This window comes from Hydrogenophaga sp. GW823-FHT04C09 (genome assembly GCF_058796355.1).
In genome coordinates, this window is record NZ_JBXAIO010000001.1 from 52273 (window position 1) to 282958 (window position 230686).

Annotated in this window: 164 protein-coding genes and 1 pseudogene (2 of these 165 running past the window's edge); 43 read left to right on the top strand and 122 right to left on the bottom strand. The window is 70.2% G+C overall.

Features of this window, described 5'->3' with window-relative positions; all coding sequences use genetic code 11:
• Nucleotides 1-233, bottom strand: partial view of a Bug family tripartite tricarboxylate transporter substrate binding protein gene (locus AC1Q9M_RS00315; protein ID WP_492431849.1) — the 5' portion only. It extends 745 nt beyond the left edge of the window; only the first 233 of its 978 coding nucleotides appear in the window; it begins with the start codon at nt 231-233; the stop codon falls past the left edge of the window.
• A gap of 113 nt (nt 234-346) precedes the next feature.
• Here AC1Q9M_RS00315 and AC1Q9M_RS00320 point away from each other — a divergent pair, with 113 nt between their 5' ends.
• A complete protein-coding gene (locus AC1Q9M_RS00320; RefSeq protein WP_382157981.1) occupies nt 347-1237 on the top strand; it encodes a LysR family transcriptional regulator in 891 nt (296 codons plus the stop codon).
• A gap of 11 nt (nt 1238-1248) precedes the next feature.
• On the opposite strand, the gene AC1Q9M_RS00325 is transcribed toward AC1Q9M_RS00320, so the two are convergent.
• The 5 genes from AC1Q9M_RS00325 to AC1Q9M_RS00345 all read right to left on the bottom strand — a co-directional run bounded on the left by AC1Q9M_RS00325 (nt 1249) and on the right by AC1Q9M_RS00345 (nt 6997).
• Complete coding sequence (locus tag AC1Q9M_RS00325; RefSeq protein ID WP_492431851.1) at nt 1249-3207, bottom strand: methyltransferase domain-containing protein; 1959 nt, start codon at nt 3205-3207, stop codon at nt 1249-1251.
• Between the two features lie 75 nt (nt 3208-3282).
• A complete protein-coding gene (locus tag AC1Q9M_RS00330; protein WP_492431853.1) occupies nt 3283-4086 on the bottom strand; it encodes an enoyl-CoA hydratase-related protein in 804 nt (267 codons plus the stop codon).
• Nucleotides 4083-4652, bottom strand: coding sequence for a DUF2889 domain-containing protein (locus AC1Q9M_RS00335; RefSeq protein ID WP_382157987.1), 570 nt, complete (start codon nt 4650-4652; stop codon nt 4083-4085). The genes AC1Q9M_RS00330 and AC1Q9M_RS00335 overlap by 4 nt, the downstream gene beginning before the upstream one ends.
• 1 nt (nt 4653) lies before the next feature.
• Nucleotides 4654-5820 (bottom strand): CaiB/BaiF CoA transferase family protein, encoded by a 1167-nt coding sequence (locus tag AC1Q9M_RS00340; RefSeq protein ID WP_492431855.1) that lies wholly within the window; start codon nt 5818-5820, stop codon nt 4654-4656.
• A 16-nt stretch (nt 5821-5836) separates the two neighbouring features.
• Nucleotides 5837-6997 carry an acyl-CoA dehydrogenase family protein gene (locus tag AC1Q9M_RS00345; RefSeq protein ID WP_382324809.1) on the bottom strand — a complete coding sequence of 387 codons (1161 nt, stop codon included), beginning with the start codon at nt 6995-6997 and terminating at the stop codon, nt 5837-5839.
• 127 nt (nt 6998-7124) lie between these two features.
• Here AC1Q9M_RS00345 and AC1Q9M_RS00350 point away from each other — a divergent pair, with 127 nt between their 5' ends.
• Nucleotides 7125-7715: a TetR/AcrR family transcriptional regulator gene (locus AC1Q9M_RS00350; protein WP_382157993.1), complete on the top strand. Its 591-nt coding sequence runs from the start codon at nt 7125-7127 to the stop codon at nt 7713-7715.
• A gap of 16 nt (nt 7716-7731) precedes the next feature.
• Here the strand turns inward: AC1Q9M_RS00350 and AC1Q9M_RS00355 are convergent, their stop codons facing one another.
• The 22 genes from AC1Q9M_RS00355 to AC1Q9M_RS00460 form a co-directional block, all read right to left on the bottom strand.
• On the bottom strand, nt 7732-8910 hold the full coding sequence (locus tag AC1Q9M_RS00355; protein WP_492431858.1) for an ABC transporter substrate-binding protein: 1179 nt from the start codon (nt 8908-8910) through the stop codon (nt 7732-7734).
• A gap of 23 nt (nt 8911-8933) precedes the next feature.
• The gene (locus AC1Q9M_RS00360) at nt 8934-11060 is read right to left on the bottom strand and encodes a 3-hydroxyacyl-CoA dehydrogenase NAD-binding domain-containing protein (protein ID WP_444686564.1); all 2127 of its coding nucleotides are present in this window, start codon (nt 11058-11060) and stop codon (nt 8934-8936) included.
• Between the two features lie 32 nt (nt 11061-11092).
• Nucleotides 11093-12301 carry an acetyl-CoA C-acetyltransferase gene (locus AC1Q9M_RS00365; RefSeq protein ID WP_492431860.1) on the bottom strand — a complete coding sequence of 403 codons (1209 nt, stop codon included), beginning with the start codon at nt 12299-12301 and terminating at the stop codon, nt 11093-11095.
• 31 nt (nt 12302-12332) lie between these two features.
• A complete protein-coding gene (locus AC1Q9M_RS00370) occupies nt 12333-13124 on the bottom strand; it encodes an enoyl-CoA hydratase/isomerase family protein (RefSeq protein WP_444686562.1) in 792 nt (263 codons plus the stop codon).
• Nucleotides 13125-13180: 56 nt separating this feature from the next.
• Nucleotides 13181-13909, bottom strand: coding sequence for an alpha/beta hydrolase (locus AC1Q9M_RS00375; RefSeq protein WP_382158006.1), 729 nt, complete (start codon nt 13907-13909; stop codon nt 13181-13183).
• A gap of 100 nt (nt 13910-14009) precedes the next feature.
• Nucleotides 14010-14945 (bottom strand): AraC-like ligand-binding domain-containing protein, encoded by a 936-nt coding sequence (locus AC1Q9M_RS00380; RefSeq protein WP_492431862.1) that lies wholly within the window; start codon nt 14943-14945, stop codon nt 14010-14012.
• Between the two features lie 63 nt (nt 14946-15008).
• The gene (locus tag AC1Q9M_RS00385; protein WP_444686560.1) at nt 15009-16145 is read right to left on the bottom strand and encodes an acyl-CoA dehydrogenase family protein; all 1137 of its coding nucleotides are present in this window, start codon (nt 16143-16145) and stop codon (nt 15009-15011) included.
• Between the two features lie 16 nt (nt 16146-16161).
• Nucleotides 16162-18921: a winged helix-turn-helix domain-containing protein gene (locus AC1Q9M_RS00390; RefSeq protein ID WP_492431864.1), complete on the bottom strand. Its 2760-nt coding sequence runs from the start codon at nt 18919-18921 to the stop codon at nt 16162-16164.
• 1 nt (nt 18922) lies between these two features.
• Nucleotides 18923-20110: a lipid-transfer protein gene (locus AC1Q9M_RS00395; RefSeq protein WP_492431866.1), complete on the bottom strand. Its 1188-nt coding sequence runs from the start codon at nt 20108-20110 to the stop codon at nt 18923-18925.
• Nucleotides 20111-20115: 5 nt separating this feature from the next.
• Nucleotides 20116-21282: an ABC transporter substrate-binding protein gene (locus tag AC1Q9M_RS00400; RefSeq protein WP_492431868.1), complete on the bottom strand. Its 1167-nt coding sequence runs from the start codon at nt 21280-21282 to the stop codon at nt 20116-20118.
• A 27-nt stretch (nt 21283-21309) separates the two neighbouring features.
• The gene (locus AC1Q9M_RS00405) at nt 21310-23154 is read right to left on the bottom strand and encodes an AMP-dependent synthetase/ligase (RefSeq protein WP_382324791.1); all 1845 of its coding nucleotides are present in this window, start codon (nt 23152-23154) and stop codon (nt 21310-21312) included.
• A gap of 4 nt (nt 23155-23158) precedes the next feature.
• Complete coding sequence (locus tag AC1Q9M_RS00410; protein WP_492431870.1) at nt 23159-23932, bottom strand: ABC transporter ATP-binding protein; 774 nt, start codon at nt 23930-23932, stop codon at nt 23159-23161.
• Nucleotides 23929-24744, bottom strand: coding sequence for an ABC transporter ATP-binding protein (locus AC1Q9M_RS00415; RefSeq protein WP_492431872.1), 816 nt, complete (start codon nt 24742-24744; stop codon nt 23929-23931). The genes AC1Q9M_RS00410 and AC1Q9M_RS00415 overlap by 4 nt, the downstream gene beginning before the upstream one ends.
• Nucleotides 24741-25817 carry a branched-chain amino acid ABC transporter permease gene (locus AC1Q9M_RS00420; protein WP_492431874.1) on the bottom strand — a complete coding sequence of 359 codons (1077 nt, stop codon included), beginning with the start codon at nt 25815-25817 and terminating at the stop codon, nt 24741-24743. The genes AC1Q9M_RS00415 and AC1Q9M_RS00420 overlap by 4 nt, the downstream gene beginning before the upstream one ends.
• A 10-nt stretch (nt 25818-25827) precedes the next feature.
• Nucleotides 25828-26703: a branched-chain amino acid ABC transporter permease gene (locus AC1Q9M_RS00425; protein ID WP_382158026.1), complete on the bottom strand. Its 876-nt coding sequence runs from the start codon at nt 26701-26703 to the stop codon at nt 25828-25830.
• A 595-nt stretch (nt 26704-27298) separates the two neighbouring features.
• Complete coding sequence (locus AC1Q9M_RS00430) at nt 27299-28465, bottom strand: ABC transporter substrate-binding protein (RefSeq protein ID WP_382324785.1); 1167 nt, start codon at nt 28463-28465, stop codon at nt 27299-27301.
• Nucleotides 28466-28501: 36 nt separating this feature from the next.
• Nucleotides 28502-29548 carry a branched-chain amino acid ABC transporter permease gene (locus AC1Q9M_RS00435; protein ID WP_444686552.1) on the bottom strand — a complete coding sequence of 349 codons (1047 nt, stop codon included), beginning with the start codon at nt 29546-29548 and terminating at the stop codon, nt 28502-28504.
• Entirely contained in the window at nt 29548-30420 is an 873-nt protein-coding gene (locus tag AC1Q9M_RS00440; RefSeq protein ID WP_382324781.1) for a branched-chain amino acid ABC transporter permease, read from the bottom strand. The genes AC1Q9M_RS00435 and AC1Q9M_RS00440 overlap by 1 nt, the downstream gene beginning before the upstream one ends.
• The gene (locus tag AC1Q9M_RS00445; protein ID WP_382326691.1) at nt 30417-32279 is read right to left on the bottom strand and encodes an AMP-dependent synthetase/ligase; all 1863 of its coding nucleotides are present in this window, start codon (nt 32277-32279) and stop codon (nt 30417-30419) included. The genes AC1Q9M_RS00440 and AC1Q9M_RS00445 overlap by 4 nt, the downstream gene beginning before the upstream one ends.
• Nucleotides 32272-33051 carry an ABC transporter ATP-binding protein gene (locus AC1Q9M_RS00450; RefSeq protein ID WP_492431877.1) on the bottom strand — a complete coding sequence of 260 codons (780 nt, stop codon included), beginning with the start codon at nt 33049-33051 and terminating at the stop codon, nt 32272-32274. The genes AC1Q9M_RS00445 and AC1Q9M_RS00450 overlap by 8 nt, the downstream gene beginning before the upstream one ends.
• Complete coding sequence (locus tag AC1Q9M_RS00455; RefSeq protein WP_382326693.1) at nt 33048-33899, bottom strand: ABC transporter ATP-binding protein; 852 nt, start codon at nt 33897-33899, stop codon at nt 33048-33050. The genes AC1Q9M_RS00450 and AC1Q9M_RS00455 overlap by 4 nt, the downstream gene beginning before the upstream one ends.
• Nucleotides 33900-34030: 131 nt before the next feature.
• The gene (locus AC1Q9M_RS00460; RefSeq protein WP_492431879.1) at nt 34031-35287 is read right to left on the bottom strand and encodes an NAD(P)/FAD-dependent oxidoreductase; all 1257 of its coding nucleotides are present in this window, start codon (nt 35285-35287) and stop codon (nt 34031-34033) included.
• 116 nt (nt 35288-35403) lie between these two features.
• Between AC1Q9M_RS00460 and AC1Q9M_RS00465 the strand changes: the two genes are divergently transcribed.
• Nucleotides 35404-36003: a TetR/AcrR family transcriptional regulator gene (locus AC1Q9M_RS00465; protein WP_492431881.1), complete on the top strand. Its 600-nt coding sequence runs from the start codon at nt 35404-35406 to the stop codon at nt 36001-36003.
• A 14-nt stretch (nt 36004-36017) separates the two neighbouring features.
• On the opposite strand, the gene AC1Q9M_RS00470 is transcribed toward AC1Q9M_RS00465, so the two are convergent.
• The 7 genes from AC1Q9M_RS00470 to AC1Q9M_RS00500 are packed head-to-tail and all read right to left on the bottom strand — an operon-like array spanning nt 36018 to nt 43135.
• A complete protein-coding gene (locus AC1Q9M_RS00470) occupies nt 36018-37571 on the bottom strand; it encodes an acyl-CoA synthetase (protein WP_492431883.1) in 1554 nt (517 codons plus the stop codon).
• 34 nt (nt 37572-37605) lie between these two features.
• Entirely contained in the window at nt 37606-38736 is a 1131-nt protein-coding gene (locus tag AC1Q9M_RS00475; protein WP_492431885.1) for an Rv3169 family protein, read from the bottom strand.
• On the bottom strand, nt 38733-39248 hold the full coding sequence (locus tag AC1Q9M_RS00480; RefSeq protein WP_492431886.1) for a hypothetical protein: 516 nt from the start codon (nt 39246-39248) through the stop codon (nt 38733-38735). The genes AC1Q9M_RS00475 and AC1Q9M_RS00480 overlap by 4 nt, the downstream gene beginning before the upstream one ends.
• Nucleotides 39245-40282 carry a phosphotransferase family protein gene (locus AC1Q9M_RS00485; protein ID WP_492431888.1) on the bottom strand — a complete coding sequence of 346 codons (1038 nt, stop codon included), beginning with the start codon at nt 40280-40282 and terminating at the stop codon, nt 39245-39247. Before AC1Q9M_RS00485 ends, AC1Q9M_RS00480 begins: the two co-directional genes overlap by 4 nt.
• A gap of 4 nt (nt 40283-40286) precedes the next feature.
• A complete protein-coding gene (locus AC1Q9M_RS00490) occupies nt 40287-41591 on the bottom strand; it encodes a TRAP transporter large permease (protein ID WP_492431890.1) in 1305 nt (434 codons plus the stop codon).
• Nucleotides 41591-42097 (bottom strand): TRAP transporter small permease, encoded by a 507-nt coding sequence (locus AC1Q9M_RS00495; protein WP_492431892.1) that lies wholly within the window; start codon nt 42095-42097, stop codon nt 41591-41593. The genes AC1Q9M_RS00490 and AC1Q9M_RS00495 overlap by 1 nt, the downstream gene beginning before the upstream one ends.
• A gap of 6 nt (nt 42098-42103) precedes the next feature.
• Complete coding sequence (locus AC1Q9M_RS00500) at nt 42104-43135, bottom strand: TRAP transporter substrate-binding protein (RefSeq protein ID WP_382324759.1); 1032 nt, start codon at nt 43133-43135, stop codon at nt 42104-42106.
• Nucleotides 43136-43322: 187 nt separating this feature from the next.
• Here AC1Q9M_RS00500 and AC1Q9M_RS00505 point away from each other — a divergent pair, with 187 nt between their 5' ends.
• Nucleotides 43323-44270, top strand: a complete 948-nt coding sequence (locus AC1Q9M_RS00505) for a DMT family transporter (RefSeq protein ID WP_382324757.1) — start codon at nt 43323-43325, stop codon at nt 44268-44270.
• Here AC1Q9M_RS00505 and AC1Q9M_RS00510 read toward each other — a convergent pair.
• From AC1Q9M_RS00510 to AC1Q9M_RS00585, 16 genes are read right to left on the bottom strand one after another with little or no spacing between them, the layout of a single operon-like run.
• Nucleotides 44227-44841: a TetR/AcrR family transcriptional regulator gene (locus AC1Q9M_RS00510; RefSeq protein ID WP_382158059.1), complete on the bottom strand. Its 615-nt coding sequence runs from the start codon at nt 44839-44841 to the stop codon at nt 44227-44229. The genes AC1Q9M_RS00505 and AC1Q9M_RS00510 overlap by 44 nt on opposite strands.
• A 40-nt stretch (nt 44842-44881) precedes the next feature.
• Complete coding sequence (locus AC1Q9M_RS00515; RefSeq protein WP_492431895.1) at nt 44882-46093, bottom strand: CoA transferase; 1212 nt, start codon at nt 46091-46093, stop codon at nt 44882-44884.
• Nucleotides 46090-47760 carry an acyl-CoA dehydrogenase family protein gene (locus AC1Q9M_RS00520; protein ID WP_492431897.1) on the bottom strand — a complete coding sequence of 557 codons (1671 nt, stop codon included), beginning with the start codon at nt 47758-47760 and terminating at the stop codon, nt 46090-46092. The genes AC1Q9M_RS00515 and AC1Q9M_RS00520 overlap by 4 nt, the downstream gene beginning before the upstream one ends.
• On the bottom strand, nt 47760-49082 hold the full coding sequence (locus AC1Q9M_RS00525; RefSeq protein ID WP_492431899.1) for a phytoene desaturase family protein: 1323 nt from the start codon (nt 49080-49082) through the stop codon (nt 47760-47762). Before AC1Q9M_RS00525 ends, AC1Q9M_RS00520 begins: the two co-directional genes overlap by 1 nt.
• The gene (locus tag AC1Q9M_RS00530; RefSeq protein WP_444686538.1) at nt 49079-49981 is read right to left on the bottom strand and encodes an HpcH/HpaI aldolase/citrate lyase family protein; all 903 of its coding nucleotides are present in this window, start codon (nt 49979-49981) and stop codon (nt 49079-49081) included. The genes AC1Q9M_RS00525 and AC1Q9M_RS00530 overlap by 4 nt, the downstream gene beginning before the upstream one ends.
• 8 nt (nt 49982-49989) lie before the next feature.
• Nucleotides 49990-50835 carry an HTD2 family dehydratase gene (locus AC1Q9M_RS00535; RefSeq protein ID WP_444686537.1) on the bottom strand — a complete coding sequence of 282 codons (846 nt, stop codon included), beginning with the start codon at nt 50833-50835 and terminating at the stop codon, nt 49990-49992.
• Nucleotides 50832-52358: a 3-hydroxyacyl-CoA dehydrogenase gene (locus tag AC1Q9M_RS00540; protein ID WP_492431902.1), complete on the bottom strand. Its 1527-nt coding sequence runs from the start codon at nt 52356-52358 to the stop codon at nt 50832-50834. Before AC1Q9M_RS00540 ends, AC1Q9M_RS00535 begins: the two co-directional genes overlap by 4 nt.
• 4 nt (nt 52359-52362) lie before the next feature.
• Nucleotides 52363-53139: an enoyl-CoA hydratase-related protein gene (locus AC1Q9M_RS00545; protein WP_492431904.1), complete on the bottom strand. Its 777-nt coding sequence runs from the start codon at nt 53137-53139 to the stop codon at nt 52363-52365.
• On the bottom strand, nt 53136-53933 hold the full coding sequence (locus AC1Q9M_RS00550) for an enoyl-CoA hydratase/isomerase family protein (protein WP_492431906.1): 798 nt from the start codon (nt 53931-53933) through the stop codon (nt 53136-53138). The genes AC1Q9M_RS00545 and AC1Q9M_RS00550 overlap by 4 nt, the downstream gene beginning before the upstream one ends.
• Entirely contained in the window at nt 53933-55135 is a 1203-nt protein-coding gene (locus AC1Q9M_RS00555; RefSeq protein ID WP_492431908.1) for an acetyl-CoA acetyltransferase, read from the bottom strand. Before AC1Q9M_RS00555 ends, AC1Q9M_RS00550 begins: the two co-directional genes overlap by 1 nt.
• A 3-nt stretch (nt 55136-55138) precedes the next feature.
• Entirely contained in the window at nt 55139-56620 is a 1482-nt protein-coding gene (locus AC1Q9M_RS00560; protein ID WP_492431910.1) for a hydroxymethylglutaryl-CoA synthase family protein, read from the bottom strand.
• Nucleotides 56617-57627, bottom strand: coding sequence for an alpha/beta hydrolase (locus AC1Q9M_RS00565; RefSeq protein WP_382324736.1), 1011 nt, complete (start codon nt 57625-57627; stop codon nt 56617-56619). Before AC1Q9M_RS00565 ends, AC1Q9M_RS00560 begins: the two co-directional genes overlap by 4 nt.
• On the bottom strand, nt 57624-58367 hold the full coding sequence (locus AC1Q9M_RS00570) for an SDR family NAD(P)-dependent oxidoreductase (RefSeq protein WP_382158083.1): 744 nt from the start codon (nt 58365-58367) through the stop codon (nt 57624-57626). Before AC1Q9M_RS00570 ends, AC1Q9M_RS00565 begins: the two co-directional genes overlap by 4 nt.
• Nucleotides 58368-58369: 2 nt before the next feature.
• Entirely contained in the window at nt 58370-59206 is an 837-nt protein-coding gene (locus AC1Q9M_RS00575; protein ID WP_492431913.1) for an enoyl-CoA hydratase/isomerase family protein, read from the bottom strand.
• 21 nt (nt 59207-59227) lie between these two features.
• Nucleotides 59228-59725 (bottom strand): aromatic-ring-hydroxylating dioxygenase subunit beta, encoded by a 498-nt coding sequence (locus tag AC1Q9M_RS00580; RefSeq protein ID WP_382324732.1) that lies wholly within the window; start codon nt 59723-59725, stop codon nt 59228-59230.
• A complete protein-coding gene (locus AC1Q9M_RS00585) occupies nt 59722-61017 on the bottom strand; it encodes an aromatic ring-hydroxylating oxygenase subunit alpha (protein ID WP_382158089.1) in 1296 nt (431 codons plus the stop codon). Before AC1Q9M_RS00585 ends, AC1Q9M_RS00580 begins: the two co-directional genes overlap by 4 nt.
• Before the next feature lie 128 nt (nt 61018-61145).
• On the opposite strand from AC1Q9M_RS00585, the gene AC1Q9M_RS00590 reads away from it, so the two are divergent.
• From AC1Q9M_RS00590 to AC1Q9M_RS00600, 3 genes are all read left to right on the top strand, one after another.
• Nucleotides 61146-61466: a 2Fe-2S iron-sulfur cluster-binding protein gene (locus tag AC1Q9M_RS00590; RefSeq protein ID WP_382324730.1), complete on the top strand. Its 321-nt coding sequence runs from the start codon at nt 61146-61148 to the stop codon at nt 61464-61466.
• A gap of 97 nt (nt 61467-61563) precedes the next feature.
• Nucleotides 61564-61899: a BrnT family toxin gene (locus AC1Q9M_RS00595; RefSeq protein WP_492431916.1), complete on the top strand. Its 336-nt coding sequence runs from the start codon at nt 61564-61566 to the stop codon at nt 61897-61899.
• Nucleotides 61889-62149, top strand: coding sequence for a BrnA antitoxin family protein (locus AC1Q9M_RS00600; RefSeq protein WP_382324726.1), 261 nt, complete (start codon nt 61889-61891; stop codon nt 62147-62149). Before AC1Q9M_RS00595 ends, AC1Q9M_RS00600 begins: the two co-directional genes overlap by 11 nt.
• On the opposite strand, the gene AC1Q9M_RS00605 is transcribed toward AC1Q9M_RS00600, so the two are convergent.
• The 6 genes from AC1Q9M_RS00605 to AC1Q9M_RS00630 form a co-directional block, all read right to left on the bottom strand.
• A complete protein-coding gene (locus AC1Q9M_RS00605) occupies nt 62115-63053 on the bottom strand; it encodes an acyl-CoA thioesterase (RefSeq protein ID WP_382324724.1) in 939 nt (312 codons plus the stop codon). The two genes, AC1Q9M_RS00600 and AC1Q9M_RS00605, sit on opposite strands and share 35 nt — an antisense overlap.
• Nucleotides 63054-63056: 3 nt before the next feature.
• The gene (locus tag AC1Q9M_RS00610) at nt 63057-63809 is read right to left on the bottom strand and encodes an NAD(P)H-dependent oxidoreductase (protein ID WP_444686527.1); all 753 of its coding nucleotides are present in this window, start codon (nt 63807-63809) and stop codon (nt 63057-63059) included.
• 73 nt (nt 63810-63882) lie between these two features.
• Nucleotides 63883-64344 carry a hypothetical protein gene (locus tag AC1Q9M_RS00615; protein ID WP_492431918.1) on the bottom strand — a complete coding sequence of 154 codons (462 nt, stop codon included), beginning with the start codon at nt 64342-64344 and terminating at the stop codon, nt 63883-63885.
• Nucleotides 64341-64688 (bottom strand): hypothetical protein, encoded by a 348-nt coding sequence (locus tag AC1Q9M_RS00620; RefSeq protein WP_382158100.1) that lies wholly within the window; start codon nt 64686-64688, stop codon nt 64341-64343. Before AC1Q9M_RS00620 ends, AC1Q9M_RS00615 begins: the two co-directional genes overlap by 4 nt.
• Nucleotides 64689-64851: 163 nt before the next feature.
• Nucleotides 64852-65106, bottom strand: coding sequence for a hypothetical protein (locus AC1Q9M_RS00625; RefSeq protein ID WP_492431920.1), 255 nt, complete (start codon nt 65104-65106; stop codon nt 64852-64854).
• 138 nt (nt 65107-65244) lie between these two features.
• Complete coding sequence (locus AC1Q9M_RS00630) at nt 65245-66627, bottom strand: phospholipase D-like domain-containing protein (protein ID WP_444686525.1); 1383 nt, start codon at nt 66625-66627, stop codon at nt 65245-65247.
• 106 nt (nt 66628-66733) lie between these two features.
• Here AC1Q9M_RS00630 and petA point away from each other — a divergent pair, with 106 nt between their 5' ends.
• The gene (gene petA / locus AC1Q9M_RS00635; protein ID WP_382324715.1) at nt 66734-67318 is read left to right on the top strand and encodes a ubiquinol-cytochrome c reductase iron-sulfur subunit; all 585 of its coding nucleotides are present in this window, start codon (nt 66734-66736) and stop codon (nt 67316-67318) included.
• Nucleotide 67319: 1 nt separating this feature from the next.
• Here petA and AC1Q9M_RS00640 read toward each other — a convergent pair whose 3' ends face one another.
• A complete protein-coding gene (locus tag AC1Q9M_RS00640; protein WP_382324713.1) occupies nt 67320-68051 on the bottom strand; it encodes a response regulator in 732 nt (243 codons plus the stop codon).
• A gap of 64 nt (nt 68052-68115) precedes the next feature.
• Here AC1Q9M_RS00640 and AC1Q9M_RS00645 point away from each other — a divergent pair, with 64 nt between their 5' ends.
• Together AC1Q9M_RS00645 and AC1Q9M_RS00650 are read left to right on the top strand one after the other, a co-directional pair.
• Nucleotides 68116-70206: an ATP-binding protein gene (locus tag AC1Q9M_RS00645; RefSeq protein WP_492431923.1), complete on the top strand. Its 2091-nt coding sequence runs from the start codon at nt 68116-68118 to the stop codon at nt 70204-70206.
• Between the two features lie 90 nt (nt 70207-70296).
• Nucleotides 70297-70656 carry a hypothetical protein gene (locus tag AC1Q9M_RS00650; protein WP_382324709.1) on the top strand — a complete coding sequence of 120 codons (360 nt, stop codon included), beginning with the start codon at nt 70297-70299 and terminating at the stop codon, nt 70654-70656.
• Between the two features lie 3 nt (nt 70657-70659).
• On the opposite strand, the gene AC1Q9M_RS00655 is transcribed toward AC1Q9M_RS00650, so the two are convergent.
• Complete coding sequence (locus AC1Q9M_RS00655; protein WP_492431925.1) at nt 70660-72366, bottom strand: AMP-binding protein; 1707 nt, start codon at nt 72364-72366, stop codon at nt 70660-70662.
• Between the two features lie 142 nt (nt 72367-72508).
• Nucleotides 72509-72745, bottom strand: coding sequence for a hemin uptake protein HemP (gene hemP / locus AC1Q9M_RS00660; RefSeq protein ID WP_382324706.1), 237 nt, complete (start codon nt 72743-72745; stop codon nt 72509-72511).
• Between the two features lie 243 nt (nt 72746-72988).
• On the opposite strand from hemP, the gene AC1Q9M_RS00665 reads away from it, so the two are divergent.
• From AC1Q9M_RS00665 to AC1Q9M_RS00685, 5 genes are read left to right on the top strand one after another with little or no spacing between them, the layout of a single operon-like run.
• On the top strand, nt 72989-73834 hold the full coding sequence (locus tag AC1Q9M_RS00665; RefSeq protein WP_444686521.1) for an ABC transporter substrate-binding protein: 846 nt from the start codon (nt 72989-72991) through the stop codon (nt 73832-73834).
• A 12-nt stretch (nt 73835-73846) separates the two neighbouring features.
• Nucleotides 73847-74533 carry an ABC transporter permease gene (locus tag AC1Q9M_RS00670; protein ID WP_291118723.1) on the top strand — a complete coding sequence of 229 codons (687 nt, stop codon included), beginning with the start codon at nt 73847-73849 and terminating at the stop codon, nt 74531-74533.
• Nucleotides 74534-74546: 13 nt separating this feature from the next.
• Nucleotides 74547-75260 (top strand): ABC transporter permease, encoded by a 714-nt coding sequence (locus AC1Q9M_RS00675; protein ID WP_291118681.1) that lies wholly within the window; start codon nt 74547-74549, stop codon nt 75258-75260.
• Nucleotides 75261-75282: 22 nt separating this feature from the next.
• A complete protein-coding gene (locus AC1Q9M_RS00680) occupies nt 75283-76422 on the top strand; it encodes a succinylglutamate desuccinylase/aspartoacylase family protein (RefSeq protein ID WP_382158117.1) in 1140 nt (379 codons plus the stop codon).
• 26 nt (nt 76423-76448) lie between these two features.
• Nucleotides 76449-77249 carry an ABC transporter ATP-binding protein gene (locus AC1Q9M_RS00685; protein ID WP_382324704.1) on the top strand — a complete coding sequence of 267 codons (801 nt, stop codon included), beginning with the start codon at nt 76449-76451 and terminating at the stop codon, nt 77247-77249.
• A 5-nt stretch (nt 77250-77254) separates the two neighbouring features.
• Here AC1Q9M_RS00685 and AC1Q9M_RS00690 read toward each other — a convergent pair whose 3' ends face one another.
• Together AC1Q9M_RS00690 and AC1Q9M_RS00695 are read right to left on the bottom strand one after the other, a co-directional pair.
• Complete coding sequence (locus tag AC1Q9M_RS00690; protein WP_382324702.1) at nt 77255-79768, bottom strand: penicillin acylase family protein; 2514 nt, start codon at nt 79766-79768, stop codon at nt 77255-77257.
• Between the two features lie 83 nt (nt 79769-79851).
• Nucleotides 79852-80796, bottom strand: a complete 945-nt coding sequence (locus AC1Q9M_RS00695) for an FHA domain-containing protein (protein WP_444686517.1) — start codon at nt 80794-80796, stop codon at nt 79852-79854.
• A gap of 330 nt (nt 80797-81126) precedes the next feature.
• Between AC1Q9M_RS00695 and AC1Q9M_RS00700 the strand changes: the two genes are divergently transcribed.
• Nucleotides 81127-81462: a hypothetical protein gene (locus tag AC1Q9M_RS00700; protein WP_382158123.1), complete on the top strand. Its 336-nt coding sequence runs from the start codon at nt 81127-81129 to the stop codon at nt 81460-81462.
• Between the two features lie 16 nt (nt 81463-81478).
• Here the strand turns inward: AC1Q9M_RS00700 and AC1Q9M_RS00705 are convergent, their stop codons facing one another.
• Together AC1Q9M_RS00705 and tadA are read right to left on the bottom strand one after the other, a co-directional pair.
• Entirely contained in the window at nt 81479-82477 is a 999-nt protein-coding gene (locus AC1Q9M_RS00705; RefSeq protein ID WP_382324698.1) for an LD-carboxypeptidase, read from the bottom strand.
• 24 nt (nt 82478-82501) lie between these two features.
• Nucleotides 82502-83893: a tRNA adenosine(34) deaminase TadA gene (gene tadA, locus AC1Q9M_RS00710; RefSeq protein ID WP_444686516.1), complete on the bottom strand. Its 1392-nt coding sequence runs from the start codon at nt 83891-83893 to the stop codon at nt 82502-82504.
• Between the two features lie 124 nt (nt 83894-84017).
• On the opposite strand from tadA, the gene nhaA reads away from it, so the two are divergent.
• From nhaA to opgC (AC1Q9M_RS00725), 3 genes are all read left to right on the top strand, one after another.
• On the top strand, nt 84018-85259 hold the full coding sequence (gene nhaA, locus AC1Q9M_RS00715) for a Na+/H+ antiporter NhaA (protein ID WP_492431931.1): 1242 nt from the start codon (nt 84018-84020) through the stop codon (nt 85257-85259).
• Between the two features lie 25 nt (nt 85260-85284).
• Complete coding sequence (gene opgC / locus AC1Q9M_RS00720) at nt 85285-86427, top strand: OpgC domain-containing protein (RefSeq protein ID WP_444686514.1); 1143 nt, start codon at nt 85285-85287, stop codon at nt 86425-86427.
• A gap of 97 nt (nt 86428-86524) precedes the next feature.
• Nucleotides 86525-87679, top strand: a complete 1155-nt coding sequence (gene opgC / locus AC1Q9M_RS00725) for an OpgC domain-containing protein (RefSeq protein WP_492431933.1) — start codon at nt 86525-86527, stop codon at nt 87677-87679.
• Here the strand turns inward: opgC (AC1Q9M_RS00725) and AC1Q9M_RS00730 are convergent.
• The 6 genes from AC1Q9M_RS00730 to AC1Q9M_RS00755 form a co-directional block, all read right to left on the bottom strand.
• Nucleotides 87654-88454 carry an SGNH/GDSL hydrolase family protein gene (locus AC1Q9M_RS00730; RefSeq protein WP_444686512.1) on the bottom strand — a complete coding sequence of 267 codons (801 nt, stop codon included), beginning with the start codon at nt 88452-88454 and terminating at the stop codon, nt 87654-87656. The genes opgC (AC1Q9M_RS00725) and AC1Q9M_RS00730 overlap by 26 nt on opposite strands.
• Before the next feature lie 157 nt (nt 88455-88611).
• Nucleotides 88612-89505: a universal stress protein gene (locus AC1Q9M_RS00735; protein WP_444686511.1), complete on the bottom strand. Its 894-nt coding sequence runs from the start codon at nt 89503-89505 to the stop codon at nt 88612-88614.
• Between the two features lie 48 nt (nt 89506-89553).
• Nucleotides 89554-90723 (bottom strand): ABC transporter permease, encoded by a 1170-nt coding sequence (locus AC1Q9M_RS00740; RefSeq protein ID WP_492431936.1) that lies wholly within the window; start codon nt 90721-90723, stop codon nt 89554-89556.
• Nucleotides 90720-91907 (bottom strand): ABC transporter permease, encoded by a 1188-nt coding sequence (locus AC1Q9M_RS00745; RefSeq protein WP_444686509.1) that lies wholly within the window; start codon nt 91905-91907, stop codon nt 90720-90722. The genes AC1Q9M_RS00740 and AC1Q9M_RS00745 overlap by 4 nt, the downstream gene beginning before the upstream one ends.
• Nucleotides 91908-91915: 8 nt before the next feature.
• Complete coding sequence (locus AC1Q9M_RS00750) at nt 91916-92899, bottom strand: HlyD family secretion protein (protein WP_382158144.1); 984 nt, start codon at nt 92897-92899, stop codon at nt 91916-91918.
• 4 nt (nt 92900-92903) lie between these two features.
• Complete coding sequence (locus AC1Q9M_RS00755) at nt 92904-94277, bottom strand: TolC family protein (RefSeq protein ID WP_444686507.1); 1374 nt, start codon at nt 94275-94277, stop codon at nt 92904-92906.
• Nucleotides 94278-94594: 317 nt separating this feature from the next.
• Here AC1Q9M_RS00755 and AC1Q9M_RS00760 point away from each other — a divergent pair.
• Both AC1Q9M_RS00760 and AC1Q9M_RS00765 read left to right on the top strand, forming a co-directional pair.
• A pseudogene (locus tag AC1Q9M_RS00760) lies at nt 94595-95509 on the top strand (bifunctional enoyl-CoA hydratase/phosphate acetyltransferase); the annotation flags it as partial.
• Nucleotides 95506-96729, top strand: a complete 1224-nt coding sequence (locus tag AC1Q9M_RS00765) for an acetate/propionate family kinase (RefSeq protein ID WP_492431939.1) — start codon at nt 95506-95508, stop codon at nt 96727-96729. The pseudogene AC1Q9M_RS00760 and the gene AC1Q9M_RS00765, both read left to right, overlap by 4 nt.
• Here the strand turns inward: AC1Q9M_RS00765 and AC1Q9M_RS00770 are convergent.
• Entirely contained in the window at nt 96692-97855 is a 1164-nt protein-coding gene (locus tag AC1Q9M_RS00770; protein WP_492431941.1) for an HPP family protein, read from the bottom strand. The two genes, AC1Q9M_RS00765 and AC1Q9M_RS00770, sit on opposite strands and share 38 nt — an antisense overlap.
• Nucleotides 97856-98002: 147 nt before the next feature.
• Between AC1Q9M_RS00770 and AC1Q9M_RS00775 the strand changes: the two genes are divergently transcribed.
• Together AC1Q9M_RS00775 and AC1Q9M_RS00780 are read left to right on the top strand one after the other, a co-directional pair.
• Nucleotides 98003-98425: a group III truncated hemoglobin gene (locus AC1Q9M_RS00775; protein WP_492431943.1), complete on the top strand. Its 423-nt coding sequence runs from the start codon at nt 98003-98005 to the stop codon at nt 98423-98425.
• Nucleotides 98416-98862, top strand: coding sequence for an RrF2 family transcriptional regulator (locus AC1Q9M_RS00780; RefSeq protein ID WP_492431945.1), 447 nt, complete (start codon nt 98416-98418; stop codon nt 98860-98862). The genes AC1Q9M_RS00775 and AC1Q9M_RS00780 overlap by 10 nt, the downstream gene beginning before the upstream one ends.
• 4 nt (nt 98863-98866) lie before the next feature.
• Here the strand turns inward: AC1Q9M_RS00780 and AC1Q9M_RS00785 are convergent, their stop codons facing one another.
• The 4 genes from AC1Q9M_RS00785 to AC1Q9M_RS00800 are packed head-to-tail and all read right to left on the bottom strand — an operon-like array spanning nt 98867 to nt 102279.
• The gene (locus AC1Q9M_RS00785; protein ID WP_382158155.1) at nt 98867-99493 is read right to left on the bottom strand and encodes a flavin reductase family protein; all 627 of its coding nucleotides are present in this window, start codon (nt 99491-99493) and stop codon (nt 98867-98869) included.
• Between the two features lie 24 nt (nt 99494-99517).
• On the bottom strand, nt 99518-100510 hold the full coding sequence (locus tag AC1Q9M_RS00790; RefSeq protein ID WP_492431948.1) for an NAD(P)-dependent oxidoreductase: 993 nt from the start codon (nt 100508-100510) through the stop codon (nt 99518-99520).
• A gap of 27 nt (nt 100511-100537) precedes the next feature.
• The gene (locus tag AC1Q9M_RS00795) at nt 100538-101410 is read right to left on the bottom strand and encodes an amidohydrolase family protein (protein ID WP_382158159.1); all 873 of its coding nucleotides are present in this window, start codon (nt 101408-101410) and stop codon (nt 100538-100540) included.
• Nucleotides 101407-102279, bottom strand: a complete 873-nt coding sequence (locus tag AC1Q9M_RS00800; protein WP_492431950.1) for a cupin domain-containing protein — start codon at nt 102277-102279, stop codon at nt 101407-101409. Before AC1Q9M_RS00800 ends, AC1Q9M_RS00795 begins: the two co-directional genes overlap by 4 nt.
• A gap of 181 nt (nt 102280-102460) precedes the next feature.
• Between AC1Q9M_RS00800 and AC1Q9M_RS00805 the strand changes: the two genes are divergently transcribed.
• The 4 genes from AC1Q9M_RS00805 (at nt 102461) to AC1Q9M_RS00820 (ending at nt 106192) form a co-directional block, all read left to right on the top strand.
• A complete protein-coding gene (locus AC1Q9M_RS00805; protein ID WP_382324660.1) occupies nt 102461-103447 on the top strand; it encodes a Bug family tripartite tricarboxylate transporter substrate binding protein in 987 nt (328 codons plus the stop codon).
• A 6-nt stretch (nt 103448-103453) separates the two neighbouring features.
• A complete protein-coding gene (locus AC1Q9M_RS00810; RefSeq protein ID WP_492431952.1) occupies nt 103454-104422 on the top strand; it encodes a D-2-hydroxyacid dehydrogenase in 969 nt (322 codons plus the stop codon).
• Nucleotides 104423-104502: 80 nt separating this feature from the next.
• Nucleotides 104503-105321 (top strand): IclR family transcriptional regulator domain-containing protein, encoded by an 819-nt coding sequence (locus tag AC1Q9M_RS00815; RefSeq protein WP_382324656.1) that lies wholly within the window; start codon nt 104503-104505, stop codon nt 105319-105321.
• Nucleotides 105322-105421: 100 nt separating this feature from the next.
• Nucleotides 105422-106192, top strand: a complete 771-nt coding sequence (locus AC1Q9M_RS00820) for an HpcH/HpaI aldolase family protein (RefSeq protein WP_382324654.1) — start codon at nt 105422-105424, stop codon at nt 106190-106192.
• Nucleotides 106193-106196: 4 nt separating this feature from the next.
• Here AC1Q9M_RS00820 and AC1Q9M_RS00825 read toward each other — a convergent pair whose 3' ends face one another.
• Nucleotides 106197-106814 carry an FMN-binding negative transcriptional regulator gene (locus tag AC1Q9M_RS00825; protein ID WP_492431955.1) on the bottom strand — a complete coding sequence of 206 codons (618 nt, stop codon included), beginning with the start codon at nt 106812-106814 and terminating at the stop codon, nt 106197-106199.
• Between the two features lie 74 nt (nt 106815-106888).
• On the opposite strand from AC1Q9M_RS00825, the gene AC1Q9M_RS00830 reads away from it, so the two are divergent.
• The 3 genes from AC1Q9M_RS00830 to AC1Q9M_RS00840 are packed head-to-tail and all read left to right on the top strand — an operon-like array spanning nt 106889 to nt 110643.
• Nucleotides 106889-109114, top strand: a complete 2226-nt coding sequence (locus AC1Q9M_RS00830; protein ID WP_492431957.1) for a patatin-like phospholipase family protein — start codon at nt 106889-106891, stop codon at nt 109112-109114.
• A 16-nt stretch (nt 109115-109130) separates the two neighbouring features.
• On the top strand, nt 109131-109709 hold the full coding sequence (locus tag AC1Q9M_RS00835; protein WP_444686498.1) for a hypothetical protein: 579 nt from the start codon (nt 109131-109133) through the stop codon (nt 109707-109709).
• A gap of 43 nt (nt 109710-109752) precedes the next feature.
• Nucleotides 109753-110643, top strand: coding sequence for a RibD family protein (locus tag AC1Q9M_RS00840; protein ID WP_444686497.1), 891 nt, complete (start codon nt 109753-109755; stop codon nt 110641-110643).
• A gap of 33 nt (nt 110644-110676) precedes the next feature.
• Here the strand turns inward: AC1Q9M_RS00840 and AC1Q9M_RS00845 are convergent, their stop codons facing one another.
• Nucleotides 110677-111459: an IclR family transcriptional regulator domain-containing protein gene (locus AC1Q9M_RS00845; RefSeq protein ID WP_492431960.1), complete on the bottom strand. Its 783-nt coding sequence runs from the start codon at nt 111457-111459 to the stop codon at nt 110677-110679.
• Between the two features lie 151 nt (nt 111460-111610).
• Between AC1Q9M_RS00845 and pobA the strand changes: the two genes are divergently transcribed.
• Nucleotides 111611-112801 carry a 4-hydroxybenzoate 3-monooxygenase gene (gene pobA, locus AC1Q9M_RS00850; RefSeq protein WP_382158181.1) on the top strand — a complete coding sequence of 397 codons (1191 nt, stop codon included), beginning with the start codon at nt 111611-111613 and terminating at the stop codon, nt 112799-112801.
• A 104-nt stretch (nt 112802-112905) separates the two neighbouring features.
• Entirely contained in the window at nt 112906-113817 is a 912-nt protein-coding gene (locus tag AC1Q9M_RS00855) for a CoA transferase (protein ID WP_492431962.1), read from the top strand.
• Nucleotides 113818-113847: 30 nt separating this feature from the next.
• On the opposite strand, the gene AC1Q9M_RS00860 is transcribed toward AC1Q9M_RS00855, so the two are convergent.
• Genes AC1Q9M_RS00860 through AC1Q9M_RS00870 form a run of 3 tightly spaced genes read right to left on the bottom strand, consistent with a single transcriptional unit; the run spans nt 113848 to nt 118634 of the window.
• Complete coding sequence (locus AC1Q9M_RS00860; protein ID WP_382158185.1) at nt 113848-115242, bottom strand: TIGR03013 family XrtA/PEP-CTERM system glycosyltransferase; 1395 nt, start codon at nt 115240-115242, stop codon at nt 113848-113850.
• The gene (locus tag AC1Q9M_RS00865) at nt 115239-117308 is read right to left on the bottom strand and encodes an O-antigen ligase family protein (protein ID WP_492431964.1); all 2070 of its coding nucleotides are present in this window, start codon (nt 117306-117308) and stop codon (nt 115239-115241) included. Before AC1Q9M_RS00865 ends, AC1Q9M_RS00860 begins: the two co-directional genes overlap by 4 nt.
• 3 nt (nt 117309-117311) lie before the next feature.
• Nucleotides 117312-118634 carry a UDP-glucose dehydrogenase family protein gene (locus tag AC1Q9M_RS00870; protein WP_291118608.1) on the bottom strand — a complete coding sequence of 441 codons (1323 nt, stop codon included), beginning with the start codon at nt 118632-118634 and terminating at the stop codon, nt 117312-117314.
• 201 nt (nt 118635-118835) lie between these two features.
• On the opposite strand from AC1Q9M_RS00870, the gene AC1Q9M_RS00875 reads away from it, so the two are divergent.
• Both AC1Q9M_RS00875 and AC1Q9M_RS00880 read left to right on the top strand, forming a co-directional pair.
• On the top strand, nt 118836-120221 hold the full coding sequence (locus AC1Q9M_RS00875; RefSeq protein WP_382324636.1) for a right-handed parallel beta-helix repeat-containing protein: 1386 nt from the start codon (nt 118836-118838) through the stop codon (nt 120219-120221).
• 375 nt (nt 120222-120596) lie between these two features.
• Nucleotides 120597-122825 (top strand): RIFT barrel domain-containing protein, encoded by a 2229-nt coding sequence (locus AC1Q9M_RS00880; RefSeq protein WP_492431966.1) that lies wholly within the window; start codon nt 120597-120599, stop codon nt 122823-122825.
• A 678-nt stretch (nt 122826-123503) separates the two neighbouring features.
• Here AC1Q9M_RS00880 and AC1Q9M_RS00885 read toward each other — a convergent pair.
• A complete protein-coding gene (locus AC1Q9M_RS00885; protein ID WP_382324630.1) occupies nt 123504-123707 on the bottom strand; it encodes a hypothetical protein in 204 nt (67 codons plus the stop codon).
• 496 nt (nt 123708-124203) lie between these two features.
• Here AC1Q9M_RS00885 and AC1Q9M_RS00890 point away from each other — a divergent pair, with 496 nt between their 5' ends.
• Nucleotides 124204-126120 carry an RIFT barrel domain-containing protein gene (locus tag AC1Q9M_RS00890; protein WP_492431968.1) on the top strand — a complete coding sequence of 639 codons (1917 nt, stop codon included), beginning with the start codon at nt 124204-124206 and terminating at the stop codon, nt 126118-126120.
• Nucleotides 126121-126201: 81 nt separating this feature from the next.
• Here the strand turns inward: AC1Q9M_RS00890 and AC1Q9M_RS00895 are convergent, their stop codons facing one another.
• The 3 genes from AC1Q9M_RS00895 to AC1Q9M_RS00905 all read right to left on the bottom strand — a co-directional run bounded on the left by AC1Q9M_RS00895 (nt 126202) and on the right by AC1Q9M_RS00905 (nt 129146).
• Complete coding sequence (locus AC1Q9M_RS00895) at nt 126202-127224, bottom strand: polysaccharide deacetylase family protein (RefSeq protein WP_382324627.1); 1023 nt, start codon at nt 127222-127224, stop codon at nt 126202-126204.
• 153 nt (nt 127225-127377) lie between these two features.
• Complete coding sequence (locus AC1Q9M_RS00900) at nt 127378-128454, bottom strand: acyltransferase family protein (RefSeq protein WP_382324625.1); 1077 nt, start codon at nt 128452-128454, stop codon at nt 127378-127380.
• On the bottom strand, nt 128451-129146 hold the full coding sequence (locus AC1Q9M_RS00905) for an SGNH/GDSL hydrolase family protein (RefSeq protein WP_444686490.1): 696 nt from the start codon (nt 129144-129146) through the stop codon (nt 128451-128453). Before AC1Q9M_RS00905 ends, AC1Q9M_RS00900 begins: the two co-directional genes overlap by 4 nt.
• A 263-nt stretch (nt 129147-129409) precedes the next feature.
• On the opposite strand from AC1Q9M_RS00905, the gene AC1Q9M_RS00910 reads away from it, so the two are divergent.
• The 3 genes from AC1Q9M_RS00910 to AC1Q9M_RS00920 are packed head-to-tail and all read left to right on the top strand — an operon-like array spanning nt 129410 to nt 143792.
• The gene (locus AC1Q9M_RS00910; RefSeq protein ID WP_492431971.1) at nt 129410-142096 is read left to right on the top strand and encodes an amino acid adenylation domain-containing protein; all 12687 of its coding nucleotides are present in this window, start codon (nt 129410-129412) and stop codon (nt 142094-142096) included.
• Between the two features lie 25 nt (nt 142097-142121).
• Nucleotides 142122-142928 carry an alpha/beta fold hydrolase gene (locus AC1Q9M_RS00915; protein WP_382324617.1) on the top strand — a complete coding sequence of 269 codons (807 nt, stop codon included), beginning with the start codon at nt 142122-142124 and terminating at the stop codon, nt 142926-142928.
• 3 nt (nt 142929-142931) lie between these two features.
• Nucleotides 142932-143792, top strand: coding sequence for a serine aminopeptidase domain-containing protein (locus AC1Q9M_RS00920; protein ID WP_382324615.1), 861 nt, complete (start codon nt 142932-142934; stop codon nt 143790-143792).
• Between the two features lie 9 nt (nt 143793-143801).
• Here the strand turns inward: AC1Q9M_RS00920 and AC1Q9M_RS00925 are convergent, their stop codons facing one another.
• From AC1Q9M_RS00925 to AC1Q9M_RS00990, 14 genes are read right to left on the bottom strand one after another with little or no spacing between them, the layout of a single operon-like run.
• Entirely contained in the window at nt 143802-144692 is an 891-nt protein-coding gene (locus AC1Q9M_RS00925) for an alpha/beta fold hydrolase (RefSeq protein WP_382324613.1), read from the bottom strand.
• A complete protein-coding gene (locus AC1Q9M_RS00930) occupies nt 144692-145462 on the bottom strand; it encodes an alpha/beta fold hydrolase (protein WP_382158208.1) in 771 nt (256 codons plus the stop codon). The genes AC1Q9M_RS00925 and AC1Q9M_RS00930 overlap by 1 nt, the downstream gene beginning before the upstream one ends.
• Entirely contained in the window at nt 145459-148770 is a 3312-nt protein-coding gene (locus AC1Q9M_RS00935) for a non-ribosomal peptide synthetase (protein ID WP_492431975.1), read from the bottom strand. Before AC1Q9M_RS00935 ends, AC1Q9M_RS00930 begins: the two co-directional genes overlap by 4 nt.
• Entirely contained in the window at nt 148767-153371 is a 4605-nt protein-coding gene (locus AC1Q9M_RS00940) for a type I polyketide synthase (RefSeq protein WP_492431977.1), read from the bottom strand. Before AC1Q9M_RS00940 ends, AC1Q9M_RS00935 begins: the two co-directional genes overlap by 4 nt.
• A gap of 37 nt (nt 153372-153408) precedes the next feature.
• On the bottom strand, nt 153409-156813 hold the full coding sequence (locus AC1Q9M_RS00945; protein WP_382324609.1) for a non-ribosomal peptide synthetase: 3405 nt from the start codon (nt 156811-156813) through the stop codon (nt 153409-153411).
• Nucleotides 156810-163325: a type I polyketide synthase gene (locus AC1Q9M_RS00950; protein ID WP_492431980.1), complete on the bottom strand. Its 6516-nt coding sequence runs from the start codon at nt 163323-163325 to the stop codon at nt 156810-156812. The genes AC1Q9M_RS00945 and AC1Q9M_RS00950 overlap by 4 nt, the downstream gene beginning before the upstream one ends.
• A gap of 24 nt (nt 163326-163349) precedes the next feature.
• Nucleotides 163350-164243 (bottom strand): DMT family transporter, encoded by an 894-nt coding sequence (locus AC1Q9M_RS00955; protein ID WP_382158218.1) that lies wholly within the window; start codon nt 164241-164243, stop codon nt 163350-163352.
• A 13-nt stretch (nt 164244-164256) separates the two neighbouring features.
• A complete protein-coding gene (locus tag AC1Q9M_RS00960) occupies nt 164257-165159 on the bottom strand; it encodes a DMT family transporter (protein ID WP_382324599.1) in 903 nt (300 codons plus the stop codon).
• Nucleotides 165156-171773, bottom strand: a complete 6618-nt coding sequence (locus AC1Q9M_RS00965) for an SDR family NAD(P)-dependent oxidoreductase (protein WP_492431983.1) — start codon at nt 171771-171773, stop codon at nt 165156-165158. The genes AC1Q9M_RS00960 and AC1Q9M_RS00965 overlap by 4 nt, the downstream gene beginning before the upstream one ends.
• A 7-nt stretch (nt 171774-171780) precedes the next feature.
• Entirely contained in the window at nt 171781-179508 is a 7728-nt protein-coding gene (locus AC1Q9M_RS00970; protein WP_492431985.1) for an SDR family NAD(P)-dependent oxidoreductase, read from the bottom strand.
• The gene (locus AC1Q9M_RS00975) at nt 179505-183887 is read right to left on the bottom strand and encodes a type I polyketide synthase (RefSeq protein ID WP_492431986.1); all 4383 of its coding nucleotides are present in this window, start codon (nt 183885-183887) and stop codon (nt 179505-179507) included. Before AC1Q9M_RS00975 ends, AC1Q9M_RS00970 begins: the two co-directional genes overlap by 4 nt.
• A complete protein-coding gene (locus AC1Q9M_RS00980) occupies nt 183884-190315 on the bottom strand; it encodes an SDR family NAD(P)-dependent oxidoreductase (protein WP_492431988.1) in 6432 nt (2143 codons plus the stop codon). The genes AC1Q9M_RS00975 and AC1Q9M_RS00980 overlap by 4 nt, the downstream gene beginning before the upstream one ends.
• On the bottom strand, nt 190315-194832 hold the full coding sequence (locus tag AC1Q9M_RS00985) for a type I polyketide synthase (protein WP_492431990.1): 4518 nt from the start codon (nt 194830-194832) through the stop codon (nt 190315-190317). Before AC1Q9M_RS00985 ends, AC1Q9M_RS00980 begins: the two co-directional genes overlap by 1 nt.
• On the bottom strand, nt 194829-195608 hold the full coding sequence (locus AC1Q9M_RS00990) for a thioesterase II family protein (protein WP_382158230.1): 780 nt from the start codon (nt 195606-195608) through the stop codon (nt 194829-194831). The genes AC1Q9M_RS00985 and AC1Q9M_RS00990 overlap by 4 nt, the downstream gene beginning before the upstream one ends.
• A gap of 353 nt (nt 195609-195961) precedes the next feature.
• On the opposite strand from AC1Q9M_RS00990, the gene AC1Q9M_RS00995 reads away from it, so the two are divergent.
• Nucleotides 195962-196663 carry a 4'-phosphopantetheinyl transferase family protein gene (locus AC1Q9M_RS00995; RefSeq protein WP_382324581.1) on the top strand — a complete coding sequence of 234 codons (702 nt, stop codon included), beginning with the start codon at nt 195962-195964 and terminating at the stop codon, nt 196661-196663.
• Between the two features lie 10 nt (nt 196664-196673).
• On the opposite strand, the gene AC1Q9M_RS01000 is transcribed toward AC1Q9M_RS00995, so the two are convergent.
• On the bottom strand, nt 196674-197831 hold the full coding sequence (locus AC1Q9M_RS01000) for an acyltransferase family protein (protein WP_492431993.1): 1158 nt from the start codon (nt 197829-197831) through the stop codon (nt 196674-196676).
• A 341-nt stretch (nt 197832-198172) separates the two neighbouring features.
• On the opposite strand from AC1Q9M_RS01000, the gene AC1Q9M_RS01005 reads away from it, so the two are divergent.
• A complete protein-coding gene (locus AC1Q9M_RS01005) occupies nt 198173-199594 on the top strand; it encodes an oligosaccharide flippase family protein (protein WP_492431995.1) in 1422 nt (473 codons plus the stop codon).
• A 22-nt stretch (nt 199595-199616) separates the two neighbouring features.
• On the opposite strand, the gene AC1Q9M_RS01010 is transcribed toward AC1Q9M_RS01005, so the two are convergent.
• From AC1Q9M_RS01010 to AC1Q9M_RS01085, 16 genes are all read right to left on the bottom strand, one after another.
• Entirely contained in the window at nt 199617-200930 is a 1314-nt protein-coding gene (locus tag AC1Q9M_RS01010; RefSeq protein WP_492431997.1) for a putative O-glycosylation ligase, exosortase A system-associated, read from the bottom strand.
• 8 nt (nt 200931-200938) lie between these two features.
• Nucleotides 200939-201100: a hypothetical protein gene (locus AC1Q9M_RS01015; protein ID WP_382158240.1), complete on the bottom strand. Its 162-nt coding sequence runs from the start codon at nt 201098-201100 to the stop codon at nt 200939-200941.
• Nucleotides 201097-202287: a glycosyltransferase family 4 protein gene (locus AC1Q9M_RS01020; protein ID WP_492431999.1), complete on the bottom strand. Its 1191-nt coding sequence runs from the start codon at nt 202285-202287 to the stop codon at nt 201097-201099. Before AC1Q9M_RS01020 ends, AC1Q9M_RS01015 begins: the two co-directional genes overlap by 4 nt.
• On the bottom strand, nt 202272-203813 hold the full coding sequence (locus AC1Q9M_RS01025) for a hypothetical protein (RefSeq protein WP_492432001.1): 1542 nt from the start codon (nt 203811-203813) through the stop codon (nt 202272-202274). The genes AC1Q9M_RS01020 and AC1Q9M_RS01025 overlap by 16 nt, the downstream gene beginning before the upstream one ends.
• A 3-nt stretch (nt 203814-203816) precedes the next feature.
• Nucleotides 203817-205016 carry a glycosyltransferase family 4 protein gene (locus AC1Q9M_RS01030; protein ID WP_444686472.1) on the bottom strand — a complete coding sequence of 400 codons (1200 nt, stop codon included), beginning with the start codon at nt 205014-205016 and terminating at the stop codon, nt 203817-203819.
• Between the two features lie 13 nt (nt 205017-205029).
• Nucleotides 205030-206151: a glycosyltransferase gene (locus tag AC1Q9M_RS01035; RefSeq protein WP_492432003.1), complete on the bottom strand. Its 1122-nt coding sequence runs from the start codon at nt 206149-206151 to the stop codon at nt 205030-205032.
• A complete protein-coding gene (locus AC1Q9M_RS01040; protein WP_492432005.1) occupies nt 206148-208259 on the bottom strand; it encodes an NAD-dependent epimerase/dehydratase family protein in 2112 nt (703 codons plus the stop codon). The genes AC1Q9M_RS01035 and AC1Q9M_RS01040 overlap by 4 nt, the downstream gene beginning before the upstream one ends.
• Nucleotides 208260-208291: 32 nt before the next feature.
• Complete coding sequence (locus tag AC1Q9M_RS01045) at nt 208292-210199, bottom strand: XrtA/PEP-CTERM system amidotransferase (RefSeq protein WP_492432007.1); 1908 nt, start codon at nt 210197-210199, stop codon at nt 208292-208294.
• Between the two features lies 1 nt (nt 210200).
• Nucleotides 210201-211436, bottom strand: a complete 1236-nt coding sequence (locus AC1Q9M_RS01050) for a TIGR03087 family PEP-CTERM/XrtA system glycosyltransferase (RefSeq protein WP_382326761.1) — start codon at nt 211434-211436, stop codon at nt 210201-210203.
• 21 nt (nt 211437-211457) lie between these two features.
• A complete protein-coding gene (locus AC1Q9M_RS01055) occupies nt 211458-212510 on the bottom strand; it encodes a FemAB family XrtA/PEP-CTERM system-associated protein (RefSeq protein ID WP_382326763.1) in 1053 nt (350 codons plus the stop codon).
• A complete protein-coding gene (locus tag AC1Q9M_RS01060) occupies nt 212503-213372 on the bottom strand; it encodes an XrtA system polysaccharide deacetylase (RefSeq protein ID WP_382158258.1) in 870 nt (289 codons plus the stop codon). The genes AC1Q9M_RS01055 and AC1Q9M_RS01060 overlap by 8 nt, the downstream gene beginning before the upstream one ends.
• Nucleotides 213373-213388: 16 nt before the next feature.
• Nucleotides 213389-214507, bottom strand: a complete 1119-nt coding sequence (locus AC1Q9M_RS01065; protein ID WP_492432010.1) for an XrtA/PEP-CTERM system-associated ATPase — start codon at nt 214505-214507, stop codon at nt 213389-213391.
• Between the two features lie 3 nt (nt 214508-214510).
• Nucleotides 214511-216091 carry a TIGR03016 family PEP-CTERM system-associated outer membrane protein gene (locus tag AC1Q9M_RS01070; RefSeq protein WP_444686466.1) on the bottom strand — a complete coding sequence of 527 codons (1581 nt, stop codon included), beginning with the start codon at nt 216089-216091 and terminating at the stop codon, nt 214511-214513.
• Nucleotides 216092-216113: 22 nt separating this feature from the next.
• Nucleotides 216114-217061, bottom strand: coding sequence for an XrtA-associated tyrosine autokinase (locus tag AC1Q9M_RS01075; RefSeq protein WP_444686465.1), 948 nt, complete (start codon nt 217059-217061; stop codon nt 216114-216116).
• Between the two features lie 15 nt (nt 217062-217076).
• Nucleotides 217077-218633 carry an XrtA system polysaccharide chain length determinant gene (locus AC1Q9M_RS01080; protein WP_492432012.1) on the bottom strand — a complete coding sequence of 519 codons (1557 nt, stop codon included), beginning with the start codon at nt 218631-218633 and terminating at the stop codon, nt 217077-217079.
• 81 nt (nt 218634-218714) lie between these two features.
• The gene (locus tag AC1Q9M_RS01085; protein ID WP_291116680.1) at nt 218715-219350 is read right to left on the bottom strand and encodes an XrtA/PEP-CTERM system exopolysaccharide export protein; all 636 of its coding nucleotides are present in this window, start codon (nt 219348-219350) and stop codon (nt 218715-218717) included.
• 255 nt (nt 219351-219605) lie between these two features.
• Here AC1Q9M_RS01085 and AC1Q9M_RS01090 point away from each other — a divergent pair, with 255 nt between their 5' ends.
• Nucleotides 219606-220802, top strand: a complete 1197-nt coding sequence (locus tag AC1Q9M_RS01090) for an amino acid aminotransferase (protein WP_382158268.1) — start codon at nt 219606-219608, stop codon at nt 220800-220802.
• A gap of 60 nt (nt 220803-220862) precedes the next feature.
• On the opposite strand, the gene ygiD is transcribed toward AC1Q9M_RS01090, so the two are convergent.
• Nucleotides 220863-221744: a 4,5-DOPA-extradiol-dioxygenase gene (gene ygiD / locus AC1Q9M_RS01095; RefSeq protein WP_492432015.1), complete on the bottom strand. Its 882-nt coding sequence runs from the start codon at nt 221742-221744 to the stop codon at nt 220863-220865.
• A 232-nt stretch (nt 221745-221976) separates the two neighbouring features.
• Between ygiD and AC1Q9M_RS01100 the strand changes: the two genes are divergently transcribed.
• Together AC1Q9M_RS01100 and rsxB are read left to right on the top strand one after the other, a co-directional pair.
• Entirely contained in the window at nt 221977-223371 is a 1395-nt protein-coding gene (locus AC1Q9M_RS01100) for a polyhydroxyalkanoate depolymerase (RefSeq protein ID WP_492432017.1), read from the top strand.
• A 46-nt stretch (nt 223372-223417) separates the two neighbouring features.
• The gene (gene rsxB / locus AC1Q9M_RS01105) at nt 223418-224080 is read left to right on the top strand and encodes an electron transport complex subunit RsxB (protein ID WP_492432019.1); all 663 of its coding nucleotides are present in this window, start codon (nt 223418-223420) and stop codon (nt 224078-224080) included.
• 9 nt (nt 224081-224089) lie between these two features.
• Here rsxB and AC1Q9M_RS01110 read toward each other — a convergent pair whose 3' ends face one another.
• From AC1Q9M_RS01110 to AC1Q9M_RS01135, 6 genes are all read right to left on the bottom strand, one after another.
• Nucleotides 224090-225610, bottom strand: a complete 1521-nt coding sequence (locus AC1Q9M_RS01110) for a methyl-accepting chemotaxis protein (RefSeq protein ID WP_492432021.1) — start codon at nt 225608-225610, stop codon at nt 224090-224092.
• Between the two features lie 78 nt (nt 225611-225688).
• Nucleotides 225689-225976, bottom strand: coding sequence for a hypothetical protein (locus AC1Q9M_RS01115; RefSeq protein WP_492432023.1), 288 nt, complete (start codon nt 225974-225976; stop codon nt 225689-225691).
• 149 nt (nt 225977-226125) lie between these two features.
• Nucleotides 226126-226617: a VOC family protein gene (locus AC1Q9M_RS01120; protein ID WP_382324543.1), complete on the bottom strand. Its 492-nt coding sequence runs from the start codon at nt 226615-226617 to the stop codon at nt 226126-226128.
• Between the two features lie 3 nt (nt 226618-226620).
• Nucleotides 226621-227208, bottom strand: coding sequence for a class I SAM-dependent methyltransferase (locus AC1Q9M_RS01125; protein WP_444686457.1), 588 nt, complete (start codon nt 227206-227208; stop codon nt 226621-226623).
• 83 nt (nt 227209-227291) lie between these two features.
• The gene (locus tag AC1Q9M_RS01130; protein WP_382324539.1) at nt 227292-229340 is read right to left on the bottom strand and encodes an acetyl-CoA carboxylase biotin carboxylase subunit; all 2049 of its coding nucleotides are present in this window, start codon (nt 229338-229340) and stop codon (nt 227292-227294) included.
• 137 nt (nt 229341-229477) lie between these two features.
• Nucleotides 229478-230686, bottom strand: partial view of an acyl-CoA carboxylase subunit beta gene (locus AC1Q9M_RS01135; RefSeq protein ID WP_291116648.1) — the 3' portion only. Its footprint extends 324 nt past the window's final position; 1209 of the gene's 1533 nt are visible here — the last part of the coding sequence; its start codon lies beyond the right edge, outside the window — the gene reads right to left on this strand; its stop codon occupies nt 229478-229480.

Below are 230686 nucleotides of genomic sequence, written 5' to 3' on the forward strand. Positions count from 1 at the left end.
CCATTGCCGCCTGGCTTGTTTTCGATCACCACCGGCTGCCCCGTGACCTTGGTGATGTGGGCGCCCACGAAACGGGCCACGGTGTCGGTGGCGCTGCCGGCGGCGAAGGCCACCACGAAGCGGATCGGCTTGTTCGGGTACTTCTCGGCGTCGGCGAGCTGGGCGTGCGCATGGCCGGCCGCCAGCGCCAACAGCAGCGCGCCGGCGGTCGCGCGGAACGTGGAACGGATCATGTTTGTCTCCTGGGATGTATCGAACGCCAGGCCATTGTTGGGCGGCGCGCGCGCTGGGTAAATTGAATTCTTGGTGTACGCTGATAACCTTTGGTTAATCTCTCGTCGATGCCATGAATCTGCGCCAAATGGAAGTTTTTCGCCACGTCATGCAGACCGGATCGATCAAGGGCGCGGCCGAACTGCTGCACATCAGCCAGCCGGCCGTGAGCAAGCTGCTGGCCGGGGCCGAGCGCCGCAACGCGCTGCAGCTCTTCGCGCGCGTCAAGAACCGCCTGGTGCCCACGCCCGAAGCGCACCGGCTGTATGCCGAGGTCGAGCGGCTCTGGGAGCGCGTCGAACGCGTGCGCGATCTGTCCCACGAGCTCTCGAATCCCAGTGGGGGCACGCTGGTGGTCGGGGTGTCGGCGAGCCTGGGCGCCACGGTGGTGCCCACCGTCGTTCAGGAGCTGATCCGCATGACACCGCTGGCGGTGGTGCGCATCGAGCAACTGGTGCCGCATCTGCTGGTGCAATCGCTGCTCGACGGCACCACCGACATCGGCGTCACGATGGGCGTCCAGCCCCATCCGAGCCTCGAGCTTCTGTCCCGGTACCCTTGCGGCCTCGTCTGCGTCATGCCCAAGGGCCACCCACTGTCGTCGCGGCGCTCCATCCGCGCCGCCGACCTGCGGGGTCAGCAGATCATCTCGTTCCCACAGTCCTTGAGCTACGGCATCTCGCCGCGCGACCTGTACGGCGAGTACGCGGAGGAAATCCGCGCCTCCGTGGAAGTGCGCTCAGGCCAGGCCGCCTGCTGGTACTGCCTGGCGGGCGCGGGCATCGCCGTGGTCGATGCGACCGCCGTCGCCGGCAAGGCGTTCCCGGGCCTGGTGTCGCTGCCCTACCGCTGCGAGGCGCAACTGGAAGCGCGCCTGATGCACCACGGCGAGCGCCCTCTCTCGCGCCTGGCCGAGCGGTTCTGCGACATCTTCAAGAGCACCTGGCCTCGCCTCATGGGCTGATCAACGCCGGCTCACGCGCGCTTCTGCACCCAGAACTGGTACATGCCGACGAAGGTCTCGGGGTGCTCGGTTTCGTACCGGTGCCACAGGCCCAGGTCGTGCGCCGCGCCTTCGTCGGGGAAGCGCGCGCGGAACCGCTGGCGCACCGTGGGCTCCACGTGCAGGCCCACGAAGTCCAGGCCCAGCCGGCGCAGCAGCGCCTGGATGTCGGGCAGCGTGGTGCGGTGCTCCTGCTCGTGGAACAGCAGGTCCCGGCAGGCACTGAGGCCGAAGAAGTCGCCAAAGGTGGTCAGCCGTCGGAGGGCTTCGGGGCCATCGCAGGCCATCAGCGCGGCGCGGGCATCGCGGATGCCGTCGGCCGTGGCCGGGAAACCGCGCTCGGCGATGAAGCGGCGCGCCGCCACCACCGGCGCGCGCGCCAGTTCGCTGTAGAGCCCGATCAGCATCAGGCCGCCCGGCCGCAGCAGCGGCAACAGGGCGCGCCAGCCCGCTTCGGGCTCGGCCAGGTGGTGCAGCACGCCGACCGATTCGATCAGGTCGAACCGCCGATCGATCGCACCGAGCTGCAGGAGGTCGGCCTGCGCGTATTCGATGCGCGCCAGGCCCAGCGCCCGCGCCTGGCGCATCGCATACGCCAGGCTGCGGGCGCTCAGGTCGATCGCGAGCACCTGCGCGCCCCGGTAGTGGTTCGCGGTCTCGGTCGAGTGGCGCCCGGTGCCGCAGCCCGCGACCAGGATGTCGATGCTGCGGCGCTCGCCCAGGGGCTGGAAGCGCGCGTGAGGGACCTGCCCGCGCAAGCGGTCGTCGAGCGACAAGGGCGCGGGGAACAGCGAAGGGCGCGTCCAGCGCGGGTAAGGGTTCTCCTCGTACTGCCGCCGCACGCGGCACGAGGTGTTTTCGCCGATGGCGGTCAGGCGCGGCAGGCGCTCGCGCAGGCGTTCTTCCTCCCGCACGCCGTCGATCTGCTGCCGCATCACGGCCTGCAGCGCCTCGGGCCACGGCCGGGCCGACAGCGCGTCGGCGTGGGCCAGGGTGTGCAGCGGCCGGTAGCTGGCCAGCGCCAGCAGCTCGTGCGCCTGCGGCAGGCCACCCGTGTCCAGCGTGGCGTTGATCCGGGCCTGGAGCTGCGCCAGCTGCCCGGTTTCGGGCGCGCTGCGGACCCACGCGTATTCGTTGATGAAGCACTGCCGCGCGAGCGCGCCCCGCAAGGCCCACAGACCTTCCTCAGGGGCAACGGGCGCCAGCGCTTCGGCCAGCAGCGCCGCGCGCGCCTGGGTCAGGCAACGCTCCAGCACCACGTCACACACCGTGGCGCTCTCCAGCAGGGCCAGCAGCAGGCGGTCCTCGCGCCAGGGCGCCAGGGCCTGCACCGTCATCGGGCCTTCCTGCCCGATGGCGCCTTGCAGGTGCGGCTCGCACAGGATCAGCGCGCTGGCCGCGCGCGCCAGCTCCTCGGGGCGCCGCCAGGCTTCGGCGATCGCGCGCGCGAGCACCGGCCGCAGGTGGCGCTGCAAGGCCTGGAGAGGCAGGCGCTGCAGGCATTCGGCCACGCCGATCTTCACTTCCACGGCCTCGTGGATCGACAGCGCCTGAAGGAAACAATCGAGCGCCTGCAGCGGCTGCCCCTGGCGGTTGAACACGACGCCGAGGTTGGCATGCGCCTGCAGAAAACCGGGCGCGATCGCGATCGCCTGGCGGTAGTGCACCGCGGCCTGGTCGAGCAGGCCCTGTTGCATGTGAAGCAGGCCGAGGTGGTAGTGGGCTTCGGGAAACCGGGGCCGGGCCAGCGTGGCGCGCGTGAGGTGGTCCAGCGCGGCCGCGGCGTCACCCGCCTCCAGAGCCCACAGGCCCATCCGGTGCAGCGCATCCGCCTGCGGCGCAGGCACACCGCCGCCACCCGCCAGGCAGCAATGCTTGTGCTTCTTTCCGCTCAGGCACGGGCAAGGGTCGTTGCGCCCCGCTGTCTTCATGCTGTCTGTCTCCTCAGGGTGGCCGTCACACGGCGGCGGTTCCCTCCCCTTTTTCTTCTTCTGGTCTTCTCGCGCTCAGAACCGGGGGGCGCGCTTCTCCAGAAAGGCGCGCACGCCTTCGGCAAAGGCAGGCCGATCCGCCAGTTCCATCTGGCGCTCGCGCTCCAGGGCCACCTGCTGTTCGAAGCTGTGGCTGCCGCCCTGTTCGTAGAGCCCGCGCACCTCGTGCACGGCATGGGCGGGCAGGCGGGCGAGCCGCTGCGCGAGCCGCAGGCTCTGGGCGGGCAGCTCCGCGTCGTCCACGCAGGCCCAGATCAGTCCCCATTGCGCCGCGTCCTGGGCCGAGAGCCGATCGCCCAGCAGCGTCAGCCCGAGCGCGCGGGCGCGGCCCACCGCGCGGGGCAGCGTCCAGCTCGCGCCCAGGTCCGGCACCAGGCCCAGCGCCGGGGCGAACGGCAGGTAGAAAAACGCGGAGCGCGCCGCGATCACGATGTCGGCCGCCAGCGCCAGGCCCACACCGCCGCCGGCCGCCGCGCCGTTGACCGCGCACACCACCGGCACGCGCAGCGCGCGCAGGCCCGTCACGATCGGATTGCCCGCGTCGGCCATCATGTCGCCGATCGCACCACCCGCGCTGGTGCCGCCATGGGTCGGGCGGTCGGGATCGAAGTCGGACAGCTTGGCGCCCGAGCAAAAGGCCTTGCCGCTGCCGGTGAGGATCAGCGCGCGCACGGAAGCCTCCTCGCGCACCCGCTCCAGCGCCTGCAGGCAGCCCTGCCGCATGCCCACGCTGATGGGGTTCATCTGCGCGGCTTCGTTGAGGGTCAGGGTGGCGATGCCATCGGCCACCTCGAACAGCACGGCGGGTGCGCCACTCATGTCGGGTCTCCTCCGGCCTTGCCGGTGTATTGCTCGGGGAAATGCAGGCGCACGATCTCGCCGTCGGTCTTCAGCGCGTGGCAGCCGCCCAGGGGCGAGTTGCGGTGCTCGGGCTGCTCGCGGTCGGTCACGTCGTCCGCGCCGCTCCACAGCATCTGGAAGGCGGTGGTGGCCATGGGCGGCAGCAGCTCGGTCATGTGGGTGCAGCCCAGCTCGGCCCGGAACAGGCGCTTGGCCACCAGGATGAAACCGGGCTGGATGCGCTGCCCGATCAGGCGGCGGTAGCTCTCGGTGATGGCGCCGCACACGGCGTGCGGCCCCTCCACCGTGTGCGCCTCCACGCCGTGGATCAGCCGGTCGCGGTCGATGGTCAGGCACAGGCTCATGTGGTGGATGGGCTGGTTCTCCCCCACGCTCTTTTCTTCCAGCTCGATCGGGAACGGTTTGGTGTCGATCAGCGTGCCCACGATGTCGAAGAGCCCGTCGTCGCGCTCGAAGCCTTCGCAGTGGATGCGCCGCAGGTGCACCTGGCGGCGCGTCACCGGGGGCGGCGGCGTGCCGGCCATCTCAGTCCGGCGCCCCGTGCACCACACCGGCGGCCACCAGCGCGTCGATCTCGGCGTCGCTGCGCCCGAGCGAGCGCAGGATGTCCCGGCTGTCGCGGCCGATCGCGGGCGCGGCCGGCGGCAGCTCGCTGGGCGTGCGGTCGAAGCGCGGCGCGGGCGCGGGTTGCACCGCCCCACCCTGCTCCACGAAGGTGCCGCGCGCGCGGTTGTGCGGGTGCGCCGGCGCCTCGGCCATGCTGAGCACGGGCGCCACGCAGGCGTCGCTGCCTTCGAGCAGTTCGCACCAGGCGTCGCGGCTCTTCTGCAGGAACAGCGCCGCCAGCTTCTCGCGCAGCGCGGGCCACTCGGCGCGCTCCCACTGCCGCGCGAAGTGAGCATCCGTGATGCCGCACTTCTCCAGCAGCAGCCGGTAGAACTGCGGCTCGATCGCGCCGACCGACAGGTAGCGCCCGTCCGCACAAAGGTAGTTGCCGTAGAAATGCGCCGAGCCGTCGAGGAAGTTGCTCGCGCGCTCCTCGTGCCAGAAGCCCTTGGCCTGCAGGCCATACTGCGCGGCCATCAACACGGCGGCGCCGTCGGTGATGGCCGCGTCCACCACCTGGCCCTGGCCCGAGCGCTGCGCTTCATGGAGCGCGGCGACCACGCCGAGCGCGAGCAGCATGCCGCCACCGCCGTAGTCGCCCACCAGGTTCAGCGGCACGGCGGGTGGCCGGTCGGCCGGGCCCATGGCGTGCACCGCGCCCGAGAGCGCAATGTAGTTCAGGTCGTGGCCGGCGGCCTGGGCCAGCGGCCCGGTCTGGCCCCAGCCCGTCATGCGGCCATAGACCAGCTTCGGGTTGCGCGCCAGGCAGTCCTTCGGGCCGACGCCGAGTTTTTCGGTCACGCCCGGGCGAAAGCCCTCGATCAGGATGTCGGCCTTGTCCACGAGCCGCAGCACGGTCTCCACCGCGCGCGGGTCTTTCATGTTGAGCGCGATGGAGCGGCGCCCCCGGTCCACCACGCTGTCGTTGCGCATCAGCGCCTCGAGCGCGCTGCCGCCGCCGGGCGGGGGCATGCGGTCGATCCGGATCACCTCGGCCCCCATGTCGGCCAGCATCATGCCGGCGAAGGGGCCGGGGCCGATGCCCGCGAGTTCGATGACGGTGACGCCGTGCAGAGGTCCGCTCATGGTGCGTGGCCCCCGCTCACATGCGCTTGGCGACTTCTTCGAGCATCACCTCGGTGGCGCCGCCCCCGATGGTGAGGATGCGCGCGTCGCGCGCCATGCGCTCCACCGGCGTGCCGATCATGTAGCCGGTGCCGCCGTGCAGCTGCAGGCAGGTGTGCACCACCTCCTGCAGGGTCTCGGCGGCGAAGCACTTGAGCATGGAGACCTCGCGCACGATGTCCTTCCCCTCGTCGATCATCTGCGCGCACTGGTAGGTGAGCGAGCGCACGGCCGCCGTCTTCGAGGCCATCCAGGCCAGCTTGTTGCGCACCACCTGCTGGTCCCACAGCGACTTGCCGAAGGCCTGGCGCTGCTTCACGTACTCCACCGTCAGCTCGATGGCGCGCGAGGCCGTGCCCGAACTGAGCGCGCCGATCACCAGGCGCTCGTTCTGGAAGGTGCTCATGATGTAGTAGAAGCCCTTGCCCTCCTCGCCCAGCAGCGCGTCGTGCGGCACGTGCAGGTCTTCCAGGTAGAGCTCGGCCGTGTCGGACGAGCGCCAGCCGTGCTTGTCCAGCTTGCGCGCGATCTTCAGGCCCGGGTTGCCTTTCTCCACGATGAACAGCGACAGGCCCTTGCTGCCCTTGGCGTGCGGGTCGGTGCGCGCGGCCACGATGTAGATGTCGCCGAACACCGCGTTGGTGATGAACATCTTGGAGCCGTTGATCACCCAGCCGCCGTCGGTGCGTTCGGCGCGCGTCTTCAGGCCCGCCACGTCGGAGCCGGCGTGCGCCTCGGTCACGCAGATCACGCCCACCTTCTCGCCCGCGCAGGCCGCCGGCAGGTAGCGCTGCTTCTGCTCGTGCGTGCCGCGGTGCGCGATGTGCGAGAGCGACATGTCGCTGTGCACCGTGAGCGCGGAAGCCACGCCGCCGTAGGTCGAGCGCGAGAGTTCCTCACCCAGCACCAGCGAGGACAGCGCGCCCAGCCCGCCGCCGCCATATTCGACCGGGTGGCGCATGCCCAGGAACCCCATCGCGCCCAGGTCGGTGAAGACGTGGCGCGGGATCTCGCCGCTGGCTTCCCAGGCGTCGCCATGGGGAACGATCACCTCGTCCACATAGCGGCGCAACTGCTCGCGCACCATGCGCAGGTCCTCGTCGACGATGTCGGGTTCGCTGAAGTAAGGCAGGGTCATGGAAACGGTCTCCAAAAGGTTCTGTCACTATTATAGACCGACACGTCGGGTTATTTAAAGCCCTGGGCGCAAGGCGGGCGGGGAAATTCAACGGGGTACACTCTCAGGCCTCTGAGAGGAAACAGACATGCCACGCGTGCGATCCGACGACTACGACGCCAAGAGCCAATCCATCATGGACAGCGCCGCCGCGCTTTTTGCGAAGGTGGGCTACCCCAACGCCAAGATGCAGGACATCGCGCAGGCCTGCGGCGCGACCAAGTCCATGCTCTACCACTACTTCCCGACCAAGGACGACCTGCTCAGCGCCATGCTGACGGAGCACCTGGAACGGGTGATCGCCAGCGTGGACGAGGCCGTGGCCGGCGACCGGCCGGTGAAGGAGCGTTTCGCCGCCTTCGTGCAGACCTACGCGCAGAAGTCGGCGCAATCGCGCCGCCGCCACGTCATCGCGATGAACGACGTGAAGTTCCTGCCCAAGGCCATGCAGACGCCGCTGCGCCAGCTGGAGAAGAAGGTGACCGACCAGGTGGCCGACCTGCTGCGCGAACTCCACCCCGGGCTGGAAGACGGCGTCTACAAGCCCTACGCGATGATGCTGCTGGGCATGCTGAACTGGACCGACTACTGGTACCGGCCCGGCGGCCCGATGAAGTCCGACGAACTCTGCGAGCGCATCACGCGCCTGTTCCTGCTCGGCTTCATGGCCGAGAAGTAGGCCCCGGCCCCTCGGCTCACTTCATCATCTGGTCGTAGTCGAGCACGACCTTCCAGCGCCCGTTCTGGAGCTGCGAGAGCCGCGCCTCACTGGTGGCCAGGTGGCTGGTGGGCGACCAGCTCATCGCCGGCATGCCGAACATGTCGCTCGGCACCTTGAGCGACTCCAGCGTCTTCGCCAGCGCATCGGTGCTCACGTTGGGCCCGTTCTTCTGCAGCGCGGTCGCCAGCCGGTCGATGATCACGTAGCCGTAGGTCGAGAACACGGTGGGGTTCTCGTTGTAGGCGGTCTTGTACTTGTTGGCCCAGAAGCGCAGCGGCTGCGAAGCGTCGTCCTCGTAGGGCACCTGCGCCATCATGGTCGAGTACAGGCCGTCCATGCCCTTGCCGCCCAGGCGCGGGATCAGGTCGGTGTAGGCGCCCACCGAGGTCAGGAAGGTCGGGTTGTAGCCCAGCTTGCGCGACTCGGCGATGGCGCCCACGGTCTCGCGGATCACCGTGCCCAGCACCACGAAGTCGCAATTCGCCGCGCGCAGGCGCGCCACCTGCGATGAAAAGTCCGTCGCGCCGCGCTTGTAGGTGGTGCGCTCGGCGAATTCCACGTGGATGCTCTTGAGGCCGATCTCCGCGCCCTTCATCACCTCCTGGCCATAGTCATCGTCCTGGTACAGGGTGCAGGCCTTGGTGGCGTTCTTTTCCTTGTACAGGCGCGGCGTGGCGCGCGTCATCTGCTCGATGTAGGACGAGACGAAAGCGAACTTGAGCTTGTCCACCGGCTCGTACATGTCCTTGGCCAGCGCCATGGGGAAGAAGTTCATCACGTTCTTCTGCGCCAGCGTGGGCATGGCCGCGTTGGCACTCGCCGCGCCCAGCATGCCGACCATCACGAACACCTTGTCCTGATTCACCAGCTTCTGCGCGGCGAGCACGGCGCGCTTGGGGTCGTAGCCGTTGTCTTCCACGCGCAGCACCAGCTTGCGGCCGTGCACCCCGCCCTGCTCGTTCACCTCGGCGATGCGCAGGTTCATGCCGTTGCGCAAGTCCTTGCCGTAGCCCGCGAGCGGGCCCGAAAGATCGAGGATGGAGCCGATGAGCAACTGGTCCTTGCTCACGCCCTGCTGCTGGGCCAGCGCGGGCCAGGCCAGCGCCGCCAGGGACAGGGCGGCCCATGGGATCAGGGTGCTGCGGTGCTTCATGTCGGTCTCCTTGGGTGGGTGGATCAGACGGGGTGGTAACGGCCGCCCGACGCGGCCATGTCGCGCAGCGCCTGCGGCGCCTCGAAGCGCGGGCCGTGGCGTTGGGCCAGGCGGTCGCAGGCCTCGACGAAGCGGGCCGCGCCCACCATGTCGATGTGGCTGATGGCGCCGCCGAGCACGGACGGGAAACCCCAACCCAGCAGCGAGCCCACATCCGCATCGCGCGTGCTCACGATGCCCTCGGCCACGCAGCGCGCCGCCTCGAGCGATTGCGAGTACATGAGGCGCTGGCGCACCTCGTCCAGGCTCGGTTGTTCTTCCGCCAGCGGGAAGCGCTGCGCCAGGCCCGGCCAGAGCTTCTTGCCACCCTCGGCGGGGTGGTCGTAGAAGCCCTTGCCGGCCTTGCGGCCCGGGCGGCCCAGCTCGTCCACCATGGCGACCAGCACCTCGTCCTGCGGCTGCTCGCGGTAGGCCGCGCCCTGGTCCAGGCGGCCCTGCTTCATGGCCTTGTGCAGCAGCTCGACGGAGAACTCGTCGATCAGCGCCAGCGGCGGCATGGGCATGCCGGCCAGGCGCCCGGCGTTCTCGATCAGGTTCGGGTTCACGCCCTCGGCCAGCATGGTCATGGCCTCGAAGGGGTACATGCCGAAGGCGCGGTTGGCGTAGAAGGCCGGGCAGTCGTTGACCACGATGGGCGTCTTGCGGATGCGCTTGACGAAGTCCATGGCGTGCGCCACGGCGGCCTCGCCGGTCTTCCCGCCACGGATGACTTCCACCAGCGGCATCTTCTCCACCGGCGAGAAGAAGTGCAGGCCCACGAAGGACGCGGGGCGCGAAGACACCTCGGCCAGGCCGGTGATGGCCAGCGTGGAGGTGTTGGTGGCGAAGATGGCGTCGGCGTCCATCGCGGCCTCGGCGCGCCGCGTCACGTCGGCCTTCACCGCGCGGTCCTCGAACACCGCCTCGATCACGATGCCGCAGCCCGCGAGCTCGGCCATGTCGGTGGTGGTCTTCACGCGCGCCAGGGTCTGGTCTCGTTGCGCGGCGTCCAGGCGGCCCTTGGCCACCTGGCCGTCGAGGATCTTCGCGCCGTAGGCCTTGCCTTTCTCGGCGGCCTCCAGGCTCACGTCCAGCAGCACCGTCTCCAGCCCGGCCACCGAGCACACATGGGCCAGGCCCGCGCCCATCATGCCGGCGCCCAGCACCGCCACCTTGCCGAACTTGCGCGGCGGCACGTCCTTCGACCGGCCCGCGAGCCGGTTCGCGTCGCCCATGGCGTAGAACAGCGTGCGGATCATGTTCTTGGTTTCGGGCGAGGTCGCCAGGCGCGCGAACTGGCGCTGCTCGATGCGCAGGCCGGTGTCGATGTCGACCTGGCAGCCGTCGTACACGGCCGCCAGAATGGCCTCGGGCGCCGGGTACAGCGCCTGCGTCTTGCCCAGCAGGTGGCCGGACACGCCGAAGAACACCTGCGTGGGCCCGGGCGACTGCGGCGTGCCGCCGGGGAATTTGTAGCCCTTGGCGTCCCAGGGTTTGACGGTGGCGCTCGCGCCCTCGTTCAGCAGCCAGTGTTTCGCGCGCGCCAGCAGCTCGGCCGCCGGCACCACCTCGTCCACGATGCCCGCCTCCAGCGCCTTCTGCGGCCCGACCTTGCGGCCTTCGAGCAGGTAGGGCAGCGCGGCCTTGATACCGATCATGCGCGGCAGGCGCTGCGTGCCGCCAGCGGCGGGCAGCAGGCCCAGCGTCACCTCGGGCACGCCGAGCTGCAGCCTGGCGTCGTCCACCGCGATGCGGCGGTGGCAGGCCAGGCAGACCTCCAGCCCGCCGCCCAGCGCCGTGCCGTTGATGGCGGCCACGAAGGGCTTGCCCGAGGTCTCGATGCGGCGCAGCGTGGCGCTCAGCGGCCCGGTGATGTCCATGGACTGCTGCGCGCTCGAGATGGTGCGGATGAATTCCAGATCACCGCCGGCCAGGAACTCGGGCCGCGCCGAAGTCACGATCACGCCGCGCACGGCCGCGTCCGCCACCGCGCGGTTCACCGCCGCGCCGAAGGCCGCGATCGAGTCCGTGTTCAACACGTTCATCGGCCGGTCGGCCACGTTCCACGTCAGGGTCGCGATGCCGTCCGCGTCCACCGTGTAATCCACCATTGTTTCGCTCCAGTTGCTTGTTGTTGTGGCGCTCAGACGCGCTCGATGACCATGACGGACCCCATGCCGCCGCCCACGCACATCGTGACCACGCCGGTGCTCAGGTCGCGCCGCTCCAGCTCGTCGAGCAGGGTGCCGAGCAGCATGCCGCCGGTGGCGCCCAGCGGGTGGCCCATGGCGATCGCGCCGCCGTTGACGTTCACGCGGTCGTGCGGCACGTCCAGCACCTCCATGAAGCGCAGCACGACGGAGGCAAAGGCCTCGTTGCACTCGAACAGGTCCACGTCGCGCGCGTTCATGCCGGCGCGCTTGAGCGCGGCCTGCGCGGCCGGCGCCGGGCCGGTGAGCATGATGGTGGGCTCGGTGGACACGGTGCCGAAGGCGCGCACGCGGGCGCGGGCTTTCAGGCCCTGCGCGGCCGCCGCTTCCTTCGTGCCGATGAGCACGGCCGAGGCGCCGTCCACGATGCCCGAGGAGTTGCCCGCGTGGTGGATGTGTTCGATGCCGCCGAGCTGCGGGTAGCGGTGCAGCGCCAGCGCGTCGAAGCCCATCTTCTCGCCCTGCGCGGTGAACGAAGGTTCCAGCTTGGCCAGCGTCTCCATCGTGGTGTCGCCGCGCACGTGCTCGTCGCGCGCCAGGATCACCAGGCCGTTGAGGTCGCGCACCGGCACCACCGACTTGTCGAAGTAACCCTCGCGCCAGGCCTGGGCCGCGCGGCGCTGGCTCTCGACCGCGTAGGCGTCCGCGTCCTGGCGGCTGTAGCCATAGAGCGTGGAGATCAGGTCGGCCGAGATGCCCTGGGGCACGATGCGGTTGGGGATGGTGAGCTGCGGGTCGGTGATCCAGGGGCCGCCCGAGGTGAACATGGGCACGCGCGACATGCTCTCCACGCCGCCGCCGATGACCAGTTCGGCCTGCCCGGACTTCACCAGCGCGGAGGCGAAGTTGCAGGCCTCCAGGCCCGAGCCGCAGAAGCGGTTGATCTGGATGCCGGGCACCGCCTGGTCGTAGCCGGCGGCGAACACCGCGCTCTTGGCGATGTCGGCCGCCTGCTCCTGCACCGGCTCGACGCAGCCCAGGATCACGTCGTTCACTTGCGAGGTGTCCAGGCCGTGCCGGTCGCGCAGCGCGGCGAGCAGCCCCCCGGCCAGGCGCGCCGAAGGCACCTCGTGCAGACCGCCGCTGGCGCGGCCCCGGCCGCGCGGGGTGCGCACGGCGTCAAGAATGTAGGCTTCCGTCATATTGAAAGGGATGGTTGGGGAATGGCGCGCTTCAGCGCCCCTGGAACACGGGCGGGCGGCGCTGCTGGAAGGCGGCGATGCCCTCCTTCAGGTCGGCGGTGGCGAACACCTGGGCGAGCTGGCGGCCCTCGTGGGCGAACATGGCGTCGAAGTCACCGCCCTGCAGCAGGATCTCTTTCGACAGGCGCAGCGCCTGCGTCGGCCCGGTGGCGATGGCCTGCGCCGTCTTCGCCACCTCGTCGGCGAGCTGCTCGCGCGGCAGCGCGCGGTTGATCAGGCCCAGTCGCGCCGCATCGGTGCCGCTCAACAGGCGGCCGGTGTAGATGAGCTCGGCCGCCAGCGGGTGGCCCAGGCGGCTCAGCAAGAAGTGGTGGGTGCCGCTGTCGGGCACCATGCCGATGTGGCGGAACGGGCTGCCGAACAGCGCCCCGTCCTCGGCGAAACACAGGTCGCAGCACAGCGCCAGCCCGAAGCCGAAGCCCAGCGCCGGGCCGGTCACGGCAGAGATGGTGGGCACGGGCAGCTCGCGCAGGCGGCGGCAGAACGGGCCGACCACGTCCGCGATCAGGGCCATGGGGTCGTCGGCCGCCGGGTCGATGGAGCCGATGTCCCAGCCGGCGGAAAACACCGGGCCGGCGCCCTGGATCACCAGGCAGCGCGCGCCGCTGGCGAGCGCCTCGTCCAGCAGCGCGCCCAGGCGTTGCACGTCGGCGGTGCGGAAGGTGTTCTTGGGTTGCGCGAGGTCCAGCACCAGGGTGGCGACGGCGCCTTCGGTGCGCAGGGTGATGCCCGTGGCGGGCCGGATGGCGGTGGCGGTTGACATGCCCGCCACTCTGCCAGCGGGGCCGGCCCGGAATATCGTCGCCTCGGACGATTCGACTAGTCGCGACCGGCCGCGATGATCGCCTGCGCCAGTTCCGCCGGGCGCGTGAACCAGGCCTCATGGCTGCCGGGCGCCTCGAGATAGCGGAACAGGCCCAGCCGCTCCGACAGCCGGGGGTGCCACGGCAGGCTGGCCGGCAGCGCCACGTCCAGCACGCAGTTCAGGTACGACTTGCCGACCGGCAGCGCGGCCAAAGGCTGGCTGAGGGCCGAGGGCTCGGTGAAGGTGCGGTAGGGGTGGGGATTGAGCTTGGCGTAGGCGGCCTGGGCCAGCGCGAGGTCGGCATCGTTGATGAAGGCCTCGCGCCAGATCTCGAACGGCAGCATCACGGCCTGCCCGTTCGCGCCGGCGATCTGGTCGAACAGCGCCTTGTAGTGCGGCGGCACCAGGTCGTTGAGGCACTCGCCCGGCTGCGGCACGAAAGCGTTCACGTAGACCAGGCGCGCCAGGCGCGGCAGCAGCCGCTCGGCCGCGCCGGATATGACCATGCCGCCGTAGCTGTGGCCGACCAGGCGCACCTCTTTCAGGTCGCGGCTTTCGATGTCGCTCACCAGCGAGGCCACCGCCTCGGCCAGGCCCACGGCGGCGCGGTCGTCGCCCGGGCGGTTGCCGGCCAGCGTGGGGCAATGCACGGTGTGGCCGGCCGCGCGCAGGTGCCCGGCGGTGGCTTCGAGTTCGGCGCCGGTGTGCCAGGCGCCATGGACAAGGACGTAGGTATCGGACATGGGGGTCTCCTGTGAAAGTGCAGCGCACTGTAGGCCGCGCCCGCGGCGGTGGATGGCCGCTGCCCGCCAGGCCCATGGCCGCTGACGGCCCGCGAAGGTCTCAGCGCTGGCGGCGCAGGGCGCCCGGCGTGTGCCCCGTGGCGTGGCGGAACGCGCGCACGAAATGCGAGGGGTCGAGCAGGCCCACGCGGCGGCCGATTTCGGCGACCGTGAGGCGGTCGAAGCGCGGATCGGCCAGCAGGCGGCGCGCGCTGTCCATGCGGCAGGCCATGAGTTGCTGGGCGAACGTGTGCCGGTGCGCGGCCAGCGCGCGGTGCAGGCTGCGCTCGCCGATGCCCAGGCCGGCGGCCACGGCGGCGGCGGTGAGCCCGGGCTCGGCGTGGCGCTGGCGCACCGCGTCGGCGATGCGCGCGGCCAGGCCGGGGCGGGCCGGCGGCGCCTCGGTGCCGGCGGCCAGCGCCAGCAACGCACCGAGCTGATCGGCCAGCAGCGCCGGTGGCAGCGGTGGCGCCAGCGCCAGCTCGGGCTGCAGCTGGCGCGCGAAGGCCGAGAGCGCGGCGCCGAAGCCGCTTCGGCCATCCAGCGCGCGCCCGCAGGCGGCCGCCGGGTCGGGCAGCCAGCGCTCGACCCAGTCCGAGGGCAGTTGCAGCGAGATGGTGTCGCAACGGGTGTCGAAGTGGAATTCGTACCGGCGGCGCGAATCGACCAGCAGGCAGTCGCCCGGCGCCAGCCGCGTGCCGCGCGCCTCCTGGGCGCCGGCCCAGGGCTCATCGGTCTTGCAGAGCAGGTAGAAGTAGTTCGGCCCGCCGCGCGACAGGTGCCGGGGCGTGCGGTAGACGTCCTGCGCGCTGCCCTCGACGCGGTTGAGCTGCAGCTCGCCCAGCGCGGCCGAGGTCAGCGCGGCCTCGAAGCGCCGCGGCGCGCGGCTGCGCACGTCCATCGCCAGAAAGCCTTCGCAGACCGCGTCCACCCAGTAGTCCAGGGACCGCCCGTTGGAAGCGGCCTCGGTGCTCCAGCGGCGCAGCGGGGTGTTCATGGCGCCAAGCATGGCACGCCCGCGCCCCGGCAGGCAAGCCCGGAAAACCCGCCTTCGAGGGCCTTACAGGTCGCGGGCGATCAGCTCTTTCATGATCTCGTTGGTGCCGCCGTAGATGCGCTGCGCCCGCGCGTCCACGTAGGCGCGCGCGATCGGGTACTCGGCCATGAAGCCGTAGCCGCCGTGCAGCTGCACGCAGGCGTCCACCACCTTGCCCTGCAGGTCGGTCGTCCAGTACTTGGCCATGGAGGCCGCCTGCGCGTCCAGCGTGCCGCGCAGCAGCAGCGCCAGGCAGTGGTCCACGAAGGTGCGGCCGATCTGAATCTCGGTCTTGAGCTCGGCCAGCACGAAGCGCGTGTGCTGGAAATCGGCCACCGCCTGCCCGAAGGCCTTGCGCTCGCGCACGTAGTCCAGCGTCCAGCGGTAGGCCGCTTCGGCGGCGGCGATGGCCGAGATCGCGATCTGCAGCCGCTCCCAGGGCAGCTCGCGCATGAGGTAGACGAAGCCCTGGTTCTCCTCGCCCAGCAGGGCGTCGGCCGGCACGCGCACGTTCTCGAAGAACAGCTCGCCCGTGTCCTGCGACTTCAGGCCCATCTTCTTGAGCGGCTGGCCCTTGCGCACGCCGGGCAAGCTGGTGTCCACCGCCAGCAGGCTCACGCCCTTGGCGCCGGCGGCCGGGTCGGTCTTGGCGACCACGATCACCAGGTCGCACACGGTGGCGTTGGAGATGAAGGTCTTGGAGCCGTTGAGCACGAACCCATCGCCCTCGCGCACCGCCGCCGTGCGCACGGCCTTCACGTCCGAGCCCGCGCCGGGTTCGGTCATGGCGAGCGCACCGATCACCTCGCCCGTCACCATGCGCGGCAGCCAGCGCTGCTGAAGGTGTTCGCCCGCGAAGTGCAGCAGGTAGTTGGTGACGATCTCCGAGTGCATGGTGAGCGAGAGGCCGAAGTTGCTGTACGGCGCCGCCTCTTCCAGCAGCACGGCGGAGTACAGCAGGTCCGCGCCCGGCCCACCGAGCGACTCGGGCACGGTGGGACACAGCAGGCCGGCCGCGCCGGCCGCCTCGAAGAAGCCGTGTTCGAAGCCGCCGCGCGCTTCCCAGTGTTCGATCTTCGGCGCCACCTCGGCCTGCAGGAAGCGGCGCACCGTCTCGCGGAAGAGTTCGTGTTCGGGTTGGAAGATCTCGCGTTGCATCATGGGAGTAAGAACTTTCTCAGGCCAGCCAGCCCGCGCGCCGGGCGACCTGCACGGCCTCCATGCGGTTGCGGGTGTCGAGTTTCACGTTGATGTTGCGCAGGTGGGTGCGGATGGTGGTTTCGGCCACGAACATGCGCTCGCCGATCTGGTCGTTGGACAAGCCTTCGGCCACCAGGCGCAGCACCTGCAGTTCTTTTTTGGTCAGCGCGTCGATGGCACTGGCCGAGGGCGTCGCCGCGCCGGCCACGGCGGGCGGCGGCAGCGGCGCCACGGGCGCGCGCAGCAGGCGGTCCAGGAAGGCGATGGGCGCGCCGCCATCCGCGTCGAGCAGGTCGGTCGGTCCGCTGCGAAGTTCCTGCAGCATCACCAGCAGCAGCGGCCCTTCCACCAGGAAGGCGCGCACATAGCCCTCGGCGGCACCGAAGCACACGGCCTTGGCCAGCACGCGCATGGCGCGGTTGCGCTCGCCCAGCTTGTACTGGGCCTGCGCCAGCACCAGGCGCAGCGTCATGGCGCGGCGCTCGCGCTGGGCGCGTTCGGCCGCGTCCACCTCGGCGCGCAGTTCGGCCACCACCTCGGCCGCGTGCCCGGCCTGCACGGCCCAGCGCGCGTGCGCCAGCGCCAGCGTCTCGACCTCGTTGGCGCGCAAGGACGAGCGGCTCACGCGCGCCCACAGCGCCTTGTCGCCACAGTGGTCGATCTCGGCGCGCGCGCGGCCCAGCCGGCCTTCGGTCACCAGCATGCGCACGCGCTCCAGCCGCGCGCCGGCCACCACGCGCGGCAGGCCGTCGCGGTGGCCCAGGTGCTCCAGCTCGGCCAGCAGTTGCAGCGCGTGGTCGGCATCGCCCTGGTCCTGCGCGATGCGCGCCATCACCACGTGGGCCAGGATCAGCTGGTCCGGAATGCCCACATGGCGGATCAGCGGGATGTAGACCGCCAGCAGGCGCTCGGCCTGGTCGAGCTGGTCGGCCTCGAACAGGGCCTCGGCCAGCAGCACGCCGGCCATGGCGTTGCCGTTGGTGGTGCGGCCCGCGTCGTGCGTGCCGGCGTTGACGGCCAGCCGCAGGCGCGCGAGCGCCTTGCGCAGCCGGCCCTGCGTGAGGTCCACCGCCGCCTCGGCGGCTTCGGAGAGCGTGAAGTTGAAGCTGCTGCGGTGCTCGGGCTGGCGGCTGCGCGCGGCGTCGGCGTAGCGCAGCGCCTCGTGGTAGCGGCCCGCGATCATCGCCAGGTTGGCCAGGATGATCTCCAGGAAACCGCGCACGAAGCTCACGTGGCTGGGCAGCGCGCCCAGCAGGGCCGAGGCCAGTTCGGTCGCCTCGTCGGTGCGGTCGGTCAGCACCATGAAGAGCGGCTTCATCGCGAGGCGGTGCGCCCTCACCTCCTCGTCCGGGTCGGCGCGGCGCTCCAGGCGCTCCAGCAGGGGCGCGGCCGCCAGCGGGCCGCGCGCGAAACACACGGCCCAGGCGTGCACCACCTGCAGCATGGGGTGTTCGTCGAGCAGGCCGCGCTCCAGCAGCGGGTCCAGCCAGCGCGAGAGCAGGCGCATGCGGCCCTGGTCCAGCAGGGCCTGCGCGTGCTGGTTCAGCAGCGGCAGCGCGGTGCGCACGTCGCCGGCGGCCAGCGCGTGTTCGATGGCGGGCACCGGCCGGCCCTGGCCGAGGAACCAGCGCGCCGCCGCGCGGTGCAGGCCGGGCACCTCGTCCGGGTACTGGCGCAGCAGCTGCGCGCGCAGGAACTCGGCGAACATGCCGTGGTAGCGGTAGCCGCTGCCCTCGGGCTGCAGCGGAATCAGGAACAGGTGCGACTGCTCCAGCGAGCGCAGCATGGCGGCGCTGTCCTCGCGCCCGCAGATCAGGTTGCACAGCGAGGCGTTGAGCACGGCGAGCACGCTGGAGCGCAGCAGGAAACCGCGCACGTCCTCGGTCTGGCGCGCCAGCACGTCTTCCACCAGGTAGTCCACCACGGCGGCGTTGGAGCCGGTGAAGCCGGCGATGAATTGGCCCGGGTGGTCCCGGTGCTCGAGCGAGACCGAGGCCAGCCACAGCGCCGCCGCCCAGCCCTCGGTGCTGCGGTGCAGGCGCACGATGTCTTCGCTCTCCAGCACCAGGCCGCGCCGCTCGCGCAAAAAGCCCTCGGTCTCGCTGACCGAGAAGCGCAGCTGCGCCGGGTCGATCTCCAGCAGGCGGCCGCGCGCGCGCAGCCGGCCCAGGCTCAGCTCGGGCGCGCCGCGCGAACCCACGATGAGCTGGGCGCCGCGCGGCAGCTGGTCGATGAGTTCGTTCACCAGGCCCAGCGCCACCGGGTTCTGCAAGGCCTCGAAGTCGTCGAGGAAGAGCGCGAACGGCGCGGGGTGCGCCGCCACGTGGTCGATCACCGAGAAGGCCAGCTCCTCCAGGTTGCCCACGGGCGCGCCGCGCGCGCGCGCCAGGCCGGGCACCAGCGGTTCGAGCGCGGCGGCCAGCACGGTGAGGAAGCGGCCCACGTCGTTGTCCGCCCGGTCCAGCGTGAGCCAGGCGGTGGGCAGGCCGGCTTCCTCGAAGCGGTGGCGCACCTGCAGCATCACCGTGGTCTTGCCGAAACCCGCCGGGGCTCGCAGCAGCACCAGCCGCGCCGAGCCGGCGTTGAAGATCTTCTCGCCGACCTCGGCGCGCACGATCTCGAAAGCCGTGGGCAGCGGCGGGTTGAGCTTGGCCGCCAGCGGCGAGCCGCGCGCGGCCTCGTCCACGGCCTCGGTCGCCGTGCTCACCAGTCTCAGTCGCGCGCCTTCGGTTGCCATGTCATCCCGCCTTCGTGTACATCGTAACGACGCAGGCGCCGCCGAGCCCGAGGTTGTGTTGAAGCGCGACCTTGGCGCCGTCCACCTGGCGCGCACCGGCCTGCCCACGCAGCTGCCACACCAGCTCGGCGCACTGCGCCAGCCCGGTCGCGCCCAGCGGATGCCCCTTGGACAGCAGGCCGCCCGAGGGGTTGGTGACCACACGGCCACCGTAGGTGTTGTCGCCGTCCAGGATGAAGCGCTCGGCCCCGCCCTCTTCCACCAGGCCCAGGGCCTCGTAGGTGATGAGCTCGTTGCTGGTGAAGCAGTCGTGCAGCTCGACCACCGGCACATCGCCCGGGCCGATGCCGGATTGTTCGTACACGCGCTGGGCCGCGCGGCGCGTCATGTCGAAGCCGACCAGCTTGCGCATGTCGTTCTCGTCGAAGCTGCTGTTGCCGTCCGTCACCAGCGCCTGCCCCGCGATGCGCACCTGGCGGCTGAGCCCGTGCTTTTTCGCGAAGGCCTCGGAGCACAGCACCGCCGCCGCGCCGCCGCAGCTCGGCGGGCAGCATTGCAGCCGGGTCAGGGGGTCGAACACCGAGGGCGAGGCCAGCACCTCGTCCAGCGTGAGCGGGTCGCGGAAGATGGCGTTCGGGTTGTTCGCCGCGTGCCGGCGCGCCTTCACCGCGATGCGCGCGAAGGTGTCGGCCCGCGTGCCGTAGAGCTGCATGTGCATGCGGCCCGCGCCGCCGAAGAGCTGCGCGGCGATGGGCGCGGCCTCGTCGCGGCCCTGGGTGTCGGCCATCACGTCGAGCAGGCGCTGCGAGGGATCGGGCCGGTCGGTGAAGTGCGCCGCGATGGCGCCGCGCTGCATCTGCTCGAAGCCCACCACCAGCACGCACTCGGCCTCGCCGCTGGCGATCGCCTGGCGGCCGAGCCAGAGCGCGGTGGAGCCGGTGGCGCAGTTGTTGTTGACGTTGACGACGGGGATGCCGGTCAGGCCCACGTGGTAGGCCGCCGCCTGGCCGCAGCAGGAGTCGCCGTAGACGAAGCCGGCGCAGAGCTGGTCGACCGACTGGTAGTCCACCCCCGCGTCGGCCAGCGCGGCCTTGATGGCCGCCGCGCCCAGCAAGGGGTAGGGGTCGCCGGCACCGGGCTTGGTGAAGGGCACCATGCCCACGCCCGTCACAAACACATGGCGGCTCATGGGGCTCACTTCATCTGCGCGTAGTCGTACACCACCTTCCAGCGCCCGTCCTGGATCTGCGAGAGGCGCGAGGCGTCCGACGCCAGGTGCTTGGTGGGCGAGAACGACATCGGCGGGTTGCCGAACAGGTCGCCCGGGATGTTGCCCATGCCTTCCATCGCCTTGACGAAGGCATCGGTCGTGAGCGCCGGGCCGGCCTTCTGCGCCGCGCGGGCGAACAGGTCGATCATGGTGTAGCCATAGGTCGAGAAAGTCGTGGGCGCTTCGTTGAAACGCGTCTGGTACTTGTTGGCCCAGAAGCGCAGCGGCTGCGAGGCGTCGTCCAGGTAGGGGTGCTGCGCGGTGGTGGCGGCGTAGAAGCCGTCCATGCCCTTGCCGCCCAGGCGCGGGATCAGGTCGGTGTAGGCGGAGGACGTGGCGACGAACACCGGGTTGAACTGCAGTTTGCGGGCCTCGGCGATGGTGCCCACCGATTCGCGGATCAGCGTGCCCATGACGATGAAGTCACAACCCGCGGCCTTCAGCCGCGCCACCTGCGAGGAAAAGTCGGTCGCGCCGCGCTTGAAGCTGGCTTTTTCCTCCAGCCTGGCGTTGACCTTCTGCAGGCCGGCCTCGGCCCCCTTGAGCACCTCGGTGCCGAAGTCGTCGTCCTGGTAGATGGCGCAGGCCTTCTTCGCGCCCTTCTCCCGGTACAGCTTGGGCACCACGACGGCCATCTGGTCGAAGTAGGAGGCGATCAGCGCGTACTTGTACTTGTGCAAGGGCTCGTACATGTCGCGCGAGAGCGAGAGCGGAAACAGGCTGAGCACGTGCTTGGAGAACATGATGGGCATGGCCGCGTTGGCGTGCGCGGTGCCGAAGGTGCTCACGATCGCGAACACCTTGTCCTGGTTGACCAGCTTCTGCGCGGCCAGCACGGTGCGCTTGGGGTCGTAGCCGGCGTCTTCCACCAGCAGCGTGATCTTGCGGCCGTGCACCCCACCCTGCTCGTTGATTTCGGCCACGCGCAATTGCATGCCGTTGCGGATGTCCTTGCCGTAGCCGGCGAGCGGGCCCGAGAGATCGGGAATGGTGGCGATGCGGATCTCGTCCTTGCTCACGCCCAGCGACTGGGCCGAGGCCGTGCCGCAGAGCACCAGCAGCGCGGCGGCCAGGAGGGAAAACGTTTTCATGAAGCGGTCCTTTCAGGTGGGGTGGGGTCAGCGGTACATGGCCTCGATCTGCTCGGCGTACTTGGTCTGCACCAGCTTGCGCTTGAGCTTCATCGTGGGGGTGAGCTCTTCGTCCTCCGCGCCCAGGCGGGTTTCGAGCAGGAAGAACTTCTTGATCTGTTCGACGCGGGCGAACTTGGCGTTCACCTTGTCGATCTCGCCGCGGATCAGCGCCTGCACCTCGGGCGAGCGCGCCAGGCTGGCGTAGTTGCTGAAGGGCACGTCGTGGTCCTGCGCGAACTTCTCGACGTTCTCCTGTTCGATCATCACGATGGCCGTGAGGTAGGCGCGCCGGTCGCCGATGACGACGGCGTCGGTCACGTAGGGGGAGAACTTGAGCTCGTTCTCCCATTCGCTGGGCGTGATGTTCTTGCCGCCGGCGGTGATGATGATGTCCTTCATGCGGTCGGTGATGCGGAAGTAGCCGCCCTCGTCGGCCACGCCCACGTCGCCGGTGCGCAGCCAGCCGTCGGCGTCGATCGCCTCGGCGGTCTTCTCGGGCTGGTTCAGGTAGCCCATGAACACGTTGGCGCCGCGCACCAGCAGCTCGCCGGTCTGCGGGTCCACGCGCACCTCGTTGCAGGGCGCGGCGCGGCCGATGCTGCCCGGGCGCATGGCCTGCGCCGGCATGATGGTGGAAATGCCACCCGACTCGGTCTGGCCCCAGGCCTCCAGCATGGGCACGCCCAGCGCGAGGTACCAGCGGATCAGGTCGGGCGAGATCGGCGCCGCGCCGGTGATGAGGAAGCGGCAACGGTGAATGCCGATGAAGCGCCGCACGTGGTCCAGCGAGGCCAGGCCCGCGAGCCGGTACTTCAGCCGCAGCCAGGGCCCCACGGGCCGACCCGCCAGCACGGCGGCAGAGACCTCGTGGCCGACGCCGATGCCCCAGGCGTACAGGGCCTGCTGCACCCGGCCGGCCTCCTGCACCGAGATGGTCACGGCCGAATAGAACTTCTCCCACAGCCGGGGCACGCCGCCGAACACGGTGGGCGCGATCTCGCGCACGTTCTCGGGCACGGTGTCGGGGTTCTCCACGAAGTTCATGCGCGTGCCGCTGTAGAACGAGGCGTACAGCCCGATCACGCGCTCGGCCACATGGCACAGCGGCAGGAAGCACATGCGCTCGTCGTTCTCGTCCTGCGGCTGGATGCCGTCCAGCCCGCGCACGGTGGCCAGCAGGCTGGCGTGCGAATGCATCGCGCCCTTGGGCCGCCCGGTGGTGCCCGAGGTGTAGATCAGGATCGCGAGGTCGCCGGCCTGGCGCGCGCCGGCCCGCTGCGCCAGGGTGTCGGGCTGGGCCGCGCCGCGCCGCCGAAGTTCGTCCAGCGTGATCACACCCGGGTCGCTGAAATGCTCCAGCCCCTTGGGGTCGATGACCACGATCCAGGCCAGGCGCGGCAGGTGGGCGCGCGCCTCCAGCGCCTTGTCCAGCTGTTCCTCGTCCTCCACGAACAGCACGCTGGTGGCCGAGTCCTCGCACAGGTAGCGCACTTGGCCGGCCGCGTCGGTCGGGTAGATGCCGTTGGACACGCCGCCCGCGCTGAGCACGGCGAGGTCGCACCAGACCCATTCCACCCGCGTGTTGGAGAGGATGGACGCGGTGTCGCCCGGGCGCAGGCCCAGGTCCACCAGGCCCAGGGCGATCTCGCGCACGGTGTCGCCCACCTCGCGCCAGGTCCACTCGCGCCAGATGCCCAGCGTCTTCTGCCGCATGAGCACGCGATCGGCGCGGCGCGCCACGCCGGCCCAGAACATGGCGGGGATGGTCTCGCCGGGCAGCGGCTCGCGCTGGCGCGGCCGCAGGGATTCGAGGTTCCAGAGTTGTGCCATGGGGTTACCGCCAGTTCTTCTTTTTCTTCCAGCGCCGCTCGCCGCGCGCACCGGTTTCCTTCATGCCGAGGTAGAACTCCTTGATGTCGTCCTTCTCGCGCAGGTTCTCGCAGCTGTCGTCCATCACGATGCGGCCGTTCTCCAGCACGAAGCCGTGGTCGGCCACGTTGAGGGCCATGTTGGCGTTCTGCTCCACCAGCAGGATGGTGGTGCCGCGCTCGCGGTTGATGCGCACCACGATCTCGAAGATGTCCTTGGTGAGCTTCGGGCTCAGGCCCAGGCTGGGCTCGTCGAGCAGGATGAGCTTGGGGCCGGCGAGGATGGCGCGCGCGATCGCCAGCATCTGCTGCTGGCCGCCGGAAAGCAGGCCGGCGTCCTGCGCGGCGCGGTCCTTGAGGATCGGGAAGTAGCCGAACACGGTCTCCATGTCGCGCGCGATGCCGTCGCGGTCGCTGCGGGTGTAGGCGCCCATCAGCAGGTTGTCGCGCACCGAGAGCAGCGGGAACACCTCGCGCCCTTCGGGCACGTGCACCAGGCCGCGGCGCACCACGTGCGTGGGGTCGGCGGCGGTGATGTCCTCGCCCTCGAAGCGGATGCTGCCCTTGCGCGGATCGAGGATGCCGCTGATGGTCTTGAGAATGGTGGTCTTGCCCGCGCCGTTGGAGCCCAGCACGGTGACGATGCGCCCGGCGTGCACGCTCAGGCTCACGCCGCGCACCGCCTTCACCGGGCCGTAGGCGCTTTCCACGTTGTTCAGGGTGAGAACGGGTTCGCTCATGCTGACACCTCCGCCGGCCGGCGCAGCGAGGCCACGTCGTCCACGCTGCCCAGGTAGGCCTCCACCACCGCCGGGTGCGACTGCACCTCGGCCGGCGCGCCCAGCGCGATCACCTCGCCCTGGTTCATCGCGAGCACCCGGTCGGACACGCGCGAGACCAGGCCCATGTCGTGCTCGACCATCAGCACCGTGATGCCCAGGTCGCGCACGATGTCCTGGATCCAGAACGCCATGTCGCCGGTTTCCTCGCTGTTCAGGCCCGACGAGGGTTCGTCCAGCAGCAGCAGCTTCGGCGACATGCACAGCGCGCGCGCCAGCTCGACCACCTTGCGCACGCCGTAGGGCAGGCCCGCCACCAGCGAGTCCCGGTGGTGCTGCAGGTCCAGCATCTCGATCACCTCCTCCACCTTGGCACGGGTCTCCCGCTCGGCCGCGCGCACGCCGGGGCCGAACAGCGCTTCGCGCCAGACCGAGGTGCGGCGCCGGATGTGGCGGCCGATCAGCAGGTTCTGCAGCACGGTCGCGTGCTCGAACAGCTCGATGTTCTGGAAGGTGCGCGCGATGCCCAGCAAGGCCACCTCGTGCGGCGGCACCGCATTCAGCGCCTGGCCGTCGAAGGCCAGCGTGCCCGAGGTGGGGGTGTAGATGCGGCTGATCAGGTTGAACACCGTGGTCTTGCCGGCGCCGTTGGGGCCGATCAGCGTGAAGACCTCGCCGCGCTTCACATCGAAGCTCACGTTGTTCACCGCCAGCACGCCGCCGAAGCGCACGCTCAGATTGCGGGCCGACAGCAGGAACTCGTTGTCGCTCATTTCAGCCGCTCCGATTTCTGGAAGCTCTTCTGGCGCTTGAACATGCCGCGCCGGTAGAACGGATACAGCTCCAGCCAGGTGCGGATCTTCAGCCAGCGGCCGTGGATGCCCATGGGCTCGAACATCACGAAGGCGATCAGCACCAGGCCGTAGACCACGGCCTGCAGGCCGGTGGCCTGGCCGATGGCGGGCGGCAGCAGGTCCTTGAACAGCGCGATCACCTGCGGCGCGCCGATCAGGAAGATGGCGCCGAAGAAGGCCCCGTGCATCGAGCCCAGGCCGCCGATGACCACCATGAGCAGCAGGTCGATGGACTGCACGAGGTTGAATTGGTCGGGCGAGATGAAGGTCATCTTGTGCGCGTACAGCGCGCCGCCCAGGCCGGCGAGCGCGGCCGAGATGGCGAAGGAGAGCGACTTGTAGCGCGCCAGGTGGATGCCCATGCTCTGCGCCGAGACCTCGGAGTCGCGAATGGCGACGAAGGCGCGGCCGGTGGGCGCGCGCAGCAGGTTGAGCACGGCCAGCGTGCTGAGCACCATGCAGACCAGGCAGACGAAGTAGAAGGCGCGGTCCGAGTCGAAGGTCCAGCCGAACAGGGCCATGGGCTTGACGCTCTGGCCCGCGCTGCCGCCGGTGACCGACTCCCAGCGCGCCAGCACCTCTTCGACGATGAAGCCGAAGGACAGCGTGGCGATGCCGAGGTACATGCCTTTGACGCGCAGCGCCGGCAGGCCGACGATCACGCCCACCGCCGCCGACAGGCCCATGGCGCAGGCCAGCGAGACCGGGAAGGGCCAGCCGCGCGCGGCCAGCCAGGCTTCGGTGTAGGCCCCCACGCCCATGAAGGCGGCGTGGCCGATGGAGAACTGCCCGGTGAAGCCGGCCAGCAGCATGAGGCCGACGGCGACGATGGCGTAGATGAAGACGAAGGTGAGCTGCGCGAGCCAGTAATCGGGCAGCAGCCAGGGCGCGGCCAGCAGGGCCACGAACAGCAGGCCGTACCAGAAGCGCTGGCCTTCGTGGCGAACCAGGTCGATGTCCTGGTCGTAGGAGGTCTTGAAGATGAAACGCATGGGGCCGGCCTCAGACTTTTTTTCTGGCGCGTTCGCCGAACAGGCCAGTGGGGCGCACGGCGAGCATGATCAGCACGACCACGTAGGGCATCACGTCCTTGAAGCCTTCGGGCAGGAAGAAGCCCGAGAGCGCTTCCACCACGCCGATGACGAGGCCGCCGACGATGGCGCCGGGCAGGCTGCTGAAGCCGCCGATGATGGCGGCGGGAAAGGCTTTGAGGCCGATGAAGCCCATGTTGACGTGCACGAAGGTGATGGGCGCGAGCAGGATGCCGGCGACGGTGGCGACGGCGGCGGCGAGGGCCCAGACGAGGCCGTTGAGTTTCTGGACCGGGATGCCCATGTAGTAGGCGGCGAGCTGGTTCTGCGAGGAGGCCTGCATGGCGATGCCGACGCGGGTGAAGCGGAACAGCAGCCAGAGGCCGGCGCAGAGGGCGGCGGTGGCGGCGATGATGAGGACTTGTTCGCCGGCGAGCACGAGGCCGCCGAGTTCGAGGGCTTCGCCTTTGTAGGGGGCGTCGAGGGTGTGGGTGTCGGTGCCGATGCCGGGGATCATGGTGACGCCGCCGCGCGCGACGTAGCCGACGCCGATGGTGAGCATGACGATGGAGAAGGCGGGTTGGCCGAGCACGGGGCGGATGACGGCGCGTTCGAGGCCCAGGCCGACGAGGGCCATCGCGCTCACTGCTGTTATGGCGGCGAGCCAGAAGGGCATGCCGAGGGGGCCCATGCACGCGAGGCAGATGAAGGCGCCGAGCATCATGAGTTCGCCTTGGGCGAAGTTGACGGTTTCGGTGGCTTTGTAGATGAGGACGAAGCCGAGGGCGATGAGGCCGTAGACGCAGCCTAGCGCGATGCCTGCGACGAGGATTTGAAGGATGAGCAACTGGGTCTCCGTCGGCGGCCCTGCTGTGCTTTTTTTGTCTTTGCACGCGGGCATCGTTGTGGGCCCGCTCTTGTGCTGTGCGGGAGTTGCAGGGATCGTAGGAAACGCAGGGCTTCGGAATATCGTCCTATCCGACGAATCCGTTTTTTGGTGCTCGGTGGTTGTTTGCCTGGACCTCGCGCTGACGGCTGGCGTGGTCCGCGTTCTCCGGCGCTGCTCGCGGGCGTCTGCACGGGTCCGCCTTCACCTCTTCGTCAACACCACCCCTTCACTCACCCTCCGTGGCAACCGCGAATGGGCGCCTGCGCCCGCGAACCCCACCATCCGTCGAGAGGGATGGAATGGCATGCCATTCAAATGAAACTTGAATTCAACCACTTGAATTGCCCTGCGCCACCACCATGCCACTGGGTCGATGGTGCGGGTGGCCGGGCGCAGGCGCCCATTCGCGGTTGCCACAGAGTGGGCGCGCCCACCCGGTGTTGATGAAGCACCGGGTGAGCGCCCGGGCAGCTGCCCGCGAGCAGCGCCGGAGAACGGTCACCCGCACCAGCGGCCCCGAGCAAACCCAGGCGAGCAACCCAGGCGAGAAAAATTACTCGACAGCCTTGTAGGTAGAAGCCGCCGGATCAGCCTTCAGCAGAAAGAGCTTGGGCGCCGCCAGGTGGTTGGTGGCAGTGAAACCGATGGGCGTCATCGCCCCGGTATCCAGGTTGTTCACCTTGGCCAACTCGGCATTCGTGCAATCCCAGGTCAGCGCCTTGCCACAACGCCCCATCGCATCGAACAAAGCCCGCGTGGCCGAATAACCGGTGTAGGTGTAGCGGTTCACGCGCCCCATCTCCTCCGGACTCAGGTGCTTGCTGATCTTGTCGGTGAACGCCTTGCCCTGCGGCGAACTCTCCAGGTACACATAGTCCACCGTGTACACATTCTCCGCCGCGGCCCCCATCAACTTCGCACTCGCCGGCACACGCGACACATACGTCACACCCACCGGAATCTTGTGGTTGATGCGCTCCAGCTCCTTCACCATGGTCACGTTCTCGCCCAGCACACCACCGGCCAGCAGGATCTCGGCACCGGACTGCTTCACCTTCAGGATCTCCGACGAAAAATCGGTCTGGCCCTTCTTGTAGATCTGGGTCGACACCACCTGCAGCTTCTTCGCCTTGGTCGCGCGCTCGAAACCGTCGCGCACGTTCTCGCCGTAGTCGTCGTCCTGCGAGATCAGGGCCCACTTCTTGCCCGGGTACCGGTCGGCCATGCGCGCGGCCAGCTCCTCCACCGCGTTGGACATGTCGTAGCCCACCGCGAACACGTTCTTGATGGTCGGCTTGTACAGGCCTTCGTAGGTGGTGATGGGCGCCATCGCCGGCAGGCCGGCCTGCTGGATCAGCGGCATCGCGGCCTGGGCCTGGGCCGTGCCGGAAACCGAGGTCAGCGCGAACACCTTGTCGCTGTTGATCAGCTTGCGCACACCCTGGATGGTGCGCGAGGGCACGTAACCGTCGTCTTCGGAGATCAGGCGCAGCTTGCGGCCGTGGATGCCGCCGGCGGCGTTGGCTTCGGCGATGGCCGCCTTCACGCCCAGGTTGTGCGCCACGCCCAGCAGCGCGGGCGGGCCGGTCAGGGGCAGGATGTCGCCGAGCACGATCTCGGTGTCGGTCACGCCCTGCTGCTGGGCCTGGGCGGTGGCGCAGGCGCCAGCGGTGAGCAGCGCGAGCGCCGCGAGTTGGGTGAGGCTGTGCTTTTTCATCATGGTGTTGTCTCCGGTGGTTGGGGTGAGAGGGTCAGGTCAGTAACGCAAGGGCCAGAACACCCAGGTGTGGCGGATGTCGTGCCAGATGCCGCGCAGGCCGCGTGGGTCGAAGCGCAGAAAACCGATGATGGCCAGGCCGTAGAGCACGCTCTTGACCTCGTGCGCGCTGGTGGTCATCACGTCCTGCAGGCGCCCGCCCAGCAGTTGCACCAGCGAGCTGAAGACCTCGGGCAGCGTCACGATGAAGACCGTGCCCAGCACCGCGCCGAGCACCGAGCCCAGGCCGCCGACGATGATGATGGCCAGCGCCTCGATGGACAGCAGGAAGGGGAACGCTTCGACGCTGACGATGCTCAGGTACATGCCCATGATGGCGCCGGCCACGCCGGTGAGCGCGGCGCTGATAAGAAAAGCCAGCAGCTTGTAGCGCACCAGGTTGATGCCCATGGTGCGCGCGGCGATGTCGTTGTCGCGCAGCGCCACCAGCGCCCGGCCCAGCACCGAGCGGCGCAGGTTGAGCGTGACCAGCACGGCCAGCGTGCACATGAAGAGGCAGAACCAGTAGAAGGCGCGGTCGCTGGAGAGGTCGAAGCCGAACATCGTCGGCCGCATCACCATGATGCCCCGCCCTGCCCCGGTGAACTTGCCGCCGGCCAGGATGGCGGTGGCCACGATGTGGCTGAAGGCCAGCGTGGTGATCGCCAGGTACAGGCCGTGCAGGCGCAGCGAAGGCAGGCCCACCAGCAGGCCGAAGAAGGCCGGCACCACGGCCGCCGCCAGCAGCGCCAGTTCGGGTGGCAGGCCCAGGCGCGTGACGCCGATGGCGTACGAGTACGCCCCCAGCATCAGAAAGCCCACGTGGCCCAGTGAGATCAGGCCCGCGAACCCGGTGAGCACCGTCAGGCCCAGCACCCCGATCAGGGTGAACAGGATGATGGTCACGTGCGAGAGCGCGAAGTTGCCCAGCAGGAAGGGCGCCGCGATCAGCGCCACCATCAGGACCGCGACCCAGGCTTTCACCGCGGGCGAGTCCGTCAGGACGACCAGCCCGCTGTAGTGCTCCTTGAAATATCCGCTGCGCATCAGACTCTCTCGATTCGTTTTTCGCCAAACAGCCCGAAGGGCCGCACCATGAGCACCACGAGGATCAGCATGAAGCCCGCGATTTCCTTGAGGGAACTCGACAGGTAGCCACCCGTCATGTTCTCGAGCACGCCGATGATCAGACCGCTCACGCCCGAGCCCAGCACCGAGTCGAAGCCGCCCAGCACCGTGGCCGGGAAGGCCTTGAGGCCGAGTTCGTAGATCGTGGGCGTGAGGCCGTAGATCACCGCGAACAGCGCGCCGGCCAGGCCCGCCAGCGCCGATGCCGAAGCCCAGGCCACGGCCTGCACGCGCGCGGTGGACACGCCCATGAGGCGCGCCGTCTTCTCGTCGGCGGCCACGGCGCGCATCGCCACGCCGAAGCGGCTGTGGCCCAGGAAGTACCAGAAGCCCGCCACCGCCAGCACCAGGGCACCGAGCACGCCGAGCTGGCTCACGCGCAGGCCGATGCCGCCCAGGCTCACGAGGTCGTCCGCGCCCGCCACCTCGAACTTGTGCGGCGAGGCGCCCCAGACGATGGTGACGATGGAGCGCAGCACCACCGCCAGGCCGACCGTGACCAGCACCACCGAGAGCACCGGCTCGCCCAGCATGGGCCGCATGATCAGGCGCTCGCACAGCAGGCCCAGCACCGCGCCGACCACGATGGCCAGCGCCACCGTGGCCAGGCTGCCGGTGCCCAGCATGGTCGCCAGCGACCAGGTGGTGTAGGCGCTGAGCATGCCCATCTCGCCCTGGGCGAAGTTGACGATGCCGGTGGCCTTGTAGATCACGGCGAAGCCCATGGCCACCAGGCCGTAGATCGCGCCGACCGCGAGGCCGGAGACCAGCAGTTCAATGAAGTAGTTCATGGCGCGCTCCCATAGATGATCTCGAGCTCGCGAGCGAACTTCTTGTTGATGAGGCCCCGGCGCACCTTCTGCGTCGCGGTGAGCTCGCCGTCGTCGTGGTCGAGCTCCTTTTCGAGCAGCACGAACCTGCGCACGTTCTCCACGCGGGCGAAGCGCGAGTTGACCTCGTCGATCACGCCCTGCACCAGCTCGATGACTTCGGGCAGCAGGGTGAGCGACTTGTAGGTCGTGTACTGCAGGTCGCGCTCGGCGGCCCAGCGGCCCACGGTGTCGAAGTCGATCTGCAGCAGGCCGCCGAGGAACTTCTTGCCCTCCCCCACCACGATGGCTTCGCGCACGTAAGGGCTGTCCTTGATCGCGTTCTCGATCTCCGAAGGCGCGATGTTCTTGCCGCCACTGGTGATGATGATGGCCTTCTTGCGGTCCACCACCGCGATCTCGCCCTCGCCGTGTTGCTCCACGATGTCGCCGGTGGCGATCCAGCCGTCGGCCGAGAGGATGTCGGCCGTGCCCTTGTCGTCGAACAGGTAGCCCTTGAACACGCCGGGCGAGCGCACGAAGACTTCCTTGTCGTCACCCAGCCGCCACTCCACGCCTTCCATGGCGGGGCCGCAGCTGCCGCGGATGAAGGGCCGCCCCGGCACTTGCACGAAGGCCAGGCCGCCGGCCTCGGTGAGGCCGTAGCCCTGCCCCACCGGCAGGCCGATGATGTCGAAGAACTTCAGCGTCTCGGGCGAGACCGAGGCACCGCCGCACATGCGGGTGTGCGTGCGGTTCAGGCCCATGTGGCGCTGCATGTTGCGGAACAGCAGCAGGTACCAGAAGCCGAACTCGAGCCGGTCGCCCAGGCCCTGGAGGTGGCCGTGTTCGGCGCGCCGGTCCGACAGCGCGCGCCCGCGCTTCATGCCCACCCGGTAGAGCCAGCGCTGCGCGCGCCCGCTGTCCTTCATGCGGAATTCGAAGCCCTGCTGCAGCTTTTCCCAGATGCGCGGCACGCCCAGGAAGAAGGTCGGGCCGATCTCGCGGATGTTGGTGGCCACGGTGTCGACCGACTCCGCGAAGTTGATGCAGCCGCCCGAGATCAGGTGCTGCACCGTGGAGTAGGTGCGCTCGGCCACGTGGCACAGCGGCAGGTAGCAGACCGACTCGAAGGGCTTGTCCGCCATCTGGCGCGCCACCATGTAGGCGTAGGCGCCGTAGACGAAGTTGCGGTGCGTGAGCATCGCGCCCTTGGGCGGGCCGGTGGTGCCGGAGGTGTAGACCAGGATGTTGACGTCGTCGGGCACCAGGGCGTCGATCTGCCCGTCCAGCCGCTGCTCGGCCAGCGGGTCTTCGGCCACCAGCTGGTCGCCGAGTTCGAGCAGGTGCGTGAACGCGTGCGGACGGCCGGGCTCGTAGCGGCGCAGGCCCTTCATGTCCACACAGAAGATGTGCCGCAGGTGCGGCAGGCCGGGGCCTTCGCGCATCGCGTCGAGCACCTTGTCGGTCTGCTCCTGGTCGCCCGTCACCGCCAGCTTGGCCTGGCAGTGGCCGGCGATGTACTGCACCTCGGCCCAGGGGTTGGTGGGGTAGATGCCGACCACCTGCACGCCGATCATCTGCGCGCCCAGGTCGGCGTAGAACCACTCGGGCACGTCCTCGGCCGCGATGATGATGCGGTCGCCGCGTTGCAAGCCGAGCTTGGTGAGGCCGTGCGCGACGCGGCGCGCGGCCTGGTAGTACTCGAGCCAGGTGCGGCCCTGCCAGATGCCGTGGATCTTCTCGCGCAGCGCCACCTGGGCGCCGCGCTCCTGCGCGCGCTGGCGCAGCAGGCCGGGCAGCGTGGTCTCGCCGCGAATGAGCTGGTTGTGGTCAAGCATGTGCCGCCTCCCCGCCCAGGTAGGCCTGCAGCACCGCCGGGTTGGCGGCCACCTCGGCCGGTGTGCCTTCGGCGATCAGCATGCCGAAGTCCAGCACGTAGACGCGGTCCGACAGGTCCATCACCACCTGCATGTCGTGTTCGATCATCAGCACCGCCACCCCGAATTCGTCCCGGATGTCGAGCGTGAAACGCGCGATGTCCTCTTTCTCCTCGCGGTTCATGCCCGCGACGATCTCGTCGAGCAGCAGCAGGCTGGGCTCGCAGGCCAGCGCCCGCCCGAGCTCCACGCGCTTCTGCTGGCCGTAGGCCAGTTGCGAGACCGGCTTGTCGCGCAGTTCCTCGATCTCCAGGAACTCGATGATTTCCTCGACCTTGCGCCGCGCCGCGATTTCCTCGCGGCGGGGCCGGCCCCAGAACATCAGCGACTCCAGCACCGTGTAGTTGAAGTGCACATGGCGGCCGGTGAGCAGGTTCTCCACCACCGTGCCGTGCTTGAACAGCGCCAGGTTCTGGAAGGTGCGGCCGATGCCGGCGCGCGCGTAGTCGGACGAGCGCAGGCGCGCCGTGTCCTGGCCCTGGAAGAACACCTGACCGGCGCTGAGGTCGAGCACGCCGCTGATCAGGTTGAAGGTGGTGGTCTTGCCCGCGCCGTTGGGGCCGATCAGGCTGACGATCTCGCCCGGCATCACGCGCAGGCTCACGTTGTTGACCGCGGTGACGCCGCCGAATTTTTTCGTCGCGCCGCGCACGTCGAGAATAGGTTCGCTCATGACAGCCACCTCTTGCGGCGCTTGTAGTGTTTGACATCGCGCATGCTGGTGCGGCCCTGGGCCGCGCTCAGGCCGAGGTAGAACTCGCGCACGTCGGCGTTGCGGCGCAGGGCCTCGCTGGTGCCGTCGAGCACCACGCGGCCGTTTTCCATGATGTAGGCGTAGTCGGCGATCGCCAGCGCGCGCGTGGCGTTCTGCTCCACCAGCAGGATGGTCAGGCCGTTCTGGTCGCGCAGGGTTTCGATGGCCGAGAAGATCTCGGAGACGATCAGCGGCGCCAGGCCCAGCGAGGGCTCGTCGAGCGCGAGCACCTTGGGCCGGCTCATGAGCGCGCGGCCGATCGCCACCATCTGCTGCTCGCCACCCGAGAGGTAGCCCGCGATCACACCGCGTTTTTCCAGCAGGCGCGGGAACAGGCGGAACACGTTCTCGCGCTCCTCGTCCAGCACCTGGCGGCTCTGCAGGTGCGCGCCGACCAGCAGGTTTTCTTCCACCGTGAGCGTGGCGAACAGGCGCCGGCCTTCGGGCACCTGCACCAGGCCCCGGCGCACGATCTCGGGCGCGGCGGCTTTTTCGATGTGCTGGCCGAAGAGCTGGATCGAGCCCTTCTCGATCTCGCCGTCCTCGGCATCGAGCACGGCCGAGATGGCCTTGAGCACGGTCGACTTGCCCGCGCCGTTGGAACCGAGCAGCGCCACGATCTGGCCGGCCTGCACTTCCAGCGAGACGTCGCGCACCGCCTCGATGGCGCCGCCATAGACGATCTGGATGTTGTGAACCGCCAGCACGGAGGCCTGGGCGGGCGCCGTCCCCGGGGGCGGGGCGGCGGCGGTGGATGGAAGCGACATGGGGCTGTGTGTGTCTCGAGGTCGTTGCGGTATCGGCGAAGGCGGTCGGGATTTGATAATTAGTCCGTCGCGTCGGTCTTTGATTGGGGCGATTATGGGGTGGTGACCTGTCGCGCGCCCTAGGACAAACCCTAGGCCGGCGCGGCGGTCGCCAGCAGCTCTTTCAGGGGGATGCCGGTGTCGGCCAGGGCCAGGGGATCGGCCTGCACGCCGGCCGCCACGGCCTTCTTGGCGAGCATGAAATCGGCCGGCCGGTTGACGGCGTCGACCGCGATCAGGCGGCCCTCGCGCAGGTAGAAAGCGCAGAAGCTGTGGTCCACGAAGGAGCCGCGCACCACGCACTGGTCGTGCCCGTCGGCCAGGCCGGTCATCTGCAGCTTCAGGTCGTACTGGTCGGACCAGAACCACGGCACCGCGTGGTTGGGCCGGGGCTTGCCGCACAGCCAACCGGCAGCCGAGCGCGCCTGCTCCAGCGCGTTGGGCACCGACTCCAGGCGCACGCGCCGGCCGTAGAGCGCGCTGTCGTGCACCGTGCAGTCGCCGGCCGCGACGATGTGAGGATCGGAGGTGACCGAGTGCGCGTCCACCACGATGCCTCCCTCCACGCGCAGGCCCGCCGCTTCGGCCAATGCCGTGTCGGCCAACATGCCAATGCCCACGATCACCACGTCGGCCGGCAGGCGTTCGCCGTCGCCGCAGAGCACGGCGCTCACCGCGCCGGTGGCATCGCGCTCGATCGCGCGCACCGAGGCATTGGTGCGCAGGTCCACGCCGGCCTCGCGGTGCACCGATTCGTAGAAGCTGGAGAGCGTGGCGCCGGTCACCCGCGCGAGCACGCGCGGCTGCGATTCGAGCACCGTCACGCCCGCGCCGAGCTTGCGCGCCGAGGCCGCGACCTCCAGGCCCACATAACCCGCGCCGATGATGACCACGCGCGCGCCTTCGCGCACCGCCCCGGCGATCGCCAGCGCATCGGCCTGCGTGCGCAGGCTGAACAGGTTGGGCGGCGGCGCGCCCTCCAGGCCCGGCACCTCGAGCGCGCGCGCCCGGCCGCCGGTGCACAGCGCGAGCCTGCTGTAGGCCAGCGCGCTGCCGTCGGCCAGCAGCACCTGGTGCGCGGCGCGGTGAATGGCGCGCACCTTCGTGCCCAGCCGCAGCGTGATAGCCGCGGTGTCGAAGGCCGTGGCCTGGCGCAGCGCGAGCGAGGCCGCGTCGGCCGTGCCGCAGAGAAAGGCCTTGGAGAGCGGCGGCCGGTGGTACGGCAGGTGCGGCTCTTCGCCCAGCAGCACGATGGGGCCGGCCCAGCCCTGCTGGCGCGCGGCGAAGGCCAGTTCCACACCGGCGTGGCCCGCGCCGATGACGATCAATGTCTCTTCTGTGTGATCCATGCTTTCCCTATGGTGTGCCTGGGGCATTGGGCTTATAGTCCGTCTCGTCGGTCTAAATATAAAAGGGAACAGAGGAACATGCAACAGGTCACCACCCGGCCCAGGGGGCATTCCAGATGACGCGCGTGCGGGCCAACGACTACGAGCTCAAGAAGCAGGTCATCCTCGACAGCGCGGTCGCGCTGATCGCGCAGAAAGGCTTCGACCACGCGACCATGAGCGACGTGGCCGCCGCGTGCGGCGCCTCGAAATCGCACCTGTACCACTACTTCGCGAGCAAGGAAGACCTGCTCTACGCGATCGTGAAGGAGCACATCACCGGGCAGGTGGCCGAGCTCTCGGCCATCGCGCGCGAGCCGCGCCCGGCGGCGGAGCGCTTCCAGCGCTTCGTGGCCTCGTTCGTGCAGGAAGGGGCGAAGTCGCGCCACCACCACCTGGTGCTGATGAACGACATCAAGTTCCTGCCGCCGGTGCAGCGCGAGGACGTGCGCCAGCTGGAGCAGGAACTGATGCAGCTCATGGTGGGCCTGCTGCGCGAGATCAACCCCGCCCGCATGGCGCGCGCCGAGGTGAACTCGCCCTACGCCCTGCTGCTGTTCGGCATGGTGATCTGGACCTTCACCTGGTACGAGCGCGACGGCCCGATCACGCCCGCCGAGCTGGCCGAGCGCATCTCGGCCCTGTTCCTCGACGGCTTTCGCGGCGGCGGCGGCTGAGGCCGCCCGCTCACTCAGTTCACCGACTTGCTCTTGCCGCGCCAGAACGGCTCGCGCAGCACGTTCTTCATGATCTTGCCCGCGCCCGAGAGCGGCAGCGCGTCGCTGAAGTCCACCGAGCGCGGCACCTTGTAGCCCGCGATCAGCGTGCGGCAGTGGTCGATGATCTCCTTCGCGCTGGCGCTCTGCCCGTCCTTGAGCACCACCACCGCGTGCACCGACTCGCCCCACTCCGCGTTGGGGATGCCGATCACGGCGCAGTCGCGCACCGCCGGGTGCGCGTGCACCGCGTTCTCGACCTCGCGCGAGTAGATGTTCTCGCCGCCGCTGATGATCATGTCCTTCACACGGTCGACGATGTAGACGAAACCATCCTCGTCCATGTAGGCCGCGTCACCGGTGTGCAGCCAGCCTTGGCGCAGCGCGGCGGCGGTGGCCTCGGGCTTGCGCCAGTAGCCGATCATCACCTGCGCGCCGCGCACCGCGATTTCGCCGTGGGTGCCGCGCGGGACTTCCTGGCCGTCCTCGTCCACGATGCGCACGTCCACCCCGTAGGCGGCGCGGCCGGCGGCCAGGCGCTTGCTGGGCATGCCGGGCTGGTCGAAGTGGTAGCGCCAGGGCAGGCTCACGGTGAGCGCGGCCGACTCGGTCATGCCATAGCCCTGGATGAACTCCCACGTGGGCAGCTTCTCCATGGCGGCGGCCAGCACCGGCACCGGCATGGGCGAGGCGCCGTACTCGCAGTAGCGCACGCTGGTGAGGTCGTAGCGGGCGAAGTCCGGGTGGTTGATCATCATGTTCACCATGGTCGGCACGAACAGGCAGTAGTTCACCTGGTGCGTCTGGATGGCCTCGAAGGCCAGCACGGCGTCGAACTTGGGCAGGCACACGTGGGTGCCGCCGGCCAGCGTGAGCGCGATGGCCGGCGAGCAGCCGGCCAGGTGGAACAGGCCGGCCGAGTGCATGTAGACCGTGTCCTCGCTGAAGTGCAGCGTGGCGATCCAGTTCACCGAGGCCGAGATGAAGTTCTTGTGCGAGAGCATCACGCCCTTGGGGTGGCCGGTGGTGCCGCCGGTGTAGTAGATGCCGCAGAGCTCGTCGTCCTTGCCGCATTCGTCGGCCATGGGCGGCGTGGTGGCGATCAGGGCTTCGTAGCCCTGCATGCCCTCGGGCGTGGCGCCCTCCCCCGCGTGGATCACGTGCGCCATCGCGTGGCCCGCGAGCAGCTGCGGCACCTGGGCCACGAAGGCGTCGTCCACGATCAAGGCCTGGCACTGCGCGTCGCCCAGGGTGTAGATGTTCTCGGGCACGGCCCAGCGCGTGTTCAGCGGCACCAGCACCACGTTGGCCCAGGCGGCGGCGAAGAAGATCTCGATGTAGTTGTCGCTGTTGAGCGCGAGGATGCCGAGCCGGTCGCCGGGCCGCAGGCCCAGGGCGCGGAACGCGGCGGCGGCGCGCGGCACGCGCTCGCCCACCTCGGCCCAGTTGCGTTGGCGGCCCGCGAAAATCGTGGCGGTGTGGTGGCGCCGGGTCTGCACGGCGCGTGCCAGGGCCTGGGTCATCTGCATGGTGGATCGGTCTCCTGCGTGTTCTTGGGCGGCTTCAGAGCGCGGGGTGCTGCTGCGGCCCGGGGTAGCGAGCATAGCCTTGCGCCACGCCGTATTCGCTGATGCCGATGCCGGTGCGGCCCTCGCAGGTGGCGCGCACCACGTGGTCGCCCAGGGTGCGGGCGGCCGCGCGCGTGGCCGGGTCGTCGAGGTCCCACACGTCGTGCTCGGCGTGGTAGTCGCCCTTGGGGTCGCCGTGGTTCCAGCCCTGGAAGCCGCCGTACAGGCCGCCCTTCAGGTAGAAGCGGGCTTCCAGCCCTTCCATGCGCACGGTGCGCGGCGGGCCTTCGGCGAACTGCAAGGTGAAGGTGCCGGCTGAGATGGTCTGTCCCAGCGGGTCGTCGGCCCATTCGAGTTCGTGCATGACGCTGATGGCCTCGCGGTGCGCCATGCGGCCGTCGGCCCCGCGCACGAATTCGGTGGCCGAGAGGTAGTGCGGCTTGCCCGGCTCGCGCTCCTTCAGGAAGATGGAAAAACCCAGGTCCTCGAACTGGAACATGGACCAGGTCCAGAAGAAGCCGCTGTGCTGCTGCACCGGGGGCGCGGCCTCGTCGGTGCGCATCTCGGAGCGGATGCCCCAGGAATGGTCGCGCTGGCCCCACCAAGTCTGCGGCGTCACCTCGTGGCGTTGCCCACCGAGGTCGAACCAGCCGCGCCAGCGGCCGAACTGCGAGATGCGCACCATGTCCTCTTCCACCACGCCTTTGCGCTCGCGGAAGTTCTGTTTCTCCTGCGCGGCGGGAAAGCTGGCCTCGAAGTCCAGCGCGAAGCTCAAGCCCGAGGCGTTGTCGGTGAGCGTGAGGCGGTGCCGCTTCATGCCCTCCACCACCTCGAAACGCAGCGGCCCCGCGCCGGCCTCGAGCGGCGTGGCGCCCAGCGCGCGCGAGGCGCGGAAGTTGTGCTGCCGGCGGCCCACGGTGATGCCGGCGAACACGTCCATCACGCCCTTGTTGGGGTAGTAGCCCATGCCGATGTCAAGGATCATGGGCACGCCGTCCACCGTGCCGGTGACGGGGTGCAGCGTGTACCAGTAGCGCTCGGTGAAGCGGGGGTCGCCTTGGCCGGCGCGTTGCGCGAAGGGCGCGGGGGCCTGGTGGCCGATCAGGTCGTCCTGGGCAGACATCATTTGAAAACTCCTTGGGCGTCGGCCGCTGGGCTCGGCGCGGTCATCGATGAAAAGTCGGCGCTCGGCACCAGGCGGCGCTGGGCCTTGAGCGTGAGGCGAAGCGCCGTGCGAAGCTGGTCGTGCAGTTCGCCCGCCAGGGGCGCGGGCAGCCCGTCCGGCGGCGAGAACAGCCAGTCGGTGAAACGGGCGAAGCGCCGCTCGGCGTCCGCCAAGGCGGCCTGCAATGCGGCCTGGGTTTCGGGCCGGGCGGTGGACGCGGGCGCCAGGCCGCTCGGCGCGGTCTGCCCCGCCGCGGCCAGGCGGGCCGCCACCCGCGCCAGGCAGGCGTCGAGCAGTTCGAGCTGTTCGCGCGTCACGTCCGGCGACCAGACCACCATGCGCTCCACCTTGCCCAGCACGTCCAGCACGCCGGCCAGCTGCGAGCGCGCGTGGTCGCTCTGCAGTTCCGGCGCGATCTCGTCGCGCAGCGCGCGGCAGATGCTGCCCATCAGGGCTTCGAGCGACTGGTTCATGCGGCCTCCGCGATCAGCTTGTTGAGTTCCATCAGCGTGGAGGTGAGCTGGAAGCCCATCGCGGCCATGCGCACGTCGCGCGAGCGGCCGGTCTGCACGCGGATCATGGCGCCCATCAGCATCGCGGCCATCTTGAACTGCACCATCACCTCGTAGTAGCGCACCACCTCGGGCCGCACGCGCAGGCCGGTCTTCGCCTGCCAGCGCTGGTAGAAGACCTCGCGCTCAATCAGCCCGCCGATGCGCGAGGTGCCGGCGGCGAAGGTGCGCAGCCCGGCCCAGGCCAGGTCGGCGTGCGGGTCGCCCAGGTGCACCAGCTCCCAGTCGAGGATGGCGGTGATGCGGCCGTCCTGCTGCAGGAAGTTGCCCACCCGGTAGTCGCCGTGCACGATGGTGATGCGCTCGGCCTCGGGCGCGTGCGCCTCCAGCCAGCGCATGGCGTAGTGCATCTGCGGCGGCGTGGGACCGGTCCCCAGCTGGGCATGCCGCGTCCAGTAGCGCGTCTCGTGCAGCGCGGTGGTCCGCGGCGTGATGGGACCCTCCTGCGCCCAGACGGCCAGCGGGGTGGTGGTCCAGTCGAAGGCGTGGATGGCGCCGAGCGCATCGGCGAAGTCGTGACCGAGCGACTGGTTGGCCGCTTCGCCGCGTTCGTCCGCGCCGCGCCAGGGCGTGGGCGTGTCGCCGGCCACGCGCTGCGTGATCACGAAGGGCGCGCCGAGGATGGCCGGATCGTCGCTGTGCTCATAGGCCTGGGGGATGGGCAGGTCGGGCACGCTGGCCAGCGCGGCCAGCGCCTCGTACTCGGGCCGCGAGCTGTAGGGCGAGAACAGGCCGCCCGGGTCGCCCACGCGCAGGATGAGGTCCAGCGGCGCCTCACCCGGTGACTCGGCGGTGAAGCCCAGGGTCACCCAGGACATGCCGGCCGGAAAGCGGCTCAGCCCGCTCACCTGGACCGGCTTGCGCCAGCGTTGGGACAGCCACGATTGAAGGCGCGCCGGCAGTTCGGGCGCCGCGGGGTCGAAGACAGGGTTCACGGTGTCAGGCGGCTGCCTTGAACAGCAGGTTGGGCAACCAGAGGGACAGGGCCGGCACGGCGGCGATGAGCAGGATGCGCAGCACGTCGGCCACGATGAACGGAATCACGCCACGCACCACGGTCATCATGGGGATGTCGGGCATGACCGAGCGGATCACGAACAGGTTCACGCCGATGGGGGGCGTGATCAGCCCGATTTCCACCACCATCACGACCAGGATGCCGAACCACACCGGGTCGTAGCCCAGGGCCAGGATGATCGGGAAGAAGATCGGCACGGTCAGCAGGATCATCGACAGGCTTTCCAGCACCGTGCCGAGCAGGATGTACAGCACGATCATCAGCAGGATGATCCCGAACGGCGGCAGGCCGCTCTCCTGCACCACATGCAGCAGGCCTTCGTGCACGCCGGTGAGGTTCACGAACTCGCCGAACAGCGCGGCGCCGAGGATGATGGCGAACATCATGGCCGAGGTGCGCGCGGTGTCGACCAGGATCGCGTAGATGTCCTTGAGCCTGAGCGAGTGGTGCGTCAGCGCGAACACCAGGGCCGCCGACGCGCCGATGCCCGAGGCCTCGATGGAGGTGAAGAAACCGCCGTAGATGCCGCCCATGACGACGCCGAAGATCAGCGCCACGGGCCACAGCGCGCGCAGCAGCGCCAGCTTGTTGACCGGCTCCTTGTCTTCAGCGAGCGGCGCGAGTTCCGGCTGGCGCCAGACCGACCACTTCACCGCCGCCATGTAGCCGCCGATGGCGATCAGGCCGGGCACGATGCCGGCGGCGAACAGCATGCCGATGTGCGTCTGCGTGGCCACGCCGTACACCACCATGATCACGCTGGGCGGGATCAGGATGCCCAGCGTGCCGCCCGCGGCGACCGCGGCCGACGAGAGCGAGTCGCCATAGCCGAGCTTGCGCATGGAGGGGATGGCCACCTTGCCCATGGTGGCTGCCGTGGCCACGCTGGAGCCGCAGATGGCGCCGAAACCACCGCAGGCCACCACGGTGGCCATGGCCAGGCCGCCCCGGCGCCGGCCGATGAAGGCCTGCGCCGCGCGGAACAGATCGCCCGAGATGCCGGCACCGGCCACGAGGTTGCCCATCAGCACGAACAGCGGCAGCACGATCAGCGAGTACACCAGCGTGCTGTCCTTGGTGACGGTGGCCACCATGCTCAGCGCGGGCGTGAGGCCATTGAGCACCACGTAACCGCCGAAACCGGCGAGGGCCAGCGCGGTGGCGATGGGCACCTGGAACAGGATGAACGCGAACGCCACGAGAAAACCCAGACAGGCAGCGAGCATCAGATCACCTCGGTGGCGTGTGGCGCGGCAGGCGCGCCGGGATGGCGAAAGGACCGCGCGGCGGCCAGCAGGAACGCGAGCGTGCTGATGGCGGCCATGGCGCCGATGCCGCCGAGCACCCAGGACAGCGGCACGCCCAGCAGCGGCGTGGCCTCGCCATAGCTGGCGGCACGCAACGCCTGGCGGACCATGCACCAGGTGATCAGCGCGAACACCACGGCGCCGATCGCGCCGCTGAGCACGCGCTGCACCTTGTGCAGGCGGGCCGGCAGCTGGATCAGGTCCACGGTGATGTGGCCGAAACCGAGCGCCAGCAAGGGATAGATCGCGAAGATCATCAGGGCCAGCACCATCTCCAGCAGCTCCGTGCCCCAGGGCAGCGGCGTGTTGAAGAGGTTGCGCCCCACCACGTCGATGAAGACGGTGACCATCAGGATCAGCAGCGCGACCGCGCCGATCGCTTCCAGGACGCGGACGGTGCGTCCGCCGGTGGCTTGTGCGGTCATGGCGGCTTATTTGGCGACGGCGATGTCGGCGCGCAGCTGGTCCAGCACCTTCTGCGGATCGGCCATGCCCTTCTTCTTCGCCTTCTCGATCCACTCGCGCTCGATCGGCAGCAGCACCTTCTTCATCTCCGCCAGCGCCGGGGCCGGGAACACCTCGGCCGGCTTGCCCGCCTTGCGCATGGTCTCGAAGGCGGCCTTGTCGCCGTTGGCGTAGGCGCGGCCGATGTTTCGCGCGAACACGTCGCCCGAGATGCGGGTGATCGCCTCGCGGTCTTCGGCGCGCAGCGATTTCCACTTGTCTTCGTTGATGCCCAGCACCAGCACGGTGTTGTAGACCGCGCCGGGCACGATGGTGGCGTAGGGCACGAGCTCGGTCAGCTTGAAGGCGGGAATCGACTCGGGCGGCATGAAGGTGCCGTCGATCACGCCGGAGGACAGCAGCTCATAGGTTTCGCTCACCGGCTTGGAGATCGGCACCGCGCCCAGCAGCGTGAGCGCCTGCGTGGCGCTGGTCTGCGGACTGCGCATCTTCAGGCCCTTGAAGTCGGCCACGCTGCGCAGCGGGCGCTTGGAGTTGAAGATCTGGCCGGGCGAGACCACGTAGACCGACAGCGGGTGCACGCCCTTGAACTCGTTGTGCGAGGCCAGGTGCTTGCGGTAGAAGCGGTCGGCCAGCGGCGCGTACACCTCGGGGTTGTCGCTCACGAACGGCAGTTGCAGCACCTCGAGCAGGTCGAAGCGGTTGGGCGTGTAGCCCGGAATGAAGATCACCAGATCGGCCTGGCCGTCGCGCGCCACGTCGAACTGGGCCGGCAGCGTGCCCACGACCTTGGGCGCGGTATCGATCTTCACGCGGCCCTGCGTGGCCTTCTCGACCTCGGCGATCCAGGGCTCCACCACCTCCACGCGCATGGCCTGCCCCGGCGGCAGCCAGTTGGAGTACTTGATGACGGTGGTCTGCGCCATGGCGGGCGCGCTGGCGGCGAAGGCACTGGCCAAAGCGAGGGCTGCGGTGAGCCTGGGAAGGGAAAAACGCATGCTTGTCTCCTGGGTGGATTGACGTGAGAACGACCAAACGCTGGCAGCCCGTATAATAGACCGACGGGACGGTTTAACAAAACAATTGGTCGAAAAAAATCCCTAGGGATTTCCCGTATCAAAGGCCGGTTCAGATGAATCTTCTGCCGCTGGATCGATTTCAAATATGACTCATGGGACGGTTTTAATGGGCATCAACCCCAACCATCCGCCGGTTTCCGGCACGGTCCGCCGCCGGTGGGCGCTGGTGGTGGCGCTGGCCCTGATGCTGCTGTGGGGCAGCAACTACAGCGTGCAGAAGGCGGTGATGGCGCAGATCGGGCCGGGCGCCCTGGTCTTCGCGCGCTACCTCGTCACGCCGGCCTGCGCCATCGCCCTGCTGCTGTGGCGCCACGGTTGGCACTGGCCGCGGCTGGAACGGCGCGACTGGCTGGGCCTGGCGGGCCTGGCCCTGCTCGGCCACATCGCTCACGTCAACGTGATGACGCAGGCCATGCACCTGTCCACCGCGTTCTCCAGCGCGCTCATCTCCGCGCTCGGCCCCATGTTCACGCTGCTGCTGGTGCGCGTGCTGCACAGCCAGCGCTTCACGCGCCTGCAGGTGGGCGGTGTGGCGCTGGCCATGGCGGGCGTGCTGGTGTTCCTGTCGGACAAGGTCGCGCTCATGCGCACGCAGGGCCTGGGCGACCTGCTGCTGCTGCTCGCCGCCCTGCTCTTCTCGGCCCACACGGTGGCCGCCAGCCGGCTGTTCGCCCGCCATGGCGTCACCTTGGTGATGGCCTACACCACGCTGCTGGCGATGGTGCCCATGCTCCTCATCAACGCGCCGCAGGCCTTGCAGGTGCCGTGGGCCAGCCTGGGCGCGGCCGTCTGGGGCGCCCTGCTGTGGTCGCTGGCGGTGGCGTCGTTCGCGGGCTGGCTGGCCTGGGGCTGGCTCAACGACCACCTGGGCGTGGCGCGCACGGCGCCCCTGCTCTACCTGCTGCCGCCGGTGGCGGGCCTGATCTCGTGGCTGGCGCTGGGCGAGACCTTCAGCGCCCTGAAGATCGCCGGCGCGATGATGGCCGGCGTGGGCGTGGCGGCCACGCAGTTCAGCTGTAACCCGGCGGATGGTCCCCGCCGTCGAAGCCCTTGAGGTAGACCTCGGTCAGGCGGTCGGCCAGCTCGTGCGGCGTCATGCCGCCGCCCCGGCGGTACCAGGTCGCGGTCGAGATCATCGAGCCGTAGAGGAACAGCGCGTAGGACGCGCTCTCGCGACGCCGCCGCATGAGGTGGGGGTTGATGTCGGTGAGCAGATCGATCACGAAGTCCAGCGCCTTGGCCTGCGCCAGCTTGATCCCCTGCTGCTGCAGCGTCGGCAGGAACTTGAGGTCGTTGGTCAGCACCGTGTGCTCGTGGCGCTTTTCCGCGGCCCGCGTCACCATGGCCCGCACCAGGTTCGTCAGCCGTTCCCGGCTCGTGCCCGGGCCCTGCGCGATGGCCTCGAGCTCGGCCACCGAGCTCATGATGTGCTCGGTGATGATCTCGAGCAGCAGCACTTCCTTGCCAGGGAAGTAGTGGTACAGCGCGGACTTCGACATGCTGCACGCCGCCGCGATGTCCTGCAGCCGGGCACTCTCGTAGCTCGTGCTCGCGAAGAGCGCGGCTGCGACGTCGAGGATCCTCTGGCGTTTGTCGTCGTGGTTCCTTGCAAGCGATCGGGTCATCGTGTTCCGCTCAAGTTTTGAGGCGGCTATTCTGACCCAACTAGACCACGCCCCTGTCGCGAAGATCACCGAATTGCGCCTGGGATACCCCCAGGAGTTCAAACAGCACCTCGCCCGTGTGCTGGCCCAGCGTGGGCGCGGTTCCCGCGGGGATGCGATCCATGCCCGAGAAGTTCAGCGGCAGCCCGGCCGCCAGGTGCGGCCCCACGCCAGGCTGGTCGATGGTGCGGAACATCGGGTTGGCTGGCGAGCAGGCCTCGTCCTGCGTCACCAGTTGCGTGAGCGTCTGGTACTTGCCCCAGCAGGCGCTCTGCTTCGTCAGCGCGGCCGCCACCTCGGCCAGGCTGTGCCGCGACACCCAGGCCTCCACCAGCGCGCCCAGTTCCTTGCGCGCGCGAAAGCGGTGGCCTTCCAGGTCCAGGTCCAGGCCCAGGCGGTCGCCCAGCGCCTTCACGGCCTCATTCAGGCCCATGGCCTCGCAGATGGCCTGCCATTGTTTCAAGGTCAGGCCGACGACGATCACGCGCTCGCCGTCCGCCGTCTTGAAGTCGCGGCCGAAGGCGCCGAACAACTCGTTGCCGTGGCGCTCGCGTTGCTGGCCGAGTTGCGCTTCGGCGATCAGGCCGAGGTGACTCACGGCCGCGAGGGCCACGTCTTCCAGTGGCAGCTTCACGTGCTGGCCCTGGCCGGTCTTGAGGCGGTGGCGTTCGGCGGCCAGCAGGCCCACGGCCGCCATCTGGCCGGTGACGAGGTCCCAGGCCGGCAGCACGTGGTTGACGGCCTCGTTCGTGGCCGCGCCGCGCTCGTCGCCCGTGATGTAGGGGATGCCGACGCGCGAGTTGATGGTGTAGTCCACCGCCGAGCCGCCGTGCCGGTCACCCTGCACGGTGAGCTGGATCAGGTCGGCGCGCCTCTCTTTCAGCTTGTCGTGGTCCAGCCAGCCGCGCGGCGGAAAGTTGGTGAGCAGGATGCCCGCGTCCTCGCCCGGCGCGGTGATCAGCGCCATGGCGATCTCGCGGGCTTCGGGCTTGCTCAGGTCCAGCGCGACCGAGCGCTTGGACTTGTTGAGGCCGCACCAGAACAGGCTCACGTCGTCCCGGGTCACGGGCCAGCGCTTGTAATCCAGCCCGCCGCCCAGGGTGTCGATGCGGATCACGTCGGCGCCCATCTGCGCGAGCGTCATGCCGCCCAGCGGCGCGGCGACGAAGGCGGCGGCTTCGACCACCCGCATGCCGCAGAGGATGGGTTTCATGGCTTGAGTGCGTCTTCCAACAGGCTGCGACCGATGACCTTGAGCGCCAGGGTTTCCTCCGCGCCCTCGAAGATCGAGAGCACGCGCGCGTCCACGAAGTAGCGGCTCACGGCGCTTTCCTCAGCGTAACCCATGCCGCCGTGCAGCTGCAGCGCTTCGCGCGTGACCATCTCGGCCGATCGGCAGGCCAGCAGCTTGACCAGGCTGGCCTCCATGCGGCCGCCGCCGGCGTTGAGCTGCTCGGCGATGGCGTAGGCCAGCGTGCGGCAGGCCGCCAGGCGCGCGGCCATGCGCGCGAGCTTGGCCAGGGTGAGCGCGTAGGCCTGCAGCGGCGCGCCGAACACCTTGCGGTCGGCCGTGTAGCGCATCGAGGCGCGCAGCGCCGCGCGCATCACGCCGCAGGCGCGGGCCGAGGTCTGCATGCGCCCGCCCACCATGCCGGCCATGGTGAAGTAGAAGCCCTTGCCCAGGCCGCCCGCGCCGCCGATCACGTTGGCGTCGGGCACGAAGAACTGGTCGAAGGCGAGGTCGAATGAGTGCATGCCCCGGTAGCCGATGGTGGGAATCGCCTTGCCGCTCAGGCGCCCGCCGCCGGGCTGCTGGAAGTCGAAGGCGTGGCCGTCGTAGGACGGTTTTTCCACCAGCAGCACGCTCAGGCCCCGGTAACCGGCCGAGCGGTCGGGGTCGGTGCGCGTGACCACCATCAGCAGACCGGCCTTGCCAGCGAAGGTGCACCAGGTCTTGGCGCCGTTGAGCAGCCAGCCGCCCTCGGTGCGCGTGCCCTTCAGGGCCAGGCTGGCCACATCCGAGCCGTAGTCGGGCTCGGTGATGGCGATGGCGCACAGCGGGTCGCCCGCCGCGATGCGCGGCAGCCAGGTGGCCTTCTGTTCGTCGGTGCCGCCGCTGATGAGCGCGCGGCTCAGGATCTCGGGGCGCGTGATCAGGCTGCCGGCCGCCGCCAGCGAAGCTTCGGACAAGGCCTCGGTGACGACCACCATCATGGTCGCGTCCTCACCCTCGTCGGGCCCGGTGCCGCCGTGCGACTCGGGGATGGACAGGCCGAACACGCCCATGTCGCGCATGGGCTGCAGTAGCGATTCGGGCACGGTCGTATCGTGCCGGTGGATGTGCTCGGCCTGGGGCGCCACCACATCGGCGGCGAAGCGGCGGAACGCGTCCTGCGCCATCACCACCGGGTCTTGCAGCGCCACGCTGCCCAGCTCCACCGCGTCGCCAGCGGCCACGAGGGCGCGGCCGGCCGCCGTGAGCGCCTGCGCGCCGCCCGCCGCGCCGCGCAGCGCGGCCCAGTCGGCGTCGGCACCGAGTTGCTGCAGGGGCGCGAGTGGCAGGCCCAGCTCGATGCAGAGCGCCTCCAGGCGCGGCAGCAGCGCGGCGATGGCGTCCACCGCGAAGATCAGGGCCAGTTGCGACTGCAGCGGATCGCCGTCGAGCCGCGCCAGCGTGGTCTCGGCGGCCAGCAGGTCGGCGCTGGCCCAGGCGATCTCGAAGGTCGCGACCTGTTGCTCGTCCAGCTTCGCGCCGTCGAGCTGGCCGCCTGGCGCGCAGGCCCTGGCGAGCGCGGCCACGCCGTGCTCGAACAGCGGGCGCAACCGCGCCAGCAGCGCGCGCGCCTGGTCCACCTGCGCTTGAAGCTCGGCAACGGCCATCACGCCGCCGCCGCCACGCGGGCGCCGTCCAGGTGGGCTTCGGCCTGGCGCGCGGCCTCGCGGCCGGTGTAGGCGCAGGCCTGGGTGCCGCCGTCGCCATAGTCCTTCACCGCGTCGCCCACGTGCCAGAGGTTGGCCAGCGGCGTGGTCTGCGGCAGGTCGAAACCGGCGCAGGAGCGCTGGGCCGGCCAGCCGTCGCGCATCACGCGCACCGAGAGCATCTTGGCCTGCGCGAAGCCGGGGAACTCGTCGCGCAGGTCCTGCAGCGAGGCCTCGATCTCGGTCTTCTCGTCGAAGTCACCGATGGCCGGGCGCGGCACGGCGTAGGCCACGTACTGGTGCCAGCCGGCCGGCGCGAGCTCGGGGCAGGTGGCGGTGAGTTCGCCCATGTTGCACAGGCGGCGCGTCTTGCCGAAGGTGACCAGGCCGGGCACGTCCACCAGGCGCTGCTGCGTGGCGAAGTTGATGACGATGTTGGCCGAGGGCTTGGGCGCGGTGTGCGCGAGCCGGATGTAGTCGCCGCCGAAGGCCTCGCCGCCGGGCAGGTCCACCGTGGCGCGCGGGCCGATGTTGCTGATCACGGTGCGGGCCTGGATGCGCGTGGCCACGCCGTTCTTCATCACGGTCACGCCGCTGGCCAGGCCGTCCTGCGTGTGCAGCTGGGTCACCGGCGCGTCGAGCCAGATCTCGCCGCCGGCCTGGCGGATGCCGTCGGCCAGGTCGTTCCACAGGCCCACGGTGCCGCGCGGGCAGAAGCCGAAGCGCTTGAACGCGCCCTTGACCGCGAAATAGGTGAGGAAGGCGCGCGCGGGCACCTCGTCGTCGTTGGCGGCGAAGATGGCCGCGCACAGGTTGCGGAAGATCGCGTGCACGGTCTCGTTCTTCGTGTACTGGCTGAGCCACTCCTTGGTGCTCATCTTGGCCTCGGGCAGGTCGCCCGCGCGCGCGTCGGCGAACTTGGTGCCGATCTTGGCGGCCTGCTTGGTGAAGGTGCCCAGCAGCATGCCCCAGCCGCCCTTGGCGACGTTGATGACCTTGCCGTCGATCAGGAACACGGTGGCCGGGCTGGGTTCGCGGATGTCCAGCGGCACGTTGAGCAGGCCGAAGGTTTCCTCGAACACGCCGCCGCGCTCGATGGCGATGGCGCCGATGTTGACGGTGAAACCGTCGATCTGTTCGCTCGATGCGCGGCCGCCGACGCGGCCCAGGCTCTCGACGACCAGCACCTTGCGGCCGGCGGCCACGAGGCGCGCCGCCGCGCTGAGGCCGCCGGCGCCGGCGCCGATCACGACCGCGTCGTACACGGTGGGGTGGGTGTTCATGGGTGTGTCTCCTGTTGGGTGGAAAGGGGGGCCGGTGCGGCGGCGCGGCGCAGGATTTCCCGCGCGCGCGCCACCACGGGCAGATCGACCATCTTCGAGCGGTACTCGGCCGCGCCGCGGCCTTCGCGCGCGGCGGCCTCGAAGGCTTCGATGGCGCCGCGCGCGTGTTCGATGTCTTCCGTCGAAGGCGAGAAACCGGCGTTCATCACCGCCACCTGCGTGGGGTGGATGCACAGGCCGCCGACGAAGCCGAGCTGGCGCGCCAGGCGGATGGTCTGCGCGAAGGCTTCGGCGTCGCCGTAGTCGGCGATGGAGCCGGGAAAACCGAACGGCAGGATGCCGGCGCGCCGGCAGGCGAACAGCACCAGCTGGTTGGGCAGCAGCAGCGCCTCGCGCACTGGCGCCATGCCGGCGGAGGCGGAAAAATCCTCGGGGCCGAGCATCATGCCCAGCATGCGCGGCGAGCAACGCGCGATGGCGTCGAGCTCGGACAGGGCCTGCACGTCCTCGATCAGCGCGATCAGCCGCGTGTGGCCGGCGGGCAGGCCGCGCTGCGCCTCCGCGCGGTCGATGCGCCGCGCCACCTCGCGCACGGTGGCGTCGTCGTTCACCTTGGGCAGCACCAGCGCGCTCACGGCCGGGCCGATGGCGGCGTCGATGTCGGGCGCGGCGAGTTCCCAGGGCTGGTTCACGCGCACCAGCACGGGCGTGCCGTGGGCCGCGATGGCGGCGGCGGCCTGCGGCACGGCGGCGCGCGCCTGCGCCTTCTGCGCCAGCGGCACGCTGTCTTCGAGGTCGAGCACGCAGGCGTCGGCGCCGCGCTCGTGAGCGCGCTCGACGAAGCGCGGCACGTGCGCCGGCACGAACAGCATGGATCGCCAGATCGGGTGATGGCGCATGGCGGCGTTCAACCCAGCGTGGCGCGGGCCGTCATGCCCACCTGGCCGTGCGCGTCCTGCGTCCAGAGCTCGACCGTGTCGCCCTCGGCGGCGGCGCAGAGCTGCAGCGTGTCGGTGTCGAAGGCGGGGCGCAGGGCGCGGAACGAAAAGGACCGCACCGGCACGCCGGGTCGGCCGCGCGCCAGCAGGTCCAGCAGCGCGGTGGCCAGCAGCGGGCCGTGCACCACCAGGGCGGGGTAGAACTCCTCGCGCACCGCGTAGTCGCGGTCGTAGTGGATGCGGTGGCCGTTGTAGGTGAGCGCGGAAAACCGGAACAGCAGCGCCGGGTCCGGCTGCAGCACGGCCGACCATTGCGCGGCTTTCGCGGCCTGCTCGCCCGCCGGCTGCGGCGCGGGCCCGGTGGGCGCTTCGCGGTAGACGATGTTCTGCTCTTCACGGATGCAGACGCGGCCATCCTGCGCCAGCAGGTGGTCCACGGTCACGAAGACCAGCGGGCCGCTGCGGCCTTCCTTCAGGTCCACGCTGCGCACGGTGGAGGTCTTGCGCGCGGGCGCGCCCAGGCGCAGCGGGCTCTCGCATTGCAGCGAACCGGCGGCCCACATGCGGCGCGGCAGCGGCACCGGCGGCAGGAAACCGCCGCGCTGCGGATGGCCATCGACACCGGTGGCGGCGCGCGCGGGCGTCTCCAGGAAGTACAGCCAGTGCCAGGGCAGCGGCAGCGCCTCGCCCACCGCCGGCGGCGCGGCGCGGTCCAGCAGGCCGCTCAGGGCGGCGGCGGGAAAGGGCTCCAGTGTCTGCTCGGCCACTTGCTCGCGGCCGACCCATTCGCGCAGGTGTTGAATGTCGATGCTCATGAGCGAGATGCCTCCGGCGTGAGCAGGGACACGCCCAGCGCCACGCGCCGCACCAGCCAGGGGCTGGGCCGGTAGCGCGGGTCGCCGGTTTGTGCCTGCAGGGTGCGCAGGATCTCCAGGATGCGCGCGCCGCCGATGCGGTCGCCCCAGGCCAGTGGGCCGTGCGGGTAACCCAGGCCCAGCTTCACGGCGTCTTCGATGTCGGCCACGCTGGCGATGCCGCGCTGCGCGATCTGCGCCGCGATATTGACGATGGTGGCGAGCACGCGCTGGGCGATGAAGCCCGGGCTGTCGTTGATGACGGTGACCGGCACGCCGTCGGCCGCCAGCAGGCCCCAGGCGGCGTCGCGCGCGCCGGCCGAGGTGAGCGCGCTGAGCATGAGCGTGCGGCGCAGGGCCAGCGGCACCATGGGGTCGACGGCGACGGTGCGCGCGGCGTCCAGGCCGAGCGCGGCGGCCGCGTGGCTGGCGTCGCCGCCCCAGGGCTGCACGACGCAGACCTCGGCCTGCGCCGCGCCGTCGGTGAGCCGCGCGCCCGCGCCGCTCAGCAGGGCAATCAGTTCGGCACGGCCGCTGGCCTGCGGGTCGATCCACACCGCCACCCCGGCGCGTGGCGGCGGCACGGGGCGCGCGGGCGCGGCGCGGCGGGTGTCGCCGTCGTAGACGTACCAGCCCTCCCCCGTCTTGCGGCCGAACAGGCCGGCGGCCACGCGCGGCGCCACCAGCGACGAGGGCCGGAAGCGCGGCTCGTGCTGGAACTGCTCGTAGATCGAGGCCATGACCTTGCTCGACACATCCAGGCCGGTGAGGTCCAGCAGCTCGAACGGACCCATGCGAAAACCCACGCCCTCGCGCAGCACGTCGTCCACGTCGGCAGGCGTTGCGGCCTGCTCTTCGAGCACACGCAGGCCTTCGGTGTAGAGGCCGCGCCCCGCGTGGTTCACGAGAAAGCCGGGCTGGTCGGCCGTGACCACCGCGCGGTGGCCGGCGCCGCTCACCAGCTCGCTCAGGGTCTGCACCGTCTGCGGCGAGGTGCGCAGCGCGGCGATCACCTCGGCCACCTTCATCAGCGGCACCGGGTTGAAGAAATGCAGGCCGGCCACGCGCGCCGGGTGGCGGCAGGCGGCGGCGATGTCGGCCACGGTGAGCGAAGACGTGTTGCTCGCGAGCACCGTGGTCTCGGCCACCACGGCCTCCAGCGCACCGAACAGCTGGCGCTTGACGGCCAGGTCTTCCACGATGGCTTCGATCACCACGTCGCAACCGGCGAGCCCGGCCATGTCGACGCAGGCCGAGACGCTCGCGCGAATGGTCTCGAAGGCCTCGGCGCTGAGGCGGCCCTTGTCCACGCCGCGCCCGATCATGCCGAGCGCGAACTCGACGGCCTTGGCGGCCGCGCCAGGCGCCGCGTCGAAACAGCGCACGCGGTGGCCCGCCTGCGCGAACAGCTGGACGATGCCGCGCCCCATGGCGCCGGCACCCACCACGCCCAGGGTGAGCGGTTTCACGTTGTTGGAAGTCATGTGGTCATCGACCCTTGAATTCGGGTTTTCGTTTGTCGAGGAAGGCGCGCATGCCTTCGGTCTTGTCGGCGGTGTCGAACAGGAGCAGGAACTCGCGGTTCTCCAGCGAGAGCGCGGCGTCCAGCGGCAGGTCGGCACCCTGGCGCAGCACATGGCGCGTGGCCTTCACGGCCTTGGGCGGCATGCGCGCGGCCTTGCGCGCCAGCTCGGCGGCGCGCTCCAGCGCTTTCCCGTCGGCGGCTAGGTCGGCCACCAGGCCCAGCGCGAAGGCGCGTTCGCCGGTGATCATCTCGCCGGTGAGCAGCATGAGCGAGGCCACCTGCTTGCCCAGCGTGCGCACCAGGCGCTGCGTGCCGCCCGCGCCGGGCATGATGCCCACGGCCAGTTCGGGCTGGCCGAAACGCGCGCTGGCGTCGGCCACGATGAAGTCGCACATCATGGCCAGCTCGCAGCCCGCGCCCAGCGCGAAGCCGCTCACCGCCGCGATGGTGGGTTTGCCACAGCCGGCCACCGGCGCCCAGTACTGGCCCAGGTCGATCTCGGCCACGTCCTGCGCGCCCTTGTCCACCAGCAGGTTCAGGTCGGCGCCGGCGGCGAACACGCCCTCCCCGCCCGTGATCACGATCGCGCGCACGCTGTCATCGGCGTCGAGGGTTCGCACCGCCTGTGCGATCGCGGCGCGCATCGTGAGGTCGAGCGCGTTGCGCTTCTCCGGCCGGTTGAGCACCACGGTGCCCACGGCGCCTTCGCGGCGCAACAGCACGGCTTCTTCGCTGCTCATCGCTTCACCCCCGGTCGCGCCACGAAATCGGCGGCGCGCTTGTTCACATAGGCGTCGTGGCCTTCGACGAAATCGTCGCCGAGCAGGCAGACGGCCTGGTCGTTTTCCTCGCGCGCCAGCTCCTCGGCCAGCGAGGTGGACGGGTGGTTCAGCCGCGCCTTCATGCGCGCGAAGGCCTCGCGCGGCAGCAGCGCCAGCTCGGCGGCCTGTGCCACGGCGGTGGCCATCACCTGGGCGTCGGCCACCAGCGTGTCGGCCAGGCCGATGCGGTGCGCCTCGGCGCCGCTCACCGGCACACCCTCGGTCAGGATGCGGCGCGCCACCGGCAGGCCCACGCGCCGGGGCAGCGTGAGCAGCTGACCCCAGTCGGGCACCAGGCCGAGCTTGAGAAAGGGAAACAGGATCTTCGTGCCCTCGCCGACCACGATGCGGTCGCCCATCAGGGCCAGGCCCACGGCCGCGCCCGCGCCGATGCCTTCGATGGCGCTGACCACCGGCACGCCGGCCTCGGCGATGAGCTGGCACAGGCGGTGGATGTGCCGCATGCGCTCGCGCGCCTGCGCTTCCGTGAGGCCCACCATGCTGGGCACGTCGCCCCCGGCGGAGAACACGCCCTGCGCGCCGCCGAAGACGATGGCGCGCACGGTGTCATCGCCCAGCAGCGCGGCCAGCGCCTCGGTGAGCTGCTGGCGCACACCGTGATCGATGGCGTTGCGCTTGTCGGGGCGGTTGATGAGCAGCCGCGCCACGTGCGGCGCGGGGCGGTCCACCAGAACCACGGGGGTGGCGCTCATCACACGCCCTCGCGGCCGACGATGGAGACCGAACACACGTTCTGCGAGGGCTGGCCGCCCAGGTTGTGGGTGAGGCCGATCTTCGGGTCTTTCAGCTGGCGCGGGCCGGCGCGGCCCTGCAGCTGCAGGTACATCTCGTAGAGCATGCGGATGCCGCTGGCGCCGATGGGGTGGCCGAAGCACTTGAGGCCACCGTCGATCTGGCAGGGGATGGCGCCGTCGGCGTCGAATTTGCCGTCCAGCACATCGCGCACCGCCTCGCCCTCGCCCGACAGGCCCAGGTCTTCCATGGTCACGAGTTCGGTGATGGAGAAGCAGTCGTGCACCTCGGTCATGCTCACTTCCTTCCCGGGGTTCGAGATGCCGGCTTCGGCGTAGGCCTTGCGCGCGGCGATGCGCGCGGTGTGCACGTAGCTGCCGTCCCACTCGTTGGAGTGCATCTCCCAGCCGTTGGACACCGCGACCTGCAGCGCCTTGAAGGTGACGAGGTCGCGCTTGCCCAGCGAGCGCGCGATCTCCGGCGTCGTGACGATGACCGCCGCCGCGCCGTCGGACACGCCCGCGCAGTCGTACAGGCCCAGCGGCTCCGCGATGATGGGCGCCTTGAGCACCTGCTCCTCCGTCACGGCCTGGCGGAAATGCGCCTTGGGGTTCTTCGCGCCGTTGGCGTGGCTCTTGATCGACACGCGCGCGATGGCGCGCTTGAGCAGCGCCGGGTCCACGTTGTGCTTGCGCTGGTAGGCCGAGGCCAGCTGCGCGAAGTTGGCCGGCGCCACGGCGTTGGGGTACCACTGCGGGATGTAGGTGCCGACGGCCGAAACCGGCAGGCCGCCGTAGCCGGTGTCTTTCAGCTTCTCCACACCGAGCGCGATGGCGATGTCGCAGGCGCCCGCGGCCACGGCGTACACCGCCGCGCGGATGGCTTCGGAGCCACCGGCGCAGAAGTTCTCGACCCGCGTCACGCCGATGTTGGGCAGGCGCAGCGCGATGCCCATGGGCGTGCCGCCCCGGCCGGTGCCCACGTCGTCCATGTGGGTGGAAAACCAGGCCGCGTCGAGCTGCTCGGGCGCGATGCCGGCGTCGGCCATGGCTTCGTTGTAGGCCTCGACCATGAGGTCTTCGGGGCTGGCGTCCCAGCGCTCGCCGAACTTGCTGCAACCCATGCCCAGAATGGCGACTTTGTCCTTGATGCCGATGGGCATGGCTTACTCCTTGGATGCTGCGGTGGTGTCGACGCCGGAGGCCACGGGCGTGGCCTTCCAGAAATAGCGCGTGAAGCCGCGCAGCTCGTCGATGTCCTTGATGCGGAAGCTCATCTCGACCTCGGTGCCCGAAGCGACGTCGCCCTTGGCCACGTCGGTGAACTCCATGAGGATGCGGCCGCCGCCCTCGAAATCGACCTGGCCGTACTGGTGTGGCGGCGCCCGGTGGAACGAGAGCGACTCGGCCGACCAGCTCAGCACCTGGCCCCGGCGCTCGGCGAGCTTGTGGGGTTTCTGCGTGTCCTGCAGCGGCTTGCCCTGGTCGTAGGACATGCGCGAGGGCGGGAAGTGCACCTGGCCCGTGACCTCGCAGCGCCCGGCCACCAGGCCCAGGATGGCGGCGCGGTGGCGGTAGGCGGTGCTCAGCGCGGTCTTGCGGTCCTGCTCGCCGCGCATGCCGCGCTCCAGGCGCAGCTGTTCGCGGAACGAGAGGAACTTGGTGTAGTTCTTCTCTTCCACGCCGCGCGCGAGCCAGCCCGAGACGCCGCGCGCCGGGCGGAAGGCGGCGATGGCCGGCGTCACGCGCAGCACCACGGCCTGCGCGCCGCCGCCGAACTGCGCCAGCAGGATGTGCTGACCCGGCTGCGCGCGCTCCAGCACGGCCGCGAGCATGAGCAGCGCGTGCGGCGTGCCGGTCTCGCCCACGGTGGCGGCCAGCGAATCGGCCACGGCCTCGGCGCGGATGCCGCAGGCCTTGGCGAGTTGCGCGTCCATCTTGGCGAAGGTGGTGGGGAAGATGAAGTGGTCCACCGCGCTCGCTTCCACGCCGGCCTTCTGCAGGGCGCTGGCGATGGCGCGCGGCCCGAGCTTGCCGATGCCTTCGTCGCGCACCCAGCGTTCTTCCCAGTGGTAGTCGATGTCTTCGCCGGCCCTGCGGAAGTGGTCCACGAAGTCGACCGTGAGCGTGGCGCTGCCGAGCACCTCGGCGATCACGTTCTCGCGGCCGAGGGTGAGCGCGGCCGCGCCGTCGCCGTAGTCGAGCTCCTGCGAGCTGGCCGCGCGGGTCTTGCGGTGGTCGGTGGCGATCACCAGGGCATTCCCGCCGCGCGCGTTCACGCGGTCCAGCGCGCCGAGCACGGCGCTGAGCGCGGCGCTGGGCGAGCCGCCCATGTCCAGGGCTTCCACGCCCTCCTCCAGCGTGAGCGCCTCGCAGACCACGCCGGCGTTGAGCCGCTCGGCGAACGGCAGCGTGCTGGAGACCAGCTGCACGCTGCCGATGTGGCCGCGCTCGTCGTCCGCGCCCAGGCAGTCGCGCGCGGCGGCCACGGCCATGGTGAGGCTGTCTTCGTCCCAGTTCGCCATGGAACGCGTGCCCTTGCGGCCCGCGAACTGCGGCGCGTACCAGGCGTTGGCCTGGGCCACGGCCTGGCGGCTCAGGCGCAGCCGCGGGATGTAGCTGCCGTATCCGGTGATGCCTGCGGTCATGTGTGTCGGTCTCCGTGAGTGGGGGTGATCGGTATCGAACCAGAGGTACCGCCGATCCGGCTCTGCCGGTCGGCTGGTATCGCCCCCTTGAGGGGGTGACGCGAAGCGGCGCGGGGGTGAGCCAGATGCCACCGCAGGAAGCGGCCCAGGTCTTGAATGGCCGCGCGCGCTTCGGGCAGCTGCGCGGGGAATTGCTGGAACACGTGGATCATGTGGTCCCACACCTGCAGGGTGGCGTCCACACCGGCCTCCTTGGCGCGCGCCACGAAGTCGCGCGAGTCGTCGAGCACGGTCTCGCGGTCGCCCACCTGGGCGAGCAGCGGCGGCAGGCCCTTGAGGTCGGCGAACAGGGGCGAGACCAGCGGGTCGGCGGGGTTGCCTTCCTTGCCCAGGTAGTTGCGGGCCATGGCCACGATCATGGGCCGCTGGTGGATGGGGTCGCTGTCGGCGCGCGTGCCGTAGCTCGCGCCCGAGGCCGTGAGGTCGGTCCACGCCGACATGAGCACGGCGGCGGCGGGCAGCGGCCGGCCCGCGTCGCGCAGGCGCAGCAGCAGGCTCAGCGCGAGGCCACCCCCGGCGGAGTCGCCCGCGAGGGCGATGTGCCTGGGCTCGAAGCCCTGGCCGATCAACCACTGCCACGCCGCCGACGCGTCGTCGAGCGCGGCGGGGTAACGGTGTTCGGGGGCGAGGCGGTAGTCCACGCCCAGCACGCGGCAACGCGCGGCGGCGGAGAGCTGGGCCATCAGCTCGCGGTGCGAGACCAGCGAGCCGACCTGGAAACCGCCACCGTGAAAGTACAGCAGCACGCGCTGCGCATCGGCCCCGGGCGCGCCGACCCACTGGGCCTTCACGCCGCCGGCGTTCACGTCTTCGAGGGTGGCGTCCACGGGCACGCCGCCAAACAGCGTGTCCCAGTCCTGGCGCATCTGCGCCACCGTGGTGTCGCGCTTCCAGCTGCCATAGACCTGGCGCACGCGCTCGATCACTTGCTCCACAGCGGCGCTCATGCGCCGCACCCCATGCCGCCGGAAACGCCCAGCACCTCGCCGGTGATGAAGCCCGCGTCCGCCGAGGCCAGGAAAGCCACGGCGGCGGCCACCTCGTCGGGCGTGCCCAGGCGGCCGGCCAGCGTGGCGCCGGTCATGGCCTCCAGCAGCTTGTCGCCGCCCTGCGCCACCGCCTGGCGCAGCAGCGGCGTGTCGATGGGGCCGGGCGCGATCACGTTCGCGGTGATGCCCTTGTCGCCGTTCTCGCGCGCGATGGAGCGCGTGAAGGCGATCACACCGCCCTTGGCGGCGGCGTACACCGCGCCGCCGCGCGAGCCCAGGCGGCCGGCTTCGGAGGCGATGTTGATGATGCGCCCGTGGCCCGCCGCCCGCATGGCCGGCAAGGCCGCGTGCGTGGTGGCGAACACCGATTCGAGGTTGATCGCGATCAGGCGGCGCCAGTCTTCCGGCGTGGTGCGGGTGAAGAAGGCGTGCTGGTCCACCCCGGCGTTGTTCACCAGGATGTCCACCGGGCCGTGTTCGGCCATCACCTCGGCGACCTGCGCGAGGTCGGCCACGTCGAGCCGCACGGCGCGCGCCCAGATGCCGTTGGCCAAGGCCTGCGCGGCCTCCATGTCCAGGTCGGCGATGGTCACGAGCGCGCCGTCGGCCGCGAGGCGCCGTGCGATGGCCGCGCCGATGCCCTTGGCGCCACCGGTGACGAAGGCCTTGCGGCCCGCGAGGGGGTTGGGGGCGGCCATGTTCAGCGGCCCGTGAAGGTGGGCGCGCGTTTCTCGATCACGGCGGCCAGGCCCTCGCGCGCGTCGGCCATGCCCGAGAGGTCAGCCTGCATGCGGTTCTCTTCGGGCATGCAGGCGTCCACGCCGGAGCCCAGGCCGTTCCACAGCAGGCGCTTGGTGCCCGCGAGCGCGGCCGGCGCGCCGGCGGCGAGCTGGCGCGCCAGCGCGAAGGCTTCGCTCTGCAGTTGTTCGTCGTCCACCACGCGGGTGATCAGGCCCATGGCCAGGGCCTGCGGCGCGGTGATCACCGGGTTGAGCATCAGGATCTCCATCGCCTTGCGCAGGCCCACCAGCTGGGTGAGCGTGACCGAGACCCCCGCGTCGGGCACCATGGCCACGCGCGTGGCGCCGGCCAGGAATTTCGCCGAGGCACCGGCGACCACGAAGTCGGACGAGCACACCAGGCCCATGCCGCCGCCGCCGGCCGCGAAGCCGTGCACGGCGCTGACCACCGGCGCGTTGAGCCGCATCATCATGGAGGCCACGATCTGCAGGTAGGACGTGGCCATGCGGATGTAGTCCGGCAGCGCCTCGCCCTTGGAGAGGAAGGTGTGCACGTCGCCACCGGCGCAGAAGTTCTTGCCCTCGCCGGTGATCAGCACGGCGCGCACGCGGCTGTCGCCGTGCACCGCCGTCATCACCTCGTGCAGGCCCTTGAGCATGGCCATGTCCAGGCCGTTGGCGGCCTCGGGCCGGTTCAGGCGGATGTGGGCCACGCCGTCGGCATGCAGCGCCAGCAGCGCCGGGCCTTCGCCGATCAGCACCTCGGGGGTTGGCGTTTTCTTGTCTTGTGGTGCCATGGGTGTGTCTCCTGGGGTGCGCTAGATGAGGAAGGCCATCGAGTACAGCGCGGTCTCGTTGTTGACCAGCACGACTTTCTTGCGCGCCATGCGCAGGGCATCGCCTTCGCGGCGCAGGGTGTATTCGTTGCGCGAGGCCCAGAGGGTGTCGCCCCGCGCCGGGGACGACTCGAACACCATGGCGTTGGAGGTGACCAGCAGTTCCTCGCCCTCGTGTTTCAGGATCTCCACATTCGAGACCACGCGGCGCAGGCGCGACTGCGGCGTCTGGCTGTAGCGCTTGCCGGTGTGGAACTGGCGGATGCGCAAGGCAATGCGCGAGCGGTTGTCGTAGATGATGGACATTTCCTTTTCCGGGTCGCCGCCCTCGCCGTTGGCCGGGATCCAGTAGACGCCGTCGTCCGTCCACAGGGCTTCCCAGTCGTCGTAGGCGTGGTCGTCCTGGTAGCGCGCTTCGCGGTAGATGAACTGCGTGACCTCGTCGAGCAGGGAACGGGCATCGAGTGCCAGGGAGCTCATGCGGCCTCCATCATGGATTTGTAGTGGCGCCAGATGCCGCGCGAAGGGGTTTCGTCGGTGTTGTCGCTGATGCGGTAGCCGTTTTCATCCAGGCGCTCGCGGTGGCGGCCCCGGCCCAGGTAGAGCCACTCGGGGTTGCTGGACTGCACACCGAGCTGCGTGCGCTCGTACATGGCGGCGTCGTCGGCCAGCAGGAAACCGGCCGGGCCCACCGAGCCCATGGTCTGCTGGCGCAGGCGGCGGTTGATGTCGGGCGCGCCCTTGAACTGGATGGCGGTGACGTGCTGCACCGTGTGGTCCACCGACAGCGGCTGCAGCACGAACAGCTGGATCTCCGCGATGAACAGGTTGGGGAAGATCATGATGTGCGGCGTGCCGTCGATCATGATTTCGCGCGCCTTGTCCTTGCCGTAGGCCGCTTCCATCTGCGCGACGTAGGCCGGCAGCCGGTCGGCCGTGGTGCCGAACCAGCCCATGGGCACATCGCGCTTGCGGAACTCGGGCCGCAGGTCGTTTTCGGTGTGGCCCTTGCCGAAGTCGCGCGAAACGGCGGTGGAGTCGCTGTCGTACAGCGTGCCGATGCCGCTCTGCGCCACCTCGAAGATGGAGGCGTGCACGAACGAGGGGTGGTAACCGTCGGTCTCGTTCTCGACCAGGAACTTCCAGTTGGCCTTGACCTTGTGCTTGAGGTAACCCGCCGTGACCTCGACCTCGCCCTCGGGCGAGTTCATGCACAGCGCGTCGATCGCGCCGGCGGCCGCGCCCAGGTGCTCCAGCAGCGACTCGCCCTCCTGCGCGAACGAGCCGAACACGAAACCCCGGTGCGAGGCCACGCGCGCCACCTTGCCCAGGCCGAGCTGGGAGCGGTCCGCGCCCTCGTAGCCCGAGGGAAACGGGTAGCCGCGCAGCGCGCCGTCGTTGGCGAAGGTCCAGCCGTGGTACGGGCAGGTGAAGGAGCGCGCGTTGCCTTTCTCCGTCATGCAGACCCGGTTGCCGCGGTGCGGGCAGCGGTTGTGCAGCAGATGGATCTGGCCGGATTTGTCGCGCGTCATGAGGATGGGCTCGGGGCCGATCGACTTCATCACGTAGTCGTTGGCGTTGGGCACCTCGCTCTCGTGGCCCACATAGACCCAGGTGCGGTACCAGATCTTCTGCAGCTCGGCCTGGTAGATCGCGGGGTCGGTGTAGAGGGAGCCGTGCACGTGGTCGTCGCGGACGAGGTCGTCCCAGCGAACGGCCGGGCCGGTTGCGGCAGCGGGCGCAATGGGAATCACATGGGCGCAGTTGCTCAAGGTGTCATCTCCGTGGTGTCGGGGGCGGATCGGGCTTGTTGTCCGTTTCCGATGGTGCAATAATAGTCCGACGAGACGGACTATGTCAAGCCATCGTCCACCGGTCCACCGAAAAGGAATTCGCTCCCATGCCCATCGTCACTTTCATCGAACACGACGGCACCGCCCGCCGCATCGACGCCCCCAACCAGCGCAGCCTGATGCAGATCGCGGTGGACAACGGCGTGCCCGGCATCCTCGGCGATTGCGGCGGCTCCTGCAGCTGCGCCACCTGCCACGGCTACATCGGCAGCGAGTGGGCGCCGCACCTGCCGCCCATTTCCGAGACCGAGGCCTTCATGCTCGAAGGCGTGCCCGAGCCGCGCGAGACCAGCCGGCTGTGCTGCCAGCTGCGCATGAGCCCGGCGCTCGACGGCATCGTGGTGCACCTGCCGGCCGAGCAAGTCTGAACAGCGAGCCATTCGGACTCTCGCGGCCCGCCTCATCCTCCACCGATACGGGTGGGGGAACCCTGCTCTTCACGCTCTTAGACTGCACGCGAACGTCGTGCAAGCGCCCTTGCCGAACGACGCGGTCGCCAAAACGGGTTTGTGTAGCTACAATAACATGCGTGTCACCTTCGATGCCGCCAAACGGGACAGAACACTTCTGGAGCGTGGACTGGATTTTTCCGATGCCGCCCTCGTGTTCGAGGGCACCACGCTCGAGATGGAAGACACGCGCAAGGACTACGGTGAGATCCGCATCATTTGTTATGGCCTGCTGGCAGGCCGCATGGTGGTGGTGGATTACACGCCGCGTGGCGCGGATCGCCACATCTTCAGCATGAGGAAAGCCAATGACCGCGAAAAAGACCGCATCGGCCCGCTCCTTGAAATCTGATCTGAAAAAGGTCGATGCCCACCGACTGCAGGCCTCGGAGTACGAGGAACTGCCCGAACTGACAGAAGACATGCTGGAGCGCGCCACGATCAACAAAGGCGGTCGCCCCAAGGCCTCTTTCACCAAAGTGCTGGTTTCCGTGCGCTACAGCCCCGAGGTCCTCGACTACTTCCGCAGCACCGGTGCCGGCTGGCAGGCCCGCATGGACGGTGTGCTCAAGGACTACGTGGCGCAACACGCTCGGCGGTGATGGCTGCCTGGGCATCGACAGGCTGGCTCACATAAGCCATCAGGCATTCCTGCGTCATCGACGCCAGCTGGCGGCCCTGCTGGTCGTGCACCGAGCCGATGGACAGGCCGCGCCCGGCCTGCGCGCACGGGCTGGTGCAGTCCACGTGCAGCCACTGGTCGGCGCGCACCGGGCGGTGCAGCCACAGCGCGTGGTTCAGGCTGGAGATGTAGAGCGGCCGGCCGTGGAGGTCGCGCAGGTGCAGGCCCAGCGCGGCGAAGTTGAGCCACCAGTCGGAGAGGTAGGCGAAGGCGGCGGCCTGGAAGCGCGCATCGTCCGGCAGCGGCTGGATCGCGCGCATCCAGAAGCGGAAGCGCCCGTTCATGTGGGTCTCGGCGAGCTGGCGCGTGGGGTCGGGCACGCGGAAGTCGATGCTGGGCTTGCGGTCCTGCGAGTAACCACCGAGCCGCGTCAGGTCGCCGATCAGCGCGCGGTCCACCTCGTCGAACCGGGGCAGATCCTCCGGCCGCTCGCCCAGGGGCGCGGTGCTCGGGCTGGCGTGGGTCGGCGCGTCCAGCGGCAGCGCGCAGGTGACCTGCGCGTCCAGCACCGTGCGGCCATTGCCCTGCGCGGCGCGCACGTGGCGCGAGCTGAAGCGCTTGCCTTCCTGCAGCACGGTCACGCCGAAGTCCACCGGCTCATGGGGCATCGCGCCTTGCAGGAAGAGGAACTGCATCATGGTCGCCTCGCGGCCGGCGGGCACGTCCATCAGCGCGGCCATCATGGCCTGCCCGAGCAGCTGGCCGCCGTACGAACGGCCGTTGAGGTTGGCGTCGCCGTGGCGGCTGCGCCAGCGCCCTTCGCCCAGACGGTCCAGCGTCAGCAAGGCTTCGATGTCGAGATCGCTCCAGGTGGCCTGTGGCATGGGTCAGGCCTCCGTGGACAGTCGGCGGTGCCCGGCCGTGCGCGGAGCGATCCCGGGTTTGAGCCGCCAGTCGGGGCCGAAGTCGGCCAGGGGGTGCGAGGGCATCACCTCTTCATGCTCGATGCCGCGCAACCGTGCCTCGTAGGCGTCGAGGTAGGCGTGCCGCTGGGCCTCGTCGGTGTACTGGATGGAGAAGCCCACGAAGGGCGGCAGCACCTGCAGGCCGCCGTAGCCGAAGGTGCCGTGCTGCAGGTGCCACAGGATCACGTCGCGCTGCCCCAGCAGGCCGTCGGCCTCCATCATGTCGGGGAAGCAGCCGGTGGTGAAGGCCAGCATGGCCTTGCGCCCCTTGAGCCCGCCGTTGTCGAAGCGTTTGCCGCCCGCACCGTACACGGTGCCGTTGACGAACACGCGGTCGATCCAGCCCTTGAGGATCGCGGGCACCGAGAACCACCACAGCGGGAACTGCAGGATCAACAGGTCGCAGGCCAGCAGCTTGTCGAGCTCGGCCTGGATGTCGGGCGTGAAGGTCTGGCGCTGCGAGGACTGCTTCTGCTCGCGGTCGTACTGCAAGGCATCGGGGAAGCGCCGCTCGGTGAAGTCATCGCCCGTCGCCACGGGGTTGAAACCCATCGCGTACAGGTCGGACACGACGACTTGGTGCCCGCAGGCCTGCAAGGTCTGGACGGAGCGGTCGAGCAGCGCCTTTCCGAAGGACCGGGGTTCCGGGTGGGCATAGACGATCAGCACATTCATGGCGGTCTTTCATTGGGGGTCGAATCCCAATAATAAACCGCCGCGTCTGATTATTTATAGAACAGGCGAGGCCCTAGGCGTCTCGTTCTGACCCGGCTTGGTCGCGGGCACCTTCCACGCGGCGTTGGCGCGAGCGCTGCAGCAGCAGGCCCACGAGCACCATGGCCGCGGCCGAACCCGAAAGGCCGGGAGACATGAGCACCAGCCGCGCCAGGCCATCGACCGCTTCGACGCTGACCTGCTGTGCGTGATCGACCAGCGCCACGATGTCGGCGGATTGCACGTTGGGGATGTCCTCCAGCCGCACGTGGAACTCCTGCCAGCCACCGCGAAAACGGATCTTCGCGAAGACGCCGTCGGCGATCGCCACCAGCGACAGCACGCCCAGAGGGCGCAGCAACTGTTCCAGCATGTGGCCGCGTTCGGCCGGCAGCGCGGTGTCGTACACCTCGGCGACCAGCTCCGGGATGGCCCTGCCATTCGGGGCCTGGCGTGGATCGCCGCCGCCTGCGGACGGCTCGGTCGTCGGGTTCATGAGACCCGGCCTGACAGGGCTCGCATGAGGTCCAGCGCCGTTTCCAGGGCCTCCTCCGCGCGCAGGAACTCGTGGTGGCGGATGAACCAGGACGCCTCGTCCAGCGCGACCAGGGCATCGGCCACACCCACGGCGGACGTGGCATGCAGCGCGCGGCGGGCCTCGCGGATGGCCGAGATGGCCAGGCTGTCGTGGCTGCAATAGACGTCGACCTGCGCCCGCCGGACATGGTCCATGGCTTGCATCGACAGCGGCACAGCACCCGACTCGTGCAGCGGGGGGGTGTAGGCCGTGGCGCCGACCATCGCATCAACGAGCAGGAGCGCGGGGAGGTTGTTGGACATGTTCGGCCTTTCTGGTCGGTGGTTGGGATGAGGTTCACTCTGCGGCGGGCGTGGGAACGGGAGGTTGCAAACGACAACGCCGCAGATGACAAATGTCATTTGCGGCGCCGTGGCATGGTGGGGCGCGGCGGGGCGCTGCCGGCGCCCCACCCCGTTGCGTGCGTCAGCCCGCGGCTTTCTGCTCGGTCGGCATGGCCTTCTGCTTGTGTGTCGCCTTCTTGGCCACGTGCTTCTTGTGCGGGGCCTTGGCGGCCTTGTGCTTTTCGGCCGGCATGGTCTTGGGCATCGCGGTGGTCACGGGGGCGGCCGCCGGGCTTGGCATGGCGGGTTTGGGCGAACTGTCCATGGTGCTTTGCGCAAAAGCGCTGGCCCCCATGGCGGCAATCGCGGCGGTGATGAGGACGGTACGTAATTTCATTCGAAGCTCCAGGTTCGCAGCGGTCTTGGATTGCGGTCGATGCTGCGTTTCGTCAACCACGGTTCCGATGCTGGTGGCCCGGTGTGCTTCGCCGGTGTCAATCCACCCGTTGGCACATTTCACTTGCAATCGCGGGGATCAGAGCTGGAACCCCAGCCACAGCAGCATGCCTTCGGCGATGTCGCGCGCGAGCCCGGGTGCGGTGGCCACGTAGGGCTGTGCCGTGCCGCGCTCCTGGTCGAACCAGTCGGCGAACCGCTGCACGTCGGCCGGCGGGTGGAAGGCGCACATCAGCTCGTAGTTCAGCAACAGGCTGCGGCTGTCCAGATTGGCCGAGCCGCACAGGGCCAGCGTCTGATCGAACACCGCGAGCTTGGCGTGCATCATCCCGGGCGCGAGCCAGATCCGGCCGCCGGCCTGGGCCAGCGAGCGCAAGGCCCGGCCCCGCGCCATGTCCGAGAGCCGGTGGTTGGAGCGGGCGGGCACCAGCAGGTCGACCACCACACCGCGCCGCGCGGCCAGGCACAGCGCCATCAGCAGCGCCGCGTCGGGCACGAAGTACGGTGTGGCCAGGGCGATGCGGGCCTTCGCCCGGTAGGCCGCCGTCAGCAGCAGCGCCAGCACGGTGTCGTCCGCCTGGTCCGGCCCCGAGGCGACGAGCTGGGCACCTTCCCCGGCCTGCGCGCTGGCGTGGAGGACTTCGCGCGGAAGGGACGGCAGGTCCCGGGCGAAGCGCCAGTCGTGTTCGAACAGCTCGCTCGCCTGCTGCACCAGCGCACCGCCCAGGTCGAAGCTCAGATCGCGCCAGGGCGCCTGCCCGGCTGAACCCATGAAGTACTCGGCGGCCAGGTTGCGGCCACCGCACCACAGGCGGGCCGAGGGCAGGCCCGCGTCGGCGATCAGCATCTTGCGGTGGTCGCGCAGGTTGGTGCGCCCCCGGATCGGCGAGCGCAGCGGCGGCACGAAGCGCACGAACTCGGCCCCCGCGCGGGTCAGGCGGTCGAGGCTCGGGGGACGCTGCATCAGGCTGCCCATGCCGTCGAGCAGCAGGCGCACGCGAACGCCCTGCCCGGCCTTGGCCGTCAAGCGGTCGACCACCGCCTGCCCCGGCCCCTCACGCCCCAGGATGAAGGTGCACAGATCGAGGGTGGCCTGCGCGCCGTCGATCGTGCGCATCAAGGCCTCCTGGGCTTGGCGGCCATCGCGGTGCAGCCGCAGGTCGCGGTAGGCGGCGGGTGCGGGCTGTCCGAGCGAGACGATGGTGCCGGCCGCCCAGCCATCGCCCGAGGCCAGTGGGCGCGGCGCGGTGCCCGCGAGGGAGGCCGGTCGGGCGAGCTTGCGCGAACCGAGCAGCAGGAACGCCGGCAGGGCCACATAGGGCAGCAGCACGATGAACAGGACCCAGGCGATCGCCGACGCGGGCGGCCTGCGCTGGCGCATCGCGTGCGAGCTGAAGACGTAGACCAGGACCGCCAACGAGACGGCGAGGCCGTGCAGTGTCAGCCAATGGCTGGGCAACATGTCACTTGTCATCTGCCTTTGCGCTCCATGCAATACCGCCCAGGCCGGGCAAGCGCAGTATCCCCTCATGTCCAGGCTCCCTCCTGGAACCCCGAGGAACCCCACCATGCCCACCGACCCCCAACGGCGCATCTGGATGGTGACCACCGCCAGCCTGGGTGGCGCGGCGGCGGTGGTCGCGGCCTACCCGTTCGCCGCGTCGTTCGCCCCGAGCGAGCGGGCCAAGGCGGCCGGCGGGCCGGTGGAGGTCGATGTCTCGACCCTGGCTCCCGGGGCCACCACCATCGTCGAGTGGCGGGGCAAACCGGTGTGGGTCGTGCACCGCACGGCCGAGATGGTGGCCGCGCTGCAGGGCCACGACGCCGAGCTGGCCGACCCGCAGTCGAACCGCAACCAGCAGCCCGCCTATGCCCGGAATCCGGCCCGTTCGATCAAGCCCGAGTTCTTCGTCGCCGTGGGCATCTGCACCCACCTGGGCTGCTCGCCCACCTCGGTGCCGGCAGGCACCGGCAATCCCGGCCTGCCCGCCGACTGGCCCGGTGGTTTCTTCTGCCCCTGCCACGGCTCGACCTTCGATGGCGCGGGACGGGTGTTCAAGAACAAGCCGGCACCGAGCAACCTCGAGGTGCCGCCGCACCGCTACGCGAGCGCCACGCAACTCGTGATCGGCGACGACGACGCACCCGCGTGAATCAGAACAGCGTCTCGACCTCGCTGGCCAGCAGGTAGCCCGCGCCGCGCTCGGTGAGGATCAGCGTGGGGTTGGTGGCGTCGGCTTCGATCTTGAGGCGCAGGCGGCGGATCTGCACGTCGATCGTGCGGTCGTAGACCTCGGCTTCATGCAGGCGCGACATCGACAACAACTGATCGCGGCTCAGCACGCGCCGCGGCGCCCGGCACAGCGCGTTGAGCAGGCTGAATTCGCCGTTGGACAGCTCCACCGACTGGCCCGCCGGCGACACCAGGCGGCGGGTGCGCAGGTTCAGCTCCCAGCCCGAAAAGCGGTAGGCGCGCCGCGTGTTGTCGCGCTCGGGCAGCGTGGCCTGCACCTGGTAGCGGCGCAGCACCGCGCGCACGCGAGCGAGCAGCTCGCGGGGGCTGAACGGTTTGGTGACGTAGTCGTCCGCGCCCAGCTCCAGGCCCATGACGCGATCGGCCTCCTCGCTGCGCCCGGTCAACAACACGATGGGCACGGTGGCCCGTTCGCGCAAGGCGCGGGCCAGCAGCATGCCGTCCTCGCCGGGCAACCTGAGGTCCAGCAACACGAGGTCGATGGCCTCGCGGTCGAACAGCGCGAACATCTCCGCCCCCGAACACCCGGCGCTCACGCGCATGTCGTTCTTGCTGAGGTACTCGACCACCAGGTCGCGCACGTCCGCGTCATCGTCGATCACGAGAATGTGGGGAACGGTGGTGGTGCTCATCGTGTGGCGCCCAATGTAGCGCAAGCCACCGCTCGGGACACGCGGCGGCGCATACTGGACACCCATGCGCACAGGTGCCTCGTTGAACCGATCGACCCCTGACACCACCTTCCGACCGCGAGCCTCGGGCCTCCCGTGGCTGTTCGCACTGGCGCTGTGGTTGCTGCTGGTGGCGGTCACCTCGCTGGCGCTCTGGCAGTTGCACCGCAGCGCACTGGAGAGCCAGGGACGGGAAATGGCCCTGCTCTCCCTGGCGCTGACCGACGAACTCGATCGCGGCTTGCAGGGCGCCGAAGAGGGTTTGCAGGCATTGGCCCTGGAACTCGGCCGGCGCCGACTGCCCACGGTGGACAGCCAGACCGTCCAGGCGCTGCAGACGCGAGCGGCCCTGATGCCGCTGGTGACCACGCTCTGGCTGCTGGACAAGGACCAGGCGCCGATCGCCTCGTCCGAGGCCACGGCCCCGCCGGACCTGCAGACCTTCCTGCCACGGCTGGACTCGCTCGCCGAAGGGGCCACCGCCCTGAGCCAGCCCTTCGTGCCGGCCGGGGGGTCGCAGGCGCAGGTCGCGCTGGCGTTTCGCGTGGGCGCCGTGCACGGCCACCCGGGCGGCTGGATCGTCGCCGCCATGCCGGCCAACCAGTTGCTGGGCGCCTTTGGCGTGGCCCTGCCCGCGGCCGACGCGCGCATGGCCATCTTCCGCCGCGATGGCGCGCTGCTCGCGGGGGTCAACGTCGGGCTGCTGCGAGCCGATGAGGCCGGACTGGCGCAGCGCCCTCGCCTGGCCAGGCAGCGCTTCAGCGATGGCAGCGAGCACCTGGTCGGCTCGCACCGGGTGCCGCGCTACGGCCTGGATGTCGTGGTGTCCCGGGAACTCGCCGCCGTGCTTCAGGGCTGGCGTGGCGCGCTGCAGCTGGCCATCGCCGCGCTGGCCTTCCTGCTGGTCACCATGGCAGCAGCGGTGCACTTCGTGACGCGGTCCGAACGGCAGCGGCTGGCGGCGCAGCAAGCCCTTCAGGTGCAACTGGCCCGCACCAGCCGGCTCGAGGCCCTGGGCGCCCTGGCCGGCGGCGTCTCGCACGACTTCAACAACGTGCTGGCCGGCATCGTCGGGTACGGGGAAATGGCGCAGGACGCCGCCGCGCCCGGCAGCGACCAGGCCCGGCACCTGGACAAGGTGCTGCAGGCCGCCCAGCGCGGCCAGTTGCTGATCGAACGCATCCTCTCGTTCAGCCGGGGCGGCGCGCGCACCTCGGCCGTCTTCGAGCTGGAGCCGGTGGTCGAGGAGGTGCTGACGCTGCTGACCGCCTCGCTGCGTCCGGGGGTGGTGCTGGAACGGATGCTCGCCGCGCCCGGCGCGCGGCTGCGCGGCGACGCGACACAGGTCTTCGAGGCGGTCATGAACCTGTGCACCAACGCCATGCAGGCCATGCCCGATGGCGGCATGCTCAGCGTCCAGCTCGAGCGCCGGCAGGTCACCACGCCCCAGGTGCTGTCCCACTCGCCGCTACCCGCTGGCGACTACCTGGCGCTGGGCGTGACCGACCAGGGCGTGGGCATCACGCCCGAGGTCATGGAGCACCTGTTCGAGCCGTTCTTCTCCGCGCGCGGCACCCAGGGCGGCACGGGGCTGGGCCTGGCGGTGGTCTTCGGCGTGGTGGCGGAGTTCGGCGGCGGGATCGACGTCGACAGCCAGCCGGGCCAGGGTGCGCGCTTCACGCTCTACCTGCCCGAATGCACCGACGCCGTTCCCGAATCGACCGCGGCTTCCACGCCCGTGCCCGCCGGCGCCGGCCAACGCCTGCTGGTGGTGGACGACGAACCGGGGCTGCTGGCGCTGGCCCAGGAGATGCTGACGGGCCTGGGTTACGAGCCCGTGTGCTTTGACGATGCCGGCGACGCGCTGCAGGCGGTGACCGAGGCGCCGCAGCGGTATGCCGCCGTGATCACCGATGAACGCATGCCCGGCCTGAGCGGCACACAGTTCGCCAGCACCTTGCGGGCGCGCTCGCTGCAACTGCCGGTGGTGCTCGTCAGTGGCTACGGCGGGGCGCTGCTGGCCCGCCGCGCCAGCGACTCGGGCGTGACCCGCGTTCTGATGAAACCCCTGCGGCGCGACGAACTCGCTCGCACCCTCGCCGAACTGATCCCCTGACGGGCGGGTCTGTCCGCCTTTGTGTCAGATGGCACACAAGCACCCGGACCGCGACACATGGCTCGGCAGCCCAAGGACCAAGATGCGCCCATGATGGATGCCGACACCCTCGCAGAAGGCCAGGACACCCGATCGCGGCTGCTGATCCACGCCTGTGCCGACGAGACCCGCTGGTCCGTGCCCGTCCTGTGGCGGCGCATGCTGGCGCGGGTGCGCGGCGCGCCCCCCGCTGACCGGGCCCTGCCCACGCTGGAAATCCACGATCTGCCGGGGCGCCGTCTGCTCACCCTCACCAACGCGGGCGCCCCTCTGATCGACATGGTGCTGCCGACGGGCACCTACCACGTCACCGCGCTGACCGGCGAGAACCGCCGCAGCTACACGGTGGTGCTGGCGCAGGACGCCACGACCGAACTCCACCTGCTGCCGGCCCATTCGCGCCGGCATTGAGGGTCAGCGCTGGGCGCGCGCCGGGAAATCGTCTTCCTGAAAGGCCTGCCCGCCGCGCGAGCCCGCGGCCACCCGCTGGGCCTCTTCGGTGCGCAACTGCACGCGCCGGATCTTGCCCGACACGGTCTTGGGCAGTTCCTGCACGAACTCCAGCCGCCGGATGCGCTTGTACGGCGCGAGGTGCTCGCGCGAGAACGCAAAGAGGGCCTGCGCCAGTTCCGGGCTGGCCACCACCCCGGGTCGCAGGATCAGGTAGGCCTTGGGCACCGCGAGGCGCACCGGATCGGGGCTGGGCACCACGGCCACCTCCATCACCGCCTCGTGCTCCATCAAGGCGCTTTCCAGCTCGAAGGGGCTGATGCGGTAGTCCGAGGCCTTGAACACGTCGTCGGCGCGGCCCACGAAGGTGATGTAGCCGTCGGCATCGCGCTGGGCGATGTCGCCCGTGTGGTAGTGACCGTCGCGCATCGCGCTGCTGTTCTGCGACTCGCTGCCCTGGTAACCCGCCATCAGGCCCAGCGGTCGCTGCGCCAGCGGCAGCGACACCTCGCCTTCGCTCGCGGCTTGTCCGTCCACGTCGAGCAGCTCGATGCGGTAACCAGGCAGAGGCCGCCCCATGGAGCCCGGCTTGAGCAACTGGCCCGGCGGGTTGCCCACCTGCGCCGTGGTTTCGGTCTGGCCATAGCCGTCGCGCAGGTCCAGGCCCCACGCGGCGCGCACCTGTTCGATGATCTCGGGGTTGAGCGGCTCGCCGGCGCCAATGAGTTCGCGCAGGCTCAGGCGCTCGCGCCGCGCCGCCAGGTCTTCCTGGATCAGCATGCGCCACACCGTCGGCGGCGCGCACAGGCTGGTCACGCGGTGGCGTTCCAGCACGGACAGCAGGCCGGGGGCGTCGAAGCGCGCGTAGTTGAAGATGAAGATGCAGGCCCCGGCGTTCCAGGGCGCGAAGAAGCAGCTCCAGGCGTGCTTGGCCCAGCCCGGCGACGAGATGTTCAGGTGCACGTCACCCGGCAGCAGGCCGATCCAGTACATGGTGGCCAGGTGCCCGACGGGGTAACTCTGGTGCGTGTGCAGCACCAGCTTGGGCTTGGACGTGGTGCCGGAGGTGAAGTACAGCAGCAGCGGGTCGGTGGCGCGCGTGGGGCCATCGGGCGTGAAGGCCGTGGCGGCCTGCGCCGCGTCCTCGAAGCGCAGCCAACCGGCCACGCCCTCCCCCACGCTGATGCGCGTGTAGTCGCCCGCGAGGCCGTCGAACTTGCCCGTCTGCGCGCTGGCCGCGACCACGTGCCGCACCTGGCCGCGCTCCAGCCGGTCGCGCAGGTCGTCGGCGGTCAGCAAGGCGGTGGCCGGGATCAGCACGGCACCCAGTTTCATCGCCGCGAGCATCACCTCCCACAGCGCCAGCTCGTTGCCAAGCATGAGCAGGATGCGGTCGCCCCGCTGCACGCCGATGGCGCGCAGGTGGTTGGCCACCTGCGACGAACGCTCGGCCATCTGCGAGAAGGATCGTTTCACCTCGCTGCCGTCGTCGCCCACGATGTGCAGGGCGGTGGCGCCGTTGCCGCGCGCCATCGCGTCGAAGTGGTCCAGCGCCCAGTTGAACTCGCCCAGCACGGGCCACTGGAAATCGCGGTAGGCGCGCTCGTAGTCCAGTCGGTGGGTGAGCAGGAAATCGCGAGCGGCCAGAAAGGAAGCAGTGGAATCTGTCATGGTTCCTCGGATGTCTTGGGGCGGGACATCCGGATTCTGCTTGAACTCAGCGGGGGAAAAAATGCATGGCTGGCCGGCATCACCGATGGCTAGCAAAAACGACACCTGAGAACCAAGCCTCAGGGTCGCCCCACGAAAAAAACTATTTGGTCAGGATCAGCTTGCCCAGCTTGGTGGATTGCAGCTTGTACATCGATCCGTTGTGCGCGATCTGCACGCACTTGCCACCCTGCAGCAGCGACAGGCTGTCGATGCTCGAAAGCCCATCGAGCACGCTCGGCGCGACCTGGGTCTGCGCCTCGTCCGCATCGACAGCGGACACGGCGGCAACACGTCGCGGCACGCGCAACAGCGGACGGGTGATCGACAAGGTCTGCATGGCATCGGCTCCTGGGTGGTCAGTGCATGCAGTGTACCCCATAAATGCGACTGATTCTCATTTATGAAAAATAAACTGCGCGCGGATGCAGGACCCGGACGCACCAACATGGGCCGGCTCGGTTGTTGCTATGGCTATACGGGGAAACACCGGGATCGCCCGTCCGTCTGCCGATGGGCCCAGATTTACAATGTGAAAGCCCGTCACTGCCGCATTCAGCGGCGTTCAAACGAAAGACATTTCATGAAGAACCTCTTCCTTTCCCTGAGCCTGATTGGCGCCGCCGCCTTGGTTGGTTGCGGAAAATCCGAAACGCCGGCGCCCGAAGCCGCCCCGGCCGCCCCCGCTGCGGCACCCGCCGCCGCTCCCGCCCCGGCCGAGATGCCGGAACTCAAGGTGGCGATCGACCCGACCTACGAACCCTTCACCTTCAAGACCGCCGACGGCAAGCCCACGGGCTTCGACGTCGACATCGCCGAAGCACTGTGCAACCAGATCAAGCGCAAGTGCGTGTACGTCGAACAGGTGTGGGACAGCATGATCCCCGGCCTGCAAGCCAAGAAGTACGACGCGATCATCAGCTCCATGTCCATCACCGAAGAGCGCCTGCAGGTCGTGGACTTCACGGACAAGTACTACTTCACCCCCAGCCGCATCGTGGTCAAGACCGGCACGGCCTACACCGACCCGGCTTCGCTCAAGGGCAAGAAGATCGGCGTGCTCAAGGGCAGCACGCAAGAGAAGTACGCCATGGGTGAACTCAAGCCCGCGGGCGTGAGCATCGTCCCCTACGAAGCCCAGGACCAGGTCTACCTCGACATCAAGTCCGGCCGTCTGGATGGCACCGTGGCCGACCAGGTGGAAGTCAATGGCGGTTTCCTGCGCAAGCCCGAAGGCGCGGGTTACGGCTTCGTCGGCCCCGTGCTGAACGAGGCCAAGTACTACGGCACCGGCGTGGGCGTGGCGCTGCGCAAGGGCGAGACCGCGCTCAAGGACGAACTCAACGCGGCCATCAAGGCCATCCGCTCCAACGGCGTCTACGACACGGTCGCCAAGAAGTACTTCGACTTCGACGTGTACGGCAACTAAGCCGTCCCCGTTTTGTCCGGCTACTTCGCCTCGATCCTGCAGGGCGCCCTCCTCACGGTGGGCGTTTCCCTGGCCGCCTTGCTGGTGGCCATCCTGCTGGGCCTGCTGGGCGCGGTGGCCAAGCTCTCCGGCCGCCCCCTCCTGGTGGGGCTGGCCACCGTCTACACCACGCTGGTTCGGGGCATCCCCGAGCTGGTGCTGATGCTGCTGATCTTCTACGGCGGCACCATCGGTCTCAACCACCTGCTGGCTGCGTCGGGCAGCAAGGGGTCGGTGGACATCAATCCCTTCCTCGCCGGTGTGCTCACCATCGGGTTCATCTACGGCGCCTACATGACCGAGACCTTCCGGGGCGCCATCCTTTCGATTCCGAAGGGCCAGATGGAAGCCGCCTGGGCCTTCGGCATGGGGCCGGTGCGCACCTTCCTGCGCATCACCGCGCCGCAGATGGTGCGCTACGCCCTGCCCGGCTTCACCAACAACTGGCTGGTGCTGATCAAGGCCACCGCGCTGATCAGCCTGATCGGCCTGAAGGAAATGACCTACCTGGCCAAGCAGGCCAGCGCGGCCACCCGCGAGCCCTTCACCTTCTTCCTGTTCGCCGCCGCGCTGTTCCTGATCTACACCTCGGTGTCGCTCTGGGCGCTGCGCCGGCTGGAACGGCGCTTCAGCCTCGGCGTGAAACGCGCCCACACCTGATGGACACCCGCACATGAAGTGGGAAGTCATCTTCCAGCCCGCCAACCTCGCCATGTACGGCGAGGGCCTGATCACCACCTTGTGGCTGCTGCTGTCCTCGCTGGGCGTGGGCGCGGTGCTCGCCCTGCTGTTCGCGCTGGCCCTCACCAGTTCCATCGCGCCGCTGCGCTGGGTCGTCGGCGCCTACACCTATGTGATCCGCGGGACGCCGCTGCTGATCCAGCTCTACCTCATCTACTACGGCCTGGCGCAGCTGGACTGGATCCAGGCGCGCTGGAACGACGTCTGGCCCTGGACGCATTTCAAGGAACCGTTCTTCTGCGCCCTGCTGGCCTTCAGCCTGAACACGGCGGGCTACACCGCCGAGATGCTGGCGGGCGCCATCCGCGAAACCGCCGCGGGCGAGATCGAGGCCGCCCAGGCCATGGGCATGAGCCCGGCCATGGCCATGCGCCGCATCGTCCTGCCCAGCGCCATGCGCCGCACGCTGCCCGCCTACAGCAACGAGGTGGTGATGATGCTGCACGCCACCAGCCTGGCCAGCACGGTGCCGGCCATGCTGGACGTGACCGCCGCCGCCAGCCGCATCTATTCCGACTACTACCTGCCGTTCGAGGCCTACATCTTCGCGGCCGCGATCTACCTCACCATCACGTTCAGCCTGGTGGGCATGTTCAAGCTGGCCGAAAGGCGTTTCCTGGCCCATCTGGCCCCGCGCGGGCATTGAGCGCCGAGAACCAGGCCGCCCCATGCAACGCATCGAGTACCCCCTGCTGAGCCCCAGCCTGGGCAGCCAGAAGACCCTTGTGGGGTTCCACTTCGGCACGCCCGGTGCCCGGCCCAAGGTCTACATCCAGGCCAGCCTGCACGCCGAGGAACTGCCCGGCATGCTGGTCGCCCACCACCTGCGCCAGCAGCTGGAAGCCGCCGAGAAGGCCGGGCCGCTGCGGGGAGAGGTGATTCTGGTGCCGGCGGCCAACCCGATCGGCCTGAGCCAGCGGCTGAACCATCGGCCCCTGGGCCGCTTCGAGTTCGACACCGCGCAGAACTTCAACCGGCACTATCCCGACATGGCCGCCGCCGTGCTGACCGACGCCATCCCCCGCATGGGCGCGGACGCGAAGGCCAATGTGGCCACCGTGCGCCAGCTGGTCGGCCAGTGGCTGAACCAGTGGCAAGCGACCAGCGAACTCGACAGCCAGCGCCGGCAGCTGCTGCTGCTCTCGCACGACGCCGACCTGGTGCTCGACCTGCATTGCGACACCGAAGCCGTCATGCACCTGTACAGCGAGGAGGCCTGCTGGCCGCCCTTCGAACCGCTGGCGCGCCTGCTGGGCTGCCAGGCCGTGCTGCTGGCGAAAGAGTCGGGCGGCGGGCCGTTCGACGAACGCCTCTCCGGTCTCTGGTGGCAACTGGCCGCCGCCTTGCAAGCCGCGGGCGTCAAAGCTCCCCTGCCCCAGGCCTGCGCGAGCACGACGGTGGAGCTGCGCGGCGAAGCGGATGTCTCGCACGACCACGCGCGCCAGGATGCGCAAGCCATCCTCGCCTTCCTGGCGCACGCTGGTGTCCTGCATGCCGGCGCGCCGGCGACGCTGCCGCCCCTGGCCTGCCAGCCCACGCCGCTGGCGGGTTCGCAGACGCTGCGCTCGCCCGTGCCCGGTGTGCTGGTCTTTCTCGTGCAGCCCGGCGCCACCCTGGCGGTGGGCGACGTGGTGGCCGAGGTCATCGACCCCACCGCCCCGGCGGCCGCGCGCGTGCACGAAGTGCGCGCCGAGGTGGCCGGTGTGCTGTACGCCGCCGTGCGCGAACGTTATGTGGTTTCGGGCGGCGAGGTCGGCAAGATCGCTGGCGAGACGCCGTTCCGCTCGGGCGACCTGCTGGGCGCCTGAGTTTTTCTTTTCATCGGGCATCGAACATGACTGCAGAACCCACCGCCAACCGAACGCCCGGCCGCCCTCTTCTGGAGGTGCAGGACATCCACAAGCGCTTCGGCGCCAACGAAGTGCTCAAGGGCGTCTCCCTGCAAGCCAATGCGGGCGACGTGATCAGCCTGATCGGCAGCTCGGGCTCGGGCAAGAGCACGCTGCTGCGCTGCATCAACCTGCTGGAGCACCCCAACAGCGGGCGCATCGTGCTCGGTGGTGAAGAGCTGCAGCTCAAGGCCGACCGCCACGGCGAACTGCGCGCGGTCAACGCCGCGCAGCTGCAGCGCCTGCGCACCAAGCTGGCCATGGTGTTCCAGCACTTCAACCTCTGGGCCCACATGACGGTGCTGCAGAACATCATCGAGGCGCCGGTCAACGTGCTGGGCATCCCGAAAGAAAAAGCGGTGGAGACCGCGCGCCGCTACCTGGAGCGCGTGGGCCTCAAAGGCGTGGAAGACCGCTACCCCTCGCACATGAGCGGTGGCCAGCAGCAGCGCGTGGCGATCGCCCGCGCGCTGGCGGTGGAGCCGGACGTGATGCTGTTCGACGAACCCACCAGCGCGCTCGACCCCGAACTCGTGGGCGAGGTGCTGCGCGTGATGAAGCTGCTGGCCGAGGAAGGCCGCACCATGGTGGTGGTGACGCACGAAATGGGCTTCGCGCGCGAGGTGTCCTCGCACCTCATCTTTCTGCACAAGGGCTGCATCGAGGAACAGGGCGTGCCCAAGGAGGTGCTGGCCCGGCCCAAGAGCGAACGGCTCGCGCAGTTCCTCTCGGGCAACCTGAAGTAAGAGGCTCAGGGCGCGGCCGGTGGCCGCAGTTCCAGCGTGCTGCGCCACTGCGCCGGCTTCATCGTCAGCACGCGGTACTGCACCGCCACCCAGGTGTCGCTCATGTCGCGGTAGCGGCCCGAGAACACGTTGCCGCTCTGCCCGGTCTGGTAGATGAAGCGCGAGTTGTCCAGGTCCGCGAGATCGTAGACCGCGCGCAGGCTGGCCGCATGGCGGTTGGCATAGGGTGCATCGGCCTTGTCCAGGTGGTACTGCCCCACGTTGACGGTGAAGGGATCGCCCCCTGTGGGCGTGCGCACGTCGAAGAGCGCCGCCAGCGGCTTCACGTTGCCGAACGGGCGGTGGGCCGAGATCGCCGGGTGGGCATCGCCCCAGCGCCAGGCGGCCACGTCGCTGCCGTGCACGGCCTGCAGCTTGTTCAAGGCGTCCGTCAGGGCCAGGCCGCTGGCCGCCGCGCAACCCGCCGCGCCGCACCAGCTCGCGTCGTCGCGCTCCAGAATGCCTTCCACCGCGTTGCGGAACAGGCGCTTGCCGTACATGCCTTCGAAGCGCGCCTGGCCCACGCGCTCGCCCACCACGCGGCGCGTGAAGGCATCAACCCAGGCGCTGTAGATCAGCGGCGCGGCGGCATCGGCGCGCATCTCGCCCTTGAAATCGCGCAGCGCGGCCTGCGCGGCCGCCGCCAGCGGGTGGTCCGACGCGGCTTTCTGCAGGAACGGCAGCAGGCGCACCGTGGCGGCCGATTGCTGGTCGGCGTGCATGGCGCGGAACGAGTCCAGCGTGTGCTTCGGGGTCTGCGCCAGCATCGCTTCGATGCGCTCCTGGCGGTAGGGCGCGGCCCAGTCCTGGGTCAGGAAATGCGGGTAGTCCGCGGCGTGGATGCGCTGGTTGGCGGTGGCGATCCAGCCGCGCGCGCCATCGTCCTGCGGCGTCTCTTCGTAGGGCAGCCAGCCGGCCCAGTCGTAGCGCAAGTCCCAGCCCGGCGCCGGTGCGACGCCGCGGATGTCGTTCTCCGGCGCGCGCAGGGGCACGCGGCCCGCGGCCTTGTAGGCGATGCGCCCCGTGCGGTCGGCCATCACCACGCTCTGCATCGGTGAATGGAAATCGCGGAACGCCTTCTGGAGTTCGTCGACCGATTGCGCGCGGTTCGACTCCAGGGTGGCGACCACGTTGCGGTTGTCGGCGTCCAGCGCGGTCCAGCGCAGCGCGAGCACGAAGCGGCTGGTGTCCATCACCTCGCCATGGCGCGCCTGCGCATCGCTCAGCACCGGGCCGTGGCGGGTGCTGCGCACCATGTGGCTCACGTCGGGCTGTCCCTTGACCCGGATGGTCTCCATGCGCAGGCCGAAGTTGGCCCAGGCCGGTTCCCCGGAGGGGGACGGCACGCGGTACTGCGCGGGGTTGGCGGGGTTGATCTGCTCGAGGTAGAGGTCCTGCACATCCGGGCCGGTGTTGGTGAAACCCCAGGCCACCTGCTGCGTGCGGCCGAGCACCACGAAGGGCGTGCCGGGCAGCGTGGCGCCCATCACGTCCATGCCCTTGATGCCGTCGGCATCGGGCGCCTGCAGCCGCGCGAAGTACCAGATGGCGGGCGCGCTCAGGCCCAGGTGCGGGTCGTTGGCCAGCAAGGGCATGCCCGAGGCGGTGCGCGAGCCGTTGACCACCCAGTTGTTCGAGCCCTTGCCCTCGATGTTGCCCAGCTCGTCGGCCCAGCGCTGCAGGTCCGCGCCGATCTGCCCGCGCGCCGAGGCGACGATGCCGGACGCGGCCGGCACCTCGGCCTTCGAGGTCGTGACCGGCTTGCCCCGGTAGACGCCCAGTTCGCGGTAGAGCTTGGCGAGGTCGGCCGTGGCCGCTGGCTGCTCGCCCGGGTACGGCGGGAACAGCTCCCACAGGGCCTGGGTGTCGATCGCCTCCAGCGCGGTGAACCGGGCGAACTCGTTGCCCCAGTTGCCGCCCAGGTCCAGCGCCATCATGAGCGACCAGGCCACGCAGTCGACCGGGTCCCAGTAGCGCCCCGCGGCCGCTTCTTCGCGCGGGCTGATGCCCAGCAGCAGGAACTCGGGCGAAGGCAGTTGTTCGCTGTGGGCGAAGAAGGCGTTCACGCCGTCGCTGTAGGCCTGCAGGGCTTCGCGGGCCTCGGCTGGCAGGGTTTCCAGTTGCTGGCGCGCGGCCTGCCGGATGCCCAGCGTGCGCATGAGCTTGTCGGTCTCCAGCGTGGTCGGGCCCAGCACCTCGGACAAGGTGCCGCGCATGATGCGGCGGTTGAATTCCAGTTGCCAGCCGCGCTCCTGCGCGTGCACGTAGCCCATGGCCATCCAGGCGTCGTGCGGCTTGCCGGCCAGGATGTGCGTGACGTCGCTCGCGTCGCGGTGCACCTTCACCGGCGCGGACAGCCCACCCAGGTTGAGGCTGCCCTCGGTTTTCGGCAGGCTGCGCCAGGCATAGAAGGCGGCCAGCGCGGCGGCGAGCACCACCAGCAGCGACAGCAAGGCAAAGAGTCGTTTGATCCAGCGCACGAAATGTCCCCACTCATTGTTGTGATCCCGACGGCACGCGGGTGTCCCGTGCGCCGCCTTGCGGCCTTCCCTGCCGCGCCTGCTTATTTCTCGATGCCGATCGGCCCGATCGACATCTGGCCGTCGACCAGCCGGAAGCGCACCGTGGGCGCGCTGAAATCGCTGAAGGGCGCGCCCATGGCGATCTCGCCGTCGCTGTGCAGCAGGCACTCCTGGCGCCGCAGGGCGATCACGTTGTCGCCCGCGCCGAAACGCACCCAGGTGCCGTAGCTGCTGATGTCTTCGAGCACGTAGTTGCCCGAGCGGATGTCGATGCTGGCGTGCATGCGCGAGACGCGCGGGTCGCTCACCACGAAATCGGCCTCCGGCACGCGGCCGATCTTCATCGGCAGGTCGGTCAGGCTGAAGGCCTGCGTGGTGTCGAGCCAGGCCAGCTCGAAGCCTCCGAACACGGACTCCTTCATCGGACTCAGGGCGTGCAGGTCGGCCGGCAGCGTGAGGAACTCGGACAGCATCTCGGGCTGCCACTCGACGCGGAACACCTCGCAGGGCTCCACCCGGCCCTTGATGCGCATCGGCCCCAGGCTGCGGCTGCGCACGCCATGGCGGGGGCCGAGTTTGCGGATCACGGTGTCGGTGGCCATGATCTGTTCGGGGCCGGCCAGGTCGCTCAGGCGCGAGGCCACATTGACCGCGTCGCCGAAACAATCGCCATCGACCACCACGACCTGGCCGCGCGCCATGCCGATCTGCATCATGAGCTTGAGGCGGTCGGGCCACTGCATGACGCGCTTGGCGTGCTCCTGCTGGATCAGCACCATCGCATCGACCGCGTTGCGGTTGTTGGCGAACGACATCAGCACGCCGTCGCCCAGCATCTTGACCACCGTGCCCCCGTTCTCCACGCCCATGGAGCCAATCCACTGGGTCAGCTTGGTGACGGCCTTGGTGGCGCGGTCGTTGCCCAGTGTTTCAAACACCGAGACGCTACCCGTCAGATCCACGAAAGCAATTGTCAGTTCGGCCATAGGAGAGAAGACATATCGGCTGGATTACAACACACCACCCAATGTATGAAGGCGTGTCGGAAAACCGCCGTTTCGAGCCCTCGAAAGCGGGCCCTGGCGGTTGAAAAAAAGTGCACCCGACCCGGCCTGCTCGATGGCGCTACGTCGATGCAAATTGTTAACGAATGCGTAAGAAGGTATTACACACCTCATGGAGTCAATCAAAAACCGACGATAAACATATGATTTATTTGTTGTTTTTTGAGTGTTGTCAAACATTCCCGATTGCACATCCCCGCGCTCGCGACGTATCCTGTATCCAATTAGTACAAAGTCGTTGAGGCCACTTCCATGCGCTGGTTCAAACCCGGTATCCGCAACAGCATTTCCGCCCTTCTCAGCCCCGAGACGCGCAAGGACTCGCCCGAGTCCCTGGAGCCGGTGCGCGAAGCCATGCTCGCGGTGCTGGGCGAAGAAGGCGCCAAGGCCAACCCACAGCTCACGCGCAAGCTGAAGTACCTGCACGATGCTCACGCCCTGTGGTTCGCACGCGCCGAGATGGTGGCCGTGCTGAGCCAGTTGCACGGCGAGGCGCTCGCGGTGCACCGCGTGCAAAGCCTCTCGCCGGTGTTCCAGGGCCTGGTGCCCAAGAGCCTGATCGACGCTGGCCGCTCGCGCAGGTCCTGATCTCCCCGCAAGGCCTTCAGCCCCAGTAGATCAGGGCATCGCGCCCTTCCACCATCAGATCCACCTTGCGCCCCACGGGCAGCAACACCTTGGTCGGCACGTGCCCGAAGGGCAGGCCCGTGAACACCGGCGTCTTCGTGCGCGTGCGCATCCAGTCGATCACCGTCTGCAGCTTGAAGCCCCGGTCGTAACCCGGCACCAGCTTGAAGCGGTTGAACGAGCCCATCAGCACCGCCTTCTGCTGGCCGATGATCCCCGCGTTGAGCAACTGCGTGAGTTGGCGCTCGATGCGGTACGGGTGTTCGTTCGCGTCCTCCAGGAACAGGATGCCGCCTTTGACCTGAGGCAGGTAAGGCGTGCCCACGAGCGCGCAGATCACGTTGAGGTTGCCGCCCCACAGCGTGGCGCCGCGCAGCCGGAACACCGGCGCTGCCTCGCCGTCCTTGCGCGGGGCCGCCTTCGCGTCCGACACCGGCAGCCGCCAGCCCGAGCCTTCGCCATGCCCCACGAGCAGGTCGTCGAAGCAGGCTTCCATGATGTCGTCCGGCACTTCGGCGCCGAAGTCCTCGCCCAGTGCCGGGCCGCCCCAGGTGACGGCACCGGTCTTGGCCAGCACCGCCATCTGCAGCGCCGTGAAGTCGCTCAGGCCCACGAACTGGGTGCCGCGCTCGATCGCCTTGGCGATCTTCTTGAAAGGCAGGTCGCCCACGATGCGCGTGAGCCCATAACCCCCGCGCGAAATCAGCGCCACGTTCGCGCCGCTGGCGGTGGCGCGCTCGATGGCGGCCAGGCGCGTGGCGTCGTCGCCCGCGAAGCGCATGTGGCTGCTCAGCGCCGCCTCGTCGATCTCGACCTCGTGGCCCAGCGCTTTGAGCCGCGCCACGCCGCGGCGGAACGCGGCCTTGTCGCGCACCGCGCTGGAGGGTGAGTAAATGTAGATGTGCTTGGTGCCGTGGTGGTGGCTGTGGTTGCAATCGGGGCTGCAGGCGGGCGTGTGCGTGTGACCGTGGCTCATGGTGTTGGGCGAAAAAGGGCTCGATTATCCGGGTGCGGGCGCCGCGAAATGGCCCACGGCGGCTTCGGCGATGGACTGGCCATGCTCCTGCACGAAGTGGCCGGCTTGCGGCAGTCGAAGAGGCTCGGGGCAATGGCGGATCTGGGCGTGCAGGGCCTGCATGACGGCATCACCGAGCACCGGGTCCTGCTGGCCGATGGCCATGAGGCTCTGCCCCCGCCATTCGTGGGACCAGAAGTTCCGCGCCTGCCGGCTGATGGCCGCACCCTCGTCGTCGGCGTGCTCGGGCACCATGGGCGGGAAGGCGCGCAGCGCGGCGCGGTGACCCCGATCCGGAAACGGCGCGTTGTAGGCCGCGCATTCGGCCGGTGACATCTGCGGGTTGCCGCGCGCGAACAGGCGCGCCACGTCGAACTCGGGGTTCTGCGCGCACATGTTGCGCCAGGCCACGAAGCCGGGCGACAGCGGGGCCTCGCCGGTGGCCAGCGTGGTGTTCATCACCAGCAGCCCCCGGTAGCGCTGCGGCGCGGCCATGGGAAGGGTCAGGCCCAGCAGCCCGCCCCAGTCCTGCACCACCAGCACCACGTTGTGCAAGTCGAGGCGCTCGACGAATTCCAGCAGCACCTGGCGGTGCCAGGTGAACGAGTGCGCGCCGTCCTTCTTGGGCTTGTCGCTGCGGCCGAAGCCGATCAGGTCGGGCGCGACCACGCGCGCACCGCTGGCCAGGAACACCGGGATCATGTGGCGGTAGAGGTAGCTCCAGGCCGGGTTGCCGTGCAGGCAGAGCCAGGTTGTAGGCGCGTCCTTCGGCCCTTCGTCGAGGTAGTGCAGGCGCAGGCCGCCGAGCGCGGGCAGATCGCTCACATACCGCGGCGCCCAGGGGTAGCCCGGCAGGTTCTGGAAACGCTCGTCGGGCGTGCGCAGGGCATCGTCGCGCAAGGGATGCAGGTTCACTCGGCGCTCCTTGAAAAAACCGCGCAGCAGTTGCGCCCCCTCCTCGGCCAGCACACCGCCTTGCACGGTGGTCTGGTGGTTGATCCGGGCATGCCCGAACAGATCGAGCACCGAGCCCGCCGCGCCGGTCTTGGGGTCGGCCGCGCCGAACACCACGCGGGCCAGGCGCGCATGCAGCATGGCCCCGCTGCACATGGCGCACGGCTCCAGCGTCACGTAGAGCGAACAGCCATCGAGCCGGTAGTTGCCCAGCGCCTGCGCGGCGGCGCGCAAGGCGACGATTTCGGCGTGCGCGGTAGGGTCGTGGCCGTCGATGGGGGCGTTGCGGCCGGTGGCGATCACGCGGCCGTCCTTCACCACCACCGCCCCCACCGGCACCTCACCGGCCTGGGCCGCGGCTTGGGCTTCGGCCAGCGCCAGGCGCATGAAGCGGGCGTCGTCGAAAACGGGCGTGTCGGGCATGCGGCGAGTGTAGGCCAGGGCCCATACCCCATCGGGTAAAATACAGGGCTGGGTGTTCGCGCTGCCTGTCGCAGCGAAACAGGTTCAAGCGCTGGTCGGGCCGCCGCGCGGAGTTGATACGTCCATGAATCGAGCCCCTTCCCGGCAGACCCTGCCGCGCGCCCAACTTGTTGCCGACCGCGCATTCGCCGCCCTCTCCCGTTTTCTCCACATCGAAGCCGTCAGTGGTGTCGTGTTGCTGCTCGCGGCGGCCATCGCCCTGATCTGGGCCAACTCGCCCGCCGCCGCCAGCTACCACGCGCTCTGGCATGCGCCCCTGACCCTCGGCATCGGCCCCTACGTGTCGGTGCAATCGCTGCACTTCTGGATCAACGATGCCCTGATGGCGGTGTTCTTCCTGGTCGTGGGCATGGAGATCCGGCGCGAGATCCACGAAGGCGCGCTCGCCAGCCTCCCGCTCGCCGCCCTGCCCCTGGCCGCCGCGCTGGGCGGGGTGCTGGTGCCAGCGCTGATCTATGTCGCGTTGAACACCGACCCCACCACGCTGCGCGGCTGGGCCGTGCCCACCGCCACCGACATCGCGTTCGCCGTCGGCGTTCTGGCCCTGCTCGGCCGCGCCATTCCAGGCAACGTGCGCGTGCTGCTGCTGGCCCTGGCCATCATCGACGACATCGTGGCGGTGCTCATCATCGCGGTCTTCTATTCGGGCGGGCTGGACTTCAGCGGCCTGTTGGTGGCCGGCCTGGGCATCTTCATGGTGCTGGGCCTGCAGCGCATCGGCATCGGCTCGGCCTGGGCCTACGTCGTGCCCGGCGCCGTGCTCTGGCTGGGCCTGCTGCAGACCGGCGCGCACCCCACGCTGGCGGGCGTGGTGCTGGGCCTCATGACACCCGTGCTGCCGGTGCGCCTGCGCGGCGAGGCCCCGGTGACCCGCGTGCAAAGGGCGCTGCACCCTTGGGTGGCCTACGCTGTGATGCCCCTGTTCGCCCTGGCCAATGCGGGCGTGACGCTCGACGGCGTGGACCTCGCCTCCGGCAGCGCGCAAGCCGTCACCCTGGGCGTGGTGCTGGCCCTGGTGCTCGGCAAGCCGCTCGGCGTGCTCGGCGCCAGCTGGCTGGCCGTGCGCCTGGGCCTGTGCCGCCTGCCCGACGGCGTGACCTGGTCCGGCGTTGGCCTGGTCGGCCTGCTGGCGGGCATCGGCTTCACCATGTCCATCTTCATCGCCACGCTGGCCTTCGACGATGCCCAGTTGCTCGGCGCCGCCAAGCTGGGCGTGCTGCTGGCCTCGCTGCTGGCGGCCGTGCTCGGCCTGTCCTGGGGTTTTCTGCAGGCCTGGCGGGCCCGCCGCAGCGCCCCTCTGGCATGATCGCGGGTTCTACTGGTTTTCCCTGATGCCACACGCCCCGCAACGCCGCTGGGAGCTCGACGCCCTGCGGGGCTTGATGCTCGTCCTGATGACGCTGACCCACATGCCGACGATGTACTCGTTGCCATCGGGCCAGCCGTTCGGCTTTGTCTCGGCGGCCGAGGGTTTCGTGTTCCTCTCGGCCTTCATGGCCGGCCGCGTCTACGGCCGCCGCGCCCGGCGCGATGGCCTGCCCGCCATGCAGGCCGCCTTCCATGAACGGGCGCTCAAGCTCTACCTCTGCCAGCTGGGCCTGCTGCTGCTGGCCTTCACCCTCATCGCCTGGCTCGGGGTGTTCAACCGGCAGGGCGGCGTCACCGGCCTGCTCGAATTTTTCTTCATCGACCCGCAGGCCGCCGTGGTCGGTGCCGCCTTGCTGCTGCACAACCCGCCGCTGCTGGACATCCTGCCGCTCTACATCTTCATGATGCTGGCCAGCCCCTGGCTGCTGCGCCGCGGCCTGCGACACGGCTGGCTCGGCGTGCTGGCCGTCAGCGGCCTGCTCTGGCTGGGCGAACAGTGGGGCGTGGGCCGGGGCGTGCACGACCTGGTCGTGGCGCTGACCGGCCTGCCCATCCCGTACAAGGACATGGGCGCCTTCCACTGGCTGGCCTGGCAGGCCCTGTGGGTCGCGGGCCTGTGGCTGGGCGCGCGCGAACAGCCCTGGCCGCGCCTGCCGGGCTGGGTGCTGGCGCCGGCGGCCGTGTACGCCGGGGCCATGCTGGCGTGGCGCCACATCGCGGGCCAGGACCCGCTGCCCTGGCTGCCCGCCGTGGGCCTGCTGCTCGACAAATGGTCGCTCGGGCCCATGCGGGTGCTGAACTTCGCCAGCGTCTTCGTGCTGCTCATGGCCGCCGGCCCCTGGCTGGTGCGCGTGCTGCCGCGCCCGCACGCGCTGGAGCTGCTGGGGCGGCACTCCCTGTCGGTCTTCTGCACCCACATCGTGATCGCGCTGTTCACCCTCGCCTTCTTCGGTTCGACCCAGGTGGTGCGCCCCTGGACCACGGACGTCGCACTGCTGCTGGCCGCGTTCGCCGGCCTGTTCGCGGTGGCCATGCTGGTGGAGGCACGCGAGCGCGCCGGCCGGCGACCCGGCGTGTTCTGGCGCGCGCGTTCCCAGGCGCAGTGACGCGCCTCCCCATACCGGGGAACTTTGCGAGGCTTTGCGGCCCCGATCAGGGATCGAGTCACCTGGCAGGCACGCCACCTGCCCCCGCACCACCGCCATGAGCCAGGACGATCGCCAGTGGGAACTGGACGCCATGCGCGGCTTGATGCTCGTGCTGATGACCCTCACCCACCTGCCCACGAAGCTCGCGGACCCGTTGGGTCAGCCGCTGGGCTATGTGTCGGCCGCCGAAGGCTTCGTGCTGCTGTCGGCCTACATGGCCGGCCGTGTGTATTCCACCAAGGCCGACACGCAGGGCGCGCAGGCGATGAAAAACGCCTTCTTCAACCGCGCGCTCAAGCTCTACGCCTGCCAGCTGGCCCTGGTGCTGTTCGCCTTCACCGCCATCGCCGGCCTGGGCCTGGCGCTGCGCGAAGGCGCCGTGACCGACCTGCTCGCCTTCTTCCTGGAGCGGCCGGTGGTCGCCACCCTGAGCGCAGGCCTGCTGCTGTACAGCCCGGCGCTGCTGGACATCCTGCCGATCTACATCGTCTTCATGCTGCTCAGCCCGCTGGTGCTGCTGCACGGCCGGGAGCACGGCTGGCGCGCGGTGATGGCGCTGAGCCTCGCGCTGTGGTTCGGCGCCCAGTTCGGCCTGGGCCCGGCGCTCTACCAGATGGTCTTCGGCTGGTTCGACATGCCGGTGCGCTACCGCGACATGGGTGCCTTCGAAATCTTCGCCTGGCAGTTCCTGTGGACCATGGGCCTGTGGATGGGCACCGAGCACAGCCGCCCGGACCACACCCCCACGCGCTTTCCGCGCTGGATGGTGCGCATCGCCCTGGCCCTGGCGGCCTGCGCCTTCCTCTGGCGCCACGCCGTGGGACAGACGCCGATGCCCGATGGCTCGGTGGTCAACCTGATGTTCGACAAATGGCACCTCGGCCCATTGCGCCTGATCAACCTGCTGGCCCTGCTGGTGCTGGTGATGCATTTCGGCCCCTGGCTCAAGCGGCACCTGCCGCGCTGGCGGCCCCTGGAAACCCTGGGCAAGGCGGCCTTGCCGGTGTTCTGCGCCCACCTGGTGGTGGCCCTGCTGGCGCTGGCCGTGTTCGGCGCCACGAACCCCGCCAGACCCTGGTCGGTGGACCTGCTGATCCTGTTCGTGGGCTTCTACGCCCTGTGGGTGGTGGCCCGCGCGTCGCTCGGCCGGGATCGCCGCGCCGCGAAAAACGCGGCCCGCCTCGTCAGCCCTTCAGGTGCAGGGCGATGATGCGCTGCCACAGCGCATAACCTTCGGCGTTGAGGTGCAGGCGGTCGCCCAGGAACAGCTCCGGGCGGGGCTGGCCGTCGGCGCCGAGCATGGAGGAGAACACGTCGATGAAGTCCAGCTGCGGCTCGGTCACGCTGTAGGCCTTGATGAGCTCGTTGGTCTCGCGCACCGACGCCATCAGGCCCGCGCGCGACGGGCTGGGCTTGATGGAGACGAAGGCGATGCGGCTCTCGGGCAGCTCGGCCTTGACCGCGCGCACGAAGGCCGTGAAACGCTCCAGCACGTCGCGCGGCGTGGCACCTTCGGACAGGTCGTTCTCGCCCGCGTACACCACCACCATGCGGGGCTTGTAGGGCAGCACCAGCCGGTTCACCAGCTTCACGCAATCCAGCAGCTGCGAGCCACCGAAACCGCGCTTGATGACCACGGGCTGGTCGGCAAAGCTGGTCTCCAGGTCGTTCCAAAGGCGGATCGACGAACTGCCCACGAAGACCACGCCGCCCGGTTGCGGCGCCTGCTTCAGGTCGGCGGCGGCGAAGGCCTCGAAACTCGAACTCCAGCGCGGGTCGATCGCCGCCAACTGCTGGGCGACCGGGGGAACCACCACGGTCGGGCTCGCGGGCGCGGCCACCGCCAGCTGCTGGGTCGCCGGGGCCAGGGAAGGCGGGGGTGTTTCGGCCTGCGCGATGGCCAGGGAGCCGATGCCCAGCGCACCGGCCAGGGCCAGTTGCAGCGGCAGCGAGAAGCGCAATGAACGGTGGGGCAATGGGTGCAAGGCGGTCAGGGAGTGGTGGGGGCGCAGAATGGACAGCACCGCTCGCGGAAAGTTCAGACACCACCAGTGTAAATATCGGTATCGGGCCGGTCCACCCGGACGCCCCGAACTGTTGTCCTGACGCCCCAGACGGGCCCGTTCGTCGGAGCCGCTGGACTCAGGCGGCCTCTGGTGGCACCACCAGCACGTCGTTTTCGGCCATTTCCAGCACGCGCTGCGCCACGCTGCCCAGCAGCAGGCCGAGCACGCCACGGCGCTGCTGCGTGCCCAGCACCACTAAGTCCGCCGGGTGCGCCAGCCCATGGGCGTGCAGCAGCAGGCCCGTGTCGCCATGCTCCAGCCAGGTGCGCAGGCGCAGGCCCACATCGCCGGGCAGTTCGCACGACTGGATGAAGGCCTCGGCCTCGCGTTCGGCCTGGGCCAGGCCGTCGGCGCGCACCTTGGTGGTGTCCACGCCGCCGATCGCGGGGTACGGGTTGTCGAACGCGTGGAACAGCGTGAGCTCCGCCTGGGGAAAGAGCGCGGCGGCGGTGCGCAGGGTGTGGCGCGACGCGGGCGAAAAATCGCTGGCCACGATCACGTGGCTGTAGGTCGCGCGCGGCCGGTTGCGCACCACGAGCAAAGGCACGGGCGAGCGGCGCGCCAGGGCATCCACCGTCGAGCCCAGCACCACGCGGCTGAGCGCCTCGTTGCGCGCCACACCGGTCACGATCAGGCCACTGCCCTCGGCCGTGGCCACGGTGAGCACGGTGTCGGTCACGGCGCCCTGCTCCACCCGGGGCACCAGCGGCAGGTCACCGTCCTCGCCCGCGAGGTCGGCGCGCAGCCGCTGCTCCACCATCGCCCGGCGCGCGGTGCCGCCGCTCAGGCCCGATGCGCGCGACAGCACCGAGGTGGGCGCCTCGGCCGGCTCGGGCTCGACCACCGTCAGCGCGACCAGGCGCGCGTCCCACTCGCGCGCCAGGCGCACGGCGCGGTCCAGGGCGCGGTCGCTGCGGCTGCTCAGGTCGGTGGCCAGCAGGATGTGGCGCGGGGTGGCGGGTGTGCTCACGCGAAAGCTCCTTTCAAGGTGACCGGCACGCGGAGCGGGCCGTCGGGTTCAGACCTTGGAAGATACCAAACGGTCCTCGGCGCGCCAGCGCCACAGGCCCGCCGCCATCGACACCAGGCACACGGCGGCCAGCGCGGCGGCCTCCGCCGCCACCTGGGCCAGGCCCGCGCCCAGCTGGTTCAGCGCGATGAAGCCCTGCACGCCGGCGGTCGAGGGCACGAGCCAGCGCAAGGCCTGCAACACGGGTGGCAGGGCTTCCACCGGCCACGACAGGCCGGTGAGGAACATGAACGGCAAGGCCGTGCACAGCAGCAGTTGCACGCTGCGCTCGCGCGTGCGAAAGAGGCTGCCCAGCAGCATGCCCAGCGCCGCGACACAGAGCGCGAACAGGGCCGCGAACAGCAACAGGCCGCCGAAATTGCCCGCCCGGGGGTAGTCCTGCCACCACAGCACGAAGCCGAAAAAGTACAGGCTGTTGGCAAAGGCCACGGTGGCGAAGGCCAGCAGCATGCCGAAGTAGGCGGCGCTGCTGCGCCGGACCGGGAAGGCGCCGCGCTCGCGCCAGGTGCCGAACAGCAGCGTGATCGCCAGCAGCAGCGTCTGCTGGATGATCAGCAACGCCACGCCCGGCACGATGTAGGCGCCATAGCCTTCGCGCACGTTGAAAAGAGCCACCGCATTGACGTTGACCGGTTGTCGCTGGGCCATGGCCTGGGCGGCCGAGGGCGTGCTGGCCGCCAGCCGCTTGAGTTCGATGCCGGCCGAGACCGTGCCCACGGCCTCGGCCAGGCCGTTGAGCGCCACCTTGTTCATCATCATGTACACGCCGTTGCCGCTGATGTCGACCTCCGCCCGGCGACCGCTCAGGACCTTGCTCTCCAGCCCGGGCGGGATCATCAGCACACCGGCGATCTCGTTCTTCCAGAGCAGGTCCTGCGCCTCGCGAAGGTCGGGCGTGACCCGTCGAATGTCCACGGCGGGGTGCGCCGCGACGTAACGGGTGATCTGGCGGGAGATCGCGCTGAGGTCCTGGTCGACCACCGCGACCGGCACCTGCTGCACGCTCTCGCGCGAATACGGCAGCGGATAGAAAAACGAGTAGACGATGCCGCCCACGAACAGCAGCATGATGGCGCCGACATCGCCGAGCATGGCGCGCCAGGTCGCCACGAAACTGCCGATCAGGCTGGCGGGCCCCGGCGATGGACGGCCGCTCATGTGCGCCCCCAGGCCGAGGGTTGGCCCGCCCGCTGCTTCAGGATCAGCAGCCCGGCGCCGCCGGCCACCACCGCAAAGCCGAGCAGGACCAGGGCATCGCCCACGCCATAGGTCCAGGGCGCGCCGGCCAGCCAGTGTTTGCCCTGCAGCTGCAGGTAGTGGGTCAAGGGCAGCGCTTCGGCCCAGGCGCGCGCCAGCGGCGGCATGGCGCTCAGGGGATAGCCCTGGCCCGAGAAGGCAAAGGCCGGCGCGGTGACGAAGGCCGCCGCCGACAAGGCGTTGCGAAGCGTGAGGGTGACCGCGATCATGAGCAGGCCCAGACCGAGGTAGGCGGCAATCAGCAGCCACAGGCCGACGACGATCATCGCGCCGCTGCCTTCGATCGCCCACCCGCGCACGAAGCCGAAGAACACCACGAACAACACCGCCTGCACGGCAAAAGCCAGCGCGGGGATCACCAGCTTGCCGGCCACCGCCGTGCCCCAGCGGCCTCCCGCGCTCTCCAGCCACTGCGGCACGCTGCCCGCGCGCAGCTCGCGGCCGACCGCGGTGATGGCCGCGAGCGCCACGAAGATCTGCAGCATGGACGGGATCAGCGCGAGCACCAGGAAGGACTCGTAGTTCGCGTTCTCGTTGTACAGCGTGCCCAGCCGCAGGCGGATCGGCTCGAACTGCTCCGCGGCCTGCGCCGCCGAGGCGCCGCGCTTGCCGCGCGCCGTGATCTCGATGCCGGCGCTCAGCGTGGAGACGGCGGTGCGCACGTCGCGGGTCAGGCCGCCCGCGTGCACCGAGAACTGCCCGTTGTAGAACCAGGACACGGTGGCCGAGCGCCCGGCCCCGATGTCGTGCTGGAACGAGGCCGGAACGACCAGCAGCCCATAGGCGTGGCGCTCGCGCAGCCAGGCCGTGGCCTCGGCTTCGCTCCCGACCGCCGCCGCCACACGCACCCCCGGCGACCCGTCCACCAGGCGCAGCAGCGAGCGCGACAGGCTCGACTGGTCCCGGTCGATCACGACAATCGGCAGGTCGCGCGCGATGCCGGCGGCGAACATCCACCAGATGAGCAGGCACACGCCCAGCGGTATCCAGGTGAGCATGCCCAGGTCCCAGGCGTCGCGCCGCAAGCGTTGCCACTCGCGCCGGACCACGGGGCCGAAGCCGGTCGCGTTGGCGGTGGTCTCCACGGGCGGGCTCAGGGTGCGGGGAAGACCACGCTCATGCCCGGTCGCAGCTGCGCCACCGGACTGGCTGGGCGCAGCCGGATCTCGAAGGTGCGCAGATCGGTCCCACCCGGTCGCGCGGCGCGCCAGGTGGCGAAGTCGGGCAGCACGCCCACCGACGACACCACCAGTTCGATGCTGCGCCGCAGCGCCGGCACCTCGGCGGTGTGCCGGCTGCCCACCGCATAGTCCGCCATCGCGTCCTCGCGCACCTGCAGCACCGCCCACACGTCCTGCAGGTTGACCAGGGTGATCACCGGGAAGCCCTGCGGTGCGATCTCGCCGGGCTGGATCTGGATCTTGCTCACGTCACCGGCGGCGGGCGCCGTGATGCGCGTCTCGGCCAGCGCCACCTCCGCTTCCGACAGCACGCCGCCGACCTGCTGGGCCTGGTACTGGGCGGCCGCCTTGTCTTCCGGGCGCGCGCCCTTGCGCGCCATCTCGTACTGCGCCCGCGCCGCATCGGCCTGCTGCTGGGCCGCCCGCCACTGGGCCAGGGCTTCGTCGCGCTTCTGCCCGGACAGGATGCCCTCGGCGAACATGGTCTGCACCCGGTCGTGGGTGGTCTTGGCCAGTTGCGCGCCGGTCTTGGCGCGCTCCCAGTTCAGGCGCGCGGCCTCGACCTCCTCCGGCCGCGCACCGGCATTGGCCTTGGCGGCCACGGCCGAGGCCGCCGCCTCGGCGGCGCGCGCCTGGGCGATCTTGGCGGCCACTTCCGGGCTGTCGAGTTCGAACAGCAGATCGCCGGCCTTCACGGTCTGCCCCAGGTGCACATGCACCGTGCCGACGCGGCCAGGCACCTTGGACGACACATTGATCTCCTGCGCCTCGATCTGGCCCTGCAGCGGCAGCGGCTGCGGCGTGAAGGCCTTCCACAGCCCCCACGCGAGGAAGGCGACGACGGCCACACCGAGGATGGCGAGAAGGACGCGCTGGACTTGGGAGGGCATGGGCATGGGCTTACTCGGCTGGGGGAGCGATCTTGATGTCGGCGTTCTGCGCGAATTCGGCCAGGCGCTGGGGTTGGCCGCTGGCCTCCAGCAGGCGGGCCAGGGCCATGACGTAGTCGTAGGCGGCCTGCACGCGCTCGGTGTCCACCTTGAGCAGGTTCAGGCGCGCATCGGTCAGGTCCAGCGAGGTGCTCTGGCTCTGCTGGAACGACACCGTCTGCAGGCGCAGGTTCTCGCGGGCCAGGCGGATGGTCGAGTCCATGGACAGGAACTGCGCGCGCGCATTCTGCAAGGCCCGCCACTGGCTCTCGATCAGGGTCGGCACGTCGCGCTGCGCCTGCTCCTCCAGGGCGCTCACGCGCTGTTGATCAAGGATGGCGGCCTCCTTCATCTTGCCCCGGTCGATGCGGTCGATCAGTGGCACCGACACCAGGATGCCCACCGCCCAGTTGGGCTGCACCAGCTTGTCGCTGCTGCGGTTGAAGTTGTAGTTGCCGATCGCCAGCACCGTCGGCAGCTGGCCGCCGGTCTGCAGCTTCAGGGCCTGGTCGGCCTGAGTCCGCTTGCTCGCGATCTTGTCCCAGGCGGGGTTGTGGGCGAGCCCCGCGTCGATGAAGGACTGCAGCGTGCCCACCGATGCCGAGTTGACGAACAGCGGCGTGGTCAGCGGCGCGGGCGAGGCCGCGCCCAGCAGGCGCGTCAACGCCACCTGCGCGATCTCGAGGTCGCTCTGCGACCTGGCCAGGTCGCGCCGCGCGCCGTCGAGCGCCACGTCGGCCTTGAGCCGCTCGGCGGTCGCGATCAGGCCGGTCGCCTCCAGGCGCTGCGCGGCGCGCTGGTGGTCGGCGATGCCCTTGGCCGCCGCGCTGCGCAACTGCACCGCGTGCGTGGCGAGCTGCAGCGAGAAATACCGCTGGGCGACGGTGGTCGACATCTTGTCTTCGACGTCCCGGGCCTCGGCCCGGGCCTCGTCGGCCTTGCCCGCTTCCAGCCCATGGATGGCTTCGAGCCGGCCGCCGGTGTAGATCGGCCAGTTGGCGCTCAGGCCCAGGGAATGCAGGTTGAAGGTGCGGTTCACCGACACCGCGTTGGGAATGGGCGGAATGGACAGGCCGCCGGGCACGACCGACCCCAGCGAGCCCGCGGCATTGGCCAGCGGCGAGGTGTCGAGGTTGAAGGTGGTGGCGACCCGGCCCGAAAAGCCCGAGAGCGACAGGGCCGGGCCCCCCAGGTGGGCCAAGGCCTCGGCCTTGAGGTCTTTGGCCTGCACGTCCATGCGCGCGTTGCGCACCTGGCCGGACGCCTCCTGCGCCTGTTGCAGGGCCTGCGCATAGTCCAGCCCCTGCGCCAAGGCCGGTGCGCTCAGCGCGAGCAGAGCGGCCACGGAAACAAGGCTTCGCCAGTGGCGTGAAAAAGGCTTGGTCATCGGGACATTTCGCAGCGATGAAGGCATGTTGGACTGGCTGTAGAAAGTACCGGTGCCGCCCGTTGTTCCCTGCGAGAACACCCCACCCAGGCGGCGAAACGAACATACCACAGCCACCCCGCTGGCGGCCTCGATGCCCTCGGGTGGCATTAGGGAGGTGCCTCCATGGCGGGAGCGCATGCCATCATCGCCATGGCCCCGCCTTCCCGCACCAGGACCCGCCTGACATGAAGCTCCCCGACACCCCGCCAGCCCACGGCGTGCAACTCACCCCCGAAGGCCTGCCCCGCCTGCTGGCACAGGCCGGCGCGCTCGGTGCCATCCGCGTCGCGGTGGTGCACCCCTGCGACGAACTCAGCCTGCGAGGCGCGCTCGATGCGCGAGACGCCGGCCTGATCGAGCCGGTGCTGGTCGCGCCGCGAGCGCGGCTGGAAGAGCTGGCCGCGCAAGCCGGCCTGAACCTCTCGGGCCTGGGCATCGAGGACGTGCCGCACAGCCACGCGGCGGCCGCGCGCGCCGCCGAACTGGCCGGGCGCGGCGAGGTCGAGGCGCTCATGAAGGGCAGTCTGCACACCGACGAACTGCTCGGTGCCGTGCTGCCCGCCTCGGCCGGCCTGCGCACCAAGCGCCGCCTGAGCCACTGCTACCTGATGCAGACGCCCGCCTACCCCCGGCCCTTCATCATCACCGACGCGGCCATCCACATCGCGCCCACCCTGGAGGAAAAGGCCGACATCGTGCGCAACGCGATCGAACTCGCCCACACCATCGGCGTGGCGCAGCCGCGCGTGGCCATCCTCGCCGCGGTGGAGACCATCAACCCGCGCATGCCCGCCACGCTGGACGCCGCCGCCCTGTGCAAGATGGCCGACCGCCGCCAGATCACCGGCGCCCTGCTCGATGGCCCGCTGGCCTTCGACAACGCCATCTCGCCCGAGGCCGCGCGCGTCAAAGGCATCGATTCGCCCGTGGCCGGCCGTGCCGACGTGCTGGTCATGCCCGACCTGGAAAGCGGCAACATGCTCGCCAAGCAGCTCGAGTTCATGGGCCATGCGGCCAGCGCCGGCATCGCCATCGGCGCGCGCGTGCCCATCGTGCTCACCAGCCGCGCCGATTCGCGCGCCACGCGCCTGGCCTCGTGCGCCATCGCGGTGCTGCTGGCGCACCGCTACCGGGCCAGCCGACCATGAGCGGCATGGTGCTCGTGCTCAACGCGGGTTCGTCCAGCATCAAGTTCGCCATCTTCGACGCCAGCGGCCCCACCGTGCCGCGCGAGCCGGCCTGGAAAGGCCAGGTGCGCGGCATCGGCGGGCCGCGGCCCACCACCGCCGACACCGACACCCCCGAGACCGCGCTGGCACTGGACCCCGCACAGCCCTACCACGAGGCCCTGGCGCACATCCTGCGCCGCGTGCGCGCCCACCTGGGCGCCACGCCACTGCGCGCGGTGGCGCACCGCGTGGTGCACGGCGGCCGCCAGTACTTCGACCCGGTGCGCGTGGACGCGGCCGTGCTGGCCGATCTTCAAAGCTACATCCCGCTGGCGCCGCTGCACCAGCCCTTCGCGCTCGACGCGATCCAGGTGCTGCTGGCCAGCGACCCGCGGCTGCCGCAGGTGGCCTGCTTCGACACCGCCTTCCACCACACCCTGCCCCAGGTCGAGCAGATGCTGCCCCTGCCCTACGCGGCCTGGGAACGGGGTCTGCGGCGCTATGGCTTTCACGGCCTGTCCTACGAGTACCTCTCGGTGGCGCTGCCCGAGCGGTATGGCGCGCTGGCCCAAGGCCGGGTGATCGCCGCGCACCTGGGCAGCGGCGCCAGCCTGTGCGGGCTGCAGGGCCTGCGCAGCGTGGCCACCACCATGGGGTTCTCGGCGCTGGACGGCCTGATGATGGGCACGCGCACCGGCTCGCTCGATCCCGGCGCGGTGATCTACCTGATGGAGATCGAGAAGCTCAGTCTGGAAGACGTGGGCCGCGTGCTGTACCACGAGTCGGGCCTGCTCGGCGTGTCGGGCGTGTCGTCCGAGCCGCGCCGCCTGTTCGCCGAGGAAGGCCGCGACGACCTCACCGGCGAACGCGTGCGCGCCGCGCTGGCGCTCTACGTGCGGCGCATCGTGCGCGAGATCGGCGCGCTGGTGGCCGTGCTCGGCGGCCTGGATCTGCTGGTGTTCACGGCCGGCGTGGGCGAGCACAGCGCCGAGATGCGCCGCCGCATCTGCCGCGACCTGGGCTTCCTGGGTCTGGCCCTGGACGAGGCGGCCAACGAAGCCAACGCCGCGCTCATCTCCGCACCCGGTGGCGCGGTGGCGGTGGCCGTCGAGCCGACCAACGAGGAATGGATCGCCGCGCGGCACGCCGCCGCGCTGATGCTCAGTCCGCCGGCCGCGCCACCCGGTGCAGCGCCCTGACCAGGTCCGACTCGGTGATGATGCCGGCCAGCCGGCGCTCCGTGTCGATGATGGGAATGTGGTGGTGCCCGCCTTCCGAGAACAGCGGCACCAGCTCGCTCACGTGCCGGTGGATGCTGGCCACACGCACCTCGCGCGTCATCAGCTGGCCCACCACCTCCGGTTTGTCCGAATGCACCGTGCCGCTGCGCCGCATCAGCGCGCGGAAGCGGTCGCCGATGCCCTCGTGCCGGTCCAGCTCGGCGTGCCGCATGAAGTCCGACACCGTCACGATGCCCACGATGCGCCGCGCCCGGTCCACCACCGGCAGCGCCTTGATGCGGTGCTGGCGCATCAGGCCCCAGGCCTCGCGCAACGGGGTGCCGAAGGACACCGCGATCGGCTCGGGCGTCATGATGTCGCCGCAGCGCAGGCTGCCGAAGTTGCGCTGGTAGGCCGCCGACTCCGCGTGGTGCAGCAGCTCCTCCAGGTCGTCGCGGCTCACGTCCAGCACCTGGTTGTAGTGCGCCAGTGCCGCGTCCAGGTCGGCCGCGCTGAAGCGGGCCGGCGCGGCGGTCGGCTCGTGCGTGGCCCGCACCTGGGCGTGCGGGTAGCGCCGCCCGCTCAGGCTGTTGTAGACCACGCCCGCCACCACCAGCAGCAGCGAGTTCACGAACATCGGGAAAGCCGCGAAATGAAAGCCCACCGCGCCCAAGGAGGTCAGCAGCGCGGTCGCGCCGCCCGGCGGGTGCAGGCAGCGCAGCGCGAACATGAGCGCGATCGCCGCCGCCACGGCCAGCGCCGCCGCCCAGGCCGGGTCGGGCACCAGCATGGCGCAGGCCGCGCCCACCAGTGCCGAGAGCGTGTTGCCGCCCACCACCGACCAGGGCTGCGCCATCGGGCTCGCGGGCAGCGCGAACACCAGCACGGCACTCGCGCCCAGCGGCGCGACCAGCCAGGGACCCATGGCATTCGCCCCCGCCCACCAGCGGCTCACCAGGGCCGTGAACAGGATGCCCAGGCCCGCCCCTGCCACGCTGCGCCAGCGCTCGTGGGCATCGACGCGCACCGGCGCCGGCCAGAACGCCGCGAGGAAACGGATGGCGCCTTCGAAGCGCGCGACGGGAGGCTGGCCATCGGGGTTCAATCGGGTCTCCGGAAGTCTTGAGATGGATCAAGGAAGCGCCGCTTTGGCGGCCCTGGCGCACGCGGGGGTGCCCGATCTCCCATAAGATTGATTCTAGATGGATCTTTTTGCGCGCCGAGGGTGCGGGGTCCGTGCACGGGAAACATCATGGGCGTCATGGCGGTCTGCACCGAGGAAGAGGTTTCGAGCATGGTCCATGCGTTCTACGCGCGGGTGCGGCGCGACGAGGTGCTCGGCCCCATCTTCAACGCCCACATCCACGACTGGGACAACCACCTCGCGCAGCTGGTGGACTTCTGGTCCTCCATCCTGCGCCGCACCGGCCGCTTCACCGGCGCGCCCATGCCGCGCCACGCGGCCCTGCCCGGTCTCACCCAGGCCCTGTTCCAGCGTTGGCTGGCCCTCTTTCGCGAGACCACCGGCGCCCTGCCCAACCGCGCCATGGGCGAGCAGGCCTTCGCCATGGCGCAGCGCATCGCGCAAAGCCTCTGGTACGGCTACCAGCTGAGCAACAGCCCGGACGAGGTGCCCGCCGACCTCGTGCTCGACGGAGGCCCGCCGTGCGCCTGACCACCATGACCGACTACGCCCTGCGGCTGCTGATGTACCTCGCGCAGCAGCCGGATCGCCTGTGCACCATCGCCGAGGCCGCGCAGGCCCATGGCATCTCCGAAGCCCACCTCATGAAGGTCACGCACCACCTCGGTCTGCTGGGCTGGATCGAGACCGTGCGCGGCAAGGGCGGCGGCATGCGGCTGGCCCGCGCCCCGCACGAGATCGGTCTGGGCGAGGTGGTGCGTGACATGGAGCCCGACTTCCACCTCGTCGAGTGTTTCTCCAGCGGCAACACCTGCGTGCGCACGGGCGATTGCGCCCTGACCGGCGTGTTGCACAGCGCCCTGCAGGATTTCCTGGCGCGGCTCGACGGCGTCACGCTGGCCGACATCGTGCCCACGCGGCCCCTGCCGGCCACCCGCGTCGCGGTGCACCGCGTGGCGGTGCGCTGAGGCCTCAGGCCCGGGGCGGGTTGGGCCGGCCCAGCTCGACGATGGGCCCGGTGGAGGCGTACTGGTTGCCGCCCAGGCGCGTGAGCGGGCGGGTGCGCACCACGTCGAAGCGCCCGCTGGGCTCGATGAACTGGTCGTCCAGGTGCAGCGCCACCACGCGGCCGAACACCACGTTGCTGAAGGTGTCGCCGGGGCCGACGGGCTCGATGTTCACGATCTGCAGCAGCTGGCATTCCATGCAGGCGGGCGAGGCCGCCACGCGCGGTGGCCGCACCTTGTGGCTGGCGGCTTTCTCGAGGCCGGCGATCTCGAACTCGTCGGTGCCGTGAGGCGCGTTGAACGAGGACAGGTTCATCTGCTCGCGCAGGTCCCAGGTGACGAGGTTGGTGACGAACTCGCCCGTGGCGCGCACGTTGGCGATGGTGTCCTTCACCTCGCGGTCGTCGGGCGCGTTGCACGAGAACATGACCACCGGTGGCGCGGTGGACACCAGGTTGAAGTGCGAGAACGGCGCGAGGTTGACGCGGCCGTCCGCGCTCACGGTGCTGATCCAGCCGATGGGCCGGGGCGCGACGATGGCGTTGAAGAGGGAGCGCTTGAAGTCGGTCGCGGTGTCGAGGTCGATGTACATGTCAGAAGAATTCCGGGAAAAGAGTCAGGGCGTGGCGTTGACGATGGCGGCGCCCGCTTCACCGCGCACCACCTTCGCGAGGTTGTCGGCAGCCTGCTGGCGGCGGCCGAAGAAGCCCTCCCAGGTCCACGAGGCCACGTGCGGCGTGTTCAGCACGCGCGGGTGGGCGAGCAAGGGGTCGTCGCGCGCCGGGGGTTCGGGGTCGAACACGTCGAAGGCCGCGCCGGCCAGCGTGCCGGCGTCCAGCGCGGCGATCAGCGCCAGCGCATCCACCAGCGTGGCGCGCGCCGTGTTGATCAGCACGGCGCCGGGCTTCAGGCGCGCCAGCGCCGCCGCATCGAGCAGCGGGCGGTCGCCGGGCAAGGCCGGGCAATGCAGCGACACCGCATCGCTCTGCGCCAGCAGCTCGTCCATGCCCACGGCTTGCACGCCCGCGGGCAGGTCGCGGGCCAGCGGGTCGTGCACCAGCACGCGCACGTTCCAGCCCGCCACGCGCTGCGCCAGCGCGCGGCCGATGCGGCCAAAGCCCACGATGCCCAGCGTGCTGCCGTCAAGCCCGCCGGCGAACACCTGGGGGCTGCGCCAGCCGCCGCCCTGCAGGTAGCCGCGGGTCCACACATGCAGCTGCTTGCGCAGCGCCAGCAGCAGGGTCATGGCGTGCTCGGCCACCGCCACGGAGTCGTTGCCGCCGGGCGTGTTGCAGACGGCAATGCCCAGGTCGCTCGCGGCCGCCACGTCCACCGTGTCCACACCGACGCCGATCTTGCTGATCACCCTGAGGCCGGGCAAGGCGGCCATCACCTCGCGCGTGACGCGGATGCCGCCGGAAATCAGCACGCCCTGGCACCCCTGGGCGTCGGCGATGAAGTCGGCCTCCAGGTGGCGGCGGTAGCCGGGGTCGTGGTTGGGCTTGCCCAGGCGCACGTCGAAGCCTTGCTCGCGCAGCCAGGGAATGCTGGGGTCGTCGGGCATCACGCGTTCCCAGATCAGGACGGGTTCGTTTCGTTGGGCGTTCATCAGGCGGGGTCTTCTCGGGAAGGGGGATCAGGCGTCGGGGAAACCGAACACGCGGGCGGGGTTGTGGACCAGGATCTGCTCGCGCAGGGCCGCGTCGGGCACGGCGCGCGCGAGCAGCTCGACCAGGTCGGCGTCGTTGGGCATGGTGGTCGTGGCCACGTCGTACAGCGGGTGCGGCCAGTCGGTGGCCCACAGCATGCGCCAGGGGTTGAGGGCGACCACCCGGCGGATCAACTCGACCGCGTCGTCGTAAGGCGGTGCGAAGCGGTGGTCCACGCGCGAAACCTTCACCCACCAGTGGCCGCGCGTGACGGCCTCGCGCAGGAAGCGGAAGCCCTCGCCGTCGAGGTCGCCCGGGTTCAGGTAGGCCAGATGGTCCACCACCACCTCGGCGCGGATGTCCAGCAGCAGGCGCGCGTGCGCCGCCAGTTCGTCGGCGGTGGCGTGCAGCGAGATGCTCCAGCCCAGGGCCTCGGCCCGGCGCACCTGGCGGCGGAAGGCCGTGGTGTCGAAGGCCGCGCCGAAGCGCGAGAGGATGTTGAAGCGCGCGCTGCGCACACCCGCCGCATGCAGCTCTTCGCAGGCCGCGTCGGACACGCTGTCGTCGAGCAGGGCCACGCCCCGGTAGCGCGCCGGGTCCGCGCGCAAGGCGGTGAGCAGCACCGCGTGGTCGTTGCCGTACACCGAGGGCTGCACCAGCACCGCGCGCTGCACGCCCAGCCGCTCGTGCAGTGTGCGCAGCTCGTCGAGCCAGGCCACCGGCGGCTCGTAGCGGCGGCCGGGCAGCAGCAGGTCCACGCGCGCGGGGTCGAAGACGTGGACCGCGCAGTCGCACGACAGCGGCGGCAGCGCCACCGCCGGCTCGCGCGTGTCGCGCCGCCAACCGTGGTGCGCGTTCACGCGGACTCCGCGCTGGCGCTGTAGTCGCCGGCGTTGTACACCCAGCCGCGCGCGATGAAGTCCTCGCGCGGCGGGCTGAACAGGTCGAGCAGCAGGTGGTGGCCGTCGCCCACGCCCTCGGTGGTGTGCACCAGGTCCACCGGCACCACCACCAGCGAGGGCGATGGCGCAGCCAGGTGCTCGTCGTCGCGCCAGAGGTTGGCGTCCTTGCCCCAGTTCACCCGCAGGTGGTGGACGAAATTCCCCGCCAGCGCGAGCGAGCCTTGCTCCAGGTCGCCGTGGCTGTGCGGGCTCAAGGCCTTGCGGTCGCGCACGCCGTGGTACGACACCCAGTTGATGCTCAGCGTGTCGGTCTGCAGCATCTTCAGGCGCGGGTTGTCGGCCGGTGCCGGCACCTGGGCCATGTCGAACACCTGCACCAGCGGCGCGCCGGGCTTGCGGCAAAAGGGGCGGCCGGTGGGCTTGATGCGCGCGTCCGGCTCGGCATACGCAGCCTCGTTGAGCACCGTGGCGGGCTCGATGTCGGGACGGTTCGAGGCGATCACCGCGCAGGTGCCGGGCGCGGCGAGCCGCACGCTGGAGCGGCCGGCGGCCAGCACGCACACGCTGCCCGCGTTGGGCACCACCACGCTGGGCCCCTGCCCGGCTGGCGAGATGACCGCGCCCGCATCGGGAAAGACCAGCAGCATCTCGGCCGTGCTCTCGACGTCGAAGGGCTCGGTGCCTGCCTCGATCCACTCCACGATGAGGTTCTGCGCGCGCATGCGCCGGTGGCGGTTGCCCGCGACAGTGAGCGCGGGATGGTCGAGAAAGGCCGCGAAGCTGCGCGGACGGACACCGGGGGACGAAGGAGCGGGCGTGGATGGCATGAAGGGTGCGTGGAATGGATCGGGAATGCGGTGATCATCACCCGGTCCGCACCCGCGAGGCAATGCGAACGCGGCCGTTTTCTGCCTGCCGGAAAGCAGGCCGAGTTTCGTTGACACCCCTGGAGCCACTCGGGAATCATCGATCCATTCCCCTTTCTTCCATCGAGACCCGGAGACATTCATGACATCAGTTCAACGTTCCCTGCTCGGCGCGCTGGCCGGCGCCGCCCTCGCGCTGGGCACCGCCACCGCGCACGCCCAGGCGGACGACTTCCCCAACAAGCCCGTGCGCCTCGTGGTGCCCTTCGCCGCGGGCGGCACCATGGACCTGTTCGGCCGCCTCGTGGGCGGTGAAATGGCCAAGGCCCTGGGCCAGACGGTGGTGGTGGAAAACATGCCCGGCGCCGGCGGCTCCATCGCCACCGGCAACGTGGCGCGCTCCGCGCCCGACGGTTATTCGATCTGCTTCTGCGCCACCGGCAGCACCGTGATCCTGCCGCTGATGGACGCCAAGCTGCCCTACAAGGTCGCCACCGACCTGCCGCCCGTGGGCCACGTGCTGCGCATCGAGCAGACCATCCTCGTCAACGCCGAAAAAGGCGCGCCCAACCTGGCCGCGCTGGTCGGCAAGGCCAAGGGCAAGCCGGGCGGCATGTTCTACGGCACGCCGGGCAACGGCACCTCCAACCACCTGGCCGGCGAGCTGTTCAAGATCGCGGCCGGGCTGGACATCGGCACCGTGCATTACAAGGGCGAGTCCGCCGCCGTGCTGGACCTGCTCACCGGCCAGATCGACTTCATGGTGGCCTCGGTCTCCTTCGCCGACCCACAGGTCAAGTCGGGCAAGCTGCGCATCCTCGCGCTCACCGGCCCCAAGCGCGTCTCCGCCTACCCCGACGTGCCCACCATCGCCGAGTCCGGCTACCCCGGCTACGAAGCCACCACGCAGGTCGGCCTGCACGTCGCCAAGGGCACGCCGCAGGCGCGCATCGACAAGCTCAACGCCGCGATGAACACCGCGCTCAAGAGCAAGGAACTGCTGGACCGCATGGCCGCCAGCGGCGTCTCGCCCGTGGGCGGCACGCCCGACGGCTACGCCGCCTTCCTGCGCCAGGAGAACGACAAGTGGGGCAAGGTGATCAAGCAGGCCGGCATCAAGCTGGAGTAAGCCGACATGCCGACCACCCTGTTGATGCTTCCGCCCCAGATCCCCGCCACCCGCGACTGGGCGCAGCGGCTGGGCGCGGCCCTGCCCGAGCTGAAGATCGTCGTCGCCGAGACCGACGGCGAGGCCCTGGCGGCCATCGGGCAGGCCGACGCCGCCGTGGGCACGCTCACGCCCGCGCTGCTGGCGGCCGCGCCGCGCCTGCGCTGGCTGCACTCGCCGCTGGCCGCACCGCCCTCCGGCTATTTCTTCCCCGAGCTGGTCGACCACAGCCTGACCGTGACCAACGTGCGCGGCATCTTCAACGACCACATCAGCGCGCACATCCTGTCCTTCGTGCTGGCTTTCTCGCGCGCGCTGCACCGCTTCATCCCGCAGCAGCAGCGCGGCGAATGGCTGCAGCCGCCGCGCTACGAGGGCACTGTCTACCTGCCCGAGGCCACCGCGCTGATCGTGGGCGTGGGCGGGATCGGCGCGGAAACCGCGCGCCTGCTCGCGGCCTTCGGCGTGCGCGTGATCGGCACCGACGCGCAGCGCACCTCACCGCCCGAGGGCATGGCCGAGCTGCACCCGGCGCAGGCGCTGGACGGGTTGCTGCCGCGCGCCGATTTCGTCATCGTCACCGTGCCGCACACGCCCGAGACCGAAGGCCTGTTCGACCGCGCGCGCTTGCAGCGCATGAAGCGCGGCGCCTTCTTCATCAACATCGGGCGCGGCATGACCACGCGGCTGGACGACCTGCTCGCCGCGCTGCAGGCCGGCGAGGTGGGCGGCGCCGGGCTGGACGTGTTCGAGCAGGAACCCCTGCCCGCCGGCCACCCGCTGTGGACGCAGCCCGGCGTGTTCATCACGCCGCACGTGGCCATGTGGGGGCCCTATTACAACGAGCGCCGCTACGAGATCCTGCGCGACAACTGCGAACGCTTCCTCGCCGGGCAGGCGCTCGTCAACCGCGTCGACAAGGCGCTGTGGTACTGAGCCGGGGCCGCGCCATGGAGCTCAAGGGTATGATCCGCTCCCCCTCCCGCCCCTGCGGGAGCGGACCGACGACGATGCCCATGGCCGACGACCCCGACGCCTCCGACGACCACCCCAGCGGATCGATCCGGGCCATCTCGCGCGCGCTGCAGATCCTGCGGATCATGAACACGCAGCCGACCTGGAGCCTGCACAGCCTGCACCTGCAGACCGCGCTGCCCAAGTCCACCATCTTCCGCATCCTGCACACGCTGCAGCTCGAAGGCTATGTGCGGCTGGAGGGCGGCGTGGGCGTCTACCGGCTCACCGAGAAAATCCTGGAGATGAGCGGCGGCTTCACCGAGAAGTCGCTGCTGGTCGAGGTCGGCTCGCCGCTGGCGCTGCGCCTGACCAAGGCCATCAAGTGGCCGGTGGCGCTGGGCGTGCTCGACGGCGACGCCATCGTGGTGCGCTACAGCGGCATGCCCTACAGCCCGATCGCCGCGCACTCCACCACCATCGGCCGGCGCCTGGGCCTGGCCGACACCGCCATGGGCCGCGCCTACCTGGCGTTCTGCCCGGAAGTGGAGCGCGAGATCCTGTTCGACATGCTGCGCGCCGCGCCCGGCGGCAGCCAGCTCGGCCACGAGGAACTGCTGCTGCAGGAACTCGCGGCCATCCGGCAACATGGCTACGCCGTGCGCCAGCCCAATCCGCAGCGGCGCACCGCCACCCTGGCCACGCCGGTGATGCACCGCACCGAAGTCGTGGGCCTCATGGGCATGACCACCTTCGGCAACCTCATGACACCGGCCACGGTGACGCAGTACGCGCCGCAACTGCAGGCGGCCGCCGCCGCCGTGAGCGAGGCCTACGCCACGCGGCTGCCGCCCAGCCCGGACACCGGCGCGCCTTTCTGACCTGCGGAAAGTCGCGCCGCGGCGCTTGCCGCGCCGGACCGGCACCATGACCATGGCGGCTTGGGCAACAACGCCCGCCATCCACAGGAAACACCGCTCGATGAAAACACGGGGCCACATCCGCCAGCGCGAACTCACACTGGGCACGTTCGTGAAAACCGACTCCCCCCAGATCACCGAGATCCTGGGCACCACCGACCTCGACTTCGTCGTGGTGGACGCCGAGCACGCGCCCTTCGACCGCCTCGCGCTGGACCGCCACATGATGGCCGGGCGCGCCGGCGGCATCCCGGTGCTGGTGCGCATCCCCGACACCGCGCCCGCCACCATCCAGTCCGTGCTCGACCTGGGCGCCGCCGGCCTGCTGGTGCCGCGCGTGGACAGCGCGGCGCAGGCCCGCGAAGTGGTCTCGCGCGCCCGCTACCGCCAGGGCAGCCGGGGCTTTTCCATCTCGCCGCGTTGCGCCGGCTACGGCACGATGCGCATGGCCGATGCGCTGGACGCGGGCGACCAGACGCTGATCCTGTGCCAGATCGAAAGCCCCGACGGCGTCACCGAGGCCTTCGACATCGCCTCCACCCCGGGCGTGGACGGCCTCTTCATCGGCCGTGCCGACCTCGCGCTGTCGATGGGCCTGGACGACAACCGCGCGCCAGCCGTGTCCGAGGCCTGCGATCGCATCATCGGGGCGGCGAAGGCGGCCGGCGTGAGCGCGGCCATGTTCGTGCCCAACGAGGCCGAGGCCCTCGCGTTCCGCGCGCGCGGCATCGACTGCTTCGTGGTCTCGTCCGACCAGTCGCTGCTGCGCCAGGCCACCCAGCAGTTCGCGGCGGCCAGCACCGCGCTGCGCCAGACCGCCGCGCGGCGCTGACGGCTCAGGCCGCCATGCCCAGCCGGCGCATCCAGCCGGCCAGCGCCTGCTCGTCGGCGTTGCCGGCCTGGTAGGCCACCAGCATGGCGGCGTGCGACTCGGGCCGGTGCTGGTTGAGCTTGACCTTGCACTGAAGGTTCGTCACCCGCAGTTCGAAGGCGGTGATGCCCTGCATCAGCTTGTGCTGGAAGTCCTCTTCCAGCCCGCGCCACTGGTCCGCGTAGGCCGGGTCGTGGTCGTGGATCAAGTGCTTGAGCAGGCGGTCCTTGTGGTCGAAGCCGTCCAGCACACGCGCCTGCACCGTGGCGTGCACCGCCAGGTAGTTCCAGGTCGGCACGCGGGCCAGATCGGGGTAGACGCGCGGCGTCATGTAGGCATGCGGCCCGAGAAAAGTCACCACCGCCTGCGGGCGCGCCGCAAGGTAGCGCCCGTGCGGGTTGGGCTTGGCGCAGTGGCCCAGCAGCGTGAGGCCTCCGTCTTCCTCCAGCAGGTGCAGCGGCAGGTGGGTGACGAAGGGCAGGCCCTCGTCGTCGGTGGAGATCAGGCTGGCGAACGGGTGCGCGCGCATCAGCTCCAGGGCGATGGCGGGGTCCTTGGCAGCGAACTGGGGGGGCAGGTACATGGGGCGGCCTCTTGTGGGAACAGATCACTGTAACGCCGGTTCGCTTTCGCCACGCTCGCTCCTATCATCCGTGCATGACCCTGCGCATCGCCTTCGCACTGGTGTGGTCCCTCGCCTGTCTGAACGCCACGGCCCAGACCGGCGGCCCCGTGGCCCCGGGCAGCGGCCCGGCCGCGCAGCGCCCCCGCATCGCCCTGGTGCTCTCGGGCGGCGGCGCCCGGGGCGGCGCGCACATCGGGGTGCTCAAGGTGCTGGAAGAACTGCGGGTGCCGGTCGACATGGTCGTGGGCACCAGCGCCGGCGCCATCGTGGGCGCGGCCTACGCCACCGGGCTGCCGCTGGCCACCATCGAAGAAGAAATGAAGGGCCTGAGCACGGCCACGCTGTTCCACGACGTGGTGCGCGACAACCTGCCGATGCGGCGCAAGGCCGACGACGCGGCCAACTACGTCGGCCCCGAGATGGGTCTGGGCCCGCATGGCCTCTCGCTGCCCAAGGGCGCGGTGGCCGGCGTGGCGCTGGAGGCCGTGCTGCGCCGCCTCACGGCGCGCCAGCGCAGCGTGAACTTCAACCACTTCCCGGTGCCCTTCCGGGCCATCGCCACCGACCTCGCCACCTCCGAGATGGTGGAGCTCGACCACGGCAGCCTCACCCAGGCCGTGCGCGCGAGCATGGCCATCCCGGCCGTCATCAGCCCGGTGGAGCTCGACGGCCGCCTGCTGGTGGACGGTGGCGTCACGCGCAACCTGCCGGTGGACGTGGCGCGCCGCATGGGCGCGGACATCGTGATCGCGGTCAACATCGGCACGCCGCTGCTGCGCCGGGAAGACATCACCTCCCTGCTCTCGGCCTCCGAGCAAATGCTGCGCATCCTCACCACGACCAACGTCGCGCAGTCGCTCAAGGAGTTGGGCCCGCGCGACGTGCTCATCACGCCCGACCTCAGCCGCGTGAGCAGCAGCGACTTCGACCACCTCTCCGACGCCGCCCGGGCCGGTGAGGCCGCCGCGCGCGCGGCCAGCGCGACCCTGGCCGCCCACGGCCTGAGCCCGGCCGAATTCAGCGCGCTGCTGGCAGCGCGCGAGGCGGCGCAGGATCCCGGCGGGCAGCGCATCGACGCCATCCAGGTCAGCGGCACGCAGCGCGTGAACCCGCAGGCCGTGCTCGACGGCATGCAGACCCAGCCCGGCCAGCCGTTCGACGCGAGCCGCGTGGACCAGGACCTGCAACGCCTGTACGGCTGGGGCGACTTCGAGGCGGTGAGCTACACCTTCAGCGAAGAACCCGGCCAGGGCCGCGTGCTCACCGCCCGCGTCACCGAAAAGTCCTGGGGCCCGCACTACCTGCGCTTCGGCCTGGGCCTGTCGTCCGACTTCGCCGGCGGCTCCTTCTTCAACCTGCTGGCCACCCACCGCGCCACCTGGCTCAACCGCCTGGGCGCCGAATGGCGCAACGACATCCAGATCGGCCAGACCGACCGCCTGCGCACCGAGTGGTTCCAACCCCTGCATCCCACGCAACGGTTTTTCGCGGCGGCCCACCTGGGCGGCGAGCGCAGCCCCTTCGAGCTGTTCAGCGACGAGGGCGTGCGCGTGGCGCGCTTCCGGCTGGAGCACTACGGCTACGGCGCCGACCTGGGCCTGCAGCTCGGCACGCAGGGGCAACTGCGCCTCGGGGTGCAGCGCGGCCGCGTGCGCCTGCAGAACGACACCAGCCTGCTGCCGCCCGGCCTGTTCGAGGCCGACGCCGACACCGCCGCCCTGGTGCTGCGCCTGCAACTGGACACGCTGGACAACGTGCGCTTTCCGCGCGCGGGCTACGCGCTGGACGTGAAGCTGCACCAGTCGCAACCGCGCTGGGGCGCGAGCGACGACTACCGCAAACTCTCCGCCGCGTTCCGCACGGCGGTGGGCTTCGGCCGGCACGCGCTGGAGTTCTCCGCGCAGGGCGTGAAAGCCAGCGGCGGCACCCTGCCCGCCTACGAGACCTCCTTCCTGGGCGGCTTCCAGCGCCTCTCGGGCTACAAGACCAACGAGGTCTTCGGCAACGAATTCGTGCTCGGCCGCGTGAGCTACAGCCACCGGCTCACCAACGTGGGCTTCCTCGAGGGAGCCTATGCCGGCGTCTCGCTGGAAGCCGCGCGCATCGGCGACACGGCCTTCGGCCCGCAACGCGAGAAGAGCCGCTACGGCTTCGCCGTCTACCTCGCCATGGACACGCCCCTGGGCCCGGTTTACCTGGCCCTGGGGCGCGGCGACCACCGCCGCCACGCGGCCTACTTCTACCTGGGGCAGCCCTGACCACTGCCATACCGCCATGGACCTCCTGAACCACCCCGCCTTTCAAAGTCTTGTGCTGCCCCTGCTGCTGTGCATCGGCGGCGTGGCGGCCCTGCTGCGCACCACCGGCCCGAACCGGGCCGCGCTCGGCGCAGCCCTGGGCCTGCTGGTGGCGCTGGCCTGGTTTCCCGGTTTCGACTGGCCGGCCACCGCGCGCGCGCAGAAGCTGCCCTGGGTCGCGCTCGCGGGCACGGTGATCGCGGCGCTGCTCCTGTGGCGAGCGGCCCGGGGTCTGCCCACCCCGCGCCCCTGGTGGCGCGGCATCGCCCTGGCCGCCGTACTCACCGTGGCCTGCCTGGGGCTGGCCGCGGCGGCGGGGCTCGGGGGTTCGCTGCTGCTGGCCCAGCTGGCGCTGATGGTGGCGGTGGCCACCGCCGTGCCGGGCCTGTGGTCGTGGTGGCGGCCCTCGTCCGGGCTGTGGATGGCACCGGCCGCCCTGCTGCCCCAGTTGCTGGCCGCGCTGTGGATCGCGGCCGCCCTGCCCATGGCGCCGTGGAACGCCGGGGCCGCCGACACCGCCACCGACGACCTCTACTACACCCCGCAGTGGAAATGACCCCACGCCCCGGGACCCCGCGCTCAATGCGATGATGGCCGCCATGCCATCACCCACGGACGCCACGACCGCCCAGGACATCCCCGCCGACTGGCCCGCGCTCTGGCAACAGATGCTGCAGGCCCGCACCACGGGCCAGGCCGCGCCGCCGCTGCGCTGGTGCGCGCAGCAAGGCTGGCAACTGGCGCCAGTGGGCGACGCGCGCTGCGCCGAGCTGTTCACGCTCTACAAGCCCTTGCTCGATGCGCGCCAGGCCGGGGGCGGCGCGCCCTGGGCCGTGGCCCAGCTCGGCCAGAGCCTGGACGGTTTCGTGGCCACCGTCACCGGCGACTCCTACTACGTGAACGGCCCGCACTGCCTGCTGCACCTGCACCGCCTGCGCGCGCTGTGCGACGCGGTGCTGGTCGGTGCCGGCACGGTCGCCATCGACAACCCGCAGCTCACCACGCGCCGCGTGCCCGGCCCGCAGCCGGTGCGCGTGGTGGTGGACCCGGCCGTGCGGCTGGACGGCCAGTCGCGCGTGTTCCGCGATGCGCAGGCCCCGTCCCTCTGGGTCTGCGACGCGCGGCACGCCGCGCTGGCCCGCGAGCGCCTGGGCAGCGCCCCCGCCGAGGTGCTTGCGGTGGACGGCCTGCTCGACGACAGCGGTGAGGGTTACCGCCCCGCGCTCGTCGCGCGGGCGCTGGCCGCGCGCGGCCAGCGCGTGCTGTTCGTCGAAGGCGGCGGCATGACCGTGTCGCGCTTCTTCACGGCTGGTGTGCTCAGCCGCCTGCACCTCATCATCGCGCCCGTGCTGATCGGCCAGGGCCGGCGCGGCCTGCGCGCGCCCGCGCACGACGTGATGGCCGACTGCCCCCGCCCGCCCACGCGCACCCTGCCGCTGGGCGAGGACATGCTGTGGGACCTGGACCTCAGCGGCTCGAGCCGCGCGTGAAGTCCCACCCGGACAGGGGCATGGTGGGCGCGCTCAGAGCAAGGGCCGCAGCTCGCGCGCCGCGTCCAGCAACAGCGGCAGCAAGTCCTTCTGGAACACCGGTCCCTCGAAACGATCGGGCGCGGCCACCACGTTGAGCGCCGCGACCGTGCGGCCCTGCATGTTGCGCAGCGGCACGGCCAGCGCGAACACACCCAACTCGTGCTCCTCTCGCGCAATGGCCATGTCATCGCTGCGCACTTGCGCGATAACGGCGCGAAAGGCCTTGTGTTCCACGGTGGTGTGCGGCGTCAGCCGGGGCAGCTCGCGGCTCTTGAGCCAGGCGGCGAACTCGGCGCGCGGCAGGCCCGCGAGCAGCACGCGGCCGGTGGAGGTGGCGTGCGCGGGCAGGCGCGCACCGAGGTGCAAGCCATAGGCCATGAGCCGCTGGCCACCCAGCGAAACATTGCGCGCCACGATCACGACCTGGTCGCCGTCGAGCACGGCGGCCGAGTACGACTCGCGCGTCTGCGCCGCGAGCCGGTTCAAGGTGGGCTGCAGCAGGCGCGGCAGGCGCGCCGAAGCCAGGTAGCTGCCCGAGAAGCGCAGCACCTTGGGCGAGAGCCAGTAGTGGCTGCCGTCGGACTCCAGGTAACCGAGGTGCGCCAGGGTCAGCAGGTGCCGGCGCGCCGCGGCGCGCGTGAGACCCGCGCGCTCAGCGGCCTGGGTGGCGTTGAGACGCTGGCGCTCGGTGTCGAAGCTCTCCAGCACCGCCATGCCCTTGGCCATGCCTTCGATGAAATCGGCTTTCGCCATGGGAGGGGGGGCTGTGCTCATGGGTCGATTATGCCCAGGGGCATCCGAATTTGCGCGGTGATCGCGCAAGACTTTCGATCATCGCGCAAAGGCGTCTGCGCACCGTTGCGCTGGCGGGGCCCCGTTTTTAAGCTGCGTTCGTTGCACTTCACGCCATTCCAGGAGACACCCCATGCGAACCCAGGTCGCCATCATCGGCGCCGGCCCCTCCGGCCTGCTGCTCGGACAGCTGCTGCACAAGGCCGGCATCGACAACATCATCGTCGAACGCCAGAGCGGCGAATACGTGCTCGGCCGCATCCGCGCCGGCATCCTCGAGCAGATCACCACCGACCTGCTGCGCGAGGTGGGCGTGGGCGAGCGCCTGGACGCCGAAGGCACGGTGCACCACAGCATCGAATTGGTGTTTGCCGGCACCCGCCATGCCATCGACGTGCACGGCCTGACCGACGGCAAGGTCGTGACCGCCTACGGCCAGACCGAACTCACGCGCGATCTCATGGAGGCGCGCAGCGCCGCCGCGCTGCCCACCGTGTACGAGGCCGCGAACGTGGAGGTGCTGGACTACGACAGCGACCACCCCAAGGTGCGCTACCAGAAGGATGGCCAGACGCACGAGATCGAGTGCGACTTCATCGCCGGCTGCGATGGCTTTCACGGCGTGTGCCGCGCCAGCGTGCCCAAGGGCGCCATCACCGAGTTCGAGAAGGTCTACCCTTTCGGTTGGCTCGGCGTGCTGGCCGATGTGCCACCGGTCTCGCCCCACGCCATCGTCTACGCCAACAGCGAACGCGGCTTCGCCCTGTGTTCCATGCGCAGCCTCACGCGCAGCCGCTACTACGTGCAGTGCCCGCTGGACGACAAGGTCGAGGACTGGAGCGACCAGCGCTTCTGGGATGAGCTGCGCCTGCGGCTCGACCCCGAGATGGCGTCGCGCGTGATCACCGGCCCCACCATCGAGAAGAGCATCGCGCCGCTGCGCAGTTTCGTCGCCGAGCCGATGCGCTTCGGCCGCATGTTCCTCGCGGGCGACGCGGCGCACATCGTGCCGCCCACCGGCGCCAAGGGCCTGAACCTGGCCGCCAGCGACGTCAAGTACCTCTCGGGCGCGTTCATCGAGTACTACAAGGACAAGACCTCCGCCGGCATCGACACCTACTCCGAGCGCTGCCTGCGCCGCGTCTGGAAGGCCGAACGTTTCTCGTGGTGGCTGACCTCGCTGATGCACCGCTTCCCCGACACCGCAGGCTTCGGCCAGAAGATCCAGGAGGCCGAGCTCGACTACGTCGTGAACTCGGTGTCGATGTCGCGCTCGCTGGCCGAGAACTACGTGGGCCTGCCGCTGAACTTCGGCGAACGCTGAACCGCGCACAAGGAAAACGGCGGGCGACGGTGTCGCCCGTTGGCGCTTCTGCGGTCGGACTTGCGGGTACATTGCGGCGACACCCTTTCCACAGACCCGCCGCCATGAGTTCATCCCCCCACCCTGCCCCCGCCCTCCAGCCGCTGCGCGGCGTTCGTGTGCTCAGCCTCGCGCTGAACCTGCCCGGCCCGGCCGCCTTCATGCGCCTCAAGGCCATGGGCGCGCGCTGCGTCAAGGCCGAGCCGCCGGCCCCCAAGGGGGCTCCTGCGGGTACCTCGGGCGACCCCATGGGGCAGTACAACGCCCGGGCCTACGCGACCCTGCACGATGGCATCCGCGTGATCTCGATCGACCTGAAGTCCGAGAAGGGCCAGGCGGCGCTGCACAAGGAACTGGCGCGCACCGACGTGCTGCTCACCTCCTTCCGCCCTTCGGCGCTGGAGAAGCTGCAGCTCGGCTGGAAGGGACTGCACAAGCGCCACCCCGGGCTCTCGGTGGTGGCGATCGTGGGCGCGCCCGGTGCCCGGGCGGAAGAGCCCGGCCACGACCTCACCTACCTCGCGGACGCGGGCCTCGTCACCGGCCTGGACCTGCCGGCCACCCTGTTCGCCGACATGGGGGGCGCGCTCATGGCCAGCGAAGCCGTGCTCAAGGCCGCGCTGGTGCAAAAGACCCAGGGCAAATCCAGCTTCCAGGAGGTCGCGCTGTCGGACGCGGCCGAGTGGCTCGCCCTGCCCCGCACCTGGGGCCTCACCCAGCCCGCCGGCGCGGTGGGCGGCGCCCATGCGGGCTACCGCGTCTACCCCTGCAAGGACGGCCGCGTGGCCGTGGCGGCCCTGGAGCCGCATTTCGCTGCCGCGCTGTGCGCCGCGGCGGGTCTGCCGGCGTCGGACCTGCGCTCGCTGTTCAAGCCGGAGACGCACGCCGCGATCGCGGCCTTCCTTCAGGGCCGCACGCGAAAGCAGCTGGACCGGCTGGCGGTGGAGAAGGACATTCCGCTGCACACGCTGGCCTGACCCCGGCCAGCGAGCGGAACGCCCAGGCGCTTACTGCGCGCCCTTGCCCGTCAGCACCACGCCGACGGTTTCGAAGATGACCACGAGGTCGAGAAACAGCGAGTGGTTCTTCACGTAGTAGAGGTCGTACTGCAGCTTCTCCGCCGTGTCTTCCACGGTGGAGCCGTACTGGTAGCGCACCTGCGCCCAGCCGGTCACGCCGGGCTTGACGCTGTGGCGCACCGCGTAGAACGGAATCTCCTGCGTGAGCTTCTCGACGAAGAAGGCGCGCTCGGGGCGCGGGCCGACCAGGCTCATGTCGCCGTTGAGCACGCTGAAGAGTTGCGGCAGTTCGTCGATGCGCAGCTTGCGGATCACCTTGCCCACGCGCGTGACGCGGCTGTCGCCCGCCGTCGCCCAGCGGGGAATGCCGTCCTTCTCCGCGTCGGTGCGCATGCTGCGGAACTTCACGACGTTGAAGGGCTTGTTGTTCAGGCCCACGCGCTCCTGCTTGTACAGGATGGGGCCGGAGCTCTCCAGCTTGATGACGAGCGCCGCCACCAGCATGATGGGCAGGGCGAGCAGGATCAGCACGACCGCGCCCGCGATGTCGAACAGGCGTTTGATGGTGGTGCGCAGGAAGCCCTGGTCGAAGCCTTCGCCGAAGATGAGCCAGCCGGCCGACACCGCATCGAGGCGGATCTGGCCGAGGTTCTGCTCGAAATAGGTGGCGATGTCGGTCACGCGCACGCCCGCGAGCTTGCAATCGAGCAGCTCGCGCATGGGCATGCTGCCGCCGCGGCGTTCGGAGAGCGCGATCACGATCTCGTGGACGCCCTTCTCGGCCACCACTTCGGTGAGCGACTGGCCTGGCTGCAGCGTGCCCCAGTTCGTCACGAGGTGCTCGCGCTCGTTGGGGCTGGCGAAATAGCCGCAGAGCTCGGCGCTCGATGAGGCCTTGAGCAGGCTTTGCCCGACCGCCTGCGCTTTCGCGCCGGTGCCGTACACCAGCACCTTGCGGCGCGTGAGCGACTTGGGCAGGAACTCGCCGGTGAGCACCTGGATGACCAGCAGCAGGCCGGTGGCCATCATCACGATCACCACGGCCCAGGTGTGCCCGTAGAACGCCTTCATGGGCAGCAGCAGCAGCACGCCCACCACGATCAGGCCCATCATCATGAACGAGACCAGCACGCGGGCGCGCAACTGCGTGTTGTTGAACACGCTGCCCCGTTCGTACAGACCCAGGGCCGAGTTGACCGCCAGGAAACCCATGCTCATGAGCAAGGCACGGAACAGGCCTTGTCCGATCTGCACGGCGGTCAGGTCTTCCGCGTCGGAAAGAAACACCAGGGTCGCCATGAACGCCGCGCTGATCAGGAGCAGGTCCATGAACATCTGCAGCAGCGTGCGGCGATCGAAGTAGTGGTTGAATAGCTTGATCAAACTTCTTTTTCCTGTAATGGCCCCGGGGGCTGTGCACGGCTCGGGCGCCCGTCCGAGAATACCGCCGACACCCCCTTCTGACGTTCTGTTACATAACGTGAATATTGCGGAATTCGGCGGAAGTGTGATGTTGTCAACAGGATCAGCAGCAGCATAAAAGCGATGCGCGGCAATTCGGTGACGCTGATGACCAGGCCGAGCACGCCCATGGCCGAGAGCGAGCCGGCCAGCGCCAGGGCCAGCGGATCCCCCGCCTGGAGGCCTTGAGCCACGCAGCGCCACGCCCACGCGGCCAGCAGGCCCAGCACCAGCCAGCCCAGCAGGCCGCGCTCGATGAGGATTTCCAGGTACAGGTTGTCCATGTGCCAGGGCTTGAAGCTGCTCTGCGCGGCGGGGAACCAGTAGCGCAACCCGGCCGAGAAGTCCGTGTTTTTCAGGATCTGCACGCCTTGCGGGTCCAGCAGCTCCACCGCGTGAATGCGGGCCGCGTGCCCGGTGCTCAGCACCGTCAGCGCGAACATGCCGTCGCGCCAGGACACGGCACGGCTCGCGTCCGAAAAGACCTGGCCCGACAGCGGGATGTCGTGCCACTGGGCCGCATCCGTGACGGCGGCCTCGGGCCTCACGTGTTTCCACTGGCATCGGAAGTCGTACAGCAGGTGCCGTTCGCACACGCTGAACAGCAGCACCACCGGGGCGTCGGTCTCGTAGCGGACCCGCACGCGGTAGTGCCCTTGTGGGGCCAGCGGGATGCGCTGGGTGAGACCGAAGTCGTAGGCGGCCTCCTGGCGCGTCGGCGGCCCCGAGAGCACCACCTGCCCGGCGCCTGCCGCGTCGCGCCGCCATCGCGCCTGCCCGGGAAACTCGCCATCCGGCACGCGCGCGCTGTAGTGCGCGGGCAGGCGCCCCGCGCCCAGGCCCAGCACCCAGTCGGCGGGCGTGCGCAGCAGGCCCAGCCCGCTCTGCCAGTGCGCCACGCGGTCCACCAGATCGGTTTCCGACTGCGCAAGTCGCCCTGTCATGAACGAGTGCCCACCGAGCACCCACACCGCCTCCGCCAGCAGCGCGAACACCAACACCCGCAATGCCCAGCCGCGCCGCCGCCCGCCGGACGCCGGCTGGATCTGGCAGCGCCTGGCCACGATGGCCATCACCATCAGCGAGACGGTGACCGCGAGGTACAGCCCTCGGGAATACGTGGTCAGCACCGCGTAGGTGCCCAGGACGGCCAGGACCGCCGCGCAGGCCCAGCGCCAGCCGCCCGGCGCCAGCCAGACCGCCCAGAACGTCAGGGGCACGGCCATCGCCAGGTAGGCGTCGATGGCGCCGCCGCCCACGTGCATTTCCCAGAAGTTCGCCACCGTGCGGTAGGAGTCGGAGAAATTCAGCACACCGACGTACCGCCCGCGCTCCCACAGCACGAGCACGCAGACCCAGGCCAGCCCGCAGAGCAGGCCCGCGAGGGTGAAGCGCGCCATCTCCCGCTGCCGCTCGACCGGCACCCGCCGCAGCACGGGATACAGCAGCAGCGCCCAGAGCAGGCTTTTGGACACGCGCAGCGGGTTGAAGGCGCTGGCGTAGTCCGCGTGCAGCGCCTGCAACCAGCCGTCGCCCGAGGCCCAGCCGGCCGCCACCGCCCGCGCGCTGACACCGGCGTCCCGCAGCCCGATGAACAGGCTCAACAGCGCGGAGGCACCCAGCGCGACGAGCAGCCCGACCCACACCCGGTCGGCCTGGACCTGGGTCTCGCTGGATGAAGAGGAGGCCGCACGGCCAGAGAAGGCCTCGAACCCGGACCGCGCATGCGCGCCGGCCAGCACCGCGAGCACCAGCAGGTCGAATTCGTCGATCAGCCACCAGCCCGTGGAGGGCGCCAGGCTGGCCACGGGCAGGAGCATGGCCAGCAGTCCCCCGATGGTCCAGGGCCGCCAGGCGGCGGCACCCATGCACAGGCACAAGGCGCCCACCAGGAGCGCGGGGGCCAGGGGATGTTGAACGGCCAGACCCAGGCAGGTCAATGCCGCGAGGGCGCCCAGGATCAGCGCGCCTGATCGCGGGCGCGCCATGGCTCAGCGCCCGATGGGCAGGTAGTCGAAGCCCTGGCTGCGCACCCAGGCCGGGTCGTACAGGTTGCGCCCGTCCACGATCAGGGGCTGTTTGAGCTTGGCCTTGATCAGGTCGAAATCGGGACTGCGGAACTCCTTCCACTCGGTCACGATGATCAGCGCGTCCGCCCCTTCCAGGGCTTCGTTGGGGTTCTGGGCGTAGCGCACGCGGGATTCGTCGCCCAGCACGCGCTGGGCTTCGTGCATCGCAACCGGGTCGTAGGCCGTGGCGGTGGCGCCGGCGGCCAGCAGATCGGCCAGCAGCTCCAGGCTCGGCGCTTCGCGCATGTCGTCGGTGTTGGGCTTGAAGGCCAGGCCCCACACGGCGAAGTGGCGACCCTTCAGGTCCGCGCCCAGCTTGCGCTTGATCTTGTCACCCAGCACATGCTTCTGCGCATCGTTGGCCGCCTCCACCGCGGTCAGCACCTTCAGGTCCAGGCCACCTTCGTCCGCCGCCGTCTTGATCAGGGCCTTGACGTCTTTCGGGAAGCAGGAACCGCCGTAACCAGCGCCCGGGTACAGGAAGTGGTAGCCGATGCGCGGATCGGAGCCGATGCCCTGGCGAACGCTCTCGATGTCGGCGCCCAGCTTCTCCGCCAGGTTGGCCAGCTCGTTCATGAAGCTGATGCGCGTGGCCAGCATGGCGTTGGCCGCGTACTTGGTGAGTTCGGCGCTGCGCACATCGGTGACGATCAGGCGCTCGCGGTTGCGCTGGAACGGCGCGTACAGCGCGCGCATGAGGTGCACCGCCTGCTCGTCGTCGGCGCCCACGATGATGCGATCGGGCCGCATGAAGTCCTCGACCGCCGCGCCTTCCTTGAGGAACTCGGGGTTGGACACCACGGCGTAAGGCGTGTCGACGCCGCGCTTCTGCAGCTCCTCGGCAATCGCTTCCTTCACGCGGTCGGCCGTGCCCACGGGCACCGTGCTCTTGTCCACCACCACCTTGTAGTCGGTCATGCGCTGGCCGATGCTGCGCGCCGCGGCCAGCACGTAGCGCATGTCGGCCGAACCGTCCTCATCGGGTGGCGTGCCCACCGCGATGAACTGGATGGTGCCGTGGTGCACGGCGCGGTCGACGTCGGTGGTGAAGTGCAGCCGCCCCGCCGCCACGTTGCGTTTGACCATCTCCTGCAGCCCGGGCTCGTAGATGGGAATGCCGCCCTCCTCGAGGATGCGGATCTTGTCGGGATTCAGATCCAGACAAAGCACATCGTTGCCCACCTCCGCCAGGCAGGCCCCGCTGACCAGACCCACATAACCCGTCCCTACCACAGTGATTTTCATGATGATTTTTCTCAGGCCGATAGATTCACAAAGCGCTCATCATAGCGACCGAACAAGTCGTTTTCAGCATCGAAATGCAGTCATAACGTTGCATTCGACACGCTCGCGGCTATCATGACCCGGACACAGAAACGGGGAACTCCATTGAAACCGAGGCGCAGATGGTTGTGGTTCGCTGCGTCAGGCCTGCTGGTTTTCCTCATGGCCGCCACAGCCTTTCTGGTGAGCGACCGGGGGCGGCGCCTGTACGCCGAGGCCAGTTCCCGGAGTCCGCAGGAGCTGATCCGCCATGCACAGCACCGGCTGGAAGGCCACCGCGTCCTGGAGGGCTTGCTTCTTCCAGGACTGCATGCCCTGCAGCGGCGCTGGGAAAGGACACCGCCACCGGGACCTTTGCCCACGCTCGGCAAAGGCCAGCAGAGGGTCTCCATGGCGCCCGCGGTGCCCGAAGCCGGCACGGTGATCCGCGTGGACACGGCCACCGGCCTGGCACAGGCTCTCCGGGAGGCCGGCCCCGGCACCCACATCGTCATCGCCCCTGGCCGATACAGCGTCAACAAGACCCTGCGGCTCGGGCAGGACGGCCGCGCACAGGCCCCCATCCTGGTGAGCGCCCTGGTGCCTGGCAGCGTCCAGCTGGACTTCACCCAGGTGGCGGGCATCCAGATCGACCGGCCCTACTGGGCCTTCGAAAACCTCAACATCCGCGGCGCCTGCGCGCGCGAACACGACTGCGAGCACGCCTTCCATGTGGTGGGTCGCGGTGCCTTCGCCACGCTGCGCAACAACCACGTGCAGGACTTCAATGCGCACATCAAGGTCAACGGCCTGGACGGCGAGTGGCCCGACCACGGCCTGGTGGCCTTCAACACCCTGACCAACCGCGCCACCCGGCAAACCGACAGGCCGGTCGTGATGCTCGACCTCGTCGGCGCCAGCCATTGGAAAGTGCAGGACAACCTGGTCACGAACTTCGCCAAAGGCCAGGGCAACCGGGTCGCGTATGGGCTGTTCATGAAGGGCGCCAGCGAAGGTGGGCGCATCGAACGCAACCTCGTGATCTGCTCGCCCACGGACGTGTCGCGCCCGGGCGAGCGGGTGGGCATCTCGTTCGGCGGGGGTGGCACCCAACCGGCGGCGGTGTGCCGCTCGGACGGCTGCGCGACCTTCGAGCACCGCCACGGGCTGGCCGCCAACAACATCGTGGCGCACTGCAACGACGCCGGGCTCGACATCAACCGCGCCAGCGACATCGTGCTGGCCCACAACACCCTGATCAACACGGCGGGCGTCTCCGCCCGACGGGCCCCGACACAGGCCCGCCTGCTCAGCAACCTGTTCGAAGGAAACATTTCGGAGCGGGATGGCGCGGCTCTGGGCCTCGAATGGAACACCCAAGCGCCGATGGCGCAGGTTTTCGTGAACCCGGATGCCTTACTTCTCCAATGGTTCGAGCCGCCGGAAACAATACCTTCGCGGACCTTTGTAACCAATGATTTCCGGGGCCTCGCGAGGCGGGACGCCACGCTGCCGGGCGCGCTGGAGCAGGATTTCCCAGTGAAACCCGCACCGGTCTCCGCGAATTGACGCCACGCCGCCCGAGCGGTCACTCTGACGGCAAGAAGTGCAACTCGTAACACGTGGCAACAGGGTTGTAGGGCGAGTCCTACGACAATAAGGGCTGCGGGGCATTTGGCGTGCCAGCCATTCCCTGGTTTCCCGGCCACGACTCCAAAGCGCTTGGGCGCTCGTTCAGGTCGGGTTTTTTGTGCCATCGGCATTTCACGAGGTGGGTCCATGCTCCCGCATGTCGTTCTGGACGGTGTGCCTGTCGGTCAACGCTCCAACCGCTGAAATGCCGCCCGTAAAGTCAACCGACGCACTTTTTTCGTGAACGTGGTCACAAGCCACCGACATTTTCGACCGTTCGTTCCCGCCAGCACACCTCTCACCGGCATCGCCATGAACCCTTCCAAGACCCCCGCCATCCGCGACGCCAAGTGGCTCTCCGTGCTTTTCATGATGGCGGCCATCTCGGGTTGTGGTGGCGGTGGCGGTGGTGGTACCGCATCGGCGCAAACCCCCGGCGAGACCGTGACCTCGACGCCCGCACCGGCACCGGCACCGGCGCCCTCGATCTTCCCGCGTCCTCCGGCACCCGCCCCTGCACCAGCCCCCTCCCCGGCTCCCGCGCCTGCTCCCGCACCGGCTCCAGCACCAGCCCCCGCCGCTGGCGTCGGTGGCCTGGCCTGCGCGGCCAACGCCATCACCTGCGTGGAAGTCTCCACCGGCACGGCCTCCAGCGCCCTGCCCATCACCTTCGGCCAGCCCTTCAAGGCCGGCGCCGTGCAAGCCAACCAGGGCCTGGTGGCCACCGACAGCAGCGGCGCGAGCGTGCCCCTGCAGATGGATGAGGTGACCTCCCACCGCGACGGCTCCCTGCGCTTTGCCGTCCTCAGCGCCAAGGTCAGCAACCTCGCTGCCAACCAGCCCAAGCTGATCAACCTCTTCGCCGGTGCCAAGTCCTCGGCCACCCAGACCATCCCCGCCAGCCCCGACTGGAACCTCGAACTCGAGGCCAAGGTCTACAACGGCAGCACCCTGGTCTCCACCCTGGTGGCCAAGCCCCAGGACCTGCTCAAGCAGCAGATCGCCCAGGGCTCGGGCCGCCGCCTCAACGGCAGCGTGGCCACCGAGTACACCGTGGTCGCGCCCTTCAAGGACAGCGCCAGCAACGCCGAGCACCCCCACCTCTCGGCCCGGCTGCACACCCGCCTGTACGACGGCGGCGCCAGCATCCGCACCGACATGGTCCTGGAGAACAACTGGACCTTCAAGGCCAACCCGGGCAACCTCACCTATGAGCTGACCGTGCGCCGCAACGGCCAGGTCGTGCACACCCAGCCGCGCATCACGCACAACTACCAGGCGCGCTGGCACAAGGTGCTCTGGACGGGCAACACGCTGCCCCAGTACCGCGTGCGCCACCACATGCCGTACTTCCTGGCCAGCAAGGCCACCTGGAACTACGACCTGAGCGTCAAGATTCCTGAGTCGGTCCTGGCCGACGAGGCCCGCGTGCTGGCCAGCTCGAACACCGCGCCCATGGGCCCGGCCATGCTGGTGCCGTACTTCCCCACCACCGGTGGTCGCTCGGAGATCGGCCCGCTGCCGCGCTGGACCGCGCTGTACCTCATCACCCAGGACGACCGCGCCCGCGCCAGCATGCTGGCCAACGCCGATGCCGCCGCCAGCGTGCCCGTGCACTACCGCGACGAGGGTTCCGGCCAGCCGCTGGATGTGCAGCGCAACCCCAACGTGTCGGTGCGTTTCGGTGAGTCTTCGCCCAAGCTGCCCACGCCGACAGGCACCACGATCTACACGCCGGACACCGCCCATCAGGCCTCGTTCGCCTACATCCCCTACCTGATCACGGGCGATGCCTTCTACCTGGACGAAGCCATGTTCTGGGCCAGCTGGAACATCGCCGGGGTCGACCCGTTCTACCGCGAAGGCACCAAGGGCCTGATCTACGGCAACGAGGAACGTGCCCAGTCCTGGGCCCTGCGCTCCATCGACGAGGCCTCGCGCATCGTGCCCGACAGCCATCCCATGAAGTCGTACTTCCAGACCCGGTTGGCCAACAACCTGAACTGGTACGTGCAGAACTACCCGCAGAACGCCAACGCGGCCGCCCGCTCGCCCTTCGGCGCCATCAAGAGCCCGTGGGACACCAAGAAGGCAGGCCCCTGGCAAAACGACTTCATGACGCTGGTGCTCGCACAGATCGCCGAGGACGGTGACCCGCAAGGCCGCGCCATGCTGAACTGGATCACCCGCTTCACCGTCGGCCGCTTCCTGAACGAAGCCAACGGCTTCTGCGTGGCCAAGGCCCCGGGCTACTGGTGGGACGTCACCGACTCGGGCAACCAGTTCTTCAGCAGCTGGAAGACCTTGTTCGACACCAACTACGCCAGCCTCAAAAACACCCCGTGCGCCGGCATGGCGATCACCGAAGGCTCACCGGACCGCGTGGACGACTACGCCGCCTACGCCCGCGCCATGCTGGCCGCCACCAGCAGCGCCGGTGTCACCGGTGCCAGCACCGCCTACGCCACCTGGAAGTCCATGACCCCAAGGATGGACGCGGGCTTCGCCAGCGACCCCACCTGGGCCATCGTTCCGCGCTGAGCGGGCGACAGCGGCGGTCCACCCCAGCGGGTGGGCCCTGCTCATCAGCGCCGCCCAGCCTCTGGACCGTGGCGCGAATTTTCCTGTGAATGCGGCCGTTGGCCGCCCATCCCTCAACGTCCGCTCGTTGACGGGGAATTCCTTGCGCATTGCCCGCTAACACGCGGCTTCGAAATGCCGTCACCGGAATTCTTTCTTTCATATTCTTTCAACTCACCCCCTTTCCCGGAACGGAAAAGGATGGCCCAATCCTTTCAACGGGCAAAAACCACCTTCTGGCGGTTTTGGCTAATGTTTCATTATTTCGATCCGATAAGTCAACCTTAATTTAATTGCACCATTTTCCGAATTGGCGCATTCAATGCGCCTGATGCTCAGTGCGGCGCCTCCCGTGGGGAAACCACGATTGAGGCAACCAACTTTCCCGCTAGGCAAATCGCCCGGCACGCGCTGCCAGGCCATTCCACCTGGGCTTCTCGAAAAAAAGAAGTCACAGCCGTGAAATGGCAACGGGAAGTTAATAAAACACCCCAATCATTTCAACATGTTTCGCGACATGCATCACGAATGCCGCGCATCGTTTCCGGACGCCTGCCCATCGGCTTGCATTCCGAAAATGGCGGCAATCGAATTACATTGAATTCCAAGATCTGTTGACCCAGCAGGCCAATGCTTCGATCAGCCGTGTGCAAGCGGTTCTTTTCCTTCTTGACTTTCAGGTGCTCTCTCCATGTCCTCACTTTCTTCCTCCCCTCGCCCGGCATCGCATGCCAGCGTGCTGGCCGCCTGCGCGGTGATGTTTTCGATGGTGGCCGCGTCGGCGCAGGCCCAAAGCACCACCACCGCCGCAGCCACCACTGCCAACTGGAACCAGCTCTCCAAGGAGGGCCAGCTCTTTGTCGTCTCCGGCACCAAGAACGTTCGCTATGGCACCGGCAGCCGCTGGGTCTACAAGTCCGTGCGCACGGTGGGGCTCTGCTCGACCGGCTATTTCGGCTCCGATCCGGCCCGTGGCTCGGCCAAGACTTGCCAGGTGATGGCCGCCGCCACCCCGGCACCTGCACCGGCACCGGCACCGGCACCGGCGCCAGCCCCCGCGCCGGCTCCAAAGCCACCTGCGCCAGCGCCAGCGCCTGCGCCTGCGCCTGCGCCTGCACCTGCACCTGCACCTGCACCTGCACCTGCACCTGCACCTGCACCTGCACCTGCACCTGCACCTGCACCAAAGCCTCCCGCACCCGCACCCGCACCTGCTCCGGCTCCGGCTCCGGCTCCGGCTCCGGCTCCGGCTCCGGCTCCAGCCCCCGCACCTGCTCCCGCACCTGCTCCAGCCGTTGGCTCCGGTGGCCTGGCCTGCGCGGCCAACGCCATCACCTGCGTGGAAGTCTCCACCGGCACGGCCTCCAGCGCCCTGCCCATCACCTTCGGCCAGCCCTTCAAGGCCGGCGCCGTGCAAGCCAACCAGGGCCTGGTCGCCACCGACAGCAGCGGCGCGAGCGTGCCCCTGCAGATGGATGAGGTGACCTCCCACCGCGACGGCTCCCTGCGCTTTGCCGTCCTCAGCGCCAAGGTCAGCAACCTCGCTGCCAACCAGCCCAAGCTGATCAACCTCTTCGCCGGCGCCAAGTCCTCGGCCACCCAGACCATCCCCGCCAGCCCCGACTGGAACCTCGAACTCGAGGCCAAGGTCTACAACGGCAGCACCCTGGTCTCCACCCTGGTGGCCAAGCCCCAGGACCTGCTCAAGCAGCAGATCGCCCAGGGCTCGGGCCGCCGCCTCAACGGCAGCGTGGCCACCGAGTACACCGTGGTCGCGCCCTTCAAGGACAGCGCCAGCAACGCCGAGCACCCCCACCTCTCGGCGCGGCTGCACACCCGCCTGTACGACGGCGGCGCCAGCATCCGCACCGACATGGTCCTGGAGAACAACTGGACCTTCAAGGCCAACCCGGGCAACCTCACCTATGAGCTGACCGTGCGCCGCAACGGCCAGGTCGTGCACACCCAGCCGCGCATCACGCACAACTACCAGGCGCGCTGGCACAAGGTGCTGTGGACGGGTGCCACACTGCCGCAGTACCGCGTGCGCCACCACATGCCGTACTTCCTGGCCAGCAAGGCCACCTGGAACTACGACCTGAGCGTCAAGATTCCTGAGTCGGTCCTGGCCGACGAGGCCCGCGTGCTGGCCAGCTCGAACACCGCGCCCATGGGCCCGGCCATGCTGGTGCCGTACTTCCCCACCACCGGTGGTCGCTCGGAGATCGGCCCGCAGCCACGCTGGACCGCGCTGTACCTCATCACCCAGGACGACCGTGCCCGCGCCAGCATGCTGGCCAACGCCGATGCCGCCGCTGGCGTGCCGGTGCACTACCGCGATGAAGGCTCTGGCCAGCCACTGGATGTGGAGCGCAACCCCAACGTGGCCGTGCGCTTTGGCTCCTCCACGCCCAAGCTGCCCACGCCGACGGGCACGACCATCTACACGCCGGACACGGCGCACCAGGCTTCGTTCGGCTACATGCCCTACCTGATCACCGGCGATGCCTTCTACCTGGACGAAGCCATGTTCTGGGCCAGCTGGAACATCGCGGCGGTGGACCCCTACTACCGCGAAGGCGCCAAGGGCCTGATCTACGGCAACGAGGAACGTGCCCAGTCCTGGGCCCTGCGCTCCATCGACGAGGCTTCGCGCATCGTGCCCGACAACCACCCCATGAAGTCGTACTTCCAGACCCGGTTGGCCAACAACCTGAACTGGTACGTGCAGAACTACCCGCAGAACGCCAACGCGGCCGCCCGCTCGCCCTTCGGCGCCATCAAGAGCCCGTGGGACACCAAGAAGGCCGGCCCCTGGCAAAACGACTTCATGACGCTGGTGCTCACGCAGATCGCCGAGGACGGTGACCCGCAAGGCCGCACCATGCTGAACTGGATCACCGGCTTCACCGTCGGCCGCTTCCTGAACGAAGCCAACGGCTTCTGCATGGCCAAGGCCCCGGGTTACTGGTGGGACGTCACCGACGCGAGCAACCAGTTCTTCAGCAGCTGGAAGACCCTGTTCGACACCAACTACGCTGGCTCGAAGGGCGCCTCGTGCGCCGGCATGGCGATCACCGAAGGCTCACCGGACCGCGTGGACGACTACGCCGCCTATGCCCGCGCCATGCTGGCCGCCACCAGCAGCGCCGGCATCACCGGTGCCAGCGGTGCCTACAGCAAGTGGAAGTCCATGACCCCGAAGATGGATGCCGGCTACGTGAACGACCCCACCTGGGCCATCGTTCCGCGTTGATCCCGCTTCAACCGCTCTGACCTTCAACAACCCTCTCTTCGCAGAGGGTTGTTTGTTTTTGGCGGGTGATGCGCGAGGCGCTCAGTGCGCGACGGCCGCGACTGCCTGTGCGGCGCCAACCCGTGAGCGCGCCAGTTGCTCGACGCGGGTCAGCGTGGAGAAGGTGCCGCCCAGGCGGTTCTGGAAAAAGCTCAGCACGGACTCGATGTTCGCCAGGAAGGCGACCAGATCGGCCTCGGTCTTGACGTACGGGGTGTTGCCCGGCTGCAAGGTCGGCGAGTGGTAGGTCATGGTGAACACACGAACGCCTTCGTGGAACAGCGTGGTGAGCAGGCGCTCCTGCGACTGCACATCGAAGCCTTCCGGGCTCAGCCTGCCGCGCTCCAGCCACTTCATGCGGCTCATGACGCCGGGCAGGCGAAGCCGCTGCGAGAGGTTGCTGCCGATGAGCCAGGGATTGGCGGGGCCCATGCGGCGCAGGCGGCCCGAGTAGCCCACGGTCATGGGCACTTCGAGCAAGGCGTGCGAGGCGTCGGTGAAAAAGGGGCGGTCGGACATGCCCTGGTAGTTCGGCCCGCCTTCGAAGGAAAAATTGGTGTGGGGCACCACGCTGCAGTCCACGGTGTAGCCCAGTTCCTGCAGGATGCCGAAGGTGTTCGGCCCCACGCCGTAGCGCCCGGCCTTGAACACCCGCGGCGCGCGGCCGAAGGCCTGGGCCACCGCGTCGGTGCTGGTGCGGATCTTGGCTTCCTCCAGCTCCAGCGGCAGGTTACCGTGGTACGAGTTGAACACCGACACCGTTTCGTTGTGTGGCGGCGTGACCCAGGGATGGCAGTGGGTGCCGAATTCCGCGCGGCCCGCGTCCACCAGCCCGCGCAGGTAGCGGGTGGCGGCCACCGAGCTGGCCACCGGGTAGTCCATGACGTAGGTCGGCACGACGCCGAACCGGTCGTAGAGCGCGTGCACCCGGTCCTGGGAGGAAATGGATTGGGTGGCGGTCGCCTGTCGGTTGAAGGGCTGGTTCCAGTTGAACTCTTCTTCGGTATCGACGACCACCAGCAGCACCGGCGCGACAAGGCCCAGTTCGACGGGCTGGGGGTCCAATCCCGGCAATCTCATCGAATCTTCTCCCGAATGCCGTGGTGCGTTGTGCATTGTTGTACATACCCCATGGGGCTAGCGCGATCTGTCACCGCACCAGCATACCGCGCCGGCTTTTGCGTGGGTGCGGAGTTCGTCACGCTTCTTCTCCCGCCTTCAGCGCGCGATCCACTTGCGCAGCACGGGGCCGAGCTTCTGTTCGACCCCGACATTGACCGCCCAGGCCACCAGCAGGGCCAGGGCGATCATGCCCAGGGTCACCAGCGTCATGCCCCAGGACGCGACCAGGCCGGACGCCACCGCCACGCTGAACAGGGCATAGCCGGCGTGCTGGTGGATCAGGTACAGCGGGTAGGTGAGGCGGCCGGACAAATCGCTCCATGTCGAGGGTTCAATCGGTACCTTGCGGCGAATCATCCAGTAGAAGAAGGCGAAATACGACAGCAGGATGGCCTCGATCACGAGGTTGTTGGGGCTGTCGTCCAGGGCCAGCAGCTGCTCCAGGCTGTCTGCCTGGCCATTTTCACGCCACAGGTACATGCAGGCCAGCGCGGCGCAGCCCAGCAGCGCCAAGCGCCGACGGGTGGTCCAGCCCGACTGCCGCACCAGGAAGAAGAAGGCGCCGGCGGCGAACAGGGGCGCCCATTGGGCGCTGGTGACGATCTCCACGGTGTACATGGGGCGAATGAAATTGACCAGCGACAGGCCCAGCCAGAGGATCAGCAGCGTCTCGATGCGCTTGAGCTGCCCGGTGGCGATCGCCACGCCGATCCAGAAGTAGAAATTGATCTCCACCGCCAGCGACCAGTACGCGCCATCGACGAGGTTCTGGCCGAACACCCGGGGCAGCATGGTCAGGTTGGCCGCGTACTGGGCCCAGGACTCGGGCTTGAACGGCGCGGCCGGCGCGGCCAGCTCGATCAGCACCGTCAGGGTCATGCACACCCAGAAGGCGGGCATCAGCCGGGACACGCGGGAGGCGATGAAACGCCGCACGCTCGAATTCTGGGCGGTCATCATGATCACGTAGCCGCTGATCATGAAAAACAGGTGCACCCCCACGTAGCCATAGGAAAAGACGTGGTACAGGATGGGGCTCTGCTGGCCCTGGATCGAGCCATCGCGAACCCCCGCATGGAAGTAGTGGAAGCCGACCACGATCAGGGCGGCGAAACCCCGGAGCCAGTCCAGTGCGGGTTGGCGGTGCGACTGCGAGGGTGGCGATTCGATCATGCGGGTTTCTTGGTCAGGACGGCCTCGATGGCCTGGAGCAACAACAGGGAACCGGTGGCATCGAGATGCAGGCCATCGCCCGCCAGGGACGCGCGGGCCAGGGCGCCCTGCCCCGGCACCGCGTCGACCATGGCATGGCCGCGCTGCCGGCACATCTCGGCCACCGACGCGTTGACGGCCTCGGCCGGGTTGCCGGGCAGCACGGGAATGCCGACACAAACCACCTGGGCGGACGCGGGCATGCGGTCCAGGATCGCATGCCAGGCCAGCCGCACGTCTTCGGGCGTGCGGCCCTCGATCAGGTCGTTGGTGCCCGCGCCGAGCACCACCGCGCGGGCCCGGGGCAGCGAAGTGTAGCGATCGAGGCGCTGGCTCAGCCGCTGGGCCGTTTCACCGCCGATGGCGAAGTTGTAGGCCTGCGCCAGGCCCCCCGTGGGCAAGGTCTGGAGGTGGCTGTCGCCGAAGAAGAGGATCGCGCCACGCGGCACCAGGCGGTCCACGCTCAGCTGGTGGGCGATCGTGCGCCGCTCGAAGAGGCGCTGGGACACCGTGGGCGCGGACTGCCAACGCTCCAGGCGCCACAGGAACGCCTCCGAAAGGCGCGCGGAGCCGCCAATCGCCAGGACCGCGCAGGCGATCAGCGCCGCCACGCCCCAACCCGTCCACAGCGATAACCTGGGTGAATGTTTCACAAGATCAAAAGGCTTCGAGCCCGCAACAATGCGAGAGGGTCTGTTGCAAGAAGTCCTGCATCTTGTCAGTGTCGTTTGGTCGGGAATGTCGGAAATGCATTTCGGCGTGAGTTATGTCGTACAAACTGCGGGAAAGCGGCCCGGAAAGTCAGAAAAAATACAACACGACCGGGTTATCATTTGTTACACAAGTTTCTGATGGTACTCATTTGTATTCATTCGAGGAGCTTTCCTGCACGTAGGGGGTTTTTGCAATGCACTTCATGAGTCAGCAAGAGAACGACGCAGGTGAACCGAACCTGGGTCTCTGGCTGCGCAGCGGAGCACAGAGCCACGCGAACGCCGTGGCCCTGGAGTCGCCCGAGGGCGAGCCCCTGACCTACCGTGAACTGGCCTCTGCGGTGGCGGCGCGCGCGCGCGCCTTTGCCGACGCGGGCCTGCAAAGCGGTGAACGCATCGCGGTGGCCGCCACGCGCTCCACCGACACCATCATCTCGATCCTGGCCGCCGCCGAAGCCGGCATCGCCTATGTGCCGCTGGACCTGGCCTACCCGGCCGAGCGCCTGCGCGCCATGCTGGACGATGCGCAACCCCGCGCGGTGGTGGGCGAAGACCAGGCCTTGTCCACGCTGCGCTCGCTGGTGGGCGAACTGCCCACGCTGGAACAGCCCGCGCCGGTGCAAGCCGCCCTGCACGCCTCGGCGCCCGACCTCACCTACGTGCTGTTCACCTCGGGCTCCACCGGCCGGCCCAAGGGCGTGGCCATGGGCGCGGTGCCGCTGCGCCACCTGATCCAGTGGCACGCCGACCACCCCCGCCTGGGCCAGCCCGCGCGCACCCTGCAGTTCGCGCCGCTGTCCTTCGACGTGCACTTCCAGGAAATTTTCTCCACGCTGGCCTGCGGCGGCACACTGGTGCTGGTGCCGGAGGAACAGCGGCGCGACCCCGGCCTGCTGCTCAACGCCCTGATCCAGCGCCGCATCGAACGCATCTTCGTGCCTTACGTGGCGCTGCAGATGATCGCGGAGGCCTCGCGCGATGAATTGCCCACCTCCCTGCGCGATGTGGTGAGCGCGGGCGAACAACTGCAGGTCACGCCCGCGATCCGGTCCCTGTTCCAGCGCCTGCCGGGCTCGGAGCTGCACAACCACTACGGCCCGACCGAAAGCCACGTGGTCACCGCGCACGAGTTGCGTGGCGACCCGGCCGCCTGGCCCGAGATCCCCCCGATCGGCCGCGCCCTGCCGCACGTGCAGCTCGCCCTGGTGCCGTCCGAAAACGCCACCGACGAGCACACCGGCGAACTGCTGCTGGGCGGCGAGACGCTGGCCTGCGGCTACCTCGGCCGGCCCGAACTCACCGGCGAGCGCTTCCGCACCGACTTCCCCGCGCTGCCCGGGCGCTGGTACGTCACCGGCGACCTCGCGCGCCGCGACGCCGAGGGCGTGTACACCTACCTGGGCCGCGCCGACCAGCAACTCAAGGTCGATGGCTTTCGCATCGAGCCGGGCGAGATCGAGCTGGCCATCATGGCCCAGGCCGGCATCAAGGACGCGGTGGTCACCGCGCCCGACCTGCCCGGCATCGGCAAACAACTGGTCGCGCACCTGGTGCTGCGCGAAGGCACGCAAGCCAACACCAGCGAGCTGATCACCCGCATCCGCGCCGAACTGCGCGCCGCCATGCCGGAGTACATGGTGCCGGTGCGTTACGTGGTGCTGGATCGCCTGCCCACCACGCCCAGCGGCAAGATCGACCGCAAGGGCCTGCCCCTGCCGGCCATGGACACGGCCGCCACCTCCGCTTCGAGCGACCCGGTGGCGATCGTGCGCGGCCTGTGGCAGGAGCTGCTGGGCCTGCCCGCCATCGGCGACGACCAGAACCTGTTCGACCTGGGCGCGCGCTCGCTGCTCGTGATGCGCTTCGTCACGCGCCTCAAGGACCAGGGCGTCCAGGGCCTGAACGTGGCCGACGTGTACGACAAACCCACCGTGGCCGGCATCGCCGCGGCGCTCGCCGGCCCGGTGAACGCGGGTCAGCGCAAGCGCCTGGCGCCGGCCCAGCCCACGGCCGGCATCGCCATCGTCGGCATGGCCACCCGCACACCGGGTGCCCGCCGCCTCGACGATTTCTGGCAGAACCTGATCGACGGCCAGGAAGGCATCCGCCAGTTCTCGCTCGACGAGCTCGACCCCAGCGTGCCCGACGCGGTGCGCTCGCGCCCCAACTTCGTGGCCGCGCACGGCGTGCTCGACGGCGTGGAGCACTTCGACGCCGGCTTCTTCGGCATCTCGGCGCGCGAAGCCACCATGCTCGACCCGCAGCAGCGGCTGATGCTCGAGCTCAGCGTCTCGGCGCTCGAACACGCCGCCATCGACGCCTCGCGCACCGACGCGCGCATCGGCGTCTACGCGGGCACCGGCAACAACGCCTACGCGCCCGCGCTGCGCAGCGAACAACCCGAGCTGGTGCAGCAGTACGGCGAATTCGCCACCATGCTCGCCAGCGAGAAGGACTATGTGGCCACCCGCGTGGCCAACCGCCTCAACCTCAACGGCCCGGCCCTGAGCATCCACACCGCCTGCTCCACCAGCCTGGTGGCCGTGGCCCAGGCCTGGCACGCTCTGGCCAGCGGACAGTGCGACGTGGCGCTGGCCGGCGGCATCAACGTGGCCGTGCCGCAGATCAGCGGCTACCTGCACGTCGAAGGCGGCATGGAATCCGCCGACGGCCATTGCCGCCCGTTCGACGCCGACGCCAGCGGCACCGTGTTCGCCAGTGGCGGCGGCGTGGTCGTGCTGCGCCGGCTGGAAGACGCCCTGGCCCAGGGCGATACGGTGTACGCCGTGATCCGCGGCGTGGGCCTGAACAACGACGGCGGCGACAAGGCCAGCTTCACCGCGCCCAGCGTCACCGGCCAGATGGGCGCCATCCGCATGGCGCTCGACCAGGCCGGCGTGAGCGCGCGCCAGATCGGCTACGTGGAAGCGCATGGCACCGGCACCTCGCTCGGCGACCCGATCGAGGTGGCCGCGCTCACCCGCGCCTGGCGCGAAGACACCGCCGACAGCCAGTACTGCGGCATCGGCTCGCTCAAGAGCAACCTCGGCCACATGGCCGCCGGTGCCGGCGTGGTTGGCCTGATCAAAACCGCGCTCTCGCTGCACCACGGCGTGATCCCGGGCACCCTGCACTACCGCCGGCCCAATCCGCAGATCGACTTCGAGAACACGCCCTTTCGCGTGGTGGCGCAGAACACCCCCTGGCCGCGCGCCGGCGAATCGCGGCTCGCGGCGGTGAGTTCGTTCGGCGTCGGCGGCACCAACGCCCACGTGGTGATCGAAGAGGCCCCGGCGCGTGCGCCCGCATCGACCGGCGACGGCCGCTGGCTGCTGCCCCTCTCGGCCCGCACCGCCGACGCCGCACTGCAGCGCGCGCGCGACCTGGCCGAGCACCTCGAACAACATCCCGAGCTGCCGCTGGGCGACGTCGCCGCCACGCTCATGCGCGGGCGCAAACCCATGGCGCAGCGCCTCTCGGTGGTCGCCGGCAGCGCCCAGGAAGCCATCGCACGCCTGCGCGCGGCCAAGAGCAGCGTGAGCGCGCTGCAGAAGCCGCGCCTGGTGTTCCTGTTCCCGGGTCAGGGTTCGCAACACCCCGGCATGGCGCGCCAGCTGGTGGACGAAGTGCCCGCCTTCCGCGAGGCGCTCGACCGCGCCTTGCCGCTGGCCGAGGCCGCGCTGGGCGTGGACCTGCGCGCCTGGCTGGTGAGCGCCGACCCGGCCGATGCCGAGGTGGCCCAACTGCTGGCGCAGACGCGCTACGCCCAGCCGGCCCTGTTCAGCGTGTCCTACGCGCTCGCGGCCTGGCTGGACAGCCTGGGCATCCGGCCCGACGCCATGATCGGCCACAGCATCGGCGAGTACGCCGCCGCGTGCCACGCCGGCGTGTTCTCGCTCGAAGACGCGATGGCCGCCGTGATCGCGCGCGGCCAGGCCATGTTCGACCAGCCCGCCGGTGCCATGCTGGCCGTGCGCACCGGCCTGGACGCCGTGCGGGCCCTGTTGCCCGAGGGCATCGAGGTCGCCGGCTGCAACGCGCCAGCGCTCACCGTGGTGGCTGGCGGCCATGAAGCCATCGACCGCTTCGCCCAGGCCCTGGAGCGCAACGAGATCGATGCCACCCGCCTGCGCGTCTCGCACGCCTTCCACAGCGCCTCCATGGAAGGCGCGCTGCCGCGCGTCGCGCAAGCGCTCGCGCAGGCCCGCCTGCAGGCACCCCACCTCACCGTGTACTCGTGCGTGAGCGGCGCGCCACTGCAGGCGCACGAGGCCACCGACCCCGGCTACTGGGCGCGCCAGGTGCGCGCGCCGGTGCTGTTCAGCAAGGCCGTGATGGCCGAGCTCGCCCAGGGCGAGACCGTGTTCCTCGAAGTCGGGCCGGGGCAGGCGCTCACCGCGCTGCTGCGCCAGCACCGCACACCCAAAGCCGAGGTGCCGCGCATCGTGTCCATGCTGGGCGCCGCGCAAGACCCCGGCCAGCCCGCCGAGCAGGGCCTGGCCGCGCTGGGTGCCCTGTGGTGCGCCGGCATCGAACCCGCCTGGCCGGTGGCCGCGACCGCGCGCCGCGCGCCCCTGCCCACCTACCCGTTCCAGAACGACCGTCACTGGTTTGCCCGCCGCACCGCGCCCGCAGGCGCCCTGCCGTCCGATGTTTCCCTCTCCGTTGCGAGTGCCGTCACCATGAGCCGAATACCCACCGTTGAAAACGAACTCAAGCGCGTCCTGAGCGACGTCTCGGGCATCCCCGCCGACGACATGACCACGGACGCCAGCTTTGTCGACCAGGGCCTGGACTCCCTCTCGCTCACCCAGGCCACGCTGGAACTGGAACGCGTGTTCGGCGTCAAGCTGCGCTTTCGCCGCCTGATGGAAGACCTGGACAACATCGGCAAGCTCGCGCGCTTCCTCGATACCGAGATGCCGGCCGACAAGTTCGCGCCGGTGGCCCCCGTGGCGGCAGCCCCCGCGATGGCGGCCGGCATGCCCGCCCAGGTGGCCGGCTTCGCGGCCCCGGCGGCCCTGCCGCTGCAGTTCGCGGCCCTGCCCGGCGGCACGAACGCCGTGCACCAGCTGCTTCAGCAGCAGATGCAACTCATGGCGCAGCAGCTCGCGGTGCTGGCCGGCCAGCCCATGGCAGCCGCCCTGCCGATCGCAGCGGTCCCCGTGGCGCCCGCGCCGACCGCGGTGGCCTCGGCTCCGGCCGCCACCGCGACGGAGGCCGAACCCGCCCAGCCCTCCATCAAGTCGCTGGTCGAAAAACCCTTCGGCGCCTCGCCGCGTCTGACGCTGGAAGCGCGCCAGGACTTCACGCCCGCGCAGCGCCGCTGGCTCGACGAGTTCATCACCCGCTACAACGCCCGCTCGGGCCAATCCAAGGCCTTCAGCCAGCAGCACCGCAAGGTCATGGCCGACCCGCGCGTGGTGACCGGCTTCAACCCGCTGTACAAGGACCTGGTCTACCCCATCGTGGTGAACCGCTCGCAGGGCGCGAACCTGTGGGACCTGGACGGCAACGAGTACATCGACCTGCTGTCCTGCTTCGGCGGCAACCTGCTGGGCTACCAGCCGCCCAAGGTGATCGAGGCGATGCAGCAGCAGCTGCAGCTCGGCCTGGAAGTGGGCCCGCAACACCCCTACGCGGCCGATGTGGCCCAGCTCATCTCGGAGTTCACCGGCATGGAGCGCGTGGGCTTCTGCAACACCGGCTCCGAGGCCGTGATGGGCGCCATGCGCATCGCGCGCACCGTCACCGGCCGCAAGACCATCGCCATCTTCACCAACTCCTACCACGGCATCTTCGACGAGGTGATCGTGCGCGGCACCAAGCAGCTGCGCTCGCTCTCCGCCGCGCCCGGCATCCTGGCCAACGCGGTGGAAAACATCCTGGTGCTGGACTGGAACAGCGAGGACTCCCTGCGCGTGCTGCGCGAGCGCGGCCCCGAGCTGGCGGCGATCATGACCGAGCCGATCCAGAACAAGTACCCCACGCTGCAGCCGCGCGAGTTCGTGCAGTCGCTGCGCCAGATCGCCGACAAGGCCGGCTGCGCGCTGATCTTCGACGAAGTCGTGACCGGTTTCCGCGTCGCCCCAGGCGGTGCGCAGGAGTTCTACGGCGTGCGCGCCGACATCGCCACCTACGGCAAGGTCATCGGCGGCGGCCTGCCGTTCGCGGCCATCGCGGGCAACGCCAACTGGCTCGACGCGCTCGACGGCGGCCACTGGCAGTACGGCGACGACTCCTACCCCGAAGCCGGCGTGACCTACTTCGCCGGCACCTTCGTGCGCCACCCGCTGGCGCTGGCCGCCGCGCGTGCCACGCTGCAGCACATCAAGGCGGGCGGGCGCGAGTTCTACCGCAACCTCAACGACCGCACCCAGCGCCTGATCGACCGCCTCAACACGGCCTTCGCGGTGCGTGGCGCACCGGTCAAGGCGGTGCACTGCGCCTCGATCTGGCGCCTGCAGTGGGACGACAACCAGAAGCACATCAGCCTCTTCTACTACCTGGTGCGCTACCACGGCCTGCACCTGTACGAGCAGTTCGGCCACTTCGTCACCGAGGGCATGACCGACGCCCACACCGACCGCATCTTCCAGGTGTTCACCGACGCCATGGACGAGCTCATGGGCCTGGGCTTCATCACGCCCAAGGACGGCGGCGGTGCCCCACCCCCCTCGGGCCCGCAAGGCGGCACGCGCGCCGGCACCGACGCCCAGCTCTCGCCCGGGCAGACCGAGCGCTGGCTGGCCGGCGGCTTCGATCCCTCGGCCCGACTCGCCCTCAACGAGTCGTTCTGCGTCAGCCTGCAAGGCGGCGTGGACCGCACCGCGCTGAAGGCCGCGCTGAACGACGTGCTGACGCGGCACGAGGCCTTCCGCATCCAGTTCGATCTGGAGGAACCCCGGCAGCGGGTCGCGCCGCAGCTGAACCTGCCCGTGGCCGAGATCGACCTGAGCGCGCAGCCCGACGCCGACCAGGCGCTGGACGACTTCTGCACCCAGGCCAGCCTGCGCGATTTCCCGCTCGACCAGGCGCCGCTGGCCGCCGTGAGCCTGCTCGCGCTGGCCGACGGCCGCACCGTGGTGCACGTGGTGGCCAGCCACCTGGTGTTCGACGGCTGGGCCTCCAGCGTGTTCAACGCCGAGCTCGCCACCGCCTACAAGGCCCGCAGCATGGGCATGGCGCCGGCCTTCAAGCCGGCCGAGTCGCCGCTGGACTTCGCCGAAGAGGAACAGGCCCGCTTCGACGGCCCCGACGGCCAGGAAGCCCTGCGCTTCTGGCAGCAGCAGCTGCAGAACCCGCCCGCGCCGCTGAACCTGGGCGACCGCACCCCGCAGGGCCACCGCAGCTACGCGGCCGACACGCTTCGCATACGACTGGACGGCGAGCTGTTCAGCCGCCTGCGTGCGCAGGCCAAGCAGTCGGGTGCCACGCTGTTCCAGGTGCTGCTCATGGCGCTCACCCGCATGCTGCACAAGCGCAGCGGCCAGAGCGACTTCGTGGTCAGCATCCCCTACGCCAGCCAGAGCCTGCAGCGCCGCGGGCCGATCATGGCCGACGGCGTGCTCGACCTGCCGCTGCGCCTGGGCTGCCAGCCCGGCGAGAGCACCGAGGCCGTGCTGCAGCGCGTGCGCTCGCGCCTGATGGACGCGCTGGAGTACCCGCTCATGACCCAGGGCACGGTGGCCCGCGCGCTGGGCATCCGCAGCGCGGGCGACCGCCCGCCGCTCACCGGCATCTTCTTCAACCTCAACCCCAAGGTCGACCTCTCGGCCTACGCGCCCCTGCAGGCCGCCATGCACGAAGGCCGCAAGCGCGGCACGCTCAGCGAGCTGTTCTTCAACTTCTACGAACAGAACGACGCGCTCACGCTGGACCTGCACCACAGCAGCGAGTTCTTCAGCCCGCAGCGCGCGCAGGAACTGATCGACGCCCTGCGCGCCGAGATCGCCCACTTCGCGCAGCACCCCGGCGTCGAGCTGCCGGTGCTCACCGCCGTGGTGGCGCCCGCGCCGGTGCGCCCTGCAACGGCACCGGACCCGCGCCTGATCGCCTGGAACCAGGCCACCGCCATGCCGCTGGAAGCGCATGCCCGCGTGGAGCAGTGGATCAGCCGCCAGGCCGCCGCCACGCCCGATGCCGTCGCCCTGGTGGCGCACGGCGTGAGCCTGAGCTACGCCGCGCTCGAATCGCGCGCCAACCGCTTCGGCCAGCTGCTGCGCTCGCGCGGCATCGGTGCCGGCATGCGGGTGGGCGTGTGCCTCACGCGCGGCCCCAACCTCGTGCCCGCCCTGCTCGGCATCCTGAAGACCGGCGCGGCCTATGTGCCGCTCGACCCGGGCTTCCCCAAGGACCGCCTGCACGACATGGCCGAGGACGCGGGCGTGCGCCTGGTGATCACCGACGCGGCCAACGCCAGCCTCTCGGGCGTGCCGCGCGAACAGCAGATCCGCATCGACGACGACGCCGCCGCCATCGCCTCGGCCTCCGACAGCGCCCTGCCGCGCCCCGCCGACTGGGCCGACGACGCGCCCATGTACGTCATCTACACCTCGGGCTCCACCGGCAAGCCCAAGGGCGTGGTGCTGCCGCAGAACGCGGTGTGCAACTTCCTCGCCAGCATGCGCCGCGAGCCGGGCCTGCAGGCCGGCGACCGGCTGCTGGCCGTGACCACGCTGTCCTTCGACATCGCGGTGCTCGAACTCTTCCTGCCGCTCACCGTGGGCGCCAGCGTGGTGCTGGCCCAGCGCGAAGACGCCATGGACGGCGAAGTGCTCGGCCGCCTGGCCGCCGAGCAGCGCATCAACGTGATGCAGGCCACGCCCACCACCTGGCACATGCTGCTCGACGCCGGCTGGCGCGCGCCCGCCGGCTTCCGCGCCCTGTGCGGCGGCGAGCCGCTGCCGCCCTCGCTGGCGCAGCGCCTGCTCGAGGCCGGCGTGGAACTCTGGAACATGTACGGCCCGACCGAGACCACCGTGTGGTCCACCCTGTGCCGCGTCACCGACGCGGCGCAGAAGATCACCATCGGCCACCCGATCGCCAACACCCAGGTCTGGGTGCTGGACGAGCAGATGAAGCCCGTGGCCATCGGCCAGGAAGGCGAGCTGTGCATCGGCGGCGCCGGCGTGGCCACCGGCTACTTCAAGCGCCCCGAACTCACCGCCGAGAAGTTCGTGGCCGACCCGTTCGACACCACCACGCCCGGCGCGCGCATCTACCGCACCGGCGACCTCGCGCGCTGGCGCGAAGACGGCACGCTGGAGCACCTGGGCCGGCTGGACTTCCAGGTCAAGATCCGCGGCTACCGCATCGAGCTGGGCGAGATCGAGGCCCGCCTCGCCGCCCTGCCCGGCATCGCCCGCACCGTGGTGATGGCCCGCGAGGACAGCCCGGGCGACGTGCGCCTGATCGGCTACGCCGTGCCGCACGCCGGTCAGCAACCCGATGCCGCCGCCCTGCGCGAGGCGCTGCGCGCCGGTCTGCCCGACTACATGCTGCCCCAGCAGATCGTGCTGCTGGACACCATGCCCCTCCTGCCCAACGGCAAGATCGACCGCAAGGCACTGCCCGCGCCCACCGGCCCGGCACCGTCGGCCAGCGCGGGCGCGGTCAAGCCCGCGCGCAACGACACCGAAAAAGCGGTGGTCGAGGCCATGCAGGCCGTGCTCAAGCTGCCCGCCGTCGGCGTGGACGAAGACTTCTTCTTCCTCGGCGGCCACTCGCTGCTGGCCGCCAAGCTCATGGGCCAGATCAACAAGGCCTTCGGCCTGCAGCTCAACCTGCGGGTGCTGTTCGAATCGACCACCGCCGAAAAACTGGCGCGCCTGATCGACGAACAACGCGGCGCCACGGCGCCCACCCGCGAACCGCTGGTGCACCGCGCCGACCAGCGCCAGGCGCCGCTGACCCTGATGCAGGAACGCATCCGCTTCATCGAGGCCATGCAGCCCGGCCGCACCGTCTACAACGCGCCCTCGGGCCACCGCCTGCGCGGCCCGATGGACCTGCAGGCCTTCGACCGCGCCTTCCAGGACATCGTGAAGCGCCAGCCGGCGCTGCACAGCGCCGTCGTGTCCACCGCTCAGGGCCCGGTGCAGAAGAACGTCGAGCTGCCCGCGTTCAGCCTGCTGCCGCTGGAAGACCTGGGCAGCTACCCGCCGAGCGAACAGGAAGCCGTGCTGCAGGAGCGGCTGGCCGCCCTGTCCGACCAGGCCTTCTCGCTCGAGCACGCGCCCCTGTTCAAGGCCCGCCTGTTCCGCCTCGCCGACGACCACCACGTGCTGTTCTTCATGACGCACCACGTGATCTGGGACGGCTGGTCGTTCGACCTGCTGTACGACGAGATGAACGCGCTCTACCAGGCCTTCTCGGAAGGCCGGCCCTCGCCGCTGCCGCCCCTGGCCCTGACCTACGGCGACTTCGCCGACTGGCACGCGCGCTGGCTGGACAGCGACGAACTGCAGGACCAGCTGACCTACTGGAAAAAGCAGTTCCTCGGCAAACCGGTGCAGGAGCCGCTGACCGACCTGGCCCGCCTGCCCGGCATGCTGCGCGAAGGCGCCACCGAGTCCATGCACATCGCCGCCGAGCAGGCCGACCGCGTGCGCGACATCGCCAAGCGCACCGGCTCCACGCTGAGCATCGTGGCGCTCTCGGTCTACGCCGCCATGGTCTCGCAGCTGCTGCGCGAGCCCGCGCCGACCATCGGCCTGCCGGTGCGCGGCCGCCCCACGCCCGAGCTCGACCCCATCATGGGTTTCTTCAACAACATGCTGCCGGTGCGCCTGCCGGTGGACACCTCGCTGAGCTGGCTCGACTGGATCGGTCGCGTGCGCGCCGCCGTCGTCGAGGCCTTCGCCCACCAGGACGTGCCCTTCGAGCGCATGGCCCACGTGCTCGAAGCCGAACAGCCCGGCGTGCACGCGCGCCTGTACCAGTGCATGTTCTCGTTCCAGGACGCGCGCAACCGGCCCACCCACTGGGGCCCGCTCGAGCACGAGCGCGTGCACGTGCGCCACAAGGGCGCCACCGAAGACCTCAACCTCTGGCTGGTCGAGATCCCCTCCGGCATCGAAGGTGGCATCCAGTACGACACCCACCTCTACCTGCCTTCCACCGCGAAGTCCCTGCACGAGCGCTTCGTGGCCCTGCTCGACGCGGTGGCCCGCACGCCGAACCAGACCGTGGCGCAGCTGATGGCGCCCACGCCCGCCGAACAGGCCCGCGTGCTGGCGCTGGACGCGCCGGCCGTGGCGCCCGCGCAAAGCCTGTTCGATCTGCTGGAGCAGCGCGCCAGCGCCCTCACCCCACCCGCGCTGCTGCGCATTGGCGGCACCGAACTCGACGCCCGCGAGCTGGTCCGCCGCGTGAACGACAACGCGGCCCAGCTCAAGACCCGCCTGCCCGCGGCGGGCCACCCGCTCACCGTGGCCATCGCGATGCAGGAGCCGGTGGCCCAACTGGTCACCGCCCTGGCCGTGCTGCGCCTGGGCCACCACTGCCTGCCCCTGACGCCCGGCGACACGCCGCCCGCCGACGCGGTGGCTTTCGGCGACGCACCCTGGCTGCAAAGCCAGCCCGCCGCCATGGCGCGCAAGGCGGCGGTCCAGCCGCAAGCCTTCGACGCCGCGCTGGTCGCCCAGATCAGCGCCGGCCTCGCCCGCCAGGCCCACCTGCTGGTGGGCGACTGCCTGCGCGCCAGCGCCCACGCCACCGGCACCGCGCTGGCCCTGCTGGGCCTGGCGCTGCACACCGGCGGCCGGCTGGTGCTGTGGGACCAGGCGCCCGACGGCGCCACCCTGGTGGCCGACCTCCAGCGCGAGCGCACCGGCCTCGTCTTCGCGGACGCCAACACCTGGGCCGACGCCCTGCAGGCCCGGCGTGGCGCCTCGCTCTCGGTCATCGCCGCCGTGGACGCGCGCGACAACTCCCCCGAACTCGTGGCGCAGCTGCTGGACGCGGGCCTTTCCGTGCTCAACGTGCTGCAGACCGACTCACTGCCCCTGCCGCTGGCCGCCCACTGGGTGGCCGACGCGGCCGAGGCCGGCCTGGTGGGCCGACCCCTGGTGCCGCACACCGTGCGCGTCGCGCCGCGGCCCGAGGGCACGGCCCCGATCGGCGTGGCCGCCCCCGTCTGGGTGAAGGCCGGCGCGGCGGGCGCCTGGACAGCCAGCCACACCAGCGCGCGCTGGCGCAGCGACGGCGTGCTGCAACACGTGAGCGATGCGAACGAACCCACGGTGCTGCTCGGCGGTGGCCTGGTGGACCTCGAGGCACTGGAGCAGGCGGCGCTGGCGCTGCCGGGCGTCGATGTGGCCGCCGCGCAGGCCGCGGTGGACTCGAACGGGCGCCGCCGGCTGGTGATCGGCCTGCAGGCCAGCGGCCTGTCCGCCGCGCAACGCGAATCCCACGCCCGCGCGCTGCTCGACGCCGTGCCCACCGAGGCCCGCGCGGCGCTCGACCTGCGCTGGTTCGAGCAGATCGTGCGCCACCCCTCGGGCCGGCTGCAGCTGGCGCAATCGCGCGCGCTCAAGGCGCAGGCGAGCCAGACCGGCGACCGCTTCGCCGGCACGGCCACCGAGCAGGCCATCCACGCGGTCTGGAGCGAGCTGCTGGGCATGAGCCACATCGGCCGCAACGACAACTTCTTCGACCTGGGCGGCACCTCGCTCACCGCCATGCAGGCCGTGCTCAAGCTGGAGCAGCAGATCGGCAAGCAAATCAGCCCGCGCCGCTACGTGAGTGAAACGCTGGCCCAGCTCGCCGTGGCCTACGACGCCACCGGTGCCGACACGCCGCCGGCCTCCGCGGCCGCCAACGCCGACGCGGCCGAACCCGCGCCGGGCCTCATGAAACGGCTCGCGCGCCTCGTTCAACGGGCCTGACCCGGCACACCACCGATTCGATTCCATGGACCTTGCGATCAGACGTTTCGGCCGCCCCGGGCGGGAGATGGTGGGCGTGTACCAGACCGCCAGCAGCGGTGGCGCACCGCGCGCGCGCTTCCTGCTGTGCCGCCCGCTCGGCCAGGAGGCCGTGCGCACCGCGGCCATCTACCGTGTCGTGGGCGAGCGGCTCGCGCGCGAGCGCTGTGAATCCCTGCGCTTCGACTACCACGGCACCGGCGACTCCCCCGGCAACGAGGAAGACCAGTCGCTCAGCGGCTGGCTGGACGACACCCTGGCCGCCCACGAGCAGCTGCAGGACGGCGATGGCGCGCCCGTGATCTGGTTCGGCATGGGCCTGGGCGCCACCCTCGCGTTGCGCGCGGCCCTGCGCGCGCGCAAGCCGCCCACGCAGCTCGTGCTGTGGGAACCGGTGCTCGACGGCCCCACCTACATGCGCCAGCTCATGGAAGGCCACCAGCGCGAACTGGTGCGCATGTTCCGCGTGCCCTGGGACCGGCTGCTCGCCAGCGACAAGGGGGTGGCCCCCGGCCTGCCGGGCGACCTGCTGGGCTTTCACGTCGGCCAGTCCCTCGCCGACGAACTGCAGAACCTGCGCGACGTGCAGGTGGCGCCCGCGCTGCGGCGCGGTGTGCGCGTGCTCTGCGCCGTGCCCGATGAACAGCGCGGGCATTTCGCCGACCTGGAGAACCACCCCGAATTCCGCCTGCACAATATCGGGCAGATCACCGACTGGATGTCCAGTCAGGCGATGGGCACGGCGATCGTCCCTCCGGACCTGCTGCGCGCCGTTCTCTCCACCCTCGACTGACCGATGGCCGAACACACCCTGACGCTGGGGATCGAAAACCACCTCGTCGCCACCTTCACCCCCGCCGACACGGGCTTCAACGGCGCGCCGCCCGTCGTGGCCCTGTTGACCAACTCCGGCGTGATCCCGCGCAGCGGGCCGCACCGCATGAACGTGCACCTCGCGCGCCGCCTCGCGGCCCAGGGCATTCCTTCGGTGCGTTTCGACATGAGCGGCCTGGGCGACAGCCGCCGCACCGCCAGCACCCTGCCGGTGGTCGAACAGTGGGTGGCCGACACGCGCTCGGTGATGGACGCGGCCCAGGCGCGCTTTGGCTGCGCGCGTTTCATGATGGTGGGGTTCTGTTCAGGCGCCGAGGTGGCGCACCTGGTGGCGCTGGAAGACCCGCGCCTGCGCGCCATCCTGCTGTGGGACCTCTACGCCTACCCGACGGCCGCCTCACGCACCCGGACCTTCTTCTACAAACTGCGCCGCGCGGGCCTGGCGGGCGCGGTGCGCAAGGCGGCCGACCGGCTGCTCGGCCTGTTCCGGGCCAGATCCACCGACGGCGATGGCGGCAACGGCAGCGGGCGCGCGGTGGAAGTGTCCCTGGCGCCACCGAAAGAGGTCTTCGGCCAGCGCATCCAGACCCTGAGCGACGGTGGCGTGGAGCTGCTGTTCGTCTACTGCGGCGGCGAGCCCGAGTGGTTCAACCACGCCGGCCAGTTCAAGGGCATGTTCGGCCAGTTCCCGTTCCACGAGAAGGTGGGCTTCAACTACCTGGAAGTGTCGGACCACCTGATCACGACACGCACCGCGCAGCAGGCCTTCCTGGCCATGACCGACGACTGGCTGACAAGCCGCGTGCTGCCTTCGAACCGCTGAACCGTTCGCTCAGCCCTTGGGCGGCGAGCGGAAGTTGGTCGCCTTCATCCACGTCTCCACCAGGCCGATCAGGCGGGCGCGGTTGGCCGACGACGCGAAGGTGTGGTCGCATTCCTTGAAGTACTCCAGCCACAGCTGGTCGCCGAAGGTCAACAGGGGGAAGGCGTCCAGCAACTGGCGGCGGTAGTTGTGCTGGCGCTGCCGGTCCGAGGTGAGCACGGCCAGCATCTGCACACCGCTGCCGAGCGCGCGGCCGTAGGCATTCTGCAGGAAGGCCTTGACCTTCGGATCTTCCAGCGACGGCCCCCGGGCCTCCACCTCTTCGGCCGGCGACCCGCCGGGCGCCTTGCGGCTCAGGCGGCGCCGCAGCGCGCGCCAGATCGGGTGGCGGCCCAGCATCAGGTTCAGCCAGGCGCGCAGGCCCAGGATGCGGTGGCCGTAGTGGTGCACGTAGTAGCCCAGGGTGCGCGGAATGGACGGGTCCATCAGCGCCACACCCACCACGCGCTCGTCGGTGCCGGCGTAGATGATGGAATGGTCGGCGCCCGAGCACAGGCCCACCAGCACCACGCGCTGCACCTGGCGCGTGGCCTGCAGCATGTCCAGGATCTCGCGGATATCGGCCATGGTGGCGTCCAGCGGCGGCAGCGCATCGCTGCGCGCCTCGCTGTCGCCCAGGCCGGAGAGGTCGACCCGCAGCACACCGAAACCCGCGGCCGCCAGCGCGCGGGCCAGCAGCACGTGCATGCGGTTGGGGCCGACGCGGTGGATGATGCCGGCGTTGAGGATAACGACAAAAGGCGCGTCGGGCACGGCCGAGCGCGTGGACGCGGGCGTGATCACCCCGACCATGGATTTGCGGGGGCCCAGCAGCAAGGCCTGTTCGACGACGCGTTCCATCAGGCCAGCCACTCCACGACACGCTGCAGCAGCTTGACGGGCACGGCGCCCGCGCCGGAATGCTGGTCCTCCAGCCAGGCGGGCTGGCTCTGGATGTGCTCGAAGGGCTGCGCGCCGGGCCGCGCCGTTTCGAGCGCGGTGCGCACGGCGTCCTGCCCGAGCACGTTTTCCGACACCACCATGAGCGTGCGCGCCGGCAGGCCGGGCGCGTGCTGCAGCAGGTCGATGGCCTGCAGCTCGGTGGCCAGGGCCACGGACATGGGAAAGCCCAGCAGCTCCCCGGCGTTCACCTTCAAGGCGCGCTCGCGGGCCACGGCCGCGTCCAGGCGCTGCAGGCCGGCCAGGTGATCGGCCCCCTGCACCACCGGATCCCACAGCACCACGGCATCCACGTCCTTGCGCCGCACCGGCGCCACGCGGGCCGCGAGCAGGCCACCCAGGCGCAGGCCCACCAGGCCCACGCGCTGCAGGCCGGCGGTGTCCTTGAGTTCGTCGATGGCGGTTTCCACGTCGGCCTGCCAGCCTTTCAGGTCGCCCTCGTTCGTGTCCCCGGCGGAATCGCCGGTGCCGTAATAGTCGAAACGCAGCACGTGCACGCCGGACTCGGCCAGCAGCCGGCCGAGCTGGCAGACGCTGCGGTGCGCGCGCAGGTACTCCGTGCCCCAGGGCGGGCAGATCACGACCCCGCGCGCCTTCCCGCCGCGCGCGTGCGCCGGCGTGTAGACGCCGAACAGGCGGCGCGAGCTCTCACCAAAAAACAGTGGCGTCATTCCTGGAGGCTTCCCTTTTCGGCGGCCGCGGTGGCCACCACCTGACGCAGGTTCTGGAAGAACAATGTACGCGCATCCATGCGCCACCCCAACCGCTTTTCCACCGCCTGCGCCACGCGCAGCGACAGCAGGGAATGGCCGCCGAGTTCGAAGAAGTTGTCCTCGGCGCCCACGCGATCGACGTGCAGGATGGCGCGCCAGATCTCGGCCATGGCCTGCTCGTGGCCCGGCTCGGGTGCGACGAAATCGCGCGCGGCCTGCACCGCGTGGCGGAACGGGTCGGGCAGCGCGGCGCGGTCGACCTTGCCGTTGGGCGTGAGCGGGATCGCGTCCACCGCCGCCACCACCGACGGGATCATGTAATCCGGCAGCTGCTTGCGCAGGAAGCGGCGCACATCGCTGGCGGTCAGGTCTTCGCCCGGCTGGAACGCCAGGTAGGCCACCAGCCTCACATCGGCCGGGCCGGCCTCGCGGCCCATCACCACCGCCTGGCGCACGGCCGGGTGGGCGGACAGCGCGGTCTCGATCTCGCCCAGTTCGATGCGGTAGCCACGCACCTTCACCTGGTGGTCGAGCCGGCCCAGGTGGTGCAGATGGCCTTGCGCGTCCCAGCGCGCGAGGTCGCCGGTGCGGTACAGGCGCGCACCCGGCTCGCGGGCGAAGCGGTCGGCCACGAAGCGCTCGGCCGTGAGCTCCGCGCGCTCGTGGTAACCCGTGGCCACGCCGGCACCGCCGATGCACAGCTCACCGGGCACGCCGATCGGCACGGGCTCGCCGCGCGCATCGACCACGTAGACCTGCGTGTTCGCAATGGGCCGGCCGATGCGGATGGGCGCCGGCGAAGGCTCCACGCGCTGCACGGTGGACCAGATGGTGGTCTCGGTCGGGCCGTAGAGGTTCCACAGCTGGGCCACGCGCTCCAGCAGGCGGTCGGCCAGGTCGCGCGGCAGCGGTTCACCGCCGCAGAAGGCGCGCAAGGGGCGCGCCGGGGTCCAGTCGGTTTCGAGCAGCAGGCGCCAGGTGGCCGGCGTGGCCTGCAGCACCGTGGCCCCGCACGCGGCGAGCCAGTCGGCCAGCGCCGCGCCGTCGGTGACGGTGTCGCGCGAGGCGAGCTCGACCCGCGCGCCCACGGTCAGGGGCAGGTACAGCTCCAGACCGGCGATGTCGAACGACACCGTGGTCACGGCCGCGAGCACGTCGTCGGCGCCCAGGCCGGGCTGCAGCGCCATCGACGCCAGGAAGTTGGCCAGCGCGCCCTGCGGCACCACCACGCCCTTGGGGCGGCCGGTGGAGCCGGAGGTGTAGATCACATAGGCCGCGTCGCCGGCGCCGGCCGAGGGCGCCGGGTTCTCGCCACTGTGCGCGGCGATCGCGGCCGCGTCGGCCAGCGGGTCCACGCAGCGCACGCCTTCGGGTGCGCTCACGGCGTCGGCCGCCTCGCCCGCCGTGACCAGCACCTGCGCGCCGCTGTCTTCCAGCATGTAGGCCAGGCGCTCGGCGGGAAAGTCGGGGTCCAGCGGCACATAGGCCCCACCGGACTTGTGCACCGCCAGCAGCGCGATCAGCAGGTCCAGCGAGCGGTCCATGCAGATGCCCACGCGCACGCCGGGCCGCACGCCCAGGCCCTGCAGGTGGTGCGCGAGCTGGTTGGCGCGGCGGTTCAGCGTGGCGTAGTCCAGGGTCTGGCCCTCGAAGCCCGCCGCGGTGCGCGTGGGCAATTCGGCGGCCTGCCGCTCCAGGCGCTGGGCGAAGAGCGTGGTGTCCAGCGCCTGCGTGGTCTCGTTGAAGCCGTGCACGAGCTGTTCGCGCGCGGCCGGCGTGAGCAGGGGCAACTGGCTGATCGGTGCCTCGTGGTTCGCCACCGCGCCGCGCAGCAGGGCCTGCAGCTGCGAAGCGAGGCGCTCCATCATGCCGCTCGAGTAAAGGTCGCTGCGGTACTCCAGGCTGCAGACCAGCCGGCCGCCCTCCTCGCGCGCGAACCAGGTCAGCTCGTGCAGCGCACCACCGCCGGTGATGGCCAGGCCGCTCTCGCTGGTCGAGCCCTGGCTCTGGGCGTTGACGTTGTGCTGCACCACCGCCACCTGGAACAGCGGCGAGTGCTGGAACGAGCGCACCGGGCGCAGCCGCTCCAGCACGCTTTCGAAAGACACCTCGCGGTGCTCGTGCGCGTCCAGCAAGGCGCTGCGCGCGCGGCGCAGCAGTTCGCTGAAAGCCGGGTCGTCGCCGGCCTGCAGGCGCACCACCTGCAGGTTCACGAAGGGGCCGATCAGGTTTTCGAACTCGGCGCGCTCGCGCACGCCCATGGGGCTGCCCAGCAGCAGGTCGCCCTGCGCCGTGTGCGCGCGCAGCAGCGCGGCGGTGGCCGCCAGCAGCGCCATGTAGACCGTGGCGTTCTCGCGCCGCACCAGCTGGCGCAGGCCCGAGAGCAGCTCCGCGTCCAGCTCGAAGTCCACCGAGGCGCCCTTGGGCGGCGCGTCGGACAGCGGCAGGTCGGCGGGAAAGGCCGAGAGCTGGGGCGCGCCTTGCAGCGTGCGTTCCCACCAGTCCAGCCCGGCGGAGGTGTCGACCGCGTGGCGCTGCCAGGCGGCGTAGTCGGCGTACTGCAGCGCGGGCGCGGCGGCTTCGTCGCCACGCGGCGCCGCCAGCTCGGCCGCGATCTCGCGGCGCAGCACGTGCAGCGACCAGGCATCGACCGCGATGTGGTGCGCCGCGACCATCACCACCCAGCTGTCGCCGGCGGTGGCGTAGACCTCGAAACGCGCAGGCGTCTCGTGCGCCAGGTCGATCGGCGTGTGCACCACGCGCTCGACATCGGCGTCCACCTGCCATTTCTGTTCGGTCGGGGTCAGGTGCCGCAGGTCGTGCATGCGCACCTTGGGCACCTGCACGCGGCGGCCCGTGGGCTTGCCCTGTTCCTCGACGAACACCATGCGCAGGCCGAGCTGGCGCGCGTGCACGCGCTCGATCGCGGCCACCAGGGCCTCACCGCTCACGCCCAGGGGCGCGAGCCAGGTGGTGGCCATCAGGTAGGTGGTGCTGTCGGGTTCGAGCTGCTGCAGGATCCACAGCCGCTCCTGGAACGGCGACAGGGGCAACGGCCCGTCGTGCGCCACGCCGGCCACCGGCCCGGCGCCGGGGGCGCGGCGCTGCGCCAGCAGCGCGAGCAACTCGGTCTTGTGTTCACCGATGGCGTGTTTGAGGTCCTCGTCCAGGCGGCCTCGGGCCGCGCTCACGCGCAGGCGGCCTTCGTCCGCCGTCAATTCGACGCCCAGGCCTTGCAGCTGTGCCAGCAACTCGTGCGCGTTCAAAACTCGATCTCCTCCCGGTCCTCATCCCCAGCGCCGCTCTCGGGCTGGCCTGTGCTCCTGGCGCCCGATGCGCCCTGCGCCACCACTTTCGCCGCCAGTTGGCGGATGCTGGGGCCTTCGAACAGGTCGCGCAGCGACAGGCGCGCGCCGAACTGCTCTTCGATGCGCGCGATGATGCGGGTGGCCATCAGCGAATGCCCGCCCAGCGCGAAGAAGTCGTCGTCGAGCCCGATGTCGTCCACACCCAGCAGGTCGGCCCAGATGGCGCCGATGCGCGCCTCGATCTCGCTCGGGGCCAGCGCCTGCAGGTCCACCGGCGCGGCGGCGCCCGGCTCGGCCGAGGCGGGCGGGCTCTGCGTGGCCTCGCCCGAGGTGCGCAACCAGGCCTTCAAGGCCTCCACGTCGCGCAGCATGTCGGGCATGACCTGGCGCGTCACGTACACATGCGGCAGGCCGCTGGCGAGCACGCGCCCGAAAGCTTCAGCGCCCTCCTGGGGGCGGATGGCATAGCGCAGCGCGGCGTGCGAGCTGTCGCCCCCCTGCGCGGCCGAGAAGCCGACGTCGCGCCAAGAATCCCAGCCCACCGCGAGCACACGCCCGCTCGAGCGCGCGAGGCCGGACTTGGCGAACGCGTCCTGGAAGGCGTTGGCGGCCGAGTAGTCGGCCATGCCGGCCGAGCCGAAGGAGGTGCTGATGGACGAGCACATCATGAAGAAATCGAGCCCGGCGCCAGCGAGCACGCGGTCCAGCACCAGCGTGCCTTCGAGCTTGGGCCGCAGCACGGCCTCGATGCTTTGCGCCGTTTTCTCGAACACCGTGCCGGTGCCCAGCGCGCCCGCGGCATGCACCACGCCGTGCACCGCGCCGAAACGCGCGCGCGCCATGGCGACCACGGCCTGCATCTGCGCTTCGTCGGCCACGTCGGCCGAGCACAGCAGCACCTCGGCGCCCGCGGCTTCCATCGCGCGGATGCCGGCGATGCGCTCCTTCTGCGGCGCGGGCGTGTCTTTCGCCGCCAGCAGCGTGTCCCACTGCGCGCGGTCGGGCCAGGCCGAGCGCGACACCAGCACCAGCCGGGCCGCGCGGGCGGTGCGGGCCAGCCATTGGCCCAGCGTGAGGCCGATGCCACCGGCACCGCCGGTAACGAGGTAGGTGCCACCCTCACGCAGCGGCAGCGCGCCCGCGCCCGCGTCGGCGCCCAGGCGCTGCGGCGTGAGCGTGGGCGTCCAGCGGTGGCGCCCACGGTAGGCCACCACGCCGTCCGGATCGGGCCGGGCCGCTTCGGCGCGCAGCGAGGCGGCCAGCCGGGGCGCGGCCTCAGGCGTCCATTCGCTGCCCGCCAGATCGATCGCGCGGCAGTGCACGCCGGGCACGTCCAGCGGCAGGAGCAAGGCCGGGCCGAGCAGCAGCGCGCGCTCGGGCCGAACGGACTCGGTGCCCAGCACCGGCTCGCGGTCGCTGCTGAGCACCAGCACCGGCAGCGGCTGGGCGCGCTTCACGCCACCCAGCGCGCGCGCCAGGCAGATCAGCGCGTCGAAGGCCTGGCGGCGGCCTTGCGGCAGTGCGGCGTCCAGGGCGCCGGCCATCAGCGGCGCATCGGGCGCCACGTTCCAGGCGTGCAGCACGCAGGCCAGCGGTGCCTCGCCCAGGGCGCCGAACAGTTGATCGTGGTCGGCCTGAGAACTGGGCGCCACCTCGTAGTGCGTGGCGGAGACCTGCCGGAACACGTCACCGGTGGTCACCGAGACCACCTCGGCGCCCTGCCCGGCCAGCGCGCTCGCCAGGGCCTGTGACGCGGCATCGTCGCCCCGGAACACCAGCCAGCGGCCCTGGGCCTCGGTGGACGGCGACAGAGCGGTCGGCAAGGCGCCCGCGCGTTGCCAGGAAGGTTCCCAGAACCAGTCGTCGACGGGCCGCTGCACGGCGGCCTCCGCCACCGGGGCCGCCGCCTTGGGGGGCGCGGCCTTGGGCGCCGCCGGGTCCACCGCGTGGCGCTTGCGTTCGAACGGGTAGGTGGGCAGCGGCACGCGGTGCGGCCGCACCGGGCCGTGCAGGCCGGCCCAGTCGAGCGACACGCCCGCGAGCCAGAGGCGGCCGGCGGCGTCGAGCACCGCCTGCGAGCCCTGGCGGGCGTCGCGTGCATTGCCCATGGACAGGCTGGTGCGGCGCACGCCTTCCACGCCCAGCGTCATGCCCGCCAAGGTGGCCAGCGAGCGGCCGGGGCCGACCTCGAGCAGGTGCAGCGAGGCATCGGCCGCCAGCGTGCGCACGCCGGCCTCGAACAGCACGGCGCGGCGCAGGTGCTCGGCGTAGTACGCGGGCGAGGTGGCCTGGGCCGGTGTGATCCACAGGCCGGTGACGTTGGACACGTAGGGCACGCCGGGCGCGGCCAGGGCCATCTTCTCGACCAGCGCGGTGAACGGCGCGAGCACGCCTTCCATCATCGAGGAATGGAACGCGTGCGAGGTGTGCAGCGGCTGGGCGTCGATGCCCTGCTCCTTCAGTTGTTTGAGGCAGGCGTCGAGCACTTCGTGCGGGCCGGAGATGGCGCACAGGCCAGGCGCGTTCACCGCCGCGATCTCCAGCGTGCCGGCCGGCGTGGCCAGCCACTTCTGCAGCTCGGAAGCGCTGAGCTGCACCGCCGCCATGCCGCCGGGCGCCATGCCCTGCATCAGCTGGCCGCGCGCGGCCACCAGGGTGAGCGCATCGGCCAGCGACATCACGCCGGCCAGGTGGGCCGCCACGTACTCGCCGATGCTGTGGCCCAGCATCGCGGCCGGGCGCACGCCCCACGACTGCCACAACGTCGCCAGCGCGTACTCGGTGACGAACAGCGCCGGCTGGGCGTAGCGGGTTTCGTTGATGGTGAGGTCGCCCGCGGGGGCGAACAGCACTTCGCGCAGGTCGCGGCCCAGGGGCTCGCGCAGCAGCTCGGCGCAGCGGTCGATCGCATCGCGGTACACGGCGTGTTGCGCGTACAGGTCGGCGCCCATGCCGGCGAACTGGCTGCCCTGCCCGCTGAACAGGAAGGCCACCGGGCGCTCGCCGCCTTCGTGGCGGGCCGTGTGCACCGGGGCGCGCTTGGGCGCACCGAGCGCGGCCACCGCGTCGGCGGCGGTCGCGGCCACCAGGGTGCGGCGGTGCGGGAAGGCACGCCGGCCTTCCTGCAGCGTCCAGGCCACGTCGCGCAGGTCCTGCGCCGCGCCGGGCCCGGCGAGGTGCTCGCGCAGGCGCTGCGTGGCGGCTTCGAGCGCGGCCTCGCTGCGCGCGGACAGCACCAGCAATTGCGGTTGGCCTTTGGTTTCTGCGCGCTCCAGCTCGGGCGCTTCCTCCAGCACCACGTGGGCGTTGGTGCCACCGATGCCGAAGGAACTCACGCCCGCGCGGCGCGGCGCATCCCCCGCTGGCCAGGGCGCGGCCTGGGCGCTGGCGGTGAACGGCGAGCGGTCCAGGCCGAGCTGCGGGTTGGCCTGGCGGAAGTTCACCAGCGGCGGCAGCTCGCGGTGCTGCAACGCCAGCACGGTCTTGATGAGGCCGGCCACGCCGGCGGCGGCGTCGAGGTGGCCCAGGTTGGCCTTGAGCGAGCCCAGGCGGCAGAAGCCCTGGTCGGCGGTTCCGGCCTCGAACACCTGGCGCAGCGCCGCGATCTCGATCGGGTCGCCCAGCGGCGTGGCGGTGCCGTGCGCCTCCAGGTAGCCGATGCTGCGCGGCTCCACGCCGGCCAGCATCTGCGCCGTGGCGATGGCCTCCACCTGGCCGTCCACGCTGGGCGCGGTGTAGCCGGCCTTGCCGGCGCCGTCGTTGTTGATGGCCGCGCCGCGGATCACGGCATGGATGGTGTCGCCATCGGCCAGCGCATCGGCCAGGCGCTTGAGCACCACGATGCCGGCACCGGCGCCGGGCCGCGTGCCCTTGGCGTCCACGTCGAACGGCCGGCAGTGGCCGTCGGGCGAGAGGATCATGCCCTCCTGGAACAGGTAGCCCCCGCGCTGCGGGAAGTTCACCGACACGCCACCGGCCAGCGCGATGTCGCACTCGTGCCGCTCCAGCGCGCGGCAGGCCACCTGCACCGCCACCAGCGAGGTCGAGCAGGCGGTCTGCAGCGTCATGCTGGGTCCGTGCAGATCCAGCTTGTAGGACACGCGCGTGCAGAGAAAGTCCTTGTCGTTGCCCAGCATGAGCTGGTAACCGCCGACCGAGGCGGCCAGCGCCGGGTCGCGCAGGATCTGCGACAGCAGGTAGGTGTTCATGCTGGCGCCGGCGTAGACGCCGACGGCCTGCGCGATCGCGCCGGGCGCGTAACCCGCGTGCTCCAGCGCCTCCCAGGCGCACTCCAGGAAGATGCGCTGCTGCGGGTCGATCACCTGCGCCTCGCGCGGCGACATGCCGAAGAAGCCGGCATCGAAGTGGTCGGCGTTCTCCAGCACCGTGCCCTTGCGCACGTACTGAGGCTGCGCGCTCAGGGCCGGGTCCACGCCGGCGCCGTGCAGGTCGGCGTCGCTGAACGGTTCGAGCGACTCGACGCCCTCGCGGATGTTCCGCCAGAACGCGTCCAGATCGCGCGCGCCCGGGAAGCGCCCCGCCATGCCGACGATGGCCATGGCGTGCTCGGGAAATTTCTCGCTGGGACCCATCCCCTTACCCCTGAATCTGTTTGGCGGCGCGCGCGCGGGCGCGCTCCAGCGCCCCACTGGCGCCCACCGGTGTTGACATGCGTTCGGCCTGGGCGGCCACGGTGGTGCGCTGGAACAGCTCCACCAGCGGGAACTCTTTCCCGAACTCGCGCTGCATCGCCGACTGCAGCCGGACCAGCAGCAGCGAGTGGCCGCCGAGGTCGAAGAAGTTGGCGTGCAGGCCCACGCGCTGGGTGTTCAGCACCTCGCGCCAGAGCGCGGCGACCTGGCGCTGCACCGGCGTCATGAGGGCCTCGTCGGCGACGTCGGCCGCCTCGTCCATCACCAGCGCCGGCGCCGGCAGGGCCTTGCGGTCCACCTTGCCGTTGGGCGTGAGCGGCAGCGCCTCCAGCACCATGAAGAGGTTGGGCACCATGTACTCGGGCAGCTGCACGCGCAACGTGGCGCGCGCGGCCTCGGTCTCGAAAGTGGCGCCGGGCTGGCTCACGACATAGGCCACCAGGCGCTGATCGCCGGGCGTGTCCTCGCGCACGTGCACCACGCAGTCCTTGATGCCCTCGTGTTTCGCGAGCACGGTTTCGATCTCGCCCAGCTCGATGCGAAAGCCGCGCACCTTGACCTGGTGGTCGCGCCGGCCGACGAACTCCATGCGGCCGTCGGCCAGGAAGCGCACCACGTCGCCGGTGCGGTAGACCCGCGTCGGTCCCACGCCGGGCAGGTCCAGTGTCACGAACTTCTCGGCCGTCAGGTCGTCGCGGTTGCGGTAGCCGCGCGCCAGGCCGTCGCCACCGATGCACAGCTCGCCGCCCACGCCCACCGGCGCCGGCAGGCCCGAAGGCTCCAGCACATAGACCTGGGTGTTGGCGATCGGGCGCCCGATGGAGATCGCGCGCTGCGTGTCGGTGACGCGCCAGACCGTGGACCAGATGGTGGTCTCGGTCGGGCCGTACATGTTCCACAGCTCGCCGCCGGTGGCCAGCAGCTTGTCGGCCAGGTCACGCGGCAGGCCTTCGCCGCCGCACAGCATCTTCAGACCGGGCCGGCCTTGCCAGCCGCTTTCCAGCAGCAGGCGCCAGGTGGCCGGCGTGGCCTGCAGCAGCGTGGCCTCGGACCGGTCGAGCAGCGCCGCCAGGCGCACGCCGTCGAGCGCGGTCGCGCGCGAGGCCAGCACCACCGTGCCACCGACCGTGAGCGGGCCGTGGATTTCCAGGCCCGCGATGTCGAACGACAGTGTGGTCACCGAGACGAAGCGGTCCTGCGCGGTGATGCCCGGCTCGCGGTGCATGGACAGCAGGAAGTTCACCACCGCGCGGTGCTCCAGCATCACGCCCTTGGGGCGGCCGGTGGAGCCGGAGGTGTAGATCACGTAGGCCAGGTCGCCGCAAGCCGCCAGGGGCGCCGGGTCGGCGGCCGGCTGGGCCGCGAGCGTGGCGGCATCGCGGTCCATGCAGACCGCTCGGATGCCGGTAGGCAGGCCTTCGGCCTGGGTCGACTGGGTCACGACGATGGACAGCTCCGCGTCTTCCATCATGTAGTCGATGCGGTCCTTGGGGAACGCCGGGTCGAGCGGCACGTAGGCCGCGCCGGCCTTGAGCACGCCCAGCACCGCGACCACCATGTCTTCGCTGCGCTCCATCCACACCCCGACCAGCGACTCGCGCCCCGCGCCCAGGGCGCGCAGGTGGTGGGCCAGCTGGTTGGCCCGGGCGTTGAGTTCGGCGTAGCTCAGCGCCACGTCCTCGAACTGCAGCGCCACCGCGTCGGGCGTGCGCCGGGCCTGCGCCTCGAACAGGCCGTGCACGGTCTGCTCGGTCGGGTACGGCATGGTGGTGGCGTTCCAGTCCAGCAGCAGCTGGCGCTGTTCGCCGTCCGTCAGCAGGGCGAGTTCGCTCACGCGCGCGTCCGGCCGCTCCACGAAGCCTTCGAGCAGCTTGCGGTAGTGGTTGAGCATGCGCTCGATGGTCGAGACGTCGAACAGGTCGGTGTTGTATTCGAAGTAGCAGCGCAGGCCGTGCACGATGTCGAACACGTCGACGGACAGGTCGAAGCGCGAGGCGGTCACGTCCAGGTCCACGCTGTCGCAGCGCAAGCCGGGCAGCTCCAGGCTGGTCATGGACAGGTTCTGCAGCACGAACAGCACCTGGAACAGCGGCGAGTGGTCCAGCTCGCGGCGCGTGCCCAGCTCGTCGACCAGCATGTCGAACGGCATCTCCTGGTGCGCGTAGGCCCGCAGCGCGCGCTCGCGCACGCGGACCATGAGTTCGCGCACCGTCGGGTCGCCGTTCAGGTCGGCGCGCAGCACCAGGTTGTTGGCGAAGAAGCCGATGGTGTGCTCGACCTCGGAGCGGTTGCGGTTGGCGATGGCCGAGCCGATGGCGATGTCGGTCTCGCCGCTGTAGCGGTGCATGAGCACCTGGAAGGCCGAGAGCATCACCATGAACAGCGTCGTGCCCTCGGCGCGGCCGAAGGCCTTGAGGCGGTCGGAGAAGGCGGGCGTGAGCTGCAGCGCGCAGCGCGAGCCGTGGGTGGTCTGCACCGGCGGGCGGGGCCGGTCGGTGGGCAGCTGCAGCATCGACGGCAGGCCGGCGAGTTCGCGCTTCCAGAACGCCAGGTGCTCGTCGATCGCGCCCTGCGCGAAGGCGCGGCGCTCCCATTCGGCGTAGTCGTAGTACTGGATGGGCGGCTCGACCACCGTCACTTCGTGGCCGGTCGCCAGGCGCGAATACAGGTCGCGGAACTCCAGCATGAAGATGCCGAGCGACAGGCCGTCGGACACGATGTGGTCCAGCGCGAAGGCGAACACCTGCTGCTGCCCGCTCTCGCGGATCAGGCCGGCATGAATCAAGGGCGCCTGCGACAGGTCGAACGGGCGGCGCGCGATGCTTTCGATGGCCTGCTTGCACGCCGCGTCGCGCGCGGCGCCCTGCAGGTGCGAGATGTCGATGCGGTCCAGGTGCACGCGGGCGTTCGGGTCGATCACGAAACGCGGCTCGCCCTGCACCGAGATGAAGCGCGTGCGCAGGCTTTCGTGCCGCGCCACCAGCACCGCCAGCACGCGCTCGAGCACGGCCTCGTCCAGCGGCCCGGTGATGCGCAGGGACGCCGCGATGTTGTAGGCGTGGCTGGTGGGGTCCATCTGGCGCAGGAACCACAGCCGCTGCTGGGTGTGCGAGATCGGCATGTCGGCCTGGCGCGGCACGCGCTCCAGCGCCGGCAGCACCGAGCGGGCGGGCGCGGTGCCGTGCGCCGCCAGGTAGGCCTTGACCTCGTCCTTGCGCCGCCCGAGTTCCTCGCGGAGTTCGGCCGTCACCGCGCCTTTGGGCGCGTTGACGCTGAGCCGGTCTCCGTCGAGTTTCAGATGGATGTCCAGCCCTTGAAGCCGCTTGATCAACTCAACGGTATCGCTCACAACGTGAGTTCCTCCCGGCTGTCGGCGTCGGAGGCATCCGAGGTGTCGTCATCGCCATAGAGGCTGTTCAGGTGGGTCGCCATCTCGCCCACCGAAGGCCATTCGAAGGCGGCCGTGGCGGCCACGCTGCGGCCCAGCGCCTGTTGCAGGCGGTTGCGCAGTTCCACCGAGGTGAGCGAGTCCAGGCCCAGCGCGGTGAAGGTCTGGTCCACCGGGATCGATTGCGGCGAACCCGCCAGGCCCAGCACGGTGGCCAGCTCGCGGCGCACCAGCGTCACGAGCTGTTCGCGCCGCTCCTTGGCCGGCAGGCTGGCGTAGTCCACGCGCGCGGCGCTGCCCTGGGCCTGGCCACCGCCGCGGTTCTGCGCGGCCGCGAGCAGGTCCGACAGGAGCCTGGGCGCCTGCCCGGCCGGCATCTGCTGGCCCAGCAGCGCCCAGTCGATCGGCGCGACCGAGCTGCGGGTGGCGTTGTCGCGCAGCAGCACGCTCAGCGCCTGCATGCCTTCGGCCGGCGACAGCGAGGCCAGGCCTTGCGCACCCGCCTTGGAGACCGTGCCGGCCCGCACCGCCATGCCCACCTCGCTCCACGCGCCCCAGTTGACGCTGAGGGCGGAGCGGTCCGCGTCACGGCGCTGGCGCGCCAGCGCATCGAGAAAAGCGTTGGCCGCCACGTAGTTGCCCTGCCCCGCCGAGCCGAACACGGCCGACAGCGAGGAGTAGAAGACCACGAAGTCGGGCCGGTGACCGGCGCGCTCCAGGGCCACGCTCAGGCGCCACGCGCCGTCGGCCTTGGGCCCCATCACGGTGGCGAAGCGTTCCGGCGTCTGCTTGATGAGCACGCCGTCGTCGAGCACCGCCGCGCCGTGGATGACACCGCCCAGCGCGGGCATGTCCTTCAGGGCGGCCATGAGGCGCGCGATGCCGTCGGCCGTGGCCACGTCGGCCGAGACAGTCTTCACGCTCACGCCCTCGGCTTCCATGGCCGCGATGGCGTCGCGCGCGGTCGCATCGGGTTCGCTGCGACCGGCCAGCAGCAGGTGGCGGGCGCCCTCGCCGGCCAGCCATTGGCCTGCCAGCAGGCCCAGGCCCTTGAGGCCGCCGGTGACGAGGTAGGTGGCGTCGTCGCGCACCGCCTGCGTGACCTTGCGCGGGTCCACGCGGTGGCGGAACACCACGCGGCCGATGTGCTTGGCCTGCGCCATGTAGCGGAAGGCGTCGGGCGCGTTTTCGAACGGGAAAGTGGTGCAAGGCAGCCACGGCAGCACGCCCGACTCGATCTCCTGCAGCACGCGCGTGAAGATCTGGCCCACGATCTCGGGGGTGTCGCGCGCGTTGTCGTTGCAGTCCACGATGTGGTACTCGATGCCCCGGTTGAGCTCGGCCACGCGCTCGTGCGTCCACAGGCCGCGCTTGCCGATCTCGAGGAAGACGCCGCCGTCGGACAGGCATTCGAAGCTGCGATCCAGCAGCTGGCCGGCCAGCGAGTTGAGCACCAGGCGCACACCCTTGCCTTCGGTGATGCGGGCGATCTCGTCGGCGAACGAGTCGCTGCGCGAGTCCAGCGGGTGGTGCACCCCGAGGCGGCGCAGTTCCTCGCGCTTCTCGGGGCTGCCGGCGGTGGCGAAGATTTCCGCGCCCGCGCGGCGGGCCAGCGCGATGGCGGCCATGCCCACGCCGCCCGCGCCCGAGTGGATCAGCACGCGGTCGCCCTTGCTCATCTTGCCCAGCAGGTTGAGTGTGATGTCGGCGGTGAGGTAGGCGGTGGGGATCGCGGCGCCCTGCTCGAAGCTCACGCCGTCGGGCAGCGGTGCGACGAATTCCCAGCGCGCGATCGCGTGGCTGGAGAAGGCGCCTTCGAGCATGGCGACCACGCGGTCGCCGACCTTGAACTGCGTCACGCCCTCGCCCACGGCCACGACCTCACCCGAGGCGTCGCTGCCCAGGTGGCGGATCTCGCCGGGGTACATGCCCAGCGCGCTGAGCACGTCGCGGAAGTTCAGGCCGCTGGCGCGCACCCGGATCTCGACCTCGCCTTTACCGGGTGCGCGGCGCTCCAGCGTGCCCAGGGTCAGGTTTTCGAGCGTGCCGCGCTCGGTGATGTTCAGGCGGATCGGCGCGTCGTCGATGTGCGGCGCGTTGGAGCGCGGCTGGCGCGCCAGGCGGGCGGCGTAGCGCACGCCCTTGCGCAAGGCGACCTGGTTCTCTTCGCTGCCGGACAGCATTTCGTCGAGCAGCAGGCGCGCGTCGCTGGGCGTGGCTTGCGGATCGAGGTCCACCAGGGTCACGCGCAGCTCGGGGTGCTCGGTCGCGGCCACCCGCGCCAGGCCGGCCACCGGGGCCTGCGTGATGCGCAGTTCCTCGGTGCCGTCCACCGACTGGCTGCCGGCGGTGGCGATCCACAGGCGCGGCGCCGACGGCAGCCCGGCCTGCGCCAGGGCCTGCAGGGTCAGCAGCGCGGCGTCCACGCCGAAGCGCTGCACCGCGCTGGGCAGGTCGTCGTCGCGCAGCGCCGGCACGCGCAGCGGCCACAGCGACACCACGCCACGCAACGCGCCACCCTCGGCGGCCTTGGCCACCAGGCGGGCGTACTCGCCGGCCTGGGTCTCGTCGATCACCGTGGCGCCCGCTCCGGCCGCGCTGCCCGAAGGCAGCACGCGGAGGGCCTGGCCGCCGCGCTGGGCGATCTCGTCGGCCAGCCGCTGGCCTCGGCCCTGGCCTTCGTCGAACACCAGCCAGGTGCCTTCGGCGGTGGCGGGCTCGGCCACCAGGGCCTCGGGCTTCCATTGCAGTTCGTAGAGCCAGTCGGCCACCTGCGCGTCCACGCGCTGGCGGAACAACTCGCGGCTGGCGCGGCGGCAGCGCAGGCCTTCGAGCAGGGCCACGGGCTGGCCGTCGGGCGTCTCGATGTGCACGTCGAGCACCAGCATGTCGCTGTGCGGCGGCGCCGGGCGCACGCGCGCATGGCTGCGCAGCGTGGCGGTGGGCGTGGCGTTCCAGAGGTAGCGGTCCACACCGATGGGCAGGTAGAAACGGCCGTCGTTGGCGCTGGGCAGCGTGTCCATGGCGACCGCCGAGGTGTGGAAGCAGGCGTCGAGCAGCGCGGGGTGCATCAGGTACTTGCCCGCATCGGCCTGGACCGCGTCGGTCAGCACGATCTCGCCGATGGCCTCGCCCTCGCCGCACCAGACGCGGCGCATGCCCCGGAAGCCGGCGCCGAAATCGACGCCCAGCTTGCGCACCTTCTCGTAGAACGGTGCGACCTCGACCTCGTTGGTCAATCGCTTCGCCGCGTCGGCCACCGGCGACACCGGCACCGCCTCGACCGGGCCACGCAGCGGCTCGGCGCTGGCGTGCTGGGTCCATTCGGCGTCGGGCCGCTTCGCGTCGCGGCTGAACACCCGCACGCGCGAGGGCGCACCGCCCAAAGCCTTGTCCACCGAGACCTGCATGAGCCGCTGTTCGCCGTCGAGCAGGGGCATGGGTTCGCCGATCTCCACCGCCGTGAGCCCGGTGACGGCCGGGTCGGCCTGCCGCGCCCCGGCCAGCGCGGCTTCGAGGTAGGCGGTCAGCGGCATCACGGCCTCGGACGCGATCACGTGGTCCACCACCCAGGCCGGGCTGGTGGCGTCCACCGTGCGTTCGAACTGCGCGGCCACGCCGGCCACGTTCAGGCGCTCGCCGAGCAGGTCGTGCACCGAGTCGCCGGCCACGCGGCGGGCGCGCGGCGCGAAGGGCACCAGGTAGGCCTGGCGCTGGAAGGGGTACAGCGGCAGCTCCAGGCTGTGGCGCACGCCCGGGCCTTGCACGGCCGTCCAGTTCAGTTTCGCGCCACGCACATACAGGCGCGCCACGCTGTCGAGCATCTGTTCCCAGCCGCCCTTGCTGCGCTTGAGCGAGGGCAGCCAGTCGGTCGCCGTGCCTTCGGGCACGCACTGCATGCCCAGGCCGATGAGCGTGGGGTTGGGCCCGACTTCGAGGTGCACGTCGCACTGCGTGGCGGCCAGCGCGCGCGCGCCGCTCTCGAAGGCCACCGGTGCGCGCACATGGCTGGCCCAGTAGTCGGCCATGCGGGAGCCCCATTTCGCCCAGTCCATGGGCGCGCCGTCGAGGTTGGAAATCCAGGTGAGTGTGGGCGCCGAGTGGGTCACGCTGGCGGCGAGCTGGCGGAATGCTTCCACCATGGGGTCCATCAGCGGCGAGTGGAAGGCGTGCGACACCGACAGCGCCTGCGTGCGCACGCCCTGCTCGGCCAGGCGCGCCGCGATGGCCGTCACCTCGGCGCCGGCACCGGCGATCACCAGGTTGCCCGGCGCGTTGAAGGCGGCGACCGACACCTTGTGGGCGTGCGGCGCGATCTCGCGCTGCACCAGCGCCGCGTCGCCCTGCACCGCCACCATGGCGCCACCGGCCGGCAGCGCCTGCATCAGGCGGCCCCGGGCCGCGATCAGGCGCGCGCCGTCTTCCAGGCTGAACACGCCCGCGACCACGGCGGCGGCGAACTCGCCCACGCTGTGGCCGATCACCACCGTGGGCTCGATGCCCCAGCTGCGCCAGGTGGCCGCGAGCGCGACCTCGATGGCGAACAGCGCGGGTTGCGTGAAACCGGTCTGGTCCAGGCTGCCACCGGTCTCCTCGAACATCACCTCGCGCAGCGGCCGGCCCAGCAAGGGGTCGAGCACGGCCGCGCAGCGGTCGATCGTGGCCTTGAACACGGGCTCGGCGTCGTAGAGCTCGCGGCCCATGCCGACGTACTGCGCGCCCTGCCCGGTGAAGAGGAAGGCCACGCGGTTGCGGCCGCTGGCCGAGACGGAACCCTGCACGGCCGACTGGCCGGTGCTGGCGAGTTCGCGCAGCTGGGCCAACATGCCGGCGCGGTCGGCCGCGACCAGCACCGTGCGCAGCAGGTGGTGTGAACGGCCGATGGCGGCGGTGGCGCACACGTCGGCCAGGGCATCGGCCGGGCGTTGTTCCAGGTGGTCGGCGTAGCGCTGCGCCAGCGCCTGCAGCGCCGCGTCGTTCTTGGCCGACAGCGGCATGGCGTACAGCGGCCGCGCGGGCGCGGCGGCCAGCGCGGGCGCGGCGGGCGGCTCGGCCACCAGCACGTGCGCGTTCATGCCGCTGAAGCCGAAGGCGCTGGCGCCGGCGATGCGGCGCGCGTCGCCCACCGGCTTCCAGTCGTGCAGCGCGGTGCTCACGCGCACCGGCAGTGTGTCCCAGGGGATGGACGGCGTGAGCTGCTTCACATGCAGGCTGGCGGGCAGCTTCTGGTGGCGCAGCGCCATCACCAGCTTGATCACGCTGGCCACGCCGGAGGCGGCTTCGAGGTGGCCGATGTTGGATTTGACCGAACCGACCTCGAAGGGCTGGTGCATGGCGCGGCCTTCGCCGTACACGGCGGCCAGCGCCTCGACCTCGATCGGGTCACCCAGCGAGGTGCCGGTGCCGTGGGCCTCGACGTAGCTCACGTCGGTGGGTTTGAGGCGGGCCGAGGCCAGCGCCTGGCGCACCACTTCCTGCTGAGCCAGGCCGTTGGGCACGGTCAGGCCGCTGGAGCGGCCGTCCTGGTTGATCGCCGAGCCCGGGATCACGCCCAGGATGCGGCGGCCGTTGGCCACGGCGTCGGACAGGCGCTCGAGCACGATCAGGCCGCAGCCTTCGCCGCGCACGAAGCCGTTGGCCGAGGCGTCGAAGGTCTTGCAGCGGCCGTCGGGCGACAACATGCCCCACTTGGAGATCAGCACGAAGGGGTCGGGCGAGAGGATGGCGTTGACGCCGCCGGCCAGCACCAGGTTGCTCTCGCCGTTGCGCAGGCTCTGGCAGGCGGTGTGGATGGCCACCAGCGAGGACGAGCAGGCGGTGTCGATCGCCATGCAGGGGCCACGGAAGCCGAAGGTGAAGGACACGCGGCCCGCCGCCGCGTTGAGCGCGGTGCCGGTGGCCAGGTAGATGTCGCTGCGGGCCGGGTCGGCCACGTCGATGCGGTTGGAGTAGTCCATCGACGTGATGCCGACGAACACGCCGGTCAGACTGCCGTCGAGCTGGTCGGTCGGGATCGCGGCGTGCTCCATCGCCTCCCAGGCCACCTCCAGCAGCAGCCGCTGCTGCGGGTCCACGCCCGCGGCCTCGCGCGGCGACATGCCGAAGAAGCTGGGTTCGAACTGGTCGATGTCTTTCAGGAAGCCGCCGGCCTTGGTGCGCGCCTTGCCCTGCTTGCTCGGGTCCGGGTCGTAGTACGCGTCCACCTCCCAGCGGTCGGCGGGCACCTCGCCCACCACGTCCTTGCCCTCGGTCAGCAGGTTCCAGAAGCTGTCGGCGTCTTCCGCGCCACCGGGCACGCGGCAGGCCATGCCCACGATGGCGATCGGCTCGTGCTTGGCGTTCTCGACCGCGTCCAAGCGGGACTGCAGGCGCTCGATGGCGCCGAGCGCGTTCTGCAGCATGTTGCGCCGATCGGCGGCGGGCGCCGGCTGGGCGGGCGTCGATTCAGGGGGGTTGGTCCGATCTGACTGCATATCACTTCCTCACTGAAAACTTCATCACGGCGTCGACCGCGCCATCACCGCGTCGCGGGCATGCAGGCGCGGCTCGCGCAGCCACAGGCAGAGCGCAGCACCAACGATCAACAGGAGCCCCAGCGCCATGCGCGGGACCGACATATCATGCCCCAGCCCTGCCACCCAGAAGAGCGGCACGGTGAAGGCAATTTGTAAATACGCGAAGGGTGCCGAAATACTCACGGGCGCGGCGGCGGCGGAGCGGTCCAGCGCCAGCAAAGCCACGTAACCGAGCAGGCCGATCGCCACCATGGTGAGCAGGTCGGTCAGCGGCGGCGTGATCCACAGGCCGGGCATGGCGGGCGTGAGCGCCACGAACACGCCGGCGGCGGTGTAGAACAGGTTGGTGCGGGTGGTTTCGGTGCGCAGCGAGCGCGTCATCACCACGTAGACGCTGAAACACAGGGCCATGCCCAGGGGATAGACCAGCAGCGACGGCCCCGGCAGCCCGTACAGGCCGTTGACCAGCAGGCCACCCAGGCAGGCCACGAAGGTGGCCACCCAGACCAGCAGCGGCACGCGGTCCTGCAGAAACACCCAGGCCAGCCCGAGGATCAGCACCGGGCTGATCCAGAAGATCGTCATGACCGAATGCCCGGGCACGCCCATCTGCATGCCGATCACCCAGGACGCGGGCATGCCGAGCATCAGCAGCGAGCGCGCCACATGGAACACCGGGCGGCGCGTCTGCCAGAGCGAGGCCGGCTCGCGCCATCCCCACAGCGCCAGCATCAGCGCCAGGTGCACGGCATAGCGGGTCCAGACCACCTGGTACGGGGAATAGTGGCGCAGCACGTTCGCGGCCATGGCCTCGATCCCCGCCCACAGCAGGACGAAGGCCAGCATCAGCAGGATGGCGCGGCGGTTGGCAGTCACCCTGTCACCTCCTTCAGTCCAAGCCCGCGTGGCCGGTGTCGGCCAGCAGCGAGGTCATGTGCCAGGAAGACCCGCGCCGGCGCTGGCGCAGCGCGAGCCACAGGCCGGCGGCGAGCAGCACGGCGCCCACGGCGATCAGGCCCGGCAGCGGGTGCGATGCCACCCAGGCGAAGGCCAGCGTGAAACCGATCTGCAGGTACAGCAGCGGCGCGGTGCGTGAGATCGGCGCCACCGCCGTCAGCCGCTCCAGCGCCAGCAACGCGCCCAGGCCCAGCACCGCCACGCCCACGAGCAGCAGCAGGTCGGGCGCGCTCGGTGTCACCCAGCCCGAGGGCATCAGCGGCAACAGCAGCAGGCAGGCGCCCAGGCCGGTGTAGAACAGGTTCACGCGGGTGGGCTCGGCGTGCAGCAGGCGCGTCATCACCACGTACACGCTGAAGCAGGCGGCCATGGCCACCGGGAACACCAGCAACTCGGGCCGGGGCAGCGCGTGCGGGCCCAGCAGCAGGAACACGCCCACGCTGGCCGCCGCCGCGAAGCCGAAGAGCCTGAGCGGCACGCGCTCGCGCAGCACCAGGCGCGACAGGCCCAGGATCATCAGGGGCGCGATCCAGAACACCGCCAGGAAGGTGACCGGCGCCAGGCCGCGCTGCACACCCAGCGACCAGCAGGCCGGCATGCCCACCATCATCGCGGCGCGGAACAGCTGCGACACCGGCCTGCGCGTGCGCCACAGCGAGGGGCCGTTGCCGCGCCCGAACAGCATCCACAACAGGGCCAGGTGCAGCGCGAAGCGCAGGCACACGACCTGCGCGAGGCCGTAGCGCTGCAGGAGCACGCCGGTGAGCGCCTCCTCGGCCGCCCACAGGGCCACGAAGATGATCGTCAGGCGCATGCCAAGAGAACGGTATTTCATCGGGTCTGCTCCAGTCTGGCCAGCAAGCGGGCCTCCAGTTCGTCGTCGCTGAGCGAATCCAGGTCCGCATCGGCATCGGGCACCTCGACCTCGGCCACCGTGGCGGGCGCCGCGGTGGGTGCCGGGGGTGCGGCCGGCTTGACGGTGAGCTGGGTTTCCAGAAAGCGCGCGAGCGCGCCCACGTTGGGGTAGTTGAAGGTCAGCGTGGACGGCAGCGCACGGGCGGCGCCGCGCTCCAGCCGCCGCTTGAGTTCGACCGCCATCAGCGAGTCCATGCCCAGGTCGAACAGCCCGGTGGCGATCGGCACCACGGCGGGCCCGGCCAAGCCGAGCACCGAGGCCACCTCCTGCCGCACGAACTCCACCAGCAGGTCGTGGCGCATCGCGGGCGGCGCGGCCTCCAGCCTCGCCTGCAGCGAAGGCCCGCTGTCCGCGCGCGGCGCTTCCACCACGGCGGCGCGCGGTGCGATGCCCAGGTGCGACAGCAGCGGGCGCGATCGGCGCGCCTCGTGCAAGGCCTTGAGCGCGCTCCAGTCCACCTGGGCCACGACCGCCTGCCGCGCCGTGCCGCCCAGCAGGCGGCCCAGCGCGTCCAGCGCGTCGGCGGCGGCCATGGGCTGCAGGCCGCCTTCGCGGTAGCTGCGCTGGTCGTCGCTGGAGGCCAGGCGCATCACCTCCCAGGTGCCCCAGTTCACCGAGATCACGCGGCGCGAGGCGTCGCTGGCCTCGGCCAGCGTGTCGAGGAAGGTGTTGGCGGCCGCGTAGTGGGCCAGCCCCGAGGCGCCGAGCAAGGCGGTGGTCGAGGAGAACAGCACCAGGAAATCGAGCGGCATGCCGCGCGTGAGGCGCTCGAGCACCAGCGTGCCCGCGAGCTTGGGGGCCAGCATCTGGCGCACCATCGCGTCGTCGAGCTGGAGCAGCGGCGCCGCGCTCAGCGCGGCGGCGGCGTGCATCACGCCGCGCAGCGGCGGCGCGTCGCGTTTGAGCTGTTCGAAGGCGCGCGCCATCGCGGCCTCGTCGGCCACGTCGGCCTGCACCGCGTGCACGCGAGCACCCAGGACCTCGATCTCGGCCACGCCGGGCGCGCCGAGGTCGGGGTTGCGCCCCAGCAAGGCGATGTGGCGCGCGCCGTGTTCCGCCAGCCAGCGCGCCACCACCAGGCCCAGGCCGCCGAAACCGCCGGTGACGAGGTAACAGGCGTCGGCGCTGAAACTCAGCGGTGCGGCGGGCGGCGTGTCGGCCTGGACCAGGCGCGCCACACGGCGCTGACCATCGCGCCAAGCCACCTGGTCTTCACCGTCCACCGCGTCGAGCGCTTCCAGCAGCGTGTCCGCGGTCGAGGCCGACGGCAGGTCGATCAGGCCGCCCCAGGCGCCGGGCTGTTCGAGCGAGAAGCCACGCCCCCATCCCCACAGCGGCGCCTGCCAGGCGGCGCCCGGGCTCATGGCCCCACCGGCACCGCCTTGCACGCCCTGCGTCACGAACCGGATGCGGCCCTGCCCTTGCGCGGCCGCCGCCAGCCAGCGGCGCGGCGTTTCGCCCGCGAGCGTGTGAGTCAGGGTGGCGGCTTCGCGGTCGTCGAGACCGCGCTCTGCGAGTTCGAGGCCGGCCAGGTAAATGATCTCGCCCAGCGCGCCGGCGGGCGGCACGGCGTCCGCCGCCAGGATTTGCACCTGGTCGCCGCGCGCGCGCAGGCGCTCGGCCAGCGCCTGGCCCAGGCCCTGCACGTCGCCCACCAGGGTCCAGGTCTGGCCGCCGAGCGGGGCCTGCGCCAGCATCAGCGCCTGCTGGGCCGCGCCGCGCGTGGTCCAGCGGTCGTCGGGCACCGCGCAGGCGCCCTGGAAGCCCAGGCCTTGCAGCGTGGCCAGCCAGGCCGAGCGCGGCACCAGGGGGTAGTCGGGCCGAAGGGCCGTGTCGGTGAAACGCCACCAGCCCTCGGTGAGGCCGAAGGTGAGGTCCACCCAGCGTTCCGGGGCCACGCCCTCCAGCAGGAACAGCATGGCGCCGGGTGCCATCAGGCTTTTCGCGTGGCGCAGGGTCTGGGCCAGGTCGGCGGTGGCGTGCAGCACGTTGGCCGCGATCACGATGTCGTAGGCACCGGCCGCGAAGCCTTGCGCCAACGGGTCGCGCTCGATGTCGAGCAGCGCGTGGCGCACGAAGGGATAGGCGGCGAAGTTCTCGGCCGCGCGCTCCAGGAACAGCGGCGAGAGGTCGGTGAAGGTGTACTCGGTGCGCTCGGCGGGCAGCAGCGGCAGCACGTAGGTGGTGGTGCCGCCGGTGCCGGCGCCGATTTCCAGCACGCGCAGGCGCGCGCCGGCGGGCAGTTGGGCGATGGCCGATTGCAAGGCTTCGCCGAGCGCGCGGTTGTAGGTCTGCGCGTAGGGCGAGTCCACGTAGAGCTTGCGCGCCTCGTCGAACGAGCCGCCCGGGAACAGCAGCTGCAGCGGGTCCTGCTCGCCGCGCAGCACGGCGGCCAGCGCGGGCCCGCAGCGGCGCAGCGTGCGCAGTTCGCCGTCGACCGCGCCGAAGGTCTGCATCAGCGTGTCGTAGCGCGTGGCGGCATCGGCCGTGCCCAGGCGGGCCAGCACCGTGTGGCGATCCCCTTCGCCACGCAGCAGGCCGTCTTCGGCCAGCATCTGCAGCAGGCGCGCGAACAGGCGTTCGTGGCGCAGCACGACGCCCAGGCGCTGCGATTCACCGGCGGTGTCGAACCCGCGCCCCGGCGTGTCGTCGAAGCCGAGCTGGCGCAAGGCGGTGGCGACGTGATCGGTGCTCAGGCGATCGAGTTCGGGCAGCAGCCGTTCGTACACGGCCAGGCCGTGCTCGGCGGCCAGCGCGCCGAAGCGCTCGCGCAGGGCCGGCGCGAGGCCGGCGGGATCGGGCAGCGAGGCAGCGGCCGGCGCATGGGCCGGCGCGTCTTCCCACACCACCTCATGAAACAGGCCATGGCCCGAGGCATGGCCCAGGGACCGTGCCAGCGCGTCGCGCGAGGCGCGGCGCAGGTGCACGCCGCGGATCTGGCCGAGCACGCCGCCGTCGAGCGAGCGCAGGGTGACTTCGGCCTGCCACTCGGGCGGCTGCGGCTCCTGGCCCGCCGCGTTGAGCAGGCGGGCATGGCACCACAGGCTGGCGGGCAGCGGGCCGGCCAGGTCGATGCGGTCCAGGCCGGTGAAGAGGTAGGTGTGTTCGGTGTCCTCGGTCTGCGGCAGGGTCAGGCCGATGGATTGCAAGGCGCCGTCGAGCAGCGCGGGGTGTGCCCAGGTCACGGGCTCGTCGGCGCAGGCGGTGGGCAGCGCGATGCGCGCCAGGGCCTCGCCGTCGCGGCGGTGCACTTCCTGCAGGCTGCGGAAGGCGGGCCCGAGGTGGATGCCCAGGGCTTCGAGGCGCTGGTGGTAGCCCTCGCCACTGGTGGCCGCGCCCAGCGCGTCGCGCGTGGCGGTGAAGCTGGTGGTGTCGGCGCCGGCCTGGGCCTGCTGCGCGCTGCCGGGCTGCAGCCGGCCGCTGGCGTGCAGGTGCCATTCGCCCGACCCATCGGCCGCCTGGCTGTAGACGGAGAACGGCTGCGAACCACCGGACTCGGGACCCAGGTGGGTCTGCACCGTGCGGCCCGCCTCGGGCAGCACCAGGGGTTCGACGATCTCGAAGGCCTCGACCGCGCGCAAGGCACGGCCGTTCACCGCCTGGGCCGCGCCCTGCGCGAGCTCCAGCAGCAGCGGGCCGGGCACCAGCACCACGCCCTGCACCACGTGGTCGGCCAGGTAGGGCGTGCTCGTGGGCGAAAGCAGGGTCTCGAAGATCGGCACGGCGGTCGGCAGGCGCCGGCCCGGCAGGCCGCTGGGCGCCGGCGCGCGCACGGCTTTTTCGGCGGTCGGCGTGATCCAGAAATCGCGCCGTTCGAAGGGATAGGTCGGCAGGTCCACGCGCTGGCGCGCGTAGGGGCGGTCCACGCCGGCCCAGTCGACCGCCGCGCCCCGCACGTACAGCGCGGCGAGGCTGGCGTTGAGTTCGTGCCAGTCGCTCTTCTCGCGCCGCAGTGAGGTCAGCAGCAGGTGGTCCTGCTCGGGCAGGCTGCGCTGGGCCAAGGCGACCAGCACCGGATGCGGGCCGACTTCCAGGAACACGCGGTAGCCCTGCGCCGCCAGCGAGGCGATGCCTTCGGCGAAGCGCACCGGCTCGCGCAGGTGGTCGCGCCAGTAGCGCGCATCGGGCGCGCCCGGCGCGGGCAGCGCGGCGCCGCCGGTGACGTTCCAGGCCACGGGAATCTGCGGCGCGCGCATGGTCACGGCGCGCGCGCAGGCTTCCATCGCGTCCAGCGCGGGGGCCACCAGGGGCGAGTGCGCGGCGAGCGAGACGAACAGTTTCTGGCCCTGCACGTTGCGCGTGGCGAAGTCGGCGAGCAAGGCGTCGACGGCCTTCGCATCGCCCGAGACCACCACGCTGTCGGGCGCGTTGATGGCGGCAATGGCCAGCCGGTCGGCCATGGGCGCGATGGCCCGGCCCACCTCGTCGGCCGAGGTGAACACGGCGGCCATGGCGCCGCCGGGCGGCAGCGCCTGCATCAGGCGGCCGCGCTCGGCGATGAGTTTCAGGCCTTCTTCGAGCGTGAACACGCCGGCCACACAGGCCGCCACGTACTCGCCCACCGAATGGCCGATCACGGCCGCCGGCGCGATGCCCCAGGCGCGCCAGAGCTGCGTGAGCGCGTATTCGACGGCGAAGAGCGCCGGCTGCGTCCAGGCGGTTTCGTGGATGGCCGCGCCTTCGGCCGGCCCGGCGCGCAGCACGGACTTGAGCGTGCGGCCCTGGGCGTCGGCGCCCAGCAGGCTGTCGCAGCGGTCGATGATGTCGCGGTACAGCGGCGAGGCGGCGTACAGCGCCTCGCTCATGCCGGGGTACTGCGAACCCTGGCCGGTGTAGAGGAAGACCACCTCGGGGGCCACGCCCGGCGTGGCAGTGCCCCGGTGCAGCGCGGGGTGTTCGCGGCCCTGGGCGAAAGCCTGCAGGGCGGCGCGCGCTTCCTGCGCGTCGCTGGCCACCACGGCCAGGCGTTCGGCGAAATGCGAGCGGCCCACGCCGGCGGTGTGGGCCACGTCCGCCAGCGGCGCGCCAGCCGCGAGCGCGTCGGCGAAGCGGGCAGCGAGCGCGCGCAGCGCGGGCTCGGAACGGGCCGAGAGCGGCAGGCAGTGCACCGGGCGCTGGTCGCCCGAGGCGGCGGCCACGGGCGCGGGGGCCTCTTCGATCACGACGTGCGCGTTGGTGCCGCTGAAGCCGAAGGAACTCACGCCAGCCAGGCGCGGGCGTTCGCCGCGCGGCCAGGCATGGCCGTCGCGCGTCACGCTCACCGGGTACTGCGACCAGGCGATGTGCGGGCTGGGTTCGCTGAAATGCAGGTGCCGGGGGATGCGGCCGTGCTGCAGCGCGAGGATCACCTTGATCACGCCGGCCACGCCGGCCGCCGATTCGAGGTGGCCGATGTTGGTCTTGACCGAGCCGATCAGCAGCGGGTTCGCCGCGTCGCGGCCCGGGCCGAGCGCGCCGGCCAGGGCGCGCACCTCGATCGGGTCGCCGAGCGAGGTGCCGGTGCCGTGGGCCTCCACGTAGCCGATGTCGGCCGGGGCCACGCCGGCGTCGGCCAGCGCGGCGCGGATCACGGCTTCCTGCGCCGGGCCGTTGGGCACGGTGAGGCCGCCGCTGCGGCCGTCCTGGTTGGCGGCACTGCCCCGGATCACGGCGAGCACGCGGTCGCCGTCGGCCTGGGCGTGGCTCAGGCGCTTGAGCACCAGCACGCCGCAGCCCTCGCCGCGCGCGAAACCGTCGGCCGAAGCGTCGAAGGTCTTGCAGCGGCCGTCGGGCGCGAGCATGTGCGCCTTGGTCAGGGCGATGGTGGTCTCGGGCGAGCACATCAGGTTCACGCCACCGGCCAGCGCGGTGCGCGATTCGCCGCTGCGCAGGCTCTGGCAGGCCACGTGCAGCGCCACCAGCGAGGACGAGCAGGCGGTGTCGATGGACATCGCCGGGCCCTGCAGGCCGAGGAAATACGAGACACGGCCCGAGGCCACGCTGTGCGCGTTGCCCGAGGCGATGTAGGCGTCGATGCTGTCGCTGCCGCGCTGCAGCACGCGGTGGAAGTGGTCGCTGTTGCACAGGCCGAAGAAGACGCCGGTGGGCGAACCGGCCAGGCCTTCGGGCGAGAGGCCCGCCTGCTCCAGCGCTTCCCACGACACCTCCATCAGCAGGCGCTGCTGCGGGTCCATGGTGAGGGCCTCGCGCGGCGAGATGCCGAAGAAGGCGGGGTCGAAACCGGCCACGTCGTCCAGGAAGCCGCCGTTGCGCACCGACATGCGGGCCGGGGCGTCGGGATCGGCGTCGAAGAAGGCGTCCTTGTCCCAGCGGTCGGCGGGCACGTCGCGGATCGCGTCGCGCCCGGCTTCGAGCAGGTCCCAGAACGCTTCGGGGTTGGTGGCGCCGCCGGGGAAGCGGCAGCCCATGCCGATCACCGCGATGGGCTCGTTGGAATGCGTGCCCGCGGCTTCCGCCTTTTCGTGCAGCTCCAGCGCCAGCAGCGCCAGGCGCTTGGGCGAGAGTTTGCTGATGCGGTCGAGAAAGTCGCTCATGTCGTCTTCATCCCTTGCGTTGCGCGCGTTGCGCGAGCAAGCGGTCCACTTCTTCGTCGGAAAGGTCTTCGATCGCGTCCACCATGCTGGCCGGCTCTTCGACCGCGACCGCCACCGCCTCGGGCGCTGCGGGCGCGGGCGGCTGGATCACGTCGTTGAGCAGGTAGTCGGTGAGCGTGTCGATGGTCGGGTAGTCGAACAGCAGGGTGGCCGAGAGCGTCTGCCCCAGCGCCGAGCCCAGCGTGTTCCTCAGTTCCACCGCGAGCAGCGAGTCCAGGCCGAGTTCGCCCAGCGGCGTGCGCGGATCGACCGCGCGGGCCGGGTCCACGCCCAGCGCCTTGAGCGCGCGCTCGCGCACGAAGGCCGCCACCAGCGGGCGACGGCGCCCGGGCGGTGCGTCCTGCAGCTGCTGGCGCAGGCCGGCGGCCGGTGCGCTAGCGCCGGCCTTGGCGGCAGCCACCGCGACGGCGCCCTGCCCGGCCACGCCGGCCAGGAAGGCCGGCGGCGTCGCCAGGCCCATCGCCTGCAGGTAGCGCGGCCACTCGATCGGCAGCACGGCGGCCTGGGCCTCGCCCTGGGCCAGCAGGCGCTCGAAAGCCAGCAGGCCCTGCGGCGGCGTGAGCGCGCCGATGCCCTGCGCGGCCAGGCGCTGCGCGAGCTGGCGATCCGCCGCCGCACCCACTTCCGTCCAGGCGCCCCAGTTGATGCTCAGGCCCGGCAGGCCCCGGCCCTGGCGCTCGTGGGCCAGCAGATCGAGGAAGGCGTTGGCCGCCGAATGGTTGGCCTGACCGCGCGAGCCGAGCACGGCCGCCACGGAGGAGAACAACACGAAGAAGTCCAGCGCGTCGCTGCGGGTGAGCTGATCCAGCAGCCAGCCGCCGCGCACCTTGGGCGCGAAGACGTGCTCGAAGCGCGCCGCGTCCTGCTGCAGCAGGCCCGCGTCGTCCAGCACCCCGGCGCTGTGCACCACGCCGCGCAGCGGCGGGCCGTTGGCGCGGATGCGCGCGAGCAGCGCGGTCATGGCCTCGCCATCGCTCACGTCCACCGCCTCGGCCACCACGGTGGTGCCCAGCGCGCGGATCTCATCCAGCACGGGCGCCACCTCGGGCGTGACGCCCCGGCGGCTGATCAGCACCACGCGGCCCGCGCCCTGCTCGGCGAGCCGGCGCGCCACCACCGGGCCCAGCCCGGCCAGGCCGCCGGTGATGAGGTAGGTGCCGTCGCGGCGCACCGAGGCCGGCGCGGCCGCGCCGTGGCGCACCACGACCTTGCCGGTGTGTTTGGCCTGGGCCATGAAACGGAAGGCGCGCTCGGCCTCGTCCAGCGCGAACACGTGGCGCGGCAGCGGGGCCAGCCGGCCTTCGCCCAGCTCGGCCACGAGGCGCGCCAGCATGCCGCCAATGAGCGCCGGGTCGCGCTCGCCGGTTTCGCCCCAGTCCACGATGTGGTAGCGCAGGCCCCGGTTCAGCGCCTGCACCCACTCGGGTGTCTTGATGCCGCGCTTGCCGATCTCGACGAAGCAGCCGCCATCGGCCAGCGCCCGAAAGCCCGCGTCGATCAGCTCGCCCGAGAGCGCGTTGAGCACGGTGTCCACGCCCCGGCCTTGCGTGAGCGCGAGCACCTCGTCGGCGAAGTCGGCGCTGCGCGAATCCATCACGTGCGGCACGCCCATGGCGCGCAGCAGCTCGCGTTTCGCTTCGGAGCCGGCGGTGGCGAACACCTCGGCACCGGCGCGCTGCGCCAGCCGCACCGCCGCCATGCCGACACCGCCGGCCGCCGCGTGGATCAGCACGCGGTCGCCGGCCTTCATGCCGGCCAGGTGGCCCAGGCAGAACTCGGCGGTGACGAAAGGAATCGGGAAGGACGCGCCCTCTTCCGCGCTCAGGCCGGCCGGCCGGGGCTGCACGAAGGCGGCGCGCGCGATGACGTGCGAGGCGAAGCTGCCGCCGGCCACGGCCAGCACGGCATCGCCCACGCGCAGGTGCGTCACACCGGGGCCCACCGCGCTCACGCGGCCGGCGCACTCGCCGCCCAGCGGGCCCGGGTCGCCGGGGTACATGCCCAGCACGTTGAGCACGTCCTTGAAATTCAGGCCCGTGGCCTCCACCGCGATCTCGACCTCGCCGGCACCGGGCGCGCGGCGCTCCAGCGGCTGCAGGCCGAGTTCGTCGAGCGCGCCCCGGACGGCGGGCGCGAGGCGGTAGGCGGCCGGGCGGCCGGTGCTGCCCGTGACGGCTGAGCGCCGCAGGTGCGCCAGTTGCGCGGCGCGGCGTTCGCCCGCGCGCCAGGCGATCTGCTTCGACGCCGACGGGCCGGCCGCCGGCGCGTCGAGTTCGGCCAGCAGGGCCTCGATCTCCGCGCCCTCTTCCAGGTCCACGCAGGCACAACGCAGTTCGGGGTGTTCCAGCGCCACCGCCTTGGCCAGGCCCCACACCGGTGCCTGCGCCGGGTTGAGCGCGCGATCGCCCTCGTCGGTGCGCTGGGCACCGCGCGTGGCGAACCACAAGGGGGGCGGCGCGCCCAGGCCGATGAGCGCCTGCGCCAGCAGGGTGCCGCTCACGGCGCCCACGGTCTGCGCGGCGCTCAGCTGGCTGGCCGAGAGACCTTCCCAGGGCTCGGCGTCGAGCGACCAGGCGTGCACCACGCCGTGCACCGCCTGGCCCGCGGCCTGCAGCTCGCTGAACACGCGGCGGTGGTCGGCGGCGGACGCCGGGTTGATGCTGAGGGTGCCGTCGGCACCCGACATGAAGCGTTCACCCGCGCGCACCAGCACGCACTGATCGCCGCGAGCGCGCAGTCGATCGGCCAGTTTTGCGGCCACGCCGCCTTCGTCGGCCCACAGCAGCCAGCGGCGCGCGGCCGGGCCGGCGGCGCGCGCCAGCAGCAGCGACTGCAGGGCCAGCGTGCCCTGGTGGCCGCCGCCTTCGGGCAGGGCCGTGCGTTCTTCGAAGCCCCGGTCGGCCAGCAGCGAGAGCCAGGCCTCGCGCGGCAGGGTGGCGTAGTCGGGCCGCAGGTCGGTGTCGTCGAAGGCCCACCAGCCTTCGGTGAGGCCCACGGTGAGGTCGAACCAGCGCTGCGGTGCCGTCACCTCCAGCATGGCCAGCAGGCCGCCGGGCACGAGCAGGCCGCGCACGCGGTCGAGCGTGCGGCGCAGGTCGGCGGTGGCGTGGATCACGTTGGCGGCGATGACCACGTCGAAGCTCTGCGGATCGAAGCCCTGCGACTTCGGGTCCTGTTCGAGGTCGAGCACCGCGAAGCGCATGAAGCCGTGCGCGGCGAAACGTTCCCTGGCGCGCGCCACGAACAGCGGGCCGATGTCGGTGAAGGTGTATTCCACGCCCTGCGTGGGCAGGCGCGGCGCCACGCGCGCGGTGGTGCCGCCGGTGCCACCGCCGATTTCCAGGATGCGCAGCGGCCGGCCGCTGCCCGCGGCCTGGTGGGCCATCACGGCCAGCATGACCTCGGTCATCAGGCCGTTGAAGACCTGGGCGGTGGGCGCGTCGCGGTACATGCGCTCGGCGGTGTCCAGCGAACCGCCGGGGAACAGCAATTGCATGGGCTCACGTTCGCCGCGCAGGGCCTCGGCCATCTCGGCGGCCACGCGGCCGGTCATCTCCAGCTCGGCGGTGGCGTCCGGGTAGGCGGCCTTCAGGCGCGCCAGTTCGGTCTCGGGCTGCGCCTCGTGCAGGGCACGGCGCACCACCCAGCCGGAAGCCTCGCGGGCCAGCAGGCCCACCTCGCCTAGGATGGCCAGCAGGCGGCCGAACAGGCGGTGGTGGCGCGCCTGCACGCCCAGGCGCGCGGCCAGGGTGGCTTCGGTGGCGTGTTCGCCCACGGCGGGCGCCCAGCCCAGGCGCGAGAGCGTGCGCACCACGTACTCGGCGCACAAGGCTTCGAGCTGGGGAATGAAGGCGTCGTAGGCGTCCAGGCGCGCCGATTGGCGCAGCGCGGGCAAGGCCTGCATGGCCTGGGCGCTCAGCAGCGGTAGCGGGGCCTGCGGCGCGGCGTCCTGCACCAGCGCCGGCGCGGCGCGCCACACGGTCTCGTACAGGCAGTCGTCGAGCCAGCGCTCGCCCAGGCGCGCCAGCGCGTCGCGCGAGACGCGCTTGAGTTGCACGTCGGCCAGCTCGGCCAGCAGCGTGCCGTCGGCCTGCCAGACGGTGACGGTGGCGCGGCTCGATTCGGCGCTGCTGGCGAGCACGTTCACATGGCTCCAGCAGCGCGCGCCGGGCGTGCCGTGCAGCGCGAAGCGGCCGATGCCGATGGGCAGGTACAGGCCTTCCTCGCCGTCGGTGGGCAGCGCGGCGGCCAGCACCTGCAGGCAGCCGTCGAGCAGCACGGGGTGCATGCCGTAGGCGCCGGTTTCCCGGGCCAGCGCATCGGTCAGGACGATCTCGCCCACCGCCTGCGACGGCCCGCGCCACAGGGTTTGAATGGACTGGAAGCCGGGGCCGAAGTCCAGGCCACGGCGCGCGAAACCTTCGTAGAAACCGGCGATGTCCACCGGCTCCGAACATGCGGCCTTCAGGGCCGCCAGGGAAGCCGTCGAAGCCGGCGCGGCGCCCGCGCGCAAGGTGCCCGACACATGGGCCACCCAGGGTTCGGCGTCGGCGGCGTCTTCACCCAGGCTGCTGAGCGTGACCGCCACCGCGCCGCCCTGCCGCGCCGCGCCGCAGACCACCTGCAGCGTGCGCGCGGCGCCGTCGTCGGCCAGCAGCATCGCTTCCTGCACGGTGATGTCTTCGACCGCCACCGGCCCCTGGCCGAACAGCTGGCGCGCGGCGGTCAGCAAGGTGTCGAGGTAGGCGGTGGCCGGCACGACCACGTGGCCTTGCACCCGGTGTTCGCGCATGAAAATGGGCTCGTCCGCGCTCAGGCGGGATTCAAAAACCGTTTCGCTGCCCGCGCCACGCAACCGCGTGCCGAGCAAGGGATGGCCCGTGCCCCGGCCGCGCACCGCGGGCACCGGCGCGGGTGGCTTGGCCTGGAACCAGCAGCGCTCGCGCTGGAAGGGGTAGGACGGCAGGTCCACCGTGCGGCCGGGGCCACCGGCGCGCCAGTTCAAGTCGGCACCGGCCAGGTACAGCGCGCCGACGGCGTCGAGCATCTGTTCGCCGTCGTGGCGCCCCTTGCGCAGGGACGCGACCAGCGTGGGGCCGGCATCGCCCCAGGCGCGGCTGGCCATGGTCAGCAAGGTGGGGTGCGGGCCGATCTCGATGCACACGTCCGGCCGCAACGCGGCCAGCGCCTGCAGGCCGTCGCCGAAACGCACCGCCTCGCGCACGTGCTGGCGCCAGTAGCTGGCGCGGGTGAACGCCTCGCTCGCCAGCGCGCCGCTGAGGTTGGACACCACGCGCAGGCCGGGGCGCGAGAAGCGCAGCTGCGCCGCCTCGCGCTCGAAGGCGTCGAGCATGGGCTCGACCAGGGGCGAGTGGAAGGCGTGGGAGACGGTCAGGGCCTGGGTGCGCACGCCCTGCCCCGCCAGTTCGCGGCAGACCGCGTCCACGTCGGCCTGCACGCCGGAGATCACGACCTGGTCCACGCCGTTGACGGCGCCCAGCGACACGCTGTCGCGGTAGGGTTCGATGGCTTTTTTCGCCTGTTCCTCGGTGGTGAAGATCGCCGCCATGCCGCCGCCGGCGGGCAGCGCCTGCATCAGGCGGCCGCGCACCGCGATCAGGCGCAGCGCGTCTTCCAGGCTGAACACGCCGGCCACGCAGGCCGCCACGAGTTCGCCCACCGAATGGCCGATCACCGCCTGCGGCGCGACGCCCCAGGTGCGCCACCATTCGGTGAGCGCGTATTCGACCGCGAACAGCGCGGGCTGGGTGTAGGCGGTCTCGTTGAGCGGCGAGGTCTCGCCCTCGGCCGGGAACAGCACGGACAGCAAGGGCCGTTCGAGCTGCGGCGCGAGCAAGGCGGCGCAACGGTCCAGCGCGGCGCGGAACACCGGTTCGCTGTCGTACAGGCCTCGGGCCATGCCGGCGTACTGCGCGCCCTGGCCGGTGAACAGGAAGGCGATGCGTGGCGGGTCGCGGCGCGTCACGCGGGCGGTTTTCACGCCCTCGGTTTCGGCGCCGCGCGCGAGCGCGTCGAGGCGCTCGCAGAGTTCGGCCACGCTGTGGGCCAGCACGGTGGCACGCTGCGCGAAGTGCGAACGACCGACGTTGGCGGTGAAGCAGATGTCGGCCAGCTCGGCGTCGTCGCGGCCACGCAGGGCCTTGGCGTAACTCGCGGCCAGGGCGGCGAGCGCGGTCTCGTCTCGCGCCGACAGCGCCATCAGGTGCGCGGTGCGCGCCGGGCGGGCCGGCAGCGCGGGGGCCTCGGGCGCTTCTTCGAGCACCACGTGGGCGTTGGTGCCGCTGAAGCCGAAGGAGCTCACGCCAGCGATGCGGCGCCCGTCGATGGGCTGCCAGGGCGTGTGCTCGGTGGGCACGCGCAGCGCGTGGTCGGCCCAGGGGATGTGCGGGCTGGGCGTCTTGAAATGCAGGTGGGCCGGGATCTCGCGGTGCTGCAGCGAGAGCACCAGCTTGATGAGGCCGGTGATGCCGGCGGCCGCTTCCAGGTGGCCGATGTTGGTCTTGACCGAGGCCAGCCACAACGGCTGCTCGCGGTCCTTGCCGAACACCGCGCCCAGGGCCTGCACCTCCAGCGGGTCGCCGAGCTGGGTGCCGGTGCCGTGCGCCTCGACCAGGCCCACTTCGTGGGGTGCCACGCCCGCGCGGGCCAGCGCCTCGCGGATCACGGCTTCCTGCGCCGGGCCGTTGGGCGCGGTCAGGCCGCTGCTGGGGCCGTCCTGGTTGACCGCGCTGCCGCGAATGACGGCCAGCACGCGGTCGCCATCGGCCTGGGCGTCGCTCAGGCGCTTGAGCACCACCATGCCGCAGCCTTCGCCGCGCGCGAAGCCGTCGGCCGAGGCGTCGAAGGTCTTGCAGCGGCCGTCGGGCGCGAGCATGCGCGAGTGCGACAGCGCGATGTACAGGTCGGGCGAGAGGATGAGGTTGACGCCGCCGGCCAGCGCCATGCGGCACTCGCCGCTGCGCAGGGCCTGGCAGGCCAGGTGCACGGCCACCAGCGAGGAGGAGCAGGCGGTGTCCAGCGTCAGGCTGGGGCCCTGCAGGCCCAGCAGGTACGAGAGGCGGCCGGAGACGATGCTGTGCGCCATGCCGGAGGTGAAGTGCGCGTCGAGCAGCGAGCGGTCGCCGCTCATGAGCTGCATGTAGGCGTAGTCGCTGGCGGTCACGCCCACGTAGACGCCGGTGCGCGAGCCTTCGAGCCGGTCGGGCGCCTGGCCGGCGTTCTCCAGCGCTTCCCAGCTCACTTCGAGCAGCAGGCGCTGCTGCGGGTCCATGCCTTGCGCCTCGCGCGGGGCGATGCCGAAGAAGCCGGCGTCGAACTGGTCCACCGGGCCGAGGAAGCCGCCCTGGCGCGTGGCGATGCGGCCCGGGACTTCGGGGTCGGCGTCGTAGAGCGCGTCCATGTCCCAGCGGTCGGCGGGCGTGGGGCCGATGGCGTCCACACCGTCGCGCATGAGGCGCCAGAAGCTGTCGGCGTCGTTCCCGCCGCCGGGCACGCGGCAGCCCAGACCGATCACCGCGATCGGCTCGCGCGCGGCGCGCTCCATGGCCGCCAGGCGCGACTGCGCGTCCTCCAGGGCCAGGAAGGCGCGCTTGAGGGGCGACAGGGCCGCAGGCTCCTGCGGCGCCGCAGCGGGGTTCGGACGCTCGTCGTTCATGGTTTTCCCAGGCGGTCGAGGAGCAGGGCCTCGATGTCCGCATCGCTCATGGCCGCGACCGCGGCCTCTCCCAGCACCGCCGGGGCGGGTGCAACTTCCATGCCCGTCGGGGCCCCCGGCACCGGGGCCTCGGGCGGCGCCAGGCGGCCCAGCAGGTGGCTGGCCAGGGCGTCGATCGTCGGGTAGTCGAACATCAGGGTGGCGGGCAAGGGCTTGTCCAGGCCCAGGCTGGCGCCCAGCTGGTTGCGCAGCTGCACCGCCATCAGAGAGTCGAAACCCAGGTCCATCAGGCGATCATGCCGCCCTGGTGTGTCGTTTTTGTCCAGGCGCAGCACACGCACGACCCGATCGCGCACGAATTCACGCAAAAGCTCCAGACGTTCGCCCGGCAGGGCCGCTTCCAGCTGCTCGCGCAGGGCGCCGGCGGGGGTCTGGGCCGGGGTGGCGCTGGGCGCCATCGCCTCGGACACCTCGCCGGCCTGCGCCGCCGGCGTGCCCGCCGACGCATCGCCGGGCACGCGCGCGACGATGACGTGCTGGCCCAGCCACTCGGCGCTGGAGCCGGCCTGGGGCCAGGCGCCCGCGGCGTCGAAACCGGCGTCGCGCAGCGCCTGCAGCCAGGTGGCGGGCGGCAGCAGCGGGTTGTCGGTGCGCAGGTCGTCGGCGAAATGCTGCCAGCCTTCGATCAGGCCGGTGGTCATGTCGAACCAGGCCATGTGCACGGTGGACTCGACCAGCAGCAGCACGCCGCCCGGGGCCAGCAGCTGGTGCAGGCGCGAGAGGGTCAGGCGCAGGTCCTTGCTGGCGTGCACCGCGTTGGCCGAGACGATGACGTCGAAACTGTGCGGCGCGACGCCCTGCTCCAGCGGATCGCGGTCCATGTCCAGCACGCCGTAGCTCACGAAGGGGTACGCCGCGAAGCGCTCGCGCGCCCGGTCCATGAAGAAGTCGGACACGTCGGTGAAGCGGTACGCCGTGCGGTCGGCCGGCAAGGCGGGCAGCAGCGAGGCGGTGGTGCCGCCGGTGCCGGCACCGACCTCGAGCACGCGCAGCTGGCGCCCCGGTGCCACCGAGGCGCCCAGGGCCTCGAAACCCGAGGCCGCGAGCGCGTTGATGTAGCGCATGGTGGCCGAGCGCTCGTACAGGCCCTCGGCCAGCTCGAAGCCGCCACCGGGGAACAGGGTTTCCAGCGGGCTCTCGCCGCCGCGCAGCACCGGGCTCACGAGTTCGCCGCAGTGGCGCACGTAGGCCAGCAGGGGCTGGTTGTCGGCGAACAGCGCCTCGGCCTCGCGCCAGAGCGCGGCCAGGTCGGGCTCGGCCAGCGGCGCGGATGCCACGAAGCTGTCGCCCTCCTGCACGAGATCGCCCTGGGCGACCAGCCGGTCCAGCCAGCGCTGCACCAGGTGGCCATAGGTCTCGGCGATGCCCGCGCGCTGCAGCACCTGGGCCAGGCTGTGGCGCTCGCCCGCCGCCTTGAACAGCCCGCCATCGCGCAGGGTGCGCACGGCGTGGGCCGAGGTGATGCGCTCCAGGCAGGCCCACTTGGCGGGGTAGGAGGCGGCGTTCAGGTCGAGCGGGCCGCGTTCGGCCTGGCGCTGGAGCGCGCGCGTGAGCGTGTCCCAGCGGCGGGCGGCACCGTCGGCCGGGGCGGCCGGCTGGCCCACCACGTCCATCCAGTGGCGGCGCTCGCGGAAGGGGTACGTGGGCAGGGCCACGCGCTGGCGGGCCTGGCCGGCGTCGAGCGCGGCCCAGTTCACGTCCGTGCCCGCGAGGTACAGGCGCTGCAGGCCTTCGAGCAGGTCGGTCCAGTCGGCGCGCTCGCGGTGCAGCGAGGGCAGCCATTCGACCGGCGCGCCAGCGGCGCATTCGGCGCCCATGCCCAGCAGCACGGGGTGTGGGCCGATCTCGATGAAGTGCGTGATGCCCTGGGCCAGCAGCACCTGCAGGGACTGCTCGAAGCGCACGGGCTGGCGCATGTGGTCCAGCCAGTAGCCCGGGCGCCCGATCTCTTCCACGCCCGCGAACTGGCCCGTGAGGTTGGACACCAGCGCGATCTGCGGCGCCGAGAAGCGCACGCCTTCGAGCGCGCGGCCGAACTCGGGCAGCACCGGCTCGATCCAGCGCGAATGCGCCGCGTGCGGCACGCGCAGCGCCTTCGCGCGCACACCGGCGCGCTCCAGGTGGGCCAGCAGCGCGTCCACCTCGGTGCGCAGGCCGCTGACGACGAAGTGCTCGGGGCCGTTGTAGGCGGCGATGGTCAGCGCGCCGCCGGCACGGGCCAGCTCGGCCGTCACCACCGCCTCGGGCGCGAAGACCGCGGCCATGCCGCCGTCGGCGGGCAGCGCGTGCGTGAGGCGGCCGCGCTCGGTGACCAGGCGCAGCGCGTCGTCGAGCGGGAGCATGCCGGCCACGCAGGCGGCGGCGTACTCGCCCAGGCTGTGGCCCATCACGGCCACCGGCTCGATGCCCCAGGAGCGCCAGAGCGCGGCCAGCGCGTACTCGATGGCGAAGGTGGTGGGCTGCGCGTAGAGCGTGTCGTTGATCGGCGAGGCCTCGCCGGGCGCGGCGAAGATCACCTCCAGCAGGCCACGCGGCAGCAGGGGCGCGAGGCGTGCGGCGCAGTCGTCCAGCGCCTGGCGGAACACCGGCGCGCTGTCGTACAGGGCCCGGCCCATGCCGGCGTACTGGGCGCCCTGCCCGGTGAACAGGAAGGCCACCTGCGGGCGCTGCGCGCCTTGCACCTGGCTGGCCTCGGCCTGGGCCAGGCCCTGGCGGATCCCGTCGAGGTCGGCACCGACCACGGCCACGCGGTGACTGAAGTGGGCCCGGCCGGCGTTGGCGGTGAAACAGAGGTCGGCCAGGGGCGCGGTGGCCGTGGCCAGCGCGGCCTCGTGGCGGCGCACCAGTTCCTGCAGCGTGGCGCCGTCGCGCGCGGAGAGCGCCAGCAGGTGCAGCGGGCGGTCCTTGCCCGCCGGGGCGGGTGTCTTCTGCGGGGCTTCTTCGAGGATGACGTGGGCGTTGGTGCCGCTGAAGCCGAACGAGCTCACGCCCGCGAGGCGCCGGCCTTCGATCGGCGCCCAGGGCGTGACCTGCGCGGGCACGGTCAGCGCCAGGCGGTCCCACGCAATGTGCGGGCTGCCGGTGCGGAAGTGCAGGTGCGGCGGGATCTCGCGCCGCTGCATCGCCAGCACCACCTTGATCACGCCGGCCATGCCGGCGGCCGCTTCCAGGTGGCCGATGTTGGTCTTGACCGAGCCGATGGGCAGCGGCTGCGCCGCGCTGCGGCCCTCGCCCAGCACCGCGCCGAGCGCGCCCACCTCGATCGGGTCGCCCAGCGGCGTGCCGGTGCCGTGCGCTTCCACATAACCGATCGCGCTCGCCGGCACCCGGGCCGAGGCCAGCGCCGCGCGCAGCACGGCCTCCTGGGCCGGGCCGTTGGGCGCGGTCAGGCCGCCGCTGCGGCCGTCCTGGTTGAGCGCGCTGCCGCGCACCACGGCCAGCACACGGTCGCCCTGCGCCAGCGCGTCCGAGAGGCGGCGCAGCACGAGCACCGCGCAGCCTTCGCCGCGAACGTAGCCGTCGGCCTCGGCGTCGAAGGTCTTGCAGCGGCCATCGGCCGCCATCATGCGGGCGCGCGAGAAGTTGATGTTCATCTCGGGCGTGAGGATCAGGTTCACCGCCCCGGTGAGCGCCCGGTCGCACTCGCCCGCGCGCAGCGCCTGGCAGGCCTGGTGCAGGGCCACCAGCGAGGAGGAGCAGGCGGTGTCCACCACCACCGCCGGCCCCTGCAAGCCCAGGAAGTAGGACAGCCGGCCGGCCACCACGCTGTAGGCGTTGCCGGTGCTGAAGTAGGCGTCGATCAGCTCGCGGTGGGCGAACAGCGCGCGGCCGTAATCGTTGTTGCTCACGCCCAGGTAGACGCCGGTGCGCGAGCCCGCGAGTTCGGGGCCGGCGTGGCCAGCGTCTTCCAGCGCCTCCCAGCTCACCTGCAGCATGAGGCGCTGCTGCGGGTCCATGCTGGCGGCCTCGCGCGGCGAGATGCCGAAGAACTCGGCGTCGAAGCGGTCCACCTGGTCGATGAAGCCGCCGAAGCGCGTGGTCATCTTGCCCGGCGCGTCCGGGTCTTCGGCGTAGAGCGCGTCGAGCGACCAGCGGTCCGCCGGGATGCCCTGGATCGCGTCGGTGCCCGACCACAGCAGCTCGGCGAAGCTCTCGGCGTCGTGCACACCGCCGGGCAGGCGCATGCCCATGCCGACGATGGCGATGGGTTCGTGCAGCGCCGCCTGCGCGCGGGCCAACTGGGCCTTGAGATCGCGGATCTCGAGCAGCGCGCGCTTGACGGGGGTGAGCGCTTCGGCGCCCGGCGGGGTGTCTGTCATGTGTGCTCCGAGGACCCGCTTTCGAGTTCCTTCAACAAGAGGGCTTCGGCTTCTTCATCGCTGAGGTCGGCCAGTTCATCGAGCGCGGGCGGCGCGGCGGCGGGCGCGGCGAACGATTGCGCGGGCGCCGCCTCGACCTCCAGGCCCAGCGTGCGCAGCAGGCTGGTGGCCAGGGCGTCGAGCGTGGGGTAGTCGAACAGCAGCGTGGCCGGCAGCGGGTGCGCGAAGGCTTTGGCCAGGGCGTTGCGCAGCTCCACCGCCATCAGGGAGTCGAGGCCGACTTCCTTGAGTGCGATGCGGGGCTGCAGCGGCTGTGCCGATTCCAGGCCCAACACCTGCAAGGTGCGCTCGCTCAGGTAGGCGATGAGGGCCGCGCGGCGCTGGCCGCTGGGCATGGCCTGCAGCCGCTCCAGCACCGCTGGCCCGGCGGGCGGGGCAGCGGGCGCCGTGGTGGGCATGGCGGTGGCCAGGGTCTGGAAGAAGCCCGCGTCGGCCCCGGCCGGCAACTGCGCCAGGAAGCGCGTCCAGTCGATCGGCAGCACCAGCGCATGGGCGGTGCCCTCCTGCAGCAGCTGCGCCAGCGCGGCGAAGCCGGTGGCGGGCGTGATCTGGCCCAGGCCGCGCGCGGCCCACGCGCCGTGGCCGCTGCTGGCCGACTGGGCGGCCATGCCGACCTCGGCCCAGGCGCCCCAGGCCACGCTCAGGGCGGGCAGGCCCTGGCGATGGCGCGCGTGGGCCAGGGCATCGAGTTCGGCGTTCGCGGCCGGGTAGGCCCCCTGCCCCGCCGCGCCCAGCCACAGGCCGGCGGCGGAATAGAGCACGAAGAGATCGAGCGGCAGGTGGCGCGTGAGATCGTGCAGCACCCAGGCGCCGTGGGCCTTGCCGCGCAGCACGGCCTGGCAGCGCGGCCAGGTCTGGCGCAGCAGCACGGCGTCGTCCAAGGCGCCGGCGGCGTGCACCACGCCGCGCAGCGGCGGCATGGTGCGTGAAAGGCTCTCGAGCACCGAGGCCATGCGCTCGCGGTCGGCGGCGTCGGCCTCGAAGGTGTTCACGGTGGCGCCCTGCGCGCGCAGTTCGGCGATCACCGCCCGCGCGTGGTCGCCAGGCGCCGAGCGGCCGCTGAGCGCCAGGTGGCGCGCGCCCGAGGCGACCAGCCAGCGCGCCGTTTCCAGGCCCAGGCCACCCAGGCCGCCGGTGATCCAGTAGGTGGCGTCGGCGGCGATCGCCGCCGGCTGCGGCACGCGCAGCACGATCTTGCCCACGTGCTTCGCTTGCGCCATGAAGCGGAAGGCTTCCTGCGCGCCTTCCAGTGGGTAGATCCGCACCGGCAGGGGCGCAAGACTGCCATCGGCGAAGGCCTCGAGCAGGTCGTCGAACATGGGCCGCAGCAGGCCGTGGTCGGCCTGGGCTTCGGAGCCCAGGTCGTAGGCGTGGTAGCGCACATCGGGCCGCAGCGCGGCGGCGCTGTCCACGGTCAGGATGTCGCGCTTGCCCAGTTCCAGGAAAGTGCCGCCCTGGCCCAGCGCGCCCAGCGTGGCGGGAATGAAATCGCCGGCCAGGGAGTTGAGCACCACGTGCACGCCCTGCCCGTTCGTGGCGGCGCGCAGCTCGTCGGCGAAGGCGAGCGAACGCGAATCCATCACTTGCGCCACGCCCATCCGGCGCAGCAGCTCGCGCTTGTCGGGCGAGCCCGCCGTGGCGAACACCTGGGCGCCCGCGCGCAGCGCGAGCTGCACCGCGGCCAGGCCCACGCCACCGGCGGCGGCGTGGATCAGCACGCGCTGGCCCGGCCGCAGTTGGGCGAGGCGGTGCAGGCCGTGGTGGGCGGTGAGAAACGCCACCGGCAGGGCCGCGGCGTCTTCCACGGCCATGCCGGCCGGCAGCTTGGCGAGAAAGGCCGCCGGCACGGTCACGTCCGTGCCCAGGCTGCCGGGCGCGTAACCGAACACGGTGTCGCCCACCGCGAGCCCCTCGACGCCCGCGCCGATGTCGGTGACCTCCCCGGCGCACTCGGCGCCCAGCGGCACGCCGGGCGCGCTGTACATGCCCAGGGTGAGCAGCACGTCGCGGAAATTGATGCCGGCCGCGCGCACGCGCAGGCGCACTTCGCCGGCCTGCAGGCGGTGGGGCGTGGAGGCCTGCAGCCGCGCACCGTCGAGCGTGCCGGCCTGGGCCACCACCCAGTGGCGGGGCTCGCTGCGGCGCGCACCCTCGCCCCGGCGGTGGCGCACCAGCCGGGCCGCCCAGCGCTGCGCGCCACGCAGGGCGATGCGCTGCGGGGACGCGGGGGGTTGCCGCAATTCGGTCAACAGGTTCAGGGCCGCGTTCGCGGTGTCCGTGGGGTCCAGGTCGATCGCATGGACCTGCAGTTCCGGGTGCTCGACCGCCACCACGCCCGCCAGGCCCCAGAGGCCGGCCGCACGCGGCCGCAGGGCGTCGGCGGCTTCCTGGCCGCTGACCGCCTGCGCGCCCCGGCTCACCAGCCACAGCGGCGCGGGCGCGGCGCCCAGGCCCTGCACCAGCGCGAGCGCGCTGCCCACGGTGAGCCAGTCGTCGTCGTGCTCGGCGGGCCCGTCGAGCGGCGCCGTGTCCAGGCTCCAGAGATGCACCACGCCGCGCCACGGGCCGGCGGTGTCCAGGGAGTCGCCCGGTCGCACGCGCACGCACTGCGCGCCGGCCTGCGTCAGGCGGTCCGCGAGTTCGTCGGCCACACCGGAGCGGTCGGCCAGCAGCAGCCAGCGGCCTTGCAGATCGGCCGTGGCGGCGAGCAGCGGCTGGGGCTGCCAGGCCAGGTCGTACAGCAAACCGTCGCTGGCATCGGCGGCCGCGAAGGCGCTGGCGTCGGCCGGGGCGAAACGCATGCCGTCCAGGCGGGCGACCACGGTGCCGTCGGGTTCGCAGAGGGTCACGCGCGCGGTGAGCGAGCTGCCGGTCTCGACCACGCTCGCCGACACCTGGAGGCGCCGCGACCGCGACGGGCGCAGCAGCAGCTCGTCCACCCCCAGCGGCAGGTAGAGGCTGGGCGGCAGGCCGCCACCGGCGTGGCCCGCGGCCACGGAACAGAGCTGCAGCGCGCCATCGAGCAACACGGGGTGCAGGGCATGGCCCGTGGCCAGGCCTTCGTCAGGCAGTTCCACCCAGCCGCTGGCCACGCCAGGGCCGGACGCCACGTCCCGCAGCACGCGGAAACGGGGACCGAAGGCCACGCCGAGTTCGGCAAAGCGCTGGTGGACCGCCGAGGCGTCCACGGTGTGGTCGGTGGTCACGGCATCGGCCACCTCGGCACCGTTCGCGGCCACGGCGCGGGCGTTCGCCACCGGCTGCCACCCATCGCCATCGAGCGCCTGGTGCAATTCGAGGTCCACGGCGCCACCCTCGTCCAGCGTGGCCGAGACCTGCCACCGCGTGGCCGGCTCGTCCGCCTCGGCGATGACCAGCGGGCGCGAGAGCGTGAAGCCGGTGAGCCGCACGGCGTCGGCCCGCAGCAGGTCGCGCGCGGCCGCGCCCAGCACGTCCATCATGGCGGCGGCCGGCATCAGCAGGCGGCCGAAGATGCGGTGGTCGTTCAGCCAGGCGTGCGCGGCGGAGGCATCACCCTCGTGGATGCGCATCTTCTGGCTCGCCATGGGCAGGCGCCGGCCGAGCAAGGGGTGCACGGCCGCGCCCTGTGCCGTTGAAACGCTCGGGGTCGAAACAGGGCGCGGGCGGATCCAGTGGCGCTTGCGCTGCCAGGGGTAGGCCGGCAGCGGCACCACCTGCCCGCCGTCGGGCTGGAGCGCGTCCCAGGCCGGCATGAGGCCGGCGGCGTACAGGCCGGCGCAGGCCTGCAGCAGGGTTTCGCGCTCGGGCTTGCCGCGGCGCAGCGAGGTCAGCAAACGGGGCTCCACCTCCGCACCGGCCAGGCATTCGGCGATCGAGGCGCCGAGCACCGGGTGGGGGCCGATTTCGAGGAACACGTCGAAGCCGTCGTCCGCCATGGCCTGGATGGCCGGGGCGAAGCGCACCGTCTGGCGCACGTTGCGGCCGAAGTAGCCGACGTCGAGCGGCTGCGGGTCGAGCAAGGCGCCCGTGACGGTGGAGTAGACCGGCACGCCCGGCGCCGCGCAGCGCAGGCCCGCGAGTTCGTCGGTGAGCCGCTGCTGGAACGGCGCCATCTGCGCGCTGTGGAAGGCGTACTGCACCGGCAGCATGCGGTGGGCCACACCGCGTGCCGTGAGCTGGTCGAGCGCCTCGTCCAGGGCCTTCGCGTCGCCCGAGAGCACCACGCTGCGCGGCCCATTGAGCGCGGCCACGGAGAGTTGCCCGTTCCACGGCCTCACGAATTCGTCGGCGGCCTCGGCGCTCAAGCCGACCGAGGCCATGCGCCCCAGACCGGTGGCCTGCTGCATGGTGCGGCCCCGATCCCAGACCACGCGGATCGCGTCGGGCAACGGGAGCACACCTGCCACGTGCAGCGCGGCCATCTCGCCGATGCTGTGGCCCACCAGGCCATCGGGCTGGATGCCCCAGGATTTCCAGAGCGCCACCAGCGCCACTTGCAAAGCGAACAGCGCGGGCTGCGCGACCTCGGTTTCGCCGAGCCGCGAGTGCGCTTCGTCCGCCGCCAGGGCGTCCAGCAGCGACCAGCCCGAGAGCGGGCGCAGCAGCGCGTCGCACTCGGTCATCACCGCGCGGAACACGGGCTCGCTGGCCAGCAGTTCGCGGCCCATGGCGTGCCACTGCGGCCCCTGCCCGCTGAACACGAAGGCCACGCGCGGCAGCGCGATGGACGAGCGCTGGCCGCTGGCCAGCGCCGGCGCGTCTTCGCCGAGCGCGAACTGGTTCAGGCGCGCGGCGATGTCTTGAGCCGACTGGCCGACCACGGCCAGGCGCACATCGTGGTGCGTGCGGCGCTCGGCGGCGGTGAACACGGCATCGGGCAGGGCCACCACGCCCTGGGTGAGGAAACCGGCCCAACGCTGCGCCACGGCGCGCAGGGCCTCGGGGCTTTTGGCCGACAGGGGCAGCAGGTGCCCGGTGCCGTCGCCGGGCGGGGACGGCTCGGCCGGCAGCGCCGGGGCCTCTTCCACGATCACGTGGGCGTTGGTGCCGCCCACGCCGAAGGAACTCACGGCGGCGCAGCGCGCCTGTGCGCCACGCGGCCAGGGCGTGAGCGCGGTGGCCACGGCCAGGCGCGTGCCGGCGAGCGAGATGTGGTGGCTCAGGCGGGTGAAATTGGGTTGCGGCGGGATCGCCTCGTGCTGCAGCGCCAGCACGGTCTTGATCAGGCCGACCACACCGGCGCCCGCTTCGAGGTGGCCGATGTTGGCCTTGGCCGCGCCGATGTAGCAGGTGCCGGCGCCGGGCGCGGGCTGGCCCACGGTGGCGGCCAGGGCCTCCACCTCGATCGGGTCACCCAGCGCGGTGCCGGTGCCATGGGCCTCGACGAAACCGATGCGGTGGGGTTCGAGCTGCGCGTTGTCCAGCGCCTCGCGCACCATGGCCTGCTGGGCCAGGCCGTTGGGGGCGGCCAGCAGCGTGGAGTGGCCGTCGGAGTTCACGGCCGAGCCGCGCAGCACGCCGAGCACGCGGTCGCCATCGGCCACCGCGTCGGCCAGGCGCTTGAGCACCACCACGCCACAGCCTTCGCCCCGGCCGAAGCCGTCGGCCGATTCGTCGAAGGTCTTGCAGCGGCCGTCGGGCGCCATGAAGCCGACCTTGGACAGCGAGACCATCAACTCGGGCGAGATCATCAGCGACACGCCACCGGCCACCGCGAGATCGCTTTCGCCGCTGCGCAGGCTCTGGCAGGCCAGGTGGATCGCCACCAGCGAGGACGAGCAGGCGGTGTCGATCGACAGGCTGGGGCCGCGCAGGTCCAGCAGGTAGGACAGCCGGTTGGCGACCACGCTGTGCAGCGTGCCGGTGAGCGTGCGCGCGTCGACGGCGGCCAGGTCGTTGTGCTGCATCTGCGCGTAGTCGCTGTGGTAGCTCGCGATGTACACGCCGGTGCGGCTGCCTTGGAGGTGCGCCTCGGACAGGCCGGCGTCGTCCAGCGCCTCGATGGCGACTTCGAGCAACAGGCGCTGCTGGGGATCCATGCGCTCGGCCTCGCGCGGCAGCACGCCGAAGTACGCGGCGTCGAAGCCGTCGATGCGGTCGAGGAAGCCACCCCATTTGGTGAGCGACTTCGCGGGTGCGGCGGCATCGGTGCTGTACCAGGCATCACCGTCCCAGCGGTCGGCGGGCACTTCGCGGATCGCCTCGCGGCCATCGCGCAGCAGTTCCCACAGATCGGCCGGCGACTCCACGCCGCCGGGCGTGCGGCAGCCCATGCCGACCACCGCGATGGGGTCGGCGCGCAGCACCGGCTCGGCCGATTCGCGCAGTTGTCGCGCCATCAGCGCGAGCTTGAGCGCGGACAGGCCTTTGAGCGCGTCGGATGCCATCAGCCTCCTCCCCGGCGGCGGTTGCCGCGCAGCGCCAGCAAGGCGTCTTCATCGGACAGGGCGGCCACGACGGGCGCGGCCGGTGGTGGGGAGGCATCCTGGGCCGGTGGCGCCACCGGCGCGGCGGCATCGGCGCCCGCCAGATGGGCGGCCAGCGCTTCCACCGTGGGGTAGTTCCAGGCCAGGGTCGCCGACAGCGAGCGGCCCGTGGCGGCTTCGAGCCGGTTGCGCAGTTCCATGGCCATCAAGGAGTTCAGTCCCATCGAGCCCAGGGCCTTGCGCGGGTCCAGGCGCGCGGGCGCGATGCGCAGCACCGCCCCCACGGCTTCCTTCACCAGGCCCTCCAGCAGGCGGCGCCGTTCGGCCGGCGCTGCCGTGGCGAGTTGTTCACCCAGGCCCGTGGTGGCGACCGGTGCCGCCGGCAAGGCGGCCAGCAGGTCGCGGCAAAGCGGCGCGGAGCGGCCGGCCCGTGCCATCGCGAAGGCCGCCCAGTCCAGAGGCACCACGATCAGGTGCGCCTCGCGGCGCTGGCACAGCCAGGGGAACAGCGCGGCGCCTTGCGCGGGCTCGAACGCCCGGATGCCCTGGCGCTCCATCTGCGCGACGTTCCGGGCACCGGCGTCGCCGTGCACGAGGCCGGTGCCGGCCCACACGCCCCAGCCGATGCTGAGCGCGGGCAGGCCGCGCGCGCGCCGGTCCTGCGCCAGCGCGTCCAGCCCGGCGTTGGCGGCCGCGTAGTTGGCCTGGCCCGCCTGCGCGAACACGGCGCCGGTGGAGGAAAAGGTGACGAACAGGTCGAGGTCGGGCAGCAGCTGGTCCAGCCAGCGCGCGCCCTGCAGCTTGGGCCGCAGCACCGCGTCGAAGGCGGCCTCGTCCATCTGGCCGGCCAGGCGGTTGTCGAAGGTGCCGGCGGCGTGCACCACGCCCCGGATCGCCGGCCAGGCCTCGGCGGCATAGCGCGCGAGGAAGGCTTGCAACTGATCCTTGTCGGCCACGTCCACCGCGGCGACGTGCACCGAGGCGCCCAGGGCTTCGAGCGCGCGCACGGCGGCCACGCGCCGGCCTTCGGTACTGGCGGGGTCGAGCGCGCCCCAGGCCGCGCGCTCGGGCAAGGGGGTGCGGCCCAGCAGCACCAGCCGGCGCGCCCCGCCTTCCACCATGGCCTGTGCCACGTGGCCGGCCACGCCGCCCAGGCCACCGGTGATGAGGTAGGCCGCGTCGGCGCGCCACGCAAAGGGCTGCGCCAGGCGGTCGCGCTCGGCGCGCGCCAGGCGCAGGACATGGCGATAGGGGCCGCGCCAGGCGACCTGGTCTTCGCCATCGGCGCACAGCAGGTGGTCCGCCAACGCGCCTGCGCCGCGGGCGGCGTCGAAGTCCGCGCCGAGGTCGATCAGACCGCCCCAGTGTTCGGGGTGCTCTTCGGCGAGCACGCGGGCGCTGCCCCAGAGCGCGCCTTGCTGCAGCTGCACGCGCTCGCCCGGCACCACCGCCTGGGCAGCCTGGGTGATGAACCAGAGGCGGGCGTCGGAGCCCGCGCTGCGCAGAGCGCGCAGCGCCTGCAAAGGGAGAAACGGCGCCGTGGCGTCCTCTTTCGCCCAGAGCACCACATGGTCGCAAGGCTCGGCAAGCGCGGCGTGCAGCCCGGCCAGCGGCACGCCGCGCGCCTGCATGCCCGAGGCGCGCAGCGCGGCCACCAGGGCCTCGTCGGCCGCACCGACCACCAGCCAGCGCGAAGCGCGCGGCGCGCTGTCGTGGGAAGGGTCGCTGGCGGTCCATTGGAGCTGGTACAGCCAGTCCAGCGAAGCGGCGTCCGGCTTGCGGGTCGGGCCCGGCGCGCCGCTGGCGTTGAAGCTCGGCACCTCGGCCGCGTCGGCCCAGTGCCGTTCTCGCTGCCAGGGATAGGAAGGCAGGTCCACCCAGCGGCCCGGCGCCGGCTGGCTCGCGCGCCAGTCCACGGGAATACCGTGCGTCCACAGGGCGCCCAGTGCGGCGCGGGCCCCCAGGCAGGCCGGCTCGTCGCGGTGGCCGCAGGCCACGGTGGCGATGTCGCGCGCGGCGATCTGCGCGGTCTGCTGCAGGGACGGCAGCAGGACCGGGTGTGGGCCGAGTTCGACGAACACGGTGATGCCCTCGGTCAGCATCTGCTCCACGGCGTGCGAGAACAGCACCGGGCGGCGCAGGTTGTCCGCCCAGTAGGCGGCGGGCATTTCATGGCCCTCGACGCGGCGCGCGCGCACGGTGGAATACAGAGGGCAGCGGGCGGCCGAGGGCGACAGGCCGTCGAGTTGCTGGGCCAGTTCCTGCGCGAGCGGCTCCATCTGCGGGCTGTGCGAGGCCACATCCACCTTCACCAACCGGCAGAAGATCTGCTCGCGCTCGAGTTCGGCCATCACGGCCTGCACCGCCTCGGGCTCGCCCGAGATGACGCTGGATCGCGGGCTGTTGCTCACCGCCACCGACAACCGGTCTTCCCGGCCTCGCAGGCGCTGGCGCGCATCCTCCATCGACAGCTCCACCAGGGCCATGGCGCCCAGGCCGCTGACGCGCCGCATGAGCCGGCTGCGCGCGCACACGATCTGCATGGCCTGCCCGATGTCGAGCACGCCGGCGATGCAGGCCGCGCCCACCTCGCCCATGCTGTGGCCCACCACCGCGTCGGGCTCCACGCCCCAGGAGCGCAGCAGCGCCGCGTAGGCGATCGCGAGGGACACCAGCACCGGCTGCACCACGTCGATGCGGTCGAGCTGGGCGTCGGCGCTGCCGGGTTCGGCCTGCAACAGGGCCAGGATGGACACGTCCAGGTAGGGCCGCGCGGCGGCATCGCACTGCGAAAGGATGTCGCGAAACACGGGCTCGTGAGCGATCAGCTGCCGCGCCATGCCGCTCCACTGCGCGCCCTGCCCGGGCACGACGAAAGCGAGCCGCGGACGCTCACCGGGGCGCGCCTGGACGCCCTCGCCTTCGCCCGAAGCGAAGCGCTGCAGGGCCTCGCGCAGCGAAGCCGCGTCCTGCGCGGCGAAAGCCGCCCGGACTTCCAGCGCCGAGCGCCGCAGCGCGGCCGCCTGGCAGAGTTCCTCCAGCGCCAGGGCCTCCGCGTCCGCGAGCCGATCGGCATACCGGGAAGCGAGCGCGCGCAAGGCCTCCGGGCTCCTGGCGGACAGCGGAAGCACCACCGCCGGGCCGGGGGCGGCGGGCGAAGCCTTCGCCTCGACCGCCGGCGCCTCCTGCAACACGACGTGGGCGTTGGTGCCCGCGATGCCGAACGAGTTGACGCCCGCCACGCGCGGGGTGCCCGATGCCGGCCAGGCCGCGAGCGAGGTCGGCACGCGAAACGGCAGCTCGCCCCAGGGCACGCCGGGATTGGGATTCACGAAATGCAGGCTGGCCGGCACCGCACCGTGGTGCAGCGCGAGCGCGGCCTTGATCAGCCCGGCCACGCCGGCCGCGCCCTCGGTGTGGCCGATGTTGGTCTTGACCGACCCGATGTGGCAGGTGCTGCCCGCCTCGCGGGCATCACCCAGCACGGCGCCCAAGGCGGCGATCTCCACCGGGTCGCCGGCGCGCGTGCCGGTGCCATGCGCTTCCACGTACGACACCTGCGAGGCGGCCACGCCGGCGTCGCGGTAGGCGGCGCGCAGCATCTCTTCGTGGCCGATGCGGCTGGGCCGGCCCATCACGCCGCTGCTGCGGCCATCGTTGTTCACCGCGCTGCCGCGAATCACCGCGTAGATGCGGTCGCCGTCGCGCACCGCGTCGGCCAGCCGCTTGAGCACCACCAGCCCAGCGCCTTCGCTGCGCACGTAGCCGTCGCCCGAGGCGTCGCCGAACTTGCAGTGGCCGTCGGCGGCCATCATGCGACTCTGCGAGTAGCCGATGGTGATGTGCGGCTGCAGGATCATGTTCACACCGCCGGCCAGGGCCAGGCGCGTCTCGCCGCTGCGCAGGCTGCGCACGGCCAGGTGCACCGCCGCCAGCGACGACGAGCAGGCCGAATCGATCGTCAGGCTCGGCCCGCGAAAGCCGAACACGTAGGAGATGCGCCCCGACGAGGCGTAGCGCCCGCTGCCCAGCGTGGACGGGAAGTCGATCGCCTCGGGTTGGGCGAACAGCCGGGACTCGAAATCACTGACCCACTGGCCGATGTAGACCGCCGTGTCGCTGCCTTCGAGCTGCGGCACGTCCTGGCCGGCGTCTTCCAGCGCCTCCCAGGCCGTCTCCAGCAGCACGCGCTGCTGGGGATCGATCACCTGCGCCTCGCGCGGCGAAATACCGAAAAAATCGGCATCGAACAGGTCCATGCGATCGAGGAAGCCACCGCGCCGCGACATCATGCGGCCCGGGGTCGCGGGGCGCGCGTCGAAAAACCGCTGGAGGTCGATGCGGTCGGCCGGCACCTCGCCAATCGCATCCTGCCCTTCGCTCAAAAGCCGCCAGAAGCTGGCGGAGTCGATCACGCCCCCCGGGAAGCGGCACCCGATGCCCACGATGGCGACGGGTTCCTTCGAGGGGTGGTTCATGCCGAGGTCTCACGCGGCCGGGCCTCGGCCAGCAGCGGCGCCAGCGTGGCCGACAGGTCGGCCAGCAGCGGATCTTTCTGCGCCTGGAGGTAGAAGTGATCGCCCGGGAACACCCGCACGCGGAACGCGCCCTGGGTTTCGCCGCGCCAGCCGTCCAGGTGCGCGCGCGGCGTCAGCGGATCGTCCGAGCCGCCGAACACCGTGACCGGGCAGGCCAGCGGCGCGCGGGAGGCCGGCGGCAGGTGGGTCTCCAGCGCGTGGATGTCGGCCCGCAGCGCGGGCAACAGCAACGCCAGCAGCTCCTCGTGCTCGGCCACCTCGGGCGGAATGCCACCGTAGCGGCGGTTGATCTCGGTCACGAAATCGGCGTCCGACAGGACGTGCAGCAGGGGATCGGGGTTGGGCCAGTGCGGCGGCCGCCGGCCCGAGACGAACAGGTGGCGCGGCATCGGCGCGCCGGTCGCGTGCAGCGCACGCGCCACTTCGCTCGAGAGCACCGCACCCATGCTGTGGCCAAAAAAGGCGAACGGCAGATCGAGATGGGGTTGCAGCGCGGCCACCACGGCGCTGACGAGCTCGGGCAGGTGCGTCATCGCGGGCTCGTTCAGGCGGTTGGCGCGGCCAGGCAGCTGGATCGCGCAGAGCTCCAGATCGGCGGGCAGCGCAAGCGACCAGGGCCGGTACACGGCCGCGCCCACCCCGGCATGGGGAAAGCAGAACAGGCGGGCCCGCGCCTGCGGCCTGGGCGTGAAGCGTTGCAACCACAGGCTGTTCATCGCGCGCCCCACAGCCAGGCTGAAGATGGCGTCCCGATGGTCACGGTTGTTCCGCGGTCAGGATGTGAAGCGGTCCAGCGTTTCATCGTGTCGTCCCTTGCGATTCACCCCCCGCCACCATCGCGCGGCGAGGCGTGAACGTCTCTGCCTTCATGAAAGAATGATGTTACCAAACGTAGCATCGTGACAACGCGAAAGTACCTGCCATTAAGTGCATTTCCGCACACTTGGGGACGGGGCAGCAGTGAGGTAGTACTAGGTTGTCGCACTGCACTGGAAAGTGCTCGTGCACTATAGACGAATCCCTTCTCCTCCCAGCCCGGAAATATGACCATTCAAGCAGCCTTTTCCGCATGACCGCCACGCACCTGACCTCACCCGAAGCCATCGGCATCACCCTCTGGCTCGTCGACCTGAGCCTGCCCTCGTCGGACCCCGGCGATCCCGACCAGGTCGCGCTGCTCAGCGCGACCGAAAGGGCCAAGGCCGGCCGCTTCCATTTCGAGCGCGATGCCCGCCGTTACCGCGCCAGCCACACGGCGCTGCGCCAGCTGCTGGCGCAGGTCACGGGCCAGCCCGCGCGCGTCCTGAGCTTCGTCGAAGGCCCGTTCGGCAAACCGCGCCTGCGGGGCGAGGGGCAGCCCCACTTCAACATGAGCCACAGCGGCGACTGGGCGCTGATCGGGCTTTGCGCCGACGCGCCGATCGGCGTGGACATCGAGGTGCCACGGGAGATGAACGACCTCGAATCGCTGGCGCAGCGCAATTTTTCCCCGGCCGAGTTCCTGGCCCTGTGCGCGGTCGATCCGGACCAGCGCCTGGAGGCCTTCCTGCGCTGCTGGACCCGCAAGGAAGCCTGCCTCAAAGCCCTGGGCAGCGGCCTGTCCATCGAGCCCGGGGTGTTCGAGGCGGGGATCGAGACCGAGCCTCGGTTCACCGCGATCGACGTCCAGGGTCAGGCCTGTGCCATGGCGGTGCACAGCCTGGCACTGCCATTCCCCGGCCAGGCCGCCTGCGCGCGCCTGGCGGACACCGACCGCCACCTGGCGATGTAGCGGACGGCTTTCAGGCGCCCGCGCGGGGCCGGTCGCGGCGCCACCAGGCACCGGCGTTCCACAGGCTCAGCAGGCGCGCGCGGTACCAGTCGCGCCGCAGCTCGCCCACCTGGGCCAGCGCCCAAGTGGCGGCCAGCACCGCCAACAGGAGCACGCCGTACAGGCCCCAGCCGGGCTGCGACAGGCCCAGGGCGCTGGCGAACACCAGCAGGGTGAAATGGATCAGGTAGAAGCTGAAGGTGAAGCCGGCGAGCCGCTGGATCCAGCGCGCCCCGGCCCCCTTGAAGTCCCATTCACAACGCGCGCAGCCGATGACGAAGCCCGCGAAGATCAGGGCCACCACGTAGTCCGACAGCACATGGACCGTGGAACCGGGGTCGAAAGGCACGGGCAGGACCTGGCTGAAACCGGCGTACAGGCGGCGCGATGCCTCGTCGGTCATGCCTCGCAGGCCCGACAGGAAAAACACCAGGTAGGCGGCCACGGCAAGGCCCATGAGCAGCCGAGCGGCGCGCGGCCCCATCCGCAGGCCGGGCAGGCGCCGCTGGAGCCAGACGCCCAGCAGCCAGACCGGCAGCAGCAGCACGATGCGCGGCCCCATCACGGCCAGTACCCCGATCAGGGCGACCCAGCGCAGCGGCCCGCGCAGAAACAGGGCCACGCCGAACAACACGTAGTACCAGACCTCGTAACCGAGCGACCAGTACGGTGCCATGCTGAACGGCTGGATGGCGCCGAACCAGGTCTCGCCCAGAAACAACCAGTGGAACGGCAGGTAGAACCAGAGCCTGGGGTACTGCCAGTCGGGTGTGTACAGGCTGGGGTTGAGCCGCATCCCGACCAGATCGATGGCCAGGGCCAGCAGCACCGCGGGCAGCGCGACGGAGTACACGCGCGAGAGGCGCGCCAGCGCGTACCGCCCTCCGCTGAGCTGGCGATCGCGGGTGGTGTGCGCGATCACCAGGCCGGAGATCACGAAGAAGGCGATCACCGCATCATCGGCCGACCGGTGCCAGGTGAGCGTGAGCGCCGATGGCGCCACCTTGAGGTAGACCGAATGCCCGATGTAGACCGCCAGGGCCGCGAGCACGCGGCACAGGTCCAGCCACACGGAGAGCGCGGGCGTCATCGTCGCGGCAGGGCGCGCGGCATCGCTGGTCGCGGGCATGGGGGAACTCCGTCTGGGGGGGACGCTCAATGTAACAAATAGTTGACAAAGTGGACCCGCAAAAGTGGTGGGATTCCGCATTGCTTCACATCTGGCGAGGAATCGAATGCCCCAAACGCGACGAAACCCGTACACACTGCCGTACCACTGGAAAACCTTCGAAACCAGACGCCGTCGAGTCATGTCGGCTCACTACAATGCCACGCAACACCTGAGCCCCCCGTGAACCGCCCAGAGGCACTCGCCACCGCCGCGCCGCCGCACCCGCGTGCCCCCCTGCCCCAACGAAAATCCGGGAACCTCCGTTGAACATAAGAAAAAAAATCGGCCTGCAGTTTTTGGTGAGCAATGGCGCCACGGTCGCCAACTTCGCCCTGTCGGTCATCCTGGCGCGCCTGCTGACCCCCACGGACATCGGCATCTTCTCGATGAGCGCCATCCTCATCACCTTCGCGCACGTGTTCCGCGACTTCGGTGTGTTCTCCTACATCGTCAAGGAGAAGGAGGTCACGCAGCAGACCATCCGCACCGCGCTGGGCGTGCTGCTGGTGACGTCCTGGACCGTCGCCGCGATCCTGTTCTTCACGTCCGATGTGTGGTCGGTGTTCTTCAAGACACCCGAGGTCGGCGACGTGGTCAAGGTGCTGGCCATCGGCTTCGTCTTCATTCCGTTCGGCTCCATCCCCTACGCCCTGCTCACGCGCAACCTGGAGGTCAAGCGCACCTCCAAGGTCATGGCGATCTCGGTGGTGACCTACTTCATCACCACCATCGCCCTGGCCTACACCGGCCACGGCCACATGACCATGGCCTGGGCCAACCTGGTCAACATCATCGTCACGGGCGCGGCCTACCACTGGTACTCCACCACGCCCATGCCCTGGCTGCCCAGCCTCAAGGGCTGGAAGAAGATCACCCACTTCGGCACCGGCACCATCGTCACCTCCACCGTCGCCGCCCTGGACGCGGCGCTGCCCGACGTGATGCTGGGCAAGATGAGCACGCCCGCGGCCGTGGGCTATTTCAGCAAGGCCGCCTCGGCGGTCTCGCTGCCCTACACGGTGCTCAAGTCGACCATCGACTATTTCGCGCTGCCCTACCTCTCCAAGCTGCACCACGCCAACGAAGACATGGCGGCGGCGATCCAGCAGGCTTCGTCGTACATCTCCGTGGTCATCATCCCCGCCATGGTGTGGATGATGGTGATGGACCGGGAGATCATCCTGTTCCTGTTCGGTCCGCAGTGGGTGGCCAGCATCGACGTGATCCCCTGGCTGTGCCTCACGGGGGCCGCCGGCATCCTCTTTCGCCTGGTCACACCCGCGCTCACCAGCATCGGCAAGCCGTATGCGGCCGCCGTGCCCTCGCTGCTGGTGCTGTTGATCAAGGTGGTGCTGGCCATCATGCTGTTCGACGGCACCCTGGTGAGCTTCGGCATCGCCATGGCCATCGGCCAGATCGTGGGCATTCCGCTCTACGTCATGGTCAACAAGGTCTACTTCGGGCTGGGCGTGCGCCAGTGGCTGCGGGGCAATGTGCCCATCGTGCTGATCTCGCTGATCACCGGGACCTTCAGCTACGCGCTCAAGACCTACGTGCACCCCAACTTCCCGATCTTCTTCAGCCTGCTGTTCAACGGCGTGATGTTCGTCGCCGCCTGGTACGCCTGCATCATGCTGATGAAGCCGCCGATCGAAGCCGAGCTGCGGCGCTTCCAGGACAGCGCGGTGGCCTTGATCTTCAAGAAGGACGCGGCGGGCTGAACGGCCCCCGCGCCCACCGGCCTCAGGCCGGGGCTGGCGGCGGCACCTTGCTGGCCGCCACGGTCTTGCGGACGTGCTGCTTGAGCACCTCCATCAGGATCAGGAAGATGTAGGGCAGCTCGAAGTAGGCGGCGCTGAGCAGCGAGCCCGTCACCACGAAGGCCAGCAGGGCGGCGCCCAGCATGTCGGCCAGGTCGGACGCCCAGCGCAGCGAGGGCCCTCGCGCCTTGGTCAGCTTCAGGATTTCCCGGCGCGTGAGGAAGGCATTGGCCACCAGCGCGACGAACAGCAGGAAGCCGATGAAGCCCATGTCGCCCATCACCTCGAACCAGATGCTGTGCGCGGCCAGGCCCGAGGGGCTGCTTGGCGCGACCTCGATGAAGGGCAGCAAGGTGGGGCCATCCTTGAACGAGTCCCAGAGCGCGGACGACTGCACGGCCCGGAAACCGCCACCGAAGACCGGGTTGGACAGGGCAATGGACGAGCTCACCCGCCAGGCGCCGAAACGGCCCAGCAGGGAATCGTCTTCCTTCGCGGTCTTGATGGTCTCCATGCGCTCGGACCACGAATCGGGCGCCAGCTGCACCACCACCGCCACGCTGATGGCCACGATCACGATGCCGATCATGCGGTTGCGGCTCTTCATGAGGATGAAGAAGACGATCACGCACAGGCCGATCAGGGCGCCGCGCGAGGCCGTGGCCACCACGGCGAAGGCCGTGAGCGGCAGCAGCACGGCAAAGCCGATCTTGGCCAGCTTGCGCGAGGAGATCTGGTAGAGGTAGTACAGCAGCGGCAACACCATCAGCAGCACCATCGCGAAGTGGTTGTTGTCACCGAACTTGGCGATGCCGCGCGCGTTGTGCCCGCCGCCGCTGGCGATGAATTTCAGCCCATCGAGGGCGCCGTGAAAGCTCGTCGCCAGCACCACCATCACCACCATGGCATGGATGCGGTAACGCGAGGTCACGAACACCGGCATCAACAGGCAGAACAGCACGGTCTTGACCAAGTTGCCGAAGAGCTCCCAGTTGCGGTCCAGGCCCGGGTAGGCGAACAGCGCGACAAAGAAGCCGTGCACCGCGAACAGCATCATCAGCACCGTGGTGCGGTTGATCTCGATGCGCTCGAAGCGGTCGCCCCGGCGCATCAGCAGCGAGGCCATGGTGACCAGAGCGAACAGCTGCACGAAGGGCACTGCGCCCATGAAGCCGTGCACGTAGCTGTTCATGGCGATCAGGCCGGCCCAGCCCCACAGCAGGTAGCCGATGAAGGCGTTCGAAAAGCCCAGGGGCACGAAGAGCAGCACGGCCCCGAAGACCAGCAGGTCACGCATGGCGGTTCCTAGTTCCTTTTCTTCGGCGCGGGCGGTGCGTCATCGGTGAGCACCTCGTAGGAGAAGAAGCCCATGTCGGGCGTCTTCGGATCGCGGGCCTTGCGCCGCACCGCCAGCAAGAGCAGCGCGAGCAGCACCAGTTCGGCCAACAGCAGCAAGCCTTCGGTCATGCGAACCTCCTGAAGATGTCGAGTTGCCCCTGGGTGGTGGAGTCCCAGGAAAAGGTTTCGGCGTGCGCGCGCGTGGCCGCGCGCGTGGGCAGGTCGCCCATCAGCCGGCCCCAGGCCTCGGCCAGGGCCGGCCCGTCACGGCGCGCCATCAGCAGGCCGGCGGCGTGCTGGCTGACCACCTCGGGCGTGCCCCAGATGTTGGTGGCGATCACCGGCGTGCCACAGGCCATGGCCTCCAGCAGCACATTGGCCCAGCCTTCGCGGCTGGAACACAGGGCCAGCGCATCGGCCGCGCTGTACCACCACTTGAGTTCGGTCTGCGGCACCACGCCCACCCAGCGCACGCGCTCGCTCACGCCCAGGCGCGCCGCCAGCGCCTTCAAGGCGCCCTGCTCCGGCCCGCCCCCGGCCACCAGCAAGGTCACGCCCGGCATGGCGGGCAGCGCCTCGATCGCGATGTGGTGGCCCTTGCGCTCGATCAGGTGGCCCACCGACAGCAGGTACGGCCCCTGCACATCCAGGCCCAGGCGCTGCCTCGCGGCCTCGCGCGGCTCGGGGGTGAAGCGCTCGAGGTCGACGCCGTTGCGCAAGGTGTTGAGCTTGCCCGAGTCCGCGCCGAGGGCGGCGAGCGAATCCATGAGCGCACGGCACACGCCGATGGAGGCCTGCGCCTGTGCGGCGGTCTGGAGGATGAGCTTGCGGGGAAAGGGGTACTCGGGAATGAGGTTCAGGTCGGTGCCGCGCGCGGTCACGACGAAGGGCTTTTTCAGCCAGCGCGCCAGCAGCCCGGCGGCCACCCCGTCGGGGTAGTAGTAGTGGGCGTCGATCAGGTCGAAATCGAAGCCCTGCTTCTGCAGGCGCCGCACCGTCGCCAGGGCCCCCAGGGCCATGGTGTAGGGCGCGAGGTTCATGCCGACCTTGGGCAGCAGCAGGTAACGTGGGTGGTGCACTTCCAGCCCGTTGCGCTGCTCCAGGCGCGGCGTGGCCGCGAACTGGGCGTATTCACCGAAGCGGGGCGACTTCAGCGGGAACCAGGGCACCGGCGCCACCACCTTGGCCTGGACCTGCCCGGTTTTCAGCAGCTCGCGCAGGCGGGTCTCGACGAAGATGCCGTGGATGGGCCGCACCTCGCTCGGGTACAGGCTGGAGAACAGCAGGATGCGAAGGGGCTTCAGGGATTTTTGCATTCGAACACCATCACACCTTCAAAACTTTTCCGGGACGTCTCGCGCCCCTGCGGGCAGGGCTGGGACTTGTCGCGGTCGTTGTTGTCGCCCACCAGGTAGTAGCCCCGCGCCACCACCTCGTCGGGCAGCGGGCTGTAGCCGATCCACAGGCGTCCATGGGGCGTGTCGATGAAACGCGCCGTGCCCTTCAGGTGCAGGCGCTCCAGCCAGGAGTCGCCCAGCTTCTGGTAGATCCGGCGCCAGGTGTCGGAATCGTCGATCTTCGCCGGGTCCTGGATGGCGAGCAGGCTGCCCCAGCCCGGCCCCTGGAGGTAGCGGGCCGTGGCCCAGTAGCGCACGTTGGACGGCACGTAGATGTCGCGGCGCTCGGTGTTGTGCTGCGCGATGTGCCGGGCGACCTGGTGGAAGTCCATCTTGCGCGGGGCCTGCAGCCGCTCCCAGCCGGCGCCATAGGCCGCCACGAAAACCAGCAAGGCCACCACCAGCGCCGCGCCCCACACCCGCAGGCGCGCGTCCGGCCGCAGGCGCTCGTGCAGGTGCACGGCCAGCGCCACGGCGAGGAAAGGCGCGGTGTAGGCCAGCGTGCGGTCCAGCCAGATGGGCCGCAGCACCAGCGAGATGACCCCCACCACCAGCACCGGCAGCACCACGAACGAGACCACGCAGGCCCTCACGTAGGCCGAGCCGAACACCAGCAGGTAGAACACCAGCGCCAGCACCAGGGCGGCGGCCACCGCGTACTGCGTGGTCGTGGCCCCGGGGAAGTAACCCAGCAGCCAGCCGCCGAGGGTCTGCGCCACGCTGTCGAAACTCGGCATGCGGGTGTGCGACACCGAACGGAAGCTGGCGTTCGCCAGCCAGGGCAGCAGCAACACACCCGAAATCCCGATGAACCCCAGCAGGGGCTTGAGGCGGCGGCGCTCGCCGGCCACCCAGCAGCGGATCAGCGTGTAACACAGCACCGACCCCACCGCGATGAACGCGATGCTGTGCAGCATGGACAGCGAGAGCACCAGCAGGCACATGGCCCACCAGTGGCCGCGCCGGCCGTGCAGCAGCCATTGGTCGACGCAGTACCAGAGCAGCAGCACGTTGCAGCCCAGCATGGCGTACATGCGCAGGTCGGAGGCGTAGTAGATCTCGCTGCCCAGCAGCGCCGTGAAGGCCGCGGCCAGCAGCGCGGCGCGGCGGCCGGCCCGCGCGGCCACGCCCAGGTACACCACCACGATGGAACCCAGGCTCCAGAACACCGAGTTCAGGAGCAGGCAGGTGTCCTGTTTCGAGAACACGCCCCAGGCGTTGAGCTGCAGGTAGTACAGCGGCGGATGGATGTCGAAGCGCATCACCGCGACCACCACGTCCAGCGGATTCAGGTTGACGTAGCTCGCGCCGAAGATCTCGTCGTACCAGAGGCCCCCATCGGCCCGGATCGCCATGAAGCGCAAGCCGAACGCGACCAGCAGCACCAGCAACAGGCCGCCCAGGGCCGCCTTGCTCGAAAGAGAGTCGGTGCTTCGCGTCGTCATGGGTCACCTCGTCGGGGAAGCCTGGGCCAGGGAGGTCGACAGCGCCACCACCCGCCGGGCGTTGCCCGTCCAGGTGAGGCTGAGCCGGTCGATGGTGTCGTGCGCCGCGACGGCCAGCCGCTCGCGCAGGCTGTCGTCGGTGCAGAGGCGCGTCAGCGCGTCCTGCATGCCCGTGGGCACGGCCTCGTCGAACAGCAGGGCGTTGTCCTCGTGGGTCAGCACCTCCAGCAGGTTGGGGGTGGCGGGCGCCACGACGGCCTTGCCCAGCACCAGGTATTCCATCAGTTTCAGGGGCGAGGCATAGGGCGTCACGGCGGGCTGCAGGGCGACGTCGAAGGCGGCCACGTGCGCGGGCACCCGGTCGCGGTGGATCACGCCGGTGAAGGTCACGCGGTCGGCCAGGCCCAGGCGCCGGGCCTGCTGCTCGAGCGCTTCGCGCACCGGGCCGTCGCCCACCACCAGCAGGTGGGTGTGGGACGGCGCCTGCGGGGACGCCATCCAGTCGACGATGCGGTCCACGCCGTGCCAGTCGCGCACGAAGCCGGTGAAGCCCAGCACCAGGCGGCCCTGCAGGCCGAGGTGGGCCTTGGCGGTCTCCTGGGTCGGGGCCTGGGCGAAGTGCGCGCGGTTGATGCCGTTGGGGATGACCTGGATGCGCGAGTCGGGCACGCCGCGGGCGCGCACGTGGTCGGCCAGCACATTGGTCACGGGCAGCACGCAGTCCGCGCCGCGCCAGGCCACGCCCTCGGCCCAGCGGGCCAGCGCCTGCAGGGCCAGGCCGCCACTGTGCTGCGAGCGTTCGAACACCAGCGGCGCGTTCACCTCCAGCAGCAGGGGAATGCCGAGCCGCTTCTTGGCCATCAGGCCGCTGAGCAGGAAGAGGTTGTAGCGTTCGTAGATGACGTCGGGCCGGAAGTCTTTCGCGGCCTTCATCAGCTTGCGGTAGGCCAGCACGCTGTAGGCCAGCTCCATGAGTTCGTACAAGGCCTTGGGCATCAGGGCCTTGAGGCGGTGCACCCAGCCCATGTCGCTGCCCATCTGGCCATTGCCGCCCTGCCCTGGCGCGCTGCCTTCGGGCTCGTCGCCACCCGGACTGACCACGCGCACCTCATGCCCCTCGCTGCGCAAGGCCTCGATCATCTCTTCGATGTGCACGGCCTGGCCGTCTTTCGATGCCGTGCGGTGGTGGTACAGGATTTTCATGGGTCGAGCGGCCTCAGGCCGCCACAGAGGATCGGTGAAGTTGGCCATCGAACACCCGCTTCCATTGGGCGGTCATGAGGGCCTTGGCGTACGAGGCCTGCACCTTCTCGCGGCCGGCCCGGGCCCACGCCGGCCACAGGGGCTGCTGGTCCAGGGCGCGCGCGAGGGTGGCGGCGAACGGGCCGTCCTGCGGCTCGCAGAGGTTGTCGGGCGACACGTCCGAGAGGATGTCGCCCACGTCGCCCACGCGCGTGGCCACCACCGGCATGCCCACCGCCATGGCTTCGAGCAGCGCGATCGGCAGTTGCTCGGTGTCCGACGACAGCGCGAACAGATCGAAGTCCGTCAGGCGCGCGGACGGGTCCTTGAGGTAGCCGGTGAATTCCACGTCGGCGGCGACGCCGAGCTGCTGCGCCAGCGCTTCCAGCTCGCCGCGCTGCGCGCCGTCGCCGACCACGATGAGGCGGGCGGAACGCCGGGCCCGCACGTTGGCGAAAGCGCGGATGAGGCGGGCGATGTTTTTCTCCGGCCGAAGCCCGGCCACCGTGCCGATGCGCACCGGTCGGCCTTCTTCCACCGACACCGCGCGCGCCGCCGCGGGAATGTCCACGCCGTTGGGGATGAAGGTGACCCGGCGCGCCGGCAGCTTCCACACACCCGTGGCCAAACGCTCCAGGTTGCGCGAGGCCACCACCACCGAGACGCGGTTCCAGCCCAGCAGCACGCGCCGCATCCAGACGCGGCGCGGCAGTTGCCGGGCGGCCTCTTCGGGGCCGAAGCCGTCTTCCACGTGCACGTGCGGCACCACGCGCGGCAGGTTGGCCGCCGCCCATTCGATGGCGCCCCAGTTGTAGGACAGCAGCAGGTCGGGTTTCAGGCGCTGGAGCAAGGCGCGAAAGGCGCCCCGGTTGGCCAGCGCCCCGCCCTTGACCACCTCGAGCCGCATCGGCTCCCAGTTCACCGCCGGGGCGAGCCGCTCACCGGCGTCGAAACAGTTGTCCATCGCCACGATGAGGTGGCGGTAGCCCGGCCCGAGGGCATTGGCCAGTTGCACGAAGCGCGCCTGCGGCCCGCCCAGCTTGAAGGTCGAGAAGGCGTGCAGCAGCACGCGCGGGGGGCGTGCGCCCTCGCTCATGCAGAACCTTCTCCGGCGTGCACGGCCATGGCCTGGCGGTGGAAGGTCGCGGCATCGCCCACCGGTTGCCAGCCCAGGTCCTGTTTGGCGTTGCTGCAGTCGATTTTGGCCAGCAGGCCGCGCGACATCAGATCGCGCTTGAACGGTCGGGCCACGGCGCGGCCGGTCACGCGCTTGATCAGCCACTTGCCCATCTCCACCAGCCACAGGCCGGTGGGGGACGACGGCACGAACTTCAGCGGACGGCCGATGGTGCGCGAGAGGTCGGCCAGGTATTCGCGCGCGCTCGGGCGCACATCGCCCACCAGGTTGTAGGCACGGCCCGGCGCGGCGGGCGCCGTGACGGCGGCCACGATGGCCGAGGCGCAGTCGCCCACCAGCACCCAGGGCAAGGCGTTCTGGCCACCGTTCCAGCCGACGCAGTACTGGTCGTTATTGAAGAAGCCCAGGCCGCTGTGGAAGGGCGAGGTGCCCGAACCCACCACGAGGCCGGGGCGCATCAGCACGATGGGGAAGCCGGTCTTCTGATGGATGTCCATCAAGGCCTGGTCGGCCAGGGCCTTGGCGCGGGCGTAGTCGGCGCGCGTCTCGGGGCGGGGGTCCGGTGGCGTGGCGCCGGTGATGGTCTCACCCGCATCGCCCAGGAACAGGCTGGCGATGGAGCCCACGTGCACCATGCGCTGCACACCGGCCGCGCGGCACACCTCGGCCACCATCACGGCGGAGTCCACCATCGCGGCGCGGATGGCCTCGAAGTTCGCGCCACCGCCGCCGTGCGCGAGGTTGATCACGTAGGGGGCGCCGGCGATCGCGCGCTCCAGGTCGGCCTTGTTCTTCACGTCGCCGCGCACGATCTCCACGCCAGGCCGACTGAAGACCGGCTGCAGGTTGTTCACGCCGCGCGCCATCACGCGCACGCGGTGGCCCTGGCCCAGCAGGGCCGCCACGGTGTGCGAGCCGATGAAACCGGTGCCGCCCAGCACCACGACCAGGTCACCCGTGGGCGCGGGCTCGGCCACCGGCGTGGCGCGCGCGGGCAAGGGCTTGAAGGCCGCGGCCATCTGCTCGCAGACCGAGACCAGCTGGGCGCCGAAGTCGAGGTCGATGCGGGGTTTGCCCTGGCTCTGCAGCTCCTGGTAGAAGGCCTGCAGGCTGCCCTTCATGCCCAGGTAGAAGGCGTCGGAGCGCGGCTTGAGCTTGGCCGTGGCCATGACGTAGTCGCGCAGCACCGAGAAGCCTTGCGACTTCACCTGTTTGCCGGTAGCGCGCGCGGAGAGCCAGGCATCCACCGGCTCCATGTAGGCGGTGCGCTCCAGGGTGTGGAACTGGTTGGCGAACATGTCGGCCACCGCCACGCCGTCGTCGCAGACCACGGTCATGCGGCACACCGTGAACTCGGCGCCCACATGGAAGCGCATGTGGGCGGGCATGCGCTCGCAGCGCAGCGACACCTGGCAGGCGTTGTGAAGACCGACGCCGGGCGAGATTTCCACCGGGTCCTCGGCCAGCACCGAGAGCTCGCGCACCGAACCGGCGAGGTCGAGCACCTGCGACAGCGGGTGCACCGCCTGCTCCAGCAGGATGTTGAGCGGCTTGCGGAACATCCAGTGGCCGAACTGGCGCGCGGCCAGCTGGCGCAGCGGCACTTCGTACACGTAGTCGAGGTAACGCGGCTTGCCCAGGCGGCCCGACGCGATGGCTTCCTTGAGCTGCACGTAGGCGGGGTTGAACACCAGGTTCTGGTTCACGCCGATCACGGCGCCGGACTGACCTGCGGCTTCGCGCAGCTGCTCGCACTCGGCGGTGCTCACGCCCACCGGCTTTTCCAGCAGCACGGTCTTGCCTGCGGCCACGAAGGGCATGGCGGAAGACAGGTGGAAGTCCGGTGGCGTCAACACGTGCACGGTGTCGGCGTCCGAGGCGGCGGCTTCCTCGATCGAGTTGAACACGCGGCCCGCGCCGAATTCCTTGGCCAGGCCCTGGGCGGTGGCGGCGTTCACGTCGAACACGCCATACAGCTCCACACCCGGGATCTCGCGCAGCGCGGCCGCGTGGGTCTTGGCGATATTGCCGGCGCCGACCAGCAGCACCTTCTTCTTGTTGCTCACAAACATCCTCCTGGAAATGAATTCTTGGCCCGTCAGACGGGCGCGCTCTTCTCGTTCTGCCGCAGGAACGCATCGAACATGATCAGCATCCACAAGGGCGTGGAATGGTCGGACTGGCCGCTCAGGTGTTCTTTCACCATGCGCTCGAGCACGGTGGCATTGAAGTAGCCCGAGTCCAGCATGCGCGGGCTCAGCACCGATTCGCGCATGCGCTGCGCCAGCGGCCCGCGCAGCCACTTCGCCAGGGGCACCGAGAAGCCCATCTTGGGCCGGTACAGCACGTCGTGCGGCAGCAGCGGCTCGAAAGCCTTCTTGAACACCGCCTTGCCCTCCCCGCCCTGGATCTTCAGATCGCTGGGCAGCGTGGCCAGCCACTCGATGAGCTGGTGGTCCATCAGGGGTTCGCGCACCTCCAGCGAGTGCGCCATGGCGGCGCGGTCCACCTTGGTGTTGATGTCACCGACCAGCCAGGTCTTGTAGTCCAGGTACTGGATCAGCGCGAGCGGGTCGTCGGTCTGCGCGCGCTGGGCGTGCTCGCGGAACACCTCGATGGCGTTGTAGCCGCCCAGCTCGCGCTGGAACGCGGGCGAGAACAGGCGCGCGCGCTGGTCGGCGCGCAGGTGCGACATGCTGTGGTGGTAGGCCTGCACGCTGTCCATGGCCATGGCCTGGAAGGTGGTCTTGGCGCGGAACATGCGCGGCGCCCAGTCGGCCTTGGGGTAGAGCCGGCCCAGCGTGCCGAACACCGACTGGCGCAGGCCGTGCGGCAGTCGGTTGCGCACGCGCTCCTCGCCCAGGTGCATGCGGTAGCGCCGGTAGCCGCCCAGGCTTTCGTCGCCACCATCTCCCGAGAGCGCCACGGTGACGTGCTTGCGCGCCATCTCGCAGACGCGGTAGGTCGGGATGGCGGAGCTGTCGGCGTAGGGTTCGTCGTACAGCCAGGCCAGGGTGTCGATCAGGTCGAAGTCGTCGCTCTTGACGATCTCCAGCCGGTGGTCGGTCTTGTAGCGGTCGGCGACCTGCTGGGCGAACTCGGACTCGTTGAAGCGCGGGTCGTCGAAACCGATCGCGCAGGTCTGCACCGGTGTGTCGGACAGGCCGGCCATGGTCGCGACCACGGCGCTGGAATCGACCCCACCCGAGAGGAAGGCACCCAGCGGCACGTCGGCGATCAGGCGCAGCTTGACGGACTCGCGCACGCGGTCGCGCAGCTCGACCTCGGCATCGGCCTGCTCGATCGGGTTGTCGTTGGTGAACTGCACGTCCCAGTACGGCACGGGCGCGGGCTGGTCGGCTTCGCCCCGGCGCAGCAGCAGCGTGTGCGCCGCCGGCAGCTTGTGGGCGTTGCGGTAGATGCAGCGCGGGTCGGGCACGTAGCCGAACGAGAAATAGTCTTCCACCGCCTTCGGATCGATCTCGCGCACGAAGCCCGGGTGGGCCGTGATCACCTTGAGTTCGGAGCCGAAGATGAAGCTGCCGTCGGGCAACCAGGCGTAATGCATGGGCTTGACGCCCATGCGGTCGCGCGCGAGGAACAAGGACTGCTGCGCGCGGTCCCAGATGGCGAAGGCGAACATGCCACGCAGGCGGTGCACGCAGGCCGTGCCCCAGGCCGACCAGGCGTGCACGATCACCTCGGTGTCGCTGCGCGTGCGGAACACGTAGCCCAGGGCCTTGAGCTCGGGCACGAGTTCCTGGAAGTTGTAGATCTCGCCGTTGAAGACGATGCCCACGCTGGCGTCGACGTTGAACTGCGGCTGCTGGCCCGTGGCCAGGTCGATCACCGACAGGCGCCGGTGGCCCAGCGCCAGGCCAGGTTCGAGGTGCAGGTCGTCTTCGTCCGGCCCCCGGTGGGCCTGGATGTCGTTGATGCGGGACACCAGCGCGCGGTCGTAGCTGCGCAGACCCTGGGTGTCGAACAGGCCGGAAATGCCGCACATGTCAGTGGGCCTCCTGAACGGTGGCGTTGAGTTGGTGGGGGTCGTCCAGGCAGGCGTCGATGCCGCTCAGGTGGGCCTGCCAGCTGAAACCCTGCAGCACGAAGCGGCGGGCCTCGCGGCCGAGCGCGGCGGCCTGGGCTGGCGGCGCATCGAGCAGTTGCTGCAGCGCCTGCAGGAAACCGTCGGCATCCTCGGCTCGCAGCAGCCCCTGCGCGCTGCTCGCGCCGATGGCTTCGGCGCAGGAAGGCACGGTGATCACCGCCTGCTCCATGGCCATGGCTTCGAGGATCTTGTTCTGGATGCCGCGCGCCACGCGCAGCGGCGCCACGACCGCGGCGGCGTGCTGCAGGTAGGGCCGCACATCGGGCACGGTGCCGGTGACCACCACGTGCTGGCCGGCCAGGGCCTGCACCTGCGGCGAGGGGCTGCGGCCCACGATGTAGAAGCGCGCCCGCGGCCAGTGCGCGCGCAGGCGCGGCAGCATGTCCGAGACGAACCAGCTCACGCCGTCGATGTTGGGCCAGTAGTCCATGGCACCGGTGAACACGATCGCCTGCTCGTTCGCCGCGAACGGGTTGGCGCGCGCGGGATCGGGGGTGAAGAAATCGGCGTCCACGCCGTTGCTGAGGGATTGCACATGGCCTTGGGCCTCGGGCGCGTGCGAGAGAAACAGCGCGGTCTCGTTCGGCGTGACGAAGAAGGAGCGGCGCGCCTGCGAGGCCACCTCGCGTTCGTAGGCCAGCAGGCGTTCGCCTTCGCGCCGGTACACGGCCGACATCGGCCAGCGGTGCGCGGGAGCGTATTGCGTCCACTTGGCCGAATCCACATCGACAAAATCGACCAGCATGGGCACGGCCGGCGCCAGCGGCTGCGCGTACTGCGCCATGGCGCCCGAGAACACCACGCTGGCCTGCAGCTCATGGGCCTGGGCCACCTGCTCGACCCAGCGCCGCATGCCGGCGTTGCGGTAGTAGGCCAGCGTCAGCGCCTCGCCGCGCAGCAGGCCGGTGGCGCTCATCAGCTTGGCCCGGCGCGGCGCGATGCGCTCGACGTGCAGGTCCGGACACAGGGCCTTCAGCGTGGGCAGGTGCTGCTCGTCGTCAGGGTCGTCGATGAAGGTGCCCAGGAACACGCGGTGTTTCTGCAGCAGGTGGCGCAACAGGTGGTACGAGCGCACCTTGTCGCCCTTGTTGGGCGGATACGGAAGGCGGTGAACGAGGTACAGCAGGTTGGCCATGGTGCGTCAAGGTGGCGTCGCTCAGCCCAGATTGCGCACGATGAACGGGCCCAGCCAATTGGCCACGCCAATGGGCAGGCGCCGCCAGGTCGCGATCAGCAGCTTGTACTTGGCGTTGGCCGGGTTGTTCTGCGGAATGCCCTCGCGCTTGTACAGGCGGTACTCGTAGTTCAGCGGCGTGGGCTCGAAGCCCCAGTTCTTCTTGAACGCGTAGGGGCCGGTGCCCTCCTTGCTGCGCCCGTAGTCGAACACCTTGAGTCCGCGCGCGCAGGCCAGGCGCATGAGTTCCCAGTACTTGAAGTCGTTGGCAGCGAGGTCGCGGGCGGCCTCGTCGTCGCCCGCGTAGTACGGCAGCACCTCGTCGCGGAAGTAGAAGCTGAGCACGCTGGACAGCGGCGTGCCTTCGGCCGAACACACGGTCAGCACCTCGGCGTCGGCACCGAAGGTCTTGAGCAGGGTCTGGAAGTAGCGCTTGGGCATGGCCGGCGTGCCGTGGCGGTGCACGTTGTCGGCGTACAGGGCGAAGAAGCGGTCGACGGTCGGGTCGATGTGCGAGGTCAGGCCGTTCTTGATGCCCTTGCGCACCATCGCGCGCTGCTTGCGCGGGATGGCCAGCATGTTGTCCTCTTCCTTGGGCAGGATGGCCTTGCGGAAGGTGACGTAGAGCTCCTGCACTGGCCAGTCGGTGTGGCGGCGCTCGATGTGGCGCAGCTCCAGGTGGTCGGTGCCGAGCTCGACGGCCAGGCGCTGGGCCTCGGCTTCGAGCGCCGTGGCGGCCTCGGGGGTCGCGGCGGCCGCGCCGCCGTACACCGCGAACGGCAGGCCGGTCAGCGCGTTGCCGAACAGGCGGCTGTTGACATGGGCCAGCGGCAGCACGCCCTGGATCTCGCCGCCGGACTCGGCGTAGAGAAAGTAGGTGTCGTGGCGGAAGACGTCGCGGATGACCGTCTGCCAGCCCGCGCGGTGGAAGAACGTGGCCTGCGGCTGCGCCAGGACGAAGGCGTCCCAGCGGGCGATCTGGTCGGCTTGGGCGCTGTCGAGGCGGTGGATGCGCAGAAGAGCAGGCTCAGACAACGGACACCTCTTTCTTCACGCGGCTGCCGATGAAGATGTTGTCCATGCGGTCCCATTGGAAATCGTCCAGCAGGCGCGCGAGGCGCTGTTCCGTGCGGCCGATGTTGACGTAGTGGCGAAAGCGGGTCTTGAGGTCGATGCCGGCCACGCGCGGTTGCCCGGGGTCGATCTCCCAGGGGTGGAAGTAGAAGATGGCGGATTGCTCGTCCTGCCTGTTCACCTGCTGCAGCATCCAGCGCGAGAGCGCATAGGGCATGAGGCGGAAATAACCACCGCCGCTGGACGGCAGGTTGCGGTTGAACATGCGCAGCGTGGTCGGCGGCACTTCCATCATGCCGCCCGAGGTCTCGTAGGCGAAGCGCGGCGCATCGGGCATGCCGTAGTGGTCGTGCTTGACCGGGTAGATGCTGGAGCTGTAGCGGTAGCCCGCGCGCTGCAGGGTGTCGAGCGCCCACAGGTTCTTCGCACCGATGGAGAAGCTCGGCGCCCGATAGCCCCAGACCGCCTGGCCGCCCAGGTCTTCCAGCAGGCCCTTGGAGCGCGTGATGTCGTCGAAGAACTCGGCCTCGGTGAGGTCGCTCACCCGCTGGTGCCCATAACCATGGCTGGCGAGTTCATGGCCTTCGCGCACGATGCGGCGCACCATGTCGGGGTAGCGCTCGGCGATCCAGCCCAGGGTGAAGAAGGTGGCGTGGGTGTTCTTCGCCGCGAGCAGCTGCAGGATGCGGTCGATGTTGTGTTCGACCCGGCACTCGCAGCGGTCCCAATCGGCGCGGTCGATGTAGGGCGCCATGGCCGAGACCTGGAAGTAGTCTTCGACGTCGATGGTCAGCGCGTTTTCGATGGGTGCGTTGGATGGCATGGGAACCCCCTTGGGATCAGTTGCTGCCGTTGTTGCGCGACTTGCGGGTGGCCGCGACGATCTTCCTCAAGGCACCGAGGATCTCCAGGCTCACCCGCTCCTGGCGCAGCACGCTGCGCTCCATGCGCAGCAGGCGGGTGCTGAGCTGCTCGGCCGTCACGCGGGTGAGCTCTTCGCCGATGCCGTCCACCACGCCCGGGTCCAGGTCGAGGTCTTCGGGGCCGATGCCATCGACCAGCGAAGGGCGGGCCTCGGCGCCCCCGCCCGCCTTGGGCAGGTGGGCCCAGCGGTCGTCGCTGCCCTGGTGGTCCGGCGCGGGCACCGCGCTCTCGGCGTGCATCTCCGCGACCACCTCGTTGAGCGCATCCAGCGTCAGGGTCGGCGATTCGGACAGGTAGCCCTGCAGCAGCAGGCGGTCGCACAGGGTGTTGATGCGGCGCGGAATGCCGCCGCTGTGCTGGAAGATGCCGGCGAACACCGCCGGCTCGAAGACCGGCTTGTCCACCGCGCCGGCGCACTTGAGCCGGTGCTCGATGTAGGCGCGGGTGTCCTCCTCGTCCAGCGGGCCGAGGTGGCAGCGCGCGGTGACGCGCTGGCGCAGTTGCAGCATGCCCGGGCCCTGCAGGATGGTGCGGAACTCGGGCTGCCCGACCAGGAAGGTCTGCAGCAGGGCCTGCTCGCCGAACTGGAAGTTCGACAGCATGCGCAGCTCTTCCACCGCCAGCGGTTGCAGGTTCTGCGCTTCGTCCACGATCAGCAGGCAGCGCTTGCCCTGGGTCGTCTGGGTGATGAAGAAGGCTTCCAGCGCCATCAGCATGTCGGCCTTGCCGGTGCCGCGCACGGGCACGCCGAAGGCCGCGCAGACCAGTTTCAGCGCGTCTTCGGCGCCCAGCTGGGTGCTCACCAGGTGGGCCGCCACCACCGAGCCGTTTTCCAGGCTGTCGAGCAGGTCGCGCACGATGGTGGTCTTGCCGGCGCCCACCTCACCGGTGATGACGATGAAGCCCTCGCCGCGCATGACGCCGTACACGAGGTACGAGCGCGCGCGCCGGTGCGGCTTGCTGCTGTAATAGAAACGCGGGTCGGGGTTGAGTTGGAAGGGTTTGCTGGTCAACCCGTAATAGGCTTCGTACATGTATCAGAACCGGTGGGTGACCACGCCCAGGATGGCGGTTTCCTTGTAGGGGAAGGTGCCGCTGTAGAGCGAACGCCGGAGTTGCACGCTGCCGCTGGTGCGAGCGGCCAGGCGCGTGCTGACGCCGAACGTCAAGGTCTTGAGGGTGTTGCTGAACGAGGTGTTGATGCCTTCGTTCGTCTGCCGCGTGAAGGACACGTTGGCCGAGGTCAGCCGCGTCAGGCGGTGGGCGTAGGTGACCCGCCAGGCCTTCTCGACAATGTCGGAGGCGATGTTGAAGTCGTCGCTGAGCGTGATCACCGGATTGAGGCGGCGCCCCGTGTTGCGGGCCACGGCCACCACAAAGGCATCGCGGGGACCGAACAGGCCCAGCGAAAGCTCCTGCAGGCGTTGCACCGACGCCGACGAGGTGAGGAAGCCCGGGTTGAGCTGGAAATCGGCCGGCAGGCCCAGGCGCTGCAGCTCGGCATTCACCTGCTGCGCCCGCCGCACCGGGTCGGACTCGTTGGACAGCGCGTCGATCAGGCCATAGAGCGAACCCTGGGACGCGCCCGCGGCATCCAGCTGGCTGGTGACCACGTCGCGGGTGTCCACATAGCGCCAGATCGCGCGCCGGCTGCGGTACTCGACCTCGACGTTGTGGCCGTTGCCGAAATAGCGGTTGGACCGCTCGGCGAAGACGCGCGTGCGATCGGAGGGCCGCCATTCGACACCCAGCCCGGTGGAGCGGTACGACTTCATGTCGGGGGTCAGCAGGTCGTTGGACTCCACGCCGACCAGCGCCGACAGGGTCAGCGTCGGGTTCAGCGCGTAGAACAGGCGGCCATTCACCGCGTCCAGGGTCTGCCGCTGTCCGAAGCTGTAGTCGAGCTGCGTGCGACCCGCTTCGAGCGTCCAGCCCAGCGATTGCCCGGTCACCTGCCGCGACAGCCGCGCCAGGCCCTCTTCGGAGCTGATGTCGGAACGCAGCCGCGTGTCGGTGCGGGTGGTCTGGTAGGCGTAGCGCAGCTCGTAGTCCACCGAACCCATCAGGCTGCCGCGCAGGTAGGGCGAGAACCGGAAACTCGAGGTCTCCGACAGGTTGTCGTTGCCCAGGGCGTCGATGCTCGGCGACTCGAATGCCGAGATGGCCTGCTGGCCGATGATCCCGGAGAAATCGATGAAGGCGCGGTTGTCCCAGGCCTCGAAGGTGCCATTGGTGTTCAGGGACTGCTGGATGTTGTCCTGCACCGTGTTGCGCGCGTCGTAGATGCCGCGCAGCGAGTAGTCGAAGAAGCCCTTGAGGCGCGGCTTGTTGACCACCACGCCAATGCCCGGGCTGATTTCGGTGATCTGCTCGCTCTGGCGGTTCTGCGTGGAGAGATCGCCGTTGTTGGAAAAGCCCTGGCTCACGGAGATGCGGGGCGTCACCCAGATGGCAGGGGGCGGGGCCACCGGCGTCTCCACCTCCACCAGATCCCCTGCGGGACCGACTTCCTGCGCCCTCACCTGGGCATGCAGCGACAGCACGAGCAGGCCCGACAAGGCCTGCACCAGCGTGGCCACCGGGAACGATGTGGGCCGGCGGGATGATCGATGTGTCACTGGGAAACCTCCGTGAACCGATTCAAGCCGGCGTGGTCTCTGAGACCTGGGCGTCGCTCGACGCCCCGTGCCCGTAGCCGTAGCCGTACCCATAGGCATCCTGATCGCCACCATGCACCTGGTTGAGCACCATGAGCTTGATCGGGCACGACTCGATCGTCGTCAGCGCGTGCCGGACCTGGGACTGCAGGGTCTTCTCGGCCTGCACCACCACCACGATCTGGCCCATGTGCGTGGCCAGCACGCGGGATTCGGTGGTCAGCAGCAGGGGTGGCGAATCAAAGATGATGATGCGGTCGGGGTAACGGTGGCCCATCTCTTCAATCAGATCGGTCATCGCGTCGCTGGCCAGCAGCTCCGTGGCGCGCGGATGCGGCGTGCCGCTGGGCAGCAGGCTGAGCTTGTCGATGTTGGTGCGCAGCAGCGTGTCCGACATCTCCATCTGCTTGTTCGTCAGCAGGTCCAGCAGGCCGGGGCCGGGCGGCAGGCCCAGCGTTTTCATGATCGAAGGGCGGGACACGTCGGCATCGACCAGCAGGACCGTGTAGTCCAGCTCCATGGCGATGCTCATCGCCAGGTTGATGGCGGTGAAGCTCTTGCCTTCGCCGGGCATGGCGCTGGTCACCATGATGCGGTTGCCATGCTGCACGACCGAGGCCCCCTTGCCGGTTGCATTGGCGATCAGGGGGCGTTTGATGACACGGTACTGGTCGGCGATGGCGGCGCGCGGCGCGTTCGGCGTGACGAAGCCCGCCTCGGTGAGCCCGGCCAGATCGAGGCGCACGCTCTTGGAGACGGTCTTGGCGGCCTCTTTCATCACGGGCGCAGGCTTGGCGGCAGCGGCCACAGGCGCCGTGGTTTCGGGTGCGCTGGTGGGCGCCGCGGCGGCATCGGGCACCGCCGGCATGTCGGCGCCGGCCTGTCGCAGTTGCTCAAGCCGTTGGGCTGCTTTTTCAATCAAGCTGGACATGTTTTCAGATCACCTTCAAAGGCTCGATCGGTACGACAAGGTCACCATACCGATGAGGAACAACACGACCAAGGCCATGATGGCCAGCAGGAAACGCCGCAGGCTTCGGGATTCGCGCCGGCGCATGGCGTCGTTCTTGACCAGGGTCACCACGCCCAGCAGGGGCAGCTCGGTGGCACCACGCAAGGCCGAGGCATCGAAGAACACCGGGCGCAGCTGACTGACCAGGAAGGTCACGCCAACACCCGCGGCCAGCGCGGCCAGCAGGGCCACGGGCAACAGCAGTGCGCGGTTGGGGGCCACCGGGCGGCGCGAGACCTGCGGCGGTTCGACCACGCGGAAGTCGGCCAGGTTGGAGGTGCTTTCCAGCTCGCCGCTCATCAACACGGTCTCGCGGCGCGACACCAGGTCCTGGTAGTTCTTGCGGTGGATTTCGTAGTCGCGGTTGAGCTGGGCCAGCTCGGCTTCCATCTGCGGCGCCACCTTGAGCTGCTCGCGCAGGCGGGCCGAGCGGCCTTCGTATTCGCCGACGCGGGCGCGCAAGGACGCCACCTGCACTTCGGCCGAGGCCAGCGTGCGCGTGATTTCCACGATGGCCGGGTTGTTCTCCACCACCGGCGAGGCGGGCGAGGCCGCGGCGGCGCGGCGCATTTCAGCGATCTCGCGGCGCTTCTGGTCTTCCAGTTCCTTGATCAGGCGGCGCGTGTTGAGCACGTCCGGGTGCTGGTCCGTGAAGCGTTGCAGCAGGGCGTCCAGGCTGCGCTTGAGCGCATCGATGCGGGAATCCAGGTCGGGCGTGGCCAAGTTCAGCGACGAGGTGTCGGGCGCGGTCCGCGCCATGCTGCGCGCCTGCTCCAGCTGCTTGCGCGCGGCCTCGCGGGCGCTCTCGGCTTCGCGCAGCTCCAGGCGGGCCTGGCTGAGCGTGCTCAGCATCTCGGCCATGCGGCCGGCCACATCGAGACCCCCCTGCCCTTGCATGTCCAGGTTGCGCAGGCGGAAATCCTTCAGGCGGGACTCGGCTTCGGACAGCTTGTTCTCGTAGTTCTTGATCTGCTCTTCGATGAACTTGCGGGCGTTGTCGGAATCGGTGCCGGCGGCGCCCTTGCCCGACTCGACAAAGATCGTCAGCAGCGACTTGACCACCTGCAGCGAACGCTCCGGGTTCTCGTCGCGGTACGACAGGGTGTAGAGGTTGTCGCGCCCCGTCGAGCGGATGGCGAGCGACTTGAACAGGTTGTCCACCAGGGCATCGCGCTGCGCCTTGGTTTGGCCCGCGGTTTCCAGCTGGGCCATCTGCATGAGCTTTTCCACCGTCGGCCGGTTGATCAGCGTGCGGCTGAGCATGGCCACCTGCTGCTCCACATCGGGCTGGATTGCCAGACCGGTCATGAGCGGGCGCAGGATCGACTGGGTGTCGACGTACACCCGCGACGTCGCCTCGTAGCGATCGGGGATCATCAACACGCCGGCGGCGCCCACGGCGGCCACGATCCAGGCGATCAGCACCCCGAGTCGGCGGTATTTCCACATGCCCCGCAGGGTGGTGGAGATTTGGTTCAGGAGATCGTGCATGCAGAAATCTGTGTGTGACAGCAGAACAGCGAGGGACTGGCTGGTCGCCCGACCAACCCCGAGGCCGACCGGACGGCGGCCTTAGAACCAGCCCTGCGGGATGATGAGAATGTCGCCGGGCAGCATTTCCACGTTGGCGGAAATGTCGCCGCGCTTGACCAGGTCCTGCAGCCGCACGCTGTAGCGCTTGTTGCTCTCAGCGGCGCGCACGATGGTGGCCTTGTTGCCGTCGGCGAAGTCGGTCAGCCCGCCCACCGCGATCATCACGTCCATGACCGTCATCTTCTGCTTGTAGGGCAGGAACTGCGGCTTGGTGGCTTCACCCACCACACGGATCTGCTCGCTGTAGGGGCCGACGAAGTTGGTGACGATCACCGTCACGACGGGATCGCGCACGAACTTGCCCAGCGCCTTCTCGACGTCGCGGGCGATTTCGGAGGACGTCTTGCCCTGCGCGACGAGTTCGTCGACCAGCGGCGCGGACACCTTGCCATCGGGGCGCACGGGCACCGTCAGCGAAAGCTCGGGGTTGCGCCACACGGTGATGTTCAGCGTGTCGCCCGGTCCCACCAGGTAGTTGTAGTTGGCGGTGCTGGCCACCACCGGCGCGGCCGGCAGGTTGCTGTTGCTCGCGCAGCCACTGACACCCACCAACAACGCGGTTGCAGCGGCGCCAATGGCGAGAACACGAACGAGACCGGAAGTATGTTTTCGCATGACCCATTTCCTCCATGGAACGGTGAAATGTTAATAAAAGTTAACGCCCTTTTGAATATACCGCAGACATGCGGCAATGGAACGCTTGTAAACGGTAACGAATACCCAAACCCTCCTCTGTCATGAGGAAGCGCACGCTTGTGGCGAAAACATGCATGCGAAGGCCACAACGGGCACACCATTTGGCATCAGGAACGCAACACGCCCGGCCGCTAAAATGCCGGTTGCTCCCGACCTCAACCCAGGAAACCCAGCATGTCCCTCTTCTCCGCCGTCGAAATGGCGCCGCGCGACCCGATTCTGGGTCTGAACGAACAGTTTGCCGCCGACACCAACCCCAACAAAGTCAACCTCGGCGTCGGTGTCTACTTCGACGACAACGGCAAGCTGCCCCTGCTGCAATGCGTGCAGGCGGCCGAGAAGACCATGATGGACAAGCCTGCCGCGCGCGGCTACCTGCCCATCGACGGCATCGCGGCCTACGACGCCGCCGTCAAGAGCCTGGTGTTCGGCAGCGATTCGGAGCCGGTGAAGTCCGGCCGCGTGGCCACGGTGCAAGCCATCGGCGGCACCGGCGGCCTCAAGATCGGCGCTGACTTCCTCAAGCGCCTCAATCCGAACGCCAAGGTCCTGATCAGCGACCCGAGCTGGGAAAACCACCGCGCCCTCTTCACCAACGCGGGCTTCACGGTCGACAGCTACGCCTACTACGACGCCGACAAGCGCGGCGTCAACTTCGACGGCATGCTGGCCAGCCTGAACGCCGCGCAGCCCGGCACCATCGCCGTGCTGCACGCCTGCTGCCACAACCCGACCGGCTACGACATCACCCCGGCCCAATGGGACCAGGTGATCGCCGCCGTCAAGGCCCGCGGCCTCACGCCTTTCCTGGACATGGCCTACCAGGGCTTTGGCCACGGCATTGCCGAAGACGGCGCGGTCATCGGCAAGTTTGTCGCCGCCGGCCTGACCTTCTTCGTCTCGACCTCGTTCTCCAAGAGCTTCAGCCTGTACGGCGAGCGCGTGGGGGCCCTGTCGGTGCTGTGCGAAAACGCCGAGGAAGCCTCGCGCGTGCTGTCGCAGCTCAAGATCGTGATCCGCACCAACTACTCCAACCCGCCCATCCACGGTGGCGCGGTGGTGGCCGCCGTCCTGAACAACCCGGAGCTGCGCGCCCTGTGGGAAAAGGAACTCGGCGAGATGCGCGTGCGCATCAAGGCCATGCGCCAGAAGCTGGTGGACGGCCTCAAGGCCGCCGGCGTGAAGCAGGACATGGGCTTCATCACCAGCCAGATCGGCATGTTCAGCTACTCCGGCCTGAACAAGGACCAGATGGTGCGCCTGCGCAGCGAGTTCGGCGTCTATGGCACCGACACCGGCCGCATGTGCGTGGCCGCGCTCAACAGCAAGAACATCGACTACGTCTGCCAGGCCATCGCCAAGGTGGTCTGAGTCGGGTCTGACGCAAAAAAGCCGCTCGATGAGCGGCTTTTTTCATGGGCCGTCCCGGGTTCAGCTCCAGATGACCGAGCGCATGGAGATGGAGGCGCCCTGGAAACCGTCGTTGAAAAAGCGCGGCTCCTCCTTGTCGGTGACCGCACCCGCCGTGTACAGCAGCGGCAGGTAGTGCTCCCAGCTGGGGTGCGCCATCTGCGCCACGGTGCCCAGCTGCTGGAAGTCGTTGAGCGCCTCCAGCCGCCCCTGAGCGAGGTGCTCGGCCGTGATGCGGTCGAACTCGATCGCCCATTCGTAGGCCTGGTTGTCGGCCGCGTCCCGGCGCATGGTGCGCAGGTTGTGCACGATGTTGCCGCTGCCCACGATCAGCACACCGCGCTCGCGCAACTGGGCGAGCTGGCGGCCGACAGCGAAATGCTCGGCCGCGGGCCGGCGGTAGTCCATGCTGAGCTGGATGACCGGGATCTCCGCGGCCGGGAACATGGGCTTGAGCACCGACCAGGTGCCGTGGTCCAGGCCCCACTCGCGCTCGTCCAGGTCCAGCGCGCGGCCAGAGTCGGGCTGCCTGACCACCCCACTGATGGCACGGGCCATGGCTGGCGAGCCCGGCGCGGGGTACTGCTGGTCGAACAGGGCCTGCGGAAAGCCGCCGAAGTCGTGGATGGTGGGAGGCTGGCTCATGGCCGTGAGCTGCCAGCCCGGGGTCAGCCAATGCGCCGAAACGCACAGGATCAGGCTGGGCTGCGTGCCCCGCGCGCGCAGTTCCTGGCCCAGGGCCTGCCAGCTGCGGCGCCAGGCGTTGTCCTCGATCGCATTCATGGGGCTGCCATGCCCCAGGAACAGCACCGGCAGGCGCTCGGTCGCAGGCAGCGCGGCGGCCAGATCGGCCAGACCGGCGGCGGCGGACGTGGGTGAAGGGACGGAGGCCGAAGTGCTCATGTAGGTTCCGAGGGCGGTGGCCGCGAGGGCCCCGCCGGCGATCAATAGGGGGCGACGTTGCATGGGGGGTGGCGATCGGCGGAAAAGCCATGGAGCCCGCCGCCGCGCACGAAGTTCCGGCAGGATTCTTTCACGAAGGTGACAACAACACCCGGGGGTATAGTGTTTTCACCCTTATAGGGACTTGCACATGCTGCTATATTGCACTGCAACATAACCAGATTCGACGCCCATGCTGTACCAGATTTACGAAACCCAGCGCTCGATCATGGAGCCGTTCGCTGACCTGGCCGAGGTCGCGTCCAAGCTCTTCACCAACCCCATGCTGCCGCTGGCCCAACTGCCGGGTGCCCAGCGCATCTCCGCCGGTTACGACCTGATGCACCGGCTGGGCAAGGACTACGAGAAGCCGGTGTTCGGCATCCACACGGTGGATGTGGACGGTGTGGACATCGCGATCCACGAGCGCATCGAGATCGACAAGCCATTCTGCGAGCTGCGCCGCTTCAAGCGTTTCTCCGACGACACCGAGACGCTGGCCAAGCTCAAGGGGCAGCCGGTGGTGCTCATCGTCGCCCCGCTCTCGGGCCACTACGCCACGCTGCTGCGCGACACCGTGCGCACCATGCTCAAGGACCACAAGGTCTACATCACCGACTGGAAGAACGCCCGCCTCGTGCCGATGGCCGATGGCGAGTTCCATCTGGACGACTACGTGAACTACATCCAGGAGTTCATCCGTTACCTGCAGCAGGGCTACGGCAACTGCCACGTGATGAGCGTCTGCCAGCCCACCGTGCCGGTGCTCGCGGCGGTCTCGCTGATGGCCAGCCGGGGCGAGACCACGCCGCTGTCCATGACCATGATGGGCGGCCCCATCGACGCGCGCAAGTCGCCCACGGCGGTGAACAACCTGGCCACCCAGCGCAGCTACGAGTGGTTCGAGAACAACGTGATCTACCGCGTGCCCGACAACTTCCCCGGCGCCGGCCGCCGCGTGTACCCGGGCTTCCTGCAGCACACCGGTTTCGTGGCCATGAACCCCGACCGCCACGCGTCGAGCCACTACGACTACTTCAAGGACCTGATCAAGGGCGACAACTCCAGCGCCGAGAGCCACCGCAAGTTCTACGACGAGTACAACGCCGTGCTCGACATGGACGCCGACTACTACCTCGAAACGATCGAGACGGTGTTCCAGGAATTCAAGCTGGTCAACGGCACCTGGGACGTGAAGAACGAACAGGGTGAGCTGGAGCGCGTGCGTCCGCAGGACATCAAGCGCACCGCCCTGCTCACGGTGGAAGGTGAGCTCGACGACATTTCCGGCTCCGGGCAGACGGCCGCCGCGCACGACCTGTGCACCGGCATCCCGAAGACGCACCAGATGCACTACGAGGCGCAGGGCGCCGGCCATTACGGCATTTTCAGCGGCCGGCGCTGGCGCGACATGGTGCACCCGGTGGTCAAGACCTTCATCCGCGCGCACCAGCCCGCCGCGGATGCCGCGCCTGCCGCAGCGAAGCCGGCCGTGAAAGCGGCCCCCAAGGCCGTGGCGCGCAAACCGGCCGCCAAGGCACCGGCAGCGGCCCGCAAGACGGCCAGCCGCAAAGCCGCCAAGGCCTGAGCGGCGAAGCCCACGGCGCCCTGGCGGCGCCGGTATATTCGCGGGCATGAACGACCTCGCCCGGCGCATCGACGCCGCCCTGCCGCAGACCCAGTGCACGCGTTGCGGTTACCCCGACTGCGCGAGCTATGCGCAGGCCATCGCGGACGGCGAAGCGGGCATCAACCAGTGTCCCCCCGGCGGGGCCGAAGGCATCGAGCGGCTCTCCGCCCTCACCGGCCAACCCGTGCAGGCGCTGGACCACCGCTTCGGCATCGAAGGCCCGGTCACCGTGGCGGTGATCGACGAGGCCTGGTGCATCGGCTGCACGCTGTGCATCCAGGCCTGCCCCACCGACGCCATCCTCGGCATCCACAAGCGCATGCACACCGTGGTGGAGCCCTATTGCACCGGCTGCGAGCTGTGCCTGCCGGTCTGCCCCGTGGACTGCATCTCGCTGGAAATCGTGAGCGGTGAACGCACCGGCTGGCAGGCCTGGTCGGCCGAACAGGCCGCGCAGGGGCGCGAGCGCTACAGCCTGCGGCAACAGCGCCTGGCGCGCGAGAAGCGGGAACACGAAGTGCGGCTGGAAACGAAGGCGCGCGAGAAACTGGCCGATCTGGCCGCGCACTCGAAGATCAGCGACGAGGCCGTGCTGGACAAGAAGCGCGCCGTGATCGAAGCCGCGCTGGCCCGTTCCCGCGCCAGGCGCGGGCAGACCGGCGGCTGACCCGCCCCTTCAGGCGCCCTGGCGCGCGGCCACGGTCTTGTAGACACCGCAGCCCACGTAGAGATCGTCGATCTTCATCACGTAGGACATCTTGGCCTGGATGGCGCCGGTGACCGGGTTGGCGATGTCGTACTCCACCCAGCCCTCACCCGCCTCGCCCTGCGCGACGATGGCGTTGAGCAAGGCCTGCCCGTCGACACCCGCGATGTCCTGCACCCGGCTGCCCACCTTCTCCGGCTTGCCGCCGAAGGCGCGGTAGACGCCCGTGCTGTCGAGCGCGAACACGTACATGTCGCGGTCGTGAAAGCCACTGGAGGGCTCGGTGATCGAGCGCGAAAACGCCTCGCGCCCGCCTTGTTTGCGCTGAGCCAAGGCACGGCTCACCAATTGCATGGCCTCATCGGCCGTGCCTTGCTGCAGCATGAAGGAGGACACCGCTTTCGACAGGTGGGCCGCGCGCTGCTCCAGCTGGTTGGCCTGCTGCACCGCGCGTTCCACCATCTGGGCGTTGTGCTGGGTGATCTGATCGAGCTGGGTCACGGCCGCCGAGATCTCGCTCAGGCCGGTGCTCTGCTCCGCGCTCGACGCGGAGATCAGCGACATGTTGGCCGCCACGCCGCGCACGCCGGTGACGATCTGACCGATGCTGTTGCCGGCCGTGCGGATCTGGGCCACGCCCGCCTCCACCTGGCTGCGCGAGGCTTCGATCAGCTCGCGGATTTCCTTGGCCGAGGCGGACGAGCGCTGGGCCAGCGTGCGCACCTCGGCGGCCACCACCGCGAAACCCCGGCCCTGTTCACCGGCCCGAGCGGCTTCCACCGCCGCGTTCAGCGCGAGGATGTTGGTCTGGAACGCGATGCTGTCGATCACGCCGATGATCTCGTTCATCTGCTGCGCGCTCTTCTGGATGCCTTCGACCGACTCGACCGCATGGCCCATGTACTTCGCACCCGACTCGGCCACGTCGCGCACCTGCGCGGCCTGCTGGTCGGACTCGCCCGCGGTGCGGGCGTTCTGCTGCACCGTGCCCGAGAGCTCGTGCACGCTGGCCGCCGTCTGCTCCAGGTTCGCGGCCTGCTGCTCCGTGCGGTCGGCGAGGTCGCGGTTGCCCATCGCCAGGCTCTTGCCGGCGTGGGCGACGAGCGCGGAATTGCTGCGCACCTCGGCCACCATGGCCGAGAGGTTGCCGATCGTGCGGTCCAGCAGGCGCGCCAGCTCGGCCAGTTCGTCGCTGCCCTGCACGCGAATGGTGGCCCGCAGGTTGCCCGACACCGTCTGCCCCATGGCGCCGAGCACCTGCTGGAAGTCCGCGGTGAAGCTGACGTAGAACGAGACCATGAGGTAGGCCAGCAGGGCCAGGCCTGCGATCGCGACCATCAGGGCGCCGCCGTGCAGCCCGTCAGGGCCTTGCAGGCCCCAGGCGAGCAGCAGGGGCAGGACCGACGAGGCCGCGAGCAGCAGAAGCTTGCCGCGCAGGCGGAACCGGCGCATCAGGGCGATGCCGGGCAACAGCGGATGGAATCCGGACATGGGTGTACCGCTCCTCGGTGTGAATGGGTTCTTATCGGTGCCGCGCCATCCGCCTTGAGCCGGGGAAACCCCGTGGGCTCAGTGCAGACCGGCGATGCCGGACTGGCGGGCTTCGAAATGCCGGAACAGCTGCACGGCCATCATCCGCAGCGTGTCGTCGGCCATGTTGTGGGCATGCGCAAGTTGTTCCAGCGCGTAGCGGCGGTCGCAGATCATCAGCGCCCGGCTCACGCACATGCCCTGGGACGACATGCGCAGGCAGAAGTGCTCCAGCAGTTCGGCGGGCCAGGCGGGCGCCATGCCCCGCCCCAGCCAGCTGGACGCGCTGGCAAGGTCGTTCGAATCTTGGCCGGGTGACGGGTTCATGCGGAACTCCTGCGACAAGGGGTGGGCCGCGCCACCCTTGGCACAGCCTTCACAGGTCACAAGATTAAGTTCGCGGCCCGGGCCGCGGTGCGCCGAACAGCGCCCGAAAAGCCGCCCTGCTCCGGGCGCTCGGCCGCTCGTCCCGGGAATCAGGCCGGCTGGGCGGCCAGGCGCGCGAACGCGTCCACCACTTCGGGGGGCGCCTGCACCAGTTCGATCAGCACGCCCTCGCCCGCGATGGGGAATTCCTCATTCGCCTTGGGGTGCAGGAAGGTGATGTCGAAGCCCGCCGCGCCCTGGCGGATGCCGCCCGGCGCAAAGCGCACGCCCTGGGCGCCGAGCCACTGCACGGCGGTGGGCAGGTCGTCGATCCACAGGCCGATGTGGTTGAGCGGCGTGGTGTGCACCGCCGGCTTCTTCTCGGGGTCCAGCGGCTGCATCAGGTCGACCTCGACCTTGAACGGGCCGGCGCCGATGGCGCAGATGTCCTCGTCCACGTTCTCGCGTTCGCTGCGGAAGGTGCCCGTGACCTCCAGGCCCAGCATGTCGACCCAGAGCTTCTGCAGGCGCTGCTTGTCGGGCCCGCCGATGGCGATCTGCTGGATGCCCAGCACCTTGAAAGGACGTGAGGAGGAAGGCATGTCTCAATGAACTCCGTTGAGGGAAACGGGCGCGCGCTCCAGCGCCCAGACCGTGGCCGGTGGCAGGTTGGCCCAGACCGAGGCCGAGCGCCGCCAGTGCCAGCCCGGGGGAATGCCGTTGAAGGGCCGCAGGTGCGGCGCCGCGTAGGTGTACTGGATCAGGCGCGAGCCCGGCTGGCGGCCGATCAAGCTCAGCATGGCGTTCACGCACTCGCGGGCTTCGTCACGCGGCATGGACAGCAGCGGCAGGGACGACACCAGCGTGACGGGCGAGCGCGCCTCGATCGTGAGCTGGTTCACGTCGGAGGCACAGTGGTTGAGCACCTCGGCCAGCGGGAAGGCGTGGCGCAGCAGGCGGGCGAAGTCGGGGTCGCGCTCGATCACCACGAAACGCTCCAGCGCCGCGAACGACATGGCCAGCTCGCGCGTGATGGCACCGGTGCCCGCGCCCACCTCGATCAGCACGCCAGGCTGGCTGCGCCAGACCTCGCTCACGATGGCCCGGGCCAGTGCCCGGGAAGCCGGTGCGATGGCACCCATGCGGCGCGGATCGCGCAAACATCCCAGGGCGAAAGCCAGACCATGCTTCATGCGAATCCTTCAGAGCCGGGTGGCTTTGCAGGTTAGCGCATTTCACGGCCCGCTGTCCGTATCCAAAGGTGCCCACCCGCGCCTCAACCGAATTCGACGATCGGCTGGTCCACCACCAGCGACTCGCCCATCTTCGCCAGCACCTTGGAGACCACGCCGTCGGCGGCGGCGAACAGCACGTTTTCCATCTTCATGGCCTCGATCACGGCCACGCGCTCGCCGGCCTGCACCTTCTGGCCCGGCTGCACCGCCACCTCGACCAGCAGGCCCGGCATGGGCGAGAGCACGTATTTGCTCATGTCGGCCGGCGCCTTGAACGGCATGAGGGCGTGCAGCTCGGCCATGCGCGGCGACACCACCATGGTCTCGATGCGCGTGCCGTTGTGCTGCACCACCAGGGCCAGCGGGTTGCGCGGCGTGCCGCGCTCGATCTGCGCCGTGTAGGGCTGGCCGTTGCAGGTGCCGGTCACGCAGATGTCGTTCAGGCGCGAGGGGCTGGACATCGCGTAGCGCTTGCCGTCCACGGTCACCACGGCCGAGCCGAGCTGGCCCACCACCTCGTCCACATGCACGGACTTGTAGGCGTGTTCGCCCTGGGCGTCGAGCACGATCACCGAGTAGTCGTGGCCCACCTTCACGCCATAGCCGGGCAACTGGCCCGACAGGCCAGCCGCGCGCTCGCGCGACTTGCGCCGCACGAAGGCGGCCAGGGCGACGAGGAAGTCCGGGTCGCTGTGCGGCACGTCTTCGGCGCGGAAACCCTGGCCATAGTGCTCGGCGATGAAACCGGTGTTGAAGTCGCCCGCGACGAATTTCGGGTGCGCCAGCAGCGCGGCCTGGAAGGGAATGTTGCTGCTGATGCCCCGGATCACGAAGCCATTGAGCGCCTCGCGCATCTTGGCAATCGCGTCCAGCCGGTCCTTGCCGTGCACGATGAGCTTGGCGATCATCGAGTCGTAGAACATCGGAATCTCGCCACCGTCCTGCACACCGGTGTCCACGCGCACGCCGAGCAGATCGGCGGTGTTGCCCTGGAACATGGTCTGCGCCGGCGGCGCGAAACGCACCAGACGGCCGGTGCTGGGCAGGAAGTTGCGGAACGGGTCCTCGGCGTTGATGCGGCATTCGATGGCCCAGCCGTTGCGCTGCACCTGGGCCTGCGTCAGCGGCAGCTTCTCGCCGGCCGCCACGCGGATCATCAGCTCCACCAGGTCCAGCCCGGTGATGCACTCCGTCACCGGGTGCTCGACCTGCAGGCGCGTGTTCATCTCCAGGAAGTAGAAGTCCTGGTTCTTGCCGACCACGAACTCCACCGTGCCCGCGCTCTGGTACTTCACCGCCTTGGCCAGGGCCACGGCCTGCTCGCCCATGGCCTTGCGCGTGGCCTCCGAGATGAAGGGCGATGGCGCCTCTTCGATCACCTTCTGGTGGCGGCGCTGGATGGAGCATTCACGCTCGTTGAGGTAGATCACGTTGCCGTGCGAATCGCCCAGCACCTGGATCTCGATGTGGCGCGGCTCCTGCACGAACTTCTCGATGAAGATGCGGTCGTCGCCGAAGCTGTTGCGCGCCTCGTTGCGGCAACTGGTGAACCCCTCCAGCGCTTCCTTGTCGTTGAAGGCCACGCGCAGGCCCTTGCCGCCGCCGCCCGCGCTGGCCTTGATCATCACGGGGTAGCCGATGTCGCGGGCGATCTCCACCGCGCGGTCGGCGGATTCGATCGCGTCGTTCCAGCCCGGGATGGTGTTGACCTTGGCGGCGTTGGCCAGCTTCTTCGAAGCGATCTTGTCGCCCATGGCCGCGATGCTGAAGTGCTTGGGACCGATGAAGGCCATGCCCTCGTCTTCCACGCGCTTGGCGAAGGCCTCGTTCTCCGACAGGAAGCCATAGCCCGGGTGGATGGCCTGGGCGCCGGTGCGCTTGGCGGCCTCGATGATCTTGTCCGCGACCAGGTAGGACTCGCGCGAGGGCGCGGGGCCGAGCAGCACGGCCTCGTCGGCCAGCTGCACGTGGCGCGCCTCCTTGTCGGCCTCGGAATACACCGCCACCGTGGCGATGCCCATCTTCTTCGCGGTGGCGATCACGCGGCAGGCGATCTCGCCGCGGTTGGCAATCAGGATCTTGGTAAACATCATTTGTCCAATCTGTTCTTTACCGACTCATGTCCGGAGCAACATTCCAGAAGTGCCGCGGAACCGGCTTTGCCGGGCCGCTGGCGCTGCCCACTTGAGGGGGTGACGCGCGAAGCGCGGCGCGGTGGTGGGCCTGTTCACAGCGGAATGTTGCCGTGCTTGCGCCACGGGTTCTCGAGCTTCTTGTCCTTCAGCATCACCAGGCTGCGGCAGATGCGCTTGCGCGTCTCGTGCGGCAGGATGACGTCGTCGATGAAGCCGCGCGCGCCCGCCACGAAGGGGTTGGCGAAGCGGGCCTTGTACTCGGCCTCGCGCTGCGCGAGCTTGACCGGGTCCTTCTTCTCTTCGCGGAAGATGATCTCCACCGCGCCCTTGGCGCCCATCACCGCGATCTCGGCGTTGGGCCAGGCGAAATTCACGTCGCCGCGCAGGTGCTTGGAGCTCATCACGTCGTAGGCGCCGCCGTAGGCCTTGCGCGTGATCACGGTGATCTTGGGCACTGTGCACTCGGCGTACGCGTAGAGCAGCTTGGCGCCGTGCTTGATGATGCCGCCGTACTCCTGCGAGGTGCCGGGCATGAAGCCGGGCACGTCCACGAAGGTAACCACCGGGATGTTGAAGGCATCGCAGAAGCGCACGAAGCGCGCGGCCTTGATCGAGCTCTTGATGTCCAGGCAGCCGGCCAGCACCAGCGGCTGGTTGGCCACGATGCCCACGGTCTGGCCGTCCATGCGGGCGAAGCCGATCAGGATGTTCTTGGCGTACTCGGGCTGCAGCTCGAAGAAGTCGCCGTCGTCCACCGTCTTGACGATGAGCTCCTTCATGTCGTACGGCTTGTTCGGGTTCTCGGGCACCAGCGAGTCCAGGCTCAGTTCCATGCGGTCGATCGGGTCGCCGCTGGGGCGCACCGGCGCCTTCTCGCGGTTGTTGAGCGGCAGGTAGTTGTAGAGGCGGCGCAGCATCAGCAGCGCCTCCACGTCGTTCTCGAAGGCCAGGTCGGCCACACCGCTCTTGGTGGTGTGCGTGATGGCACCGCCCAGTTCCTCGGAGGTCACCTCCTCGTGCGTCACCGTCTTCACCACCTCGGGGCCGGTGACGAACATGTAGCTCGAGTCCTTGACCATGAAGATGAAGTCGGTCATGGCGGGTGAGTACACCGCGCCGCCGGCCGAGGGGCCCATGATCATGCTGATCTGCGGCACCACGCCCGAGGCCATCACGTTGCGCTGGAACACGTCGGCATAACCGCCGAGCGAGGCCACGCCTTCCTGGATGCGCGCGCCGCCCGAGTCGTTCAGGCCGATCACCGGCGCGCCGACCTTCATCGCCTGGTCCATCACCTTGCA

What these genes read in the sequence shown, in the direction of transcription:
- AC1Q9M_RS00320 (WP_382157981.1), top strand. Translation starts at nt 347, where the DNA reads ATGAATCTGCGCCAAATGGAAGTTTTTCGCCACGTCATGCAGACCGGA.
- AC1Q9M_RS00325 (WP_492431851.1), bottom strand. Translation starts at nt 3,207, where the DNA reads ATGAAGACAGCGGGGCGCAACGACCCTTGCCCGTGCCTGAGCGGAAAG.
- AC1Q9M_RS00330 (WP_492431853.1), bottom strand. Translation starts at nt 4,086, where the DNA reads ATGAGTGGCGCACCCGCCGTGCTGTTCGAGGTGGCCGATGGCATCGCC.
- AC1Q9M_RS00335 (WP_382157987.1), bottom strand. Translation starts at nt 4,652, where the DNA reads ATGGCCGGCACGCCGCCGCCCCCGGTGACGCGCCGCCAGGTGCACCTG.
- AC1Q9M_RS00340 (WP_492431855.1), bottom strand. Translation starts at nt 5,820, where the DNA reads ATGAGCGGACCTCTGCACGGCGTCACCGTCATCGAACTCGCGGGCATC.
- AC1Q9M_RS00345 (WP_382324809.1), bottom strand. Translation starts at nt 6,997, where the DNA reads ATGACCCTGCCTTACTTCAGCGAACCCGACATCGTCGACGAGGACCTG.
- AC1Q9M_RS00350 (WP_382157993.1), top strand. Translation starts at nt 7,125, where the DNA reads ATGCCACGCGTGCGATCCGACGACTACGACGCCAAGAGCCAATCCATC.
- AC1Q9M_RS00355 (WP_492431858.1), bottom strand. Translation starts at nt 8,910, where the DNA reads ATGAAGCACCGCAGCACCCTGATCCCATGGGCCGCCCTGTCCCTGGCG.
- AC1Q9M_RS00360 (WP_444686564.1), bottom strand. Translation starts at nt 11,060, where the DNA reads ATGGTGGATTACACGGTGGACGCGGACGGCATCGCGACCCTGACGTGG.
- AC1Q9M_RS00365 (WP_492431860.1), bottom strand. Translation starts at nt 12,301, where the DNA reads ATGACGGAAGCCTACATTCTTGACGCCGTGCGCACCCCGCGCGGCCGG.
- AC1Q9M_RS00370 (WP_444686562.1), bottom strand. Translation starts at nt 13,124, where the DNA reads ATGTCAACCGCCACCGCCATCCGGCCCGCCACGGGCATCACCCTGCGC.
- AC1Q9M_RS00375 (WP_382158006.1), bottom strand. Translation starts at nt 13,909, where the DNA reads ATGTCCGATACCTACGTCCTTGTCCATGGCGCCTGGCACACCGGCGCC.
- AC1Q9M_RS00380 (WP_492431862.1), bottom strand. Translation starts at nt 14,945, where the DNA reads ATGAACACCCCGCTGCGCCGCTGGAGCACCGAGGCCGCTTCCAACGGG.
- AC1Q9M_RS00385 (WP_444686560.1), bottom strand. Translation starts at nt 16,145, where the DNA reads ATGATGCAACGCGAGATCTTCCAACCCGAACACGAACTCTTCCGCGAG.
- AC1Q9M_RS00390 (WP_492431864.1), bottom strand. Translation starts at nt 18,921, where the DNA reads ATGGCAACCGAAGGCGCGCGACTGAGACTGGTGAGCACGGCGACCGAG.
- AC1Q9M_RS00395 (WP_492431866.1), bottom strand. Translation starts at nt 20,110, where the DNA reads ATGAGCCGCCATGTGTTTGTGACGGGCGTGGGCATGGTGCCCTTCACC.
- AC1Q9M_RS00400 (WP_492431868.1), bottom strand. Translation starts at nt 21,282, where the DNA reads ATGAAAACGTTTTCCCTCCTGGCCGCCGCGCTGCTGGTGCTCTGCGGC.
- AC1Q9M_RS00405 (WP_382324791.1), bottom strand. Translation starts at nt 23,154, where the DNA reads ATGGCACAACTCTGGAACCTCGAATCCCTGCGGCCGCGCCAGCGCGAG.
- AC1Q9M_RS00410 (WP_492431870.1), bottom strand. Translation starts at nt 23,932, where the DNA reads ATGAGCGAACCCGTTCTCACCCTGAACAACGTGGAAAGCGCCTACGGC.
- AC1Q9M_RS00415 (WP_492431872.1), bottom strand. Translation starts at nt 24,744, where the DNA reads ATGAGCGACAACGAGTTCCTGCTGTCGGCCCGCAATCTGAGCGTGCGC.
- AC1Q9M_RS00420 (WP_492431874.1), bottom strand. Translation starts at nt 25,817, where the DNA reads ATGCGTTTCATCTTCAAGACCTCCTACGACCAGGACATCGACCTGGTT.
- AC1Q9M_RS00430 (WP_382324785.1), bottom strand. Translation starts at nt 28,465, where the DNA reads ATGATGAAAAAGCACAGCCTCACCCAACTCGCGGCGCTCGCGCTGCTC.
- AC1Q9M_RS00435 (WP_444686552.1), bottom strand. Translation starts at nt 29,548, where the DNA reads ATGCGCAGCGGATATTTCAAGGAGCACTACAGCGGGCTGGTCGTCCTG.
- AC1Q9M_RS00440 (WP_382324781.1), bottom strand. Translation starts at nt 30,420, where the DNA reads ATGAACTACTTCATTGAACTGCTGGTCTCCGGCCTCGCGGTCGGCGCG.
- AC1Q9M_RS00445 (WP_382326691.1), bottom strand. Translation starts at nt 32,279, where the DNA reads ATGCTTGACCACAACCAGCTCATTCGCGGCGAGACCACGCTGCCCGGC.
- AC1Q9M_RS00450 (WP_492431877.1), bottom strand. Translation starts at nt 33,051, where the DNA reads ATGAGCGAACCTATTCTCGACGTGCGCGGCGCGACGAAAAAATTCGGC.
- AC1Q9M_RS00455 (WP_382326693.1), bottom strand. Translation starts at nt 33,899, where the DNA reads ATGTCGCTTCCATCCACCGCCGCCGCCCCGCCCCCGGGGACGGCGCCC.
- AC1Q9M_RS00460 (WP_492431879.1), bottom strand. Translation starts at nt 35,287, where the DNA reads ATGGATCACACAGAAGAGACATTGATCGTCATCGGCGCGGGCCACGCC.
- AC1Q9M_RS00465 (WP_492431881.1), top strand. Translation starts at nt 35,404, where the DNA reads ATGACGCGCGTGCGGGCCAACGACTACGAGCTCAAGAAGCAGGTCATC.
- AC1Q9M_RS00470 (WP_492431883.1), bottom strand. Translation starts at nt 37,571, where the DNA reads ATGCAGATGACCCAGGCCCTGGCACGCGCCGTGCAGACCCGGCGCCAC.
- AC1Q9M_RS00475 (WP_492431885.1), bottom strand. Translation starts at nt 38,736, where the DNA reads ATGATGTCTGCCCAGGACGACCTGATCGGCCACCAGGCCCCCGCGCCC.
- AC1Q9M_RS00480 (WP_492431886.1), bottom strand. Translation starts at nt 39,248, where the DNA reads ATGAACCAGTCGCTCGAAGCCCTGATGGGCAGCATCTGCCGCGCGCTG.
- AC1Q9M_RS00490 (WP_492431890.1), bottom strand. Translation starts at nt 41,591, where the DNA reads ATGCTCGCTGCCTGTCTGGGTTTTCTCGTGGCGTTCGCGTTCATCCTG.
- AC1Q9M_RS00495 (WP_492431892.1), bottom strand. Translation starts at nt 42,097, where the DNA reads ATGACCGCACAAGCCACCGGCGGACGCACCGTCCGCGTCCTGGAAGCG.
- AC1Q9M_RS00500 (WP_382324759.1), bottom strand. Translation starts at nt 43,135, where the DNA reads ATGCGTTTTTCCCTTCCCAGGCTCACCGCAGCCCTCGCTTTGGCCAGT.
- AC1Q9M_RS00505 (WP_382324757.1), top strand. Translation starts at nt 43,323, where the DNA reads ATGGGCATCAACCCCAACCATCCGCCGGTTTCCGGCACGGTCCGCCGC.
- AC1Q9M_RS00510 (WP_382158059.1), bottom strand. Translation starts at nt 44,841, where the DNA reads ATGACCCGATCGCTTGCAAGGAACCACGACGACAAACGCCAGAGGATC.
- AC1Q9M_RS00515 (WP_492431895.1), bottom strand. Translation starts at nt 46,093, where the DNA reads ATGAAACCCATCCTCTGCGGCATGCGGGTGGTCGAAGCCGCCGCCTTC.
- AC1Q9M_RS00520 (WP_492431897.1), bottom strand. Translation starts at nt 47,760, where the DNA reads ATGGCCGTTGCCGAGCTTCAAGCGCAGGTGGACCAGGCGCGCGCGCTG.
- AC1Q9M_RS00525 (WP_492431899.1), bottom strand. Translation starts at nt 49,082, where the DNA reads ATGAACACCCACCCCACCGTGTACGACGCGGTCGTGATCGGCGCCGGC.
- AC1Q9M_RS00530 (WP_444686538.1), bottom strand. Translation starts at nt 49,981, where the DNA reads ATGCGCCATCACCCGATCTGGCGATCCATGCTGTTCGTGCCGGCGCAC.
- AC1Q9M_RS00535 (WP_444686537.1), bottom strand. Translation starts at nt 50,835, where the DNA reads ATGAGCATCGACATTCAACACCTGCGCGAATGGGTCGGCCGCGAGCAA.
- AC1Q9M_RS00540 (WP_492431902.1), bottom strand. Translation starts at nt 52,358, where the DNA reads ATGACTTCCAACAACGTGAAACCGCTCACCCTGGGCGTGGTGGGTGCC.
- AC1Q9M_RS00545 (WP_492431904.1), bottom strand. Translation starts at nt 53,139, where the DNA reads ATGAGCAGCGAAGAAGCCGTGCTGTTGCGCCGCGAAGGCGCCGTGGGC.
- AC1Q9M_RS00550 (WP_492431906.1), bottom strand. Translation starts at nt 53,933, where the DNA reads ATGAGCGCCACCCCCGTGGTTCTGGTGGACCGCCCCGCGCCGCACGTG.
- AC1Q9M_RS00555 (WP_492431908.1), bottom strand. Translation starts at nt 55,135, where the DNA reads ATGCCCATCGGCATCAAGGACAAAGTCGCCATTCTGGGCATGGGTTGC.
- AC1Q9M_RS00560 (WP_492431910.1), bottom strand. Translation starts at nt 56,620, where the DNA reads ATGACCGCAGGCATCACCGGATACGGCAGCTACATCCCGCGGCTGCGC.
- AC1Q9M_RS00565 (WP_382324736.1), bottom strand. Translation starts at nt 57,627, where the DNA reads ATGAGCGCCGCTGTGGAGCAAGTGATCGAGCGCGTGCGCCAGGTCTAT.
- AC1Q9M_RS00570 (WP_382158083.1), bottom strand. Translation starts at nt 58,367, where the DNA reads ATGGCCGCCCCCAACCCCCTCGCGGGCCGCAAGGCCTTCGTCACCGGT.
- AC1Q9M_RS00575 (WP_492431913.1), bottom strand. Translation starts at nt 59,206, where the DNA reads ATGGCACCACAAGACAAGAAAACGCCAACCCCCGAGGTGCTGATCGGC.
- AC1Q9M_RS00580 (WP_382324732.1), bottom strand. Translation starts at nt 59,725, where the DNA reads ATGAGCTCCCTGGCACTCGATGCCCGTTCCCTGCTCGACGAGGTCACG.
- AC1Q9M_RS00590 (WP_382324730.1), top strand. Translation starts at nt 61,146, where the DNA reads ATGCCCATCGTCACTTTCATCGAACACGACGGCACCGCCCGCCGCATC.
- AC1Q9M_RS00605 (WP_382324724.1), bottom strand. Translation starts at nt 63,053, where the DNA reads ATGCCACAGGCCACCTGGAGCGATCTCGACATCGAAGCCTTGCTGACG.
- AC1Q9M_RS00610 (WP_444686527.1), bottom strand. Translation starts at nt 63,809, where the DNA reads ATGAATGTGCTGATCGTCTATGCCCACCCGGAACCCCGGTCCTTCGGA.
- AC1Q9M_RS00615 (WP_492431918.1), bottom strand. Translation starts at nt 64,344, where the DNA reads ATGAACCCGACGACCGAGCCGTCCGCAGGCGGCGGCGATCCACGCCAG.
- AC1Q9M_RS00620 (WP_382158100.1), bottom strand. Translation starts at nt 64,688, where the DNA reads ATGTCCAACAACCTCCCCGCGCTCCTGCTCGTTGATGCGATGGTCGGC.
- AC1Q9M_RS00625 (WP_492431920.1), bottom strand. Translation starts at nt 65,106, where the DNA reads ATGAAATTACGTACCGTCCTCATCACCGCCGCGATTGCCGCCATGGGG.
- AC1Q9M_RS00630 (WP_444686525.1), bottom strand. Translation starts at nt 66,627, where the DNA reads ATGTTGCCCAGCCATTGGCTGACACTGCACGGCCTCGCCGTCTCGTTG.
- petA (WP_382324715.1), top strand. Translation starts at nt 66,734, where the DNA reads ATGCCCACCGACCCCCAACGGCGCATCTGGATGGTGACCACCGCCAGC.
- AC1Q9M_RS00640 (WP_382324713.1), bottom strand. Translation starts at nt 68,051, where the DNA reads ATGAGCACCACCACCGTTCCCCACATTCTCGTGATCGACGATGACGCG.
- AC1Q9M_RS00645 (WP_492431923.1), top strand. Translation starts at nt 68,116, where the DNA reads ATGCGCACAGGTGCCTCGTTGAACCGATCGACCCCTGACACCACCTTC.
- AC1Q9M_RS00650 (WP_382324709.1), top strand. Translation starts at nt 70,297, where the DNA reads ATGATGGATGCCGACACCCTCGCAGAAGGCCAGGACACCCGATCGCGG.
- AC1Q9M_RS00655 (WP_492431925.1), bottom strand. Translation starts at nt 72,366, where the DNA reads ATGACAGATTCCACTGCTTCCTTTCTGGCCGCTCGCGATTTCCTGCTC.
- hemP (WP_382324706.1), bottom strand. Translation starts at nt 72,745, where the DNA reads ATGCAGACCTTGTCGATCACCCGTCCGCTGTTGCGCGTGCCGCGACGT.
- AC1Q9M_RS00665 (WP_444686521.1), top strand. Translation starts at nt 72,989, where the DNA reads ATGAAGAACCTCTTCCTTTCCCTGAGCCTGATTGGCGCCGCCGCCTTG.
- AC1Q9M_RS00675 (WP_291118681.1), top strand. Translation starts at nt 74,547, where the DNA reads ATGAAGTGGGAAGTCATCTTCCAGCCCGCCAACCTCGCCATGTACGGC.
- AC1Q9M_RS00680 (WP_382158117.1), top strand. Translation starts at nt 75,283, where the DNA reads ATGCAACGCATCGAGTACCCCCTGCTGAGCCCCAGCCTGGGCAGCCAG.
- AC1Q9M_RS00685 (WP_382324704.1), top strand. Translation starts at nt 76,449, where the DNA reads ATGACTGCAGAACCCACCGCCAACCGAACGCCCGGCCGCCCTCTTCTG.
- AC1Q9M_RS00695 (WP_444686517.1), bottom strand. Translation starts at nt 80,796, where the DNA reads ATGGCCGAACTGACAATTGCTTTCGTGGATCTGACGGGTAGCGTCTCG.
- AC1Q9M_RS00700 (WP_382158123.1), top strand. Translation starts at nt 81,127, where the DNA reads ATGCGCTGGTTCAAACCCGGTATCCGCAACAGCATTTCCGCCCTTCTC.
- AC1Q9M_RS00705 (WP_382324698.1), bottom strand. Translation starts at nt 82,477, where the DNA reads ATGAGCCACGGTCACACGCACACGCCCGCCTGCAGCCCCGATTGCAAC.
- tadA (WP_444686516.1), bottom strand. Translation starts at nt 83,893, where the DNA reads ATGCCCGACACGCCCGTTTTCGACGACGCCCGCTTCATGCGCCTGGCG.
- nhaA (WP_492431931.1), top strand. Translation starts at nt 84,018, where the DNA reads ATGAATCGAGCCCCTTCCCGGCAGACCCTGCCGCGCGCCCAACTTGTT.
- opgC (WP_444686514.1), top strand. Translation starts at nt 85,285, where the DNA reads ATGCCACACGCCCCGCAACGCCGCTGGGAGCTCGACGCCCTGCGGGGC.
- opgC (WP_492431933.1), top strand. Translation starts at nt 86,525, where the DNA reads ATGAGCCAGGACGATCGCCAGTGGGAACTGGACGCCATGCGCGGCTTG.
- AC1Q9M_RS00740 (WP_492431936.1), bottom strand. Translation starts at nt 90,723, where the DNA reads ATGAGCGGCCGTCCATCGCCGGGGCCCGCCAGCCTGATCGGCAGTTTC.
- AC1Q9M_RS00750 (WP_382158144.1), bottom strand. Translation starts at nt 92,899, where the DNA reads ATGCCCATGCCCTCCCAAGTCCAGCGCGTCCTTCTCGCCATCCTCGGT.
- AC1Q9M_RS00765 (WP_492431939.1), top strand. Translation starts at nt 95,506, where the DNA reads ATGAGCGGCATGGTGCTCGTGCTCAACGCGGGTTCGTCCAGCATCAAG.
- AC1Q9M_RS00775 (WP_492431943.1), top strand. Translation starts at nt 98,003, where the DNA reads ATGGGCGTCATGGCGGTCTGCACCGAGGAAGAGGTTTCGAGCATGGTC.
- AC1Q9M_RS00785 (WP_382158155.1), bottom strand. Translation starts at nt 99,493, where the DNA reads ATGTACATCGACCTCGACACCGCGACCGACTTCAAGCGCTCCCTCTTC.
- AC1Q9M_RS00790 (WP_492431948.1), bottom strand. Translation starts at nt 100,510, where the DNA reads ATGAACGCCCAACGAAACGAACCCGTCCTGATCTGGGAACGCGTGATG.
- AC1Q9M_RS00800 (WP_492431950.1), bottom strand. Translation starts at nt 102,279, where the DNA reads ATGCCATCCACGCCCGCTCCTTCGTCCCCCGGTGTCCGTCCGCGCAGC.
- AC1Q9M_RS00805 (WP_382324660.1), top strand. Translation starts at nt 102,461, where the DNA reads ATGACATCAGTTCAACGTTCCCTGCTCGGCGCGCTGGCCGGCGCCGCC.
- AC1Q9M_RS00810 (WP_492431952.1), top strand. Translation starts at nt 103,454, where the DNA reads ATGCCGACCACCCTGTTGATGCTTCCGCCCCAGATCCCCGCCACCCGC.
- AC1Q9M_RS00815 (WP_382324656.1), top strand. Translation starts at nt 104,503, where the DNA reads ATGGCCGACGACCCCGACGCCTCCGACGACCACCCCAGCGGATCGATC.
- AC1Q9M_RS00820 (WP_382324654.1), top strand. Translation starts at nt 105,422, where the DNA reads ATGAAAACACGGGGCCACATCCGCCAGCGCGAACTCACACTGGGCACG.
- AC1Q9M_RS00825 (WP_492431955.1), bottom strand. Translation starts at nt 106,814, where the DNA reads ATGTACCTGCCCCCCCAGTTCGCTGCCAAGGACCCCGCCATCGCCCTG.
- AC1Q9M_RS00830 (WP_492431957.1), top strand. Translation starts at nt 106,889, where the DNA reads ATGACCCTGCGCATCGCCTTCGCACTGGTGTGGTCCCTCGCCTGTCTG.
- AC1Q9M_RS00835 (WP_444686498.1), top strand. Translation starts at nt 109,131, where the DNA reads ATGGACCTCCTGAACCACCCCGCCTTTCAAAGTCTTGTGCTGCCCCTG.
- AC1Q9M_RS00840 (WP_444686497.1), top strand. Translation starts at nt 109,753, where the DNA reads ATGCCATCACCCACGGACGCCACGACCGCCCAGGACATCCCCGCCGAC.
- AC1Q9M_RS00845 (WP_492431960.1), bottom strand. Translation starts at nt 111,459, where the DNA reads ATGAGCACAGCCCCCCCTCCCATGGCGAAAGCCGATTTCATCGAAGGC.
- pobA (WP_382158181.1), top strand. Translation starts at nt 111,611, where the DNA reads ATGCGAACCCAGGTCGCCATCATCGGCGCCGGCCCCTCCGGCCTGCTG.
- AC1Q9M_RS00855 (WP_492431962.1), top strand. Translation starts at nt 112,906, where the DNA reads ATGAGTTCATCCCCCCACCCTGCCCCCGCCCTCCAGCCGCTGCGCGGC.
- AC1Q9M_RS00865 (WP_492431964.1), bottom strand. Translation starts at nt 117,308, where the DNA reads ATGGCGCGCCCGCGATCAGGCGCGCTGATCCTGGGCGCCCTCGCGGCA.
- AC1Q9M_RS00870 (WP_291118608.1), bottom strand. Translation starts at nt 118,634, where the DNA reads ATGAAAATCACTGTGGTAGGGACGGGTTATGTGGGTCTGGTCAGCGGG.
- AC1Q9M_RS00875 (WP_382324636.1), top strand. Translation starts at nt 118,836, where the DNA reads ATGGCCGCCACAGCCTTTCTGGTGAGCGACCGGGGGCGGCGCCTGTAC.
- AC1Q9M_RS00880 (WP_492431966.1), top strand. Translation starts at nt 120,597, where the DNA reads ATGAACCCTTCCAAGACCCCCGCCATCCGCGACGCCAAGTGGCTCTCC.
- AC1Q9M_RS00900 (WP_382324625.1), bottom strand. Translation starts at nt 128,454, where the DNA reads ATGATCGAATCGCCACCCTCGCAGTCGCACCGCCAACCCGCACTGGAC.
- AC1Q9M_RS00910 (WP_492431971.1), top strand. Translation starts at nt 129,410, where the DNA reads ATGAGTCAGCAAGAGAACGACGCAGGTGAACCGAACCTGGGTCTCTGG.
- AC1Q9M_RS00915 (WP_382324617.1), top strand. Translation starts at nt 142,122, where the DNA reads ATGGACCTTGCGATCAGACGTTTCGGCCGCCCCGGGCGGGAGATGGTG.
- AC1Q9M_RS00920 (WP_382324615.1), top strand. Translation starts at nt 142,932, where the DNA reads ATGGCCGAACACACCCTGACGCTGGGGATCGAAAACCACCTCGTCGCC.
- AC1Q9M_RS00925 (WP_382324613.1), bottom strand. Translation starts at nt 144,692, where the DNA reads ATGGAACGCGTCGTCGAACAGGCCTTGCTGCTGGGCCCCCGCAAATCC.
- AC1Q9M_RS00930 (WP_382158208.1), bottom strand. Translation starts at nt 145,462, where the DNA reads ATGACGCCACTGTTTTTTGGTGAGAGCTCGCGCCGCCTGTTCGGCGTC.
- AC1Q9M_RS00940 (WP_492431977.1), bottom strand. Translation starts at nt 153,371, where the DNA reads ATGGCCATCGTCGGCATGGCGGGGCGCTTCCCGGGCGCGCGCGATCTG.
- AC1Q9M_RS00950 (WP_492431980.1), bottom strand. Translation starts at nt 163,325, where the DNA reads ATGCAGTCAGATCGGACCAACCCCCCTGAATCGACGCCCGCCCAGCCG.
- AC1Q9M_RS00960 (WP_382324599.1), bottom strand. Translation starts at nt 165,159, where the DNA reads ATGAAATACCGTTCTCTTGGCATGCGCCTGACGATCATCTTCGTGGCC.
- AC1Q9M_RS00965 (WP_492431983.1), bottom strand. Translation starts at nt 171,773, where the DNA reads ATGAGCGACTTTCTCGACCGCATCAGCAAACTCTCGCCCAAGCGCCTG.
- AC1Q9M_RS00970 (WP_492431985.1), bottom strand. Translation starts at nt 179,508, where the DNA reads ATGAACGACGAGCGTCCGAACCCCGCTGCGGCGCCGCAGGAGCCTGCG.
- AC1Q9M_RS00975 (WP_492431986.1), bottom strand. Translation starts at nt 183,887, where the DNA reads ATGACAGACACCCCGCCGGGCGCCGAAGCGCTCACCCCCGTCAAGCGC.
- AC1Q9M_RS00980 (WP_492431988.1), bottom strand. Translation starts at nt 190,315, where the DNA reads ATGGCATCCGACGCGCTCAAAGGCCTGTCCGCGCTCAAGCTCGCGCTG.
- AC1Q9M_RS00985 (WP_492431990.1), bottom strand. Translation starts at nt 194,832, where the DNA reads ATGAACCACCCCTCGAAGGAACCCGTCGCCATCGTGGGCATCGGGTGC.
- AC1Q9M_RS00990 (WP_382158230.1), bottom strand. Translation starts at nt 195,608, where the DNA reads ATGAACAGCCTGTGGTTGCAACGCTTCACGCCCAGGCCGCAGGCGCGG.
- AC1Q9M_RS00995 (WP_382324581.1), top strand. Translation starts at nt 195,962, where the DNA reads ATGACCGCCACGCACCTGACCTCACCCGAAGCCATCGGCATCACCCTC.
- AC1Q9M_RS01000 (WP_492431993.1), bottom strand. Translation starts at nt 197,831, where the DNA reads ATGCCCGCGACCAGCGATGCCGCGCGCCCTGCCGCGACGATGACGCCC.
- AC1Q9M_RS01010 (WP_492431997.1), bottom strand. Translation starts at nt 200,930, where the DNA reads ATGCGTGACCTGCTGGTCTTCGGGGCCGTGCTGCTCTTCGTGCCCCTG.
- AC1Q9M_RS01015 (WP_382158240.1), bottom strand. Translation starts at nt 201,100, where the DNA reads ATGACCGAAGGCTTGCTGCTGTTGGCCGAACTGGTGCTGCTCGCGCTG.
- AC1Q9M_RS01020 (WP_492431999.1), bottom strand. Translation starts at nt 202,287, where the DNA reads ATGCAAAAATCCCTGAAGCCCCTTCGCATCCTGCTGTTCTCCAGCCTG.
- AC1Q9M_RS01025 (WP_492432001.1), bottom strand. Translation starts at nt 203,813, where the DNA reads ATGACGACGCGAAGCACCGACTCTCTTTCGAGCAAGGCGGCCCTGGGC.
- AC1Q9M_RS01030 (WP_444686472.1), bottom strand. Translation starts at nt 205,016, where the DNA reads ATGAAAATCCTGTACCACCACCGCACGGCATCGAAAGACGGCCAGGCC.
- AC1Q9M_RS01035 (WP_492432003.1), bottom strand. Translation starts at nt 206,151, where the DNA reads ATGAGCGAGGGCGCACGCCCCCCGCGCGTGCTGCTGCACGCCTTCTCG.
- AC1Q9M_RS01045 (WP_492432007.1), bottom strand. Translation starts at nt 210,199, where the DNA reads ATGTGCGGCATTTCCGGCCTGTTCGACACCCAGGGTCTGCGCAGCTAC.
- AC1Q9M_RS01050 (WP_382326761.1), bottom strand. Translation starts at nt 211,436, where the DNA reads ATGGCCAACCTGCTGTACCTCGTTCACCGCCTTCCGTATCCGCCCAAC.
- AC1Q9M_RS01060 (WP_382158258.1), bottom strand. Translation starts at nt 213,372, where the DNA reads ATGCCATCCAACGCACCCATCGAAAACGCGCTGACCATCGACGTCGAA.
- AC1Q9M_RS01065 (WP_492432010.1), bottom strand. Translation starts at nt 214,507, where the DNA reads ATGTACGAAGCCTATTACGGGTTGACCAGCAAACCCTTCCAACTCAAC.
- AC1Q9M_RS01075 (WP_444686465.1), bottom strand. Translation starts at nt 217,061, where the DNA reads ATGTCCAGCTTGATTGAAAAAGCAGCCCAACGGCTTGAGCAACTGCGA.
- AC1Q9M_RS01080 (WP_492432012.1), bottom strand. Translation starts at nt 218,633, where the DNA reads ATGCACGATCTCCTGAACCAAATCTCCACCACCCTGCGGGGCATGTGG.
- AC1Q9M_RS01085 (WP_291116680.1), bottom strand. Translation starts at nt 219,350, where the DNA reads ATGCGAAAACATACTTCCGGTCTCGTTCGTGTTCTCGCCATTGGCGCC.
- AC1Q9M_RS01090 (WP_382158268.1), top strand. Translation starts at nt 219,606, where the DNA reads ATGTCCCTCTTCTCCGCCGTCGAAATGGCGCCGCGCGACCCGATTCTG.
- ygiD (WP_492432015.1), bottom strand. Translation starts at nt 221,744, where the DNA reads ATGAGCACTTCGGCCTCCGTCCCTTCACCCACGTCCGCCGCCGCCGGT.
- AC1Q9M_RS01100 (WP_492432017.1), top strand. Translation starts at nt 221,977, where the DNA reads ATGCTGTACCAGATTTACGAAACCCAGCGCTCGATCATGGAGCCGTTC.
- rsxB (WP_492432019.1), top strand. Translation starts at nt 223,418, where the DNA reads ATGAACGACCTCGCCCGGCGCATCGACGCCGCCCTGCCGCAGACCCAG.
- AC1Q9M_RS01110 (WP_492432021.1), bottom strand. Translation starts at nt 225,610, where the DNA reads ATGTCCGGATTCCATCCGCTGTTGCCCGGCATCGCCCTGATGCGCCGG.
- AC1Q9M_RS01115 (WP_492432023.1), bottom strand. Translation starts at nt 225,976, where the DNA reads ATGAACCCGTCACCCGGCCAAGATTCGAACGACCTTGCCAGCGCGTCC.
- AC1Q9M_RS01120 (WP_382324543.1), bottom strand. Translation starts at nt 226,617, where the DNA reads ATGCCTTCCTCCTCACGTCCTTTCAAGGTGCTGGGCATCCAGCAGATC.
- AC1Q9M_RS01125 (WP_444686457.1), bottom strand. Translation starts at nt 227,208, where the DNA reads ATGAAGCATGGTCTGGCTTTCGCCCTGGGATGTTTGCGCGATCCGCGC.
- AC1Q9M_RS01130 (WP_382324539.1), bottom strand. Translation starts at nt 229,340, where the DNA reads ATGTTTACCAAGATCCTGATTGCCAACCGCGGCGAGATCGCCTGCCGC.